Raw genomic sequence first — 230,686 nt, forward strand, 5'->3', positions numbered from 1 at the left:
TGGGAATGTGCCGATTCCGAAAAAGGCAACCATTACACCAAATAATGCAAATAATTTTGCTAGCCACTTGATACCTAGACCGCGTTCAATGTAATACATTGGACCGCCAGCCATAAAGCCATTTTTATCGCGAACACGATATTTAACTGCGAGTAAACATTCGGCATATTTTGTTGCCATTCCTAACAAGGCGACTAACCACATCCAAAAAATAGCGCCAGGTCCACCTGCTTGTACAGCAGTTGCAACGCCCACAATATTCCCTGTTCCAATTGTTGCGGCTAATGCAGTACAAAGTGCGGCAAAAGATGACACATCACCTTTTCCACCTTTATCTTTTTTAAATAAGTAACCTAGCGCTCGTGGTAAATAGCGAATTTGAATAAAGCCTAAACGTAGCGTTAAATAGAGCCCTGTGCCCGATAAGAGTATGAGTAGCGGAGCGCCCCAAATAAAGCTATCAATAGCTGAAAGAATTGACTCAATTGTCATGTGATTCCTCGTCGTTTAAATCAAAAATAAACACGACAAGAAGACGAAAAGATACAATAGAAAAGAAAGTGCGGTGAAAAGATAGATAATTTCCACACTTACGATAGATTGTCTTTTGCCCCTGTCCTTTTGCCTGAGCGTTTGAAAAACGATTGAAAAATTAACCGCTCTTTTGCGCCTTCGGCGTCCATTTCTAAAATGGATCTCTCCAAGGGTTCGTCCAGTAACAGTCCCTGCCATCGCACCTGAAAGATTTTACATCGTCGGTGTGGGGTCAATTCCCCGCTCTCCAGCTACCTTCATCCGAACTCACTTTTCATTCCTATATAAGAGATAAAAAGCGCATGAATTCTAACAAAATAAGAAATAAATTTCAAAAATCATTTTGAATAATAAATTAAGTAATAAAAACTTAGTACGTTTTTTGCTTTATGCGACTCAAAAATAATGCTCCTATGAAAAATATCGCTTGTAATAAAATAATACAAGCACCAGTTGACGCATCAAAATGATAGCTCAATATTACGCCAATCAGGCTTGATGTAATGGAACTTACTATAGCAATCCATAACATTTTATCAAAAGATTTTGTGAGTGTAAGTGCGGTAATTCCTGGCGCAATTAACATTGCCACCACCAAAATAACGCCTACCACCTGCATCGTGCTTACGATTGTTAAAGCAAGCAACATTAACAATCCATAATGCAAAATCTTTGGAGAAAGCCCTGCAACACGAGCATGACTTGGGTCAAAACAATAAAGCAAAAAGTCTTTACGTTTAAAGACAATCATACAAAAAATTATCGCAGAAATGACCGCACTTTGAATAAGTTCTTGATGACTTACGCCCAATACATTACCAAACAAAATATGCGTTAAATGCTGTTCTGTTTGAATTTTGGTGAACATAACAAGACCAATGGCAAACATTCCAGAAAATACAATGCCCATTGCCGTATCTTCTTTTATACGACTATTCTCTTTTAAATATCCCACTCCAAGCGAGCAAAAAATGCCAGAAAAAAATGCCCCAATCGCTAAAGGAATTCCAGCCAAATAAGCAAGTACAATACCAGGCAACACCGCATGGGAAATCGCATCGCCCATTAACGACCAACCTTTCAAGACTAAATAGCAAGAAAGCAACGCACAAATAATTGAAACAATAAATGCTGTCAACAAGGCATTTTGCATAAACTCAAATTGTAGCGGTTCTAAAAGCCAATCAAACATTTTCTACCGCCTTTTTATTACGAGTGAGCAAACCATATTTTGGTGAAAATAAGAAAGCTGCCAAGAATAATAATGTTTGCAATGTGACAATCACACCGCCTGTGGCACCATCTAAATAATAGCTAATATAAACACCAACAAAACTTGTCACCGCCCCTAAAATAATAGCGATGATTGACAAGGTTTTGAATTTATCTGTCAGTAAATATGCTGTCGCACCCGGGGTAATGACCATCGCAATCACTAAAATAGCCCCTACAGTTTGCAATGCAGCTACCACACAAGCACTTAATAGAGTAAAAAACAAAACTTTATAAAATAATGGCGAAAGCCCTACCGTTCTTGCTTGTGTTTCATCGAAAAAGATCAGTAGTAAATCTTTCCAAAATAATAAAAGCAATACTAAACAAACACCGATGATAATTGCCACTTGGTAAATATCTTCGTCTGCAATACCTAAAATATTGCCTAAAATGATACTTTGCACATTTACTGCGGTTGGATTTAAAGAAATGATTAATAGACCTAATGCAAAGAAAGTACTAAAAATAAATCCGATAACGGCATCTTCTTTCAGTTTAGAAATAGATTTAATCCAAAGAATGGAAAGTGCGGCTAAAATTCCGGCAAAAAATGCACCAAGTGCATAAGGCAAAGAAAAGGCATAAGCTATCGCGACACCAGGAACAACAGAATGAGAAAGTGCATCGCCAATCAAAGACCAGCCTTTAAGCATTAAATACGAAGACAAAAAAGCACAAATCCCACCCACTGCCGTACTCAAGATCATCGCCTTGAGCATATAATCATAGGAAAAAGGTTCTAATAATAATGCTAACATGCCTTAATCCTTCTCTTTTTTCACCGCACTTTTACAAGGGCAGTCTTCGAAATGGCAATCCTGTGTTGTTGGTGCTGGAGGATCTTGCTTAGTTTCACCATAGAATACAACGGCTTTTTCATCATCCGTTAAGACAGTAACCGCACGTTTATCTTCATCATTATGTAAATCTTCGCCCAATAATTTAATATGGCGTAATACCCCACCAAACACAATTTCCAAATTATGTTGGTTAAAGGTATCTTCCGTTTTCCCTGCTGCAATCACCGTACGATTAATCATCACTACTTGATCACAGAAATCTGGGACAGAACCTAAGTTATGAGTTGAGACAAGAACAAGATGACCTTCTTCTCGAAGCTGTTGAAGAAGATCAACAATAGCATTTTCAGTTTTCACATCAACGCCAGTGAAAGGTTCATCCAATAAAATAATTGGACTTTGTTGTGCTAAAGCGCGGGCCAAAAACACGCGTTTTTTCTGCCCGCCAGATAACTCACCAATTTGACGATGCGCGAGATGCTCAATGTTCACTCGCTGCATCGCCTCTTGAACTTTTTGTTTATCAATCGCCTTGGGGATACGAAGGAAATTCATATACCCATAACGCCCCATCATCACGACATCATACACTGACACAGGAAATTGCCAGTCCACTTCTTCAGATTGTGGAACATAAGCAACCAAATTACGTTTCAGTGCTTGGGAAATTGGCAAATCACAAAGTCTGATTTCACCTTGTTGTGGCTTCACAAGCCCCATTATGCTTTTAAATAATGTGGATTTACCACTGCCATTCACACCCACTAATGCACAAATAGTTCCACTGTTTAATGAGAACGTCATATTGTGAATAGCTGTATGGCCATTGTTGTAACGAACAGTTACATCATTAACCCAAATTGATGTCGAGAAAGAGTCCATTATTTTCCGAATCCTTTAACAATGGTTGATACAGTTACGTTAAGCAAATCAATATAAGTTGGCACAGGGCCTTTTTTCGCAGAAAGAGAGTCAACATACAATACGCCACCGTATTTTGCGCCACTTTCTTTAGCTACTTGTTGTGCTGGTTTTGCTGAAATTGTACTTTCACTAAACACAACAGGAATATTGTTTTTACGAACTAAATCAATCACTTTACGCACTTGTTGTGGTGTGCCTTGTTGTTCAGCATTGATTGGCCATAAATAACCTTCTTTTAAGTTGTAATCTTTCGCCAAATAACTGAAAGCACCTTCACTTGTCACAAGCCAGCGTTGAGCTTCTGGAATCTGTGCTAATTTTGCACGAAGTGGCTCATCAAGTTGTTTAATTTTTTGAGCATAATCAGCGGCATTTTTTTCATACACTGCTGCATTTTGTGGATCGTATTTAACCAATGCATTTTTAATATTTTCAATATAAATTAATGCATTAGATGGCGACATCCAAGCGTGTGGATTAGGCGCATCTTTATACGGGCCTTCATAAATAGACAATGGTTGAATACCTTCTGTCACCACCACAGCTGGTTTATCTTTAATATTTTGGAAGAAACGCTCAAACCAACGTTCCAAATTTAAACCATTCCATAAAATTAAATCAGCAGATTGCGCTTTTACAATGTCTTTTGGAGTAGGTTCATATTCATGAATTTCAGCACCTGGTTTGGTGATAGATTCCACTGTAGCCGCATTACCCGCCACATTTTGTGCGATATCTTGAATCACAGTGAAGGTGGTGACGACTTTGAATTTTGCATTAGCCTGCATTGCAAACAAACCAAGTGCAAGTGCGGTCATAATTTTTAATGAATTACGCATAATATGTCCTTATAAAAAAGTATAGAGGTTGGATGCCTGAATAATCGCTCAACTGCTCAACAATTATTCATCATGGGTAATAGTACTATTTTTATTACGTTTTTCAAATGAAAATAATTATCAAATTATGTGATTATTTTTAATTACATAGAGAATAACAAAAAATGTGATAGATTTTCCCTATGTGTTCAACGGTTATTCTATTAGCCTGATACTTTTCTAATTAAGTCATTTAAGCCTTCTTCATCATAGCCATCTTCATATTGTGCCTCGCCTTCAACGTCATGAATGGTTCGTCCATTCAATGCCGTACAACCGTATTTTTCTAATTTATTTTTAGTAAAGCTAGAACGATATGCAGAAGAAGAATTATTGAGACTAATTACACCGATGGTAGAACTTTTACATGGGTGTTTATTGATGAAAACAAGGTTATAACCAGATTCTCGAATGTAGCCTGTCTTATTTACCACCGCATCAAAAATTTCATCACGCACTAATTTATTTGTATTTTTCATTAATACACTATATCTTCCAGCTTGAATATTCGTAGCACTGATATTGGATAGTTGTCGAATTTCAGGCTTATTTAAAGAATGCTTAGCAAGTTTAACTAAATCCATAGGACTAGAGATATTGCTACTCGATAAACCAGAACTATCATGAAAACGAGTAGAATACATACCTAATTGACGAGCTTTTTCATTCATTTTATTAATGAATTGTATTCTGCTCATTCCTGCTGCACGAGAAAGCGCATGGGCGGCATAGTTATCAGAATGCACGAGCATCGCCTTTAATAATTCTCTGCAAGCCATCGGAACATTCATCGGTAATTTCGTGCTTGTACCTTTAATGTAATCACGATCGTCACTGGTTATCGCAATAGTGCAATTAGGATTTGTATTATTCTCTAGAAAAACGTTCGCCGTCATTAATTTCGTTACAGAAGCAATAGGCTGAACGCTATCAGGCGCATGGCTTTCCAACACTCGATTATGCGTAAAATCATACACAACATAAGACTGTGCCACTGCAAAAGAAGGACACAAAGATAAAATAAATAAAGCTTTTTTAAACATTATTGGTCACCTTAAAAAATAGGCTCACATTTTACCGCACTTTTTACGCTGTAATTGGAAATATTTTCGATCTAGATCGCAAAAAAGTGCGGTGAGATTTTCCATCATTTTTGAATTCCGCTAGATTATGCGGTGACAAATCTGTACAATCGCCGTTCATTTTTTAATTGCGAATTTTTCGTTGTGAGCTTTTGATAAAAACACCAACACAACGCTATCGCCACAATGTGTAATAACGAGGCTAAAATGTCAGAATTATTGTCTGTGCAATCAGATGCACCTGCTAAAAAAATTAATCTAATGGATTTAACGCGCCAACAAATGCGCGAATTTTTTAAAGAACTCGGCGAAAAACCATTCCGAGCAGATCAGTTAGTAAAATGGATTTATCATTTTGGCGAAGATAACTTCGACAATATGACAAACATTAATAAGAAATTACGAGAAAAGCTCAAGGCAGTTGCAGAAATTAAAGCCCCAGAAGTTGCCGTTGAACAGCGTTCAGCCGATGGCACGATAAAATGGGCAATGCAAGTGGGTGAACAACAAGTTGAAACTGTGTATATTCCCGAAGCAGATCGCGCTACGCTTTGTGTATCTTCCCAAGTTGGCTGCGCCTTGGCTTGTACATTCTGTTCAACAGCACAACAAGGATTTAATCGCAATTTAACGGTTTCAGAAATTATCGGCCAAGTTTGGAGAGCCTCTAAAATTATTGGCAACTTTGGGGTGACTGGCATTAGACCAATTACAAATGTGGTAATGATGGGAATGGGCGAACCCTTGTTAAATGTCGCTAACGTTGTTCCCGCAATGGAAATTATGTTAGATGATTTTGCCTACGGTTTATCAAAACGTCGTGTCACTTTATCAACTTCTGGCGTCGTACCTGCACTAGATAACTTGAGCAAAATGATCGATGTGGCTTTGGCTATTTCATTACATGCCCCAAACGATGAATTGCGTGATGAAATTGTGCCAATCAACAAAAAATATAATATCAAAATGTTGATTGACTCAGTAAATCGTTATTTAAGCGTATCAAATGCAAACCATGGTAAAGTTACGATTGAATATGTCATGCTCGATCATGTGAATGATGGTGTAGAACATGCACATCAACTTGCAGAAGTATTAAAAAATACACCTTGTAAAATTAATTTAATTCCATGGAATCCGTTCCCTGAAGCGCCTTATGCAAAAAGCTCGAATACGCGTATTGACCGCTTCCAAAAAACCTTGATGGAATATGGCTTTACCGTGATTATCCGTAAAACTAGAGGAGATGACATTGATGCAGCTTGCGGACAGCTAGCTGGAGATGTTATCGATCGTACTAAACGTACGGCAATGAAACGCCAATTTGGACAAAATATTGGGGTAACAGAAGTTAATTAATATTTTAGGCATGTGAATGAATCAAGTTCACATGCCCTATGTTTTCATACGAATTAAAACATATTAACTATTTCTTCCTCCCCTGTTAAAAGGAGAAAAAATGCAAACAATAAGTAAACAACTAAGTGCGGTTATTTTCCCTTTCATTTTTTCTGCTTGCGTTTCCCAATCAACCATTCAAGATTTCAATCAACAATCAGCAGCGAAAGCTCGCGTAGAACTTGCACTTGGTTACCTTCAACAAAATAATCCTCAACTCGCTAAAATCAACTTAGATAAAGCACTTCAACACGATAAAAATTACTATCTCGTGCATTCAGCGCTTGCGCATTATTATCAACAACAAGGTGAAATTGAGAACGCACATCGTGAATATGAAACAGCTTTAAAACTCAATAATCAACAGGGGGACTTACATAATAATTTTGGGACATTTTTATGTCGTCAAAAACAATTTGAACAAGCTCAGCAGCAATTTCAACTCGCACTGAATTCACCTAATTATTATCATCAAGCAGATACATTTGAAAATATGGCCCTTTGTGCTTATTCCGCTAAAAAAATGGATATTTATCAACAAGCATTACAAAAATTGCGACAAACAGATAGTAAACGAGCGGAAAAATTTAATACCTTTAAATAAAGCATTGCCAAATCAAGCGTTGGACTTTAGAATTTAGCCTTTATTTATCGCATATTATTTAATTGAATTTATGAATCCAACAACTGAGCAAGAACTTTCACCAGGTGAGATTTTTCGCCAAGCACGTGAAAACTTGAATCTTTCTCTCGAAGACGTCGCCAAAGAAATTTCGCTGCGTCCCTCCATATTACAGCAGCTTGAAAATAACGAATTTATTCAAAAAGCTACCCCTGCAATCTTTGTAAAAGGCTACGTGCGTAGCTATGCCAAGTTCTTACGCTTACCTGATTCTGTATGGGAAAATATTACATTTGCAGAGAACGGTAAAAACGATCTGAGTAAAAATGCTCGTTCAACTCGTGAAGTAAATCAATATTCATCACACTCTCGTTGGGTCGGACGTTTATCTATCATTGTACTTATTTTAGTCCTTGGCATGACTGGACTTTGGTGGTGGCAAAGTTACCAACAAAATAACCAAGAACGTGATGACTTAGTACAAAGCTATGTTGCTTCTACCGAAAACAATCAGCCAACCACAGCTCTTGTGACAACAGAAGAGAGTAATAAAACTGCACCAGAAACAACAGCAGCAGTCTCACAACCAGTAGAAATAACAAATAATGTGTTACCAGAAATAGCACAAGAAAATGCCGTTCCACAAACAAAAAACGATGAAAAATCAGTTTCTGACACTCAAAGTGCGGTAGAAAATCCATCAATTTCTCCAGCAGCCCCGACTGTGAAAGGAGACTTGATTGTAGAAATCTTAAATAATACGAGCTGGCTCAGCGTAAAAGATAAGAATCGCCGAGTATTAGCACAAAAAGAGTACAAAAAAGGTGAAGTATTAACTTTTAATGGAGATGAGTTTTCATTAATAGTTGGCGCACCAAGTAATGTACGTATCACCTATAAAGGCGAAAATTATCCATTAAAAGTGGATGGTCGCATTGCAAAATTCAAACTTTCACAACCTTAATAAGGAAAAAGATGTCAGCTTTTCAACCAAGCATTAAGCGTCGTGAATCGACAAAAATTTATGTAGGAAATGTCCCCGTTGGTGGTGATGCACCAATTGCCGTGCAATCAATGACAAATACTCGCACCACTGATGTGGAGGCGACTGTTGCTCAAATTAAATCATTAGAACGTGTTGGTGCAGATATCGTTCGTGTATCTGTTCCAACAATGGACGCTGCAGAAGCATTTAAACAAATTAAACAACAAGTGAATGTCCCGCTCGTGGCAGATATTCATTTCGACTATCGTATCGCGCTAAAAGTCGCAGAATATGGAGTGGATTGTTTACGTATCAATCCAGGCAATATTGGTCGTGAAGATCGCATCCGTGCCGTTGTTGATTGTGCTCGTGACAAAAATATTCCGATTCGTATCGGCGTAAACGCAGGCTCTTTAGAAAAAGATCTGCAAGAAAAATACGGCGAGCCAACACCAGAAGCATTATTAGAATCAGCATTGCGTCATGTAGAAATTCTAGACCGTCTTAACTTCGATCAATTTAAGGTGAGTGTAAAAGCCTCTGATGTGTTCTTAGCGGTAGAAGCTTATCGTTTACTTGCCAAATCTATCAAGCAACCATTACATTTAGGTATTACTGAGGCGGGTGGTGCACGTGCAGGTGCGGTTAAATCTGCAATAGGTTTAGGTATGTTACTTGCCGAAGGTATTGGTGACACATTACGTGTATCATTGGCCGCGGATCCCGTAGAGGAAATTAAAGTAGGTTTTGATATTCTCAAATCTTTACGAATTCGCTCTCGTGGCATTAATTTTATTGCGTGCCCGACCTGCTCTCGCCAAGAGTTTGATGTAATCGGTACAGTAAATGCGTTAGAACAACGCCTTGAAGATATTATTACACCAATGGATGTATCAATTATCGGTTGCGTAGTGAATGGTCCTGGAGAAGCGCTCGTATCTGATCTCGGGGTAACTGGTGGTAACAAAAAAAGCGGTTATTATCTTAATGGCGAACGACAAAAAGAACGCTTCGATAACGAAGATATTGTTAACCAATTAGAAGCAAAAATTCGTGCGAAAGTCGCACAACAAGATCCAAAAAACAGAATTATTTAAGGAAAGCTCGTGGCTAAAACTATTCAAGCAATCCGAGGAATGAACGATTGCTCCCCTACTGAATCTCCATTATGGCAATGGATTGAAGCGCAAGTACGCCAGGTATTAAACAATTATGGTTATTCCGAAGTGCGTATGCCAGTTGTAGAAAGCACACCATTATTTGCGCGTGCAATCGGTGAAGTAACCGATGTTGTTTCAAAAGAAATGTACACATTTTGGGATAACGACGAACAATTAACCTTACGCCCTGAAGGCACTGCAGGTTGCGTGCGTGCCGCCATTGAACATGGTTGGATCTATAACAATGAACAACGTTTATGGTATATAGGGCCAATGTTCCGTCATGAACGTCCACAAAAAGGTCGTTACCGTCAATTCCATCAAGCAGGTGTTGAGGTATTCGGTATTGCGAATCCAGAAATCGATGCCGAATTAATCATGCTTACCTACCGTTTATGGAAAGCATTAGGTATCGATCAACATGTGACACTTCAACTTAACTCAATTGGTTCTTTAGAAGCTCGAGCAAATTATCGTTCAGCTTTGGTTGGATTCTTAGAAAATCATCAAGATTTAATGAGCGATGAAGAAAAAGACCGTTTAGTAAAAAATCCGCTTCGTATTTTGGACACCAAAAATCCAGAATTACAAAAAGTATTAGATAACGCGCCAAAATTACTTGATTATCTAGATAATGAAAGCCGTGAGCATTTTGAACAATTATGTTCATTATTAGATGCAGTGGGTATTCAATATGAAATTAATCCTAAACTCGTTCGTGGCTTAGATTATTACAACAAAACTGTATTTGAATGGGTAACCTCCGCTCTTGGCGCACAAGGTACCGTGTGTGGCGGCGGTCGTTATGACGGTTTAGTGGAACAACTTGGCGGACACGCAACGCCAAGCATCGGATTTGCGATGGGGTTAGAACGTTTAGTCTTGTTGGTACAAGAAGTTAATCCAAATGTTCCTGTGAAAAGTGCGGTGGATATTTATGTTGTTTATCAAGGCGAAGGCGCAACATTAGCCGCTTTTGAATTAGCGGAAAAAGTACGCTCAGAATTACCGCACTTAAATACCATGTTGCACTGCTCTGGCGGTAATTTCAAAAAACAATTTAAACGTGCAGATAAATCTGGTGCAACATTGGCATTAGTTATCGGCGAAAGCGAAGTTCAAAATAAACAAGTCGTTGTTAAACACTTGCAAGGTGGCGCAGATCAGCAAACCTTAGATTTAGTGAATGTAATCGACTATATTCAAACTCAATTTTAATTTAAAAGGGGAAAAACATGGCTTATTCCATTGAAGAAGAACAAGAGATTAACCAGTTGAAAGACTGGTGGAAAGAGAATGGCAAAACAATTATTGTCGCTTTTATCTTAGGTGTGGGGGGGATGTTTGGATGGCGTTATTGGCAAGCGCACCAAGCAGAGCAAATCGCTCAAGCTTCTGCACAGTATGATGCGTTAATCTATTCTGCACAACAAGATGAACAAGCTAAAAAAGCAAATATAGAACAATTTGTGCAAGCTAACAGCAAAACTGCATACGCTGTTTTTGCTTTGTTAGATGAAGCGAAAAAAGCGGCTGAGAAACAAGATTTTGCAGCTGCAGAAGTAAACTTAAATCAAGCATTAACTCAATCTCAAGATGAAGTATTAACATCTATTGTTGCATTACGTCTCAGTGCGGTACAATTTCAATTGGGTCAATTAGACAATGCTTTAACTACCTTAAACCAAGTGAAAGGTGAAAGTTTTGATGCTCGTAAAGCGCTCTTAACTGGCGATATTCAAGTCGCCAAAGGAGATAAAGTTGCGGCTAAAAACAGCTTTGAGCAAGCACAACAAAGTGGTAGCCAATTAGAACAACAAATGGCAAAAATGAAATTAAACAACCTTTAAAAAATAATACCCGCATCAAAGTGCGGGTATTTCTTATCTTTTTAGCCATAAAATCACACAACCTTCCTAGCAAGTATAAAAAGCAAAACGGGGCGATGCTGTAAATCTTTAAATTCATGATGCCATTGAACCTGATCTGCTAACATTGGTTCTTCCACTCGCTCAATTTGAAAACCTACTTTAATCAAATTATTAATAATCGTTGCAGTCGTACGATGATAAGTCTTAAAAGCCTGCTTAAACCAACTCCGTTCTCTTTCTCCTTCATCTCGATAATGATTCAAACGGTAAGCAATTTGCTGTTTATTCTCATTTTTTTCCCAACGGTCCCCCGTCTTATGGCAGGTCGTGATAGGATGTTCTTGAGAAAAAACAAGTACACCATTTGCTTTCAACTTATTAAAAATTGCAGACAACAATTGAGGAAATTCTTTTACATAATGAAAAGCAAAAGAACTCGTAATTACATCAAAATTATCTTCTGGTAATTCAATAAGCTTTTCCATAGGTAATTGATAAAGAGAAAAACAGTCTTTAAATTCAGCGCACTTTTCTAAATCAATTTTAGCTTGCTTTAACATATTTGTAGATAGATCGATTCCAACTACGTGTCTGGCGCCTCTTGATAAATAAAGTGCTAAATGTTCACCAGCCCCACACCCAAGATCAAGTAATTTTTTTCCTTGTAAGTCTGGCAAAAGTGAAAGCATTGTCGGTTTCTCAACAACTTCATTTAAACTAAGAGGATTAGAACGAAGCTTTTGGTAAAGCTCAAAGAAATTTTCTTTATCGTAAACACTGATTTGATTTATCATATTTTTACTATAGCGCCAAAACAAGTACGCCTGATAAAATTAAAATACTACCGATAATTAATTTTAGGCTGAGTGGCTCCCCTAAAATGACAACCCCCAGAATAATTGCAATAACTACACTTAATTTATCAATTGGTGCAACCCAAGAGGCAGGAGCAAGTTGGAGCGCGCGATAATAACAAAGCCAAGACAACCCAGTTGCAATACCTGATAAAATCAGAAAACTAAACGGTTTTACTGCAATATGCTGTGGCAATTGCCACTCGTTACGAGCAGATAGAATGCCTGCCGTCACAAATAAAATGACAAGAGTTCGAATAAAGGTGGCAAGATTACTATTCATCCCTTCTACGCCAAGCTTGCCTAAGATCGCCGTGAGCCCTGCAAAAAATGCAGAACCTATCGCAAAAAATACCCAATTCATACTCTTTCCTTATTTACCCACAGCCCCTAAAATTCGCTATACTTTTCCGCTATAATAACGGAAATTTTTTTTATGAAGAAGTAAAAATGAATCAGATTAACATTGAAATCGCTTATGCTTTGCCAGAACGTTATTATTTGAAATCTTTTCAAGTTGATGAAGGAATCACCGTGCAAACGGCGATTACACAATCAGGGATTTTAAGCCAATTTCCTGATATTGATTTGAGCACAAATAAAATTGGGATTTTCAGTCGTCCAATTAAATTGACTGATGTATTAAAAAAGGGCGATCGTATTGAAATTTACCGTCCATTACTTGCTGATCCGAAAGAAATTCGCCGTAAACGTGCAGCAGAGCAAGCTGCAGCAGCCAAAGACAAAGAAAAAGGAGCTTAAAAATGACCGCACTTTCATCTGTTGATTTTTGTTTACCTGACCATATCACGCCAGAAATTTTTCTACGCGATTATTGGCAGAAAAAGCCACTTGTGATTCGTAACGGTTTGCCTGAAATCGTTGGGCAGTTTGAGCCACAAGATATTATTGAACTCGCGCAAAACGAAGATGTTACCGCTCGTTTAGTGAAGACATTTTCTGATGATGATTGGAAAGTTTTTTTTAGTCCCTTGAGTGACAAGGATTTTCAAAAGTTACCAGAAAAATGGTCGGTGTTAGTTCAAAATTTGGAGCAATGGTCTCCTGAATTAGGACAGCTTTGGAACAAATTTAGCTTTATACCTCAGTGGCAACGTGACGATATTATGGTGTCTTATGCCCCTAAGGGAGGCTCTGTTGGTAAACATTATGATGAGTATGATGTATTCTTAGTGCAAGGATATGGTCATCGCCGTTGGCAATTAGGTAAATGGTGTGATCCAAGTACCGAATTTAAATCTAATCAGCCAATTCGAATTTTTGATGATATGGGTGAATTGGTGATTGATGAAGTGATGAATCCGGGCGATATTCTCTATATTCCGGCCCGTATGGCGCATTATGGTGTGGCTGAAGATGATTGTTTAACCTTTTCTTTTGGCTTGCGTTATCCAAATTTAAGCAATTTAATTGATGGCGTAAGTAAAGGTTTTTGTCATCAAGATCCTGATTTGAATTTAAGTGAATTTGATTTACCGCTACGTTTAAGCCAGTCTGTACAACGTACAGGTAAACTTGCGGATGAAAATATTCAAGCAATGAAACAGCTTTTATTGGATAAATTGGCTCATTCAGAAGCTTTTGATGCGTTGTTTAAGCAAGCCGTAGCAAGTTCGGTGAGTTCTCGTCGTTACGAGTTATTAGTCTCTGATGAAATGTGTGATCCTGATGAAGTGCGGTCAATTTTAGAAGAGGATGGGGCATTCCTTTCTCAAGACAACAATTGTAAATTGCTTTACACCGAAAATCCGCTGCGAATTTATGCTAATGGTGAGTGGTTAGATGAACTTAATGTGATTGAGACCGAAGTGTTGAAACGCTTATCTAATGGTGAAAGTTTGGATTGGGCATTTTTATCAAATCTAGTGAATGAAACCGAAGATCCTGAAACCTCAATGGATCTACTGTTGGATTCAATTTGTAACTGGGTTGATGATGGTTGGGCGTTAATTGAATAATATGTCAGACAATATTTATTCCGTATCTCAACTGAATTCTGCTGCGCGCCAGATGCTCGAAGGGAATTTTTCACAAATTTGGTTAACGGGTGAAATTTCCAATTTTACGCAACCCGTGTCTGGGCATTGGTATTTAACGCTGAAAGATGAAAATGCGCAGGTGCGTTGTGCGATGTTTCGCATGAAAAATTTGCGTGTTGCTTTTCGTCCGCAAAATGGGATGCAAGTGCTTGTGCGTGCCAATGTGAGTTTATATGAGCCTCGTGGTGATTATCAGCTTATTATTGATTCCATGCATCCCGCCGGTGAAGGTTTATTGCAACAGCAGTTTGAAGCATTAAAAATGAAGTTGGCTGCGGAAGGATTGTTTGCTCAAAATCTTAAGAAAAATCTACCGCACTTTAGTAAAGCGGTTGGGATTATTACTTCTTCTACAGGTGCGGCATTGCAAGATATTTTGCATATTTTGGCACGTCGTGATCCAAGTTTAAAAGTTGTTATTTATCCCACTGCGGTTCAAGGCAAAGAGGCGACCGCAGAAATTGTGCAAATGATTGAACTTGCCAATCTGCGACAAGAAGTGGATGTATTAATTGTTGGCCGTGGTGGTGGTTCATTAGAAGATCTTTGGTGTTTTAATGAAGAAGAAGTGGCGAGAGCGATTTTTCGTTCAACCTTACCTATTATCAGTGCGGTGGGGCATGAAACGGATGTAACGATTGCCGATTTTGTCGCAGATCTTCGTGCGCCGACCCCTTCTGCTGCGGCTGAATTAGTGAGTCGTAATCAAGATGAATTATTACAACAACTTCGCCATCAACAGCAACGTTTAGATATGGCATTTGATCGTTTATTTACGCGAAAAAGCCAGCGTTTGAAACAGCTAACCTTACGATTGCAAAATCAACATCCACAGAATCAATTACGCACTCAACAAGCGAAAAATGAACAGCTTGCGCATCGCTTGCAACTTGCTATGTTACGTCAGTTTGAAAATACACAACAAAAATTCACCGCACTTTCTTCTCGTTTGAAACAAAATCCATTGCCATATCGATTGCAACGTCATCAACAACGCTTAGAGCAGTTACAAGTGCGGTTAAATTTTTGTGTAAATCGCCAAGTGACGGAACGTCAAAATAAACTGGCAACGTTATGTGGAAAATTGGATGGTTTAAGCCCGTTGAAGGTATTGGCAAGAGGTTATTCCATTGCGGAAAACGCTCAAGGAAAAGCAATAATAAGTACTCAAGATGTAAAGAAAGGTGAATGTATCACGACGCAAGTTAAAGACGGAAGAATTATCAGTAAAGTTATATAATATTTGTCATTTACATCAATAAGCAAAGGGAGTAGCAAATAAGATACTCCCTTTTGTTATTTAATTATGACAATGCCCAACCGCCTGCATAGAATGCAACGAGTAGGATTGCAATAATCACAGTCCCTACATTTAAGCGTTTAATATCGCCACTCACGATTCTTCCAATCACTAATGCTGCAAAGCCTAACATAATACCTGTTACGATGTTAGCGGTAAGTACGATAAACACTGCGCAGATTAATCCGCTCATCGCACCAACGAAATCATCGAAATCTAATTTGCTTACATTGCTTAACATTAATAAACCAACATACATTAATGCTGGAGCAGTTGCGTATCCAGGCACTAAGAAAGCTAATGGTTGGAAGAAAAGCATTAATAGGAATAACACACCAACAACGATAGCAGTAATACCTGTTTTACCGCCTGCTGCTGTTCCTGCTGCTGACTCAATATAAACGGCAGCTGGTGCTGTACCGAATAAACCTGAGAATAAGCTACTGATTGAGTCTGAAGTTAGGGCTTTACCGCCATTGATAATTTGACCATCCTTATCAAGCAAGTCTGCTTGACCTGCAACTGCGCGAATAGTGCCTGTTGCATCAAATACGGCGGTCATCACTAAAGCAAATACGACAGGCAAGATTGCGGGTTGTAGAGCGCCCATAAAGTCTAATTGTAAGAAAAGAGAATTTTCACCAAAGGTTGGCATTTTAAAAATCTCTCCGCCAAATTTTACATTTGGATCAAAAATTAAACCTACGATAGTAATAGCGATAATTACCCATAAAATACCGCCTTTAATTTTCATTTTTTCAAGGCCGATAATGAGCGCTAAACCAATTAAAGACATCATTACTGGGAATGAGGTGAAATCGCCTAATTTTACTGGTAAGCCAGCTTGGTTGCTGACGACTAAACCAACGCCGTTTGCCGCAATTAAAAGTAAAAAGAGTCCGATACCAATGCCTGCTCCGTGAGCGATACTGGATGGTAAATTACGCAAGATCCATGCACGAATACCCGTGGCAGAAATTAAGGTAAACACAACCCCCATTAAGAATACTGCGCCTAGCGCAACGGGAATGGCAACCTTTTGACCAATTACTAGGCTAAATGCTGTAAAAGCTGTAAGAGAAATTGCACAACCAATTGCCATTGGTGCATTTGCCCATAAGCCGATTAAGATAGACCCTAATCCTGCAACTAAACAGGTGGCAATAAAGACAGATTCCGCAGGAAAACCTGCAGCACCTAGCATATTGGGTACCACGATTACAGAATAAACCATTGCTAAGAACGTGGTTAAACCCGCGATAATTTCTTGACGAACAGTTGAACCACGTTGCTTGAGCTCAAATGTTTTTTCTAAAGTTGGCATAGTGTTCCTTAAAGTTGAGTGAAAAATTGAAGTGAATAAGACGCGCTATTTTACATCATAAAAATGAGAAGTAAACGTTTGCGTGAGTTTTGTTTAGGATAAAGTGCGGTCAAATTTATGAATAGTTATGAAATAATCTATTTGCTGATTTTCTCTACAAATGAGACTGCGAGTCAGCAGAAAAACTGCTATACTTGTCATGTTTTTTAACTTGATAAAATGAAGGAAACAAAATGGCTGATTTTAATCAAATTTTAACGCCAGGCGATGTAGATGCTGGCATTATCAATATAGTAAATGAAATTCCCGAAGGTAGCTGTCATAAAATTGAATGGAACCGTAAAGTTGCGGCATTCCAATTAGATCGTGTTGAGCCAGCAATTTTTGCAAAACCAACTAACTATGGTTTCATTCCACAAACTTTAGATGAAGATGGCGATGAGTTAGATGTGTTATTGATCACTCGCCAACCATTAGCGACAGGCGTATTCCTTGAGGCTAAAGTAATTGGTGTCATGAAATTTGTTGATGATGGCGAAGTGGATGACAAAATCGTTTGTGTTCCAGCAGATGATCGTGATACAGGAAATGCCTACAATTCATTAGCAGATTTACCTGCGAACTTAATTAAACAAATTGAGTTCCATTTCAATAACTATAAAGCGCTTAAGAAGCCTGGCTCAACGAAAGTAACGCATTGGGGTGATGTAGAAGAAGCGAAAGAAGTGATTCGTGAGTCTATTAAACGTTGGAATGAACGTTAATTAACTTTAAAGATAAAAGAGCGGTGATATTTCACCGCTCTTTGTATTAGAATTACACAAACCAATTTTAATCCCGCCAATCACTCCAATTTTAATTTTGAATAAGCATCTGATTACTAAACATTTAAGTGTGGTTAAATCATTTTTTAATCACACTTTTTTTGATTCCAATCAAAATAACCTACTAATTTAGTCAATTACTTTGTTTGGGGTATTATTTTAACGCTACAATACCCGATATAATTAGTCGGGTATTTTGCTTTATGTAAAATATTTACCTATGATTTTAAATAGGAAGTTAATTTTTCAATAACCTAGGAGTGATAAAATGGGACAGTATAAAAAGTTCTGGTACCTATTAGTCGCCGTATTGATTGGGTCATTCTCAATTCTGGGCTACTATGGGTTCGAAGTTTATCGTGAAGCACCGCCGATTCCACAACAATATGTTTCTGAATCTGGCGAAAAAGTGATTACGCACGATGATATTTTACATGGTCAAACCGCTTGGCAAACTACTGGCGGTATGCAAGTGGGGTCAGTTTGGGGTCATGGTGCATATCAAGCACCAGACTGGACAGCGGATTGGCTTCACCGTGAACTAACTAACTGGTTGGACATTACAGCGAATCAAGAGTTTGGTAAAAACTTCGCTGATTTAAATGATGAACAACAAACGTTATTAAAAGCGCGTCTAACCAAAGAATATCGCGGTAGTAAAGTTGAAAACGGTACCGTTGTGCTTTCTAACACCCGTTTAGCAGCAATGGAAAAAACGGCACAATACTACATCTCTTTATATAGTGATGATCCTGCAACTAAAGTGACTCGTGAACACTTTGCGATGAAGGATAATACTCTTCCTGATTTACAAGCTCGTAAAGACTTAGCTAAATTCTTCTTCTGGACAGCGTGGACTGCCTCAGCTGAACGTCCAAATACTCACGCAAGTTACACCAACAACTGGCCACATGAGCCGTTAATCAACAACGTACCAACACCAGAAAACGTCATTTGGTCTATTGCAAGTGTCGTATTCCTCATTGCAGGTATTGGTTTCGTGGTATGGATTTGGTCATTCAAAAAACGTGAAGATGAAAAAGAACCAGCAACACCTGAATTCGATCCGCTTACAAAATTACAACTTACCCCTTCTCAACGCGCATTAGGCAAATATCTCTTTACGGTGCTTGCATTATTCTTACTGCAAGTGAACTTAGGGGCGATTGTTGCTCACTATACCGTTGAAGGTCAAGAATTCTATGGTATTGATATTTCTCAATACTTACCTTATTCATTAGTGCGTACATGGCATATTCAAGCAGCATTATTCTGGATTGCAATGGCATTCTTAGCTGGCGGTTTATTCCTTGCACCAATCATCAATGGTGGTAAAGATCCGAAATTCCAAAAATTGGGTGTAGATGTTCTCTACTGGGCATTAGTGGTATTAGTAGTGGGTTCATTTACTGGTAGCTACTTAGCGATTGCGCATATTCTTCCTGAAGAATGGAGCTTTATGTTCGGTCACCAAGGTTACGAATTCATTGACTTAGGTCGTTTCTGGCAAGCAGTGAAATTCGCAGGCATCTTGTTCTGGTTAGTCTTAATGCTTCGCGGCACAGTGAATGCATTCAAACAACCCGGTGATAAAAACTTATTAGCATTGTTCTTCGCTTCCGTCATTGCGATCGGGTTATTCTATGGTCCAGCATTATTCTACGGCGAGCACACTCACATTTCTGTGATGGAATACTGGCGTTGGTGGGTAGTTCACCTATGGGTAGAAGGCTTCTTCGAAGTATTCTCTGTAGCGGCACTCTCATTCATCTTTGTAAGTTTAGGTTTAGTTTCACGTCGTACTGCGACCGTGGCAACCATTACTGAAGCAGCGTTGTTCTTAATCGGTGGTATCCCTGGCACTTTCCACCACTTATACTTCGCGGGTGCAACCACTCCGATTATTGCTGTAGGTGCATCATTCTCTGCACTTGAGGTGGTACCTTTAGTATTATTAGGTCACGAAGCGTGGGAACACTGGGCAATGAAACAAAAAGCACCTTGGATGGAACGCTTAAAATGGCCTCTTTACTGCTTCGTAGCCGTCGCATTCTGGAATATGTTAGGTGCTGGCGTGTTTGGTTTCTTAATCAACCCTCCAATTTCACTCTACTATGTTCAAGGATTGAACACGACTGCTGTTCACGCCCACGCGGCATTATTCGGTGTGTATGGCTTCTTGGCATTAGGTTTCGTCTTCCTAATCGCCCGTTATTTACGTCCAGATACACCGTTTAACGATAAGTTAATGAAATGGGGCTTCTGGTTATTAAACGGCGGTTTAGTGCTTATGATCGTATCAAGCTTACTACCTATCGGTGTTATCCAAGGATATGCTAGTATCTCAGAAGGCTTATGGTATGCACGTAGTGAAGAATTTATGCAACAGCCATTATTCGATACCTTACGTTGGGTACGTCTAGGCGGTGATGTGGTATTCATCTTCGGTGCACTAGCCTTCTTCTGGCAAATCTTTACAATGATTTTCTTCAGACCTAAACATTAATTAGGCCTTCCCAAAAGCGACTTATGTAAAAGTAAGTCGCTTTTTATTTATATAGACTATAAATACTTAATGATTGATTTCAACATGGTTACCAAGAAATATCTCTTTCAGAATTCTACCTACCTTTAAGATTTATATAAAAAATAACCGCACTTTACAAAGTGCGGTTATTTTCTCTACTCTTTTTATCTAGAATCATTATTTCTTCTTCGCATATTTTAATGAGTCAATGGCTACCGCTAAAATAATAATGCTACCTTTAATGATGTATTGCCAGTAAGGGTTTACACCGATGTAAGTTAAACCGTAGTTGATAACTGTAAAGATGATAACGCCAGTGATGACACCAATTACTGTCCCTACACCACCTGCGAAGGACACCCCCCCCACTACGCAAGCGGCAATCGCATCTAATTCATACATAAAACCTAAGTTGTTAGTTGCAGAACCGATACGGCCCGCTTCGAGCATACCACCAAAGGCATAAAACACACCGGCGATCATATAAATAACAACTAAATTACGTGCAACATTCACGCCTGAAACTTTTGCTGCTTCCGGATTTCCCCCAATAGCAAAGATATTTTTACCAAAACGGGTTTTGTTCCACATTATCCACACCAAAAATGAAGCAATTGCAGCATAAATAGTAATATAAGAAAGCTTGAAACTCCCAATTCGGAAAAAGCCTTGAGCAAATGTTGAGAAATTTTCACTAAAACCAGCGATTGGCGATCCACCTACAGCATCATAGTATAGTGAGTTGAAACCATATACGATAATCATGGTTCCCATAGTTGCAATAAACGGTGTTACATTTAAGTAAGCAATAACCAATCCATTTATTAAACCAATAATTGCTCCCACAGCACAAACGGCAAGAATAACAACAGGAATTGGAATTTCACCCATTTCAGGAAATACGCGGTTCATATTTTCCATTGATTGCAACATAGTTGCAGAGATAACTGCAGCCAAACCAACTTGACGACCAGCAGATAAGTCCGTTCCTTGTGTAATTAATAAACCAGCAACCCCAAGCGCAATAATTAAACGAACTGAAGATTGAGTTAAAATATTACTAAAGTTCATCAAATTTAAGAATGTTGGATCTTGCGCAATAATAATACCGAGCAAAATCAATAGCACAAAATAAATGGCATTTTGCTTTAAGAAATCAAAGGATTTGTTTTTTTGTAAGGCACTCATAATCTGTTCCTTTTGTTATAAATATTTCGCAGCGAGTTGCAAAATTTCTTCTTGCGAAGTTTTTGCAGTTTCTACAACACCCGCCAATTTACCGTTACTCATCACTAAAATACGGTCAGTTACACCTAGTAATTCAGGCATTTCTGATGAAATCATAATAATGCCTTTGTCTTTTTTAGCGAGTTCTTGAATGAGTTGGTAAATTTCAAATTTAGCCCCAATGTCGATACCGCGAGTCGGCTCATCAAGCATCAGAATTTCAGGTTGAGTTAAAAGCCAACGACCAATAATGACCTTTTGTTGGTTACCGCCGGAAAGAGAACCAATTGTTGTTCTATGTGATGGTGTTTTAACATTCATTGAATCAATCACCCACTGGGTATCACTTTTCATTTTCTTCGTGCTAAGTAATTTCCATGGGGTGAGATAAGATTTCATATTTGAAATCAATGAGTTAAATTCAATGCTTAAATTAGAGTAAATACCTGTTGAACGACGCTCTTCAGTTACCAATGCAAAGCCATTATTAATCGCTTCAAGTGCGGTATGATTTTTCACGGTTTTTCCGTGTAACTTGATAGTTCCTTCGGTTAATTCACGTACGCCAAAAATAGCTTCAACTATATCAGTACGTTTAGCCCCCACAAGGCCTGCAATACCGAGAATTTCACCTTTTCGTAATTCAAAAGATACGTCTTGAATGGATGGTTGATTTTTAGCGGTAAGATTTTCCACCTGTAAAATTACTTCTTTTGGCGTGTTTGTTTTTTCAGGGAAACGCTGTGTTAATTCACGACCTACCATCATTCCGACAATTTGTTCCATGCTGGATTCTTTCACGTTTACCGTGTTGATCCATTTACCGTCGCGTAAAATAGTAATTTCATCACAGATTTTGAAGATTTCATCCATTTTGTGAGAAATATAAATGATGCCGCAACCGCGTTGTTTTAACTTGTCGATAATTTTAAACAGATGCTCAACTTCTTTTTCAGAAAGCGAGGATGTGGGTTCATCCATGATTACGATTTTAGCGTTATACGAGAACGCCTTCGCAATTTCGATCATCTGCATTTGAGAAACTGAAAGTCTGGCGACCTTTTCTTTAGGATCTACATCAATATCCAATTCATCAAAAATAGCTTTAGTATCACGGTACATTTTTGCGTGATCGACAAAAGGTCCTTTAAGTGGATAGCGTCCAAGCCACAAGTTATCCATTACGCTAGTTTGGCGCACGAGGTTGAGTTCTTGGTGCACCATTGAAATACCATTTTCAAGAGCTTCTTTAGATGTTTTAAAATTAACGGGTTGACCTAAGAAAAGGATTTCACCTTCATCTTTGGCATAAATGCCGAATAAGCATTTTAGTAATGTAGATTTGCCCGCGCCGTTCTCACCCATTAAAGCATGAACAGAATGTGAACGAACCGTTAAGTTTGCGTTATCTAAGGCTTTTACGCCAGGAAAGGACTTGCAGACATTGGTCATTGTGAGCAGCACTTGGCTGTCTTGGCTTTGAGTTTGAGATGTCATATCCAACCTCGTTAAAAAGGGGAAGGGCAACTTCCCCTTGGATTACAACAAAAATTGATGAGAAATTATTTTAAGAAGTCGCCTAAGTTGTCTTTATCTACACCAACATAAGGGATACGTACAACACGATCTTTTAATTCCCATTTTGTGCCTTCAGTAGCTGCTTTGCCTTGTGCTAAGTTGTTAGATAATTGAACAACTGCTTTACCTTGGTTCACACCATCGTTTAACACAGTACCAGCAAGCTCACCTTTTTTGATGAGTTGTAATGCTTCGGGTAACGCATCCACACCGAAGATAGGGAGTTTTTTACCATGTGCTTTGGTTGCTTCTAATGCACCTAATGCCATACCGTCGTTGTTAGAAATAATTACTTCAATGTCGTTCGCTTTAGAGCTAGATAACCAAGCATCTACTTTATCTTTCGCCATTGCAGCATCCCACATACCAGTATCAATAAATAATTGTTCGGTTTGGATACCTTTCGCATTAAGTTCTTCAACTACAAATTTTGTACGCGCTTCAGCATCTGGATGACCTGGTTCACCTTTTAATAATACGAATTGGATTTTGCCATCTTTATTTAAGTCTAGAGCTGGATTCGCTTTCCATTGTTTTGCAATTAAATCCCCTTGAATTAAGCCTGATTCTTTTGGATCAGTACCTACATAGTAAGCGTGTTCATAAGAACCGATAGCTTTTGCACCTGGGTCTTTATTAAAGAATACAACAGGAATGTTATCTGGTTTTGCTTTGCTAATAATAGTTGGTGCTGCAGCTGGGTCAACTAAGTTAATTGCAAGAGCTTTCACGCCTTTGGAAAGTAATACATCAACTTGGTCATTTTGAATTGATTGTGCATTTTGGGAGTCATTCATTAATAAGTTAATGCCACCAAGTGCTTTAGCTTCTTTGTCGATTTCTTTACGCATTAAAGACATGAAGTTGTCATCGTATTTGTAAATGGTTACACCAATTTTGTTACTTGCTGCGAAGCTAGAAGATGCTGCACCTAAACCGATAGCCAAAGCAACCGCACTTAATACTGCTGTTTTTTTCATAATAACGCTCCTATTTTGGAATGTTGATGTTAGAGATAAATATTGCATTACATTCTGCAATTGGTGCCATATTAGCTAATAATCTGTTTGGAATCTGTGATCAAACTCACATAAATGAAAACGATTACATTAAAAATTCGGATTTGTGATCGCTATCACATTTTATGAGTGCGTTTATCTTCAAATTTAGATAGATTCCACAGAAAAACGACGTACTAATGTTGGGTTAAATTGAATTGTTGATGGAGTTCTCACCTCATTATCGACAAGGCTTAATGCAAGATTGGCCGCATAAGTTGCCATTAAATCAATAGGATAGCGAATGGTCGTCAATTTAGGAATTAAATAACGAGCAATTGGCATATCGTCAAAACCAATGATTGAAAATTGGCTTGGTACACTAATATTGTTTTCATTGAGAACTGAAATGGCTCCCGCAGCCATTGAATCGTTATAAGCTACGACCGCCGTGAGATCTTTGTTATAACTAAGTAAATCAATCATTGCTTTTTCACCACCCTCGAAGTCTGGTGAATTGTGCGTTATGGCATGCTCAATAATTGGATAATTGTGATCTTTTAATGCAGTAAGATAACCATCGCGACGCTCAATTTCATCGAAAATAGCATGGTTAGATCCTATATATGCGATATGTTTATGACCACAACTGATAAGCATTTCTGTTGCTAAGTAGGTTCCTTTTTTGTTATCTAAACTTACGCAACGATTTTCATAGCCTTGAATCACTCGGTTGATAATCACCATTCCTGGTACTGTTTTCAAATAATGGCTAAGTTCATCGTCGGATAACGCTTTCGAATGCACAACTAAACAACTACAACGCTTGCGAAGTAAAGTATCAATAGCTTCACGTTCCTTTTCTGCATGGTGATAGCCAATGCCAATCAAGATTGTTTTACGGTGTGCTTCTGCGACTTTATCTACGGCTTTCACTAAAATAGCAAAAAACGAGTCTGTTACATCGGTGACAACCACACCAATAGTATCGGTGTTTTGTATTGCAAGGGCTTTAGCATTTGCATTTGGCTGATAATTAAGTTGTTCAATTGCTTGTTTTACTGCAAGGCGGGTATCTTCACTCACTGAGGGATGTTGATTTACAACACGAGAAACAGTAGCAATAGATACATGGGCTAATTCGGCTACATCATGAATGGTGCTCATAGAATGCTCTCCATAATGAAATCACGTTTCTTATTATGCTCTTTCTAGATAAAATTGAAAGCGGTTACTTTCTGATTTGTAATCGAGATCACAAAAAACTTTCAGAGATTTTCCCATTATGTGATACTGATCACGGTTTATTTTTGTGAATTTGCTATCTTATGCGCAATATTTTGTGTAATCGTTTACAATTTAGAAAGGGAGCCAATTATGAGTGATATTTTTGAACCAACAGAGCATCCACATCGTCGCTATAATCCGTTAATTGATCAATGGGTTTTAGTATCACCACATCGTGCTAAACGTCCATGGCAAGGGCAACAAGAAAAAGTGAATGAAGAACAAAAACCAAGTTATGATCCAACTTGTTATCTTTGCCCGAGTAATAAGCGTATTACAGGTGAATTAAATCCAGATTATCGTAAACCTTATGTGTTTAAAAATGATTTTTCTGCGCTTTTAGAAGATACACCAGCCCCTGAAAAATCCTCCGATCCACTTTTCCAGAGTTCTCAAGCTCGTGGCGAAAGTCGCGTTATTTGTTTCTCTCCAGATCATAATAAAACATTGCCATTATTGACCGCACTAGAGATTGAAGAAGTGATTAAAGTATGGCAAGAGCAACTTCGTGAACTTGGTGAGAAATACCAATGGGTGCAAATTTTTGAAAACAAAGGGGCAGCAATGGGGTGTTCAAACCCTCATCCACATGGTCAAATTTGGGCGAATAGTTTCTTGCCAAATGAAGTCGCACGTGAAGACCGTACACAACGTGATTATTTGCTAAAACATGGTTCAGTGATGTTAGTTGATTATGTAAAACGAGAACTGGCGTTGAAGGAACGTATTGTCGTTGAAACTGAGCATTGGGTAGCTTTAGTGCCTTATTGGGCTGTTTGGCCATTTGAAACATTGCTTCTACCGAAAACTCATGTAAAACGTTTAACTGAATTAAGTGACGAACAATCAAAAGATCTTGCGGTTATTTTGAAAAAATTGACGACCAAATACGACAATCTATTTGAGACCTCTTTCCCATATTCAATGGGATTCCATGCTGCACCATTTAATGGCGAAGATAACGAACATTGGCAGCTACATGCTCATTTTTATCCTCCTCTTTTACGTTCAGCAACTGTGCGTAAATTTATGGTGGGATATGAAATGTTAGGCGAAAGTCAACGCGATTTAACAGCAGAACAGGCAGCAGAGCGATTACGTGCTTTGAGTGAAGTTCATTATAAAGAAAGAACTAAATAATATAGCCAGCCCCCTCTTTAGCAAAGAGGGGGTAGATCGAGTACAGATTTAATATAAAGGATAGAAATATGACCCCAATCCAAAATGCTCAACAAATTTTCAATAAACAGCATAAAAATTTGCCAGAAATTACCGTCTATGCACCTGGCCGAGTAAATATCATCGGCGAACATACCGACTACAACGACGGCTTTGTTATGCCTTGTGCGATTAATTTTGGTACAGCTGTTTCTGGTTCAAAACGAGATGATCATATTTGGAATGTTTATGCGGCTGATCTTGATGAAACTGATGAATTTTCTCTCAATGTTGAAATTCCTAAGAGTGAACACAAATGGGCTAATTACGTGCGTGGGGTTGTAAAATTTGTCCAAGAACGTTACCCGCACTTTCAACAAGGTGCAAATTTAGTGATTTCTGGAAATGTGCCGCTTTCTTCAGGATTAAGTTCATCTGCAGCGTTAGAAGTTGCGGTGGGTAAATTCTGCCAACAACTTGGCGATTTACCGATTTCTCACACGGATATTGCGTTGAATGGGCAAAAAGCGGAAAACCAATTTGTTGGTGCTAATTGTGGCAATATGGATCAGTTAATTTCTGCACTTGGGCAGGAAAATCACTTACTGATGATTGATTGTCGTAGTCTTGAAACCACTCCAACCCCCGTGCCACAAGATGTCGCCGTAATTATTGTGAACTCAAACGTACCGCACGATTTGGTAACGGGCGAATACAATACTCGCCGTCAGCAATGTGAAGACGCAGCAAAATTTTTTGGAGTAAAAGCATTGCGTGATGTTTCAGTTGAACAATTCCGAAAAAAAGAAGCAGAATTGACCGCACTTTCACCATTAGCAGCAAAACGTGCTCGTCATGTCGTAACAGAAAATCAACGAGTACTCGATGCAGTGGAAGCATTGAAGAAGAATGATTTGACCCGTTTAGGTGAGTTAATGGGGGAATCTCATGATTCAATGCGTGATGATTTTGAAATCACCGTGCCACAAATTGATTATTTAGTTGAATTGGCTCAACTTGTTATTGGTAAAAGTGGCGGTGCGCGTATGACGGGCGGCGGTTTTGGTGGCTGTATTGTCGCACTTGCGCCGCATGATAAAGTCGATGCAGTTCGTAAAATTATTGCGGATAATTACGAGAAAATGACTGGTTTAAAAGAAACTTTTTATGTGTGCACTGCATCACAAGGTGTTCGAGTGATTTAAGAGAAAATGATGTTAGAACAAACTACTTTTAATGCGCCTGATGGTGCACCTTATCAGCTGATAACTCTGCAAAATGAAAATGGAATGCATGTTCAATTTATGGATTGGGGCGCAACTTGGCTTTCCTGTAAAGTGCCAGTAAATGGTACTTTACGCGAGGTTTTATTGGGTTGTAAGGTAGAGGATTATCCCACTCATCAAAGCTATTTAGGCGCAAGTGTTGGGCGTTACGCAAATCGTATTGCAAATGCACAATTTGAATTGAACGGTGAACTCATTCAATTGAAAAGTAATCAAGGAAAACATCAGCTTCATGGTGGAGAGGGCTTTGATAAACGCCGTTGGAAAATTCAAGAGTGCGGTGAGAATTTTGTGTGTTTTTCATTACATTCAGTAGATGGTGATCAAGGTTTTCCTGGTAATGTGGATGTCTCTGTAACCTATACGCTAACAGATGATAATAGCGTAAAAATTGAATATGCCGGGATGTGTGATAAGGATACCGCATTAAACCTAACAAACCATGCTTATTTCAATTTAGAAAATGCAGAACAAGGCAGTGACGTGCGTGAACATACATTACGTTTAAATGCTGATTTTTATCTGCCTGTAGATAATGAGGGGATTCCTAATTCTCCATTAAAACACGTAGTGAATACGAGTTTTGATTTCCGTATTGCTAAATGCATCAAGCAAGATTTTTTACAAGGGGAGCAGCAAACAACAAAAGGTTACGATCATTCCTTTATTGTCAATAAAGCTTGGCAAAAGCCTTGCGTGTTACTGAATTCTCCAACTGGTGATTTAAGTTTAGAGGTAAGAACCTCGCAAGCCGCATTGCAGGTTTATACGGGTAATTATCTTGCAGGTACACCAACGAGAAATGGCGAATTATATGCCGATTTTTCTGGCGTAGCACTGGAAACTCAATGTTTACCCGACACGCCTAATCATCCTGAATGGCAAAATTACGGCGGGATTCAAAAAGCAGGCGAGCGATATTATCAATGGACGGAGTTTAAGTTTTTTAAAAAGTAATAATTACTGATAAACAGAGGGCTAATTTCTGAAAAACTCGAAATTAGCCCCTATATTAAATGATATCTAATAGTTAGTTTATTTTATTTTATTAAACTTCGCTCTCTCCAGAGAAACGTTCAATTCTAGCACCTAAACAACGAAGTTTTTCTTCTATATGTTCATAACCACGATCGATATGATAAATACGATCTACTATGGTTTCACCTGTTGCGATACAACCTGCAAGAACCAAACTGATTGATGCACGTAAATCTGTCGCCATCACTTCTGCACCAGATAACTGTTCAACACCATGACATACGGCAGTATTCCCTTCAATTTCAGCTTTTCCGCCCATGCGAATTAATTCAGGAATATGCATAAAACGATTTTCAAAAATCGTTTCAGTAATAATACTTGTGCCCTCTGCCACCATATTTAATAAGGTGAATTGAGCCTGCATATCAGTAGGGAAACCTGGATGTGGCGCAGTACGAATATTCACTGCTTTAGGGCGATTTCCAAGCATATCTAAAGTGATACTATTCTCAGTAACATCAACTTGAGCGCCAGCTTCACGAAGTTTATCAATCACTGCATCTAAAGTATCAGCCTTAGTATTTTGACAAACAACACGACCACCCGAAATTGCTGCGGCAATTAAGAATGTACCCGTTTCAATACGATCTGGCACGACACTATGCTCACAACCAGTTAAACATTCAACACCTTCAATCGTAATGTGATCAGAACCTGCACCAGATATTTTCGCGCCCATTTTATTGAGGAAGTCAGCGGTATCTACAATTTCAGGCTCACGAGCCGCGTTTTCAATCACTGTGGTGCCTTTCGCAAGCGTTGCTGCCATCATAATAGATAAAGTTGCACCTACGCTCACTTTTTCCATTACAATACGTGTTCCCACAAGGCGATCTAATACTTGTGCTTTTACATATCCTTCTTCAAGAACGATGTCCGCGCCTAATTTTTCTAAACCGCTAATATGGAGATCAACTGGACGAGCACCGATAGAGCAACCACCAGGTAACGATACTTGGCCTTGATGAAAACGAGCAACCAAAGGCGCCAATGCCCAAATTGAAGCACGCATGGTTTTAACTAATTCATAAGGGGCAGTGAAATGATCGATATTCGATGCATCTAATAAAACTGAGCCAGTTTCATCACGATCTACCACCACGCCTAATTTACGTAAAATTTTCAAAGTGGTTTCAATATCTTTAAGCGCAGGCACGTTCGTGAGTTTAACTGGTTTTGTTGCCAAAATAGCGGCAAAAAGAATTGGAAGTGCGGCATTTTTTGCACCTGAAATATTCACAGTTCCACTTAAACGAGATTGCCCATAAACACGAAATTTTTCCATTTTTGAATCCTTAATTAAGTTGGTTTAATGCACGATCACGTTTCCACTTTTCAGTGGTATAAGTTTTAATTGTTAACGCGTGAATTTCGCCAGTAGTAAAATAAGCCATTAACGGAGCATAAATTGTTTGTTGTTGTTTTACGCGAGAAAGTGCGGCAATTTCATCACTCACTACAATCACGCCAAAATGCGCGTTTTCACCTTGAGCATAAACCTCTTCTACGTTTAGCGCATCTTTTAAAATTCGTTCAATTTCTTGAAGTTCCATCAGATTTCCGTTTAATTAAGATCTGTAAAATTTGCGATCCAATCAGACAAACCAACAAGATCTGCAAGGGTTAATAATTGTTTTGGTGGATAAACTAATCGCACTGTTTTGTTAAGCTTTTGACACTCTCGTAAAAAATCACAAAGCGCTGCAAAACCAGCTGAATCAATATGTTGAATACCAGACAAATCCCATTCAACAACTGTTTTATCCAGCGCATTAGCAGATAAAAAAACGTCACGTTGCTGCCACATAGGCAACAACGTGTTGCGAGATAGCTCCCCTGACAAAAGGAGCGCTATCTTATCATCATTTTTCTTTAAATCCCAATTTAACATGGCAACAAAATTATTTGCTGAATGTTACAGGTTGAGCGGCTGATTTTTGTACTTGAGCCGTTAATGCATCAATACCCTGTTGACGTAAGATACTACTCCATTCTTGTTGTTTTGTTACAACCATACTCACTCCCTCAGCAACCATGTCATAAGCTAACCATTCACCCGTTTTACCATTCTTACGCCATTTAAAATCTAATTTAATTGGTGCTGCACCATTGGTTTGAATAATATTCACACGAATATTTACTAAGTTTTTATCACCTAATGCTTTTTCTGGCTCAATTTGGATTTGTTGATTTGAATATGCCGTTAATACTTGTGCATAAGCTTGTTCAATAAAATCACCAAAAGCTTTAAAGAATTTTTCACGTTGTTCAGGTGTAGTAGATTTGAAATGAGAACCTAAAACTAAAGAACCTGCATAATTGACTTGAACATAAGGCAGTAAATCATTACGAACGATAGTACGTAGATAATTTGGGTTCTTTTTAATCTGGCTTTGATTTGCCTGAATATCAGAAAACAATTTATCTGACGCTTGTTGCATTAATACATAAGGACTTGTTTCAGCCATAGCAGTACCAGCAGCAAAAAGTGCGGTAAATACTAAGGTTAAAATTGCAAACCATTTTTTCACTTGGAAAAATTTCATCATAAATCTCCTAAATAAATGTTAGTTGTTATTGTACTGTAGGCTCAGTCTTTTCACTGTTACCATCAGATTTTTTATCGCCGTAAAGGAATTGGCCGATTAAATCCTCCAACACCATCGCAGATTTTGTATCTTGAATTTGGCTACCTTCTTTAAGCATAGCCGATTCACCATCATCAAACCCCATTGTCAATGCAATATATTGCTCACCTAACAAGCCAGATGTCTTAATTGATAAAGAACTGTTTTCTGGGATTTCATTATATTCCTGATTAATTGCAATACTAACTTTTGGTAAATAGCTTTTTTCATCAAGCGTAATACCGCTCACACGCCCAATAACCACTCCACCAATTTTTAATGGTGCACGTACTTTTAGTCCACCAATATTATCAAAAGTTGCCGTCACAGTATAAGATTTCGTCTCACCAAAACCTTGTACGTTGGCTACGCGTAAACCTAAAAAAACTAAGGCGCCAATACCAAGTAATAAAAATAACCCGACCCAAAATTCATATTTAATTGTTTGTCTCATAAAAAATCCTTAACCTGCTCCAAACATAATAGCAGTCAAAATAAAATCTAATCCTAGAACAACAAGAGAGGCATGCACGACTGTTCGTGTTGTAGCTTGGCTGATGCCTTCTGATGTTGGCATACAATCATAACCATTAAAAAGCGCAATCCAAGTTACGGCAACAGCAAAGAAAACCGCTTTAATAAAGCCATTTAAAATATCATAGCTCCAACTCACGGAATTTTGCATCACAGACCAAAAGCTACCCGAATCAACACCTTTCCAATCCACACCAACTAAGGAACCGCCCCAAATACCAATCGAGATAAACAAGATTGACAAAATTGGCATGGAAATAACTCCCGCCCAAAAACGAGGTGCAATCACTCGACGTAGAGGATCAACAGCCATCATTTCAAGACTAGAAAGTTGTTCAGTGGCTTTCATTAAGCCTATTTCAGCCGTCAATGCAGAACCTGCTCGACCCGCGAATAAAAGTGCGGTAACAACAGGCCCTAATTCTCGTAAAAGAGAAAGCGCTACAAGCTGTCCCAAACTTGTTTCAGCAGAAAAATCGACTAACACAACATAACCTTGTAGTCCTAATACCATTCCAATAAATAAACCGGACAACAAAATAATGAGTAACGATTGGACACCTAAAACATGCATTTGCTTCACAAGCAAAGGAAAATGCTTACGAATTTGTGGCTTGCCGATCAATGCGCCAAATAACATAAAACCTGCTCGCCCTAATGCACGGAAAAAGTCGATCACCTGTTTTCCTAAAGCAGAAATAAAATTGACGATCATTCAAACAATTCCTTCACATAATCTTGCGCTGGGTACTTAAAGCGCACAGGACCATCAGATTCACCTTTTAAGAATTGCACCACGCGCGGATCTTGGCTCTGTAAAAGCTGCTCAGACGTTCCTTCTGCGATAACTTTTTGGTCTGCAATAATATAGGCATAATCTGCAATACTCAATACTTCTTCCACATCGTGCGACACCACGATAGAAGTCAAATTTAACGCTTCATTTAATCGTTTAATCAAGCTCAAAATTACGCCCATACTGATTGGATCTTGCCCAGTAAATGGCTCATCAAACATAATTAAATCAGGATCAAGTGCAATAGCGCGCGCTAATGCAGCTCGACGAGCCATACCTCCGGAAAGTTCTGAAGGCATCAATGCGGCAGCACCTCGCAACCCAACAGCTTCCAATTTCATCAATACGATTTGACGAATTAAACTTTCAGGCAAATGCGTATGTTCACGAATTGGAAAGGCGACATTATCAAAAGTAGAAATATCCGTAAAAAGCGCACCGGATTGGAATAACATCCCCATCCGCTTGCGTACTTCGTACAGTTCACTATTAGATAGGCGACAAATATCTTGCCCATCAAACAAAATTTCACCTTGTTCTGGTATTAGCTGCCCACCGATCAATTTAAGTAAGGTAGTTTTACCAATCCCCGACGGTCCCATGATCGCAGTGATTTTTCCCTTTTTTACTTGCAAATTCAAGTTATCGTAAATCACGCGATCACCACGTTTAAAGGTGAGATTCTTAACTTCAATTAGATTTTGATTCATTAAAATCTCGTTTATAAATAAAAAGTGCGGTCGTTTTGACTAGCGTTTTTGTGAAAGGTTCATCTTACGACGAACAAACGCCATCATTCCGTGTAATACTAAAAACAACAGTGATAAAGCATATAAAGGCATATTTCCCAACACAGAATAAGGCGTTTTACCTTCCGCAGGTGCAATTTTATGTGTCAACGTTGTTTCAATAAACTGCGGTGCCTGCGCTAACACCTTACCTTGTGTATCAACAAAGACTGAAATCCCCGTATTCGTTGCCCGAATAAGCGGTTTACCCAATTCTAAAGCGCGCATTCTTGCCATCTGTAAATGTTGCCAAGGTCCAATCGAATCACCAAACCAAGCGTCATTAGAAATTGTGAGCAAATAATCCGTATCTTGTTTCAAGTTTTGCCGCACTTGTTCGCCAAAAATAATCTCATAGCAAATTGCGGGCGAAAAAGCGCGTTTTTTTGCCATTAAAGATGGCTGAATCGCATCCCCGCTTTGAAATGCAGACATCGGCAAATTAAACACTGAATTAAGTGGTCGCAAAATACTTTCTAGCGGAACATATTCACCAAAAGGCACGAGGTGATGCTTACTATAACGATTTGATGTATCGGGCTGATAAGGAAAGTCTGGGTTTCCAGCAGTCATAATAGAATTAAGCAATTTACCAGATTTCGTATCTTGGAATACGGTTCCAACCATTATCTCCGTTTTCGTTTCTTTAGCAGCTCGATCTAATCCTTCAAAAAATGGCATAATCGCATTTTCAAGAGTTGGCAATGCTGATTCAGGCAAAATAATTAAATCGGTTTTACCAAGATTTTCTGCGATTAATTTTTGATAAATCTCCAAAGTAGAATAAAAATAAGCCGGATCCCATTTGAGATTTTGTTCAATATTTCCTTGAGCAAGCGTGACTGAAATTGCCTTATCTTCAACAGATTTTACAAAGTGAATTCGGGATGAATAAGCACTTAAGCCCCCCACGATGATCAATAACAAAACGTTCGCCAAGACTAATTTAAGATTTCTCGTTTTAAACAAAGACGAAACGAGATTAAAAATTACCGCACTTGCCCAAACGCTAAAGAACGTCAATCCTGTTACCCCCAAAATCGGGGCGATGCCATAAAATGGACTGTCAATTTGTGTATAACCAAACTGAAGCCAAGGAAAACCGGTAAAAATCCAACCTCGTAAAAATTCTGTCAATGTCCAAATCACGGCAAAAATTACCGCACTTTGAACGTTGAAACGCTGAACCAAATAGGTAAAGAGCATCGGGTATAGTGCAAGATAAGCCGCAAGTAAACCGACAAGGAAATAACTCACACCTAAAGACGCCCCACCAAATTGGTGAATACTGACATTAAGCCAACTCACCCCAAAGCAGAAAAATCCCATCGACCACAAAAAAGTCGCTAAAAGTGCGGTGGATTTTTTAGGATTTTTAGCGACATAAAGTAAACCGAGTAAAGAAACATAGGCTAAAGGCCAATAATCAAATGGTGAGAAGGCAAAAACACCGACTAAACCAGATATAATCGCAATAAGATAAGTAAAATATTTATTCATAAATTCAATTATATTTTGCACGCCCTTACGAGCGTCTTTTGTATTGGAATTTGAAATCCCATTCCAAGTAAATAAAAAGCACGCGTTAGAAAACGCGCGCCATCATTGAGGATGATAAAATGCTATTCGGCTTTCTCTTCAACATCATCCATTTCTGCCAAATGTTCATCCGGCACTGTGACTCGAAGTTGAATCAATCGGCGACTATCTGCCGAGGTGACTTTAAATTGAAGATTTTTCAACGTAATTTCTTCACCACGTTTTGGTAAATAACCAAAAGTTTGCATAATCAGACCACCAATGGTATCCACTTCTTCATCATCAAAATCCGTATTAAATTGCGCATTGAAATCATCAATATCTGTGAGCGCACGCACCGCATAAGTATGACGAGAAAGCTGACGAATATCCGCAACATCTTCTTCATCAAACTCATCTTCAATATCCCCAACAATTTGTTCCAAAATATCTTCAATGGTGACAAGACCTGATACTGCACCAAATTCATCCACCACAATGGCCATGTGGAAACGCTCAGAGCGGAAATCTTTCAACATACGATCCACCCTTTTGCTTTCTGGCACAATCACGACGGGGCGCAATAATGAAGATAAATCAAACGCTTCGGCATCTTCACGTAAAAATTTCAATAAATCTTTCGCATGTAAAATACCTACGATATTATCGCGATCATCCGCATCGGCAATCACAGGAAAACGAGAATGAGCGGATTCAATAATTGTGTTTAAACAAGTATTTAAATCTTGTTGATCTTCAATAAAAATAATTTGTGAACGAGGAATCATAATATCGCGAACACGAAGCTCCGCAATTTCCATCACGCCTTCAATCATTTCTCGAGTATTTTGATCAATTAAATCGTTTTGTTCTGAATCGCGAATTACTTCCACAAGTTCTTCACGATTTTTTAGTTCACCTTGAAAAAAGCGACCAAATAAAGATTGAAAAAAAGGTTTTTTCGTATTTTCAGATTGGTTTAAATTTTGCTGTTCGTCGTTCATATTATTTTATCTATCTATTTTTCAAAAAATTGATTTTCAAGTTGAAACGTTTCCAAGAATAAGCCTAACGGTGGTCTATCCGAAGATTGCTCCTCATAGTTAGGGTTAAACTTTTTGTAGTTACCTTTACGATTAATATGATATTGAGTGCCATCTGATTGAATAATTACATTCCAATTAAAATTAGACGCTTGAACCCAATCACGCCCGCTCAGGTCAAATAAATTATACCCTTGTGTATAATCCATTAATCTATTTTCTACATGGAAAATTTGTCTCATCAATGCAGGTAAAATATCGGTATGACTGCTTAATCCATTTTGTTTGCCTACCGGTAAATCTTTCCAATACACAAGCAATGGCACTTGAATTTCATCGCGCCCAAAGTAGTTTTCTCGCTCTTTTTCACTCATTTCATTAAAGGTTAAACCATGCTCTGACGTGATGATGACTAATGTATTTTCAAGTGGTGTGCTTTCTAACGCTTTTGCTAAAAGAGAATCAATATCTTGCAAAGTGCGGTCATAGTCTGATGGGTTTTTAGCCTCCAAGGCTAAATCCAAATAAGCAAACCAAGGTGAGTCTATTTTTTGTGCTTTAATAAAATCATTGAGATTTTTTACCGCACTTTCATTATTTGGTTTGCTGGTTTTATTCGATAAAAGTTTTATTTCACGAAACAATGCTTGTCGGAAGAGGCTATCTTTGAAATTCGTAGCAGAAAATAAACCCAATTGATAATTTTCAGCACGTAATTTTTCGATTAAAACAGATTGGGTATGATTGCTTAAAATGCTATCGGTGTAATTTGCATTTAGCCCGTAAAATAACCCAATCAAGCCTGCATTATTACTGTTACCTGTGCTGTAATGATTAGTGAATTCAGTTGAACTTGTCGCAAATTCAGCAAGTTTTGGCATCTTTTCACTAGAAATCGCATCATGGCGTAAACCCGAAACCGTTACGATCAGAATATTAGGTTTATGCGTAATTGGTGCATAAGTGAGTTCTTTTTTCGGATAATCAATTTTTAAGGCATCTAAACGGCCTTCTTGCGCCAATTTTTGCGTATATTCTTCCCCATCCAAGAAACCGTGTTTTTCTAAAAAAGAACGAGCTGTCATTGGATAAGATAAAGGGAAATTAGATCGTTGCATGGTGATAGGACGATACAAATAAGCATCTGCCCAAGCATAAATTAAATGCGTCGCAATGAACGTTGCGGTTAAGAATATACCGGTACCTTTTAGCCATTTTTGGCGTTCAAGACTACGTAATTTCTCCCAACTCCAGCGAGAAAATAACATTTGTGCCAGTAAAATTATTGGCATTGGTGCAAAGAATATTTGCCAATCGCGTGACATTTCACCATTTTCTGGATTGACCAGCAAATTCCATACAACAGAGGATAAATGCAGATTAAAACGATTGAAAACGGCGGTATCAAATAATAATAAGGTTGTACAAATCGTCGAGAAAATCACGGTTAATCCGCGAAAAGTGCGGTGATTTTTAACAATGAAACTCAGTGGAAAGACAACGAGTAAGTACAACGCAAAAACGTTGAAACTGAAATGCCCGAGCAAACTCACAAAGAAATAAAGTTTTCCTGCGAGAGTATCTGGCCAGTCAATGATAAAGGCATAACGAGTGCCAATAAGAATAGCAACAATAATATTAAAAAAGGCAAACCAATGGCCCCACGAAATTTTTCGTGAAACGTCATCGCGGTATTGTTTGCCGCTGAAGGTGCCTTTTTTAATCCATTTCATATTAACGTGCTTTTACCGAATTAATTAAGGAATTCGAAAACGCTTGAGCTAATGCTTCGCGTTGAGTTTGTGGCACACTGGTGGTTAATAAATTACTTGCCATGTTACCCAGTGCGATTAAGGATAGATCTACAGGGGCTTTATGCTTTTCTAATACTGCGATCATATCGTTCACAATTGCACTTAGCTGTGCATCAGAATATTTAGAATGTTGAGCCATAATGTTAAAAATAAAACAAAAAATTTGGCTTATGATACCCGATTATTTGGTAGAACCTAAATAATTTCTTTTTTCTTGCTTAAAAAGTGCGGTTATAATTTGCGGCAAATTTTTCAAAGGTGACAAAAATGAGTATTACCGTTAATCAAATTGTTTTGCATCAGTTAGTCAAAAATGTGGATGGCGACGGCATAAAAATGGAAAGCGTATTACGCGATGAGCTGTTGTCAATTACGCCAGAAGTAGAACAAATGATGTTACAACTTCATCAAGGCTATCAAAATAAAGCGAAGGCTTTTGGCGTGTTTCAGGAAAAGTCTATATTTGCACAACATTTAAATCGTTTATTGGAACAAGAAATTGAGTTTTTAGGTTTTAGTCAACACTCAACAAAATTGCTTGCAGATGAGCTAGGTAAATATAACTTTGCAGAAAGTGGTACTTTGATTTTATGTCAATATAATTTCTTAGCGACAGATTATTTGTTTATTGCATTGCTTGATAGCCGTCATAGTATGTTAGTCGATGAGCATTTAGATATTCGCCGTACAGAATATCTTGATATTACTCAGTTTGATATTGCGGCAAGAGTAAATTTGACGGATTTGCAGGTGAATGCAAACTCTAATCGTTATTTAACTTTCATAAAAGGCCGTGTTGGTCGCAAAATTAGTGATTTTTTCATGGATTTTTTAGGTGCTGAAGAAGGATTAAATCCACAAGTTCAAAATCAATGTTTATTGCAAGCCGTGAGTGATTATTGTGATCAAGGTGAACTCAACAAAGAGCAAACTCAAGCGGTGAAAAAACAAGTGTTTGAATATTGCAAAGCTCAACTTGCAGGCGGCGATGAAATTGAATTGCAGGAACTTTCTGATTCCTTACCCACTCTAAATGAACAGCCCTTTGTTAGTTTTGCGGAAGAACAGAATTATGGTTTGGAAGATCGCATTCCTCCAGTACGTTCAACTTTAAAATCCCTAACGAAATTCAGTGGTTCAGGAAAGGGGGTGAGTATTAGCTTTGATGCTGATTTATTAAATACTCGAATTCAATGGGAACCGATGACGGACACGCTTACAATCAAAGGTTTGCCACCGAATTTAAAAGATCAATTACAAAAGGCTTTAAAATCAGAGAATTAATTTGGAAATATGCTCAAACTTGGGTATTATTTGACAGTACTTTTGCACAAATAAGGTAAAGAAAATGCAAGTTAAAACACTTTTAGGCGCAACCTTTTTAGCATTAAGCGTCGCTTCTTGTTCCACCGTTGAAAAAGTTGTATATCGAATTGATGTACCACAAGGCAACTATTTAGAAGCGACTACAGTTGCTCAAGTTAAAGAAGGCATGACTGCTCAACAAGTACAATATTTGTTGGGTACGCCAGTATTAATCGATCCTTATAATAGTCAGACTTGGTACTATGTGTTCTTACAACAACGTGCTTATGAAACACCTGTTCAACATACTTTCACTGTAAAATTTGATCAACGTGGTATTGTGACAGAAACCAATCTTGATAAACCTTTGCCAGAAGTTTCTCAACAAGGCGAGAACAACACCATTATTCAAACTGGTGAGAAAGCAAAATCAAGCTGGTGGCAATTCTGGAAATAATTTTTCTATTTTCACCGCACTATAACAAGAACGATTGATAAAAAGGAATCCCCAATGTCAAAACTCTTGCTCGTTGATGACGATGTTGAATTGACGGAATTACTTTCATCCCTTTTAACGCTAGAAGGGTTTGATGTTCAAACAGCAAATAATGGATTAGAGGCATTACAAAAACTTGATGAAAGCCATGAGTTGGTTTTACTTGATGTGATGATGCCGAAGCTAAATGGTCTTGATACATTAAAAGAAATTCGTAAAGTCTCTAATGTGCCAGTGATGATGCTCACTGCAAGAGGCGAAGACATTGATCGCGTGCTTGGTTTAGAATTGGGTGCGGATGATTATTTGCCTAAACCATTTAATGATCGTGAACTTATTGCCCGTATAAAAGCTATTTTACGCCGTAGCGTCCTCCTCAAAACAGAAAACGGGGAATCTACAAAAAATTCTGAAAATGAAAATTCAGTAATATCCTTTCACGGGATTGAATTACATCCAATTTCTCAACGAGCTATTTATCAAGGTAAAGATTTAAATTTAACTAGCACCGAATTTTTACTATTTTACCAATTAATTCAATCTCCAAATGGTAGCGCAACCAGAGATGAACTCAGTGAGAAAGTATTGGGCAAGCCTCTTACTCCCTTTGACCGTTCCATTGATATGCATATGTCAAATCTACGTAAAAAACTCCCTCTCCGAGAGAATGATCTACCTTGGTTTAGAACATTACGTGGACGTGGATATCTTTTAGTGCCATAGAATAATGAAACTCACTAAGATTTTTAATATTAACCAATTAGCCATACGTACATTTTCAGTTTTCTGGATAGCATTCTTTGCCATGATGACACTTATTGTTATCATGCCTTATTTTGATCTTCGAATTTATACTCCTTTAAAAGAATCTGAAGTAATCAACTACCAGAAAAGAATTATGGATACAATACGGAATAAACAACTTAGTAATCTACTCGTAGAGGCCCCCGTATTGCCAACAGATAAATACAACCCATATCGTCCTGTTTTAGTCAATTTACAAACCCAAAATATATTAGGTGAATTACCGGAAGAGCGTGATGCGATTTTAGCATTCTCTGTTGTTTCTGATGATTTTTCTCATCCCAAACAAAAAACTTTCAATGATTTACAAATTGTTGGCCCATTCCAAATTTATCTTAGTGATAAACCTGACAAATATGCTTTATTCTTCATTAATCATATAAATCCACAACAAGCAATTTTAAATTATTTATTTGATAACCCAGCTATGCTTGGTTTCTTAATCTTATTAATTACTACACCATTACTCTGGTGGTTCACAAAAACCATTGTCAACCCAATATCTCGTTTACAAGAAGCCGCAAATTCTGTCGCCTTAGGGAACTTTAAAATTGATCGTAACTTATCCCTATCAGGCCCTCTTGAACTTCGACAAGTTGGAAGAAGTTTTAATAGAATGTCAACGGCGATTGACAATCTTATCTCCAATCAACAATCTTTACTGTCTTCCATTTCACATGAGCTTAAAACACCACTAGCACGTTTACAACTAGCTACAGCGCTTGTTCGCCATGAATGTGGTGAAACAAATAGCGTAAAACGCATTGAAAGAGAAATTGGGCGAATGGATAAAATGATTAGTGAATTGCTCCTACTTTCACGCCAGCAAATGAATAGCCAAATGGAACGGGATATTTTTTATGCCAATACGCTTTGGACTGATATTATCAACGATGCAAAATTTGAGGCAGAGCAACGTGGTATAACGTTTCTCACAAATATTCGTTTACCCAAAAATGAATTACAACTTAACGGCAATTTTAGATTGCTGGAAAGTGCGGTTGAAAATATTGTAACAAATGCACTTAAATACACCAAGGATAAGATCGAACTTCATATTTTTATACAAGAAGAAGAAGAAGAAGAAGAAGAAGAAGAATTTCTCAGGATCCGTATAGATGACAACGGATCTGGAGTCCATCCAGATGAATTTGAAAAAATCTTCAAACCGTTTTATCGAGTTGATGAAACACGAACTAGGACGACTGGTGGCACAGGTCTGGGACTGGCGATTGTATCTAATGTTATTAAAGAGCATCAGGGTAAAGTTTGGGCGGAAAAAAGTCCACTAGGCGGGCTTGCTGTTACTATACGATTGCCATTATGGATCAATCACTAAAAATCAAAAGTGCGGTAGATTTTTTACCGCACTTCTCGTCTAGGCATTATCCACGGCAAAAGAAATCACTTCATTAATTTTCTCACAACCTAACGCAACCATAATTAGGCGATCGACTCCTAGCGCAACGCCAGAAGAATTTGGTAAGCCAGCTTCTAATGCTGCTAGAAAACGTTCGTCAATGTCTCGAATTGGCAATCCATGTTTTTTTCTTTGCTGATTATCCAATTCAAAACGATGTCTTTGTTCTCGTGCATCTGTCAATTCATGGAAACCATTTGCCAGTTCCAAGCCTTTGTAATAAAACTCAAAGCGTTCTGCAACCCGCTGATCTTCTGGGCTAACTTGTGCTAGGGAGGCTTGTGTTGAGGGGAAATGATAAACCGCAACAGGTCGATCTTTTCCTATTTGAGGTTCAACGACTTCACTAAATAAGAACTGCAATAAAGTATCGCGCTCTTCATTATCTTCAGCCATAAAGTTATGTTTACGCGCTGCTTCGATTAATTCTGAACGTTCTGCAGATAAGGGATCTAAACCTACATATTCTTGAAAAACAAATTGGTAGCTTAAACTTTCTGCTGGTGGGCAATCTAAAATTTGTTGGAGTAAATCATCTACTTCATTAATTAAACGATGCATATTAAAGTGCGGTCGATACCATTCCAACATGGTAAATTCTGGATTGTGGCGATTACCGGCTTCTTCATTACGGAACACTTTACTGATTTGGAATATCGGTCCACTGCCTGCAGCGAGCAAGCGTTTCATATGATATTCAGGGCTTGTAGAAAGCCAAAGTGTTTTGGATTGTTCACCAAAAGGCGCGAGAAATTCCGTGTTAAATGTGGAAAGGTGCAAATCAGTAACGCCAAATTCACTTAGAACAGGCGTCTCAACTTCAAGCAAGCCTCGCTCTGTAAAAAATTGACGAATTTCAGCAATAATTTTTGCACGTTTAAGAAGATTTTTTATATCGGCAGAAGGTTGCCAATGAGTAAGTGCGGTCATTTTTATTCCCATTTTTAAATTTGCATCATTGTAAACGAGAGCTCTTCTCAACTCAATCTAAGCTTTTTTGAGGTAGATCACAAAATCGTTCTTTTCCCCTTTCCCTACATAAAAAACGTTATTAATTTGTAACAAAAAATGGCAGAATGGACTCACTAAATTACCCTTTTAGGGTGATTTCTATTTTTTACTTTCTACATTTATTGGAGGATATCGTGCAAACAGTTAATGTCGATATTGCGATTGTTGGCGCTGGTGGCGGCGGTTTACGTGCAGCGATTGCAGCAGCAGAAGCAAATCCTAACTTAAAAATTGCATTAGTTTCAAAAGTGTACCCAATGCGTAGCCATACCGTGGCAGCAGAAGGTGGCGCAGCGGCAGTGATCAAAGAAGAAGATTCTTACGATAAACACTTCCAAGATACCGTTGCTGGTGGTGACTGGCTTTGCGAACAAGATGTTGTAGAATATTTCGTACAACATTCACCTGTGGAAATGACTCAATTAGAACGTTGGGGATGTCCTTGGAGCCGTAAAGCTGATGGCGATGTAAACGTACGTCGTTTTGGTGGAATGAAAATTGAGCGCACTTGGTTCGCTGCCGATAAAACAGGTTTCCACTTATTACACACGCTTTTCCAAACTTCTATTCAATATCCACAAATTCAACGTTTTGATGAACACTTCGTATTAGATATTCTTGTTGATGATGGCCATGCTCGTGGTATGGTTGCAATGAACATGATGGAAGGTTCGCTGGTTCAAATTAATGCCAATGCGGTTGTGATTGCAACGGGGGGTGGTTGTCGTGCATTTAAATTCAATACCAATGGCGGTATTGTAACAGGTGACGGCTTATCTATGGCGTATCGTCATGGTGTACCACTTCGTGATATGGAGTTTGTTCAATATCACCCAACAGGTTTACCGAATACCGGTATCTTAATGACTGAAGGTTGTCGTGGTGAAGGCGGTATCTTAGTGAATAAAGATGGCTATCGCTATCTTCAAGATTACGGTCTAGGACCAGAAACTCCAATTGGCAAACCTCAAAATAAATATATGGAACTTGGTCCTCGCGATAAAGTTTCTCAAGCATTCTGGCAAGAATGGAAAAAAGGTAATACCTTAAAAACCGCTAAAGGTGTAGATGTTGTGCATTTAGATTTACGTCATCTTGGTGAAAAATATTTACATGAGCGTCTGCCATTCATTTGTGAATTAGCAAGTGCTTATGAAGGTGTAAATCCAGTGAATGAACCAATTCCAGTTCGTCCAGTTGTTCACTACACCATGGGCGGTATTGAAGTCGATTTCAATAGCGAAACTCGTATCAAAGGTTTATTTGCTGTAGGTGAATGTGCATCTTCAGGTTTACATGGCGCAAACCGCTTAGGATCTAACTCTTTAGCTGAACTTGTTGTGTTAGGTCGTGTTGCTGGCGAATATGCGGCTCAACGTGCAGTTGAGGCTCAATCTGTAAATCAAAGTGCGGTTGATGCTCAAGCAAAAGATGTTGTTGCTCGTTTAGAAGCCCTTCATAAACAAGAAGGTAATGAATCTTGGTCTGAAATCCGTGATGAAATGGGTTCTGTAATGGAAGAAGGCTGTGGTATTTACCGTGACCAAGCAAGCATGCAAAAAGCAGTAGATAAAATTGCAGAATTAAAAGAACGTTACAAACGTATTCGCGTAGCAGATAACTCAAGCGTGTTTAATACAGATGTACTTTACACAGTTGAGTTGGGGTACATTCTAGATGTTGCGCAATCTATTGCAAATTCAGCGATTGAACGTAAAGAATCTCGTGGTGCCCATCAACGCTTAGATTACACTGAACGTGATGATGTAAATTATTTAAAACATACACTTGCTTTCTATAATGAGAATGGTGCGCCGCGTATCGAATACAGTCCGGTGAAAATTACTAAATCTCAACCTGCAAAACGTGTTTACGGTGCGGAAGCAGAAGCTCAAGAAGCCGCTGCGAAAGCTAAGGAGCAAGCAAATGGCTAATTCACCAGTAATGAATGTTGAAGTATTACGCTACAATCCTGAAATCGATCAAGAACCGCATTTAAGTACTTATCAAGTACCTTATGATAACCAAACCTCATTACTTGATGCGTTAGGTTATATCAAGGATAAGCTTGAACCATCTCTTTCTTATCGTTGGTCTTGCCGTATGGCGATTTGTGGTTCTTGCGGGATGATGGTAAATAACAAACCGAAATTGGCTTGTAAAACGTTCTTACGTGATTACAGTGGCCATATGCGTATTGAGCCGTTAGCAAATTTCCCAATTGAACGCGACTTAGTGGTTGATTTAAGCCACTTTATCGAAAGTTTAGAGGCAATTAAACCTTATATTATTGGTAACGAAGCACCAGCATTAGATGGCAAACCACATCCATCGAAAGAATTGCAAGTAAGCCGTACTAAACAAACGCCAGCACAGCTTGAGAAATATCGTCAATTCTCAATGTGTATCAACTGTGGTTTATGCTATGCCGCTTGCCCTCAATTTGGTTTAAATCCTGAATTCTTAGGCCCTGCAGCTATTACTATGGCTCATCGTTATAATCTTGATAACCGTGACCATGGTAAAGCAAAACGTATGTCATTATTAAATGGTAAAAACGGGGTTTGGAGTTGTACTTTCGTTGGCTATTGCTCAGAAGTTTGTCCAAAACATGTGGATCCTGCTTCTGCAATTAACCAAGGAAAAGTGGAAAGTGCCAAAGATTACGTTATCTCTATGCTAAAACCAAAAGGCTAAGGGGGAAGGAATGTCAGTAACAGTTAGTAAACGTAAAAAATATGTTCGTCCAATGACAGCGACTTGGTGGCAAAAATTGGACTTCTACAAAGCTTATATGCTACGTGAAGCGACTTCAATCTTTGCTGTATGGTTTTGTATTGTATTGCTTTATGGTGTTCTTTGCCTCGCAAGCAATCCAATGCCAGGATTAGGCATTTTGAGCTTTATTGAGTTTTTAAGAAACCCAATTGTGGTGTTCTTAAATATTATTACGCTTATCGCAACGCTTTATCATACGGTGACATATTTCTTAATGACACCGAAAGTGATGAATATCATTGTGAAAAATGAACGCTTACCACACACTGTTGTAAGAAATGCACTTTGGGCGGTAACCGCATTAGTTAGCGTGATTGCGTTAGTTTTAGTTTATATCTAAGGGAGAGAAAAAATGGTTGATCAAAATCCAAAACGCTCCGGCGAACCGCCAGTATGGTTAATGTTCGGTGCAGGCGGCACAGTGAGTGCAATTTTCTTCCCTGTCGTTATTTTAATTATCGGTTTGTTATTACCATTTGGTTTAGTCGATGCGCATAATTTAATTACTTTTGCTTATTCTTGGATTGGTAAATTAGTTATTTTAGTGCTTACTATTTTCCCAATGTGGTGTGGTTTACACCGTATTCACCACGGTATGCACGATCTTAAAGTGAATGTGCCAGCTGGTGGATTTATCTTTTATGGTTTAGCCACAATTTATACTGTTTGGGTGTTATTTGCGGTAACGAGTCTATAAGAGCTAGATTCATTATAAAAAAGCGAGCTTAAGCTCGCTTTTTGCTATAAAATTATCGTCCTTTCTAACCCTTACAATCAAAAAAAACAGCTATAAAAATATAGCTGTCTAAATTCACAAATTTCTATTACCAATTATGATAATGATGATAATAACCGACCCCAACAGCGGGGACCACAGGAAGAGTAGGGCTAATAATTCTTACTTTCGCTTTCTCATCACTCGCATTCATTTTTAGTGGTGTTTCTTCTTGTTTAGAGACCCGAGCTTTTTGTGAGGCCACAACAGTATTTCCACTCTGCACTCGGGCGTTATATTCCTGAACTGTTTTCATATCATAAATGCCATTATCTGGCTTATTATCAGAAGAACATGCGACTAATAAACATGTTATACCTAATACTAAAATATTTTTTTTCATATCCACCTCTATTTACAAATTACTTCTGTTAACACCGCTTTCCCTTCTGATACATTATTAACAGCCTTTTCCTTCAATTTCTTATTTTCTATAATTTGAATGCGCTCAGATACTTTTTTATCAGAAATAGAATAAACGGGTACATAACTTAAATTTTGAGTATTCTTCCCACCATAAATTGTAGCGCCAGTTACGCTGCCATAATATTCTGTTTTATCATTGGGTGAAAGATAATTGTGGGTTGAATTTGTATAGTTTACACCTCTAGCCTTAAACCCTTTACAAATCCCAGCCGGAGATTCATAAATAGTTTGAGATGAACTCATCTCATCCATTTTATAAACTTTTAATTCAATACTCTGCCCCAAAAGCTGTACATCATTATCTGAAATTTCAGACGAAAAGCTTTTTTGATCTGTCGAATCAACATAAGTAATATTACTTGCAATAGAAACCTGAGCAATAACAAGGCTGCTAACAATGAGAAAAAATAACGGAACCGAAATATAAGATTGATGCTTCATGTTTATTTTTTCCTTAGTCTTTACTATATTGATATCGCTCTAACCTCAAACCATTAGGCTTAAAAAAGAGTAACATTTCAAGCGATAAATTATCTGTCCTAATTAATTTGTATTAATTATGATAGTAACATAATGAAAACCTAATAAATAGGTTCATCATCAATAATCATTTTTACCGCACTATATCAGAAAGTACTACAATGCTCTAGGTTATTTTTCAGGGGTAATACTTTTTGATTTTTCTTCGTTTTGCGCTTCTAAAGCATCACGCGCGGCACGAATACTTTTTTCAATTAGTGGAACACGCTCATCATCTTTCGGCATTAAGCGCAACATCATCGCCCAAGTTACTGCCGCCATTTTATAATCTTCCGTTTCAAAATAACGGAATGCGAGCAAACTTAGGGCCTCAACGTTAGTATGATCTTGACGAATCACTTCACGTAATAAATCGCCACCTTTTAGTTTATCAGTCGCATCATCAGAGAACATCAACACGCGAGCATAGCCTAATTTATATTGCACATTATCTGGTTCTAACTTGTTAGCCTTCTGATAACTATCAAATGCTAAACGTACATCACCTAAATTCATCCCAATCTGACCGAGCATCCACCATTTTTTTGCATCAGTTGGATTTTTCTGCAAATCGATTCGAAGTCCGGTAGAAAATTGCTGCATTTCTGCATCAGAAAATGGATTTTTATCTTCATCTTTCATTCGCTCATAGAAATATGGCAATTTCGCATAAGTTTGCTCTAACATCGATTCTGCTTGCCAAGAGCCCACCATAAAATAAGAAGAGCCCGCGATAATTCCTAGCGCCAACACGCCAGACACAAACCACACTTTTCCATAAGATTTGCCAGAATAATCCACATTCTCTTGAACCTTGCTCGGCACATCATCAAGCAAGGTTTTCTGTAATTCTTGTTTGAGTTGCTCAACATTTTCAACTAAACCTTGGGAATTATCTTGCTCAATTTCTTCCAAGCGTGAGAAATATAACGCTTTATTTAAATCATCACGTTTTTGCCCATGTTTCGCTTTGAATTGACGCAATAAAGGATAAAAACAAATTAACGCCACAACTAAAGTGGTTAATATAAAAATTAATGCAAAATTCATCTATTTATCCTTGTTTAATAATTCTGCCAAACGCGCATTATCTTCATCAGTTAAAACATCTTGGGATTTCACCGCACTTTGAGCTTTTGGTTTACGTCTTAATAAAAATCCCCCCCCTAACAAAACAAGCAATAATGGCGCAATCCATAGCACTAATGTACTCGCTGTCATAGGGGGATCGTAAGTTACAAAATTGCCGTAGCGTGCCACCATATAATCCACTACATCATTTTTCGATTTGCCTTCTTGTAAAAGCTCAAATACTTTGCCTCGCATATCCACAGCAATAGTTGCGTTAGAATCCGCAATATTGTTATTTTGACATTGAGGGCAACGCAAAGATTGTGTTAATTGGTGGTAATCACTCTCTTGCTGTGGAGAACTAAAATTTAATGCGTCAATAGCTGAAAACGCCACTGAGCTAAACAAAAGTGCGGTCAAAAATAGCCATGTTTTTTTCATTATTGTTGCTCCGAAAGTTTGTCATAAATTGGTTTTAAAGTCTGAGTCCAAACTTTTTCGTTTACATCTCCAGCATAACGATAATGAATCACACCTTTTCCATCTACAATGAAAGTTTCTGGTGCCCCATATACTCCTAAATCCAAACCGAAAGAACCTTTTTCATCTTTTAAAACAACTTTATAAGGATTGCCAAGATCTTTTAACCACTTCATTGCTTTAGGTGATTCATCTTTATAATCTAAACCGATAATTCGCACACCGTCTTTAGCAAGTTTGTTTAAATATTGATGTTCGGCATAACAAGTCGGACACCACGTCGCCCACACATTAAGCAAAACCGGCTTACCTTGTTGAAACAATTCATTCGTGTAAGCTTTATTTTCAAAAAGCTCTGTTAAATTTTTTGCCGGCACAGGCTTTCCAACCAAAGCAGATTCTAGTGCTTTAATATCTTCACCTTGCGCATTGCGTTTTAATTGCACTAAAAATGCAATTGTTATCGATAAAAAGAGAATAAGAGGAACGAGTAATTTTTTTTTCATTTTTTACCGCACTTTAAATATAAAAAACCAAAGTAGACTTTTATAAAAGCCCGCATTGTTCACATAATCTAATTAAAAGTTAAGGCACACCTAATCAAGGTGCGCCGTCATATTATTTTTTCAATAAAGCGTTAAATCGATAGCGTCGATCGAACATACACAACAATCCACCTAACGCCATAAACAAGCCACCAATCCAAATCCAACGAATAAACGGCTTGTAATATAAACGTAACGCCCAAGAATTATCATCAATCTTTTCACCGAGAGCCACATAGAGGTCACGAGTTAAACCACCAGCAATGGCGGCTTCCGTCATAGACATACGACTTACTGTGTAAAAACGTTTTTCTGCAAATAAGCTTGCTTCTGGTTGCCCATCTTTCGAAATATCAATTTGAGCTTTTCCACCAATATAGTTTGGGCCATTTGCATCCGTCACACCAGCAAATTTAAAATCGTAACGACCGATTTGTGCACTCTCGCCAACCTTCATTCGAACATCACGTTCTACGCTGAAGTTTTGGCTAAAGGCGATCCCCCAAACTGTCATTGCTACGCCTAAGTGAGCTAACATCATTCCCCAATGAGAACGAGATAGTTTGCGTACGCCAACAAAGAATGATTCACGATGCGTCGCACGTTGTTGCAATTCATAAAGCGCAAGTAACGCAATAATTACAGTCATCATTGAACCCAGCACAGAACTTACTGTAATTTTATCTTGCAAGAAGTAAGGTAACGCAAAACCTGCAATCAGCATAACAAATACGCTGATAACAACAGGCATACGAATTGCAGAAAATTGGTCTCTACGCCATTTCACCAAAGGTCCAATACCAAGCAATAATGCAAATGGTGTCATAATAATTAAGAACATTTGATCAAAGAATGGCGCACCAATAGAAATAGAACCTAAACCAAGTTGTTTGTGAACGAGTGGTAATAACGTTCCTAAGAATACAACGCAAAGTGCGGTCATTAATAAGATATTATTTAATAACAACATGCTTTCGCGTGAATAGCGTTCTGCATTATCACGAGAGCGAATTTGACTGCCTTTATACGCATAGAGCGCAAGCGAACCACCAATTACTACAACAAGGTAAGCCAAAATATACAAACCACGAGTTGGATCCGATGCAAATGCGTGAACTGAAACTAAGATGCCAGAACGAACTAAGAACGTGCCGAGTAAACAAAGCGAAAAGGCTAAAATCGCAAGTAATACCGTCCAAGCTTTGAAAGAACCACGTTTTTCTGTCACAGACAGAGAGTGAATCAATGCTGTACCAGCAAGCCAAGGCATAAACGAGGAGTTTTCCACAGGATCCCAGAACCACCAGCCGCCCCAGCCAAGCTCATAATAAGCCCACCAAGAACCGAGAACGATACCTAAAGTTAAAAACACCCAAGCAGCAAGCGTCCAAGGACGAGACCAACGCGCCCAAGCTGAATCTAATTTTCCAGTCATTAAGGATGCGATCGCAAACGCAAATGCCACAGAAAAACCAACATAGCCCATATAAAGTAATGGCGGATGGAAAATTAATCCTACATCTTGCAACATTGGGTTAAGTTCTTTTCCGTCCACTGGGAAATCTGGGAAAGTACGAGTAAAAGGATTTGAGGTGAACAAGACGAACAACACAAAACCGACGCTAATAATCCCCATTATACCAAGTACACGAGCAACAGCTTCTTGAGGTAAATGTTTACTCAATAAAGCAACGGCAGATGACCAAACGGCCAGTAACCAAATCCACAGTAATAAAGAACCTTCATGAGAGCCCCATACGGCAGACAAACGATAATAAATCGGTAAAGCCGTATTAGAGTTATTCACAACATACTGAACACTAAAATCATTTACTGCGAATAAATAAAATAACGCAGCAAAAGCGATGCTTAGACTTGCCAATAAACCATAAGTCATTGGGCGAGCTAATGCCATTAATTGAGCATTACCCTTTTCTGCCCCCCACAAAGGGAAAATCGCCAACATAAGCGATACGGCTAAGCTTAAAGCCAGCGCATAATTTCCTAATTCAGCAATCATTTTGCGCCTTCTTTTTCTTGACGATCACGTGTGCTTTCGCCTTTTAAATCCGCATCACCAATCCCCATTGGTTTATGCACTTTTTGCATTTTTTCACCTAATTCTGGTGGCACATAATTTTCATCATGTTTAGCCAATACTTCTGTCGCGGTTAAAACGGTTGGCTGAGTTAATACACCTTGAGCCACAATACCTTGTCCTTCGCGGAAAAGATCCGGCAAAATGCCTTCATATTCAACAGTGATCGCAGGGCCAATATCATTCAAATCGAACCGCACTTTCAAGCTTTTTGGATCACGCACTACTGTGCCTTCAACCACCATACCGCCAACACGAATACGTTGCCCCACTTCAGGTTTTTGATTCGGGTTATTATCCTTGCCTTGAATCACTTCAGATGGCGTATAAAACAAGTCGATATTTTGACGTAACGCATACAGCATCAATCCACTTGCAATAGCAATGCCGAGCACAACAAAAATGACTAATTTAAATCTGGATTTACGTCTTGGATTCATAGTGTGTTCCCTTTATTTGCTTGTTGTAAACGTTCTTCGCGTTGTTGCTCACGCAATACATTTTGTAACACTGTCTTGCGTTGTTTTACACTTTGAACAATTAAGGCAATAACTGCCACTAAACTTACTGCATAGGATAACCATACGTAAAAACCGTAGCCACCCATATTAAAAAAATCACTCCAAGTCTGGAAAAACATAAAATATTCCTTATAAAAAATCGCTAAAAAACTAACCGCACTTTATTTCAGTGTTTGAGCCAATGCTTTAACCCAAGGACGTTTCGCATCTTCTTTCAACAATTCCACGCGATAACGAACTAAAGTAAGCCAAATATACAAGGTTAAAAAACCGAAGATACACAAAATTAATGGAACCAACATTGGAATTGCAATAGATGGTTTTTCCAGTTTAGTGATACTCGCACCTTGATGTAACGTGTTCCACCATTCCACAGAAAAATGAATAATCGGTAAAATCACGACCGTTGTAATGCATAAAATTCCCGCAGCTTTTGCCCCTACGTTACGATCTGAAAAAGCAGAATAAAGCGCTAAGATACCAAGATAAAGAAAGAATAAGATCAATTCTGCAGTTAAGCGAGCATCCCACACCCACCAAGTGCCCCACATTGGTTTACCCCAAATGGCGCCCGTAACAAGCGATAAAAAAGTAAATAATGCACCAATTGGCGCCATTGCAATCATGGCGAGGTGAGCTTGCTTAATTTGCCACACAAGGGCAACCACAGCTGCAATCGCCATTGATCCGTACACACCCATTGACCAAATCGCTGTCGGCACATGAACATACATAATTCGGAAACTATTACCCTGTTGGTAATCTGCTGGGGCGAATGCTAAGCCCCATACAATGCCAACACCGAGTAAAATAAGTGTTAAAAATGCAAATAGCGGACTCAATTTACCGCAGATACGATACTGAGTTTCGGGTTTTGCATAAGGATGTAACCACTTCCACATAAAAAAGATCCTTAAAAATTAAAGAGAAAAACCACCGCACTTTTATACGGTGAAATGAAATTAATTATCTAAACTAATTCGCAGTGCCGCGGCGATGGCAAAAGGCGAAAGCGTTACTGCGCCAACCATCATGGCACCTAAAATTGCCAATTGCCCTCCATAAGGCACATTTAAACCTGCCGCCTCTAATATTGATGACGCAAAAATTAAAACAGGAATAAACAACGGAACAACAAGCAAACTCAACAACACGCCACCTTTTCTCAATCCCACCGTTAAAGCCACACCAATTGCACCGATACAACTCAATACAGGAGTGCCCAGTAACAATGTCAAAACCAATGCCCACCAAATATTGACCTCAAGAGAAAGCAACAAAGCGGCAATAGGTGATAGCAAAATAAGCGGCAAGCCAGTGAGCAACCAATGTGCAACGACTTTAGCCAAAGCCGTCATCGGCAAAGGCTGTGCGGTTAACATTAATTGTTCAAGAGAACCATCAATAAAATCATCACGAAATAAACGTTCAAAAGAAAGCAATGCTGAAAGTAATGCTGCTACCCATGCAATACCCGGTGCGATACGGGAAAGCAATGTTGGATCTGGCCCAATAACAAGCGGAAACAAAGTAATCACAAGCAAAAAGAACCATAGCGGATTTAAAATTTCCGCATTTTTGCGCATCGCAATTTGAAGTTCTCGTTTAATTATTTCTAAAAAAATCATTAAGTTATTCCGCTTTATAAGCCGCTAAATTCAATTTTTGCAGATGAGAACTTGGCACTTCTTGGTGGCTGGTTAACAACACAATACCACCTCGTTGAGCATGCTCATCAAAAAGTGCAGTTAGAATTTCCACGCCTTTTTTATCAATCGCAGTAAACGGCTCATCTAAAATCCATAAAGGCGCTTGAGATAGCCATAAACGACCTAATGCGATACGTTTTTGTTGTCCTGCAGAAAGTTGTGCGGCTGGCAAATCTTCACGACCTAACAATCCCACTTTCTCAAGCAAATCCCACAAAATATCAGTATTTTGTTCCGCTTGGCTAATTCGTTGATAAAACTGCAAATTTTCCCATGCTGTTAGTTCTGGTTTTACGCCTGAAAGATGACCTAAATAAAGCAAATTCTGATAATACTGTTCACGTTGTTTAGAAATTGCTTCAGAATCCCACCGCACTTCGCCTTCTAAAGGTTGGGCTAAACCCGCAAGAATACGTAATAAACTGGTTTTACCTATGCCGTTATGCCCTTCAATTTGCACAAAATCACCGCTATTAAAATCGCAAGTCAAAGCACGAAAAAGTACTCGCTCACCACGTTGGCAGGATAAATTTTGCAGAGATAACTTGTGTGGTTCAAACATAATTGCAAAGGGAAAATAAAAAGTGGCGATATTCTATCACAAGGGAAATATTTGACGAGATTTTAGCCCTCAAAACAAATAACTATTTAGGTGTAGATCGATAGGTTTATTGATTTAAAACAAGGTTTAATAAATTCGTCTATTAATGCAAAAGGAAAAACATTTAATGATCTAAATCAAATTTTTTGCTATTATTTGCTCACTTTTGGTTATAGACCAAAACCCTCAACGAAATTTGTCTTTACATAGAAGGAATAAATTATGGCTTACACTCTACCTGAATTAGGCTACGCCTACGATGCATTAGAACCACATTTCGATGCGCAAACAATGGAAATCCACCACAGCAAACACCATCAAGCTTATGTAAACAATGCAAACGCTGCATTAGAAGGTTTACCCGCTGAATTAGTGGAAATGTGCCCAAGTCAATTAGTTTCTAACCTTGACAAAATCCCTGCAGAAAAACGTGGTGCATTACGCAATAATGCAGGCGGTCACACAAACCACAGTTTATTTTGGAAAAGTTTGAAAAAAGGTACTACTTTACAAGGTACATTAAAAGATGCGATTGAACGTGATTTCGGTTCTGTAGAAACATTTAAAGCTGAATTTGAAAAAGCAGCCGCAACTCGTTTTGGTTCAGGTTGGGCGTGGTTAGTATTAACTGCTGAAGGTAAATTAGCCGTGGTATCAACAGCAAACCAAGATAACCCATTAATGGGTAAAGAAGTAGCTGGTTGTGAAGGTTTCCCACTTTTAGGTTTAGACGTTTGGGAACACGCTTACTACTTAAAATTCCAAAACCGTCGTCCAGACTACATTAAAGAATTCTGGAACGTGGTAAACTGGGATTTCGTTGCAGAACGTTTTGAACAAAAAACAGCCCATTCAGAATGTAATTGTGCTAAATAATAAAAGATAAAGGCCTAGAAAACTAGGCCTTTGTTTTTTATATTATTTTTGACTACATACAGCAATAAAATGTAATTTATGTTCAGGATCATTAAAGGTTTTGTACATTCTTTTAAATTGCTCGCGATTTTCCGCTTTCATAGCATTACGGATGATTTTTAACGTTCCAAGAATACCCTCATCATAAATCATTCCTTTTGGTGAAAGTAATGTCATCTCACCAGAGAAAGTATCAACATTTCTAAAGCCACTTTCTTGGAATATTCCTTTCCAGCCATCTTTCGTTAATGGCGTTACCGTCACGTTAATCGCTTTGCGCATATTTTCTAGAATAGTTTGATGATCATTCCCCACCAGCATAACATCGTGAGTAAGTAATAAACCATTAGGTTTTAACACTCGAAAATATTCTGCAATAGCTTTTTTCTTCGCTTCCACGGGTAACATTGTGAGCATCGCTTCATTGATGACAATATCAAAACTTTCATCCTCAAAAGGCAACTTCATCGCATTCGCTCGCTGCACATGAATTTTTTCTTGCAAACCATTTGCTTCGATATTTGCTTGTGCTTTTTCTAACGCATGTTCATCTAAATCAACACCTTCAATATAGCAACCAAACTGCTTCGCCAATCCAATTGCTGTCGTTCCCATATTACAAGCAACCTCTAAAACTTTTTTATCTTGGCTAAAATCACCATTGGCAATTAACCAATCTGTTGCTTTTTTACCGCCTGGACGCAAACGAGTTTTACCTAAACGTGCAAGAAAATTATGCCCTACTTCATCTTTTGCCATATCTATCTCCTAGTAATTAACTTGGTTTTTATATTATAGATGAAAATTATTCTTATTAAAGTAGTAAAGCAAAAAATAACCCAACCGATTGGTTGGGCTATAAAAAAGCAGGTAAATTTACCGCACTTTAAATCAGTTAGGTTTCCATTCACCATTAAGCACAGTTGCTGTCACTTTATAATCTGACGTAAACACGGCTAAATTTGCGATTTTTCCTTTTTCTACCGAACCTAAACGATCATCCACACCAATTGCTCGTGCAGGATAAAGGTTACTCATTCGAATTGCTTCAGCAAGCGGAATTTCTACAAACTCCACTGCATTCTTAATAGATTCGATCATGGTAATTGATGCACCAGCGATCGTACCGTTTGCATCAAAACAGCGGCCATCTCGGATATAAATAGTTTTTCCTACAAAGGTGAAGGTTTCCAATTCAGGTGGTGCACCAGCTGCAGCAAGAGAGTCTGTCACAATACAAAGTTTGTCACCTTTGATTTTTTTATCAATGCGAACATTGCCGTAATTGATGTGCACACCATCCACGATAATACCAGTGTAAACATCAGAATCGAGTACCGCCCCCACTACGCCCATTGCACGTCCAGAACTAATTGGCGACATTGCATTATGCAAGTGAGTCGCAAAAGTTGCGCCTTTGTGGAATGCAGCTTTAGCCACTTCATAAGTCGCATTGGAATGACCTATAGAGACAATAATGCCCGCTTTCACAAAATCAGGCGTATAGTTAATGGTTGGGTTTTCTGCGGCAATGGTAATTTTTGTAATGACATCAGCATTTTCACAGAGAAAATATTTCATTTCAGGCGTAATTTCACGAATATATTCGGGACGGTGTACACCTTTTTTCTCAACACTGATAAACGGCCCTTCAATATGTAAACCAAGTGCTTGGTTTTTATGCTTGTTTAAATATTCACGCATAATTTTCACCGCACTTTTTATGTTTTCATCTGGTGCCGTGATAAAAGTAGGAAGGAAACTTGTACAACCTGATTTCAAGTTAGTTTCCTGCATAATTTCCAAAGTTTCAATGCTAGTTTGGTCGTTAAACATCACCCCACCACAGCCATTTAATTGAAGATCAATAAAACCCGCCGTTAAATTATTACCTTGTAAATCAATGGTTCTGATACCTGTTTCTAATTCAGCTTGTGAAACTACCGCTTCAATAATTTCACCGTTAATAATTACAGCAAAATCACGTAAAACATCATATTTTGTGTAAATCACACAATTCGTTAATGCATATCTCATTTTTTGTCCTTAAATAAAATAATCAGAAAAATTACCGCTCTTTTCAGCGGCAGGATCTTATAACACGCTATGAATGGCGCGTTGTTCTAATTCAGTAAAATATTTAACCGTTTTTACTTTCAATTCTTGTTGTGCAGGCTCATCACAAACTAACACAAAATGGCGATGTAGTTGAAGTGCACTCACTGTCCACATATGGTTCACACCACCTTCTACGGCTGCTTGAACTGCAAGCGCCTTATGGTGGCCAGTTGCAAGGATCATCACTTCTTCTGCATCTAATAATGTGCCTACACCAATAGTTAAAGCATACTTTGGCACTTTATTCACATCATTATCAAAGAAGCGTGAATTTGCGATCAGCGTGTCTTGAGTTAAGGTTTTAATACGAGTACGGGAACTTAATGATGACGCCGGTTCATTAAAGGCAATATGGCCATCATTGCCTACTCCGCCCATAAATAAATTAATTTTTCCGTAAGATTTAATTTTTTCTTCATAACGGCGACATTCTGCATCATGATCATCCGTGTTGCCATTAAGAATATTGATATTTTCTGGCTGAATATCGATATGATTGAAAAAATTGTTATACATAAAACTATGATAACTTTCAGGGTGTTCCTCTGGTAAACCTACATATTCGTCCATATTGAATGTTACCACATGCTTAAAGCTCACCTCGCCCGCTTTACAAAGTGCAATTAATTCTTGGTAAGTTTTTAATGGTGTGCCACCAGTTGGTAAACCGAGAACAAATGGACGTTCAGCCGTAGGATTAAAATGATTGATACGATCAACAATATGGCGTGCAGCCCAACGACTCACCTGTTGTTCGTTGTGTAGAGGAATAAGGCGCATACTATACTTCCTTTATTTTCAATACCGTAGATAAACAAACCAACGGTTAAACATAATGGTTCCCCACTACGAAATAGAAAAACTGAGAAGCAGGAAACGAGAATTGCTACCCCAAGAGGGATAAATTATGAGTAACCTGGGGAAATCAATCCCCTAGGTTCTCACGATATTCCATTAATTATAAAAATTTCGCTTTCAACTCTTTTGCTTTAGCAAGCTGAGCATCCGTTGCTTTTGCTGTCATTGGCTCACGGCAATAACCCGCATCCACACCTTCTAATTTAAGCAATTCTTTGATGGTTAAATATAAACCATTCGCTAAAATGCCTTCGATTAAATCGTTGGTTACATGTTGAATTTCTAACGCTTCGGCTAATTTACCCGCTTTGGTCAATTCAAAAATTTGACGAGCACGAACGCCGTTTACGTTGAAAGTTGAACCGATTGCACCATCCACACCAAGTGCGGCCGCAGGTAACATCATTTCATCGAAACCAGCCCAAATTAAGTGGTTTGGATAAGCTTTTTTCAAACGTTCTAATAAATAGAAGTCACCAGCTGTGAATTTTACCCCTAATACTTTCGGGTTTTTGTAAAGTTCACCAAATTGTTCAATTCCCATATTCACGCCAGTTAAGAACGGAATAGAATACACGATCATATTATTGCCTGTTTCTGCAATAATGGTGTCGTAATAATGTTTGATTTCAGGGAAACTAAATTTATAGTAGAACGGAGTAACTGCAGATAAGCTATCGTAGCCTAATTCTGTTGCATATTTACCTAATTCAACTGCTTCTTTTAAGTTTACGCTACCCACTTGAGCAATTAGCGCGATTTGATCTTTTGCTTCATCTTTTGCAATACGGAAGATTTCTTTTTTCTCTTCAGTTGAAAGCATAAAGTTTTCGCCTGTTGAACCACCCACATATAAACCATCAACTTTCATTTTGTCGATATTGTGGCGGATAATTTGACGTAAACCTTTTTCATTAATTGTGCCATCTTCATTAAATGACACTAATAATGCACTGAAAATACCTTTTAAATCACGCATAAGTTTTCTCCTATTTTATACGTTGTTCAAGAATCACATTAAGAGTTTTTTGCTTGGTCTGAGCTGCAAGTTCTTCTTCGCCCTGCACTAACAAAGCATAAATTAAATCTAATACAAAAAGCTGTGCAATTTTGGTACCAATAGAGTCACCTTGTAGCTTCCCTTGTTTATTACCATTTACCAAAACATAATCAGCATATTCTGTAACGGGGGAACGCAAACTGTGAGTTAATGCCACTGTCGTTGCACCATTTTGTTTAGCAATTTTGAGTGTATGCGCCGTTTCGGCGGAATATCCTGAATGGCTTAAACCAATTGCCACATCAGAAGGCGTAAGTAATGCCGCCTGCATATACATAAAATGATTATTGCCTGTTGCATCCACTTGGAAACCGATACGCATCAATTTATTTTTTGCATCTTCAGCGGTCACACCAGATGATCCCACGCCGAATAAAAAGATACAACGTGCTTTTTTAATAGCTTTAACCACTTGTTCAAGCTGTTTCAAATCTAATAAATTAACCGTTTCTTCCATTACATTAGAAACTGCCGCTTGCAACTTTTGTGCAATCGTTAAAGAATCATCGCTCGGCATAATTTCTGTTTCGAGCACTGTTTCATCATTGTTATCTTTCGTGGCAAGCTCAATGGAAAGTTCTAATTTAAAATCGCTAAAGCCTTTAAAACCAATAGTTCGACAAAAACGGACGAGCGTAGCTTCTCCAACTTCCAAATGCTTAGCAATTTCAGAAAGGGGGCATTGAGACACTAAATCAGGCGAACGTAAAATCGTATCAGCAATTTTTTTCTCTGACTTGGTTAGACTATGGTAAAGCGAACTAATGGTATTTAACACATTTCCGAATTTAGCCATAAATTGTTCCTTTTGGTTTATCAAGCAGAACATCTTTCACCCAATAAGCTGCGCCGACTAATCCTGCATCTTGACCAAATTTAGCAGATTCAATGTCACAGCTATATACAGCAGGCATATCCTGTAAGAAACGTTTGACTAATGGTAAATAACCTTCAGCCAACCCGACACTACCACCTATAACAACTTTTTGCACATCCAATCCAATCACTAAATCCGCCACTAAATTGGCAATGGCTTTGGCTGAACGCTCTATAAGTGCGGTAGCTTTTTCATCATTTTTTCTAAAACGTTCAAAAACTTCTCTTGGCTCACAAGGATCGTACCATTGGGAAGACACTGCTTCAATTGCACGCCCTGCAGCAACGGCTTCTACACAACCACGACGACCACAACCGCACATTGGACCATTTGGATCCGCTAATGTATGCCCGATATGTCCTGCGATTCCCTTTGGACCAGTTTGTAATTGTTGGTTTAATATGACACCACCACCCACGCCAGTAGAAACAGTAATAAAAACAAAGTTTGATACTTTTTCTGAATCTTGGAGTTGGTATTCCGCATAGGTTGCGGCTTGCGCATCATTTAATAAGCCAATTGGTTTATCCGTGTGTTTAGCAATACTTTCTTTTAGTGGAAATTGATTCAAACCACCTAAATTTTTAGGATTAAGTGCGGTTAAAACACCATCATTTATAATACCGGTTGAAGCCACCGCCACATAATCAAATTGCCCTGCATAATGAGTAAGAAGTTGTTCTAATACTTGATGCATTCCTTCTACCACATTTTCACGCGGTGTATGAATTTGTTGGCGTTGTTCAACTTCGCCATTTTTTACGATAGCCGCCGCGATTTTTGTACCGCCAATGTCTAGAGCTAAACAACGCATAACTTATCCTTATAGTATGAAGTATTTTCTCACACGTCTTACGACTATCTTGCAGATTTCACAGAATTAGCAAACCAACTCACGATATGCTCAAGGCGAGTTAGTGCTGAACCAACAGTGACGCAATCTGCGCCAATTTCAATGGCCACTTTTGCCAATTTAGGCGTGTTATAGCGACCTTCTGCCATCACAAAACAACCCGCTGCTTTTAAATCTTTCACTAATTGATAATCAGGCTCTTCGGGAACTGGACCACCTGTATAACCGGACATTGTGCTCCCCACAATATCAAAACCGAGTTTTTGACAATACAAGCCTTCTTCTAAATTAGAGCAATCTGCCATAGCCAAGCAGCCCATTTCATGGATTTTTTTCACCGCACTTTCAATATCAACTGGACGAGGGCGGCTAGTGCCATCTACCGCAATAATATCTGCCCCTGCATTGGCAAGATCTTCAATATCTTGCAGAAATGGCGTAATACGAATCGGACTATCAGGTAAGTCACGTTTTACAATACCGATAATTGGAATGTTTACGAAAGGACGTGTCGCTTTAAGGTTATCTACACCTTCAATACGTAAACCTGATGCGCCACCAGCAACGGAAGCTTGAGCCATGGCAGAAACAATTTCAGGTTTATCCATTGGACCATCATCAACGGGTTGGCAAGAAGCAATGAGACCGTATTGAATTTGAGAAAGCACATCTTGATGAGATAATTTCGACATAATATCACTCCTAAATATAACTGAGCCTGCATTTTCGTCAGTGCTCAGCATTATATAAAAACATAACTCCATTTTAAAATTTTTTTTGAAGTATTTTTTTGCCAATGTGATCTACCTCTCAATTTTGAAATAAAACTTCAAAGAGCAGTTCAAAAAGTATTTTTTTACTTTAGAATAGCGCCCGAGTCGTTTTTTTGATGTCTAAAACATCGAGCATTCACTTTCAATCCAAGCCAATTATGGCTTATATCAACATAGGTTCACACAGGAGCGAACATTATGAAATTTACTAAACTTTTCCTTGCAACTGCTATCACATTAGGCGTTTCTTCAGCCGTTTTTGCCGCAGATTATGACTTAAAATTTGGTATGAATGCAGGTACTTCATCTAATGAGTACAAAGCAGCTGAAATGTTTGCGAAAGAAGTAAAAGAAAAATCACATGGTAAAATTGAAGTTTCACTTTATCCGAGTTCACAACTTGGTGACGACCGTGCAATGTTAAAACAATTAAAAGACGGTTCTCTTGACTTCACTTTTGCTGAATCAGCTCGTTTCCAATTATTCTATCCTGAAGCAGCAGTGTTCGCGTTACCATATGTCATCACCGACTACAACGTTGCACAAAAAGCATTACAAGAAACCGCATTTGGTAAAGATTTAGTTCAAAAAATGAATAAAGAGCTTGGCATCACGCTACTTTCTCAGGCCTATAATGGGACTCGCCAAACAACTTCAAATAGAGCAATCAATAGCATTGCGGATATGAAAGGTTTAAAACTTCGTGTACCCAATGCCGCAACTAACTTAGCATACGCAAAATATGTAGGTGCATCGCCAACACCTATGGCATTCTCTGAGGTATATCTTGCACTTCAAACTAACTCTGTCGATGGTCAAGAAAACCCATTAGCGACCGTACAAGCACAAAAATTCTATGAAGTGCAAAAATTCTTAGCGATGACTAACCACATCTTGAATGACCAACTTTATTTAGTGAGTAACGAAACTTATAAAGAATTACCGGAAGATCTTCAAAAAGTAGTCAAAGACGCCGCTGAAAATGCAGCAAAATACCACACTAAATTATTCGTAGATGGCGAAAAAGATTTGGTGAAATTCTTTGAAAAACAAGGTGTAAAAGTAACCCATCCAGATTTAGCGCCATTCAAAGATGCGATGAAACCATTCTATGCTGAGTTTGTGAAACAAACTGGTGAGAAAGGTGAAAAAGCATTAAAAGAAATCCAAGCGATTAAATAATCCCCTATTATATGCGCCAACAATTTGGTTGGCGTACTCATTTTCGTTCTCCACAATCTCTCGGAGTGAAGTATGAAATTTTTTAACAAACTTGAAGAATGGATTGGCGGTGCGCTATTCCTTGCCATCTTCGGTATTCTTGTTGCTCAAATCCTATTCCGCCAAGCTTTCCAATCACCATTAATTTGGAGTGAGGAACTCGCTAAATTATTGTTTGTATATGTAGGTATGCTCGGTATTAGTGTGGCTATCCGCAAACAAGAACACGTTTACATCGACTTCTTAACCAATTTAATGCCTGCTTCTGTCAAAAAAGTAACAAACTCTTTTGTACAGTTAATGATTTTCCTTGGCATTATTTTCTTTATCCATTTTGGTATTAAAACGTTCCTTGGTGCAGATTTCCCTATTGACGCATTAGGCGGAATTTCAGAGAAATGGATTTATGCTTCTCTGCCGATCATTTCTATCCTAATGTTAGTGCGCTTCTTCCAAGCTCAAGCAGACAATTTTAAAGAAGATAAAAGCTATTTACCGGCGACGTTCTTCATTATAAGTGCGGTCATTTTATTAGGCATTTTATTTACGTTCCCAGAGTGGTACAAAGTATTGCGCATCACAGAATATGTGAAATTTGGTTCTAACTCTGTATACGTTGCCCTAATATTCTGGCTGGTTATTATGTTCCTCGGTGTGCCAGTAGGTTGGTCATTATTTATTACCACATTACTTTATTTCTCAATGACCAGATGGAACGTAGTAAACGCAGCGGCTGAAAAACTGACCATGAGTTTAGATAGTTTCTCATTACTTGCTGTGCCGTTCTATATTCTAACGGGTATTTTAATGAATACTGGCGGTATCACAGAACGTATCTTTAACTTCGCAAAAGCCTTACTCGGTCACTACACTGGTGGTATGGGGCATGTAAATATTGGCGCAAGTTTATTGTTCTCAGGTATGTCAGGTTCTGCACTTGCTGATGCGGGTGGCTTAGGTCAGTTAGAAATCAAGGCTATGCGCGATGCAGGCTATGATGATGATATTTGTGGTGGTATCACTGCAGCATCTTGTATCATCGGTCCATTAGTTCCACCAAGTATCGCCATGATTATTTACGGTGTAATTGCCAACGAATCTATTGCGAAACTCTTCGTTGCAGGTTTTGTACCAGGCGTACTTGTAACGATTGCCTTGATGATCATGAACTACTACGTATCTAAAAAACGTGGTTATCCAAGAACACCAAAAGCAACTCGTGAAGAACTTTGCACATCATTCAAAAGAGCGTTCTGGGCAATTTTAACCCCATTACTCATCATCGGTGGTATCTTCTCTGGCTTATTTAGCCCAACAGAATCTGCCGTTGTTGCTGCAACTTACTCCGTCATCATTGGTAAATTCGTTTATAAAGAATTAACAATGAAAATGCTCTTTAATAGCTGCATTGAAGCTATGGCAATTACTGGTGTGGTTGCATTAATGATTATGACCGTGACCTTCTTCGGAGATATGATCGCACGTGAACAAGTTGCAATGCGTATAGCAGATATATTCGTTGCCGTAGCTGATTCTCCACTTATGGTATTAGTCATGATCAATGCCCTCTTGCTCTTCTTGGGTATGTTCATTGATGCATTAGCATTGCAATTCTTAGTGTTACCAATGTTAATTCCAATCGCAATGCAATTTAATATCGACTTAGTATTCTTCGGTGTAATGACTACATTGAATATGATGATCGGTATCTTAACACCACCAATGGGTATGGCTCTCTTTGTGGTGGCGCGTGTGGGTAATATGTCAGTATCCACTGTAACAAAAGGTGTATTGCCGTTCTTAATACCGATATTCTTAACATTAGTATTAATTACGATTTTCCCACAAATCATTACTTTTGTGCCAAATCTATTGATGTCTTAACACTAAAGTGCGGTTAAAAAAAGCAAGGCTTTTATAACCGCACTTTTTTTATAAAATAAATCCTATTCAATGCGGTTTTATGAATAGCAAACCATAAACATAACTTAATAAATGAGGTTTATTATGAAATTGACAAAAACAGCATTATGCGCCGCACTTTTTGCAACTGTTGCATTTTCAGCTAACGCACAAGTCTATCCAGATTTACCAGTAGGCATCAAAAGCGGAACTGGCGCACTCATCGGTGATACCGTATATGTAGGCTTAGGTTCGGGTGGCAATAAATTCTATTCTTTAGACTTAAAAGATCCTGCTGCACAATGGAAAGAAATTGCAGCATTCCCTGGTGGTGAACGTAATCAACCTGTTGCAGCAGCCGTAGATGGAAAACTTTATGTATTCGGTGGTTTGCAAAAAAATGAAAAGGGCGAACTTCAACTTGTTAATGATGCTTACAGCTACAATCCAGCTGATAATACTTGGGTGAAACTTCCTACTCGCTCTCCGCGTGGTTTAGTCGGTTCAAGCAGCGCATCTCACGGTGATAAAGTTTATATTTTAGGTGGTTCTAACCTCTCTATATTTAATGGTTTCTTCCAAGACACCGTGGCAGCGGGTGAAGATAAAGCGAAAAAAGATGAAATCGCAGCAGCTTATTTCGATCAACGTCCAGAAGATTATTTCTTCACAACAGAATTATTGAGCTATGAACCATCAACCAATAAATGGCGCAATGAAGGTCGTATTCCATTCTCTGGTCGTGCAGGTGCGGCATTCACCATTCAAGGTAATGACTTAGTGGTTGTCAATGGTGAAGTGAAACCTGGCCTTCGCACCGCAGAAACTCACCAAGGCAAATTCACTGCTAAAGGTGTGCAATGGAAAAACTTACCTGACTTACCTGCGCCAAAAGGTAAATCACAAGATGGTTTAGCTGGCGCACTCGCAGGATATAGCCATGGCCATTATTTAGTGACTGGTGGCGCAAACTTCCCTGGTTCAATTAAACAATTCAAGGAAGGCAAACTCCATGCGCATAAAGGTTTAACCAAAACATGGCATAACGAAGTTTATACTTTAAATAATGGTAAATGGAGTATCGTTGGTGAATTACCAATGAATATTGGCTATGGTTTCTCTGTGTCTTACAACAATAAAGTATTGCTCATCGGTGGTGAAACTGACGGTGGTAAAGCGTTAACCAGCGTTAAAGCCATTAGCTACGATGGTAAAAAATTGACCGTTGAATAATTTGGCATAGAATAATGTATAAGGCTTGAGGCAAAGAATGGGCTCAAGCCTTTTGATTTCATCAAAATATAAAAATTAAGGAGATTATATGAGTGTACTTAGTTACGCACAAAAAATCGGTCAAGCCTTAATGGTGCCTGTGGCAGCCTTACCTGCTGCGGCATTATTAATGGGTATTGGCTATTGGATCGACCCAGATGGTTGGGGGGCAAACAGTCAATTAGCAGCATTATTAATTAAATCTGGTGCAGCAATTATTGATAACATGGGCTTACTCTTCGCTGTGGGCGTCGCGTTTGGTCTTGCAAAAGACAAACACGGTTCCGCCGCACTTTCAGGCCTTGTTGGTTTCTATGTAGTAACCACCCTACTTTCCCCTGCAGGTGTAGCACAATTACAACACATTGATATTAGTGAAGTGCCTGCCGCATTCAAAAAAATCAATAACCAATTTATCGGGATTTTAATTGGTGTGATTTCAGCTGAACTTTACAACCGTTTCTATCAAGTTGAATTACCAAAGGCACTTTCGTTCTTTAGCGGAAAACGCCTCGTCCCAATTTTGGTTTCTTTCGTGATGATCGCTGTATCATTTGCCTTACTCTATATTTGGCCGCATATTTTTAACGCGCTCGTTTCATTTGGTGAATCCATCAAAGATTTAGGTGCAGTCGGTGCGGGGATCTACGGTTTCTTCAACCGCTTATTAATTCCTGTTGGCTTACACCATGCCTTAAACTCTGTATTCTGGTTTGACGTAGCAGGTATCAATGATATTCCAAACTTCTTAGGCGGTGCTAAATCCATTGCCGAAGGCACTGCAACTGTAGGGGTAACTGGTATGTATCAAGCTGGTTTCTTCCCAGTGATGATGTTTGGTTTACCAGGTGCTGCTCTTGCGATTTATCACTGCGCAAAACCAAATCAAAAAGTACAAGTGGCCTCAATTATGCTTGCGGGTGCACTAGCTTCTTTCTTTACAGGGATCACCGAACCGCTTGAATTCTCATTCATGTTCGTTGCACCGATACTTTATGTATTGCATGCATTATTAACGGGTATCTCTGTATTCATTGCAGCCACAATGCACTGGATTGCTGGCTTCGGCTTTAGTGCTGGTTTAGTGGATATGGTACTTTCTAGCCGCAACCCACTTGCCGTTAGCTGGTATATGTTACTTGTACAAGGTATTGTATTCTTTGCTATCTATTATTTTGTGTTCCGTTTTGCAATTAATACCTTTAATCTCAAAACGCTAGGACGTGAAGATAAAGCAGAAACAGCTGCAGCCCCAACACAAAGTAACCAATCTCGCGAAGAAAGAGCGGTGAAATTTATCGCTGCTTTAGGTGGTTCAGAAAACTTCAAAACTGTGGATGCTTGCATCACTCGTTTACGCTTAACTTTAGTTGACCATCACAATATTAATGAAGATCAACTTAAAGCGCTTGGTTCAAAAGGTAATGTAAAATTAGGCAATGATGGATTGCAAGTCATTTTAGGGCCTGAAGCTGAACTTGTAGCAGAAGCAATTAAAGCAAAATTAAAATAAATTTTGACCGCACTTTACATGCCGTCTATCACTAGGCGGCATTTTTATTAATGAGATTTAGCGATGTTATTTATTCCACCACCACTACTCTGTTTATTAATTGGCACTGTAATGTATTTTTTGCCAAAAGTAGCGAGTTATTCTGTCTATTTTGCAGTTATTGCCTTTGTCATTACGCTTTCATTTTTGATTGCTGGAGGCAGTGTGCTTCAATTTTTTATCCGCAAAACGACCATTAATCCTCATGACTTTAAACACACAACACAATTAGTTTCTACAGGCATATTTCAATTTAGCCGTAATCCAATGTATTTAAGCTTGCTGTTAATGTTAATTGCTTGGTCTCTTTGGTTGGGTAATAGTTTAGCTTGGTTAGGCGTGCTTGCCTTTATACTAGTTATGAATCGCTTTCAAATAGCCCGAGAAGAAACCTATTTGGAAAGTAAATTTGGCGATGAATATCGTCGTTACAAACAAAAAGTAAGACGCTGGCTATAAAAAAAACACCTTCACAAGGAAGGTGTTTTTATCAATTTTAAATCTATTTCTTCGGAGCTTGCATAAAGCGGAAGAAATCACTATCTGGTTTTAAAATCATCATATTGTCAGAGTTTGCAAAACTTGCTTCATAGGCTTTTAAGCTACGTACAAAAGTAAAGAATTGTGGTTCTTGAGCAAAAGCATCTGAATATAATTTTGCCGCCGCTGCATCGCCTGAGCCTCGTAATTCTTGTGCAGTTTTATTTGCATTAGCAAGAATCAAGGTCACTTTACGATCTACATCTGCTTGGATAAATGCTGCTTTTTCTTTACCTTGAGAACGGTGTTCACGCGCGACTGCATCACGTTCTGCACGCATTCGTTGATAAATTGAAGAAGATACTTCGTCCGGTAAATTAATTTGTTTTACACGTACATCAATTACTTCAATACCCAATTCCGCCGTACTATCTTGCCCTGAATTTAAAGCTTTTTTTGCCCCTTCCATTAATTCACCACGCGTACCAGAAACGATATCTTTAATGGTTCTTGTACCAATTTCAGAACGCAAACGGTCATTTACTTTACGGCTTAACAAGCTTGAAGCTTGAGTATAATCGCCACCACCAGTAGATGTGTAGAATCGACCAAAATCACTAATCTTCCATTTCACATAAGAATCTACTAGCAAGTCTTTTTTCTCAACAGTAACAAAACGTGTTGCTGATCCATCTAAGGTGCGAATACGCGCATCTAAAACTTTAATGCTATCAATCAAAGGCACTTTAAAATGTAAGCCTGGTTCATAGACAACCACTTTGTTATCTGCATCACGTTGTACTTTGTTGAATCGCAACATAATACCGCGTGTACCTTCCGTCACGACCACGACACTGGAATACACCACTGCCGCAATGACAAAAATAGCTGGTAATAAAAATTTACGCATTAGTTAAATCTCCCTTGGCGAATCGGCTCAACAGTGCTTGGTAGTTGGCTTGAAGAATGATTAATGCGCTCTGGCTGAGATAAAACAGGCGCAGATTCTACCGCTCTTTCTGTTACGGCTGGCGCTTTAGCTGATACTTTTTTACCCATAATTTGTTCTAAGGGTAACACAGTTAAATTGTTACCATTATTGCCATCAAGCATCACTTTTGGCGTATTTGCCATGACTTTTTCCATGGTTTGAATATATAAACGCTCACGCAGTAAATCTGGCGCAGCTTTAAATTCAGGCAATAAACGCTGCAAACGTTCCACTTCGCCTCGAGCATCTAACACAATACGATCTTTATAAGCTGTCGCTTCTTCAATAATACGTTGTGCATCACCACGCGCAATCGGCTCTTTCTCTCGGGCATAGGCTTCCGCTTCACGAATAAAACGTTGTTCATCTTCCTGAGCTTTAATCGCATCATCAAACGCATCTTTTACTTCTTCAGGTGGGCGCGCAGATTGGAAGTTCACATCAATAACCTCAAGTCCCATATCATAGGATTTGATAATGTCATTTAATGCTTTCCACGTATCTTCACGAACAACCGCACGGCCTGTTGTTAAAATATCATTCATTGACATATGGCCGATCACATAACGCAATGCACTGTCAGTCGCTTGACCTAAACTATCATCCGCATTCGTCACACTAAAACGATATTTAGCAGGATCTTGCACTCGATATTGCACAGTCATTTCTACACGAACCATATTTTCATCTTTAGTCAGCATTGAACCCTGTGTGCGAAGTTCTTTAACTTGCTCTACATTCACCGGCAATACTTTATCTACAAATGTTGGTTTCCAGTTCAAACCAGGTTGAACAATAGAATGCAATTCACCAAAACGAAGCACCACACCACGCTCAGCCTCTTTAATAGTGTAGAAACCACTTACGCCCCAAATAATCGCACCAATCGCCACAGCAAGCGGCACCACTTTTCCAAAATTAAATGGCGTACTGTTTTGAAAACTACCATTATTTTGACCGCTCTTTTTATTTCCACCACCTAATTTTCTGAGAAGGTTATTAAAAATCTCCTCAATATCTGGCGGAGATTGTTCTTGATTCCCACGATTTTGATTGTTATTCCATCCATTATTATTGGATGAATTTCCCGGCTGTTGGTCGTTGTTTTGCCCTGGTTTACTCCAAGGATCGCGATCTGAACCGTTCTGTGACATTTCATTCTCCATTTGTCAAAAAATTGTTAAGAGTTTAGCTAAATAAATGGGGCGCGTCTATGAAAATGCAAGGCTTTTTAGGCAATAAAAAATCCTTGATTTTACACAAGGATTTTCTTGATTAATTCACCTCATAAAGAACGCATTTTTGAAGTTCTTTTATCTGTAAACTTTCACCACTCCACTCATAAAAGTGCGGTAATTTTTCTTGATGATTGACAAAAGCGGCTAAATAAACAGGGAGTTCATCAGTAAACGACAACTGGCCTTGCGGACAATAATCTGAAAAAATTTTTTGTTGTTCAGGAAAATGACGAACATTGGATAATTTTACGATCCCAAATCCTTGAGATTTCAATACAGCTTCGCGCAAACACCAACAACGATAAAAAGCCTTCAAAGAATCCTGCTGATGATGAAACCAATCAATTTCTTCTTTTGGTGCAATATGTTCCATCAACGCCGTAAAATTTCTTATTTTAGGAAATTCAATATCAATTCCCACCGCGCTTTTTTCTTCATTTCTAATATCTAATATTACCGCCACCCAATCGCCAGAATGACTAATATTAAAATCTATTCGCTCATCAAGAAAATAAGGTCTGCCACTTTCAGTACGATAAATTTGAGATAAAAGTGCGGTGGATTTTCCTGAGATTTTTAGAAGTTGGAAAAGCAATAAGTGAGCAAGCCGACGGCACTGATGACGCTGAAAAACACGCAAGTTATCCGTTTCAATTTGATATAGATTTTCTGGAATCAGTTCATCAGGTAACGACTCCAAAGAAAAAGGTTGATTTATATTGCCGTAGGCGATGTAGGTTGTCATAAAAATAAAAGCACCATTCAAAGGTGCTTTTATATTAAAAGGATTTAGTTTATGTGTAAATTAGCGAATCACTAATTCCGCCACAGAAACACCGACTAAGCAAGCAACAACAACCCCAATTAAACCTGGCACCATGAAACTGTGGTTAAAATAATATTTACCAATTTTTGTTGTACCCGTTACGTCAAAGTTTACTGTTGCAATGTCTGATGGATAATTTGGGATGAAGAAATAGGCATAAGTTGCTGGCATCAAACCAACCAAGATTGGTGCTGGAATACCTAAACCAATACCAACTGGTAATAACATTACAGCTGTTGCTGCTTGGCTGTTAATTACGACAGAAACTGCAAATAATGCCAATGCGAATGTCCAAGGATAAGTTTGAACCATATCAGTAATCGCGGCTTTAAATTCTGGCATTGCATATTGGAAGTAAGTATCACTCATCCAAGCAATACCATAAATCGCAATAGCGGCCACCATACCAGACTTAAATACCACGCCATTTGGCACGATTTGAGGATTTGTTTTCGTTGCAAGTAAAATAACACCACCAAAGCAAAGCATCATCATTTGGATGATTAGCGACATGGAAATTGCTTTTCCGCTACCGATAGTACGAATTTCAGGAATCATCGCAATTGTAACAATCACCACCAATGCTAATAAGAACAAATAAACTGATTTTTTAGCACCTTGTGGAAGGGCTTCATTCAATGTTGTGCTTGTGGTATTTAAAATACGTTCGCGCCATACGGGATCTTGTAAACGACGTTGATATTCAGGATCTTGTTCTAACTCTTTACCACGACGTATACTATATAAAGAAAGCGCTATCGTACCAGCTAAAGTGGCAGGAACCGTCACACAAATAATATCTAACAAACTAATATGCTCAAAGCCAGGCATTGCAGTAATTTTACCTAAATAGAAGACAACTGCTGCAGAGAGCGGGCTAGATGTGATCGCTAATTGAGATGCCACTGAAGACGCTGCCATTGGACGTTCTGGACGAATTTTGTTTTTCAATGCAACATCACCGATGATTGGCATAATTGTGTAAACAGAGTGACCAGTACCAAGCATAAACGTTAATAAATACACGACTAATGGGCCGAGTAAAGTTACACGTTTTGGATTTTTACGGAGAATGCGTTCGGCAATTTGTAACATAAATTTCAAACCGCCTGCAGCCTCAAGTACGGATGCACAAGTCACCACAGCAAGAATGATGAGCATTACATCAATCGGTGCTTTCCCTACAGGCATACGGAATACGAAAACTTCGATAGCAAGACCGATACCAGAAACAACGCCTAATCCGATACCACCGTAACGGCTTCCCATATAAAGCATTAATAATAAGAATAAAAATTCTAAATAAAGCATAAGTACCTCAAAAATAAAAAAACTGTAAGAATAATACCCTTTTTGAGGCATAAAACTAAATATTTTTTATAATTTTAGAGCAAGAATTGAATTAAAAGGTAATTCAGATCAATTTTACAATGCAGGAATAAGGGAAAAGTGCGGTGATATTAGAAAGAAATTTTTGAAAAAAATTAGGCGACTTAAAAGTCGCCCAACTTGAAATTATTGATTGTTTTGCACGTAGTCAATCGCAGATTGAACAGTTGTGATTTTTTCAGCTTCTTCATCTGGAATTTCGATATCGAATTCTTCTTCTAAAGCCATTACTAATTCAACTGTGTCTAAAGAGTCCGCACCTAAATCTTCAACGAAAGAAGCTTCAGATTTAACATCTTCTTCTTTAACACCTAATTGTTCAACGATGATTTTTTTCACGCGTTCTTCAATACTCATTTGTTTTTCCTATTTTGTTGGTTTTAACTCATAAAAGAGCGGTTAGTGTATGTATTTTTTATCAACTTGCAACTATTTTATAGGCTGGTCGCACCACGAAATAGACAATAAAAAAACATACACCGAGAAAAAAGCTGCATAGCAGGTCTGATTCTATCACTATCTATCACACTTTACCACATTCTATAGTCTGAATTTTACTGTCTGTTCTAGATAACGCTCAAAAACAGGAAAGGTGATTATCAATGAACATTTTCTGCTCAATACCTAATAATATTTTGTGACTCACTTCAAACTTTCAGTAAAAAGTAAGCCCGTTCTATTTTTTTTATCAGCTTTTAAGCGTATTATCTCCAGATAAGTATTGGAGAAAAAGATGTCTGACATTCAACAATTTAGTCAAGAAGATATGGAAATTGTGGCGGAAAAAACGCTATATAAAGGCTTTTTCACGCTAAAACAAATTCAATTTAAACATAAGCTATTTGCTGGTGGTGAAAGCGAGATTGTCACGCGAGAGTTACTCATTAAAGGTGCCGCTTCTGCAGTTATTGCCTATGATCCTAAAGCTGATTCTGTCGTTTTAGTTGAACAAGTACGTATTGGTGCAGCTTATCACCCAGAACCCATGCGTTCACCTTGGTTACTCGAATTAATTGCGGGTATGGTGGAGAAAGATGAAAAACCAGAGGAAGTCGCTTTACGTGAAAGCAAAGAAGAAGCAGGAATAACCGTAAAAAATTTAACTCATTGCTTAAGTGTTTGGGATAGCCCAGGTGGCACGGTAGAAAGGCTTCATTTATTTGTTGGAAAGGTAGATAGCTCACAGGCAAAAGGCATTCACGGCTTGGCTGATGAGAATGAAGACATTCGCGTACATGTTGTAAAGCGCGAGCAAGCGTATCAATGGATGTGCGAGGGGAAAATTGATAACGGCATTGCGGTCATTGGATTGCAGTGGCTTCAATTAAATTATGCTCAATTACAAAAACGTTGGTTACGTAATTAGGTGGCATCGATGAAAAATACCTTTGTCTATCAAACAGAGAAATCTATCATAAAATTATTACAAATTACTGATCCGCATTTATTCAAAGAAAAAGAAACTGCCCTTTTGGGTGTAAATACACAAGCAAGCTTTACTCAAGTATTAAAAGAAATCCAACAAGAAAATAATACATTTGATATTATCCTTGCTACTGGTGATCTGGTTCAAGATGGGAGTGATGAGGGATACCGCCGTTTTGTAGAAATGGTGACACCTCTAAATAAACCTATTTTTTGGATACCAGGTAACCATGATTTTCAACCTAAAATGGTAGAACACCTAAACAAGACACCAATGGAAAGTGCAAAGCATCTTTTGTTGGGTAAATATTGGCAAGTATTATTATTGGATAGTCAAGTTTATGGTGTTCCTCATGGTCAGCTCAGCCAACACCAATTAAATTTATTAGAAGAAAAACTTGCACAACATCCTAATCGCTATACGTTGGTAGTTCTACATCACCACTTATTGCCAACAAATTCTGCTTGGCTTGATCAACATAACTTGCGCAATTCACATGAACTGGCAGAAGTACTTGGGAAATTTAGCAATGTAAAAGGTATTTTATATGGGCATATTCATCAAGAAGTTAATGCAATTTGGAATGGCTACCAAGTGATGGCGACACCCGCCACAAGTATCCAGTTTAAACCGGATAGCCATCATTTTACACTAGATAATCTACAACCGGGTTGGCGTGAAATTGATCTACATGAAAATGGTTCAATCTACACTCAAGTAAAGCGGATCCAAGAAACTCAATTTTTACCTAATATGCAAGAAGAAGGCTACTAATACATAAAACGACAGAACAAACTCTGTCGTTTTTAATTATTTGCATAGCCTTGATCTGGTAAAGGAATATTATCCAAATAAGCCACGCCATTTTGAAGCTTTAAACGATTTTCCACAAACCATTTCACCACGATCGGATAAATACGATATTCTTGTTCACGAGTACGAGCTTCAATAACTTCCACCGTATCATTATCAAAAATAGGCACCTTGGATTGTAATATAATTGCACCATTATCAACTTCCTCATTGACAAAATGTACTGTCGTACCATGCTCTCTATCGCCTGCCTCTAAAGCTTTTTGATAAGTATTCAAGCCCGGATATTTAGGTAAAAGTGAAGGATGAATATTAATAACCTTTCCCTCAAAACGTTGTATAAACTCAGGTGTCAGGATTTTCATATAACCAGCCAGCACAATTAAATCAACATCAAATTTATCCAACTCATCAGCAATAGATTGATCCATTGCCAAATTGCTCTCAAAATTATTGCGTAAAAAAACACGTGAAAAAATACCTGCACTTTGAGCCCGAATTAAACCAAAAGCATTTGCTTTATTGCTTATAACACAAACAATTTCCGCTAGTATTTTCTGTGTTTGGCAAGCATCAATTATCGCTTGTAAATTATTACCTTGACCAGAAATTAAAACGGCAATTTTTTTCATAATATTATCAATAAAATAGTATAGGATAAGTTTCAGTTTTAATATCTAAAACATAAGGGCAGATATAAAATCTGCCCCTAAACTCGAATAATAATATGCTATAAGATCACAACCTTTTCATCATTTTCTTTAGCATCTTCTATGTGGCCAATTAACCACGCATTCTCACCAGCTTGTTTTAATATCGCCAATGCTGTATCAATTTGATCTTGAGGTAAAGCTATTACCATTCCAACACCACAATTAAAAGTGCGGTACATTTCATAGGTATCAATATTACCCTTTTCTTGTAACCATTTAAAGATTACAGGCCATTGCCAACTTTTTTCGCAGATGACCGCTTTAGCATTTTTGGGCAAAACACGAGGAATATTTTCCCAAAAGCCTCCACCAGTTAAATGCGCAATAGCATGAACATTGACTTGTTTAACTAAAGCTAATATTGATTTCACATAGATTTTGGTTGGAGCAAGTAAATGTTCACTCAATGGCTTTCCTTCAAGCAGCGCTGTCGCAGGATTAACATCTGCAACCTCAATAACTTTACGTACCAAAGAATATCCATTGGAATGTGGTCCACTAGAGCCTAATGCAATTAAAGCATCTCCATGACGTACCTGACTACCATCAATTATTTCAGATCTTTCCACTACACCTACGCAGAAGCCAGCCAAATCGTAATCACCTTCGTGATACATGCCAGGCATCTCAGCTGTTTCACCACCCACTAAAGCACAACCAGCCTGTACACAACCATCTGCAATACCTTTCACAACATCAGTAGCTATGTTTACTTCAAGTTTACCCGTGGCATAATAATCTAAGAAGAACAGCGGTTCGGCACCTTGCACAACTAAATCATTCACACACATAGCAACTAAATCTACACCAATAGTATCGTGTTTTTTTAAATCAATGGCTAAACGTAACTTCGTACCAACTCCATCTGTGCCAGAAACTAAAATAGGTTCTTTATATTTACTTGGAATTGAACATAGGGCACCAAACCCACCTAATCCACCAATGACTTCTGGCCGTGTTGTACGTTTTACTTCCGGTTTAATTCGGTCAACCAAGGCATTGCCAGCATTAATATCTACACCGGCATCTTTATAGCTTAATGATGGTTTACTCACTATTTTTTCCTATTGAGATATTGGAGAAATAAAATCTAAATTGATTTTAACAGGTTAAGCAAACGTTTGCGATAAAATTTTTATGCTTCAATAATAAAAAATCTGCACCTCAAAAGTTTCCTAAGTTCAGGCTCTTGAGGTGCAGATAGTTATAAGTATTGAATAATTAATCTAGAATGTATAATTTACATTAAAGCGAGTATCACGACCAGATTCAGGCAATGTTGACACACCTGCACGTTGGCTGTGGCTTCGATAATATTTGTTATTTATTTTGTGTATTAAATCAAAATCTCTTTGCGTTTTTGTGATCTAAGTTGGCTACACATAAAAAAGCCCTGTATAAACAGGGCTTCAATCATCTATTCTTAATTAGAAAGTATATTTTACCGTTGCGTAATAAGCTCGACCTGGCTCATTGTAAGTGCTTGCCCCATTATTTTCGCGATAAATGCGTTTATCAAATAAGTTGCTCACACCAATACGTACACTAATCGTATCTTTCCAGTTATAGCCTGCACTTAATCCCCAAACAGCATAACTACCGATTTCAGTTGAGTTAGCCAATGCTACCGCATTTTCCATTCTAATCTCTTTTACTTTACGACCTACTTGTTTACCATATTGTGTATAAGTCAGCATTGCATCAAAACCATCTATAATCTGATAGCTCAAGCTAGAATTTAACGTATATTTCGGCACAATAGAAAGCGGATTGCCAGTATCTTTATTTTTGGTTTTGTGCATATAAGTGAAGTTATTCACCCAAGATAATTTATTCTCGATTAATGGTAAGGTTAAATTTCCCTCTAGACCTTCAACAAGTGCTCGATTCGCATTACTCCATTGGTATACTTCATTTTTATTAGAAGTCACACCAATGAGCTTATCTGATGGAACAATTTTGTTACGGTAATCATTACGGAAATATGTAAGAGATGCAAGATAACCATCTTTATTGTATTCCACACCAATCTCTTTATTCCAACTGGTTTCTGGTTTTAAATCTTCATTACCTTGGAAATAACACGCATAATCACCTGCGGTTGGGCAACCTTGTCCACGTGTATAAAGTAAGTAGTTTGGATTAGTTTGATAAAGATTTGGTGCTTTATAAGCTCTAGCAATCCCACCTTTTACATTCACATTATCTGTGACTGCATAAAGAAAATTAAGTCCACCAGTCACATTTGATCCCGAATAACTATTATGATCATAACGAGCTGAAGGTGTTAAAATAAGCTTATCATTCACCGAAATATTATCTTCTAGGAAGATAGCCCATTCGGTCTGGCTAGAATAACCACCACGATTTTTTGTAATACCCGGGAATGATTCTGTTGGATCTTTTTTTACTATTCTGTTTCTTTTCCCCTTAGCATCTGTCACAAAAATCACTTGTTCTCCAAGATTTTGTGTCATTGACTGCTTATCATCTAAGGTACTATGTGTACCTTCAAATCCCAAGGTAACCATGTGTTCTACACCAAGTGTAAATGGAATATAGAATTCTGAGCTTAAACGCGTATTTTTTAAAATTGAGTTAGTAAAACCTGTAGTGCTGGTATAACTTCCTTCTGGACCACCGGCTAATCCTTCAGGTAATCGGCTATTTTTAGTCTTATCAAATGCAATGTAAGTTTTGTTATCAAAATGATCAAACTTACCTTCATAAGTTAACGCATAATTTTGTCGGTATAAACGAGCAGTTTCCGCCTTTGAGCTAGCAAGTTGTCTGGTATAAGATGCTTTAATACTATTGTAAAGATCAGTCGCACTATTTTGTGTATCACCGTTATAAATATTACCTTGGCGACTAAAGCCAGAATCCAAGGTTAATTTATTTTTCTCATTGATATTCCACACTAAACGGCCATTAATGTCTTTATTACGTACACCTTCACGACCAGCAATCGCAGGATTGCCATTAATACCGACTTCATCCGCTTGAGTTTTGTTCCAGTTACCATACAAACGGAATTGCAATACATCTTTAATTAATGCCCCGCTTAGATTAAAACCAACACGATTCGTCGCGCCTTCGTCGCTATCTTCCGGCTGGTTAGTGTAATAGCTTAAGCTACCGTGTAAATCATTGGTAACAGGTTTAGTGATGATATTAACTACCCCACCCATTGCACCTGAGCCATAGCGTGCTGCTGAAGGACCACGTAATACTTCAATTTTTTCAATTGCTTCAATCGGTACCCAGTTGCTGTCGCCACGGGAATTACGTTCACCACGCACACCATAACGTTCTGCATTACGAGAGGTGACAGGTTTTCCGTCCACTAAAATCAATGTATTTTCAGGTCCCATACCACGAATATCAATTTGACGTTTATTACCACGTTGTCCGGTGGAAGAGTTCCCCGTTAAATTCACACCAGGCATGGTACGTAATACTTCAGAAACATCATTTGTCGCAGGGCGTTTCTCTAAATCTTTTGCAGTAACAAGGGAAGAACCAAGTGATTGTTTTACCTGATTCTCAGCAGTAATTTTAATTTCATCTAAAGATTCGGTCTGATTTGCATAGCTAACAGTTGCAATAAAAACAGATAAAGGCAGTAATGCAAATTTAGTTTTTTTCATATTATTTCCTTAAGCAGATAATTGATAAAAATTATCGTTTTTTTTTATATTTTCTGTCAAGTAATAAATTTCATAGAAAAAATGAAAATTTTTGTCATGCTATTTCGCTGATACTATCTTGCAATCCCAATAAATCTGCGTATTATCTACCGCCTCATTTGAACATCTCGGGTTCCCTCACCCCGATTCTTAGGTTAAAAAGGTATAAAATGAAATTAAATACACCAATCTTTAATGCACAACAAAAATATCGAGCCGTTATTTGGCTAAGTTTTTTTCATATTCTGATCATTGCAGCCAGCAATTATTTTGTGCAGGTTCCTTTCGAAATAACGTTAAAATTAACCGCACTTGGTGCAGCCAATGATTTTTCTTTCCATAGCACCTGGGGAACCCTCACTTTTCCTTTTATATTTTTAGCAACAGATCTCACTGTGCGCGTATTTGGTGCAAAAGATGCACGGAAAATTATTTTCGTTGTTATGTTTCCAGCATTAATTGTCAGTTATGTTGTCTCTGTTTTGTTTTCCGAAAGCCAATTCCAAGGCTTTAACGCATTAACCCAATTTAATATATTTGTATTTCGCATCGCAATTGCCAGCTTTGCCGCTTATGTTGTTGGACAATTATTAGATGTCATCGTATTCAACCGTTTACGCCAATTAAAAACATGGTGGATAGCACCAACTAGCTCAATGACATTTGGCTCCATGGCTGATACGTTCGTCTTCTTCAGCGTTGCATTCTATGAAAGTGTCGATCCATTTATGGCTGAACACTGGGCTCAACTTGGTTTTGTCGATTATTTATTTAAGCTATTTGTCGGTATTATGCTATTTGTGCCAGCTTATGGCATTGTGCTAAATATAATTTTACGAAAACTGCAAAAACTTACCGCTGCGCACCTTTAATATAGCAATATGCACATAATTTTTTATAACAACAAAAAGGAACAATAATGACACAACATTCTCTTTCTCTTCGAGAAAAAATTGAACAAAGCCCGATGAGCGGTTATCAATGGTTAATTGTCGTGATGGCTGCCATTATGAACTTATTAGATGGCTTTGATGTCCTCGCACTTGCCTTTACTGCAACTGCCATTCGTGGCGAATTTAGTCTATCTGGCATAGAGTTAGGTTATTTATTAAGTGCGGGGTTATTTGGCATGACGGCGGGATCACTTTTCCTTGCTCCACTAGCAGATAAAATCGGTCGCCGCCCATTACTTTTAATTGCGGTATTTTTATCAGCTGTTGGTATGTTAGGATCGGCATTTATTGCCCAATATGAAATGCTCGGTTTCTGGCGAGTCATTACAGGCCTTGGTGTAGGTGGAATTTTAGTTGGAACCAATGTGATTACCAGTGAATATTCATCAAAAAAATGGCGTAGTTTTGCCATTAGTGTATACGCTGCGGGTTTTGGTATTGGTGCCGTATTGGGTGGAATGTTTTCCGTTATGCTACAAAGTGAGTATGGCTGGCGTTCCGTCTTTTTGGCAGGGGCGATTTTAACCGCCTTATGCTTTCTTATTTTGCTTATTTGGTTACCTGAATCAATTGATTTCTTAACGAACAAGCAGCCTAGAAATGCAGAAATACGCTTAAATATGATAGCCAAAAAAATTGGTTTAGGTGAAGGATGGGTATTACCATCTAAAATAGAAAAAACAAAAACTAAATTACCTATTACTCAGTTATTCAGCGAAAAATACTTGCGTTCAACCTTATTAATTTGGACTTCGTTCTTTGCCATTATGTTCAGCTTCTATTTTGTCAGCTCATGGACACCCGCCCTACTAAAAGAGGCTGGAATGACCACCGAACAAAGTGTTAGTGTGGGCATGATGATCTCACTAGGCGGAACCTGTGGCGCATTAATTTATGGCTTACTTGCAAGTCGTTGGACGGCCCGTTCTGTATTAATTTTATTTACCCTATTATCTTCTGCATCGGTGATGTTATTCATTGGTTCAGCCTCTATTTTATGGTTAGCAATGGTATTCGGCATTCTTGTTGGTGCATTAATGAATGGATGTATTAGCGGATTATATACATTAAATCCGCTCACCTATGATGCTGATATTCGTGGTACTGGTGTAGGTTGGTCGATCGGTGTTGGGCGTATTGGCGCAATTTTAGCCCCTACTGTTGCAGGTAAACTTTTAGATAGTGGTTGGGAAAAACAAAATTTATATATTGGTGTTGGATTTGTCCTCTTAATTTCCACTATTGCCCTCTTCTTTTTAAAACGTCGCCATTAATCAAATCTCCCGCTCACTTGAGCGGGTTTTCTTTGATATAACAGTCTTTACCAATACAGACTATCCTTTCAAAACATTCTCTTTTTCGCTACAATACGCCACTATTTTTTACATCATCAAATAAAAATGTCAGAAATAAAACTTATTGTTGGTTTAGGAAATCCTGGCGATAAATATACCGATACACGCCACAATGCGGGCGAATGGCTTATTGAACGCTTGGCACGTCGTTTTAACGTTTTGCTAAATCCAGAAAGTAAATTCTTCGGAAAAACTGCCCGCACTTTAGTGAATGGAAAAGAAGTGCGCCTTTTAGTACCGACAACTTTTATGAATTTAAGTGGTAAAGCGGTTGGGGCATTGGCAAGTTTTTACCGTATTAAACCTGAAGAAATTTTAGTGATTCATGATGAATTAGATTTACCGCCAGGCACAGCAAAACTCAAACAAGGTGGCGGGCACGGTGGACACAACGGCTTAAAAGATATTGTGGCTCAACTAGGCAATAACAATAATTTCTACCGTTTACGTATTGGCATTGGGCATCCAGGCCATCGTGATTTAGTGGCAGGTTACGTCTTAAATAAACCCTCACCGGCAGATCGCGATGCACTTGAAAAAGTGCTAGATGAAGCGACTGATTGTGTAGAAATGATTTTCAAAGATGGAGTGGTCAAAGCGACCAACCGTTTAAACAGTTTTAAAATTTAAAAGTGCGGTTAGTTTTACAACCGTTTTACTCAAAATAAGGAAAAATTATGGGATTCAAATGTGGTATTGTGGGATTGCCAAATGTGGGCAAATCTACTCTTTTTAACGCGCTCACTAAAGCTGGTATTGAAGCCGCAAACTATCCATTCTGTACTATCGAGCCAAATACTGGTGTCGTACCAATGCCAGATCCGCGTTTAGATGCATTGGCAGAAATCGTTAAACCTGAACGTGTATTACCCACCACGATGGAATTCGTGGACATCGCAGGCTTAGTTGCGGGAGCAAGTAAAGGTGAAGGCTTAGGTAACAAATTCCTCGCTAATATTCGTGAAACCGATGCGATTGGTCACGTCGTTCGTTGCTTTGAAAATGACGATATCGTGCATGTTGCGGGGAAAATTGACCCACAAGATGACATTGATACCATAAATACCGAATTAGCCTTAGCAGACTTAGACAGCTGCGAACGCGCGATCCAACGTTTACAAAAACGTGCCAAAGGTGGCGACAAAGAGGCTAAATTTGAACTTTCCGTTATGGAAAAAATCCTTCCTGTACTTGAAAATGCGGGAATGATTCGCTCTGTTGGGTTAGATAAAGAAGAATTGCAAGCAATCAAGAGTTACAACTTCTTAACTTTAAAACCAACAATGTATATCGCAAACGTAAATGAAGATGGTTTTGAAAATAATCCATACTTAGATCGCGTTCGTGAAATTGCTGCAAAAGAAGGTGCAGTTGTTGTTCCAGTATGTGCGGCGATTGAATCTGAAATTGCGGAACTTGATGATGAAGAAAAAGTCGAATTTTTACAAGATTTAGGCATTGAAGAACCGGGATTGAACCGCGTAATTCGTGCGGGTTACGCACTTTTAAATCTTCAAACTTATTTTACTGCTGGCGTAAAAGAAGTACGAGCTTGGACAGTTTCAGTTGGAGCAACCGCACCAAAAGCAGCAGCAGTAATCCACACCGACTTTGAAAAAGGCTTTATCCGAGCAGAAGTTATCGCTTATGAAGACTTTATCCAATTCAACGGTGAAAATGGTGCAAAAGAAGCGGGTAAATGGCGTTTAGAAGGCAAAGATTACATCGTACAAGATGGCGATGTAATGCACTTCCGTTTTAACGTGTAAGCCGTTAATATCACTCTATTAAAAATTTATATGGTCGATAAACAAAATTATCGACCATTTTATTTAATTCTAATACCTTTTAATACTAGCCTGTAAAGCTAGATAACCATCCCAAATTTATACCAACTTGAGCAATTATATTTAATAATCCAAACAAAATAATAAAACCAATCATCATACCTCCCCCATAGACTTTATAATCTGCCATTGGAAATTTTTTACGACTTGCACGAACCAATAAGGCAGGCACAATAGCAGCCCAAATTGTTGCAGCAAGCCCAGCATAACCAATCGCAATCACAAATCCATAGGGAAATTGGAGGCTTAACAACAAAGGCGGAATAAATGTCACTATTGTTGTTTTTGTTCGTCCGAGAAAGCTATCATCAAACTTTAATAAATCAGCAATATAATCAAATAACCCTAATGTTACCCCTAAAAATGAACTTGCAATCGCCATATAAGCAAAAAAATTCAGAATAATCGCGATATAATCAGTTTCAATATATTTATGTAACGCTTCCAGTAAAGCAGATACATCACCGCCTTTTTCTATTACTGGTGCAAATTCTGTACGCGGTAAATTACCTTGAATCGCTAATTGCCATAAAATATAAATAACGAGCGCTAAACTGGTTCCAATAAAAATCGCTCTCATTACTCGCTGAGCATCTCGATTATAATATTTCACTAAGCTTGGTACATTGCCATGAAATCCAAAAGAGACTAAACACACAGGAAGTGCGGTCAATATATAAGGTAAATATTGCTGTTCACCAGAGCTTACGGTATTCAATAACACCTCTGTTTTTACCGAACTAAGCAATCCCGTCGTTGAAAGAAAAAAAGCAACAACCATTCCCGCAATTAAAACCGTCGTAAATCGATCTACGGCTTTTGTAGAAAACCAAACGAATACAGCCAAAACAACACAAAAAATTAAGGAACCTGAAGTACGCCCAATTTCTACCGCACTTTCTGGTGATCTCAAAAATTGATTTAATAAACTTTGCGTAATACCACCACCAGAAGTTATATAGGCATAAGTTAAAATATAAAGAACAAAAGCAACCGATAAGCCATTTATAAGATTCCATCCCTTGCCTAGCAAATCTTTCACAATCGTATCAAAGCTTGCGCCCGTCGGATAATGCAAGTTAGCCTCTAGAATCATTAATCCTGACGTAGTCATACAAAACCAGGTATAAATCAAAGCTAAAATGGAACCAATAAACCATACACCAGCTGTTGAAGTTGGATTGGCTAACATACCTGCACCAATTGCTGTTCCGGCAATAATCATCGCTCCACCAAGCAAAGAAGGATGTTTTTTTTGTGTCATAATCTTTTCTCAAAATAAAAATTCGCACTATTATAGTAGTGCAATGATAAAACGCAATATTTTATCTCTCGTAAAATGGTTACAATATCCCTATAATCAATCTATATTGTTTACTAGATATTTTTATAAGATTATTCAATATGCTTAAAGACTATAAAAAGCCGTTTTTTATCCTTCTCAACTCTTTTGTTCTTGCTGCTTGCGTAAGTTCAGCTGAAGTTAACCAACAATCAGAACACAACTACACTCAAGAAATTAATAAAATGAAAGTAAGAGGTAAAATAGACTATAGCTCCACAACAGCAAAACGTATTCACTCAATCTTTGAAAAAATGGTGCCTTATGCGGATCGTGAAAATCACACTAATCTGCCTTTCAAATGGCAAATAAATGTTATTAAATCGGATCAACTCAATGCATGGGCAATGCCTGGTGGAAAAATGGCATTCTATACAGGATTAGTGGATCGTTTAAAACTTACTAATGATGAAATCGCGACTGTTATGGGACATGAAATGGCACATGCATTAAAAGAACATGGTAAATCTCAAACAAATTTTGGAATAGTCACCAATATTGCTGCACAGCTTACTCATGTAGCTCTTTCAACAACCATTGGAGAAGAGGCTAGCGGATTGGCTGTCGGATTAGTAAAAGATTACGCTTTAGATAAACCTTATTCACGTAGTGCAGAAACAGAAGCAGATGAAGTTGGATTAATGTTAATGGCTAAATCAGGTTTTAATCCTCAGGCTGCGCCAGGGCTATGGGATAAAATGAAAACGGCATCTGACCATACAGGTGGTGTATTGGCAGCACTGTCATCAACGCATCCTACTGATGAGTCTCGACAAGAAAATTTGAGACGTTTATTGCCGAAAGCGATTGAACTTTATAAAAGTTCTAAGTAGATAGAATAGACTAATCAAATTCTATTATTAACCCTGAAATATAAAAAAACAGGCACAATATGCGCCTGCTCAAGATAAAATAAAAGATTATTCTAAACGTTTTGCTACTTCTAACCAATCAGCTTTAAACTCACGTTGCATATTGTTAATAGCATCAATGATATCATGATGAACAAGTCGTTCATTTTGAATTCCCACGCAATAACCACCTTTGCCTTGAAGTAACAAATCAACGGCATATGCGCCCATACGAGATGCAAGTATTCTATCAAATGCACAAGGTGAACCACCACGCTGAATGTGACCTAATACGGTTGCACGAGTTTCATGCCCTACACGCGCTTCGATTTCTTTCGCAAGAGAATGCACATCAGTTAATAGTTCTGTAATCGCAATAATTGCGTGACGTTTACCACGGATAATACTACGTTCTATTTGTTGAATAAGTTCTTCTCGATTAAATTCAACTTCTGACGCCACAATATATTCACATCCGCCCGCAATCCCCGCAGAAATTGTTAAGTCACTACAATGGCGTCCCATAATCTCTACAATTGAAATACGTTGATGAGAACTTGATGTATCACGTAAGCGGTCGATAGCATCAACAGCTGTTTGCAAAGCAGTTTGATAACCAATTGTATAATCAGTACCCGCTACATCATTATCAATCGTACCAGGCAAACCAACACAAGGAAAACCATGCTCTTCTGTTAATAATTTTGCCCCCATATAAGATCCATCACCACCAATAACAACTAATGCATCAATATCATGAGAACGCAAAATTTCCGCACATTTTGCTCTTACAGTAGAATCTTTAAATTCAGGAAAACGGGCGGAACCTAAAAACGTACCGCCTCGATTAATAATATCAGAAACACTATAACGGTTTAGTTGTTTAATTTTATTATTAAATAAACCTTGATAACCATCATATATTCCAAACACTTCCAAGCCTTCGGCAAGTGCTGAACGAACAACCCCTCTGATTGCTGCATTCATACCTGGCGCATCGCCTCCACTTGTTAATACTGCAATTTTTTTAATCATAATTTTCTACTTCTAATCTCAATTGAAAATGCTGTTAAGATTACACCATTTGAGGTATCTACTCTAGTGAAATCTTACAAGATTTTGATTATGTGTAACACTTATATTAATGCTTACAATCCCATAACCATTCTAGATCTTGCAAATGCTTAATCTCTTTTTCGACAATATATTTTTGGATATATTTACGTACTTTTTCATCAGAAAAACGAGCTGAAAGATAAGGTTGTTGTACTTTTTGAGCATATTGAAACTGCACAAAACCACACTGAGGCAAATCACGGCCCCTCATCATATTTACCTGCCAAGAGGGATTTTCTTTTGTTGGTGAATACACAACATACCCCTCTAGTTCAGTCGCATTAGGAGATTTGTCAGGAACAATATCAAAATGAAAATGCTTTACCCCCGTATTGCGATAAATACGCTCACGTAACGCAATACGCGATGTTATTGAACGCGGAGGATGATTACGATCAAAAAGCACTTCTATTTGTGACTGCCAATTTTCTAAGGTATCTGGCTTCGCAACATAAACATATCGAGCTATCGTATCTAAATCTTGACTACCCGCAAGTACATAATTTTTTCCATTATGCTCAATTTGGGTAGGAATATTAAGTTGTGTTAATTTAGTTGCACAGCCTGAAAGTAAAAGTGCGGTCAATATGATAAAAATTTTATTCATTGATATCTCGCTTAAATACAAATTCGGTTTCAGTTGATGATGTTGAATCAAACCAATAACCACCTAAATCAAATTCTTTTAATTGTTCAATTTCGGTTAAACGATTTTGAATAAGATAACGGCACATTAAGCCTCGAGCTTTTTTAGCATAAAAGCTAATTACTTTGTATTTGCCATTTTTATTGTCTAAGAAAACAGGCTTAATAATTTGGGCATTAAGATGGTTTTCTTTAACCGATTTATAATATTCATCTGAGGCTAAATTTATCAGAATATTATCACCTTGTTCATCAATAGCTTGTTGAACCGCTTGGGTAATCACATTTCCCCAAAAGGCGTACAGATCTTTTCCTTTTGGATTGACTAATTTTGTGCCCATTTCTAATCGGTAAGGTTGCATTAAATCAAGCGGTTTTAAAAGTCCATAAAGGCCAGAAAGCATACGTAAATGGGATTGTGCAAAGGCAACATCATCCTCAGAAAGTGAATCAGCATCTAAACCAGTATAAACATCTCCTTTAAATGCAAATAATGCAGCACGGGAATTGTTTTCATTGTGAATTTTTGTCCATTCAGCAAAGCGTGCAACATTTAGACCGGCTAACTTATCGCTGATAGACATAAGTGATGAAAGATCTTGCGGAGAAAGTTTACGACAAACTTCAATAAGCTGTTCGCTGTAATCAGTAAAGTGCGGTTGAGAAACAGAAAAATTTTTTACCGCACTTTCAAAATCAAGAGTTTTAGCGGGAGAAATAATAGCTAACATAGTCATCCTTTTATCAGAGATAATCCTCGGTATTTTAGCATAAGTTAATAGTCTGAGGCAGACAATGATTTGGTCTTTTTTGAAACTATCACAAACACCAAGGTTCATTTTATAACCAACTCTACAACATAAAAAAATAAATGCTAGTCAAGCTAATAAAATTGGGCTAGTATAATCCCATAAGAATTACCTGGGGTGTTCGTCAGTGGGCTATGTCCCTGAGCCGATACTTTAAATCTTATAAATTGGTTTCCTATCGTTGGTGTGTAGGCTTAACCTTTGACTCGTTCATTGGGCTAAGAAACCTGAAAACGGTATCAACTGATTTCCTTGAACCGTCGGGTTCAAGGACTACTGCCCGCAGCGGCACTCTGGGTCCTATCTTCTCCTTTCATTTCTATGAATATTCAAAAACGCCAGCAAATCCGCTCTGAAATTCGAAAAATACGAGCAAATTTAACCGCACTTCAACAGCAACAAGCTGAACAATCAGTGACTCAACAGGCGTTAAATCTTATCGATCAACGACAAGCCAAAAATATTGCATTATATTTTTCTTTTGATGGTGAAATTTCGACAAAAACCTTAATACAATCCCTTTGGATACAAAACAAAAATGTGTATTTGCCTGTTTTACATCCTTTTACTCAACATCATTTATTGTTTTTACACTATTTACCTAATACGCCAATGAAACAAAATCAGTTTGGTATTTGGGAGCCGAAGCTGAATGTTCAAAATGTTTTACCATTAAATGAACTGGATATTTTATTCACGCCATTAGTGGCTTTTGATAAACAGGGAAATCGCCTTGGCATGGGCGGTGGGTTTTATGATCGCACGTTACAGAATTGGCAAGATAAATCTTTTATTCCAGTAGGTTTAGCACATCAATGTCAGCAAGTAGAAAATCTTCCCACTGAGCATTGGGATGTCCCACTATTCGATATTTTGGTGGGTTGAAACCTATCATCAAATTTTTATTGATAGATAAAATCAAAAATATTTCAATTTTTCTCTTGAAATCCCTTTAAACGATCTTACTTAATTTAGGCAAACGGCGAAAGCCAAAACCAAATTGAGGAAAGTGTATGAACATTGAAAAATTTACAACAAAGTTCCAAGAAGCTTTAAGCGAAGCACAATCACTTGCTATCGGAAAAGATAATCAATTTATTGAACCCGTGCATTTATTGACCGCACTTTTAAATCAACAGGGCGGCTCAATTGCACCAATTTTAACTGCAAGTGGCGTAAATGTAACTTTATTGCGTAATGAGTTAAAGACTGAACTAAATAAATTGCCGCAAGTGATTGGCAATGGCGGTGATGTACAACTTTCACGCCAGCTCATTAATTTACTCAATCTATGCGATAAATTTGCACAACAAAACCAAGATAAATTTATTTCAAGCGAATTATTTTTGCTTGCAGCTTTAGAAGAACGAGGAGCGCTCAGCGATATTTTGAAAAAGTGCGGTGCGAAAAAAGAACAAATTTCGCAAGCCATCCAGCAAATTAGAGGGGGACAAAACGTGAATGATCAAAATGCAGAAGAAAGCAGACAAGCATTAGAAAAATATACGATTGATTTAACTGCTCGTGCAGAAAGTGGCAAGCTTGATCCTGTGATTGGGCGTGATGAAGAAATCCGTCGAGCGATTCAAGTATTACAACGTCGTACCAAAAACAACCCTGTGTTAATTGGTGAACCGGGTGTAGGTAAAACCGCTATCGTGGAAGGTTTGGCACAACGCATTGTAAATGGTGAAGTTCCAGAAGGTTTGAAAAATAAACGCGTACTTTCATTAGATATGGGGGCGTTGATTGCTGGTGCGAAATATCGTGGTGAATTTGAAGAGCGTTTAAAAGCGGTTCTCAATGAACTTTCGAAAGAAGAAGGTCGCGTTATCCTCTTTATTGATGAAATTCATACTATGGTCGGCGCGGGTAAAACCGATGGTGCGATGGATGCGGGTAACTTATTAAAACCAAGTTTAGCGCGTGGTGAATTACATTGTGTGGGTGCAACAACGTTAGACGAATATCGTCAATATATCGAAAAAGATGCCGCACTTGAGCGTCGTTTCCAAAAAGTCTTTGTGGACGAACCAAGTGTAGAAGATACTATTGCGATCTTACGTGGTTTGAAAGAACGTTATGAAATTCACCACCATGTAGATATTACTGACCCTGCGATTGTCGCTGCAGCAACGCTTTCACACCGTTATATTTCTGATCGTCAGTTACCTGATAAAGCCATTGATTTGATCGATGAAGCGGCGTCTAGCATTCGTATGGAAATAGATTCTAAACCTGAACCGCTTGATCGTCTTGAACGTCGTATTATCCAACTAAAATTGGAACAACAGGCGTTACAAAAAGAAGAAGACGAAGCAAGTCGCAAACGTTTAGAAATGTTAGAGAAAGAATTGACCGAAAAAGAACGTGAATATGCTGAACTTGAAGAAGTGTGGAAATCTGAAAAAGCAACGCTTTCTGGCTCTCAACATATTAAACAAGAATTAGATACTGCAAAAACCGAACTAGAACAAGCTCGTCGTGCGGGTGATTTAGCTAAAATGTCTGAGTTGCAATATGGCCGCATCCCTGCTCTTGAAAAGCAACTCGAGCAAGCTGAAACCAGTGAAGGAAAAGAAATGACGCTTTTACGCTATCGCGTCACGGATGAAGAAATCGCAGAAGTGCTTTCTAAAGCTACAGGCATTCCAGTATCAAAAATGATGGAAGGCGAGAAAGAAAAACTCTTGCGTATGGAAGATGAACTACATAAACGAGTGATTGGCCAAGAAGAAGCAGTTGATGCCGTCGCAAACGCGATTCGTCGTAGTCGTGCTGGTCTTTCCGATCCTAACCGCCCAATTGGTTCTTTCTTGTTCCTCGGTCCGACAGGTGTAGGTAAAACAGAGCTTTGCAAAACTTTGGCTAAATTCTTGTTTGATAGTGAAGATGCCATGGTGCGCATTGATATGTCTGAGTTTATGGAAAAACACAGTGTCTCTCGCTTAGTCGGGGCACCTCCAGGTTATGTTGGTTATGAAGAAGGTGGTTATTTAACTGAAGCTGTTCGCCGTCGTCCGTATTCAGTGATCTTGTTAGATGAAGTAGAAAAAGCCCATACGGATGTATTCAATATCTTGTTACAAGTATTGGATGATGGCCGTTTAACTGATGGGCAAGGTCGTACCGTGGACTTCCGTAATACCGTGGTGATCATGACCTCTAACTTAGGTTCTGATTTAATCCAAGGTAACAAAGAGGAAAGCTATAGCGAAATGAAGTCCTTAGTGATGTCGGTTGTTAGCCAACATTTCCGTCCGGAATTTATCAACCGTATTGATGAGACAGTGGTATTCCATCCGCTTGGTAAAGAGAATATTCGTGCGATTGCAAATATTCAATTAGAGCGCTTAGCAAAACGTATGGAAACTCGCGGCTATGAATTGGTGTTTACTGACGCTTTATTAGATTTCATTGGTGAAGTGGGTTACGACCCAATTTATGGTGCACGTCCATTGAAACGTGCAATTCAACAAGAAATTGAAAATGGTTTAGCTCAGGAAATATTATCAGGTCACTTATTGCCAGGACAAGTCATTGTTGATTATATAGATAACAAAGTCCAAACAAGACAATAACCAATTAAAAGAAGCCATTTAGTTAATACTAAATGGCTTTATCATAAGTACAACCAAATTTCGATTTATTTTAATATAAACATCGGCGTATCACTGATTGGATCACGGTGAATAATGACGTCCAAATCAAACACTTCTTTTAACAAATCCTCTGTCATCACTTCATCCGGGGCTCCCTGTGCCATTACAGCACCTCTTTTCATCACAATTAAATAATCGCAATAACGACAAGCTTGATTAAGATCATGCAATACAGTAATCACTGTTTTTCCATTCTGCTGCATTTGTCGCATCATGCCCATGAGTTCAGCTTGGCGGTTTAAATCCAGATAAGTGGTAGGCTCATCGAGTAGCACTAATTCGGCATCTTGCGCAAGTGTCATTGCTAAAAATACCCGTTGTTGTTGACCACCAGATAAATCAGAAACCAACTGTTCGGCAAGTTCAGCAGTTTGTGTTTGATCCATCGCCCAAGTAACCAATTCTTCATCTTTTTGGCTGAGTTTGCCCCAGAGATTTAAGTAAGGCGAACGCCCGTAGGCGATCAATTCCCGCACTTTAATCCCTTCTGGTACCAGGTGTTGCTGCGGGAGAAAAGCCAATTCTTGGGCATATTCTTTAGGGCTTTTTTGCCAAATATCCTGACCTTTATGGGTGATTGAACCTTGCTTCGGTTTGAGCAAGCGAGCCACCGCTTTTAATGTGGTGGACTTACAGCAACCATTTGGGCCGATTAATGCAATCACTTTATTTTTCGGGAATTTTAGCGACAGATTTTTAACCACGAGTTTATCTTGATAACCTAAAGATAAATTATTGATTTCAATGCTCATTATTTAGTTCTCATCAATAAGTAGAAGAAATATGGCGCACCGATAATTGCAGTCAGAATACCCGCTGGGAGTTCAGTTGGTGGGTCAATTACCCGCGCCAAAATATCCGAAAGTTGTAATAAGAGGGCGCCAATAATCAAGGCTGCCGGTAATAGGGTGCGATGCCGGCCACCGACTAAACGGCGAGCAAGATGCGGAGCAACTAAACCTAAAAAGGCAATCGGACCACAAATTGCCACGGCTGTAGTAGAAAGGGCTACCGCTAGCACTAAAACGCTAATTTGCACTTTATTTACGGTCACCCCCAAGGTGGAAGCTTTGTTTTCACCTAAACCAAGGGTATCGAGATCGCGACAGAAAATAAATGGCAAGGGTAGCAACACTACTAACCATGGTAATACCACATTTAAATAAGACCAGCTGCGCCCCCACAGGCTTCCTGTGAGCCATAACATTGCCGTATTGATCTCGACTGGATTGGTAAGCATCAGATAATGACTAATGGCTGCCCACAATGCGGAAAGTGCTACCCCAATGATTGCCATTTTGATAGGGCGGAAGTTAAAACCGCACACGATCCATAAAATGACAAAAGAGAGCACACCACCTAAAAAGGCAAAAATCGGTATCCAGTAAAATGCTAAGTTTGGCAAGAACATCAATACCGAAACAGCAATTAACCCAGCTGCATTGTTAATCCCTAAAATATCGGGAGAGGCAAGTGGATTACGCACCACGCTTTGTACGAGCACACCAGAAATCGCTAAGGCGCCGCCTAATAAAATCGCTAATACCGCACGGGGTAGGCGATATTCCATCAAGGTAAAATAGTTTTTATCATCAGGCTTAAAGGCCGCCCAAATTTCCTCAAAGGAAAGCGTATAAGTGCCGAGACGAATACTCAACCCAAAGAGCAGTACCATTAGACCAAGCGTGAGGACATAAAAGCTGATAGCACGAAAAGATACATGAGAGGTTCGCATTAGTGTCTTCCTCTGGCAAATAATACAAAGACTGGTGCACCGATTAAGGCAAGCACCGCACCAGCAGGTACTTCACTAGGGAAGTTGACCGCGCGGGCAATGGTATCTGCAGCGAGCATTAAAATTGCGCCGAGTAGCATCGCCATGGGGAGCGATTTTCGCAAGTCATAACCAATCCAATAGCGGGCAAGATGGGGCACTAGTAAGCCAATAAAGGCCACGGGGCCGGCAACACTTACGCTTGAACCTACAATCAATAACGCCATGATGTTAGCATACCAACGTAAACGGAAGAGATTGATGCCTAGTGAACGAGCGGATTCATCGCTTAAATTGAGTAAATTTAAACGGCTGGCAAAAAACAGGCAGAAAAGTGCGGTCAAAATAAAGAACGGAAATAATGTCAATAATTCATTCCAACGGGCATGTGCAATGCCACCAGCTAGCCAGCTCATAATACCGAAGGCATGATCTTCCGCGATAATCAGCACCAATTTCGTGAGCGCGGCACAAAGTAGTGATACGGCAATCCCCGCTAAAATCACCCGGCTACGATCCCCGCTGTTGTCTTTCCATCCGTTGCTGATCAGCATCACCACAAGCCAACTCAGACCGCCACCGATACTAGCCACTAAAGCAATGCTATAACCAGAAAGAATTAAGGGGCTAAACGCACTGGCGGTCACCATGGAAAGACTGGCTCCTGAGTTCACGCTGAGTAATGTAGGGGAGGCTAGTGGATTGCGCGTAATGGTTTGTAACAACGCACCTGCCACCGCAAGATTGGCACCTAAAATCATGCCAACTAATGCGCGCGGTAAGCGTAAATCGGTTACCGTAATTTTGGCAATTTCATCGCCATCGGGGAGGAGCGCTTGTAAAGCTGCAAGCGGTCGAATTTCGATGGGATAATACAAAAACAGGCTTCCCCATAATAGTAAAGCCAGAATGATAAGGGGAAGTCCCCAACGGAAAGTGGACTTCATCATTATTTTTGTTTCACGAAACCTTCAATTTGTTTTGCCATAATTTTGCTCGCTTCTAAGCCACGACCGCGAGCCCACATGTCGGCATCAACGCTGTAAACATGGTTTGCTTTTACGGCAGGAATGGCTTTCCAAAGTGGCTCAGCTTCCCATTTTCGCGCAATACTTTCATCACGGTAATGAGCAATAAAGAGATATTCCGGTTTTTCTATTACTAATTGTTCAAGGTTAATTTCTACTAACGATTTATTTCCATCAAGTTTAGTTGGGGCAAATCCAAGAGCAGTTAAGAAACTACCGACATAACCATTTGAACTTTGAATATTAAATTTATCTTCTCGTGATGTACCGAATGATGCTTTCTTATCCTTTACTCCCAAATGTTTCGCAATATTCGCAATATAATCATTGTGTTCGGTAATTTTTGCTTTCATTTCAGCACTTTTACCCACTAAATCACCAATTTTTTGCGCAGTTTCAAGATTTTCTTGATAACTTTCATGACGAGAATCGAACATCACTGTTGGCGCAATTTTTTTCAATTCTTCAAACACCGCTGTGTGACGGGAAGGATCAGCAATAATTAAATCTGGTTTGAGAGAAGCAATCACTTCAAGACTCGGTTGAGAACGCGTACCAACGGATTGCCATGCAGCAATTTTTTCGCGTACTTGCGGCAAAATACGCTCAACTTTATTATCGTCAGCCACTCCCACAGGACTTACCCCCACTTGTGCTAGGGCATCTACGAAAGAATACTCTAATGCCACCACTCTGGTTGGGGTTTTATCAAGGGTAAACTCACCATTAGCATCTTTTACCGTTACTGCACCGGCGAAAGTAGATGCCATTAACAATACAGAAGTGAGAGTTGTTTTTAATAATTTTTTCATGACATGTCCTCCAGTAATAAAAACGAGGTAATTATACACAAAAAAATGAATTGATAATGATTTTCTTTTGATTGAATCCTAAAATTACTGAATTCTTGCTATATAGCATTTTGTTATTTCTAATAACATCTAAATATTAATTACTAAGAGGCTACTTTAAAACAGAAATAGCGCGTTAAATACGTGTTATTTTAGACCGCTAACATAGCTCTAGAAGTTTGATCTAATAGACATATCAAACAAGAAAATGCCTATGCTTAAAAATACTGCCCCTCCTCTATATGAACTCAAGATGATAAGTCTTTAGCAATTGGTTCAACAAGACCATCTTGTTCACAAAGTAGCGAGATCCATTGATTTTGAATTTATCCATGATGAGGGCGCTCATCTTTATTGTCAGGATAACGGTCATCCAGCTGTTGACCCTATTTGATAGTTTAAAATAATACTGTTGGGCTATCTCTTTGGTATTAAAAGTGAACGGCAATGGATAAGCCAATGTGGTTTACCACTGGTTTTAGGGATGTCCTTAACAAAAAAGTGATTGACACCAGCACACTTAGCCAAAATAATCTTCGTCGTTTTAATGGTGCGGATGTATTTGAGCATATTTTTTACTTGTATCGTATGGAAAGCAATTGAAAAAGGCTTGATGGGGGCAAGTATCCGTTTACAGACAGTACCCATTTAAAGCTAGCGCTAATAAGAACGAAAAACATAATAAAAAGTATAAGGTACAAGTCAGTCAGTATATTGATATGCTCACCCAAGATGTGGTGAAAATACGAAAAAAGGAAAGAAGCCGTTAAAAGCGAGTGAAAAAGTGGCAGAAATCAAAGACATCAAGGCAAGCATAGGATTATTTTAAATACCTTTGCCTCGGGCAGGTAATATCAATGACAACTAACCCTATATTGCTCACCTTAATTCCTCGACATAACGCTTTCAGCTCCTCCCAAAAAAGCCGTCAGGCTTGATGCTGACTATTTTACCGCCCCTATCACAGAAAGCTTGGCTCGCCGAGAGGTTATTAGTGTATTTGATTATCATCGCCCGAGCAAAATCAAAAAACCGAAAGGCTGATTACCTGACACACTTATCAAGCTACGATAGAAAACGTCGATACAGTTAAGTCATCGGAGCAAGGGAAAAACTCTACGAAACTGACTGCTTGAATGGCAATCTAAAGTGAAATGTAATAGAAAGAGACAAAACCCACCTTTATACCAGATGGTCTATAAAGTGGGTTTGCCTGAGGTATAAAATCGAGTGTTAAATACACGCTATTTTTAAATTTTATTTTTTAGGTAACGCATCAGTCGAAGCATTAAATTTTACATTTGATGAAGTGTAAGCCTCAAAGTGCGGATGTTTTTTCATAAATTTAATGAAACTTTCCGCATCAGGCAAGTATGTATCAACGCCTTCATATTTTGGATCATTAAATAATTTACCAAAAGTTTTGTAACCATCTTTACCGCTAGCTACATAAGCATTGGTACCAACAAGATAACGTTTATTATCATCAATTGGTTCCCATTGTTGGGTTTGTTTATTCAAGACTTCCACACTCACTAAGCGTTTACCTTCCGCATTTGGTGTTTCATTCGCTTCGTAACGAATACCTGCTCCATAAGGGAATGCCCCTGTAGAACCATCAACTAAAGCAAATTGCATCGCATCTTCAAGCACTTGTTTCACTAACGAACCTTCCATTTTATAGGTATATAACGTATTACCGAAAGGCAAGAAAGTATAAGCATCATTAAAAGTCACATTGCCCGGTAAAATATCCGCACGCACACCACCTGCATTTTGAATGGTTAAATCCACTGTTTTGAGTTCGTTATACATTGTTTCTGCAATAAAACGCGTTGCGATAGAACCTTCTGGATTTGAGCCTGCTTTATTTGGGATACGGTTTGCTGAACCACCCGGCATTGCAGAACCAGTGATAACACCAACAATTTCTTGTGCTAAACGATCTTTTTCACTTTTATATTTTGAAATAAGCATGTCTGTTTTTGCATCATGATCATCAAGTGAAATACTCTTCATTGATTTTAAAGTATCAAGTGCTTTTTTACGTTCATCGCCAGTTAATTCAGTCCATTTACCCTCCGCATTTTTCACTTGAAGTTTATGAGAACTCATTAACACGTGAGGAATTTTACGAGTAATAGACGCAATACCTTCAGGACTGAATTTAACACCTAAATCCCCCACAACAGCAGAATAAGCCCAACCCTCCATTACAAACACCGGTTCGCCATTCGGATTTTTAAATTCAAGCGGATATTCATAGATTACTGGTAATTTTAAACCACGTAATTCATCATTTCCGTATAAATAATGCGAATCGCCAGTAACGATCACATCAATATCATTAACTTTTTGCGCGATTTCGATATTTTTTTCACTACCTGCGTGTGAAAGTAGGATGATTTTATTAATACCTTGTTGTTTTAGCGCATTTGCCATAATTTGTGCGGTAGCAATTTCATCATAGAACTTCACATCTTTACCTGGTGAAGAGGAATTAACCGTTTTATTCACGGTGTCTAAACCGATAATAGCAATTTTTTCTCCATCCACAGTGAAAATATCGTAAGGTTTCCATTTGTTATATAAAATTGAATTTTTATCAGGAATAACATTAGCTGAAAGTACTGGGATTTTTAATGGCTCGAGTAGTTTTAATAAACCTTCATTACCCGCATCAAATTCATGATTACCCAAAGTAAAATAATCAAAATTACCTGCATTCATGACAGCCGCATCAGCGGAACCACCAAAAAGGGTGAAATACAGCGTACCAGTAATCGCATCACCAGCATGTAGCACTAATGGATTTTTATACTTTTTGCGTAACTCATAAAGTTTTCCATTCACAGCAGAAAAACCACCAATATCCACTTTTGTTTGTTGACCATTTAAATTAATTCTCGCTTCGTGCGGTTCCAAGTAAGAATGATGGTCATTAATATGCAAGATACTTAACTCCACAGCTTTATGTGCTTGCGGCACTTCTTTAGCAAAGGTTGTGCCTGAGCAAAGCATTGCTAATGCACTAACTGCAAAGGTAACTGATTTTTTAGATAAAAACATAATGGCTCCTTATGAGTAAACGGATTAATTTAAGCCTTCAAGCATTGCTTGGAAAGTCTTATAACGAATAGTATAGTTATTGTGTTGAAGATTTTCACGCGCTTGATCTAAATACGAAAAATCATCAACCTCCACCCCTTTAAATTGGCGAGCAAACATCATATTAGCTAGAGCGAGGCGGGGCTTAATTTCAGAAGATGGGGTTATCAAACTCACTCGATTCTCAGTAATAGAAAAAGTTGTTTGATTAGGAAAATCTTGATGTATCTGTTCAATAATTTTTTGAAATATGCCTTTAGCATCCAAAGACAATAATATGATTTGATCTGGTTTGGCTCCCCGTTCTAGCAAAGCCTGAACAAATTGCTCCGAATTATCTGTTTGACGAATATAAATTTTTGCCTGCTCATTCGCCAAAAAAGACACTAGCAAGTTTTTCTTCATTTCCTGAATTAAATTAGCATCGCCAGTATTTATCGGTTCAAAGTATAAATAATCAAGAAATTTAGGGGTGAGATTTTTATCTGTTTTAAAAATGCGAGTGAGGATTTTTTCGCTTATTTGGATCTGATTATCTAGGAATTGAGGAGGTAAAGAAAAAAGCGCGGTGAGTTTTTTCTGTAAAATCGAAACTTGTTGCTTTTCTTGTTTGGCTAAAGCGATTGAAAATTGTTGCTTTAAAGCTTCAGGTGACTCAGCAGATACTGATTGTTGAGAAGACGAAGGAGGACTCGCTACCACAGATTGTTGAATGCCAATACATGACGCTAATCCAAGTAACACTGAATGAAAACCGATTTTCATAATAAACCTCATTTAACTGATATTTTATCAATGTGAAATACCGCTTAACGCGTAAACTTGACCTAAAACTGCTTGAGAGTTTCTTAGATTATACGTAAAACAAAATTGTATGTGAATGATAATATTTACCTTTTCAAGAGAAAATAACGTACCTATTATAATGGTCATCCAAAACTTGCAATTTTGTTCAAAAAGTATAAAATCTTTAAGCTTTTTGTCTATATATACAGAGAAAAAAGTAAGCTATATTCTTAAATCGCTTTCGAGTTTGGGAATATTCTTTTAGTAATTAAACATTTAGAGGAAGGTTATGGTAACCATTCGTTTATCTCGTGGCGGAGCTAAAAAACGCCCATTTTATCAAATCGTAGTAGCTGACAGCCGTTCACCACGTGACGGTCGTTTCATTGAGCGTGTAGGTTTCTTCAACCCAATCGCACAAGGTAACGCAGAACGTGTTCGTATCGACCTAGACCGTGTTAACCACTGGGTTGGTCAAGGTGCATCACTTTCTGATCGTGTTGCGAGCTTGGTAAAAGAAGCTCAAAAAGCAGCATAATTTTGCTTTTTGATTTAGTTCTTAAACTAAGATAGGTGAGAAATATGGAACAACAACGTATTGAAGTTGTGGGCAAATTAGGCTCAACCTACGGTATCCGTGGGTGGTTACGTATTTATTCATCAACAGAACAAGCTGAAAGCATTTTTGAGTATCAGCCTTGGTTTTTAAAAATCAAAGGTGAGTGGCAGCCAACAGAATTAGAAAACTGGCGTCATCATAACCACGAAATCATCGTGAAATTAAAAGGCGTTGATGATCGTGAAGTCGCACAAATTTTAGCAAATGTTGAAATTGGTGTGGATTTATCTGTTTTCCCAGAACTAGAAGAGGGTGATTATTACTGGCACGATTTAATTGGTTGCTCAGTCGTAAACCTAGAAGGTTATACAATGGGAACGGTAACAGAAATGATGGAAACCGGTTCTAATGACGTGTTAGTAGTTAAAGCCAATACGAAAGATGCTTTTGGAAAACAAGAGCGGTTAATTCCGTTTTTGTATGAACAAGTAGTTAAAAGAGTCGATCTCACCACGAAAACAATTGAAGTGGATTGGGACGCTGGTTTCTAATCTCAAGTATGCACAAACGTAATGTAGTAGGCTTTTTATGTGGATAGGGGTGATTTCATTATTCCCCGAAATGTTTAAAGCGATTACGGAATTTGGGGTTACAGCTAGAGCTGTAAAACATAATCTTCTGCAAGTGGAATGTTGGAATCCAAGAGATTTTACATTCGACAAGCATAAAACCGTGGATGATCGCCCTTATGGTGGTGGCCCGGGAATGCTGATGATGGTGCAACCTTTACGGGATGCGATTCATGCTGCGAAAGCAGCTGCAGGAGAAGGCGCAAAGGTGATTTACCTTTCGCCACAAGGACGTAAACTCGATCAAGGCGGCGTAACCGAGCTTGCTCAAAATCAGAAATTGATTTTGTTATGTGGACGTTACGAAGGTATTGATGAGCGATTGATTCAAACTGAAATCGATGAAGAATGGTCAATCGGCGATTACGTTCTGACCGGTGGGGAGTTGCCGGCAATGACATTAATTGATGCTGTTGCGCGTTTTATTCCCGGTGTACTAGGCAAGCAAGCCTCCGCAGAAGAAGATTCTTTTGCAGATGGTTTATTAGATTGCCCGCATTACACCAGACCGGAAGTGTTAGAAGGATTAACTGTACCACCCGTGCTGATGTCGGGACACCACGAAGAAATTCGGAAATGGCGATTAAAACAATCGCTAAAAAGAACGTGGCTCCGACGCCCTGAGCTCTTAGAGGGCCTAGCTCTGACTGACGAACAACGTAAACTGTTAAAAGAGGCGCAAGCCGAGCATAGCAGTTAGTTTCAGTTACATCTAGGATCAATAAAGGATCAAACAATGTCTAACATTATCAAACAACTTGAACAAGAACAATTAAAACAAAACGTACCTAGCTTCCGCCCTGGTGATACTTTAGAAGTTAAAGTATGGGTAGTTGAAGGTAGCAAACGTCGTTTGCAAGCATTCGAAGGCGTGGTTATTGCAATTCGTAACCGTGGCTTGCACTCAGCATTTACTTTACGTAAAGTATCTAACGGCGTAGGCGTTGAGCGTGTATTCCAAACTCACTCTCCAGCTGTAGATTCTATCGCTGTTAAACGTAAAGGTGCAGTACGTAAAGCTAAACTTTACTACTTACGTGAACGTTCAGGTAAATCTGCTCGTATTAAAGAGCGTTTGGGCGAATAATTTCGCAAAGAAAAAGGCTTGGAATTCCAAGCCTTTTTTGTTAGGTTATTTAATCCGTTCTTCGATAATCCCGCCGCCCAAACAAACCTCACCAAGGTAAAATACGGCAGATTGCCCTGGTGTGACGGCTGATTGAGGTTCATCGAAAATCACTCGAATAGTTTCATCATCAATCGGTTCAATCACACAAGAAATATCTTGTTGGCGATAACGTGTTTTCACCGTGCAACGTAATAACTCTCGAATTGGTTCACGATCAACCCAATGTAATTGGCTAGCAATCAAACCTTTTGAAAATAAACGAGGATGGTCATGCCCCTGAGCGACAATAAGTTCATTATTTTCCACATCCTTATCTACCACATACCAAGCCTCATCACCCGCATTTTTCAAACCACCAATGCCTAATCCTTTGCGCTGTCCCAACGTGTGATACATCAAACCATCATGGCGACCAATAATTTCACCATCAACAGTACGAATATCGCCAGGTTGAGCAGGTAAGTAACGAGCTAAGAAATCCTTAAATTTACGCTCACCAATAAAACAAATACCTGTAGAGTCTTTTTTCTTCGCTGTAATTAAACCAAGATCTTCAGCAATAGCGCGAACAATGGGCTTCTCGATTTCACCAACGGGGAATAAACTTTGCCCTACTTGTTTATGGCTTAAGGTATAAAGAAAATAACTTTGATCTTTATTGGCGTCTAGACCACGTAATAATTTTACATTTTCATCATCACCAGCTCTACGTACATAATGTCCTGTTGCAATGTAATGGGCACCAAGATCTTCAGCTGCATATTCTAAAAATGCTTTAAATTTAATTTCTTTATTACACAAAATATCTGGGTTCGGCGTGCGCCCTGCTTTATATTCAGTCAGAAAATGCTCAAAGACATTATCCCAATATTCTGCCGCAAAATTAATTTTATGTAGTTTAATACCCAACTTATCACATACAGCCTGAGCATCTGCAAGATCAGCTGCTGCAGTGCAGTAATCCGTATCATCATCTCCTTCCCAGTTTTTCATAAACAGGCCTTCCACCTGATAGCCTTGCTGTTGAAGAATAAAAGCTGACACAGAAGAATCCACTCCGCCAGACATACCACAAATCACTTTTTTTGTCGCATTTCTCGCAAGCTGCTCTTGCGTCAGTTGAGGAAAGTGTTGATTATAAGTATTTGAAATTAACATAGTTCTCCCGTAACTTCGGTTAAGGCGAAGCACATTGGTCATTGAATGAGAAAACGGCAAAATAATTTTGCCGTTAATTTTATTTTGCACATAAAGTGCGGTCATTTTTGAGCAAGTTATTTCACTTCATAAAATTGCGAATCATCATCTTTTTTCGCAAATTTTTGCTCATATTCAGCTTTCGCTTGTTCATCGCCCGCATCTAATTTTGATTGAAGCGTGTCACACGGTTTATCACAATCGCAAGCTTTGGCAATACCAAGGGCAGATAAACCACCGCAGCTGCCTTTTAAACTTTGTTTTTTGATAATAAATCCGATAGACATCAACAATATAATTGCGACAAAAGCGATTAAAGTAAAAAATAAAGTTTGCATAACTATTCTTTTGTTTCTGTTAATTTTTTGAAAGCAGAGGATGATTTTGTGATAAAACCATTATCTGTTTTAATGATTAAGTAAACGGCAATATTATTTTTCTCTGCCACTTCTAACGCCTTGTCTTCACCCAGCACAAATAAACCTGTTGATAAGCCATCTGCAGTCATTGAGGTTGGCGCAAGGACCGTAATTGAGGCTAAATGATGCTGAATTGGGTAACCTGTTTTCGGATCAATTTCATGAGCAAAGCGTTTACCATTTTCTTCAAAGTAAATACGATAATCGCCAGAACTTGCCATTCCCATGTTGTCTAATCCAATTACAGCTTCAACCGCTCTTTCACCTGTTGTAGTTGGTTTTTCGATTGCGATCTGCCAAGGTTTGCCTTCAATATTTTTTCCTTTCGCACGAATTTCACCACCGATTTCAACCATATAATTCTGAGTATTTAGTTGTTCTAACTTTTCAGCCACCTGATCAACGCCAAAGCCTTTAGCAATCGAGGACAAATCGACATAAACTTGAGGAAGTGCTTTGCTTAATGTCGGTTTTGCACCACTCATATCGAGGGCAATTTTATCAATACCAACCCAAGCTTGGCGTTCAGCTAATTGTTCTGGCGTAGGTTGTTTTTCTGGGCGTTTTTCAGGACCAAATCCCCATAAATTCACAACAGGACCAACAGTTACATCCAATGCACCTTCAGTCACTTTGTTTAAACGAATCGCTTCAGCTAATACTTTGGCAAAATCTGCTGAAATTTCAATCGGTGTATTCACTTGGGTATTTTGATTGAAACGGCTCAGTTCCGAATCTTTTTTGTAAGTGGACATTTTCGCGTTTACATCTTTTAAGATTGCTTCAATTTCTTCATGCGTCTTTTCAGATGTTGCTTTCATTGAGCCTTCATCAAGGTATTTAACATGATAAGTTGTTCCCATTGTTTTACCACTTAATGAGATAACTTTTGTTTCTTTTTGACAGGCTGCAAGACTTAATGCCATTGCTACCGCCATGATACCGCTTATTAATTTTTTCATCTGGATTTCCTACATCTGTGAATTACTGGCAAACTCAACAAAACTTACCTGTAATCATAGAAAATTTTCTAAAAACACCTTAAATTTTGACCGCACTTCATCACAAAGTGCGGTCAGTTTTTATGATGAATTGATTAACTAAAATCAGCCACCAAAGTCATCTAATAAAATGTTTTCATCTTCAACACCAAGATCTTTCAACATTTTAATTACAGCTGCATTCATCACCGGAGGTCCACACATATAGTATTCACAATCTTCTGGTGCTTCATGATTTTTCAAGTAGTTTTCATAAAGCACATTGTGAATAAAGCCTGTATAGCCGGTCCAATTATCTTCAGGCAATGCGTCCGATAATGCAACATGCCATACAAAGTTTGGATTTTCAGCTTGTAATTGGTCAAAGTCTTCTTGATAGAAGATTTCACGTTTAGAACGTGCACCATACCAGAACGACATTTTACGTTTAGAATGAAGACGTTTTAACTGGTCAAAAATATGAGAACGCATTGGAGCCATACCCGCACCACCACCGATAAATACCATTTCAGCATCAGTTTCTTTCGCAAAGAATTCACCAAATGGACCAGAAATAGTGACTTTATCACCCGCTTTTAATGACCAAATGTATGAAGACATTTGACCTGGAGGTGCATCAGGTTGACGCGGAGGAGGCGTTGCAATACGAACGTTAAGCATAATAATGCCTTTCTCTTCTGGGTATGAAGCCATTGAGTAAGCACGGATAATATGCTCGTCAACTTTAGAGACATAACGCCATAAATCATATTTATCCCAGTCTTCGTGGTATTCTTCAGGAATATCGAAATCTTTATAGTTCACCACGTGTGGATCAGCTTCGATTTGGATATATCCACCCGCGCGGAATGGCACTTCCTCGCCTTCAGGAATAGCCAATTTAAGCTCCTTGATAAAGGTTGCTTTGTTATCGTTAGAAATAACAGTACATTCCCATTTTTTCACGCCGAAGATTTCTTCTGGAAGTTCAACTTCCATATTACCTTTCACGTTAACTTGACAAGCTAGACGATAACCTTCTTTTGCTTCACGTTTGTTAATGTGAGAAAGTTCGGTTGGAAGAATTTCTCCGCCACCATTTTTCACTTTTACCACACATTGACCACAAGAGCCGCCGCCACCACAAGCAGAAGACACGAAAATACCTTTACTCGCTAGAGCACCTAATAATTTGCCACCTGCAGGTAATGTAATCGCTTTCTCTGGATCGTTATTGATACCAATAGTAATATCACCAGAATCGACTAGTTTTGACTTGGCAAACAAGATAATCGCAACGAGTACTAAAATAATAGCGGTAAATGCTGCAACACCTAATAATAAAATTGAAGATTCGCTCATTTATGCCTCCTTATAATTGAATACCAGAGAATGACATAAAGCCAAGCGCCATCAATCCAGCAGAAATAAAGGTTATTCCTAATCCTTTCAAGCCTGCTGGTACATCAGCATATTTCATTTTTTCAGTTAAACCTGCAAGCGCAACAATTGCTAACATCCACCCCAAGCCTGCACCAATACCGTACACGGCAGATTCTGCGAAGGTATATTCACGTTGAATCGCAAAGGATACGCCACCAAAGATCGCACAGTTTACGGCAATAAGCGGAAGGAAAATCCCCAATGCGTTATACAGTGCTGGGAAGAATTTATCGAGCGTCATTTCAAGAATTTGAACGATACCCGCGATAATACCGATAAACGTAATAAAGCTTAAGAAGGATAAATCTACCCCTTCAACTAAGGCGCCATCTTTTAACACATGTTCAAATACAAATTGGTTCGCTGGCACAGAAATGCCAAGCACAACTGTTACTGCAACCCCTAAGCCGAATGCGGTTGACACTTTTTTTGATACAGCAAGGAAAGTACACATCCCTAAGAAGAAAGAAAGCGCCATATTTTCAATGAAGATCGCCTTCACAAATAGGCTAATATAATGTTCCATTGATTATTTCTCCTGTTGCTCAGGTTTCCACGTTCTTAAACCCCAAATGATGAAGCCGATAATAAAGAACGCACTTGGTGCAAGAAGGAACAAGCCGTTTGGTTGATACCAACCACCGTCTTGAATGGTTTGGAATACTGGAAAGCCAAGTAAACGACCAGAACCGATTAACTCACGTAACGTTGCAACAATTAATAAAATTGCACCGTAACCTAAACCGTTACCGATACCATCAACAAAGCTCTCAAGTGGACGAGATTTCATCGCAAAAGCTTCTGCCCGGCCCATCACGATACAGTTAGTAATAATCAAGCCTACAAATACCGAGAGCTGCTTAGATAAACCATAAGCAAAAGCTTTCAATACTTGGTCAACTAAGATTACCAAAGAAGCGATAATTGCCAGTTGTACAATGATACGAATACTATTTGGAATGTAATGACGAATCATTGAAATAAACATACTGGAAAAACCAGTTACTAAACTTACCGCAATGGCCATAACGATCGCGGTTTGTAATTGAGTTGTGACCGCTAATGCAGAACAAATACCCAAAATTTGCAGCGCAATCGGGTTATTTTTTACGATCGGATCAAGCAAAAGTGCTTTTAAATTGCTTTTTGCATCAGCCATTATCTTGCCCCCGCTTTAAATTTTGCTAAGAATGGACCAAAACCGTTTTGACTAAACCAATAATCAAAGGAACCTTGCACACCATTTGAGGTTAAAGTTGCACCTGATAAAGCATCAACACCGTATTCTTTGTTAGAAGAAGCATTTTTAGCAATACGAATAGCCACACGTTGATCATCATCAAACAGTTTTTTATCTACGAAAAGTGCTTGCCAACGCGGATTGGCAATTTCACCACCAAGACCTGCTGTTTCACCTTGATCATAGTAAGTAATGCCTTTGATGGTATTGGCATCTGGGGCAACCGCAACAAAACCGTACATTGTTGACCATAAACCACGACCGTACATCGGCAATATGACTTGATTGACTTGACCTTGTTCATCTTTTACAAGATAAACTCGCGCTTGATTGGCACGCACTTTAATTCCGGCTTTATCTTGTTCCACCGGAATGGCTTGACTAAGTGCGGTCGATTTTACTGCTGTTTTTGGATCAAATTTTTCTACATCCTCTTTTGATGCTTGAACAAAATCACCACTTTGCAAATCCACTAAACGTGGTTCAATAAACTTGTTATAAGTGTCTTTAATGACGGAAGCATTATCTTCTTTCATTAAGCCAGCAACCGTTAAAATATTACGTTGAACGTCCAGTGCTTTTTGCTCATCTTGTTTCAATTTCAATGCCACCGCGGCACCGGAAACAATGATAGAACACACTAAACTTAGCAATACAACAACGGTAACTGTACCACCAACGCTGTCTTTATTAAACTTAGCCATTTGTTCTTGCTCTCCGACGTTTGATATTTGCTTGAACAACGATGTAGTCGAAAATCGGTGCAAATAAGTTTGCAAATAAAATCGCTAACATCATTCCTTCCGGATAAGCTGGGTTTACAGTACGAATTAATACAGCCATTACACCAATTAATGCACCGTACCACCACTTACCTGCATTGGTAAAGGATGCTGAAACAGGGTCTGTTGCCATAAATACCATACCTAATGCAAATCCACCTAAAACAAGGTGCCAATGCCAAGGCATTGAGAACATTGGGTTAGTATCAGAACCCACTAAATTGAATAGCGTTGAAGTTGCAATCATACCAATCATCACACCAGCAATAATGCGCCACGCTGCAATACGAGTGAACACAATCACTGCACCACCGATTAAAATTGCAAGCGTAGAAACTTCACCCATTGAACCAGGTAAGTTACCAACAAAAGCATCCATCCAAGTGATTGGAGCGCCAGTGGCTGTATGTTGTAATGCTCCCTGACCACCTTGTGACCATTGTGAAAGTGCGGTTGCACCAGAGAAACCATCAGCAGCAGTCCAAACAGTATCACCTGAAATTTGAGCTGGATAGGCGAAGAACAAGAAAGCTCGGCCTGCAAGTGCAGGGTTCATGAAGTTACGACCAACGCCACCAAAAATTTCTTTTGCAACAACGATACCAAAAGTAATACCTAATGCGGCTTGCCATAATGGCAATGTTGGCGGAACGATTAACGCAAATAAAATGGTTGAAACGAACATCCCTTCATTTACTTCATGACCACGCACCACTGAGAACAACAATTCCCAAATTGTACAAACGGTAAAAACCACTAAGTAAATTGGTAAGAAGAAGATCGCTCCCAGCGCCATTTTCGAGCCCCAAGTTGCATTGGCAGTTAAATCTAAACCTAATGAACTTGCAAGTGCATAGTGCCAATCGTTAGCAATTAGTTGATCTAAATTGCCTAATTGATTTAAGGCTGGAATCGCTTGGTTACCCACATTGTACATCCCGTAGAAAATCGCAGGGAACAACGCAAGGAAAACCGTAATCATCATACGTTTTGAGTCTAACGCATCACGAACGTGAGTATTTTTGTGCGTTACCGTACCTGGTGTATAAAGCAAGGTATAAATCGATTCAAAGATCGGATAAAGCTTGCTGTATTTACCACCTGGTAAAAACGCGGGTTCCATTTTTTCAAAAAGATTTTTTAAACCCATTTTTAACCTTCCTTCTCAATCTTATCTAATACTTGACGCAAGATTGAACCGTATTCATATTTGCCCGGGCAAACGAAAGAACATAATGCTAAGTCTTCCTCATCTAACTCAAGACAACCTAATGCTTGTGCACCATCCGTATCGCCCACGATTAAATCACGTAATAATAATGTCGGTAAAATATCCAACGGCATCACGCGCTCATAGCTACCAATTGGAACCATTGCACGCTCACCACCGTTTTCAGCCGTAGTGAAGTTGAATAACTTCTTACCGAAGTGACCTAACACTGTACGAGTAATTGAATATTTATTTGATTGAGGTGTAATCCAGCCAAGGAATTCTTTCTCATTACCTTCAGCGATTACCGATACCTGCAATGCATAGCGACTTAAATAGTCATGAGCACCTTTTGCGGTTTGTCCACAAAGCACTGAACCAGAAATTACGCGATTTTCACCCGCACTTAATTCATTTTGGGTTAATTGAGAGAGATTAGCGCCAATTACAGTGCGAATTAAACGAGGCTCTTTCACTTGCGGACCAGCAAGAGAAATTACACGTTCAACATAAAGCTCACCTGTTGTAAATAATTTACCCACTGCAATCACATCTTGATAATTGATGTGCCATACAGTTTTATTTACACCAACAGGATCAATAAAATGAATATGAGTACCAACAAGACCAGCTGGGTGGACGCCACCAAAATCATGAATCTGTAAATTTGCAAGATCAACAGTTGGGATATTGGTATCACCTGCTTTACACAAGTGTAACGGTTTTGAAGGGAATAAACGACTTAATACTGTTAAACCATTCGTGAAATCTTGCCAAAATTCTTTTAGCACGATTGCAGGATCTCCGGCTAATGGATTGGTATCCATTGCATTCACGAAAATTGAGGCTGGTTCACTATCAATCGCTGGTACTTTGCTAAATGGACGAGTACGTAATGCAGTCCATAAACCTGATTCAACAAGGTTTTGTTTTACTTGTTCAGAAGAAAGCGTATTCAATTGTTCCGCACTATATTTTGCGAAAGTGATTTGGTCATTTCCTTCCACATTAATTACGACAGATTGTAATACGCGCTTCTCACCACGATTGATTACAGTGATAGTACCACTTGCAGGGGCTGTAAAAATCACACCTGGATTTTTCTTGTCTTCAAAAAGCACTTGGCCTTTCTTTACAACATCGCCTTCGCGCACCTTCATCGAAGGACGCATCCCCACATACTCCTCACCTAGAATCGCAACTTGATTCACAACATTTCCGTTGTGGATTACTTGTGCTGGTTTTCCCGCAATTGGGAGATCCAAGCCTTTCTTAATTGTAATCATACTGTTTGCACTACTTTTCAAGGTTAAAAATACAATTGCAAATAAACAAGTTAAATGCAATCTCGTGTTTGAGCGTGACAAAACACCTTTAAAAAGATATTAATGTCACAAAAATAAAAAACTCAAATCGGTTAACTTCACGATAAACATGCTTATCGAGAAATTGAATTTGGATAAAATTAAACGCCTTATTTTAGCGAAAATCTGCTTTTTTCGCTACTTAAACGCCTACTTTTTTGTAAAAACCTTTTGCGATATATCAAAAAAATGTTACATCTTCATAACATAAAAATTAATGCCCAACGCCTGCGCATTTCGTTGAAGCGGGAATTTTCTCACTTAATTCGCGCCATTCTTCTACAGTAAACAAATGCAACGCTAACGCATGAACACCGCCATTAAGCTCATCTGCAAGCAATTGATAAACACGTTGATGACGCTGTACTTTACGCATTCCTTCAAAAACATTACTCACAATCACACATTTAAAATGAGATTCCTCGCCACGACCAGAACTATGTAAGTGGCTTTCATTTTCTACACTAAAAAAGTGCGGTTGAAATTCTAGTTGAATTTTTTGTTCGATAGTTTGTTGAACAGACATCATAAATCTCCACAAAATCACAATGAAACGCTATACATTAGCAATGAAGTTTGCAAGAATAACACAGTTTTAACTGGCTCATTGGGGAAATTATGACATTATCAAACAAAATCAAAACATTATCAGCAGTAAGTATTGCAGCCGCCACGCTGTTCCTTGCTGGCTGCCAAGCACAATCAAATACATTAACGTTCACACCACCAGCACCGAATGCCACAATGAACATTAATCAAAATGCGATTGTGTATGTAACAACGAAAGATAGCCGCACAACGCAAGATATCGCGAGCTATACCAAGCGTGGAGAACTCATTAAATTAAATTCATCACCGAGTGTTACACAATTATTCCAACAAGTGATGCAACAAAATCTTATTAGTAAAGGTTTCAGAATTGGGCAATCCAATGGATCAAATGCGTGGGTAACTGTGGATGTGCGTGAATTTGCTACGCAAGTAGAACAAGGTAATCTTCGTTATAAACTTAATACCAAAATTCAAGCAACTGTTTATGTTCAAGGCGCGAAAGGCTCATATAACAAAGCATTTAATGCTACTCGTTCACAAGAAGGCGCATTAAACGCGGATAATGACGAAATTCAAAAAGTTCTGTCTCAAACATTTAACGATATTGTGAATAACATTTATCAAGATCAAGAAGTATCCGCTGCGATTAATCAATATACAAACTAATTATAAGGGCAATTTTGCCCTTTTTTATTAAGATTAAAACTTGACGAACACCGCTTTCAAGCGTAACATTCGCCCGATTTTTTAACGAGAAGGACACACACTTTGGACAGTCATAGTCGATACCGAATATCGCTCTAGACGCCCGCCTTTTTTATTATCGGCGCGCGTTCGCCGGTAAATTTACCGTTGTTTCGGCATCTCTTAACGAAAACTTTGCGATTTTTCACCGCACTTTCGTTTCTTCTTTAATTTGTTCACTGTTAGCTGTTCATAATCCTATAAGGAGTATGAAATGATCAACGCGTTTGCTATCAATGATTCCCGCTTGGTTCGCATTGACGAAGACCAAACCGATCTCAATACTGCCATTTGGCTTGATTTACTTGAGCCGACAGGCGAAGAACGTGAAATGCTACAAGAAGGCTTAGGCCAAAGCTTAGCATCTTTTCTAGAATTGGAAGATATCGAAGCTTCCGCCCGTTTCTTTGAAGATGAAGATGGTTTACACCTTCACTCATTTTTTTATTGCGAAGATGAAGACAATTATGCTGATTTAGCGAGCGTCGCTTTTACTATTCGTGATGGTCGTTTATTTACGTTGCGCGATCGCGAACTACCCGCATTCCGTTTATATCGTATGCGTTCACGTAGCCAGCGTTTGTTAGAATGTAATTCCTATGAAGTTTTACTGGATTTATTTGAAACGAAAATTGAGCAATTAGCGGACGTGATTGAAAACGTTTATGCAGATTTAGAAGAGTTGAGTCGCGTTATTTTAAACGGGAAACAAGATGAAGCCTTTGATGAAGCATTAAATACGCTTACGGAACAGGAAGATACGAGCTCAAAAGTTCGTTTGTGCTTGATGGATACCCAACGAGCATTAGGTTTCTTGGTTCGCAAAACTCGCTTACCAACAAACCAGTTAGAACAAGCTCGAGAAATCTTACGAGATATCGAATCTTTGCAACCGCATAATGAATCCTTGTTCCAAAAAGTAAACTTTTTAATGCAAGCTGCAATGGGCTACATCAATATTGAACAGAACAAAATTATGAAATTCTTCTCAGTTGTTTCTGTGATGTTCCTTCCTGCAACATTGGTCGCGTCTACCTATGGTATGAATTTTGATTTTATGCCTGAATTACATTTTAAATATGGCTATCCAATGGCAATTGGATTAATGATCGCAGCCGCATTGACACCATATATTTATTTTAGAAGAAAAGGATGGTTATGATGGAATTATCCCAAACCGCATTATTTATCGGATCAATTATTAATCTTTATGCACTAGTCTTAATCTTACGAGCTTGGTTACAGTTTGCTCGAGTGGATTATTACAATCCTGTTTCAACATTTACAGTAAAAATGACTGATCCAGTATTAAAACCTCTGCGTAAAATTGCGCCTACAGTGAAAAATATCGATACTTCTGCTTTACTGCTAATATTTATTATCGGTATGTTGAAAGGTATTTTTTATTTTGGTTTATCAGTTAATTTTCTCTTAATATTGGGTGTATTAACTGTATTAAAAAGCATTGGTTTAGCAATTTTTTATGTGCTTTTTATTGGCGCTGTTCTAAGTTGGTTTAATCGTGGCAATAGCCCTGTGATTTATGCGTTTTATCAACTATCAGAACCACTTTTAAGACCTATCCGTCGATTCTTGCCAACATTAGGCATGATTGATTTTTCCCCTATGGTCGTCGTATTTATCTTATTGTTCTTAAATAACCTAATGCTTGATATGTTAGGTGGACTTTGGATGATCTCTGGTTAAACAATTACTCAAAAATTATTTATATTAATTAGGTTAAGCATTTTTATACTTAACCTAATTTCTCCTAAAGCAACCAAATTCAAAATTTAAGGTGATAATCTTTCACGGATCCAATTGCCATTTCCTTTCCTATAATAAATCCGATCATGTAAACGACTTGGACGACCTTGCCAAAACTCAACTATTTCTGGACGAATTAAATAGCCTCCCCAATGCATCGGCCGAGGTACATGAAATGGATATCTAGCGGCAATTAATGCTGCTTTGCTTAATAAAAATTTATAGCCCGAAATAACCGTACTTTGCTCACTTGCCCAAGCCCCTATCTGACTGGTATAAGGACGACTAGCAAAATACTCATCTGATTGTTCTGTAGGAATTTTTTCCGCTTTCCCTTCAATTCGAACTTGACGCTCTAACTCTGGCCAGAAAAAAGCAATTGCCACATTGGGATTATTGGCTATATCTTGTCCTTTATGACTATGATAATTCGTAAAAAAGACAAAACCCTCTGAATTAACTTCTTTCAACAAGACGACTCGACTACTAGGTCTCCCCTCTTTATCTACTGTCGAGATATTCATTGCTGTCGGTTCGCAAACCTGGCTATTAATAGCCTCATTCATCCACAATTCAAATTGCGAAATCGGATTATCTTGACAATTTTGTTGTGATAACACACGTTTTCTATATTCTTCACGAATATGATGTAAATCCATTTTCTCTCCGTCAAAATAAAAGCCTTAGTATAAAACTAAGGCTTTAAAATATTACTTACTTATTATCAACACTCACACCGTAGAATGAATCATAGCCAAATGGGCTTTGTACATAGCCCTTTACGCGTGGACTAAGTGGTGCAAAACCAACAGAATGCGCCACTGGAATCCAAGGTGCTTGATTATGAACGATAACTTGCGCTTGTTTATAAAGTGCGGTGCGTTCTTCCTTATTTGTTAATCCGATTGCTTTATCTAGTAATGCATCAAATTCTGGATTTTTAAAACGAGCCATATTGGAATTACCCGCATTTGAACTTGCCAATAATGGAGATAAGAAGTTATCAGGGTCACCATTATCACCAGACCAACCAAAGATACCAGCAGTTAATTCCCCTGCTTTCGCACGTTTTTGGTAATCAGCCCATTCATAGGTAACTGGGTTGGTTTTTACACCAACTTTTGCCCAGTCAGCCATGATAAGTTCAGCCATACGTTTGGGATTTGGGTTAGAAGATCGCACAACAGGTTGAATCCAAAAATCTGTTGTAAAACCATTTGGGTAACCTGCTTCTGCTAAAAGTTGTTTTGCTTTTTCTGGATCGTACGGATAATCTTGAACTTCATCGTTGTAACTCCAAATTGTTGGAGGAAGTGGATTTTTAGCTGGTGTACCTGCGCCTTGGTAAACCGCTTCAATAATCGCTTTTTTATCTACTGCGTAGTTCAGTGCTTGACGAACCTTGACATTATCAAACGGTGCTTTTTCGGTATTGAATGCGATATACGCCACGTTCAAACCTTTTTGTTCCAAAAGTTGTACTTTTGGATCTGTTTTCATTTTGGCTAAATCCGCTACATTCGGGAATAAAATTAAATCACAAGAGCCCGCCTGTAATTTTGCATAACGTGTTGTCGCATCTGGCACAATATTGATAACTAAACGATCCAATGGTGTTCTACCCTTCCAATAGTTTTCGTTTGCTACATATTGAGCAGCTTGATCCGTTTTGTAATCAACAAAAACAAATGGCCCCGTTCCCACTGGGCGATTATCAATTGTTTCAGGCTTACCTGCTTTCAACATTGCATCCGCATATTCTGCGGAATAAATAGAAATAAAATCCATACCTAAACTTGCCAAGAAAGTCGCATCTTTTTTGTTCAAGGTAATACGAATTGTGTTGTCATCTACTTTCTCCACTGATTTTAACAATTCAGGGAATTTCATTGCTTTGAAATATGGATAGGTCCCTTTAGATACATTGTGATATGGATGATTTGGATCTAACTGACGTTGGAATGAGAATAGAACATCATCCGCATTAAAATCACGTGTTGGGGTAAATTCTTTTGTTGTATGGAATTTAACACCTTTTCTTAAATGGAATATATAAGTTAAACCATCATCGCTAATTTCCCAGCTTTCAGCTAAGGCTGGTTCAATATCTGTTGAGCCTTTTTTAAATTCAACTAAGCGGTTATACACTTGTTGTGAGCTTGCATTATAAGATGTTCCCTCCATCACAAGTGCAGGGCTAAATCCTAAAGGTGCTTTTGCTGTACAGTAAACGAAAGTGTTGTTAGATGCTGATTTAGTTTCAGCTTGTGCGGTCGGTTTATTTGCTGAACCTGATTGATCACAGGCGGCTAATACAAGCGTTACAGCCGCAAGAGTTAGTGTAGCTTTTAGCTTCATGATAGTTCCTCACTTTGTTGGCAGAGATTTATTCGAGCCTTGTCATATAACCAAGATGCTAGATAAATCCTATCTAAAATAAATGTTTAATAAGATATAAGCAAATGTCGCTTTTTTTAAATAAAAAAATTCCATGGATTATAACAAATTAATCTAAGGATTCTTCCGTAAATGATCGCCATCATTTTTATGTAATTTCATAAGCGACCAAACTAAGGCGATTGCAAAAAGCGATGAGGTTAAAAACGTATAGCTAAAAGCCCGTTGTAAACCATCACTTTCGCTAAAGAAATGTCTATAGAGATTTAAAATTATCGATGAAATAGCAATACCAAATCCAATCCCAACTTGCTGCACAATACTTAATACTGTAGAACCTGTGCCAGCCTGTTGTTTTGAAAGATCCCCCACAGTCAGAGTATTGATTGAAGTAAAAATCATCGACATACAGGCACCGTACCACATAAGATTACAAATAATCCAAGTCAGAGAACTTTGTTTATCTAACCAAGCCATTGAAATCACAGAGCCAGCCATCAAAAGTGCGGATGAAATTAGCGTTGTTTTATAGCCCCAACGATTTAAAATTCGTCCGATTAATATTTTTAAAATCACAGAAATTAGCGCAATCGGTGCTAATAGCCAGCCTGACATTTCAGCACTGTAACCGAAAGATAATTGGAACATCAAAGGCAATAAAAAGGGAACACCAGATGCAGATAATCGGATAAAAATATTGGCAATAATGCCTAATCTAAATGTACGAGTTCGGAAAAGGGATAAAGGTAAAATGGCATCTTCATTGTTTTTAGCATAGCTACAATACGCCACAAGTAACAGAACACCAACAACTAACACGCTATAGGTTGTAATTGCACTATGCTGACTTTCGCCTAGTAAATCCAAACCAAGTGTGATGCCAACTAACCCTAATGCAAAGAGTAAAAAACCAGTCCAATCCAGTTTCTCTGACTCGCCTTTGATATTGTTCATCACGCTGCCTGATGCCAAAATTCCTAGTGCACCAATTGGAATATTAATTAAAAAAATCCAGTGCCAACTAGCGTGAATGACTAACCATCCACCTAAAATAGGCCCTAGAATTGGTCCGATCAAACCTGCAGTTGCCATTAAATTCCAAGCATTAACTAATTGTTGTTTGGGAACAGCTTGAATAATAGCTAAACGCGCCACTGGCATCATAAAGGCACCACCTATCCCCTGAATCACTCTGGCTAAGATTAAACTTTCTAAATTAGGAGCTACAGCACAAGCGATAGAACCTAAAATAAAAGTCAACACAGCTGCGCGAAAAACGGTCAATGTCCCAAATTTTGTTGCCGCCCAAGCGGTAAGAGGAATAAATAACGCAACGGCTAAAGAATAAGCAATAATCGCCATTTGCATTTCAAAGGCGGGTTTATGTAAATCGGAGGATATCGCCGGTAAGGCGGTATTAAGAATGGTGGCATCTAGGCTTTGCATAAAAAGCGCCATTGCAGCGACCCAAGCTAAACCGCGATAGGCATTGGATTCAGTCATCGTGCTCCGTGAAAATGGTGCAACCAATTTTCAATAAAATCGGCAATTTGCGGAATGCGGTTAATATCCAACAAAGTGCGGTCAATTTCAAGGGGATAATTAGTCGCAACCGCCACGACATATTCGTCAATTTCAGGCAAAGGTTTTGTCATTTCTTGACGGTGAAGCAAAATCTTTGGAATAGGCTCTTGTTTAAAGCCCTCCACCAACACTAAATCCGTTAAAGTTCGGTCAAATTGTTTTGCTAAATAATCCAATGAAACAGGTTTTGGTGTTTCCGTCATGATCGCCCAGCGTTCATCATTCGCTAAAATGACTTGAGAAGAACCCGCCTCTTTCATGCGCCAACTATCTTTTCCTTCTTTATCAACTTGCATATTATGATGGCTATGTTTAATCACCGAAACGCGAATGTGACGAGCGATAAGTTCTGGGATAAGTTTTTCTAATAATGTTGTTTTACCACTACCGCTATAACCGGTAATCCCTAACAAAGGTATTGCTCTATTCATCATGTAATCCTTAAATTCTAATTACTCGAGTTTTAACCAAGTGGAATAAACTCCAATATAAAAAGCCTTATTGTATTCAATAAGGCTTTTTACTATTCACTATAACTTTTCAAATTACTTAATTTTGCTAAACCAAGCTCACAGCTTTTCAATTGAGTAGCAAGTTCCATTTGTAGAATTTGTTGTTTACTCTGGTTAAGTTTACTTTTAATTTTATTTACCTGAATATGTGTACCAGGCTGTCTCTCGGCCTGATTTATTAAACTTTCTGTTTCTTTAAACAACTGTTCACATTGCTGTGGAACCGAGTTAGGCACAGCTAAAACAGTAGGTGATATGACAGAGAAAAATGCAGTCAAAATAAGGAATGTTTTTTTCATTTTTAGATCCTTTCTTCTCTTTATCCTAGAAAATTTCAAAACTGAAGATAGTAAGAAAATAACAAAATACAATCAATATGTCCAGACTTAAACGGATTTTACTATGCTAATTAATAATAGAATCTAAACTAGAGCTATATTTTTTTGAAAAAGTCACAAATTTGATATAGATCAATTTTATAAACTTTAACAAATAATAGGTATTTCATAACTTACATCAAAAATATGAACCAGATAACGTTTTTTAGTATTTTTTATCCTTACGTTTAGTAGTAAAATAGCCACCAATTTGGGTTATCTTTGTAGTGATTTTCTATTTTTCATCGTTGTGTAGTGATTATGTAGATAAACCAATTTAGGCTTAACTAATTAAGTTGAGTGATTAGGGGTTATTTAAGGCTCTGCCTTTTTAATCATTGTTGGAACTAATGTTGTTTATACAGAGGAGTTGAGAATGTTGGACGTTGTTGACCTTTCTCGCTTGCAGTTTGCTTTAACTGCGTTGTATCACTTCATTTTCGTGCCGCTGACATTAGGTTTGTCATTCGTCCTTGTGATTATGGAAACCATCTATGTGGCGACAGGCAAAGAAGTTTATAAAGATATGACAAGATTCTGGGGGAAGTTATTTGGTATTAACTTTGCCCTTGGGGTGACCACAGGTATCATTATGGAATTCCAATTCGGTACTAACTGGTCTTATTATTCTCATTATGTAGGTGATATTTTTGGTGCGCCATTAGCGATTGAAGCGTTACTAGCCTTTTTCTTAGAATCAACTTTTGTGGGGTTATTCTTCTTTGGTTGGGATCGTTTAACTAAAGGTAAACACTTACTTGCTACATATTGCGTAGCTTTCGGTTCGAACTTATCTGCAATGTGGATTTTAGTTGCTAATGGTTGGATGCAGTCTCCAGCTGGTTCAGAATTTAATTTTGAGACAGTACGTATGGAAATGACGAGCTTCTTAGACCTTTGGCTAAATCCAGTTGCCCAAAGTAAATTCTTGCACACGTTAACAGCAGGTTATTCGACTGGTGCTATGTTTGTATTAGGTATTAGTGCATTCTATTTATTAAAAGGTCGTGATATTGGTTTTGCCAAACGTTCATTCTCTGTTGCGGCAACCTTTGGTTTTATTGCGGCATCAGCTGTGTTAATTATGGGGGATGAATCAGGTTACGACATTGGTAAAGCACAACCTGTGAAATTGGCTGCAATGGAAGCCGAGTTTGAAACTCATCCTGCGCCAGCGCCATTTCATCCAGTTGCAATTCCAAATACTGCAGAAATGAAAAATGATTTTGCGATTGAGATCCCATATTTGGGTGGTTTAATTGCAACGCGTTCTTTAGATACTGAAATTGTTGGTTTAAAAGATATTCAAGCGAAAAATGAAGGTCGTGTTCGTAACGGTATGGTAGCTTACGATTTATTCACGCAATTAAAAGCAGAGAAAAAATCAGCAGGCCACGTAAATCCAGAAACTAAAGCAAAATTTGATGAAGTAAAAGGTGATTTAGGTTTTGGTTTATTATTAAAACGTTACACAGATAAAGTTGTAGATGCAACAGATGAACAAATTAAACAAGCTGCTCGCGATACTATTCCAAACGTAGGTCCTAACTTCTGGGCATTCCGTGGAATGTTAGCTGCAGGTGGTTTAATTATTTTACTGACCTTCGGCGCATTTGTTCAAAATTTACGTAACAAAGTCACTTCTTCTCGCTTATTGCTTAAAGCATTACTTTGGGGTATCCCATTGCCAATCTTAGCAATTGAATTTGGTTGGTTCTTAGCTGAGTCTGGTCGTCAACCGTGGGCGATTTATGAAGTATTACCTGTGGGCGTCTCTGCATCAAAATTAACAACTGGGGATTTATGGTTCTCTATTGGTTTAATTTGTGCGCTTTATCTTGCATTCATCATTGTTGAAATGTATTTAATGTTTAAATATGCACGCTTAGGTCCTAGTGCATTAAAAACCGGTAAATACTACTTTGAGCAATCATCTAAATAAACAGGAGATAAACAATGATTGATTATGAATTTCTACGTTTTATCTGGTGGGTGTTAGTTATTGTATTGTTGATCGGTTTTTCTGTTACCGACGGATTTGATATGGGAGTGACCGCACTTTTACCAGTAACAGGTAAAAAAGAAGTGGAACGCCGTATTATGATCAACTCTATTGCCCCACATTGGGATGGTAACCAAGTTTGGTTGTTAACTGCAGGCGGCGCAGTATTTGCGGCATGGCCAATTGTATATGCAGTTTCATTCTCAGGTTTCTACATCGCTTTAGTATTGGTTTTAGCAGCATTATTCTTACGTCCATTGGGTTTTGAATATCGTGCAAAAATTGATAACCCGACTTGGCGTTCTGTTTGGGATTGGGGACTATTTTCAGGTGGTTTTGTTCCATCATTAGTATTTGGGGTGGCTTTTGGTAATTTATTACAAGGCGTTCCATTCCATTTCAACGAATTGACTCAAGTAACTTATACCGGTTCATTCTTCGAATTATTAAATCCATTTGCATTATTGTGTGGTGTTATTAGCTTATCAATGCTCGTGACTCACGGTGCGAACTGGTTACAAATGAAAACAACCGAAGAATTGCGTGATCGTGCTCGCTCAGTGAGCCAAATCGGTGCTATTGTAACTTTAATTGCATTTGTATTAGCTGGAGCATGGTTATACTTTAAAGAGGGTTATGTAGTAACGAGTGTTGTGGATCATTATGCGCCATCATCTCCAATGAATAAAGAAGTTGCTGTTGAAACTGGTGCGTGGTTTAGAAATTTCAATGAAATGCCAATTCTTTGGATTTTCCCAGTATTAGCAGTAGTTGCTGCATTATTAAATGCGGCATTTTCTAAAGCTAATCGTTGTGGTTTCGCATTCTTTTTCTCTGCATTAACAATGGCTGGCGTGATTATTACTGCTGCAGTATCTATGTTCCCATTTGTGATGCCTTCAAGCTCAAATCCTGAACAAAGTTTGTTAATGTGGGATGCGACATCGAGTGAATTAACATTAACATTGATGTTCTTCTTAGCACTTATTTTTGTCACCATATCGTTGTGTTACACAATTTGGTCCTATACAAAAATGTTCGGTCGTTTAGACGCAAACTTCATTGACGAAAATAAACACTCATTATACTAAGGAGATTAATATGTTATATATAATTTGGGTAGTGGGTGTGTTATTAGCTATATTTGCTAGTGCAAAATTAACTATTGGCAAAGAAACAGCAGGAAAATTTGACGAGTAATATGATTCATTCACTCTATCAATTAATTAATAAGGGTTCGTTTCGAACCCTTTCATTTATTTTAGCGCTAGGATTAACAGCCGTATTTTTCTTTAATGTTGATAATTTTTCAACATTGTTACGAAATGATTCTCCTTGGTGGATTTTGATGATCTTTTGGGGATTGATTACGGCTTGGATTCATGGAATCGGATTTGAAATTAAAAGCGTAATTTGGAAATTAATTTTCTTACCTTATATTGCTTATATCATTATATTGATTAGTGCTGTAGAGCATTTTTATTTACGAGGATGATTTTTTTCTTCGGCATATTGCTTATCTAAAAAACAGGTTCTAAAATATCCGACCTATTGCGGTGGGCAAAGCTTAATAATGTCAGAAAAAACCTTCTATCTTCCCGTTCGAGTGTATTATGAAGATACTGATGCTGGTGGCGTTGTGTATCATGCTCGTTATTTGCATTTTTTTGAGAGGGCTAGAACAGAATATTTGCGAGCGTTAAATTTTACGCAGCAAACTTTATTACAAGAACAACAACTCGCGTTTGTTGTCAAATCGCTCGCTATTGATTATTGCGTTGCGGCAAAACTGGATGATTTACTCACGGTAGAAACAGATGTCATAGAGATAAAAGGTGCAACAATCCTTTTTGAGCAACGACTTATGCGTGATACGGTGATGTTATCAAAGGCTACAGTCAAGGTAGCCAGTGTTCATCTTGGCAATATGAAACCTGTGGCGCTTCCTAAAGAAGTAAAAGCTGCGTTTAACAACCTAAAATAAACTTTTCGGAGTATGCAATGACTGCAGAATTGAATTTTTTAGATCTTTTTCTAAAAGCAAGTATTGTTGTTCAACTTGTAATTGTGATTTTGATTTCATTCTCAATTATTTCTTGGGCAATTATTATTCAACGTAGCCGAATTTTAACGGCAGCTTTAAAAGAAGCGAATACTTTTGAAGACCGTTTTTGGTCTGGTGAGGATTTGAATAAGCTATATGAAGGATTATCAAATCGTCGTGATATTTTAACGGGTAGTGAACAGATTTTCTTTGTTGGTTTCAAAGAGTTTTCTCGCTTGAAACAAGTGAATCCTGATGCGCCTGAGGCGATTATTAAAGGAACTACGCGAGCAATGAATCTTACAATGAATCGTGAAGTTGAAAGCCTTGAAAGTCGCGTACCATTTTTGGCTACAGTAGCTTCTGTTAGCCCTTATATTGGTTTATTCGGAACTGTTTGGGGTATCATGCACGCTTTTATGGCATTAAGTGGCGCTAAACAAGCAACTTTACAAATGGTTGCTCCTGGTATCGCTGAGGCTTTGATTGCTACTGCAATCGGTTTGTTTGCTGCGATTCCGGCTGTAATGGCTTATAACCGTTTAAGTTTACGCGTGAATGCTATCGAACAGAATTATGGTAACTTTATTGATGAATTTACGACGATTTTACATCGCCAAGCTTTCGGCAAAGCACCACACTAAAATATAGAAAAAATACACCGCACTCTTTCGTTAAGTGCGGTGAAAAATAAGAGAGATTTGAATTATGGCTCGTCGTCAGCGTAAAGATATTAAATCTGAAATTAATATTGTACCGTTTTTGGATGTATTATTAGTGCTTGTGTTGATCTTTATGGCAACCGCACCAATTATTAGCCAAAGCGTACAAGTGGAATTGCCGGATTCAGTGCAAAGTCAAAATGTATCTAATGAAGATAAAGTGCCGGTAATTCTTGAAGTTTCAGGGATTGGACAATATGCGATTTCTATTGGCGGAGAACGTCAAGAAGGGTTAACGGAAGAAATGGTGACACAGTTATCTCGACAAGAATTTGATAAAGATAATAACACACTATTTTTAGTGGGTGGAGCTAAGGAAGTTCCCTATGAAGAAGTGATTAAAGCACTTAATCTGCTCCACCTTGCTGGAATTAAATCTGTTGGTTTAATGACAAACCCAATTTAACTAAGTAGGTAACCGTGCAAAATAATCGACAAAAAAAAGGCGCAAATGCATTTGTTATTTCTATAGTGATGCACCTTGTTTTGTTTGGATTGTTGATTGTCAGCTCTTTCTACCATACAGTTGAAATTATGGGTGGTGGCGAAGGTGATGGTGATGCTATGGGGGCAGTAATGGTCGATACTGGCTCTGCAGCGCAAGAATGGGGTAGAATCCAACAACAGAAAAAAGGGCAAGCGGATAAACAGAAACGTCCAGAACCCGTTGTTGAAGAAAAACCGCCACAACCTAATCAAGAAGAGATTAAGCGTCAACAGGAAGTTCAACGACAAGAAGAGTTAAAACGTCAGCAAGAACAGCAACGTCAGCAAGAAATAAAAAAACAACAAGAGCAAGCTCGTCAAGAAGCGTTGGAAAAACAGAAGCAAGCTGAAGAGGCTAAGGCTAAACAAGCTGCTGAAGCTGCAAAATTAAAAGCAGATGCAGAGGCTAAACGTTTAGCTGCAGCAGCAAAACAAGCTGAAGAAGAGGCGAAAGCTAAAGCAGCAGAACTTGCAGCACAAAAAGCAAAGCAAGAGGCAGAAGCCAAGGCAAAAGCTGAAGCCGCTGCTAAAGCAAAAGCTGATGCTAAAGCGAAAGCAGAAGCAGATGCCAAAGCTAAAGCCGCTGCTGATGCTAAGGCAAAAGCTGAAGCCGATGCAAAAGCTAAAGCCGCAGCTGATGCTAAAGCAAAAGCTGATGCAGAGGCGAAAGCTAAGGCTGCTGCCGATGCAAAAGCTAAAGCAGATGCAGCAAAACGAAAAGCGGACCAAGCCAGTTTAGATGATTTCTTAAATGGCGGAGATATTGGTGGCGGTAGTGCATCTAAAGGCGGAAATGCGAATAAAGGTGGAACTCAAGGTAGCGGTGCTGCTCTTGGTTCTGGCGATGGTGGCAAAGTAGGAGATCAATACGCTGGAGTAATTAAGAAAGAGATTCAACGTCGTTTCTTAAAAGATCCAAGTTTTGCAGGAAAAGTTTGTCGTATTAAAATTCAATTGAGTCGAGATGGAACAATCTTGGGATATCAAAAAATTTCAGGTCCTGATGATATTTGTACAGCTGCATTAAGTGCGGTGGCTAGAACGAAAAAAGTTCCAGCAGCCCCATCGGATGCTATCTATGAGAAATATAAATCGCCAATTATTGATTTTGATATTCGATAATTCTTTAGAAAAATTTATTGTTAAATTTTAAAGGTAATAAAATGAAATTATTAAAACGTTTAGTGAGCGTATTAGCGATTGTACTTGCTGTTGCAAACAATGCATTCGCTGATGATGAAGTTCGCATTGTAATTGATGAAGGGGTTGATGGTGCACGTCCTATAGCTGTTGTGCCGTTTGCTGGATCTGCACCAGAAGATATTAGCAAAATTGTTGCTGATGATTTACGTAACAGCGGTAAATTTAATCCTATTGCAGTATCTCAGATGCCTCAACGTCCAACTTCAGCAGCAGAGGTAAATCCTGAAGCTTGGTCTAATATTGGAATTGACGCAATTGTGGTCGGACAAGTTGTTCCATCTGGTAATGGTTATAGTATTACTTATCAATTAATTGACACCGTTGGTGCATCAGGTACGCCTGGAGCGGTATTAATGCAAAATAGCTATACAGTGACAAATAAATGGTTACGCTATGGTGCTCATACTGTTAGTGATGAAGTTTTTGAAAAATTAACTGCGATCCGTGGTGCATTTAGAACTCGTATCGCTTATGTTGTGCAAAAAAATGGTGGTTCACAGCCCTATGAAGTTCGTGTTGCAGACTACGATGGCTATAATCAATTTATCGTAAATCGTAGCTCTCAACCAATTATGTCACCAGCTTGGTCTCCAGATGGTCAACGTTTAGCTTATGTGTCTTTTGAAAATAAAAAATCACAACTTGTTGTACAAGATTTAAATTCTGGTGCTCGTAAAGTGGTAGCATCTTTCCCTGGTCATAATGGTGCACCAGCATTTTCACCGGACGGTTCACGTTTAGCGTTTGCCTCTTCGCAAGATGGACTATTAAATATTTATGTGATGAATTCTCATGGTGGTACACCAACTCAATTAACTCGTGGGGCAGGTAATAATACTGAACCATCTTGGTCACCAGATGGTAGTTCAATTCTTTTTACCTCTGATAGAGGTGGTTCACCACAAGTTTATCGCATGAGTGCGAATGGTGGTAGTGCAACGCCTGTTGGTGGTCGTGGTAGTGCACAAATTAGCGCTGATGGTAAAACCCTTGTGATGATTAATGGAAATAATAATGTAGTTAAACAAGATCTCACATCTGGTGCATCAGAAGTACTTAGTACGTCTTTCTTAGGCGAAAGTCCAAGTCTTTCACCAAATGGAATTATGATTATTTATAGCTCTACACAAGGCCTAGGAAAGGTGTTACAATTGGTTTCTGCAGATGGTCGCTTTAAGGCGAGCCTTCCAGGAAGTAATGGCCAAGTAAAATTTCCAGCTTGGTCGCCATACTTAACTAAATAAAAAAACTCATTGAGGAGAAATCTAATGAACAAATTTGTTAAATCATTATTAGTTGCAGGTTCTGTAGCTGCATTAGCAGCTTGTAGCTCATCTAACAACGATGCTGCAGGCAACGGTGCTGGTCAAACTTTCGGTGGATACTCTGTTGCTGATCTTCAACAACGTTACAACACCGTGTATTTCGGTTTTGACAAATACAACATCGAAGGTGAATACGTTCAAATCTTAGACGCACACGCAGCATACTTAACAGCAACGCCATCAGCTAAAGTATTAGTTGAAGGTAACACCGACGAACGTGGTACTCCTGAGTACAATATTGCGTTAGGTCAACGTCGTGCTGATGCTGTTAAGGGTTACTTAGCAGGTAAAGGCGTAGAAGCAGGTAAATTAAGCACTGTATCTTACGGTGAAGAAAAACCAGCAGTTCAAGGTCACGATGAAGCTGCATACTCTAAAAACCGTCGTGCAGTGTTAGCATACTAATTTTTAGTATTCTTAATACTAATCAGGAACAGGGTCTATCAAATGATAGGTCCTGTTTTATTTTCTGATTATAATTTACTCACTCATAGAAAAAAGATAAATTTATTCTTGCATATAAAAATAAACTAGATATGATGGACACTCTTTATTTTTATGGGTCGTTAGCTCAGTCGGTAGAGCAGCGGACTTTTAATCCGTTGGTCGAAGGTTCGAATCCTTCACGACCCACCAAATAATTACTCATATTACATCTCTAAAATCTAAATCAATACTTCTTCCATGCGTCAGATTATTAGTGTCTATTTATCTTCTATAACTAAGAGTCTTATCATTAAATCCTTTCTAAAAAAAGATTATGAATTGATTATGTTTAGCGGCTTCTATTTAAAATTATTTATATTATTGTTCAAACATTCTCTCTTGCTCTACTCACCCCTCTTTTTTACTGTCCACAATAATCAACAATACTTTCAAAATCCTCTTCTCTATTAATATAAAGAATTCTGGCTCCCTGTATTACTAATTAATATCAGAGTAACTATTTTGAGACTTAAGCTTGCTCTCAATTTCAATGAATTTAAGACTTATAAATAAATTTAATTAAAAAATCCCAACCTAGGTTGGGATTTAAAAATGACTAAAGATTCTACCGCACTTTATGCTTTGCTTACTTCAAAACGTTCAAATGCCAATACTTTTTTCTCTAATTTACGTAGCAATAAAGTCGCAATACCCGTAATAATTAAATAGATGCCTCCCGCAATGCCGTAAATTGTCAGTGCATCATATTCTGTACCATAAAGTTGGCGAGCATAGCCCATAATGTCCATAATTGTAATAGTGGAGGCTAATGCCGTGCCTTTAAATACCAAAATAATTTCGTTACTGTAAGACGGCAAAGCACGTTTTAAGGCATAAGGAATTAAAATTTTTAAAGTTTGTATGCGGTTTAATCCTAATGCTGCACAACTTTCCCATTGTCCTTTTGGAATGGCTTTCACTGCACCATGAAATAATTGTGTGGAGTAGGCTGCACTGTTTAGCGCTAAAGCTAATGCTGCACAGAACCAGGCATTGGATAAGAGATACCATAATGGGCTGTCAATAATCCACTGAAATTGGCCCGGCCCCGCATAAATTAAAAAGAACTGAACTAACAGTGGCGTGCCAGTGAATAAAGTAAGGTATAAATTAATCGCTCTTTTTACCCATTTATTTTCCATTGAAAGTAAAAAAGTGAGAAATAATGCCAAACAGAAGGCAATCTGTAATGATACGACTGTAAGCAACAAACTCGTTGGAATCCCTTGTGCGATCACGCTTAAATATTCTTGAAACATTATTTCACGCCCCTTTCAAAACGAGTAAAACGTAGCTCTAATTTTCGAATACCAACTTGGCTAATTAATGTTACCGCTAAATAAATTAACGCAGCAATACCGTACCAAGTAAAGGGTTGATGTGTATTGGTATTAATCAGATCCGCTTGGCGCATCAAATCGTCCACACCAATCAATGAAACCAATGCTGTATCTTTTAGTAATACAAGCCATTGATTGCTTAAACCTGGTAAGGCATGACGCCATACTTGTGGCATGACAATGTGGATGAACGTATAACTTTTGCTTAAGCCTAACGCCGCACCAGACTCCCATTGACCTTTCGGAATAGCTTGAATTGCGCCGCGTAATGTTTGTGAAGCATAAGCTGCAAAAATGAGAGAAAGCGCAAATACACCGCAGCCAAATGCCCCAAATTCAATGTATTCTCCTGTTAGCATTTCTACTAATTCAGTGGAACCAAAATATACGAGTAATACAACGAGAATTTCAGGTAAGCCACGCAATAAGGCAATGAATACTGCCGTTGGTTTTCCAACAAAACGATTTGCTTCAAGTACGGCAAAAATTAGGCTTAAAAATAACCCTAGGATTAATGAACAGACCGCAAGCCCTAAAGTCATTAGGGCTGCGGTAAACATTAAAGAAAGAAAATCAGAACTCATAGATTATTTTGTCATCCATTTATCATAGATTTTTTGGTATTCACCATTTGCTTTAATTGCAGCTAAACCTTTGTTTAATTGCTCCGCTAATTCTTTATTTGATTTATGCATTGCAATGCCTAAACCATTACCAAAATATTTTTTATTTGCTACCTTTTCGCCTACAAATTGCATTTCTGGTTCTTTGCTAATCATATCTGCAAGTACTGCGGTATCACCAAAAATCATATCAATTCTACCGCTCTTTAAGTCTAAAATTGCGCTCTGTAAGCTAGCATAAGCCTTAGTTGTATATTGTTTGGTTTCTGCTACTGTGTATTGTTGGAATGTGGTTCCATTTTGAACGCCAACATTTTTTGCACTTTCTAACGTTGCTTTTCCTTTAAGGGTTACATAGCTTGCAGTGCTATCGTAATATGCATCAGAGAATAAAACCTGTTTTGCTCTTGCATCGGTAATATCAATAGCGGAAATGGATGCATCAAAGCGTTTTGCTTTTAAATTTGGAATTAATGCATCAAAAGCTTCGCCTTTGAATTTACAGGTTGCTTGGATTTCTTTACAAATTGCATTCGCCACATCGACATCAAAACCAATAATCTCGCCTTTTTCATTTGTGGTTTCAAATGGTGGATAGCTAGGTTCCATTGCAAAAGTAAGCTCTTGTGCGCTTGCTGTTACGGATGCGCCGAATAAAATTGCAGTTAATAATGTTTTTTTCATAATAAAATCCTTATTCTCTAGTGAGAAAGATATTGTTTAAATTGTTCAGTTTTCGGGTTTTCAAAACAATCTGCCGAGCCTATTTCGACAATTTTTCCCTGTTCCATATATACTACTTTCGTTGCTACTTTTTGTGCAACATTGACTTCGTGGGTCACAATCACCTGAGTAATGCCGGTTTCTTGTAATTCTTTAATAATATCTACAACTTGTGCCGTAATTTCAGGATCCAATGCAGCCGTTGGTTCATCAAATAGTAGAACTTGTGGCTTCATCATCAGTGCGCGGGCTATTGCAACACGTTGTTGCTGACCGCCTGATAAGTGTAATGGAAAGCGATCTGCAAATTGTTCTAAACGTAAACGTTTTAACAACTCCATTGCATCTGCTTTGGCTTCATTTTCACTTACGCCACGCACTTTCATTGGCGCTTCAATTAAGTTTTCAATAACAGTTAAGTGCGGCCAAAGGTGATATTGTTGAAATACCATTCCTACATCTTGGCGTAATTGTCGGATTGCTTTGGGATTTGCCATTGCATTGGATAAATTAAAATCATTATTTGCAATACTTAATTCGCCAGATTTTGGTACTTCTAATAAATTTAATGTGCGAATCAATGTGCTTTTACCTGCGCCACTTGGGCCAAGCAATACAACGGTATCACCCTCATTAGCTTCAAGATTAATATCAAATAATGCTTGAGATGAACCGTAAAAGAAATTTAGATTTTTAACACGAATAGTCATTTCAATTTTCTCGTCTTTTAAGATGAAAAAATATTACATTTTTATGAATAATTATGCAAGTGGTGTGAATAAAAAATCCCAAAAAAATTTGGGATTTTAGAAATTCGATTGAAATCAACCGCACTTTAAGCTTCTTTAGCCATTTCAAACTCAATTAACATCATTAAAATATGAATGACTTTGATATGGATTTCTTGAATACGATCTGCATAACGGAAATGTGGTACACGGATTTCAACATCTGCTAATCCAGCCATTTTTCCGCCGTCTTTACCTGTCATCGCAATAACTTTCATGCCTTTTGCTTTTGCAGCTTCAATGGCGTTTAAAATGTTTTTTGAATTGCCAGAGGTTGATAAACCGAATAACACATCACCTTTTTGACCCACCGCTTCAACATAGCGTGAAAAGACATATTCATAACCAAAATCATTACTTACACAGCTTAAATGACTTACATCTGAAATCGCAATAGCGGGGTAGCCAGGACGATTTTCACGATAACGACCCGTTAATTCTTCTGCAAAATGCATCGCATCACAGTGCGAACCGCCATTACCACAAGAAAGCACTTTGCCTCCTTGTTTGAAGCTATTTGAAATTAATAATGCGGCTTCTTGAATTAATTTAATGTTATTTTCATCAGAAATAAATTTGTTTAACACATCTTGTGCTTCCACAAGTTCTGCTTTGATTTGCTCTAAATACATTGATTGCTCCTTGTTGGGAATAAAATCGCGATGGCATTGTATAGCAGATAAACATTCTTCGCTAGCGTAAATAAAAATTCATCTTTTCCCGATGAAGTGATGATTTTTGCGATTTAGATCGTAATAGTGAATTTGCGTGCTTTTAGATTATTTCAGATACACTTATTCTGAGGAAAATGAACAGTACTAAAATTTACAAAAATATCATGAAATTTTACTGCACTTTATTACTTTTCTTCGTGAGTTCTTTTACTTTGTCTAGCCCAGATTTAATGCTTCTTCATACTTACGATAATCAATCAATAGAAGGTTGGGTCATGTCTGAAAAATTAGATGGTGTACGAGGTTATTGGGATGGAAAGCAATTATTAACCAGGCAGGGGCAACATTTATCTCCTCCAGCCTATTTCATTAAAGATTTTCCGCCTTTTGCGATTGATGGTGAACTATTTAGTGAGCAGAATCATTTTGAGGAAATTTCATCAATCACAAAATCCTTTAAAGGCGATGGTTGGGAAAAACTTAAATTATATGTTTTTGATGTCCCTGATGCAGAAGGCAATTTATTTGAGCGTTTAGCTAAATTGAAAACGTATTTACTTGAACATCCAACAACTTATATTGAAATTATTGAACAAATTCCAGTGAGAGATAAAGCGCATTTATATGAGTTTCTTAATCAAATAGAATCTTTGAAGGGGGAAGGCGTCGTTGTTCGAGATCCTAATGCACCTTACGAACGAAAACGTAGCAATCGGATTTTAAAATTAAAAACGACTCAAGATGAAGAATGTACGGTCATTGCACACCATAAAGGCAAAGGACAATTTGAAAATATGATGGGCGCTTTAACCTGTAAAAATCATCGGGGAGAATTTAAAATCGGTTCGGGTTTTAATTTAAGCGAACGAGAAAATCCCCCTCCGATAGGATCTGTGATTACTTATAAATATCGAGGTCTCACGAGTCGTGGAAAACCTCGATTTGCAACCTATTGGAGAGAGAAAAAATGAGCCTATTTATAAATCTGACAAAATGAATTTAATCAATATGGAAACAAGCGATTAATTTGCCATCAGTATATTGTTCCAAGTGCGGTTGATTTTCACGACATTTTTCTGTCGCTTTCCAACAACGAGGATTAAATGCACAGCCTTTAGGTGGATTAATCGGACTTGGCAATTCGCCCGTTAGCTTTATACGTTCACGGCGCAAGTTTGGTGACAAACGTGGCGTTGCTGAAAGTAACGCTTTGGTATAAGGATGTTGAGGATTAGAGAAAATTTGTTCTGTTGTTCCTTTTTCGACACAACGACCTAGATACATTACCATCACTTCATCAGCGATATGTTCTACCACAGAAAGATCGTGTGAAATGAACACGTAAGACAAGCCTAATTCATCTTGTAAATCCATCATTAAATTGAGTACTTGCGCACGCACGGAAACATCCAATGCAGAAACAGGTTCATCGGCAACAACAACATCGGGATCTAACATTAAACCACGAGCGATGGCGATACGCTGACGTTGTCCGCCAGAGAACATGTGAGGATAACGATCATAAAATTCAGCACGCAACCCTACTTTTTCCATCATTGATAAAACTGTTTCTCGACGTTCTTTGGCAGAAAGTTTTGTATTGATGATCAATGGTTCTTCCAAAATTGAACCAATTTTTTTACGTGGATTTAATGACGCATAAGGATTTTGGAAAACTATTTGAATTTTTTTACGACGTAGCGCCTTTGTTTCGGAATCATTTTCTAAAAAATTGTGCCCTTTGTAATACAATTCGCCTTCGGTTGGTTGTTCAATCATGGTTAGCAAACGCCCTAGCGTTGATTTTCCACAACCTGACTCCCCCACGATAGCTAAAGTTTTACCTCGTTTAAGCTGAAAAGAGACACCATCTAACGCTTTTACTTGCTGTGGTTTTGCAAACAAGCCTTTTCTTACAGGGTAATATTTTTTTAAGCCAATCGCATTTAATAATGGCGTATTTTCTTTTACTTCATTCGTCATTATTAAGCTCCTTGATATTCAACAGGATTGCCTTGCTCGTTCAGCGGAGTATGGCATTTTACTTTACGTGAACCGATCTGATGCAATAGAGGTTCGACTTGGCGGCAATATTCAGTGGCATAAGGACAGCGAGGATTTAATAAGCAGCCTGTTGGGCGATCGTATTTTCCAGGTACCACACCTTGTAACGACGCTAAGCGAGATTTTCCTTCTGCAAATTCAGGTAATGAGCGTAACAAGGCCTGAGTGTAAGGATGTTTTGGCTCGCGGAAAATATCTTTTGCGGTGCCTTCTTCAACGATTTGTCCCGCATACATCACGATAATTCGATCTGCAGCTTTAGCAACAAGCGCAAGATCATGGGTAATCAAAATCAGTGACATGCATTCTTTTTTCTGCAATTCGAGTAAGAGCTCCATAATTTGTGCTTGAATGGTTACGTCCAATGCAGTAGTTGGCTCGTCAGCAATCAATAATTTAGGTCTGCAAGCTATTGCCATCGCAATCATCACACGCTGACTCATTCCGCCAGAAAGCTGATGGGGATAAACATCAATCCGAGATTCAGGATCAGGAATACCGACCAATCTTAAAAGCTCTAAAGTGCGGTCTTTTCTTGCCTTTTTTGTACCGCCTTCATGAGTTTTTAACGCTTCCATAATTTGGAAACCCACAGTATAAGCTGGATTCAAGCTTGTCATTGGATCTTGGAAAATCATCGCAACATCAGCACCAATAAGCTGGCGTTTAGCTTTACTCTCTAAAGTGAGTAAATTTGTGTTTTCAAATTGCAAGTATTCTGCAGATACACGTCCTGGATGATCAATTAGCCCCATAATTGCGAGAGAACTCACAGATTTACCTGACCCCGATTCTCCCACAATGCCAAGCACTTCACCTTGTGCGACTTGATAGCTGATGCGATCCACTGCTTTAAATGGCGTATTTTTATCGCCAAAGTGAACAGAAAGTTCTTTTACGTCTAATAATGCCATTCTGTTTTCCTATTGTTTGAGTTTCGGATCAAGTGCATCACGCAAGCCATCACCCATTAAGTTAAAGGCGAGCACTAAAGATAAAATAACTAAGCCAGGAATTGTAACCAACCAGTTTGCTGCTTGCATAAAACCACGTGCTTCTGAAAGCATTGTGCCAAGCTCAGGTGTCGGTGGTTTTGCTCCAATGCCTAAGAAACCAAGTGTTGCGAGTTCTAAGATTGCATTAGAAATCCCCATCGTCATTTGCACAATCAAGGGTGCTAAACAGTTGGGTAAAATCACAATAAACATGAGGCGAAGAACACCTGCGCCAGCGACTTTAGAGGAGGTGACATAATCACGATTTTTTTCATTCATCACCGCTGCTCGAGTTAAACGCACATAGCTAGGAATTGATACAACGGCGATCGCTAAAGTGGCATTGGCGAGTGATGGCTCTAAAATAGAGACGACTACAATCGTCAAGAGTAAGTTTGGAATCGCGAGCATAATATCAATTAGGCGAATAATAATTGTATCTAGCACACCGCCATAATAGCCAGAAATCAAGCCAAGGCTAGTACCAAAGGCGCAGGATAGCAATACGATAACAAATCCCGCAAAGACAGAAATTCGCGTTCCGTAAATGATGCGAGAAAGGATATCTCGCCCAATATCATCTGTTCCGAGTAAATAGGCAGGATTGCCACCTTCATACCAAGCGGGAGGCAGTAAAAGTGCGGTACGATTTTGTTCTGTTGGATCAAAAGGCGCAATATAAGGTGCGAAAATGCTGATTAAGGCAACAATCACAATGAAGGTTAAACCGATTAGCGCGCCTCGGTTTTGTTTGAAGTAAAACCAAAATTCTTGTAAGGGCGTTTTCGGCGCGAAAGTTGAAGGCGTGTCAGACATAATCTCTCCCACAATTAATGACGGATACGCGGATTGACCACGCCGTAAAGTAAATCGACGGTTAAATTCACCACAATAATAATCGTCGCAATAATCAGTACAGAACCCTGTAATACTGGATAATCGCGCGCTTGAATCGCATCAATAATCCATTTTCCAATTCCCGGCCATGAAAAAATGGTTTCTGTGAGTACGGCACCGGAAAGCAATTGACCAACGATTAATCCTACCACAGTGACAACAGGAATTAACGCATTACGCAATGCATGAACAATGACGATTCGAGTATAACTTAGGCCTTTTGCCTTTGCCGTGCGAATGTAATCTTCGCCTAATACTTCCAACATCGCAGAGCGTGTCATACGAGTAATAATAGCGAGAGGAACTGTGCCTAGGACTATTGCAGGAAGAATTAAGGATTTAACCGCATTTTCGAAGGCTCCGGGCATACCAGAAAGCCAGCTGTCAATGAGCATAAATCCTGTTGGTGTATCGATCCAAAATTCATTATCTAAACGTCCGCCTTGCGGTAAACCGAGTTGTGGTGAAACATATAAAATTAAAATCAATCCCCACCAGAAAATTGGCATAGAATAACCTGTGAGCGATGCAGCAGTAACTGTGTGAGAAATCCAACTATCTTTTTTTACTGCTGCAATCGTCCCTAAAATCACCCCGCCTAATAACGACCAAAATAACGCAAAAAATGCCAATTCAGCTGTAGCAGGGAAAAGTGTAAAAAATTCAGTAAGAACAGGTTGTTGAGTGCGGAATGACGCCCCAAAATCACCTTGTAGCACTTTAGCAATATAATGAAAATATTGTTCATGCAAAGGAAGATCTAATCCTAATTGATGCATCATTTGTTGATGTATTTCAGGTGTTAAGCCACGTTCCCCCATCATTATTTCAACTGGATCGCCAGGAATAAAATGCACAAGGGCAAACGTGATAAAAGTAATGGCAATAAAAGTTGGAATTACCATTAAGATACGTTTGAAGAAAAATTTAAACATTCAATCACTCAAATACAAAAAAAGTGCAGTTAAAATTCACCGCACTTTTCAAAGAAATTAATCGGTAGAAGTAAAACTCTCTTGGATTCTACCGCACTTTTTCCAGTTTTGCCAAATGTGCAATGAGCCATTTAATGCCTTGCGCTTGGAAGGCAATTTGGAGGCGAGTATTGTTATCTGAGCCTTCAACATTAATGACTGTGCCAAAACCGAATTTTTCATGTTTGACTTTTTGACCCATTTTCCATTCATTTTCGATCGCACTGGTATTGGACAATGAACCAACTTTTGCTAGATTCATCGCGCGAGTAACTGTTCCTCGTAAACGAATTTCTTGGATACATTCTCTCGGTAATTCGGCGATAAAGCGTGATGGCAAATGGCGTTCTTCTTTTGCATATAACCGACGGCTTTCCGCATAAGAGATGGTTAGTTTTTTCTTCGCGCGAGTAATGCCGACATAAGCTAAACGACGTTCTTCTTCTAAACGCCCAGGTTCTTCAAAAGAGCGGAAACTTGGGAATAAACCTTCTTCTACGCCAACCATAAATACTCGAGGAAATTCTAAGCCTTTAGCGGAGTGTAATGTCATCATTTCTACACAAGATTGATGTGGAGAAGCTTGTTCTTCACCAGCTTCTAAAGAGGCATGAGTTAAAAAGGCGGTGAGTTCTGTCATCTCTTCTGCATCATCAGGTTTGATGAATTCACGGGTTGCCGTGACTAATTCTTCCAAGTTTTCAATACGCACTTCGCCTTTTTCACCTTTTTCTTGTTTATACATTTCATATAAACCCGAATGTTTAATCACAAAATCAGTTTGTGCGAAAAGCGGCATTTCTGCGGTATCACGTTGTAGTGAATTAATTAATTCTTGGAAACGCAATAATGCTGTTGAGGCTCGCCCTGCCAACATATTTTCTTGTGTCGCGATTTGTACTGCTTGCCATAAGGTAATTTGACGTTCGCGTGTTAAGTTGCGCAATATATCTAAAGTGCGGTCACCAATACCACGGGTTGGCGTATTAATTACACGCTCAAAAGCAGCATCATCTTGACGATTATTAATTAAACGAAGATAGGCTAAAGCATCTTTAATTTCTTGACGTTCGAAGAAACGCATACCGCCATAAATACGATATGGAATTTGACAACGAATTAAGGCTTCTTCAATAACGCGTGATTGGCTATTACTACGATAAAGTACAGCACAATCATCAAGTTTTCCACCATGTTCTACCCAATCCTGAATTTGTGAAGCAACGAATTTTGCTTCGTCTAATTCATTAAAGGCAGCATAGATGCCCACGGGATCGCCTTTTTCACCCTCTGTCCATAAATTTTTACCAAGACGATCACTATTGTTTGCAATTAATTCATTTGCGCTGTTTAGGATATTGGCGGTAGAACGATAGTTTTGTTCAAGGCGGATTGTTTCGGCTTTGAAATCTTTCAAGAATTTTTGAATATTTTCGATTTGTGCGCCACGCCAGCCATAAATAGATTGATCATCATCGCCCACGATCATGACTTTGCCAGTTTCTCCCGCAAGAATTTTGATCCATTTATATTGGATTTTATTGGTGTCTTGAAATTCATCCACCAAAATATGCTGAAAACGTTGTTGATAACGTTGCAAAATTAATGGTTTTTTCTCAAATAATTCATAGGCCCGAATTAATAATTCAGCAAAATCGACCAATCCTGCGCGATCGCAAGTGTCTTGATAGATCTTATAAATTTTAATCCATTCACGCTCTTGACGATCATTAAAATCTTCAATGTCATTTGGTCGCAAGCCTTCATCTTTTTTGTTATTGATGTACCAACAAACCTGTTTAGGCGGAAAGGCTTTTTCATCAAAATTATGTAATTTTAATAACCGTTTAACTAAACGAAGTTGATCATCTGAATCCAGAATTTGGAAATCTTGTGGCAATCCCACATCTAAATGATGGGCTCGCAATAAACGATGGGCAATGCTGTGGAAGGTGCCAATCCACATACCAAATAATTGATGTTGTGCGTGTTTGGCAAGTGTTGCTTGAATACGATGACGCATTTCTGCTGCTGCTTTATTGGTAAACGTTACTGCCATAATGCTGCCTTCAGAAATATTTTCTACTGCAATTAACCAAGCGATACGGTGTGTCAATACACGCGTTTTGCCAGAGCCTGCACCTGCTAGCACTAAGTGATTACCAAGAGGAGCAGCTACGGCTTCGCGTTGTTTATCGTTAAGTCCGTCAAGTAATTCAGAAATATCCATAACAATTAAACTGTTCAAATTTACAGTTATTATAATCCTATTTCTCTTTTGAAACAATAAGATTTGTAGGTATATCAAAAGTAGGGTAAAACATTTTCGAATAATATTAAGCAGGATTATTTATATCCTTAAACTCAACATCAAAACCATATGCTTTAGAAAGCCATTCTCCTAATATTTTTATACCATAGCGTTCTGTTGCGTGATGACCAGCGGCAAAAAAATGAATGCCCTGTTCACGTGCAGAATGAATAGTTTGCTCAGATACTTCACCTGTAACAAATGCATCACAGCCTTGCGCAGCAGCAAGATCAATATAACCTTGTCCTCCTCCTGTACAAATTCCTACTTTTCGAATCAGGCACGGACCATTTTCAATACAAATTAATGGCTTTCTATTCAAAACTTTTTCTATTTTCTCTGCAAATTCTTCTCCCGTTATAGGGGAGCGCAATTCCCCCCAAACAGGAATGCTCATCGGCGACTTTTCTAGTGGGTGTAACTGTTCAATACCAAGTAATTCTGCTAGCTGAGCGTTATTTCCTAATTCAGAATGAATATCTAATGGTAAATGATAGCTATATAAATTTATATCATTCACAAGCAAACTTTTTATTCGTTTACCTTTCATTCCTCGAATACAAGGATTTTCACTTTTCCAAAAATAGCCATGATGAACAATAATAGCATCAGCATCTTGCTCAATAGCATAATTAATCAATGCTTGACTTGCTGTAACTCCTGTAATGATTTTATGAACATTTGCTTTGCCTTCCACTTGCAAACCATTTGGCGCATAGTCAGTGATTTTTTCAGAATTAAGTTTTAGGTTAAGAAGTTGCTCAAGTTCAATGTTATTCATAATTAATACAAATAGGAAAAAGATGAGATATAGTACAAAATTCCAAAAAAAATGGCTAGCACAAAGGAGTGGGGGAAGTGTGCTAGCCAGGTTTGATTATGATTACTATCTAAAACAGGAATCATTATATATCAAATTATATATCGATCAATAAAAAAATAATATTTCTTTCTATTACTCAATACCAATCAATTTATGTGTTTGTAAACTTAGCTGCCATTTAGGTTTATTTGAGCGTTGATTCAACTGACCAAGTAAAGTGATAGTCTCAAGTAAATTCATTTTCCCCGCAATTTCACAAGGTGAAAGATAGTAATTCTCTGCTTTTATTTTTTTCTCAATCAATTCACAAAATGATGATACATTACCATCCATGACAATACGTACTTCATTTGCAAATGGAATACAGCGCTTTTCATACTTATGCGCATAAAGGCTCTTAGGACTCGTCGCAATATAATCTACTTGAGCAGGAACTGTCTTTAGACCATTAGTTTCAATTGCAAGAAAATAGCCATCTGCTTTAAATTGCTCAAGTAAGTATTCAATTTTTGGCACAATTGTTGGCTCACCACCAGTGATGATAATATTTCTTGATGGAAAGGACCGCACTTTTTCCAAAATCTGTGATGCAGACCAGCGTTTAAAATCATTATAAGGCGTATCACACCAAGGACAGTCCAAATTACATTTACCAAATCGTACAAAAATACTTGGCATTCCCGTATTGAACCCTTCTCCTTGTAGACTTTCAAAAATCTCAACTATATTAAAGTGCGGTTCAAAATTATGATATTTTTCCACCGACACTTACTCCTGATACTCACAAAACGAAGTTGGGGTTTCCCATAAACGAATGGCTGATATAGCCAGTTGTTCATCATGTTTTAAACGATTAAAAATAAAACGAGCCATTTCTTCTGCCGTCGTTCTAAAAGGAACACCAAACGTTTTTGAGTTTAACTTTTGCAATAGCGCGGCAATTTGGCTTTCTCGCTCACTGGTTTGATCATAAATGAATGCATGATCCATCGGATCTAAAATAGTTTTTTTCACAATAGACTTTAGATCTGAAAAATCAATGACCATTGCTTTTTTTGCACCAGACTCATATAAATCACCCGAAATTTCAACTTGTAATTTATATGTGTGCCCATGTAAATTTTGACATTTCCCGTCATGCCCATCTAATAAATGTGCCATATCAAAGCTAAATTCTTTGGAAATTTTAAACATTTTTTCCACCTTTCTGAGCCAAATATTCCTTCAGACCTTTATCGCGTAAAATACAACTTGGGCATTGACTACATCCTCCATCTACACCTTCATAACAAGTATGAGTATAGTTACGCACATAGTCTAACACTCCTAACTCATCAGCAAGTTGCCAAGTCTGTGCTTTGGTGAGATACATTAATGGCGTTTTGATGTTAAATTGATAATCCATTGCAAGATTTAATGTGACATTCATAGACTTTATAAACACGTCTCGACAATCGGGATAACCACTAAAATCCGTTTCACAAACACCGGTAATAATATCCTGAATACCCTGTCCTTTGGCATAAATTGCAGCATAAAGCAAAAACAATGCATTACGGCCATCAACAAAAGTATTGGGTAATTTATTGTCTTTTTGTTCAATATGTACGTTCTCATCCATTAAAGCATTGTGAGTGATGGCTTTAATAATAGAAGTATCAATAAATGTTTGTTTCACGCCTAAATCTTGTGCAATCCATTTTGCTTTTTCTAATTCAATTGAATGACGTTGTCCATACTGAAATGTCATAGTTTCAACATTTTCTTTGCCATATTCAGCAATAGCTTGAAACAAACAGGTGGTGGAGTCTTGCCCACCAGAAAAGATAACAATCGCTTTACGATTATAATTTGGATTGGAAATATTCATATTTTACCTAGTTTTTTTATGTAGGAGGTTTGCGAACTACGAATTGAGGACGAGCATTCTAGTGCTAAATAAGATCTTTTACAATAAAAATGGCTACCTAATTGAGTAGCCATTTAAATATTTACTTCCAAATACGGTAATCTAATACCCTCTTACTTAACTCTGGATAATTACTGATATTAAATTCAGGTGTTTTTCCAGATCTAAGTTGACGTTGATAGTCTTTCATTAATTTCCATACAATAGGAGAAAGCATTAAAATAGCCACTAAATTAATAATAGCCATCACCGCCATCACAGTATCCGCAAAACTCCAAACAACATTTCCTGATCGTACTGCACCAAAATAAACAAAAAAGAGTACCATTAATCGGAATAAAAAAATAAACCAAGGTTTATTCTTAATAAAACGAATATTACTCTCCGCATAGGCATAGTTCCCAATAATGGAAGAATAAGCAAATAACAATAAAATAAAAGCAAGAAAATGCACGCCAAATTCACCGACATGATATTGTAATGCCGTTTGCGTAAGAGAAATACTTTTAAGTGTTTCATTACCATAATTATTGGAAAGCAAAATAATAATTGCCGTACAAGTACAAACAATCATGGTATCAACAAACACTCCCAGCATTTGAACTAATCCTTGACTAACTGGGTGTTTTACATGGGCTGCGGCTGCAGCATTTGGTGCCGATCCCATTCCTGCTTCGTTCGAAAATAACCCACGTTTAATCCCCATCATCATAGCTTTTGACACTAATGCTCCAAACATGCCTCCTGCTGCAGCATCAAAATTAAATGCACTTTTAATAATATTACTTAAAACACTGGGAATCATTTCTGTATGCATTCCCAAAATGATCACTGCCATAATAAGATAAAAAAGTGCCATCATTGGGACTAAGCTACTTGAAATTACTGCAATACGCTTAATTCCACCAAAAATAATAAGCGCAGTTAAAATCACTAATGCAAGACCAACGTATTCACCTTGCCAATTCCAAGCATTTTGAGTTGCTTCAACAATAGAATTAGCCTGAACAGAATTAAATGCGAAACCAAAGGTAAAAATTAATGCCACAGCAAATGAAACTGCCATGCAACGTGATTGTAATCCTTGAATAATGTAGTATGCGGGGCCACCGCGAAATGAGCCATCTTTATCTTGAACTTTAAATAATTGTGCCAAGGTTGATTCAGCAAAAGCACTTGACATACCAATAAATGCAGTCACCCACATCCAGAATACTGCACCTTCTCCACCCAATGCAATAGCCGTTGCTACCCCACCAATATTGCCTACTCCTACACGGCTAGCTAATCCTGTAGCAAAGGCTTGAAATGGTGTAAGAGAATTCCCCTCGGTTGCTCTACCAAACCACATTTCTCGAATACTTGCTGGGAAAAGGCGAAACTGTACAAATCCAGTTGTTATAGTAAAAAACAATCCTGTACCTAATAAAATAATAATAGTGATATCCCATAAAGGAGCATCAATGTGTGAAACAATCCAACTTAATGCTTGTTCCAAAATTTTAGAAAATTCAAACTCCATAAAACACCCTCAAAAAGTAAAAATCTAATTATATGAATTCAAGGTATAATTTCGATAATTTTTAAGCGACTCAACAAAAAAAACAGCAATAACAAAGAAAAAATCTAATAAATAAGAAATATTTTAGATATTTTCAAAAATCAAAATTGAAGTTAACGTTTATAATTTAAAAATTGAATTAAACTATCCACCTCATCTTTCCAGTTCTTATTCATTAATTCAATCCATTTCTCAATAATAATCTTATTAGAAACCTGAGCTGCCTTTTCTAAATCTTCAGCCAACTTATGTAATTGAATGAGTCCTACCGATGCTGCAGCTCCTTTAATTTTATGAGCAAAGGATTCCGTTTCTTTTAAATTATTAACTGATAGTTTAGACAAATAGGTGGGCATTACTTGTTTAAAAATATCTAAATTAGCCAAAACTTGTGCTTTACCTAAAGTTTCAATGAGATCCAAATCAAATACTTCTGTATTATCATTTTCTTGTATTTTTAAAATAGGATGAGATTCATCTGAGAAAAAGTATTGCAGACAATGCTGTAAGTCTTTAATTAAAATAGGTTTACGCAATACACCATCCATCCCCATTTCAAGATAGTCTTTCTCACTATGCATCACATTAGCCGTGAATGCGATCATCGGTGGTAAAAAATCATAAATCCCTTCTTCATAATTTTTTCGTAAATATTGCGCAATATCAAATCCCGTCATATCTGGCAATTTAATATCAAGCAATAGTAAATCATAGGAGTTTTTTTCAAATAGTGCGATAGCTTGCTGACCATTTATCGCCACATCTACCCGATGCCCTAACTTCTCTAAAATTGTTTTTGCAACAATAACATTGAGTTCAACATCTTCAACTAAAAGAATATGTAAATGAGGAATAACTTGATGATTAATTGTGTTAATTTGCGTTTCTTCCGCCTGAATAGATAAATAGAATGTTGATCCCTTTCCTAATTCACTTTCAACTCTCAAATCCCCCCGCATTAATCTAGCAAGATTTTTAGATATTGCTAACCCAATACCACTGCCCGCACTTTGCTGACGACTCTCTTTTACTTGGTAATAAAGTTCAAAAATACGAGACTGCTCTTTTGGTGCAATCCCCATTCCTGTATCAATCACATTAAAATAATAATAATCTTTCTCCCGACTTACTTTTAATGTAATTTCCCCATGATCAGTAAATTTCACTGCATTACTAATTAAATTCCATAAAATTTGGCTTAAACGAACACGATCTAAGGTTAAATAATTAGGTAAACCCGGCTCTGTAATCAAATGAAAGGTAAGATGTTTTTGCTTTGCTAAAAAGCTAGCGAAATTATAAATATCATTCAATAATGCAGGAAAATCTGTTGGTTGTAGATTTAACTCTATCCGGCTTGCATCAATTTTCTCTAAATCAATAATATCACTAAAAATATACCCTAAGCTTACCGCACTTATATTGATCGTTTTCAAATAATTGCGTTGTTTATCATCTAATTTATCATCAAGTAAAATTTGGCTTAAACCCACAATACCATTTAATGGTGTACGCAACTCATGACTAATAGTAGCAAGTAAAGTGCTTTTATCTCTATTATGTTTTTCTAATTTTTCTAGCGCATCGGAAAGTTTTTGCTGAGCAATGATTCGCTCATTCACTTCCTTTTCTAATCGATTAACAGAACAAGATAGCTCTAAACGTGAACGTTCCAATCTTTCAACAAGCAACGTAAAAAAATAAATCACAAAAGGTGCAGTGAGCAATCCAAATGTAACTGATCGAATAATATCGCCCCAAGAGATAGTATGCACAATAAAAAAACTAAATAAAATTTGGGTACATAGTGCAAAAATAGCCAAAATCGTCACGCCTAATAAAGAAAAACGAATTCGTCCTAAACGAATGACCCAATCAACGTAACGCTGTGCAAAATGCTTTATATTTTTCATTATTAGCCCTCTTTAAAATCATCCGAACTATAAGAATTTAAATCATCTAGAGTATTAAAATTTTCAAAGTTGCCTTCTTCTTTCGTAAATTTCACTGAAATCCCACCATTTTCGTTCATAAACTGTAAAAGACGTCGTTCACCCGATGCTAAGTAGTGTCGCAATTTTTCTTTTAGCTGAACGGACATCAAACAAAAAACGGGATGTTCACGTTCCTTATCGCAAGCATACGCAATTAAAGTGCGGTCATTTTTAACCGCACTTTTGAGTTTATCTAAAAAATTCGTAGGGAAAAAAGGCGTATCACAAGGTGTAAAAAGGATGAAGTCACTTTTTGACTTTTCTAAGGCTGTTAGCATGCCACTTAATGGCCCTTGAAAATCGGGCAGTTCATCGGAAAAAACAGGAAAGCCAAATTTTGCATATTCTGTTTGATTTTGGTTAGCATTAATCGAAATATCATGAATTTGTGGTTGCAAGCGATTAATAACATGTTGAATTAAAGATTGTTTACCTAAAATCTGTAATCCTTTATCTTGTCCGCCCATTCTCCGAGCTTTGCCACCAGCCAAAATTACCGCGCTTATTGTAATTGTCATATTTTAATCTATCGTTATTTCAAGTATCATTTGCCTATTTTTTACGATTAAAAAGGAAATAGCAATGAAATGTAAGCGTTTAAATGAAGTTTTGGAACTTTTACAGCCTTATTGGTCTAAAGACCCAGACTTGAGCTTAATGGAAATTTTGCAAAAAATTGCCAATGAATCAGGTTTCCAAAAGCCATTAAATGAATTAACTGATGAGGTGATTATTTATCAGTTAAAAATGGATGGTACAGATAAACATGAGCCAATTCCTGGTCTCAAAAAAGATTACGAAGAAGATTTTAAAACTGCATTGCTTCGTGCTCGCGGTATCATTAAATAAGAAGGAAAGCAAATGAAAAAAGTATTACTTGCGTTAGGTTTAGGTATCAGCGCGCTTATGTCTGTAAATAGTTTTGCTGCAGATTTACAAGAAGGCAAACAATATGTTCAAGTGAGTCAACAGGCTTCACAGCAAAAAGAAGTTATTGAGTTTTTCTCATTCTACTGCCCGCATTGCTACGCCTTTGAAATGGAATACAAAATTCCACAACAAGTCGCAGATGCTTTACCAAAAGACGTGAAATTTAAACAATATCATGTGAATTTCTTAGGTCGCCAGTCTGAAAACTTAACGCGTGCTTGGGCGTTAGCAATGGCATTAGGTGCTGAAAGCAAAGTAAAGGCACCATTATTTGAAGCGGCTCAAAAGGATGCCTTGAAATCAATGGATGATATTCGAGCTATTTTCTTATCAAATGGTGTAACTGCCGAGCAATTTGATGGTGGCATTAATAGTTTTGCAGTAAATGGTTTAGTTAATAAACAAGTAAATGCAGCAGAACAATTTAAAGTGCATGGCGTACCTGATTTTTATGTCAATGGTAAATTCCGCGTAAACCCTGAAGGTTTAAATTACGATGATTTCGTGAAAGATTATGTGCAAACCGTAAAAGGTTTATTGCAAAAATAACGAAAAATTGGTTTAATGCCTGCCCTATTTTGTAAATATTAATGAAAGAAGAGAGAATATTATGGCTGCAAGTTTTAGCGTAACGCGTCGTTTCTTTGACGACAAAAACTACCCACGTGGTTTTTCCCGTCACGGTGATTACACAATCAAAGAATCACAGGTGCTTGAGCAATATGGCCAAGCGTTCAAAGCATTAGACTTAGGGGAACGTGAGCCAGCGACTAAAGAAGAAAAAGATTTCGTCGCTTTTTGCCGTGGTGAGCGCGCAGCGGAGACTTTCTTTGAAAAAACTTGGAATAAATATCGTACTCGTATTAACACTAAAAAACGTGTTTACACCTTATCTGGTGATGTGAGTGAAGCTGCCTCTGGCGGTGAAGATTATTCCGGCGAATAAGATACGTTAAATAAGGCAGGCGGAAGTCTGCCTTTTGTTTTTGAATAGCTTGTGAAATCTCGCATAATTCACGGCTGATAACTTTATTCTCCTATCTTTGTATGAACGATTCGTCTTCATACACCCTATAAATACTAATTTCTATGCAATTACCGATTTCTCAATATAACGAGCTGCTACAAAAAAAACTTGAAAAATTAACCGCACTTTTGCGCCCTTTTAATGCGCCGGATATTCAAGTTTTTGACTCTCCAACAAGCCATTATCGTATGCGTGCGGAGTTTCGTATTTGGCATGAGCAAGATGATTTTTACCATATTATGTTTGATCAAGCGACGCTACAGCGTTATCGCGTGGATGAGTTTCCAATCGCCAGCACTCTGATTAATCGAATGATGCAAACCTTATTACCTTTGTTAAAACAACAAGAGGTGTTACACAAAAAATTATTCCAAATTGATTACCTTAGCACCTTGAGTAATAAGATTATTGTGAGCTTGCTTTATCATAAAACACTCACTGAAGAATGGGAAAATGCGGCTAAAAATCTGAAAGATTTACTCGAAAAGCAAGGTTTTGATGTGCAAATAATCGGGCGTGCAAGTAAACAAAAAATCTGTTTTGAGCAAGATTATGTGGATGAAGTTTTACCTGTGAATGGCAGAAATTGTGTCTATCGCCAAGTTGAGAATAGTTTTACCCAGCCAAATGCAACGGTAAACTGCAAAATGATTGAATGGGCAATTGAGTGTACCCAAAATAGCGAAGGTGATTTATTAGAACTTTACTGCGGAAACGGTAATTTTTCTATCGCGCTTGCACAAAATTTCCGTAAGGTCTTAGCAACAGAAATCGCCAAACCTTCCGTAGCCGCCGCACAATTTAATATTGCTGAAAATAAAGTCGATAATTTACAAATTATCCGTATGTCGGCAGAAGAATTTACGCAGGCTATGAATGGGGTTCGAGCCTTTAACCGCTTGAAAGGGATTAATTTGAAAGCTTACGAATGCAATACCATTTTTGTTGATCCACCTCGCGCTGGGCTTGATCCTGATACAGTGAAACTTGTACAAAATTACGATCGCATTTTGTATATTTCCTGCAATCCACATACGCTGTGCGATAATCTTGTTGAACTTTCAAAAACGCACTGCATTGAAAAAGTGGCGTTATTTGACCAATTCCCTTACACTGACCACATGGAAAGCGGCGTATGGCTCATTCGCAAGTAGGTATTCAACTAATTTCTGAATCTCCAGAAAAAACATTAGCAGAATTGACCGCACTTTGTGCTGAACATAACATTATTCATGATGAACAAAGCCCACTTGCGCTTGTTCAAACCGATGAACGTTTAGAACTTCGTAAACTAGACGAACCTAAACTCGGAGCAGTTTATGTTGATTTTGTAGGCGGCACAATGGCTCACCGTCGTAAGTTCGGTGGTGGACGTGGAGAAGCCGTAGCGAAAGCAGTAGGGATTAAAGGTTCGGAATTGCCAACAGTTATTGATGCCACAGCAGGTCTAGGACGAGATGCCTTTGTGCTGGCGTCGATTGGCTGCCAAGTTCGTTTAGTAGAGCGTCATCCTGTTGTTTTTTTACTTCTGCAAGATGGTTTAAATCGTGCTTATCAAGATGAGGAAATCGGCGAGATGTTGCAACAAAATTTGCGCTTGCTGAATGTTCAGCATATTAATGAACTTGATCCTAATAGCGATTATGCCGATGTGGTTTATCTCGACCCAATGTATCCGCATAAACAAAAATCTGCGTTAGTAAAAAAAGAAATGCGTGTATTTCAGCATTTAGTCGGGGCTGATTTAGATGCCGATGAATTACTTTTACCTGCACTACGATTAGCTAAAAAACGTGTGGTCGTTAAGCGTCCTGACTATGCAGAATTTCTTGGTGGAAAACAACCGCACTTTAGCCGTGAAACGAAAAATCATCGCTTTGATATTTATATGGGAGCATCCCAATGCTAAGAGAAAGTGCCGTTGTTATTAGCTATGAAAATGGCATTGCCAAAGTGAAATGCCAATCCCAAAGTGCCTGTGGCCAATGCGCAGCTAAAAACAGTTGTGGAACATCAAGCCTTTCAGAATTAAACGGTAAACGTGGCGAGCATATTTTTAATGTGGAAACATTAATGCCATTACGCGAAGGTCAAATTGTTGAAATTGGATTAGAAGAAAAATCAATGCTACTTTCTGCCTTGTTAATGTATATTGTGCCACTTTTAACACTGGTATTAAGTACATTAATTTCTGATTATATTAGCCACAATGAAATTCTTCGTACAATATTAATATTTTTTTCCACCGCTATTTCATTTATCTTTGTGAAAATATATAGTAGAAATTTAGCACAAAAAACGGAGTTTCATCCAACTTTATTACGCGTTCTCTCATAAATAATATTTAATCTGTTAACTTCTGCAAACCAAAATGTCGATAAGTCTGTGATGTAGCAATTCGCCCACGTGGGGTACGTTGTAAAAAACCTTGCTGAATCAAATAAGGTTCCAAAACATCTTCAATGGTATCGCGTTCTTCACCAATTGCGGCAGCAAGATTATCCAGCCCTACTGGCCCGCCGTCAAAACGCTCAATAACTGCAGACAATAATTTTCTATCTAAATAATCAAATCCGGCATCGTCTACATCTAGCATTGAAAGTGCTTGTTTTGCCACATCTACAGAAATTACTCCCCCATTACGCACATCTGCATAATCACGCACGCGTCGTAATAAACGGTTTGCAATTCGAGGCGTGCCTCGTGAACGACGAGCCACCTCAAAAGCAGCTTGCTGTTCTAATTCAAGATTCAAAAACCCCGCACTTCTTGCAACGATAGATGTTAAATCTTCTACAGAGTAGAATTCCAAACGTTGCACAATACCAAAACGATCACGCAATGGTGAAGTCAAAGAACCCGCCCTAGTCGTCGCGCCAACCAAAGTAAAAGGTGGCAAATCTAATTTAATAGAACGAGCAGCAGGCCCCTCACCAATCATAATATCCAATTGATAGTCTTCCATTGCCGGATAAAGGACTTCTTCAATAGCAGGGGAAAGTCGATGAATTTCATCAATAAATAACACATCATGCGGTTCAAGATTAGTAAGCATTGCGGCTAAATCCCCCGCTTTTTCCAATACAGGTCCTGATGTCGTACGAATATTCACGCCCATTTCATTTGCCACAATATTAGCAAGCGTTGTTTTTCCCAAACCTGGAGGGCCAAAAATCAATAAATGATCTAAGGCATCTTGACGTAATTTGGCTGCCTTGATGAAAATATCCATTTGCTCGCGTACTTGCGGCTGCCCAACATAATCCGCTAATAATTTAGGACGAATAGCGCGGTCAATAACATCTTCATCAATCTTAGCTTGCCCGCTAATAATTCTATCTGCTTCAATCATGTCTCACCTACAGTGCGGCTTTTAAAGCTTCGCGAATAACTTGCTCGCTTGTTAAATCAGGTTTAGCTACTCGTTTCACCATTTTTTCTGCTTCTGAAGGTTTATAACCTAGAGCAATCAAGGCTGAAATAGCTTCATCAGATGAATTTTCTGCACGTGATTCAATAGATGGCGCTGATGGAATATGAGTACTTTCGACAAAGAAATCGCTTTGTTTTACGCCTTTGAATTTACCTTTGAGTTCAACTAACAAACGTTCGGCTGTTTTTTTGCCAACACCAGGAATTTTGGTGAGTTTAGAAAGCTCTTCTCTCTCTATCGCATAAGCAAATTGTTCGACCGACATGGCTGATAAAATCGCTAAGGCTAATTTAGGCCCCACCCCATTTGTTTTAATTAATTCACGAAATAAAGTACGGTCTGTTTTCTGGGCAAATCCAAAGAGTAAGTGAGCATCTTCCCGAACAACAAGATGGGTGAATAAAGTAGTTTCTTGACCAATTTCTGGTAAATCATAGAAACTCGTCATAGGCAAAAGCAATTCATAGCCTACGCCTTGCACATTAAGTAAAATTTCTGGAGGTTGTTTTTCTAAAAGAATGCCTTGTAAGCGACCGATCATAATTCTTCCGAATGATAAAAAACTTAACGCATAGAATAAAATAAAACTGGACGAACATCCAGTTAAATTTTTAATCTAAAGCGTCCTCGGCTATATCTGGTCTTTAAAAGTGCGGTCATTTTTTCTTGCGTTTCTGTCATTTTCACAGAATTAGCAATATGTAAAGAATGTTGAATAGAATGAGCATGTGTAATTGCGATAGCCAACGCATCCGCGGCATCGGCTTGAGGTTTATCTGACAATTTCAAAATACGAGTCACCATTTCTTGCACTTGTATTTTATCTGCGGAACCAATACCCACCACTGTTTGTTTTACTAAACGTGCGGCATATTCAAAAACAGGTAAATCATGATTTACCGCTGCAACAATCGCCGTGCCGCGAGCCTGCCCGAGTTTCAAAGCTGAATCCGCATTCTTCGCCATAAACACTTGCTCAATTGCAAACATATCAGGTTGAAATTGCGTGATAATTTCAGTTACTCCAGCATAAATGCGTTTCAAACGGGTTGGTAAATCTTCAACTTGAGTACGAATTGCGCCACTACCGAGATATTCCAAATGTCTTCCTATTTGACGAATCACACCATAACCAGTTACGCGAGAGCCGGGATCAATGCCTAAAATAATACTCATAAGAATAAAAATAAACGGCTAACCTATTAACATTAGCCGTTTTATTTTTTTATTATTTGTTTGCTTTTGCTGTAGCTTTTACATTAACATCGCAATTCTTTACTAGAATTTTGTCTGATTTTTCACCTTTTTCTAAAAGATTTACAGGCACTACAGAATCAAATTTATTTAACGTTAAACCACTATCTACGTTCCAAACATATTTGCCTGAAGTAAATGAAGTAAAATCTTTTTGCGCTGTATCACGAGAAAAATCTTTCGCGATAACTTTGTTACCAACCATCACCATTGCAGCTGTGGCTTCCTGATTCTCAAATTGATAAACTGCCGTAACCGTTTTTTTATTACAAGAATAAACAACTGTTTTATCTGTTACGGTTGGCATTGCAGCTTGGGCTGGTTTTGATTCCATTTTTGCTGTTTCACTTGCACAAGCGGATAATACAACAAACGCAGCCATTACAGGCAATACTTTTACTAATTTCATTATTATCTCCTTAAAATTACAGTTGAGCTGCAATTTCATCACTAATTTCACCGTTATGATATACGTTTTGTACATCATCACAGTCTTCTAACATATCAATTAAACGCAATAATTTAGGCGCAGTTTCAAGATCAAGATCGACGGTAGTTGATGGAATCATTGTCACTTCAGCTTCTTGAACTTTAAAGCCAGCTGCTTCAATACCATCACGCACCGAACCTAAATCTTCCCAAGCAGTGTAGATTTCAAATGAACCATCATCTTGGGGTTGAATATCATCAGCACCTGCTTCAATTGCTGCCTCAGTTAACGCATCTTCGTCTGCTTCAGTAATTAGAATTAAACCTTTTTTACTAAACAAATAACCAACCGATCCCTCAGTCCCTAAATTACCACCACATTTAGTGAAACTTGGGCGAACTTGTGAGATCGTTCGGTTTGCGTTGTCGCTTAGACACTCAACCATCACAGCAGTTCCACCTGGACCATAACCTTCATAAATTTTGGTTTCCATATTAGTGTCATCGCCACCACCTACACCACGATCAATAGCGCGGTTGATAGTATCACGCGTCATATTATTGCTAAGCGCTTTATCAACTGCTGCACGTAAACGCGGATTAGCACTCACATCGCCACCACCAATTTTAGCTGCAGTAACAAGTTCACGAATTAATTTAGTAAAAATTTTACCGCGTTGTGCATCTTGTGCTGCTTTGCGGTGTTTAATATTAGCCCACTTACTATGGCCTGCCATGTTGTTTTCCTTCTATTTAACTTTAAGAATATATTTTCTAATTGCTTCCGCATTATTGGAAGATTTCGTCATTTGGATCGCTTGTTCAGGTGAAACCCATTGATACGCCAAATGCTCACTTAATATCGGTTCAAATTCCTGCTCAACTGCCAATAAAAACCAATGTTCATGACATTGAGTCACATTCGGTGCGTATTTATATCGGAAATGTGGAAAAATTTCAAATTCTATGCTCTCTTTGCAATCAAAAAGTGCGGTGGAATTTTCTTCTATTTTTAATCCAACTTCTTCCCAAACTTCTCGAATCGCAGTTGCTCTTGGTGTTTCATTCGCTTCCAATGTACCTGTGACAGATTGCCAAAAAGTGGAATCATCTTGACGTTGAAGCATAAGAACACGATTCGAGCTTTTCGCATAAATTACCACGAGAACCGATTGATTATTTTTATATTTCAAACTTATCATTTACATGATTGAGAATGGGCGCATCATACCTTTTCTATTAAAAACTTTCAAAAAAATTACCGCACTTTAAAACTAAAGGGCGGTAATGATCTCAATTATTTAGTTTAACCAGCCAACTTGTTGGACAATAAATAATCCTGCAAAGGCGGTTAAGTAGAATAAACCGATAAGAGATAACCATAACAATCCGCCTTTTACACTGTGTTTCGCATGCTTAGTCAGAGATAAATTTAACCAAGCAAAAATTGGTGCTGAAACAAATGAGGCAATCATTGCGAATTTCAACATCGGCCCAACGGCATTATTAAAGTAAAAAATAATCGCTAAACCAGACAATGCTGCCAAAATCATACCGATATTAAGAATTCTCACTGAGCTTTCTTGTTTACCAAATAAAATACGTAAAGATTCAACATTAGTACGCGAATAACCATCAATTACTGTGATTGTTGTACCAAACATACACATGAATGCGATTACTGCAATTAATAAACGTGCCCATTCACCAATAGTACTTGCATACATATTGATAAGTTGCGCAATATATTTTCCGCCCACCATCTCTACGGTTTCAGGAGAACCATATTGTACCAATGCGCCAAGGGCTAAGAAAACAACGGCTAAAATGGCAGTACCGATGTAACCCACGTTGAAGTCAAATAAACCATCTTGATAAGACACTTTGGTTAAACGACGTTTTGCCACCACCCACATGGAATTAATTGCAGAGATTTCAATTGGTGCAGGCATCCAGCCCATTAACGCAACTAAAAAAGCTAATTTGCTTAATTCCCATGGAGAAGGCGCGACAAAATCAGGTGCGGCCACACCATTAATCCCGTTACGCATAAAGGCAATCACCACTGCGCTCACGGTTGTCACCGTTAAAGCAATCATGATGATTTTCGACAAACTATCTAATAAACGGTATTTACCCAATAATAAAATGCCGGTTGTCACAAGAATCACTAATGAGCTTAATACTGGCATTGGGAGTGGAATTGGCGTAATAAAGGTTAAAATTGCTGCCGTTAATAATCCGACTGCAGCAGTATTAATCACTGTCGCAAAAATATTTAAAGCAAGGAATAACCAAAGATAGAATTTCCCTTTTTGACGGTAACCTTCTAACAAGGTATTACCCGTATCTAGGGTATATTGAACACCGAAACGGAAGAAAGGATATTTAAATAAGTTAGCAAGAATAACAATGCTCACTAATTCCCAACCATAGATCGCCCCCGCTTGGGTAGATGCAATAATATGTGAACCGCCAACAGCTGCTGATGCCATCACGATTCCAGGGCCTAAGGCAGAGAATTTACTCGCCCACGTTGATTTTTCTACTGGAGTTGAAACTTCACTCATAAAACTTTCTCTTATAAATTGACCATAAACCGAAAAGGTCTTATTTATAATAGAATTTTATTCTTGGGTAAAGTAGGCAAAACCCAACAAAAAGGACCAATAAAAGAACGAAAATCTAATTATGGATATTTTTCAGAATATTATTTTAAAATAAATAACATTAAAGCACATTCATACCAGAAAAGTAATATATTTAAGTGAATAAAATTTTTTCACAAAAATGCGGTCAAAATTGACCGCACTTCATTCCTGATATTTCAAACTTATTCTGCTTTAACGACAGAAATTGCCAACTCTTCCAACGCCTGCGGATTCGCAAAGCTAGGTGCTTCTGTCATCAAGCACGCTGCTGCTGTAGTTTTAGGGAAAGCAATCACATCGCGGATATTTTCCGTTCCAGTTAAAAGCATAGTTAAACGGTCTAAACCAAATGCTAAACCTGCATGTGGAGGTGTACCAAATTTTAACGCATCTAATAAGAAACCGAATTTTTCGCGTTGCTGTTCTTCATCAATACCAAGAATGTGGAATACCGTTTGTTGCATTTTCGGATCGAAAATACGTACAGAACCACCACCTACTTCATAGCCGTTGATCACCATATCGTAAGCATTTGCTACCGCATCGGTTGGATTCGCTTCTAATTGTTCTGGCGTAAAATCTTTTGGTGAAGTGAATGGGTGGTGCATTGCTGCAAGATTCCCCTCTTCATCACGTTCAAACATTGGGAAATCAATCACCCAAAGAGGTTGCCACTCATCTAAACGCGTTAACCCTAAATCGCGGCCAAGTTTCAAACGCAATGCACCCATTGCATCAGTGGTGGTTTGCCATTTATCTGCACCAAAGAATAAGATATCGCCAGTTTGAGCTTTCACACGTTCGGCTAATGCTTTCCATACCTCTTCATTTAAGAATTTCGCAATCGGGCTTTGTACGCCTTCAAGACCAGCATTGATGTCGTTTATTTTTGCCCAAGCTAAACCTTTCGCACCATAAATACCAACAAATTGTGTATATTCATCAATTTGTTTACGAGTAATTTCTGCACCATTTGGTACACGAATCACTGCAACACGACCATTTGGATTGTTTGCAGGCTCATTAAATACTTTAAAATCAACATTTTTGACGATATCAGCTACATCTACCATTTCTAATGGGTTACGCAAATCCGGTTTATCAGAACCGAAACGACGCATCGCTTCTTGCCAAGTCATCACTGGGAACTTACCTAAATCTACACCAATGGTATCAAGCCATAAGCTGTGCACCATACGTTCCATAATTTCACGTACTTCTGGCGCAGTTAAGAAAGAGGTTTCCACATCGATTTGAGTAAACTCAGGCTGACGGTCTGCACGTAAGTCTTCATCACGGAAACATTTCACAATTTGATAATAACGGTCAAAACCAGACATCATCAAAAGCTGTTTGAAAAGCTGTGGTGATTGAGGCAATGCATAGAATTTGCCTTTATGTACACGGCTTGGCACTAAATAGTCACGCGCACCTTCTGGCGTTGCTTTGGTAAGCATTGGGGTTTCAATATCAAGGAAACCGTTGTCATCCATAAAACGACGTACAAAACTGGTGATTTTCGCGCGGGTTTTCAAACGTTGCGCCATTTCAGGGCGACGTAAATCTAAATAACGATATTTTAAACGTTGTTCTTCAGTATTGTTTTGGTTAAAGTCGAGAGGTAACACATCAGAAGCATTGTAAACACGTAATTCTTTTGCTAAAACTTCCACTTCGCCTGTTGCCATATTTTTATTGATTTGGTTTTCAGGACGCGCAATCACTTCACCTTTAATTTGGATACAGAATTCGTTACGTAAACCTGCAGCCGCTGTCAATGCATCTTGATATTTCGGATCGAAACATACTTGCACGATGCCATCACGATCGCGCATATCAATAAAAATTAAGCCACCTAAATCACGACGGCGATGAACCCAACCGCTTAATGTGACGTCTTGTCCGATATTGTTACGGTTTAATGCTCCGCAATAATGTGTACGCATCATATTCAATTCCTTAACTCTCTATAAAAATGGAAAAATACCGCAGAATTATACGGAAAAAGGCACGTCTTTTGAATCTTAAACGGAAATTTATTTGACCCTTTGAAAACTTTCCTTAAAATGACCGCACTTTTTAAATATTTTCTAATCCGTAGGGTGTGGAAAGTTAAAAAACACATCCCGCACACAATGTAAATCATGAAAGATACTATTTTTTCCGCGCCTATTGAAAAACTCGGCGATTTTACCTTTGATGAAAACGTTGCTGAAGTCTTTCCAGACATGATTCAACGCTCCGTACCGGGCTATTCCAACATTATTACGGCAATCGGTATGCTGGCAGAACGTTTCGTTACTGCTGATAGTCATGTTTATGATCTTGGTTGCTCACGAGGTGCGGCCACACTTTCGGCACGTCGAAATATTCATCAACCAAACGTAAAAATTATTGGCATCGATAATTCTCAACCTATGGTTGAACGTTGTCGTCAACATATTGCGGCATATCATAGTGAAGTACCTGTAGAAATTCTCTGTGACGATATTCGCCACATTGAGATTAAAAATGCCTCAATGGTCATTCTCAACTTTACCTTGCAATTTTTACCGCCAGAAGATCGCATAGCATTGCTTACTAAAATCTATGAAGGTTTAAATCCAAACGGCGTGCTTGTGTTATCAGAAAAATTCCGTTTTGAAGATGAAAAGGTAAATGAGCTACTGATTGATCTCCACCACCAATTCAAACGCGCTAATGGTTATAGCGAACTTGAAGTGAGTCAGAAACGCACCGCACTTGAAAATGTGATGCGTACAGATTCTATCGAGACACACAAAGTGCGGTTAAAAAATGTAGGATTTTCACAAGTAGAACTTTGGTTCCAATGCTTTAATTTTGGCTCGATGATTGCGGTTAAATAATTCATAACAAATTTATTTAATTCAACTTTTTTATGGCATAATGCCCGCACTTTTTATCACAAAAGGATTAAACCAATGCGAATTTTACACACTATGTTACGCGTGGGCGATTTAGATCGTTCGATCAAATTCTATCAGGATGTTTTAGGTATGCGCTTATTACGCACCAGTGAAAACCCAGAATACAAATATACGCTGGCTTTTTTAGGTTACGAAGATGGTGAAAGTGCGGCAGAAATTGAATTAACATACAACTGGGGCGTAGATAAATATGAACACGGCACAGCATATGGACATATCGCTATCGGTGTAGATGATATTTATGCGACTTGTGAAGCCGTTCGCGCAAGCGGTGGTAACGTTACTCGCGAAGCAGGGCCAGTTAAAGGTGGCTCAACCGTCATTGCTTTTGTTGAAGATCCTGATGGTTATAAAATTGAATTTATCGAAAACAAAAGTACTAAATCTGGTTTAGGCAACTAAAGTGCGGTCAATTTTTATTGTATTTTTAATAACGTAGGGATTCCTACGTTATTTTATTTTTAAGAGATAGATTATGTCCGATTCTCAAGAAATCCCTTATCACAACCAATTAAAAAATCGCTTTCGTGGCTATTTCCCCGTCATTATTGATGTTGAAACTGCAGGTTTTGATGCAAAAAAAGATGCGTTACTCGAACTAGCCGCAATCACATTAAAAATGGATGAAAACGGTTATTTGCATCCTGATCAAAAATGCCATTTTCATATCGAGCCTTTTGAAGGGGCAAATATTAATCCAGAATCCTTGAAATTTAATGGCATTGATATTCACAATCCATTACGTGGCGCAGTGTCTGAACTCGATGCAATCACAGGGTTATTTCAAATGGTACGCAGAGGACAAAAAGATGCAGATTGCCAACGTTCTATCATTGTGGCGCACAATGCTGCTTTCGACCAAAGTTTTGTAATGGCTGCAGCTGAACGTACTGGCGTAAAGCGTAATCCCTTCCACCCTTTTGGAATGTTTGATACGGCAAGTTTAGCGGGATTAATGTTTGGTCAGACTGTTCTCGTTAAGGCCTGTCTTGCCGCTAAAATCCCGTTTGACGGTAAACAAGCCCATTCAGCGCTATATGATACCGAACGCACGGCGGAATTATTCTGTTATATGGTCAATCATTTAAAAGATTTAGGTGGTTATCCCCATATCATTCCAGACTGCAAAGTAAATGACAAATAAGAATAAATTCAAGAGACAAACTCCACTTAGTCTGCCGAAAGAGAAAAATATGACAGAACAAAACGAAAAAATCATTAATTCATCAGTAAAAATGCTGACAATTGGTGAAGATGAAAGCGGTCAACGTATCGATAATTATTTATTGGCAAAACTCAAAGGTGTGCCCAAAAGTTTAATTTATCGTATTGTGCGAAAAGGTGAAGTGCGGGTAAATAAAGGCCGGATTAAGCCAGAATATAAACTTCAAACAGGTGATATCGTTCGCGTTCCGCCGGTGCGTGTGGCTGAAAAAAACGACGCATCAATTTCAAAAAATCTCAATAAAGTCGCTGCACTTGAAAACCAAATTTTATTTGAAGATGATTGTTTAATTGTTTTAAATAAACCTTCAGGAATCGCTGTGCATGGAGGGAGTGGTTTAAATTTTGGTGTGATTGAAGCCTTACGAGCACTGCGTCCAGAGGCGCGTTTTTTAGAACTAGTTCATCGTTTGGATCGCGATACATCAGGTATTTTATTAATTGCTAAAAAACGTTCAGCATTACGTAATTTGCATGAACAACTTCGTGTCAAAACCATTCAAAAAGATTATTTAGCGTTAGTCCGTGGACAATGGCAATCCCATGTAAAAGTTGTTCAAGCACCGCTTTTGAAAAATGAATTATCTAGCGGAGAGCGCATTGTGCGTGTCAGCGAGCAAGGTAAACCATCTGAAACCCGATTTAGCATTGAAGAACGCTATACAAATGCTACGCTCGTGAAGGCTTCACCAGTAACCGGGCGTACACATCAAATTCGCGTACATACACAATATGCTGGACATCCTATTGCATTAGATGATAAATACGGTGATAAAGATTTTGATAAACAAATAAGCGAGTTGGGATTGAATCGTTTGTTCTTACATGCCTTTTCAATTCGGTTTGATCACCCTAAAAATGGCGAAACACTACGTTTCAATGCGCCACTAGATCATAAAATGAAAGCAATTTTGCAAAAGTTACGGGAAAGCAAATAGACAACATTTGTGTTTATTGCTACACTTGCGTGCGGAGACAACTCGTTTCTATCACCAAATTTCATAATAACGACAACAAAGGATAGCAAAATGGCAAAAGGACAATCTTTACAAGATCCTTACTTAAATGCGCTTCGTCGCGAACGCATTCCTGTATCAATCTACCTTGTAAACGGAATCAAACTTCAAGGTCAAATTGAATCATTCGATCAATTCGTGATTTTATTAAAAAACACTGTGAACCAAATGGTATATAAACACGCAATTTCAACCGTTGTGCCTGCTCGCTCTGTTTCTCATCACAATAGCAGCCATCATGTAGCAACACCTGAAGCCGTTGAAAGTGTGGAAACTCAAGCAGAATAATCACAGCTCCATCAATGGATAATCAATATTTATTAAGTGCGGTTGAAAATTCTCAGGAAATTTCAACCGCACTTTCTTCATCTCAACAATCTGAAAATACTCGTGACACCGCCATCGTGGTTCACGTTTTCTTTGCACAAGATAAAAACACTGACGATCTACAAGAGTTTTTGCTACTCGCTGATTCAGCCAATGTAGATGTCCTGGATACTATCACCACCAGTCGTAGCACTCCTCAAGCTAAATATTTTGTAGGTGAGGGAAAAGCTCAAGAAATTGCAGATGCGGTGCAATCACATAATGCTGATGTTGTGCTTTTTAACCATCAATTAACCCCAGCACAAACACGTAACTTAGAAAGTTTATGTCATTGTCGAGTGGTCGATCGCACTGGCGTCATTTTAGATATTTTCGCCCAACGAGCACGTTCTCATGAGGGAAAATTACAGGTTGAACTCGCTCAACTAAAACACTTATCCACTCGATTAGTTCGTCGCAAAACAGGCTTAGATCAACAAAAAGGGGCGGTAGGATTACGTGGGCCGGGTGAAACTCAGTTAGAAACGGATCGTCGCTTGATTAAAGTGCGCATTTCTCAATTACAAAATCGATTGGCAAAAGTGGAGAAACAGCGCAATCAAAATCGCCAAACACGTCAAAAAGCAGACATTCCAACAATTTCACTTGTTGGCTATACCAATGCAGGGAAATCAACCTTATTTAATCGTTTAACCAATGCAGAGGTTTATGCGGCTGATCAACTGTTTGCAACATTAGATCCCACTTTACGAAAATTACAGATTCAAGATATAGGTACGGCAATTTTAGCGGATACGGTAGGATTTGTTCGACAGCTTCCGCATGATCTGGTTTCAGCCTTTAAATCGACTTTACAAGAAACGGTTGAAGCCAGTTTATTACTCCATGTGATTGATGCGGCTGACTCGCGAAAACAAGAAAATATTGATGCCGTCAATGATGTGCTAGAAGAAATTGGTGCAGGAGCAGTGCCTGTTCTATTGGTATATAACAAAATTGATTTGTTGGAAAATGTTGTACCGCATATCGAATACAATGATGAAAACCAGCCTGTTGCAGTCTATCTCTCTGCACAAGATGAACTGGGTATTCATTTATTGTTTGAAGCTATTAAAGTGCGGTTAAAAAACGAGATACTTTCTCTTTCTTTAACTTTACAACCACACGAAGGCAAACTTCGCCATGCTTTTTATCAACTTGATTGTGTACGCCATGAACAAATTTCTGAACAAGGAGAATTCTTGTTAGATATACAGATTGATAAAATTATGTGGTTAAAGTTATGTAAGCAATTTTCTAGATTAGCAGATATTAAAATACAATCTGACAATGCCTAATTTATAGAAAATTATTTTCCAATTCCATATTGTTTCAATTTATTCGCAATCGCAGTATGGGAAACGCCTAAACGTTGAGCTAATTTTCTCGTGCTTGGATATTCCGCATAAAATAATTTTAGAACTTGTGCCTCATAAGAACCGATGATTTCATCTAAGGTTTTATTTTCAAATTCATCCAAAAAAATCACCCCACTTTGTGCCGGAGCAAGATTTAAACTTTCGATAGTTAAATGATTATCTTGTACCAGAGAGCAGGCACGATAAAGGGTGTTATAAAGCTCACGAACATTCCCTTTCCAATCATATTTCTGCAAATAAAGAAGGAAATCTTTATCAAAGGTTGGTTTTGCAATTTTTAGTTCTTCACTGATTTCCTGTAAAAAACCTTGTGCCAGTGGCTCAATATCTGTAATACGATCACGTAATGGAGGCACATTAATAGTGAGAACATTTAAGCGATGAAATAAATCAGCACGAACTTTACCTTGCTCAACAAGCAAATGAAGTGGAACCTGTGATGTGCAAATCACTCGTACGTTTGCATGATGTTCCTTCTCTTCACCCACTCGCCGGAAAGAGCCATCTGTTAAAAAACGCAATAATTTAGCCTGCAAACCCAATGAAAGTTCAGCAATGCCATCTAGTAATACAGTTCCCTCATTCGCGTATTCAAAAAAACCTATGGTTTCACTGTCTCCGACTTTTCTACCAAACATTTCACTTTCCGCATCTTCATCAGGCAACCCTGCACAATTTACTGCGATAAATTTTTTATCACGACGCAAACTTTGATAATGGCAGGCTTTCGCCAACAAATCTTTTCCACTCCCAGTTTCACCTTGAATTAACAAAGGTGCATCAAACATAGCAAAACGTTTCGCGTTTTCTACCGCACTTTTCATGGATTCACTTTGCACAATAAAACAATCGAAAGGTTGTTGAGGAGCAAATTTGAAGGTTGTCATATATCGGAAATATGAGAGAAATAATATGTGGTTATGATAGTTTTTTTACAGAAAAGTGTAAATATTATTTTACACATCGGAAAATAAAAATGCGGCCAATCTTGACCGCATTTTATATGGCTATAATTTTAACATTCGCTCTGCTTCACGTGCACGAACAAGGAATTGTTTCCGTTCAGCAGTGCCCATTCCACTACTTGTGCCAGGCAATTTAACCGTCAACGGATTAACTGCTCGCCCATTAATGTGAAATTCATAATGCAAATGTGGACCTGTTGAAATACCAGTGTTACCTGAAAGTGCTATTCTTTCCCCTTTTTTGATTTCTTGTCCTGCACGCACAAGTGGCTTGCTTAAGTGCATGTAAACCGTTTGATATTCTCGACCATGTCGAACGACAACATAACGACCAGCACCACCAGCTTGATAAGCTACTTTTTCGACAATACCATCAGCGGGAGCAATAATAGGTGTGCCTTGTGGAACAGAGAAATCCACACCTTTATGTGGTCGTATACGTCCAGTTACCGGATGACGACGATTCGGATTAAATGGTGAAGAAACCCGTGCTTGACGTTGTAATGGATAACGAGCAAAACCTTTACCTAGAGTCTCCCCTTGTTGACTATAATAACGACCATTTGTTGCTTGCACAGCATAATAACTCTTACCTTCAAATGAAAGGTGCAACGCTTCAACGTTACCTTGTCCAGTTAATTTATCATCTAAATATTCACGAGAAACTAAAATTGCAAATTTAGTTCCTTTTTTCAATTTCTGAATACTCACTTGCCATTGAAGTGCAGTTGTTAATTGATTAATCTGACGATTATCCAATCCTTGAGCTTTCAAACTTGCGGCAAAAGTACCATTAATCTCACCTTTTAATACTTCTTTCCGCCAAACACTTTTCTTCTCAATAACTTGACGTTTAAACGTTCCATTTTCTAAACGCTCATAAACTCGCTCTTCTTTTTCTGAAACAAGCCAATTTAAGTATTCTAAATTATCATTTTTATCTAAAATCCAATAAATTTGTTGGCCTGCATTTAAATGGGCCAATTGAGAATCCGTGTCAATTAAACGCTTTGCTGTATCATCTTCCAAACCAGAAAGTTCAAGTACATCTTTTAAAGTATCACCACTTGTAACGGTATGGCTAAATTGATCGGTAATTCGAATAGCCTGATCAGCTGCATCTAATAAACCACTTAGTGCATCTTGAGCATTTTGTGGAAGATCATCCAAATCATCTAAGAATGGTTTTACTTCTTCAACCTCATCATCATGAGCCTGTAATTCATCATCATAAGAGGTTGCTTCATCATGAGAAACTGGATGCGTTGTAATCGTCTCATCCTTAGGTGATGAGTTCAAAGATTGATATGCCACACCATCAACAACAGTCGGCATCATTTGACTGGATTCAGAATGGTTTTCAACATTATCTTTAAGCGTAAGTAAAATCCCAGTAAAAATCAGCAAAATAGCAATAAAAAAAACGCCCGCTTTAATGCGAGAACGCTTTTTCCGTCTATCTCGAGCTAATTTTACGTGTTGCACAGGATTTCCTAAAATTAAAAAGTTTTCAGCACTCAGACTGCAAATTAAAAAGAAAATTCATTTTACCTGAAAAAGTCTCAATCAAACGCCTAAATATTCATCATAAAGCATAAGTTCTTGAGGAATCGATCAAAATGCGCTATTTTGACTAGCTAATCTCAAAAGCACGGCGATTTTATGAATATAACAGCTATTCACAGTCAACCTGATTTCCCCCCATTAATTCAGCTAAAAAACATTAGTGTCGTTTTTTCACAAAAAACAGCATTACAAAATATCAATTTAAATATCTATCCAAATTCTATTATCACTATTGTTGGGCCAAATGGTGGTGGTAAATCAACGTTATTAAAAACTTTGTTAAAACTACAAACACCCACTTCCGGTGAAGTGATTTATAGTAAAAATGTTTGCATTGGCTATGTGCCACAAAAAATCCATTTGGATCATAGTTTGCCTATTACGGTTGAGCGATTTCTTTCACTAAAAAAAGGTCTCAAAACACAAGAAATATCTACCGCACTTGAGCAACTTTCGATTTCACATTTACGCAAAAGTAATATGCAAAAACTTTCTGGCGGTGAAATGCAACGCGTATTATTAGCACGTGCAATTTTAAATAAACCGAATTTACTTGTACTAGACGAACCCACCCAAGGTGTAGACATTACGGGTCAAGCAGAGCTTTATCAGCTCATTCATCAGACCCAACAAAAATTAAATTGTGCCGTATTGATGGTATCACACGATTTACACATTGTGATGGCGGATAGTAAAGAAGTATTGTGTATTAACCAACATATTTGCTGTGCAGGTACACCCGATGTTCTCTCAAATGATCCAACATTTATGCGTTTATGGGGAAATCAGCTCACACAAAATGTCGGCTTTTATACCCATCATCACAATCATCACCACACCTTACACGGGGATGTGTGCGGTTGTAATTCATCAGCTGTGCATTGTCAAAATAAGGATAAATAATGTTTGAAATTTTATTTCCCGCTTTTCTAACAGGCATTTTACTTTCACTTATTACTGCCCCACTCGGTGTTTTCGTGGTATGGCGGAAAATGGCTTACTTTGGTGATACGCTATCTCACTCCGCATTATTTGGCGTGGCCTTAGGTATTTTCTTTCAAGTAAATCCCTATATCGCAATCATTATACTTACCCTCATTCTCGCCATTGCAATGGTATGGTTAGAAAGCAACACACAATTTTCTATTGATACATTACTTGGAATTATTGCTCACAGCTGTTTATCTCTTGGGGTAGTAACGGTAGGATTATTAAAAAATGTTCGTGTTGATTTAATGAGTTATTTATTTGGTGATTTACTAGCAATTAACTATACCGATCTTATTTATATTGGTATAGGTGTTATCATTGTACTGGTGGCCTTAGTATATTTTTGGCATGACTTACTTTCTACAACCGTATCGCCTGAACTTGCCCAAGTAGAAGGTATCAATATAAAAAAAATGCGCTTTGTTTTAATGATTTTAACCGCTCTTACAATCGCACTTAGTATGAAATTTGTTGGCGCATTAATCATTACATCACTCTTGATCATCCCTGCCGCTACTGCACGTCGTTTTGCACGAACCCCTGAATCAATGGTGTGTTATGCCACCATAATCAGCATGCTTTCCATTATTGGTGGTTTAATACTCTCAGTATTTTACGATACTGCGGCAGGTCCTTCTGTTGTAATATGCTCTGCATTTTTATTTGTATTATCCTTGATTAAAAAAGAACGCTTATAAAACATAATAAAAAAGACAGACACCAAATTCGGTGTCTGTCCTAAAATTATGAAAGAAAATTGCTAACTATGCTATTTGTACAAAAAAATCTTTTAAACCAATTAACACATTATTCACGGCAACTGTCGCTAAAATTAATCCCATCACACGACTAATAATTGCAGCCCCGGCATTACCAATAAAATGTTGAATGCGATTTGCACCAAGTAATAATAAATAAGTGATTAATAATACTGCTAACATAATTCCCGCCGTAATAAATTGTTCGGTAAGATTAAAACGATGATTATCAGTTAAAAGTACGATTGCCATCATTGCACCCGGCGAGGCAATAGACGGAACCGCAAGAGGATAAACCGCAATTTCCGTAATATTCACCTTCATCTTTATTTCTTGTTCTGGCTTACTTTCACCAAAAATCATACTTAAAGCAAATAAAAAAAGCACTAAACCACCCACAATTTGGAATGCAGGTAAAGGCACCTTCATCGCTTCAAAAAGAATTTGCCCACCAATCAAAAAGAAAAGCAAAATACCGGCTGAAATAATCACCGCATTACGCGCAATTTTCCTACGTTCATCTAATGAAAAACCAATCGTTTTCGAAAGATAAACAGGAATGGAACCGATAGGATCAATCACAGCCCATAACACGACAAACTGAACAACAAGAGAATCAAACATTTACGTTCCTTATTTATCACTAAAAACCATAGTTTCTGATTCTATCAAAGAAATGACATGAAGTGCGGTTGGTTTTCTATCATTTTTCATTTGATTTAAAAACACAGAAAAAACCTACCGCACTTTTTAATTCATCACCATAAAAAATAAGTGGAATTCGATTTCTCTGCCAAGGGGGAATATCAAGTGATTGCCAGATTTTTTTTATATCTTCTCTTGGGCGTTTCGGATGATGTTTAACTTTACCTGAATAGCCAAAGCGGATAGAAATAGGTAAGTCCGTTTTGTCTAGCATAACAGAGTAATTCTGCCAGTAGAAAATCAGATTACGTTCATTTTCTTGAACAGTGAGATTGCCTAAATCATCGGGTAAACTTAGCGTGTTTTGTTCTAATTTTAGGATGCATTTGGTTAGATCAGAAAACGGCTTAGTTAAATATAAACTGTCCTTATAATGTCGAATGACTTTATTTACAAGCTGAAACTGAGGATTCGCATCTTCCCTTGCTAAAATAACATCATTAATAAGTTGTGTAAGCTGGCGTTTACTTGGCATTTCAAGTTGGTTTCCTGCAAGCCACATACGCAAAAGTGCGGTCTGTTTTGCTGGTGAATATTGGCGAAATTGGAGCAGTTTAAATTGGTTTTTAATTTGACAATGTTCTGCAAAAACTTCTCTCAATAAATCATTAATTAGCTGTTGTTGTTCAAAACAATGTTGAGCAGAACGTTGTACGGCTAAATCAAAATGAGCCCAGCGCTCACGTAATTCTGGCAAAATTTCATTGCGCAAGAAATTACGATCGTATCGATTATCCTCATTACTTTCATCTGTAATCCAGTTGAGTTTTTCTTTTTTCGCATAATCTTCTAACTGTGGGCGAGTAAAGCCTAACAAAGGGCGTAAAATTGGCATGCCGAATAATACACTTTGTTGTTGCATGGCGCCTAAGCCTTGTAGCCCACTGCCACGTTTTAGCGCTAAGAAAAACGTTTCTGTTTGATCGTTTAGATGATGCGCAGTAACCAGCATTTCTTGCGTTTGAAGATGTTTTTTTATGGATTGATAGCGTGCTTCACGCGCCCCAGCCTCAATACCATTGTTTTTATCTACTTGTACTCGCTCGACAATCAACGGAATTTGAAATTGATCGCATAAGTTTTGGCAGTGCTTAGCCCAATTATCGGCGTTTGGGCTTAATCCGTGATGAATGTGGATTACTCGTATAGATAAAGGTTGTAAGTGCGGTCGTTTTTGACGAAGTTTTGCAAATAAAGAAAGAAGTACAGTGGAATCCAAACCACCGCTCAAGGCGATAAGAAATCCTTGAGCAGAGGTTTGTTTGAGTTGGTTTTCAATGTCTGAAAGTAAGTCCATTAGGCAACTTTTTCAGCTTTATAATTGCTGCTTGGATTGAGAATTTCAAAACGTGCGGCAATGGTTTGTAATTCGTAAGAATCTTGTTCAAAGGTGGTTTTCATTACGCCTGCTACTTCATTATTCATGGCTTCAAAGGCTTCAACATCAGATTTTCCATTGAGTAAATTTGCTAAGAATGTACCCGCGATTAAATCGCCCACGCCCACTGGTTCAAAGTTGAATTGATAAAGTGGACGACTTAAATGCCAAACACCCTCTGGGGTTGCCATAATAATTTCAAATGTATCAGGATCGTTAATTTTACCCGCACTTCCTAAATGTTTAACAAGAACTTTCTTCACGCCTTTTGCAATCAATGCATTCACTGCTTTTAATACATCGTCAAAGGTATTAATTGGGAATTCAGTGAGCTGACGCAATTCGTGTAAGTTTGGTGTCATAATATCTGCCACTGGAATCGCTTTTTCAATAAGAGCCTCGCGAACACCATTGGCAACAACGCAGATTTTTTTTGGATGTGGCATTACGGGGTCGCATAAATAAAGTGCATTGGGATTATGCAGTTTGATTTGTTCTAAGGCAAAAAGAATTTGATCGACTTGTTCCGCAGAACCTAAGTAACCAGATAACAAGGCATCACATTCTTGTAGTTTTTCAATGTTATCGAGTCCAGTCACAATTTCTCGGATTTGTTCTTGTGGAATGACCATACCTGTCCATTTTCCGTATTGCGTGTGATTAGAAAATTGAACGGTATTTAATGCCCATACATCTACGCCTAACAACTGCATTGGAAAAGTCGCGGATTTGTTACCTGCAAAACCATAGACCACGTGGGATTGGATCGAAAGTACGTTTTTCATTATGTTTGCTCCTTTGTTGTATATTTAGATCAAAAAAGAGCGGCAAAAATCACCGCTCTTTTAGAATGTTAGTTAGCAATAACCGTAAGACATTAAACGTTCATAGCGTCTATTTAATAATTCTTCTTTGTTTAGCCCATCGAGTTCTGCTAAATCTTCTTTTAAACGAAGTTTTAAATTTTCAGCCATTTTCGCATAATTGCGATGTGCGCCGCCCAAAGGTTCTTGCACAATGCTATCGATGAGATTTAATTCTTTTAAACGGCTTGCGGTTAATCCCATTACTTCAGCTGCGGTTGATGCTTTTTCTGCACTTTTCCAAAGAATAGAAGCACAGCCTTCTGGAGAAATAACAGAATAGGTCGAATACTGTAACATATTAACTTTATCGCCCACGCCAATAGCTAATGCGCCACCAGAACCGCCTTCACCGATAACGGTACAAATAACAGGAACGGTAAGCTGTGCCATTTCGCGTAAGTTACGGGCGATAGCTTCCGCTTGACCGCGTTCTTCTGCGCCAATACCTGGATAAGCTCCCGGGGTATCAATAAATGTGATAATTGGCAATTTAAAGCGTTCAGCCATTTCCATTAAACGTAACGCTTTACGATAGCCTTCAGGTGCTGGCATACCAAAATTGCGTTGTACTTTCTCTTTTACGGAACGACCTTTTTGATGACCAATCACCATAACTGGGCGACCATCTAAACGTGCAAGACCACCAACGATCGCTTTATCATTAGCAAATGCGCGATCGCCTGCAAGTTCTTCAAATTCAGTAAAAATATGTTCGATATAATCTAATGTATAAGGGCGGTTTGGATGACGCGCCATACGTGAAACTTGCCAAGCATCGAGGTTAGCAAAGGTTTTTTTAGTGAGTTCGTTACTTTTCTTTTGTAAGCGTTTGATTTCATCAGTTAAATCAACTTTATCATCCGATGCTGCACGTAATGCTTCAATTTTTGCTTCTAATTCAGCAATCGGCAATTCAAAATCTAAATATTCTTGGCTCATTTTCTTATCCTAAAAAGACCGTAAAAATCGACCGCACTTTATCAAGAATTAAACTGTGGCGCAAATGGTTTTCACTGGTTGGGGGAGATAAGTAGCGGAGAAAATAATAGGAAAAAAACAGATCTATAACCACACATTAAAAAGCAAAAATGGTATTGCTTATACGCATATACCATTTTTATATGAAGCTATATTCTATCTTTTTAAATGATTAAGAAATGTTTGTTCCTTCCTCTGTTCCCATTACAACACGGCGTAATGCACCAGGTTTTCCCATATTGAACACTCGAATCGGCATATGATGATCTCGTGCAAGTGTAAATGCGGCTAAATCCATCACTTGTAATTCTTTATCAATAACCTCTGCATAACTTAGTTGCTTATAAAGTTTTGCATCAGCATTTTTTGCTGGATCACAATCATAAACCCCATCGACTTTTGTCGCTTTTAATACCACGTCTGCTTCAATTTCAATACCACGTAAACAAGCTGCAGAATCGGTTGTAAAGAATGGGCTTCCAGTCCCCGCTGAGAAAATCACAACTCGTTTCTCACGTAACATTTTGATCGCCTCAGACCAATTGTAAGTGTCGCAAATTCCATTTAACTGAAATGCAGACATTAATTTCGCATTTACATCCGCACGAAATAACGAATCACGCATTGCTAAACCATTCATTACGGTAGCAAGCATTCCCATATGATCGCCTACAACGCGATTCATTCCGGCTTTTGCTAATTTCGCGCCACGGAATAAATTTCCGCCACCAAGGACAACACCGACTTCAACCCCCATTTCTACAAGCTCTTTAATCTCTAATGCCATACGATCAAGAATTGATGGATCAATGCCAAAACCTTCTTCCCCTTGTAATGCTTCACCACTTAATTTTAATAAAATACGTTTGTAAATTGGTTGGCTCATTATTTTTTCCTTTTGGCTTTAAAAATCGGCTTATTTTATAAAATAACCTAGCAAGAGTGAAGAAGTTTAAGATGGAATTTATGTGTAAAAGGTGGATAATATTGAGCGCATAAGTCTAATCTAAAATATTTACGATAGGGCTATTTCAAGCAACCAATACAAATAGTTTTGATATACCAACAAACCCTACACTTTTCTTTTAACAGAAGGTAATTATGAACACTAAAAAAACATGGCTAGTTTTTCCCGCACTTTTTATACTCATTTGTGCATTACTTGCGGGCTATTTTATTTTGATTGGTTCTGGCATGTTTAACCAACCAAATTTGACGCTCATTTTACTAACGGCAGCGGTCATTATTTTACTTAGTAGCAGTAAAAAAACATTCTATTTTATTTTACTTCCTCTTTCATTACTTCATGCAATTTACACGCCTACGGGGTTAAATTTTGGTGCACCAAGTTATCAATATATCGCCTCTCTTTTTGCCACAGATATGTTAGAAACTAAAGAATTTCTCTTACAGATTCCTATAAGTAGCTATTTAATTGCTTTTTCTATTCCTATTCTTATCTTTGTGCAATATAAAAGTGCGGTCAAATTTGACATAAAATTTTATCAAAATAAAACCTTTATTGTTTTTACTACCTTACTCTTTGCTTATCATTTACCTATTTCAGCCCCATTAAAAGCAACCGTTGATTCCACTGTCAAAATTCTCGATGAGGTGCAAAAACTCAAAAAAATGTCTCAATCAGATGATTGGGGAAAATCTACTTTGGAAAATTCTCCTTATGATGATTACGTCATTGTATTGGGTGAAAGTGCCCGTAAAGATTATCATCATGCTTATGGGTATCCAATTGAAAATACCCCTTTTATGTCAAATTCAAAAGGGATATTAATTGATGGTTTTCGTTCTGCCGGAACCAATACCGTATCATCACTTCGTCTCATGCTAACCTTACCAAACAAAGAAAAATGGGAACCAAATTATAATTTAAGTCTTATTGATTTAGTAAAATCAGCAGGAATTAAAACATACTGGCTTTCAAATCAAGGTATGTTAGGAGAATTCGATACCCCCGTTTCATCACTGGCCTCAAAAGCAGATGAAACGATATTTTTAAAAAAAGGAGGAAGCTTTAATTCAACCAACTTCAGCGATTTTGATTTATTACCAAAATTTGCCAAAGTGTTAGAAAACCCTATTCAGGGAAAACGTTTTATCGTACTCCATATCTATGGGTCACACCCATTAGCATGCGATCGTGTAGAGGATTACCCAAAAATCTTTGATGATAATAAGATTGCGCCTAAATATGGCTACTTAAATTGTTATATCTCCTCAATTAAAAAAACTGATGAATTTTTAAAACGCGTATATGAGCAACTGAAAGAAAACAATCTAAAAAATCACCGCAGCTTCTCTATGATTTATTTCTCTGATCATGGTTTATGCCACCAACAAGATGAAAAACAAAATATTTTGTTGTTTAACCAAAATTGTTTCAGCCGTGAACATCACAATATTCCATTGTTTAAAGTATCTTCTGACGATACTGAACGTAAAGAATACAAGGTTTTTAAATCTGGACTAAATTTCCTCGAAGGCATTGCACATTGGGTAGGAATTAAAAATCCAAAATTGAATCATGAGGAAGACTTATTTTCTAATGAAAGCGATAAGGATGATTTTGGTTTACAAAAACGAATTAACGAGAAATATCGGAAAGATGATGACCCAGCAATAGATATTCGCCCAAACATTAACGCTCAGTAATATCAATACCATACATAATTTCGATGATATTTATACATAAAATATCTATATACTTAAATCCTTTTGACTGGATAGACATAAAAACTTTCCTCTCAAGAGGATTTTTCTTTACTAAAAATACAAAACTCGCTTGTGAGAACAAATAAGAATAACTTTTATAACCTTTTTCTCTATATAAAAAAAGCGGACATAATGTCCGCTTTTTCAACATGAAATATGAAAATAAATTATGCGTTACCGCCAGTGATTTTCGCTACTTCAGCAGCAAAGTCTTCTTCTTTTTTCTCGATACCTTCACCAACTTCTAAACGGATGAAGTTAGAAACAGAAGTATTTACTGATTTTAAGAAGTCGCCTACAGATACAGAAGGATCCATTACAAATGCTTGACCTGTTAATGAAACTTCACCAGTGAATTTCTTCATACGACCTTCAACCATTTTCTCTGCGATTTCTTTTGGTTTGCCAGAGTTAATTGCGATGTCGATTTGGATTTGGCGTTCGTGTTCAACTACTTCTGCTGATACATCTTCTGGATTTACGAATTCTGGTTTAGATGCTGCTACGTGCATTGCTACTTTTTTAAGTTCGTCAGCTGAACCTTCACCCGCAACTAATACACCGATTTTTGCACCGTGTAAGTATTGAGCAATAACTTGACCATCTAAGTAAGCAACACGACGAATATTCATGTTTTCACCGATTTTAGCGACTAATGCAGCACGTTTTTCTTCGAATTGTGCTTGTAATGCTTCGATAGTGGTACCTTTGTTTGCTGCTGCGAAATCAGCTACTTCGTTTGCTAAACCTAAGAAACCAGCATCTTTTGCTACGAAGTCAGTTTCACAGTTCATTTCAACTAATACACCGAAACCATTTTCTACACGAGCAAGGATAACACCTTCAGCTGCAACACGGCCTGCTTTTTTAGCTGCTTTAGCTTGACCAGATTTACGCATATTGTCGATTGCTAACTCGATATCACCGTTTGCTTCAACTAATGCTTTTTTACATTCCATCATACCTGCACCGGTACGTTCACGAAGTTCTTTTACTAATGATGCTGTGATTTCAGCCATTTTTAAAATCCTCTGTCGAAAGTACGATTTATTTTGACCGCACTTTTAGATAAAAATATAGGGGCTAAATTTAGCCCCTATGCCAATTAATCGTTTGATTATTAAGGGCTTCGCCTTATTGCAAAACTTAAATTATTCTGCGTCAGCTGCTAATTCTTCAGCAACTTGAGCTTCGTTACCACGACCTTCTTTAACCGCTGCTGCAGCTGCAGAAACGTAAAGTAGGATAGCACGAGTCGCATCATCGTTACCTGGGATAACGAAATCTACGCCAGCTGGAGTTGAGTTAGTATCAACGATAGCAAATACAGGAATACCTAGGTTGTTTGCTTCTTTAACTGCGATATGTTCGTGATCAGCACCGATAACGAATAACGCATCAGGTAAGCCACCCATATCTTTGATACCGCCAAGGCTTAATTCAAGTTTTTCCATCTCACGGGTACGCATTAACGCTTCTTTTTTGGTTAATTTGTCAAAAGTACCGTCTTGAGATTGAGTTTCTAAATCTTTTAAACGTTTAATTGATTGACGAACGGTTTTCCAGTTAGTCAACATACCACCTAACCAACGGTGGTTTACGTAATATTGCTGACAATCTAATGCTGCTGCTTGAACTGCTTCAGACGCTGCACGTTTTGTACCAACAAATAATACTTTACCGTTGTTGCTAGCAATGCGAGTTAATTCCGCTAAAGCTTCGTTGAATAAAGGTAAAGTTTTTTCAAGATTGATGATGTGAACACCGTTACGAGCACCAAAAATGAAAGGTTTCATTTGTGGGTTCCAGTAACGAGTTTGGTGTCCGAAGTGTACGCCCGCGTTGATCATGTCGCGCATTGAAACTTGTGCCATAATATTTTCCTTTTGTTGGGGTTGAGCCTCCACATATCAGCTAATCGACCGTTTGGCACCCCGATTAAGCCTTGTTGATATGTGTGTGTTGTTAGTAATTAAAAAGCTGCTTTTGAAAGGCAAAAACAGCGGTGCGATTTATATCATAAAGCACAATAGAATGCTAGTTAATTTTGGCATTTAGGCGACTTTAGCAAGCCTAATGATTTAATAAAAAATCGTTTAAAATACCCGCTGTGAATGCTTTTCTTAAATAAAATCCTAAAGGTAAAGTTTCTATCACTTCACCATTTCGCCCAATTCCTTTCGTTATCGACCGACTATTTGCCCCCTTCGGGCGAAGTTGCATCACTTCACCAATTCGAGCCGTTATTTGATCCAATTTGCCAAGTACAATTAAATCCATCAATTCTTCCCAATCTTGTTTTAATTGACGTTCTTGCTCAGCGGTTGGCTTCCATAAAATTGGTGCACCGATATGGCGTTCACGTAATGGAATATGACGGCTGCCTTCAATAGGCATCCAAAGTACACAAGAAAGTTTATGACGAACGTGGGAGTTTTCCCATTTAACTCCTGAATTTTGTACCAATGGGGCAAGGCTCACAAAGGTCGTTTCAAGAGGATAACCCTCCGCATTAATCGGTAACGTTTTAAGTTCAACACCTAAATGAGAAAAATCCTGTTCAGCTTTACTCCCTGCCGTTGCGCCTAAAGCACGCTCTAATAACGTTCCTACCCAGCCTTTATCACGTTTTAAATCAGGCGGGATAGGAATATTCAGTTCATCAGCTAACTCTCCAAAAGTTAAGCCAGCAATTGATTGCGCTTGGGAAAGCAATTGTTCAAGGGTCTGTGGAATCATTCGTGATATTTCTTAAAAAAGCGAGGCTTCGTGTTTTCAGTGCCTTTATCAATATAGGGAATTTTCTCTAACTGTAATAAAAAACGTTTTGCCTCTAAGCCACCACCAAAACCAGTTAAAGTACGATCTTTGCCTAAAATGCGGTGACAAGGAATAATAATACTAATCGGATTACTCCCTATCGCGCCTCCCACGGCACGAACAGCCTTCGGGTTATTAATCCGTAACGCCAGCTCTCCATAAGTTGAAAGTTCGCCATAATCAATTTCGCGCAAGGCTTGCCAAATGGCTTGTTGAAACGCTGTGCCTTCTGGTTTTAAGGGAATGTCTGCAAACCGCTCAACTTCCCCATTAAAATATCGTTCAAGAGCTAACCGCACTTTTTGAAAAACAGGCAATTCATCTTGCTTGTGCCATTTCGGATTAGGCTCATATTGCTCTTTTTCAAAATCAATATGTGTAATACTTTCACCATCAGATAAAATCAAAAGCCGCCCGACGGGTGAAGGATAATAAGTGTAATAAAGTGCGGTCATTTTTCGCCTTATTTTATAAAAGAAAAGCACACTTCGTGTGGAAGTGTGCTTTATTATGCTAAATTTTTTAACGGATTAGAAACTATAATTTAAGTTTAAACCGTAAAGGTTAGCACTTGCTTTAGAGCTGTAATTGCCTGTAACAACCACCGCACCATTACTAATACGTTGCTCTTCTTTGAAATGAACTTTTTTACCTTTCAAATAAGCATAGCCTAAATCAACTGAAAGATTTGGAGTAAATTTATATGTAGCACCTACGCTATACCAAGTACGATCTGTATCAGGAATTGCCGCACTAGCATGTTCAGTTGCTGCAGCTTGATCATAAGCAATACCTGCGCGTAAAGTTAATTTGTCATCTACATTATAAGTTCCACCTAATGCTACACGCGAACTATTTCTGTAGTACATTTTCTTATGAAATGCCTCTACACCATCAGCATGATAAGTTGCATATAAGTTTTTCAAACGGCTCCAATGAGAATATTTATAACTATAGTGCATCGCAAATTTTTCAGTTAATTGGTGGAATCCTGAAAACTCTAAGTAATCAGGCAAATTAAGCTTTAAACCACCTTCTTGCCCAATACGATGAGCTTGTAAACTAGTTGCTGTATGATCTGTAAAATCAATATCTACTTTAGAATGGTAAGCTAAACCAATTCGATGATTTTCATTAAATTGATACATTACACCGGCATTCCAAGCAAAAGCCCAAGCTGCTTTGTCTTGTAATTGAGTTAGAATAGTATCTTTTTGAACGCGACTTAATGAAGCCAATAATGGACCAGCTGTAGGAGGTAATTGTATAGCTCCTGCGCGTACAGCATTACCAACATATTGAGCCGCATCAGCCAGAGCACCAGCTCTACGCTCAATTTTTGCTTGAGCATAAATCGCATTCAAGCCTAAACCAGCACTAAATCCTTCAGTAATACGATAAGAACCGCTTAGGTTTAAATTTAACGCCGTTAAATCTGTTGTGCCGCCAAACACACCGCCGTTATATTTGTTATCATACTCACTTTTCAAACCAAAATTCACATTCATGCCTGCACCAATCGCTACTTTGTCATTAACCGGTGCAACAAAATACATATTTGGTACAAGAGAACCTGGAACTACATTTTTTTGATGAAGATTAGTTGAAGTACTTGGTAAACGAGCACCCACATTTTTACCTAACGCAGTAATATCGGTATTACCACTCATATTAATCTTAGAATCAACATAAACACCACCCACAGAAAATTGATTCGTTTTAAATAAACTCATCAACGCTGGGTTAGTTGCCACGACAGAGGCATTGTCTGCAATCGCCGCTTCACCCGCATAGGCACGACCTAAACCAGAAGTCGATACTTCAGATAATTGGAACGCTGCCGCACTTGCCCCACCAGCAGCGAATAACATTGCGGTTGCTAAGACAGATTGATTAAATTTTTTCATTTGGAAACCTTTGTTATGAATAAAAATCTGGGCGATTCTAAAACCCGAATCTATTGAGTGCAAATCCATTTCCTTGTTTTCATTAGAGTTCCGACCAGTTATCGGGAACTTTTTGCATTTAATGGGCTATTTTGTTCAATTTTTGTCATTCATAAGAAAAATGATAAAATGTACAAAAATTCATATAAGGAAAAGAAAATGACCGTAAAATGTAAAGCAGAAGAATCCTTAACCTGTAGCTGCGTTGATGTGGGCACAATTATTGATGGTTCTGACTGCACTGTAGAAGTACATCAATTTTATAGTACTGAAGCTGATGCCAATGCAGCTCTTGAACGATTAACAAAGAAAGCTCGCGATACAGAAAGTGATCCTTGCGAAATTAAAAGCGAAATCGTGGCAGCTAAAAACGGCGTTCAATTAAATGCCTCTTTCACTTTTAGTTGCCAAGCTGAGGCAATGATTTTTGAACTGGCGAATCGTTAGTATTTAATAACACACTAAATACTCAAAAAATTAACCGCACTTTTTAAAGTGCGGTTAATTTCTTCTTCCTATTTTGATTGTAAATCTTCCATCATTTGTTTTATTGCATCCTCAATTGAATCCCCATGATTTTTATGAGAAATCCATCGAAATATCACAGGATAACCCTGCTGTACTAATTTCTCTGCCAATTTTGGCGCATTAAATGGTCGCATTTTCTTACGCTGTTCAATACGTTGAAGTTGTTCTGATGTAAGCTTTGGATCTCGCTCAGGATATTCTTCATATTCACCTAAAGTGATCAATATATGCTTAGGACTTGACTTAATCCAAGGCATTGTTTGCGGTAAAAATGAACCATTCCCCCACCAAAGTGATGGACTTGCTAATGTGTAATATTGAAATAAATTAGGTTGGTGAAATAATACATATAAACCGAATAGGCCACCAAATGAATGCCCGAAGAAAAACTGTTTCTCAGGATTAATATGGTATTGCTGTTCAATTTCTGGTTTAACTTGGGTTTGGATAAAACGCAAAAAATCTGAAGCCCCTCCACCATTTTTAAAATCCTCCCCATTCACAGGAAAAGTATAATCCCGTTGACGTTCCGCTATGGCATAGGCATTCTCTGACACATAACCAATTCCGACAATAAGCGGTAACTCTTGAGTAGGATCCACCGTATTAACCGCAATGGGAAATTGTGCATTACCATCAAGCATATAAAGCACTGATAATGGTTTATTGTTAACCTTAGGTTCCGCAATAAATAAACGATATGGCTTACTTTCAAAAAGAAGGTCTTTTTGATGAATCTTATAAAGTGTATTCATATTTTCGTTAATTTTAGGAATGATAAAATCAGGAGTCGCAAGAATCATGGGCGTATAAAAAACACTCAAAAACGCACCAATACATGTCAAAAGAGTTAAGAAGATTCGTTTCATGATTAAAATATCGACCGTACTACTACGGCCGATGATATAGTCGAAATTATTTTATGGCTTTCTCAAGTTCTGCGGCAATCACTTCCATTGATTCTAGTCCACCAAACGCCAAATACCAATTCGCCGCATCTAAATATATGATGTGCTTATTTTTATAAGCATTAGTCTGTTGAACAATAGCATTATCTAATACCTTTTGTGCATTATTGACTTTATCTGTCACCGCCGCCGTACGATCTACCACAAGCAAATAATCTGGATTTTTTTCTAAAAGATACTCAAATCCAACACTCATACCATGTGTCGATGACTTAATATTGGGATCAGCAGGTTTAAAACCAAATTTCTGGAAGACCATACTATAACGTGAATTATCACCAAAGGTACTAATTTTACTTTCATTCACTAACACAAGTAAGGCAGTCTTTCCTTTCGTCTCATTCGCGACTTGTGACACTTTAGCATCTAATGCATCTAATTTTGCTTTTGCTAGTGCTTCTTTATTAAAGATTTTACCTAATGCAGTAACATTTTCTTGGAAGCTTGGATAATAATTCGAGTAATCATTTTCCACATAGAACACGGGCGCAATTTCTTTCAATTTATCCAATAATTTTTGTTGGCGCGGTGCAGCAATAATCAGATCAGGATTCAGTTCATTAATCGACTCAAATGCTGGCTCAGGTAATGAACCAACATCTTTAAATTTATCTTGTTTAAACTCATCTAAATAAGTTGGAATATGTCCTACTTTAGGGAAGCCCACTATTTTATCAGTTTCTCCTAATGCTCGTAGGGTATCAGCTACACCAAAATCTAACACAACTACTTTTTGTGGATTTTGCGGCACGGTTTGCTCTCCTGCTGCATTTTTAACAATAATATCCTGCGCATTTGCCATCGTAGAAGCAAACAAAACAAAGCTAAGTGCGGTTAATTTTTTTAATGTTTTCATAAAGGATCTCCTATTTAAAATACACGGCAATTTTTTGTTGGTTAATTTCTTGAATTGGAATTTCCATATCATAAATATTCAGCAACACCTCTGACTGCATTATCTCATCTACTGAACCTTGAGCGACCAGTTTTCCTCGCTTCATCGCAACCATATAATCAGAATAGCAAGAGGCGAAATTAATATCATGAATCACAATGACTACTGTTTTGTTCAGTTCCGTCACAAGCTTTCTCAATACTTGCATAATTTGTACTGAATGTTTCATATCTAAATTATTCAGTGGTTCATCAAGCAAAATATAATCAGTATCTTGTGCTAGTGTCATGGCAATATAAGCCCGTTGTCGTTGTCCCCCACTCAGGTTTTCAATATATTGCTCACGAATATCATCTAAGTTCATATATTTAATGGCATTATCAATAAAAGTGCGGTCAATTTCTGTTAGGTTTCCTTTCGAGTAAGGAAAACGACCAAATGCCACTAATTCTTCCACCGTAATTCGTAGATTAACGTGATTCGATTGTTTTAATATCGCCATTTTGCGCGCAATATCAGTGTTTTTTTGTTCTTTTAATGGCAAATGATTCAAATAGACTTCGCCACTATCAGCTGTTAATAAGCGGCTGATAATACCCAGTACGGTACTTTTCCCCGCCCCATTTGGCCCAATAAATGAAGTGATTTTTCCTGTTGGGATCACGAGTGAAACATCATCCACCACTTTTTTTTCGCCATAAGATTTACAAATATGCTTAATTTCTACTGCCATTTTTTATTTGCTCTTAATAACAAAGAAAGAAAATATAATCCGCCTACAAAATTAATGATAACGCTCAGCGGCGTGCTGAATGTAAAGACTTGTGTCAATAAAAATTGCCCACAAACTAATGTAAATACAGCAAGTAACATCGCAGCAGGAATCAAGAGTTTATGGCGATAATCCTGCATGAATTCAAAGGTGATATTCATCACAAGAAGCCCTAAAAAAACTAAGGGGCCGACAAGGGCGGTCGAGACAGATGTTAAAATAGCTACAATAATCAACAATTTTTTAACCATATGTTGATAATCCACACCCAGATTCAGTGCCTGTTCTCGCCCTAGTGCCAACACATCAAGATACTTCCAGTAACGTAGGCTATATAAAATCACCGCCACTAACATCGCTAACGCCAGCCAAAGAATCTTAGTATTAATCCGATTAAAACTCGCAAAACCAAAATCTTGCGAAATTTGAAACTCATTTGGATCAATCAACACCTCCATAAAGGTGGTTAAGCTACCGAAAAAACTGCCAAAAACAATACCAACGAGCAATAAAAAGAAAATATTTTGTGATTCTCTTTTAAATAAGAAATGATAAAGCACAAGCATAAAACCAATCATTACACCTGTACTCATAAGAAATAGAACAAAAGGATTGATAGACAACAATGTCTTTGAACCAAATAAAAATAAAATCCCAGTTTGAATCAGTAAATACAATGAATCTAGCCCTAAAATACTTGGTGTGAGAATACGATTATTCACCACTGTTTGAAATAGCATCGTTGCAAGGGCAATAGCAATGCCGGTTATCACAATAGCGGATATCGTTAATGCCCGATTATTTAAAGCATATTGCCAACGATTTGGTAAATGATACCCAAGAAATAATACAATACTGACAAGTGCTAATATGCCTAAAATCGCAATACGAAGTAAGGATGATTTACGCATGACGGTACCTTTTCAATAAAAAATACAAGAAAATACCGCTCCCCATCACACCAACCACTGCATTAATAGAAATTTCATAAGGGTAAATCAAACAACGCCCCAAAATATCGCAAAACAATACAAAAACAGCACCTAAAAGTGTGGTGTGAGAAAGAATTTTTTTGAGATTATCGCCCAAATATAGTGTGACTAAATTTGGAATGATAAGACCCAGAAAAGGAATTACCCCTACAGAAACAATAATAATCGATGAAACTGTCGATACAATAAGCAAACCTATATAAAGCACTTGGTTATAATTTAACCCAAGATTAGTAGCGAAATCTTTTCCCATTCCTACAATCGAAAAACGCTGTGCAAATAAATAAGAAATAATCAGCATCGGCAGGCTAAAATAAAGCAATTCATAGCGCCCACTCATCACTAGTGAAAAGTCCCCTTGAAGCCAACCAGAGAGGTTTTGCAATAAATCTTGTTGATATGCAATAAATGCGGTGATTGAACTGATCACATTGCCAAACATCATTCCCACCAATGGCACAAAAATAGTATCTTTAAACTTTAAATGGGAAAGAATGCTCATAAATAATAGCGAACCAATAAAAGAAACAAGCACAGCAATAGCTGTTTTTAAAAGCATTGATGCACCTGGAAAAAAGAGAATGGCCAATAAAATGCCAAGACGCGCACTATCCATTGTGCCTGCAGTTGTGGGAGAAACAAAACGGTTTCTGCTTAATTGCTGCATCACCAACCCACAAATACTTAAAGAAGCACCAGCAATCAAAATACTCACTAAACGAGGCACTCGACTATCTAGAAATATTTGCCATTGACTATCTTCCAAATTGAATAAGCCCCTCATAGTGACGGAACTTACCCCAAGAAAAAGTGAAATAACCGAAAGCAAAATAAGCAGAAAAATCCAATATCGCCGTTTAAACATCATTATAATGAGAATAATTATTGATTATAAGAGGATAGCATATTGAATGATTAAAAGAAATTTAAATTAAATACGTGTCTAGTTTATCTTTTCAGAGCAGGAAAATAATACATCACTTTACTCAATAAAAGTGCGGTAGTTTTTTCCGCTATTTTTCCATTCGATTATTTGCTCAATTAACGAAATTAATTTATCTCTTTCAACACTATTTAGTTGATTAAATAATCGATCCAACTGGTAAACCTGCTCTGTCGGTTGTAGCTGACGAATCATCACCTCACATAGCTATTCTATAAAAATATAAAAACTTGTTGCATTCTCCTTATTTTTCCAGTAACTTGGCGGCTAGTATCTATTTGGAGATTTAATATGTTTATTATCCGTCGTCACTATCATCACCATTTTAACTGAATAATCTTTCAGGTTTTTGGTGTGCTTGGAAGATTTCTTCCGAGCTGACAGGATAATCTAAATGTTACCCCTCGGAAGGCAACTTTCGAGGGGTTTTATTTTATGACGATAAAAGGAGATTATACTATGCAACATCATTATTTATTCAACACATCAAATTTTTACAGTACAGTATTCACTATTTAATTTATAAGGAAAAACAAAATGTTATCAAATCCTGTTGTTATTTCGATCATTGTTTTGCTCACTCTTAGCTTACTGCGTATTAATGTAATTATTGCTCTTGTGATTGCCTCTCTCACAGCTGGGCTTTGCGGTGATCTAAGTTTAAGTAAAACTATTGAAACCTTCACTGGTGGCTTAGGTGGCGGTGCTGAGGTGGCGATGAATTATGCGATGCTTGGTGCGTTTGCTATTGCGATTTCTAAATCAGGTATCACTGATTTAATTGCTTATAAAATTATTACCAAAATGAATAAAAAGCCTACTTCTAGCAACTTAGTATGGTTTAAATATTTTATTTTTGGGGTGCTCGCCTTATTTGCCATTTCATCACAAAATCTTCTTCCCGTACATATTGCCTTTATTCCTATTGTTGTGCCGCCACTACTTTCTATTTTTAATCGTTTAAAAATCGATCGCCGAGCTATCGCTTGTGTACTCACCTTTGGTTTAACCGCTACTTATATGTTGCTTCCCGTTGGTTTCGGTAAAATTTTTATTGAAAGTATTTTGGTAAAAAATATTAATCAAGCGGGTGAAGCTCTTGGATTACATACTGATGTTACACAAGTTTCTCTTGCGATGCTCTTGCCTGTAAGCGGTATGATTTTAGGCCTGTTTATTGCTGTATTTATTAGTTATCGCAAGCCACGTGAATATGATGTTACTATTGAAGAACCCACGACAAAAGAAATTGAAGCTCACATTGCAAACATTAAATCAAAACAAATTATTGCCAGTGTCATTGCGATTATAGCCACATTTACCACGCAATTAATGACAAGTTCAACTATTATTGGTGGGCTAGTCGGGTTAATTATTTTTGCTGTATTTGGTATTTTTAAACTTAAAGAAAGTAATGATATTTTTCAAAAAGGGTTACATTTAATGGCGATGATCGGCTTTGTGATGATTGCCGCATCTGGTTTTGCGAATGTCATTAATGCAACAACAGGCGTCACGGATTTGGTTCAAGGTTTAAGTAATGGTGCGGTACAGAGCAAAGGGTTAGCGGCGTTTCTAATGTTACTAGTCGGGTTATTAATTACCATGGGAATTGGGTCGTCATTCTCTACAGTGCCGATTATTACTTCTATTTATGTGCCACTTTGTTTATCTTTCGGTTTTTCTCCATTAGCCACTGTAGCCATTGTAGGTGTTGCTGCCGCCTTAGGAGATGCAGGCTCCCCCGCCTCTGATTCAACATTGGGTCCAACATCAGGATTAAATATGGATGGCAAACACGATCATATTTGGGATTCCGTTGTTCCAACCTTTATTCACTATAATATTCCATTATTAGTGTTTGGCTGGATTGCAGCCATGTATCTTTAGCGATTATAATCCCCCGTTGGGGGATTTTTATGTCGATTCAATTACTTATTCAACGTCTGGAACAAAAAGTTCAACATCTTTATCAGGATTATTTACCTCAACGTGAAGAAAAAATCTTTGCTAAATTTGACCGCTCTTTATTTAGTGAGTACGGGCAAACTGTCGGTTTTTATCTAACTGAGCTAAAACAAACGCTTGATAAGATTAAAATGTTAGAATCAGACATTCCCACTCACTATGCCTATCTAGCAGAACGTTTAGTGGTTCAGTGTACGGTGCTTTCAGAAGCATTAGCACGCAAAAAAAATACGTTAAATACTCAATCCTCATCAGCTACATTCGCGCCCGTTAAAAGTCCACAACATAACATTCACAGGTTACCGCCAAGAGAACGTCTAGAAAAATATTATGAAGCATTAGAAAAACTAAATAAACTTTACCAGGAACAATGTGATTTAGCACGAACATCTCCCCTTCACGATGATGTGATTCGCCATACACAGCTCGCAGAACGTTATAAGCAACGCCATCAAAAATGCCAAGATGCGATAGATTTATTAGAAGAATATTTGGCATTCAAAGAAGAACAAGAAAATCACTCTTTATAATGGGGATTATCATATTAAATCTGCCAATCAATGGGATTTATCCCATTTTCTTCTAAATATTTATTCGTTTTGGAAAAATGATGACAGCCAAAGAAACCTCGATGTGCTGACAACGGGGAAGGATGCGGAGCCGTTAAAACAAGGTGACGAGTGCGGTCAATAATTTGCCCTTTTTTTTGTGCGTGACTACCCCAAAGTAAAAATACGAGTTTTTCACGATGTTCATTAAGCGCAGCAATAACACGATCGGTGAATGTCTCCCAACCGAAATTAGCATGTGAATGAGCCATACCACGCTCCACGGTAAGCACAGTGTTGAGCAACAATACTCCTTGTTCTGCCCATTTGACTAAATAACCATGTGATGGCATTTGAAATCCAGAAATATCTTGTGTGAGTTCTTTATACATATTTAATAGGGAAGGGGGAATGACTACCTCTGGTTTTACAGAAAAAGCCAATCCATGAGCTTGGTTTGGACCATGATAAGGATCCTGACCTAGAATCACCACTTTCACATCTTCAAAAGCGGTATATTTGAATGCATTAAATACATCTTCTTGTGGGGGATAAATCGTTTTCCCGCTTGCTCTTGCAAGATGAACCTGTTGTAGTGCATGTTGAAAGTAAGGTTGTTCTTTTTCTTTTCCGATAACATCTGTCCAGGTTTTCATTATTGTGATCCTATTAATAAGTTTGTTCTTATGTTCTTATGTTCTTATTATAAACAAAAAAATTAAGGTAATAAAAAGCTTAAAAGTTAAATTAATGTTAAACAATTTTAAATAAACCTCTATAGAAATGACCAAAACTTAATTTAGATCAAGTTTTTAAAATTATCCTAAAAAGATAACCTGTTCTTTATCAAAAAAATCTAAAATAATTTGAAACCTTCAAATTATTTGATAAAATTTATACAGTTTTTATGATTATTCAATGCCAATTAGGAGGCTATTATGATTAAAGGTATTCAAATTACTCAAGCGGCAAATGACAATTTGCTTAATTCATTCTGGTTGTTAGACAGCGAAAAAAATGAAGCTCGTTGCTTATGTGCAAAAGGCGAATTCGCTGAAGACCAAGTTGTTGCAGTGAGCGAATTAGGTCAAATCGAATACCGTGAATTACCAGTAAACGTAGCACCAACTGTTAAAGTTGAAGGTGGCCAACATTTAAACGTAAACGTATTACGTCGTGAAACTTTAGAAGATGCGGTAAATAACCCAGATAAATATCCACAATTAACTATCCGTGTTTCTGGTTACGCAGTACGTTTCAACTCTTTAACTCCGGAACAACAACGCGACGTTATCACTCGTACTTTCACTGAAAGCCTATAATTTCAGCTTGAATGAAAAAAGAAACCCCGAATTAATTCGGGGTTTTGTTTTATCTAAAATTTGACCGCACTTTTCCCTTTCATCCCTAGCGATTTCCATGCTTTTCAGGTACAATCCGCCAGTTAAATTTATTGATTTTTTTGAGAAAAACTATCTTTTATGAAGAATATTCGCAACTTTTCTATTATTGCCCATATTGACCACGGTAAATCGACGCTTTCTGACCGTTTGATTCAAACTTGTGGTGGCCTTTCGGATCGCGAAATGGAAGCGCAAGTGCTAGATTCTATGGATCTTGAGCGTGAGCGTGGAATTACCATCAAAGCACAAAGTGTTACTTTAAATTATAAAGCCAAAGATGGCGAAACTTATCAATTAAACTTTATCGATACACCGGGACACGTGGACTTTTCCTATGAAGTGTCTCGCTCTCTTGCTGCTTGTGAAGGGGCGTTGTTGGTAGTCGATGCAGGTCAAGGAGTAGAAGCTCAAACCTTAGCAAACTGTTATACCGCAATCGAAATGGATTTAGAAGTGGTACCGATTTTAAACAAAATCGACTTGCCTGCCGCAGATCCTGAACGCGTAGCGGAAGAAATTGAAGATATCGTGGGAATTGATGCGATGGAAGCGGTTCGATGCTCAGCTAAAACGGGTGTCGGTATCGAAGATGTATTAGAAGAAATCGTTGCAAAAATTCCTGCACCAGAAGGTGATCCTAATGCGCCATTACAAGCATTGATTATTGATTCTTGGTTCGATAACTATTTGGGCGTGGTATCTTTAGTTCGCATTAAAAACGGGGTATTACGTAAAGGCGATAAAATTAAAGTGATGTCTACCGGACAAACTTACAATGTAGACCGTTTAGGGATTTTCACGCCAAAACAAGAAGATACTACTATTTTAGAATGTGGTGAAGTTGGTTGGGTAGTTTGTGCGATTAAAGATATTTTAGGTGCGCCAGTTGGGGATACTTTAACGCTTCAACATAATCCTGCAACTGAAGTTTTACCAGGCTTTAAAAAAGTAAAACCGCAAGTTTATGCTGGACTTTTCCCTGTAAGTTCTGATGATTATGAAGCGTTTCGCGATGCTCTCGGCAAATTAAGTTTAAATGATGCCTCACTTTTCTATGAGCCAGAAAATTCTACCGCACTTGGTTTTGGTTTCCGTTGTGGTTTCCTTGGCCTTTTACATATGGAAATCATTCAAGAGCGTCTAGAACGTGAGTATGATTTAGATCTTATCACTACTGCACCAACAGTAATTTACGAAGTGCAGTTAACGAATGGTGATGTTGTTTACGTCGATAGTCCATCAAAATTGCCTCCGCTTAATAATATTGCTGAAATCCGCGAGCCGATTGCAGAATGTAATATGTTAGTGCCGCAAGAATATTTAGGTAACGTCATTACTCTTTGTGTGGAAAAACGTGGCGTGCAAACTAATATGGTATATCACGGTAATCAGATTGCGCTGACTTATGAAATTCCAATGGGCGAAGTTGTTCTAGACTTCTTTGACCGATTAAAATCAACATCGCGTGGTTATGCTTCGTTAGATTACGGTTTTAAACGTTTCCAAGCTGCAGATATGGTTCGCGTGGATATTATGATTAACAGTGAACGAGTAGATGCTTTGGCTTTAATCGTTCATAAAGATAATTCACAATATCGTGGGCGTGAATTGGTTGAAAAAATGCGTGAGTTAATTCCTCGTCAGCAATTTGATATTGCTATTCAAGCGGCAATTGGAAACCACATTATTGCTCGTTCTACGGTAAAACAATTACGTAAGAACGTATTAGCAAAATGTTATGGTGGAGACGTGAGCCGTAAGAAAAAACTCTTACAGAAACAGAAAGAAGGTAAAAAACGTATGAAATCTTTAGGTAATGTAGAAGTACCACAAGAAGCGTTTTTAGCAATTTTACATGTAGGAAAAGATAAATAAGGGAAATTATGTCAAATTTATTTTTTGTAATTTTACTAGCTGTTGGTTTTGGAGTATGGAAATTATTGGATTATTTCCAATTACCAAACACATTCAGTATTGTACTGCTAATTTTGACCGCACTTTCAGGGGTCTTATGGTGCTACCATTATTTTGTGGTAACGCCAAAACGGAATCGTAAAATCGCACGTGCTGAACAGCGTTCAGGTCAGGCATTAACAGATGAAGAAAAAGCAAAAATTGAACCGGTTTCTGAGGCTTCTGAATTTTTATCATCTCTTTTTCCAGTACTTTCTGTCGTATTCTTAGTGCGTTCTTTTTTATTCGAACCATTTCAAATTCCTTCTGGCTCAATGGAGTCAACCCTACGAGTGGGCGATTTTTTAATCGTAAACAAATATACTTATGGCATCAAAGATCCTATTTTCCAAAATACAATTATTGCTGGAAATAAACCTCAACGTGGAGATGTCATTGTATTCAAGGCACCTGAACAAGCTTTAATTCGCACGGGCCTAGGTGCAACTCGAGCTGCTTTTGCAGAAAATCTTGCGTTAAGTTCAAAAGATAATATGTCTGGTGTCGATTATATTAAACGTATTGTTGGAAAAGGCGGAGACCGCGTCATTTTTGATGCGGAACAAAAAACGTTAAAAGTGGTATATGGAAAAGAAGGTAAACCTTGTGAAATTGATTGTGAAACCAAAGCGTTTGAATATACACAAAATCCAACAAATCCAGCCTTTCCGAATGAATTAGAATTGACTGAAAAAGGTGATGTGACACACAATGTATTAATTAGTGAATATCGTCGTTATTCAGGTCCTGAGTTTTTCCCACAAGAAGGTATGCAAACTGCAGAATGGCTTGTGCCAGAAGGGCAGTATTTTGTGATGGGGGATCACCGTGATCACAGCGATGATAGCCGTTTCTGGGGCTTTGTGCCTGAAAAAAATATTGTGGGTAAAGCCACTTATATTTGGATGAGCTTAGAAAAAGAAGCGAATGAATGGCCAACCGGTTTCCGCTTTGATCGTTTCTTTACAGCAATAAAATAAGATGAATCATTTAGATCGACTTGAGCGTAAAATCGGTTATCGTTTTAATGATATTGCGCTTTTAAAGCAGGCACTTACGCATCGAAGTGCGGCGACTCAACATAATGAACGCCTAGAATTTCTAGGCGATTCTATTCTTAATTTTACTATCGCTGAGGCGCTTTATCATCAGTTTCCACGTTGTAATGAAGGTGAACTGAGCCGTATGCGAGCTACTTTGGTGAGAGAGCCCACTTTAGCGATTTTAGCGCGTCAATTTGAATTGGGCGATTATATGTCGCTTGGTTCTGGTGAGCTAAAGAGCGGTGGTTTTCGCCGAGAATCTATTCTTGCCGATTGTGTAGAAGCGATTATTGGCGCAATGTCTTTGGATCAAGGATTGGCTGTGACGACCCAAGTGATTCGAAATTGGTATCAACAATTATTGGCTGAAATTAAACCTGGTGATAACCAAAAAGATGCGAAAACTCGTTTACAAGAATATTTACAGGGTAAACATCTACCATTGCCAACTTATGAAGTGGTCAATATTCAAGGGGAAGCCCATTGTCAAATTTTCACTGTTGAATGCAAAGTGAAAAGTGCGGATAAAATTGACCGCACTTTTGTGGCAAAAGGATCTAGCCGTCGTAAAGCTGAACAAGCGGCAGCAGAACAAATTTTAAAAGAACTGGACATCAAATGACCGAAAAATTCGACAAAACCTATTGCGGCTTTATTGCTATCGTAGGTCGCCCAAATGTGGGTAAATCAACGCTCTTAAATAAAATTTTAGGACAAAAAATTTCAATTACATCGCGTAAAGCTCAAACTACACGTCACCGTATTGTTGGGATTAAAACTGAAGGGGCGTATCAAGAAATCTATGTGGATACTCCAGGACTTCATATTGAAGAGAAGCGTGCGATTAACCGTTTAATGAACCGCGCAGCAAGTAGTGCTATCGGCGATGTTGATTTAATTATTTTTGTCGTAGATGGCACACACTGGAATGCAGATGATGAGATGGTGCTAAACAAATTACGCAATGCAAAAGCACCAGTTGTGTTAGCTATTAACAAAGTAGATAACATCAAAAATAAAGATGATTTGTTACCGTTTATTACGGAACTTAGCAGTAAATTTAATTTTGCTCACATTGTGCCAATTTCTGCACAGCGTGGTAATAATGTTCATGAATTAGAGAAAATTGTACGCCAATCTTTACGCGAAGGTGTCCATCATTTTCCAGAAGATTATGTCACAGACCGTTCGCAACGTTTCATGGCATCGGAAATAATCCGTGAAAAATTAATGCGTTTTACCGGTGAAGAATTACCTTATTCTGTTACTGTTGAAATCGAACAGTTCAAAGTGAATGAACGTGGCACTTATGAAATAAATGGACTAATTCTCGTTGAACGTGAAGGCCAGAAAAAAATGGTAATTGGTGCGGGCGGTCAAAAAATTAAAACTATTGGTATGGAAGCACGCGCTGATATGGAACGTTTATTTGATAACAAAGTCCATCTTGAACTTTGGGTGAAAGTGAAGTCAGGTTGGGCAGATGATGAACGTGCACTGCGTAGTTTAGGATATATGGATGAATAAAGTGCGGTAATATTTCTGATATTCTTAAAATCGCATTATGCTAGGCATAATGCGATTTTTCTATTTATAACAGTTATAAATTTTCCATAAAAAATATCCTTTTATTTTTCCTATTGATTCAATTTAGCAACTACTTTTTCAATCTTTTATCTACTATATAGGGATCAAAATTGCGGAGGAATCCAACTAACAAGCTTTGATTATAAAATGTGGTAAATAAACATCCTATATTTAAATTATTTGGCATAAATAGTACAAATTAAGTATAAATTTGGACAATAAATAACACGATTGCCGATATACACATAAAAGGTGCAAAGGGTAAGAATCGGGATTTTCGTCGATAAACCAATGTAAAAACGATTCCTAATAAGCACGCTATGAGTAAAAAGTGTGGTAAATGTGACAATGGAGTAAAACTACCTAACCCTAATGACAACCACCAATCACCTTTACCAAAAACTTCCTTACCATAATAAACTTTTGCCCCTCCATAAATGAGCCCAAAAACAAAGAAGAAACCAGCTGAGCTTTGCAAGCTTTCGATTAACGATAAAGGGGAAAAATAGAAATAAGCCCCTAATACGCCTAAAGCAAATAATGCTAAGCAAAGCGTTGGAGAAATAAGTTGATAATGCCAATCAAGGTAACTCATTGTCCAAAGCATAAGAAGTACTACTCCAGCCCATAATAAGAGAGATTCATTTTTTAATATCAAATGCAAAAAGAGAAATAAAAAACCGACACTAAAAAAGTAAACTAAAATATGACCGCACTTTTTCTGTTGAATTGTAGAAGCATCAGGTTGAAAAAATGGGGCATTTTCTGGGAACAATTCAATATAAGCATCATAAATATCTTTCTGTAAACAAGTAATAAACTCCGATACATAGCACCATAAAACTACGCCACTAATCCCACCGAATAAAAATGAGGCTAAGTAAATCATTAAATCACTGCGCCCATATTAAAGATAGGTAAATACATTCCCATCATAATAATCCCAATCAGACTGCCGATGATCACCATCATTAATGGTTCTAACATTTGTGAGAGTAAGTCAATTTGATGGTTAAGTTTTTCTTGGTAATTATCCGCAATATGCTCTAGCATCAAAGCGAGTTTTCCGCTTTGCTCACCAATTTGGAGCATTTGTTGTGCTTCCATTGGGAAAAGCTCGCTACTTACGCTATTAGAAAACGCATAGCCTTGAGAAACCCATTGTAAAATTGACCGCACTTCTTTATCTAATACGATGTCATTTACAAGCGTTTTCTTGGTTTGCCACGTTTGTGTGCGAGGGAGAAAACTGTCTAGTGCTTGATTAAGCGGTACGCCGGCCTGCAACATAATTTGTAAACTTTGACTAAAGTTCACTAAACGTGAACGCTTTTGAATTGTGCCAAAAATAGGCGTAATAGAGAGGAGTTGATTTTTCTTTTGATGAAACCAAGTCTGGCGTTTTAGATAGAAGTAATAAAATAGAAAAAAACTAAAAGCGAAAAATAGCAAAATCCCAATATTTTGCTTAAGAAAATTAGATATAGAGAGCAATATTGCGGTTATTGTTGGTAACTCAGCATTATTACCACTGTACATTTCAGCAAATTGAGGCACGATAAAAAGCAGTAATGCGAGCGTCAATAATAGAGAAATTCCTAACACCATTGAGGGGTACAGCATAATTTTCTGTAATTTGCGTTGTAATGCTAAAGATTGGCTACGATGTGTGGCTATTTTTTTACAAACAACGGAAAGTTTTCCCGTCATTTCTCCCACTTGAATCAGTTGAATTTCTTGTTGAGTGAGATATTTCCCTTGTTGTTCAATGGCTTGTGAGAATGCTAAACCAGATTCAATAGATTGAAGCAGTCGCTCAAGCCATTCGTTGAGCATAATTTGAGTACAATTTTGTTGCAAAATTTGCAGGCTGTTTTTTAACGGAATTGCGGACTGTAGCAATGTCGCTAATTGATTGAGTAATTCGCTAATTTCTGAATTTTTGGGCTTTGCCCCAAATTGCCAGTTTTGTTGTAATTTGATGTGAGTAAGCCCGCGGCTTATTAATTGAAAGTATGCTTGTTGTTTCGTATCCGCAATAATTGAGCCTTTTTGTTTCTGATTTAATGCGTTACTACCTTGATAATAAAAGAGTTTTTTAGTCATGAGTTTTTACCTAACACACGTTCAATTTCTTTCTCATCTGTTATACCTTGGCTCACTTTTTCTAAACCACTCATATGTAAATTTTTAAAATCCGTTTGATAACCATTCTGCTGCCAATGTAGAAATTGATACACGCCGATTCGACCTCGATAACCTTGATGGCAATCACAAGAATTTATTAAATTTCCACCGCACTTTGGACAGATTTTTCGTACAAGACGTTGCGCAATGACGAGCAGTAAACTGTTTTCAATTTCATGTTGTTGAATACCGAGTTGTTGTAAGCGAGAAATGGCAGATATTGCATCATTGGTATGTAAAGTTGAAAGCACCAAATGCCCCGTTTGAGCGGCACGTAGTGCAATCATTGCACTTTCTTCATCTCGAATTTCACCTAGCATAATGATATCGGGATCTTGACGTAAAAAAGTGCGCAATAGACGGCTAAAATCTAATCCAATCTGTGGATTAATTTGGCTTTGAATAATGCCATCAAGCTCAATTTCAATGGGATCCTCAGCGGTCATAATATGTTTATCTGGTGTATTCAGCCACTGAAGTGCGGTGTAAAGTGAGATACTTTTCCCACTTCCTGTTGGGCCAGTTACTAAAATTAATCCTTGTGGTTGGCTAAGTGCGCATTGAAATGCTTGCTGTTGATTTTCAGTCATGCCTAGTTCAGAAAAGCTGAGTTCTACTGGTTTATTTTGCTGTGCTCTCAGGACAACTTTCTCTCCCCAATGAGTTGGTAACGTTGAAAGACGGAAATCAAGAATATCAGAAAACGTAGTTTTAAATTGAAATCGTCCATCTTGTGGAAGGCGGGTTTCACTAATATCTAATTTAGCGAGCAGTTTTAGGCGAGAAATAATTCGATTCGCTAAATTTTTGCTAAGTGGAGGCTGAGCTTGTAAAACACCGTCAATTCTAAACCGCACTTGGAAATGATCCGATAAAGTCTCCAAATGAATATCTGAGGCATTGTTTTGTAAAGCGGATTCAAAAATTTGATTAAGTAATCGAATGACGGGCTCGTCATCTTGTTGTTCAAGATGAGACTGTTCTTGATGTTGGTAGTATTTAACTTGCTCTTCCACTTGAAGTTGATTAGGGGCAAGTTGTTGTAATAGTTCTTTAAGTTGAGTGCTTTCTAATAAAACAGGCTCAACAAGTTTACCGGTTATAAACGCAATAGTTTCACAGGCAGAAAGATTAGAAAGGGAATCGACACCTAACCAAAGACGATTATTTTCTTCTTTGAGTGGTAACGCAAAATAACGTAAGAGTAGCGACTGTTGTTGCTGATTACGCCCCCATAATTCTGGCGAGATCGTAAATATCTCGCCATTTTGTGCTTTTACACGAGGTTTTGCACTAGTTAAGTCGATCATTTTGAACAGAATCCAGCAGGGAAAATATCGGCATTCGTTGTACCACAGGTAGTTTTCCATGTAACGCCGTTTGCACTATTGCCTTCAGCAGTAAGTGTGTAACTCATTCCGTCTAATGTACCATTACCCGCTACTGTTATTGCACCGTTGCTTGTTGTCACTGATTTTACATAGCCTTTTGCTGTTGTAATATCAGCCGCAATTCCATTGCTTCCTCCCGAGCAACTGGAAGGTTTACCTGTGCTATAAACGCATAATTCCACATCTGACTTATAAGGTGCAGATGCTTGCAGTAATTCGGATACCGCGGCTTTTTTGGTATAATTTTGATAAGAAGGAATAGCGATAGTAGCTAAAATCGCGATGATGGCGATGACTATCATCAATTCAATTAATGTAAAGCCTTTTTTCAAGGTAGTTTGTGTAGTTAGTTTCATTTATTTTCCTTTCGTTAAGCCTTTATTGGCTGAAATATTGTGAAAAGGGAAAATGGTTTTGTAAAACAAACCGCACTTTTTCTGCGATCCTGATCGCAAAAATAGGAAAAATGTATGCGAAAAATAAAAGATATTGAGAAAGGATTTCTGACTGATTGTCGACAAATTCCATCTCCGCATTTTGATGAACGTCCAGATTTACAGGATATTTCACTTCTTGTGATCCATTACATTAGCTTACCGCCAGAACAATTTGGTGGCGGATATGTGGATGATTTTTTTCAAGGGAAATTAGATCCTAAGATTCACCCTTATTTTAAAGAAATTCATCAAATGCGTGTGTCAGCCCATTGTTTGATTGAACGAGATGGGCGAATCACGCAATATGTTAATTTTAACCAAAGGGCTTGGCATGCTGGATTATCTAGCTTTCAAGGGCGAGAAAAATGTAATGATTTTGCCATTGGAATTGAGTTGGAAGGTAGTAATGAACAACCTTTTACTAATGAGCAGTATTTGGCATTGCAAGAATTAACTAACCTAATCATGAAAAGTTATCCTAAGATTACGAAAGATCGAATTGTTGGGCATTGTGATATTTCGCCAGGACGTAAGATCGATCCAGGTCAATATTTTGATTGGGAGCGTTATTTTGCTAGACTAAAATAATTTGTTCAAAAATTAGACATTAAAATTTAGAGACTTTTGTGTATTACAAACATTGTCATATTTTGCTGCTAAATACTTGAATTTAAATGGATAAATTTTACCTTGGAATTATCTTGGAAAGGTTTGTTTGAGTTATACAACATTATGGATTTTCTCAACCACAATTTTATCCACAGAAATATTGAATAACTCAAAGAGATGACCAAAAGATCTTTGATGAATGGAATCGCTTTAAAAATTGTATTTTTTTACCGCACTTTCTTGCATTTTTGTGTGTAAAAAGTGCGGTTTATTTTTGTTTTAGATCTTTTGATTGGAAATAACTCAATTTATTTTCAAGTTCTATGTGATAAGGATCCTTTCCTGTTTTTACTTAATCAATTCACAATCAGAAATCCATTATTCACAATGTTATCCACAATCTGTGTATTTTATTGTGTAATCAGCCCTTTGGTTGATAAAAACACTGATTTATGAAACAATCTGCAGACTATTTTTATATGAAAAATTTAAGGTAAAACGATAGTGATCGATTTTGATGGCTACCGTCCAAATGTGGGTATTGTGATTTGTAATCGCAACGGGCAAGTGCTTTGGGCGAAGCGCTGTGGGCAAAATTCGTGGCAGTTTCCACAAGGTGGCATTAATGATAATGAAAGTGCCGAGCAAGCGATGTATCGTGAACTGTACGAAGAAGTTGGTCTACAGCCTAAAGATGTGCGCATTTTATATGTATCTAAGCATTGGTTGCGTTATAAATTACCAAAACGTTTGTTGCGTTATGACAGCAAACCGATGTGTATAGGGCAAAAACAACGCTGGTTTTTGTTACAGCTTGTCGGCGATGAAAAAAATATCAATATGCAAACAACCAAATCGCCAGAATTTGATGGATGGCGTTGGGTGAGTTTTTGGTATCCTGTTCGCCAAGTTGTATCCTTTAAAAAGGATGTATATCGTAAGGCAATGAAGGAATTTTCTAACATATTGTTCTCAGATAATCCTCCTATTCATACGACTATATATGATACAGAACAAAAGCATTATTCATATAATAAAAAGCGCAATACATCGAAATATTCTAAACGTCCGTTTTATAAAACAAGGAATGATTCATGCTAACTTTTCTCATACTTTGCTTGTTAGTTGGCGCTGTTGTAGGCTTTTTAGCGGGTCTTTTTGGTATTGGTGGTGGATTAGTCATTGTTCCTACGTTAGTCTATCTGCTACCCATTATGGGAGTACCTGAACCGCTTCTCATGTCTACTGCACTTGGTACTTCTTTTGCCACTATTGTTATCACTGGATTTTCATCAGCTCAACGTCACCATAAATTAGGTAATGTTGTCTGGAAAGCAGTGAAGATTCTTGCACCTTCCATCATGCTAACTGTCTTTATTTTCGGTTTTTTTATCGGAAAACTGGATCGTGATATTTCATCAAAATTATTTGCCTGCCTAGTTATCTATCTTGCCATAAAAATGGTGTTATCTATTAAACCTAAATCACACAAGAAAATAAAACCTTTAACTACCTTATCTTCCATTATTGGTGGCATTTTAATTGGTATCGCATCCAGTGCCGCGGGTATCGGCGGAGGCGGCTTTATCGTACCATTTTTAACTTCACGTGGTATTGATATGAAAAAGGCTATTGGTTCTTCGGCATTTTGTGGCATGCTACTCGGCACATCTGGGATGTTTAGTTTTATGCTAGGAGGCTTAGGTAATCCTAGTATGCCTGAATATTCTTTAGGCTATATTTACTTACCTGCTGTTGCAGGTATTACTACGACATCATTTTTCACTTCAAAACTTGGTGCAAATGCCACTGCAAAACTGCCTGTAACTACATTGAAAAAAGGTTTTGCAGTATTACTAATCGCTATTGCTATTAATATGTTTCTAAAATAAGGGAAATTATGAATCAATACCTAACACTTCCACATTTTGATCCAACCATTTTTACTCTTGGTGATAGCAATATCGGCTTACGTTGGTATGGTTTGATGTACCTTTTGGGTTTTATTTTTGCACGCTGGCTTGCGGTTCGCCGTGCTAGTCGCCCAAATAGCGGTTGGACAGTGGAGCAAGTTGATACTTTACTTTTCAACGGTTTTATGGGCGTATTTATTGGCGGACGTGTTGGCGATGTATTTTTTTATAATTTGGATCGTTTCTTACAAGAGCCACTTTATTTGTTCCGTGTTTGGGAAGGTGGAATGTCTTTCCATGGCGGATTAATAGGCGTCATTGTTGCCATGATTTGGACGTCTTATTCACAAAAACGTAATTTTTGGCAAACGGCTGATTTTGTTGCGCCTTTGATTCCGTTTGGTTTAGGTTTAGGCCGAATTGGTAATTTCATTAATCTTGAGCTGTGGGGACGCGAAACGGATGTACCTTGGGCAATGATTTTCCCGAATGATCCTCTATTACTTCCTCGCCATCCATCACAACTTTATGAAGCTTTTCTAGAAGGCATAGTGTTGTTTGCCATTCTGAATATTTTTATTAAAAAGCCACGTCCAATGGGCTCTGTAGCCGGCTTATTCTTAATTGGTTATGGCATCTTCCGTTTTATTGTGGAATATGTACGTGAACCTGAAGTTGAAAATTTCTTTGGAGTTATTACGCGAGGACAAGCGCTTTGCTTGCCAATGATTATTGGTGGAGTTTTAATTATGTCTTGGGCGTATTCACGCAAAAGTGCGGTAATAAAATAGGAGATTTTTATGAAGCAATATCTTGATCTTTGTCGTCGCATTGTTAATGAAGGTGAATGGGTTGCCAATGAGCGTACAGGTAAGCGTTGTCTCACAGTTATTAATGCAGATTTAGAATATGATGTGGCGAATAATCAATTTCCGTTGATAACCACGCGTAAAAGTTATTGGAAAGCAGCCATTGCTGAATTTTTAGGTTATATTCGTGGATATAACAATGCTGCTGATTTCCGCGCACTTGGTACTAAAACTTGGGATGCCAATGCGAATGAAAATGCCGCATGGCTCGCGAATCCTCACCGTAGAGGCGTTGATGATATGGGACGCGTATATGGTGTGCAAGGCAGAGCATGGCGTAAACCTAATGGTGAAACCATCGATCAGCTACGCAAAATTGTTAATAATTTGACCAAGGGAATTGATGATAGAGGGGAAATTTTAACCTTCTTTAACCCAGGGGAGTTTGATCTTGGTTGTCTTCGTCCTTGTATGCATACGCATACTTTTTCTCTTGTGGGCGATACTTTACATCTTACTAGTTATCAACGTTCCTGTGATGTTCCACTTGGATTGAATTTCAATCAAATTCAGGTGTTTACTTTCTTGGCGCTTATGGCACAGATTGCGGGTAAAAAACCAGGCAAGGCATATCATAAAATTGTAAATGCACATATTTATGAAGATCAGCTTGAGTTAATGCGTGATGTACAACTTAAACGCGAGCCTTTCCCATTGCCAAAATTAGAAATCAATCCATATATAAAAAGCCTTGAGGATTTAGAAACTTGGGTCACGATGGATGATTTCAAAGTCATTGGCTATCAATCTCATGAGCCGATTAAATATCCTTTTTCCGTCTAATGGATGTAGCAAAAGTGCGGTCAGAATTTGACGAGAAAATGATGCGCCATGCCCTTGATCTTGCGGATAAAGCGGAAGCGTTAGGTGAGATTCCTGTGGGGGCGGTTTTGGTTGATGACGCTGGAAATATTATTGGAGAAGGTTGGAATCTCTCCATTTTTCAAAGCGATCCTACTGCACATGCTGAGATTATCGCTTTGCGAGACGGAGCAAAACATCTCCAAAATTATCGCTTACTGAATACCACGCTTTATGTGACATTGGAGCCTTGCACAATGTGTGCAGGGGCGATTTTGCATAGTAGAATTAAACGCCTTGTGTTCGGCGCTTCTGATTATAAAACTGGGGCTGTTGGATCGCGTTTCCATTTTTTTGATGACTACAAGATGAATCATACTCTGGAGATTACATCTGGTGTATTAGCAGAAGAGTGTAGTCATAAATTAAGCGCATTTTTTCAGAAACGCCGTGAACAGAAAAAAGCAGAAAAACAAAAGCAGCAATTGCATGTAGTATCTTATGAAGAAAGATAATTATTTTTCGCTACGAACAAGAATCAAAAATCGACAGTCATACTCATTATCTTCATCAGCCTGACGATATTCTTCAAATTCAACGATCCATTCGTTCCAATCAAGTGTGGGAAAAAATGTATCTCCTTCAATTTCAGATTGAATTTGTGTAAGATAAAGTTTATCCGCTTTTGGTAAATATTGTTTAAATAATTCACCACCACCGATTAGCATAATTTCATCGCAATCATTCACAAAATTAACCGCACTTTCAAAACTATTTTTCCAAATTACCCCTTCATGTTCAAACGGTTGACGAGAAAGTACGATATTTATTCGTTTTGGCAAGGGCCTCCCGATACTTTCAAAAGTTTTTCTCCCCATTATTACAGGCTTACCTGTTGTATTACGGCGAAACCATGCCAAATCTGCAGGTAAATGCCAAGGCATCTGATTATCTTTACCAATCACATTATTCAAGGTTGTCGCTACAATTAAACTCAATGTCATAAATTTCCCCTAAAATTTACTTTACTATACCTGATATTAAGTGATTTTTCATTGATTTAGTGATAACGTAAAAATATAAATAAAAAACTTGGAAAAACTTATGACTAAAAAAACAATAGTTGTGAAATTTGGAACAAGTACACTAACACAAGGTACTCCAAAATTAAATTCACCGCATATGATGGAAATTGTTCGTCAAATTGCGCAATTACACCATGATGGATTTCGAATCGTTATCGTTACTTCGGGTGCAATTGCGGCTGGCAGACACTATTTAAATCATCCGAGCTTACCCCCAACAATCGCATCAAAACAATTACTTGCTGCAGTAGGTCAAAGCCAATTAATTCAAGCTTGGGAAAGATTATTTGCTATTTATGATATTCATATTGGACAAATCTTATTAACCCGTGCGGATATTGAAGATCGTGAACGTTTTCTCAATGCTCGCGATACGTTACATGCCCTGTTAGATAATCAAATTATTCCTGTGATAAATGAAAATGATGCTGTTGCAACAGCGGAAATTAAGGTTGGTGACAACGATAATTTATCTGCATTAGTGGCTATTCTTGTTCAAGCTGAACAACTTTATCTACTCACAGACCAGCAAGGATTATTTGATAGTGATCCGCGTAAAAATCCAGATGCAAAATTAATTCCAATCGTAGAACAAATCACCGATCATATTCGTGCTATTGCAGGAGATTCAGGGACAAATCTTGGTACAGGTGGAATGATGACAAAAATTATCGCTGCTGATGTTGCAACGCGTTCAGGTATTGAAACAATTATTGCGCCAGGTAATCAGCTAAATGTAATCGCTGATTTAGCTTATGACCATAATATTGGTACAAAATTTATTGCTCATCAATCTGATCGTTTAGAAAGTCGGAAACAATGGCTTTTTGCAGCCCCTTCCGTTGGCATTATTACAATTGATGATGGTGCAGAACATGCAATGTTAATACAAAACAAATCGCTTCTCCCTGCTGGTATTATTGCAATTGAAGGATGTTTTTCTCGTGGTGAGGTTGTAAAGATTCGTACGCAGTCCGGTAAAGATATTGCGCTTGGTATGCCTCGTTATAATAGTGATGCATTACAACTTATTAAAGGTAAAAAATCGACCGAGATTGAATTTATTCTTGGTTATGAATATGGCTCTGTCGCGATGCACCGTGATGATTTGATTATTTTATAAAATGTTTTAACTAAAAAAACCGCACTTTGCTCATTGACCCAAAGTGCGGTTTTTTTTACATAATTTTTATGTGTATCAATTTGTTAAATCTTCTTTAAATTCTGGTAATGGCTTATGTTCTGTTGCAATGTAGCTATAAACTACTGGTAAGACAAATAAAGTGAAAATTGTCCCAATAGATAATCCTGCTACGATAACAATCCCCATGCTAAAACGAGATACAGCCCCAGCGCCCGTAGCATAAAGTAATGGAATTAATCCAGCAACCATGGCTGCAGTAGTCATAAGGATCGGACGCAAACGTACTTTCGCAGCTGATGTAATTGCTTCAATACGCGTTTTACCATGATTCAACTGCTCTTCTTTTGCCACTTCACACATTAAAATACCATGTTTGGTAATTAAACCGACTAATGTAATTAATCCAACTTGCGAATAGATATTTAATGTCGTTCCGTCAATTTGGAAAAAAGACAATAAGTTTAATGTGAGTAATGCTCCACTTACTGCTAAAGGCACCGAAATCATAATAACCATTGGATCTCGTATTGATTCAAATTGAATCGCAAGAACCAGGAAAATAATGATAACGGCTAAAATAAATGTCACCGCAAGTGCATTCCCTTCTTGAATAAGCTGGCGAGCCTCTGATTTAAAATCATAAGTATATCCTTGCGGTAAGTTATTTTTTAAATAATCCTGCAACCACGCTATAGCATCACCTGTAGATGTACCTGGCATCGCAACTGCACCAATTTCAGCTGAGTTTAATTGACTAAAACGAGCTAATGACATTGGCTGCGTTTCTAGTTTCATACTAACTAAACTACTTAATGGTACAGATTGTCCATTTGATGCTGTTAAATAATAGTTTTTGAAGCTTTCTGGAGATAAACGATCATCACGTTTTACTTGCGAAATCACTTTATAAGCACGACCATCAACATCCACTCGAGTAATCGTTGCACCTGATAAGAAACTCCCCAACGTGTTACTTATTTGTTGCATCGTAATACCATAAGTTCCAGCTTTCTCTTTATCGACTGAAATTGTCATTTGCGCCGTGTCATAGGCTAAATTCAGATTAGTATAAATAAATTTACCTGATGCTTTCATAGCCTTTTCCAAGCTTTCAGCTGTATTTGCTAATGCTTTGTAATCCTGTGCTGTTTTTAACACAATAGCAATTGGTGGGCCTTGCTCTCCTGTATCTATTTCAGGGAAATTAAACGCCGATACCGACACTTCAGGAATCGATTTTGCTTTTGTATTCAGCTCATTCATTACTGCTGCTTGTTTACGATCTCTTTCTTTCCAATCTTTTAAGGTAATAATATTAAGTGAGCCATTAGAACTTGGCGCCCCCGCAATGCTCATACCAAATGAAACTTCAGGTGTATCCATCACATTCTTCATATATGGCTTCATTGCATCTTGAATATAGTCAACATTAACACTAGATGGGGCATTACCAATTGCCAGAAATGCGCCTTTATCTTCTTTTGGTGTCAATTCACTGGACAGTGAATTAAATAAGAAAGGTAGTGTTGCAAAAATTACCACAGCAAATGTAAGCATACATTTACGATTTAGCATAACAATATCAAGCATATAATCGTAAATTTTATTTACTTTACTTAGTGTATGTTCTACGCGTTGTTCCAGTTTCGTTGGTTTGACATTAGCTTTAAGTAACTTACTACTCATCATTGGTGAAAGTGTCAATGCTACAATACCGGATATAAACACTGCTCCAGCAAGCGTTAATGCAAACTCTTTAAACAGCGTTCCTGTAATTCCTCCCATAAGCGCCATCGGCGAATAAACCGCAATTAATGTAATCGTCATTGAAATAACAGGCACAGCAATCTCACGTGTTCCAATAATTGCCGCTCGAAATGGCGTTTCACCTTCTTTAATATGACGATCCACATTTTCAAGTACAACGATCGCATCATCTACGACTAAACCAATTGCAAGAATAAGAGCTAACAATGTCATTAAGTTAATAGAAAAATTCAAACTTTGTAACATCATTAGCACGCCAATTAATGAAATTGGAATGGTTAATACTGGAATTAAAATTGCACGAAGTGAGCCAATAAACATCAAAATGACGACTAATACAATAACTGTCGCTTCTATAATCGTTTTAATCACTTCATGTATGGAACTATTAATCGCAATCGTACGATCATAGAGAATATCGGTTTCCATACTATCAGGGAGTTGCTGCTTAATCGTTTCAAAGAGCGGTCGAATTTTTTCAGCAACAGTTAATGGATTCGCTGTTGAAGTAGGATTAATCCCTAATACCACAGAATCAGAACCATTCGCTGTTGCACGTGAGTTATCATTTTCTTTATTCAATTCTATCGTGGCGATATCTCGTAACCGAACAAGCTCATTACCTTTAGCACTAACAATTAAATTGCCTAAATCCTCAACTGATTTTGTTGTAGTTTCAACTTTATTACGATAAGTAACAAAATAGCCATTATCATTACCGGCGGCAGTTTGTACATTGTTTGCAGATAACGCTGACATCACTGTAGGAGAAGAAAGATTTTGCGCAGCCATTTTTTCAGGATCAAGCCAGATACGTAACGAATACTCTGCCGCACCAAATACTTGTACCTCGGCAACACCTTCTATTGTAAAGAACTGAGGTTTCACCACACGATTAATATAATCGGTAACTTGGCTAGAATCTAATTTTTTTGAACGGAAACTAATATACATAATCCCCGTACCACCTGAAGAGGAAGCCACTGTTGGATCCTCAATACCCTGTGGCAATTCAGAACGTACCGCATTTACCTTAGCAAGCACATCAGCTAATGCTCCTGCAGGATCGGTATTTAATTTCATTTTCACTGTAATGACAGATGCACTAGGTGAACTTGATGATGACATATAATCAATATTGTCCGCCTGAGCAATAGACTCTTCAAGTTTAGATGTCACAAAAGCTTGAATTAAGTTTGCATCTGCACCTGGATAAGCTGTCGTTACCGTAATTACGGTAGTTGTCATTTTAGGATATTCACGCACGGCCAGTTTTGAAATCGCTTGTAATCCTAAAATAATAATAAGCAAGCTAATTGAAATCGCTAAAACAGGGCGACGAATAAAGATATCAGTAAATTTCATTCGTATTTCCTAAGTTGAATTAAAGATTAGTCTTTTTAGCGGGCTCAGAGCCACCAACAATGTCTTTTTCAATCCATTCTACAAGGCTACCATTGCTAATATTTTGCTGCCCCCCTGTAATAATTTTATCACCTGGTTTTATCTCATTACCTTGTAACTGAGAATAAATACCTTGACGATCTTTCGTAAATACAGTGATTTGTTTAGCTCGATACAAACGATCGAATTTATCATTACCTGATAATTTTTCTTTATCTTTGTCTGATAATGGCATCAATAAATAGGCAATTTCACCATACATATTGTAACTAATTGCGACTTGGGGAACGACAACTTGATTTTTCTCTGTAGGTAAGGCTATGCGTAATCGAGAAAACATACCAGAAAGTAATTGGCGACCATCTTCGGGTTCAAAAGTAGCTTGTACATCAACCAAACCCGTTGATGAATTAATTGCTGGTTCAATAGCCGTGATATGAGCTGAAAATGTTTCGCCTTTACGCGCATCAGTCGTTGCTGTAACACGTTGACCAATATGTAATTTATCTAATTCATTTTGAGAAATAGCAAAATCAACCTTCATTGAACTCGTATCTTCTACACGAATAATTTCTGTACCAATATTGACATATTGCCCTACATTAACTTTAACAATACCTGCTTTTCCATCAAATGGAGCAACAATACTACGGCGCTCAATGGTCGCTTTTAGAGATTCAATATTGGCTAGTTGAGCATCATATGCTGATTTTGCATTATCAACATCTTGACGAGATGCCGCATTACTTTTTAAAAGATTTGCATAACGTTGATAAGTCTGACGAAGTGCTGGAAGTTGAGCTTCTGCAGCTTGTAAACTTGCACGTTCAACAGAACTATCTAGCTCCACTAAACGATCACCTTTTTTCACTGATTGTCCATTTTGAACAAATACATGTGAAACGCTCCCCGCATTTTGTGCACTTAACATTGCTCCTTGATTTGGACGAACAAGACCCGTTGTATTAATTACAGGTGTCCATTCGCTAGGCTTAATCTCTAAGGCGGTTACTGGATTCGTTGACTCAGGCATATTGGCTAGAAATTTTCCAATCATCATGTTGCGAATAAAACTAAAACCAATAACGCCCGCAAAAATTAAGACAAAAACAGCCAAAATCACTTTCATAAAGAAAGTATGTGAACGTTTCGGTCTCTGAGATTGAGTTTGACTCATGTTTAAAGCTCCGTTATAAAAATAACAACAATTATTTCTGAATCGCACGCCAAGAGCGTTCGATCACAGATTCTAAAATTTCAGGATTAAGATCGAAATCGATAAATTTTGCATCAGAGGCTAAATTTATTGCAGTTTTCAAACTTAATAAAAAGAGAATATCTTCAGATAATTCCGCTAATAAGCCAGCTTTTTGTGCTTGATGACAAAATAAATCCCAACGGCAATTTTTAATGTTTTTACAAATATCCTTGAAATTAGGTAAGGATTCATACTGTTTTAAATTAGACAGAATGGTGAGATTTTCTTGTAAGAAATACCAAATGTTTTTCCACATTTGTCGATACTGTTCGAAAAAAGGCTTAGATTCATCAAAATCTTTTTCAAGCGTTGCCATAAACATTGAAAACACTCTGTGTGCAAATTGTTCAAGCAACTCATCTTTGTTTTTAAAATAAAGGTAAATCGTTCCTGCGGCTACATTCGCTTCTTTCGCAAGTTTGTGCATAGAAAGTTGATTCAACCCTTCTTTTGCCATTAAACGATCTGTCGCTGAAAAAATCTGTTCAGCTAAGTCTGTTTTAGCTTGTCGCATAAGATCCTTGAGTAAAATAAGGAGCAATAATTGCTCAAAAATGAATCAGCGTTCATTTTATTTGTTTTTTATTTTTTGGCAAGTTAAAAAACACAAAAGCACAACAAAAATGGGTAACATTTAAAAGCTAGATTTTTTAATCAACTTTTAAATGTTACCCATTTTGACCGCACTTTTGATTGGGAGAATAAAAAGCTAAATTGGCTCTAGTCCTAACACTTTACGACCGTTAATGCTTGCGATGTTGACCATTTCATCTAAGTGAGGGAAACGGCATCCCGCAGCTAATAGGCTTAATTCTTGCCATAAGTCGCCTTCACATAGAGGAACCATATAATCACAAATATTATCCGTGCCTAGGGCAACAGTGATACCTTCGGGGATCATTTCATCTGCTGGCGTGAGTGCATTATGGAATGGCATAAGATCTTCTTTTCGATTGCTGTCAATCCATGCCATAGGACAGGCTATCATCATCATTTTAGCTTTACGCATTTTTTCGTAAAGTTTATAGCGATATTCTTTTGAATGTGAGCCAATGGAAATCCCGTGGATACCCACAACTCGCCCCTCCATTCCGTGTTCAATGGTTTTGTCACAAAGTTGCTCAGTTTCTTTTTCGCTTGGATTGTTGAATTGGTCGACATGTACATGACACATAATTCCAAGAGATTTGGCCTTATCTAACAAGATATCCATCGCCTCTAGGCCGCGACCATAATCCAATTCATCACGATATGGTAAGCCACCAATCATATCTACCATTTCTGCACCAATATCAAACCATTTACGCGCAGTGGGTTCAATTACCCCTTTTAAAGTTTGATTGGCAAATTTCAAAATAATGTCATGTTTATACACTTCGCGAGCTTTGTGCGCGGCAATAATTGCACGATCTTCACAAATTGGGTCTATATCGACAAAGGTACCAAATGCGGTAACACCTTGGGATATCATTAATTCAATAGATTGGCAAAAACGTGCGTAATAATCATCAACACTGGAAGTGCGTTTTACTTCATCCACTAAATCCCATTTTTGTTGCAAATTACTACTATGATAAATCCCAATTTTCTCTGGCGTCATCGTAAAAGCGCGATCAGCATGTGCATGGGCATTTACCCATCCGCCTTTTTTGATAATTTCATCGCAAATATAGGTTTTAAAACTACAAACGTGGCTTTTCATACAAACTCCGTAAAAAAGAAAGGATAAAAAGACGAGAATGTATATTAATTGAAAGGTACTGTAAGTACGGCGAGAAGCATTATGATAATGTTATGAAAAACTCACGGATTTTCATTAATAACATTTTTCAGTCTTAAACTGAGTCATGAGTATAAAGGCTTAAGGGCAAAAAATCTATTCTTTTATGCCCTTATAGGCTATTTTTCAAAGAAGAAATTTTGTAATTGGAAGGCTTCTAAGAAGATTCCAAGTGGCGGTCTATCTGACGATTGCTCAATATAATCTTTATCGAATTTTTTGTAATTACCTTTGCGATCAATGTGATATTGTGTTCCATCTGGTTGAATCACCTCATTCCAGTGGAAATTAGAGGCAAGCACCCAGTCATCACCCTTAAGATCAAAGAGATTGCGTCCCTGACTATAATCCATCAACGAGTTTTCTACGCCGAACACCGTTTGCATTAATGCAGAGAAAATATCCGCATGATTACTTAATCCATTTTGTTTGCCTACCGGTAAATCTTTCCAATATACAAGCAATGGCACTTGAACCTCATCTCACCCAAAGTAGTTTTCTCGCTCTTTTTCATTCATTTCATTAAAGGTTACACCATGCTCTGACGTGATGATGACTAATGTATTTTCAAGCGGTGTACTTTCTAACGCTTTTGCTAAAAGAGAATCAATGTCTTGCAAAGTGCGGTCATAGTCTGATAGGGATTTAACCTCCAAGGCTAAATCCAAATAAGCAAACCAAGGGGAGTCTGTTTTTTGTGCTTTAATAAAATCATTGAGATTTTTTACCGCACTTTCATTATTTGGCTTGTTGGTTTTATTCGACGAAAGTTTCATTTCACGAAATAATGCTTGGCGGAAGACGCTATCTTTGAATTCGTAGCAGAAAATAAACCCAGTTGATAATTTTCAGCACGTAATTTTTCGATTAAAACAGATTGGGTATGATTGCTTAAAATGCTATCGGTATAATTTGCATTTAGCCCGTAAAATAACCCAATCAAGCCTGCGTTGTTACTATTACCTATGCTGTAATGATTAGTGAATTCGGTTGAACTTGTTGCAAATTCAGCAAGTTTTGGCATCTTTTCATTAGAAATCGCATCATGGCGCAAACCCGAAACCGTTACGATCAGAACATTAGGTTTGTACGTAATGGGTGCGTAAGAGAGTGCTTTTTTCGGATAATCAATTTTTAAGGCATCTAAACGGCCTTCTTGTGCCAATTTTTGCGTATATTCTTCTCCATCCAAGAAACCGTGTTTTTCTAAAAAAGAACGAGCTGTCATTGGATAAGATAAAGGGAAATTAGAGCGTTACATGATAGGACGATACAAATAAGCATCTGCCTAAGCATAAATTAAATGCGTCGTAATGAACGTTGCGGTTAAGAATATGCCTGTGCCTTTTAGCCATTTTTGTCGTTCAAGACTGCGTAATTTTTCCCAACTCCAGCGAGAAAATAACATTTGAGCCAGTAAAATTATTGGCATTGGTGCAAAGAATATTTGCCAATCGCTTGACATTTCACCATTTTCTGGGATTGACCAGTAAATTCCATACAACAGAGGATAAATGCAGATTAAAACGATTGAAAACGGCGGTATCAAATAATAATAAGGTTGTACAAATCGTGGAAAAATCACCGCACTTAACCTGTAAAATTAACTGATTGATTACATACCAATCACCACGCAATCTGCAACACCCTTTGCTTTACTCTGAGCTTGCATTGCTGCATCTCGATTGGCGAAATTTCCAATTCGTACTCTATTCCATTCACCATTTACTTGTACTTGTGCATTAAAACCTGTCATTGCCAATCTTCCCTGTAAACTTTCAGCCTGGGCTCGGTTCTTAAAAGCACCACACTGTAAACCAAACTTCTTACTGCCATTTTCATTCTCTGTAGTTTTAACCGGCTCAACAGTTTTAATAGATTCCACTTTCTTCGCTGTATCTAATTTAGCTTGTTTAGCTTTTTTTTCGGCTTCAATGCTAAGAGTGTCAATTTTTACGGTTTCTACTTTTTTAACTTGCTCTGTTTTAACCGGTGATGATTGCTGAACCACCGTACTTTTTGATAGATTATCAACCTTAGTAGATTCTTGAGCTGCTTGTTGTTCAGCTAATTTACGAGCTTCCTCTGCTGCTTTTTGATCTTTCTCCATTTGGATTAAAACTTGACGTTGTTCTTCTGTTAAACGCATATTTTTTTCTACACTAGATGGCTTATCATCAACAGGCACCGTACGCGTTTCTAACGCTTTAATATAACTCCAAACTTCTTCAGGACGATTAGGTAAAATACTTTTAGGCTGCGTTTTTTCTGTTTGAGGAATAATTTCTTTCACTACTTTTTCCTCTGTTTTATTTTTCAGGAAATAAAGCCCAATACCAAATGCAAAGACAACTGCAATCATCATCCCAATTAAAATATTCTTATTTTTTCCTTTTTTCTTATTTACGCCACGACGCGCAACAAAATCTCGATGAGCCACGATAAATCCCTAAACTTTGAGTAATTTTTTTAATCATTTTATAAAACTCGACGATTTTACTGAAAAATTCACTTTTTTTCTAGGATAAAAATCAGATAAAAAAATACCGTACTTTTACAGAGTACGGTATTTTCCTATACATTGCTGAAAGAATTATTTCTCTTCTTTCTTAAATCCTGATTCGACATCTTTCATATCAGGTAACTTATGTGCAATACCTTTATGACAGTCGATACAAGTTTTACCATTTTCTTCAGCGAACTTATGCATCTTCGCCGCTACTTCTTTTTGTTGAGAACGATCCATACGATCCATTTTATGGCAGTTACGACATTCTTGAGAATCATTCGCCTTCATACGTGCCCACTCATTTTCGGCCATATGTAAACGACGTTCATTGAATTTCTCAATAGTATCCACTTTACCAGTATAAAATGCATAAACTTCTTTTGCTGCAACAATTTTGCGTAATATTTTTGGACCAAACTCATGTGGAACGTGACAATCTGGACAGCTCGCGCCTACACCTGTACGTGTTTGAAAATGGGTACTATGCAAATATTCAGGATAAACATCATTTGTATGACAGCTTGAACAGAATTTTTCTGTATTGGTTTCAGCTAGACCATAATTAAAGCCCACCCAAGCCAAAATTCCTGCAATAAATGCAAGTGAAATGATTGTTCCCACTGCAATTCGGCTTGGTGTTCTGAACCAATGCCAAAAAGATTTAATTAAATTTGTTAATTTTTTCATTTTTGCTCACCTTAATGATGTTGGTTCAAATATTTATCTGAAGAATGACCAAATTCTTTGAGCGTTTCCTCAAATTTTTCTTTATATTCAGGCGTTTTAGTCACTTGTGGTAACGGTTGATCTGCTTTTCTATCATAACCTGGTGTAGAGCGATATGTTTGTTCAACAATCGGTTTTGCATCAGTTTGTGGAACATGACATTGTAAACAGAAATAACGACGTGCAGAGACTGTATCGCCTAAATGCCCTTCACGATCATAAAAGTGAGTTTTACTTGGTACAGTAGCGCCAACAAGTTGAGCTACATCAGCATTATGGCATTCTAAACAACGGTTTGTGTTTTTACTCACTTGCATCCCTTTAATACTGTGTGGTACTACAGGCGGTGCAAAAAGCATATCACGAGGTTGGATACCTGTATCTTTTAGGTTATTTTTAAACTCAGGTTGAATTGCTTCATGTGCATTTTCAACACCTGATTTCACCACTTCTACATTAGTATTCGGATAAACTTCAGCATGAAGCATGGCTGAACATCCCAATAATGCCATAATCATGGCCATCATCTTTTTCATTTTTCACTCCATTTGTGAATTTATTTTCACAAAATTGGCATAAGCCGTTAAAAAATACGATAAAGTGCGGCCATATTTCTATTATTTTACTATGACCGCATACGTTTTACGCTTTTACTACTTTAACTGCACATTTTTTATAGTCAGTTTCTTTTGAAATTGGGTCTGCCGCATCTAAGGTTAAGCGGTTAACTTGCTGACCCGCATCAAAGAACATAGTGAAAACTAAACCGCGAGGTGGCTTATTACGTCCACGTGTATCTAAATAAGATACCATCTCACCACGACGAGTAATCAATTTAATTTTATCGCCATGACGCATTCCACGTGCCTCAGCATCTAGCGGATGCATATATACAACATTGTTTGGGAATGAACGGTGAATTTCTGGTACACGACGTGTCATAGTACCTGTATGCCAATGTTCTAAAACACGGCCAGTACATAACCACATATCGTATTCTTCATCTGGTGATTCTGCAGGAGCCTCATAAGGTGCGGCAAAAATAACTGCTCGTTTATCTTTTTGACCATAGAAATCAACTTCACGGTCTTTAGAAGCAAAGAAGTCATAGCCCTTACGATAACGCCAACGTGTTTCAACACCATTTACGACAGGCCAACGTAATCCACGAACTTCTTCACTTTGATACATATCATATGGTGCTAAATCGTGTCCGTGACCGCGCCCAAACTCAGCATATTCTTCAAATAAACCTTTTTGTAAATAGAAGCCAAAATGTTCAGCATCATCATTTAAATGATCTGTTGGTTTTTCAAATTTATTCACGTTGCCATTTAAATAAAGCACTTCATATAACGTTTTACCTTTAAATTGCGGATTAGCGTCAAGCAATTCTTTTGGCCAAACTTCATCAGTTTTAAAATATTTAGAAAACTCAAGAACTTGCCATAAATCAGATTTTGCCTCACCGGGTGCTTTTACTTGCTGTTTCCATGCTTGGGTACGACGCTCAGCGTTACCAAAAGCTCCTTCTTTTTCCACCCACATTGCAGTTGGTAAAATTAAGTCAGCCGCTACTGCACTTGCTGTTGGATAAGGATCCGATACAACAATAAAGTTTTGTGGATCTCGCCAAGCTGGCATACGTTCCTGATTACTATTTGGACCCGACTGCATATGGTTATTACACATTTGCCAGTAAACATTGATTTTGCCATCTTTCATCGCACGGTCAATTTCATTAATTGACAAACCAACTTGCGTTTGTACCGCACCAGCCGGTAATTTCCAAATACTTTCTGCTTTTGCCACATGTTGTGGGTTGGTAACAACCATATCCGCAGGTAAACGGTGTGGGAATGTTCCAACTTCACGAGCAGTACCACAAGCAGATGGTTGACCAGTCAAAGAGAATGGGTGGTTACCTGGTTTAGAAATCTTGCCTGTTAATAAATGTAAACTATGTAACATTTGGTTTAACCACACACCACGAGTATGCTGGTTAACACCCATTGTCCAGAATGAAGTAACATTTGTTTTTGGATCAGCATATGCCTGTGCAAGTGCTTCTAATTGATTTTTAGGAACCCCTGTTAGTTTATGGGTATACTCAAGATCATACTCTGATACAAACTTCTTATATTCATCAAAAGTAAAATCAAGCATTTTACCTGCACCTTTCCCCGCATTTTTCGCAGCTTTTTCTAAAGCATGATCGGGTCTAAGTGCATAACCAATATCTGTTGTAGCCTTTTTAAATTTAGTATTTTCTGCAACAAATTTCTCATCTACACCACCATTTTGGATGATATAGTTTGAAATATAGTTAGCAATAGCTAGGTCTGTTTGAGGAATGAATACAATGCCATAATCTGCTAATTCAAATGAACGATGTTCAAACGTTGAAAGAACAAAAATTTTCAGATCTGGGTGGTTTAATTTGCGATCGGCAATACGTGACCATAAAATTGGGTGCATTTCAGCCATATTAGAGCCCCAAAGCACCATAACATCCGCATTCTCGATGTCATCATAACATCCCATCGGTTCATCAACACCAAAGGTACGAATAAAGCCAGTTGCGGCAGATGCCATACATTGACGCGCATTTGGATCAATATTGTTTGAACGTAAACCAGCTTTATAGAATTTAGATTTTGCGTAGCCTTCAATAACTGTAGTTTGACCAGAGCAGTAATGTGCAACAGAACTTGGACCTTTCTTACGAATTGCTTCTTTCGTTTTATCCGCAAATACAGTAAATGCAGTTTCCCAACTTACTGGCGTAAACTCACCATTTTTATCATATTTACCATCTTTCATTCGAAGCAATGGCTGGGTTAAACGATCCTTACCATACATAATTTTAGATAAGAACAACCCTTTAATACAATTCAATCCACGGTTTACTTCAGCATCTGGATCGGCATAAGTAGCAACAACACGGCCATCTTGTGTACCAACCATTACACTACAACCTGTACCACAGAAACGGCAAGGTGCTTTTTCCCAATGAATATCTTTATTGATATTTTCTTCCGCTGCAACATTTTTGATTGGAATACTAATACCAGCAGCAACTGCTGCCGCTGCAGCAGCATTTGCCTTCATAAAGTCACGACGACTTATGCTCATAGTGTTTCCCCCACTATTATTAACACTAAAAAATAAAAAACTAATTATCTTCTACTTGATGATAAACTAACGAAACCGTAATAACACCATCAATATCTCTAGCCAATTCCATACGATTAGCTAATTCTTTCTGACTATTTGCTTGCATTACTGCAACAATTTTACCATTTTCCTCATTGACTGCATGAATTTCAGTATCAGGTAATTTGGAAAGCTCACTTTGAATTATACCAAGTTTTGACACCATACATTGCACAACAATGCCACAAACCTGCCATTTCTCAACTGTATCTGTTTTTATTAAATCGTTAATTTTCATTTTCATTATTGTGAGATGGGTAAAACAAAGTTATCGCATCAACAGGACAACGTTGAATGCAAGCGCCACAACCGTTACAAGCATCCACATCTAATACAGGCTTGGCTATTCCACCTGCTTGCCAACGAAATTTAATTGCGTTCTTTGGGCAATTATCTTGACAACTACGACAAGCTATATTTTTTTCAGTTAAACAATCTTTACCAATCTCAATTTTATGGTTCCAAGGTTGCTCAGAACAAGAACGAAAAATTGGTTGTTTACATATATCTACACATTTTCCACAAAAAGTACATTCCCCCTTATCGAAACACACTTCGGGGAATCCACCATCACCTTTTACCAAAATATTGGTTTCACATATAGAAAGGCAATCACCACAGCGCGTACATTGCTCTACAAAAATAGAATTTTCAACAGCCCAAGGAGGGCGGACTCCATCAAAGCCTTGTTTCTGCTCAGTTTTCGTATGCAAAGATGTTAAAAATTTACCTCGTAAAAATTGTCTGCGGGGCAAGTTTTCAACAGTCATCCAGGTGCCTTCTATAAATCCGTCAGTACTTTTGGGGTGGTGATTATGAAGTTCCTAACTAGAAATAGGAACCACCCATAATAGGTAGTTATTTACTTTTTTTGAACTTTCTTTGTGATAGATCAAATTTAAATCGTAATAAAAAATAACTCGACATAGTTGTTTTTTACCACAATATTTTAACAAAACTACTCTGCTTTTGCTGGATATTCCCACCAAATATCAAATAATTCGCTTACTTCAATTTGTTGCAAACCATTTTTTTCTAACCATTTTTTCACAGTTTCACGGTGGCTTTCATCACATTTACCAATTTTTTCTAGGCAAACTAAACCTTCCCAATGTAAATACCCGCTACCTTCATAAGCTAGACCATTTGGTTGAATCACTTCGTTAATAAAACGATCAACGATTTCATCTACAGTTTCAATCGCAGTACCTTCTGCAAATTGGAAATTTACAAGAAAACCGAGTTCTTGGAATTCAGCAAGGTGAAGTTTTTTGCGTTGACGTTGATTGTAAGATTTAGACATGGTATTTCTCCTATTAAGGTCGTATTCAAATCAGTATTCTATATTAAATTCGTGAATTTGGCATCGGATTTCCCCAACATCAATCTTCACCCAAAAGTTAATTTGCCCAAAATAGGCTTATTTCTTCACAAAGTATAAATCCCAAACACCATGACCAAGTCTGTGGCCTCTGGCTTCAAATTTAGTTAAAGGTCTAAAATCTGGTCTTGGAATATAATCGCCATTTTTCGAGGTATTCACTAAATCGGTGTTTGCACTTAATACTTCTAGCATTTGTTCTGCATAATTTTCCCAATCTGTAGCCATATGGATAAAACCATTTTCACCTAATTTTTGTACCACTTGTGCCACAAAGTGCGGTTGAACAATACGACGTTTATGATGTTTTGCTTTATGCCAAGGATCGGGGAAAAATAACTGTAAACCGCCAAGCGCACCATCTGCAATACTGTCTCGTAAAATTTCCGTTGCATCATGACAAATCACGCGTAAATTCGTTACGCCTTTTTCCACAGCATAAGCAATACAAGCACCAACACCCGGGGTATGAACTTCAATGCCAAGATAATTTTTGTCAGGATTAGCAAAAGCCATATCCACGAGCGATTTTCCCATTCCAAAGCCAATTTCTAATACAACTGGATTATCATTGCCATAAATCTTCGCAAAATCAAAAGGTTCCGTTTGATAGTCTAAACCAAGTGTTCCCCAGTTATCATTCATCATGTTTTTCTGAAATTCGCTCAAACGACCAGTGCGGAGAACAAAACTACGGACTTTGCGTTTATAGCGGCCATCTTCGGTAAATTCTGCGGTTTCAACGGTTTTACGTTTTTGATCAGCAAAAGTTTGTATCATAAAAATCTTGTTCGTGAAAAAAATTGGCGGCGATTATACACGTTTTTCTCGTATAATAGGGCAAATTTTTTCCCAAGGTTGATTATGAAAATTGTCCGAGTGGCACTGGCTGTGCCGCTTCCTCGTTTATTTGATTATCTCTTCCCCGATGATGTTTCATTACAAATCGGCACACGTGTTCTTGTGCCTTTTGGTACGCAAAAACGCGTCGCCATTGTGGCTGATTTCCCGACAAAATCAGACGTGCCAGAAGATAAGCTCAAAACCATTCTTCAACCATTAGATTTAGCACCGCTCTTCACCCCAATTTATTGGGATTGGCTTCATTGGGCAGCAAATTATTATCAAGCAGGATTAGGCGATGTGTTATTTCAAGCCTTGCCTGTGAAATTGCGTAACGGAGAAAGTGCGGTGAAAAATGACTGTACTTTTTGGCGAATTACAGATGCGGGGAAAAATGCGCTTGAACAAGGCCTGTTAAAACGCTCGAAAAAGCAAGTTGAAGCCCTACAATGCTTATCTGAAACTGATCTTGAAAAAGGCAATAATGAGTTTTCCTCTGCGATTTGGTCAGTCTTAAAAGCCAAAGGGTTTATTGAGGAAATTACTATCCAAACAAAGCCCCTAAGCTGGCAACAAAGCTTAGGCGATAACCCAATTGTCAATGCTGAAAATCGTTTAACCTTAAATAAGCAGCAAGCCTTAGCCTTCAGTCAATTGCTCTTTCATTCTGGTTTCAATGTATGGCTGCTCGATGGGGTAACTGGTTCAGGCAAAACAGAAATTTATCTGCAGTATATTGAAGAAATTTTAAAATCGGATAAGCAAGTATTAGTGCTTGTGCCCGAAATTGGGCTAACACCACAAACGGTGCACCGTTTCAAAGCGCGTTTCAATGTAGAAATTGATGTTCTTCATTCTAATTTAACCGATACGCAACGGCTTTATGTATGGGATCGCGCCCGCTCTGGACAAAGTGCCATTGTGATTGGTACGAGATCGGCATTGTTCACACAATTTTCTAATCTTGGTGCAATTATTTTGGACGAAGAACACGACGCGTCTTACAAACAGCAAGACAGTTGGCGTTATCACGCGCGAGACTTGGCGATTGTACTGGCTCAAAAACTAAATATTGCGGTATTAATGGGTTCCGCCACGCCAAGTTTAGAAAGTATTAATAATGTACAAAACGGCAAATACCAACATTTAGTGTTATCAAAAAGAGCGGGGAATTCTACCGCACTTCGTCATTTCGTTATTGATTTGAAAAATCAAAACATACAAAACGGGCTTTCAAAACCCTTATTGGAGCGAATGAAAGCTCACCTAGAAAAAGGCAATCAAGTTCTGCTTTTCTTAAATCGTCGTGGCTTTGCGCCCGTATTGCTTTGCCATGAATGTGGTTGGATTGCACAATGCCCTCATTGTGAAAAACCTTATACCTATCATCAGCATCAAAATGTATTGCGTTGTCATCATTGTGGTGCACAGAAAACTATTCCTCGACAATGTGGTGATTGCGGTTCGACTCATTTAGTCACCACAGGTCTCGGCACGGAACAATTAGAAGAAACCTTGAAAACGCTATTTCCTCATTATTCTGTAGCGCGAATCGACCGCGATAGCACTTCGCGTAAAGGAAAATTGGAAGGTTATTTAGAAGATATTCAACAAGGCAAAAGTCAAATTTTGATTGGCACACAAATGCTGGCAAAAGGACATCATTTTCCGAATGTTACCCTCGTTGCCTTAGTGAATGTAGATAGTGCATTATTTTCACTAGATTTTCGTGCAGAAGAACGTTTAGCTCAACTTTATGTTCAAGTTGCTGGACGTGCTGGTCGTGCCGATAAACAAGGCGAAGTCGTGCTACAAACACATTATCCTGATCATCCTTTGCTCACTACGTTATTAGCGAATGGCTACCAAGCTTTTGCAAAAGAAACCTTACAATTACGCCATTCAATGGGATTGCCACCTTTCACTTTTCAGGCGTTATTCAAAGCACAGGCTAGACATTCTGAGCTTGCAGAAAATTGCTTAAACCAGATTGCAGATTTTTTTCAATCGAAACAAATTGCGGGATTACAAATGCTTGGCCCAATGCCTGCACCGTTCAGCAAAAAAGCAGGGCAATATCGTTGGCAGTTATTATTGCAGCATCCATCAAGAATGACATTGCAAAAAGCATTAAGAGAATATCAACAAGCCGAACTTGAAAAAAACAGCCAAGTGCGATTAATTTTGGATGTTGATCCACAAGACTTATCATAAAAAATGCGGTGAAAATTCACCGCACTTTCTCTATAAAATCTATTTGAAATCTTCGACATCACCCAATAGACAAGCATATTTCGCCGTATTTGGACTGGACTCCAAGGCAATTTTTAATGCCATCGTCAAAGGAACTGACAGTAGCATTCCCACTGTTCCAAGTAACCATCCCCAAAACAATAATGAAAGGAATACTACTAAGGTTGAAAGCCCTAATCGTTGTCCCATCATTTTAGGCTCAATAATGTTACCGACAATCATATTGATCGCAATAACACCAACTGCTACGCCAAAGCCAATTCCAAAACCGTTCAGTAATAAGGCTTGCACAATAATCGGAATAGCCGCAATGATAGAACCAATATTGGGAATATAATTCAGCAAGAAACTCAAGGTTGCCCACAAAATTGCATATTGAACCCCACAGGCTTCCAACAAAATAAAAATACCAACGCCAGTAAGCAAGCTGGTGATACTTTTAATGCCGAGATAACCAATTACGCCTTGCAAAACTCGGTCAATATGGCATTCTTCTTTGGCTGCATCATGAGGGGTTGAACTAATCACCATAGCAAATTTATGTTTCATCGTTGGCGCTTCAGCAAGCATAAAAATTACGACCAACACTAAAACAAACACATTGCTCACCACACCAGAGAAATTCAGCAATACTCGACTCACAAAATTCATAATGATGCTTGGGTCAAAATTTTCTTGGATGGTTTCACGCGAAAGCGTGAAAGGCAGATTGAAACGTTGCAACAATCCTGTTAGATCACTCACACGTTGTGAAAGTAAAACTTTATATTGTGGAATAGATTGGGTAAATTCTCTTGCAGTGCTGTTAATCAGCCCGACTAAAAAGAAAAACACCAAAGAAATCAAGAAGAAAAGCAAAGTTATGGCTAACCAATGAGGAATTCGGCGTTGTGTCATCGCCTTAATCATCGGTGAACAAATGATCGCGATAAATAGCGATAGCAAGAATGGCACGACAATTTCTGCCGCCAATTTTACGCCAGCTAAGATAATAATTACCGCAGCAATGCCAAGCAAAGTGCGGTGTAAATTTAAATTATTTTGCACTAAATCGCATCCTCATTTTCTTCGCCCGTGCGAATGCGGATCGCTCGCTCAACGTTATAAACAAAAATTTTGCCGTCACCAATTTTGCCTGTTTGTGCCGTTTCAATAATAGCTTCAATACATTGATCCACAAGCTCATCAGGAACTACCACTTCCAATTTCACCTTCGGCAGAAAGTCCACCATATATTCCGCACCACGATAAAGTTCCGTATGACCTTTTTGGCGACCAAATCCGCGTACTTCCGTGATTGTCATACCTGAAATACCAATATCTGAAAGACTTTCGCGCACATCGTCTAATTTAAACGGTTTGATCATTGCTTCGATTTTTTTCATGTTATTTCTCCAGATTTTCACGTCTTGCGGATTTAGGCCGGAAACTTTCGATGATTTCAGGCTTGGTATCAATATATAAGCCGTTAATCAATTGCAAACAATAAGGCACCGCGCTGAAAATGCCTTTTACAAGCACATTTCCCTCTTTATCTTTCACGCCTTCCAAGGTTTCTTTAATCGCTTTAGGCTGTCCCGGAAGATTTAAAATCAGGCTTTCCTTACGAATCACACCTACTTGGCGGGATAAAATTGCGGTAGGCACAAAATGCAAACTCACTTGACGCATTTGTTCGCCAAAACCCGGCATTTCTCGATCTGCTACCGCAAGGGTAGCATCAGGCGTTACATCGCGTTTTGCAGGCCCTGTCCCACCAGTTGTCAGCACTAAATGGCAACCTTGTTCATCCACCAGATCTTTTAATGTTTGTTCAATAACTGGCTGTTCATCGGGGATTAATCTTGTTTCCAAATGGAAAGGATCAACAAGAGCTTGTTCTAACCAAGCCTGTAATTCTGGGATGCCTTGATCTTGATACACGCCTGCTGATGCGCGATCAGAAACAGACACCAGACCAATTTTTAAAAGTGCGGTCATATTTTTCCTTATTTTAAGTGTATATATCTATTTATCAGTAAATTTAGTTTCCAATACCTTTTTAACAGGTGTAAAACTACGACGATGTTGCGGTAACACGCCAAGTTCAGCTAATTTTTCTAAATGTAATTTGGTTGGATAGCCTTTATGCTGGGCGAAAGCGTATTCTGGATATTGCTTGTCTAATTCTTCCATTTCTTGGTCTCGTGCCACTTTCGCCAAAATAGAGGCTGCACTGATTTCCGCCACAAGGCTATCGCCTTTTACGACGGCTTGCGCTGGAATATCTAAATCTTTTGGGATCTTATTGCCATCAACCAACACAAAGTGCGGTTGAATTTTTAAAGATTTTACTGCTCGAGTCATTGCTAATAAGGAGGCTTGCAGGATATTTATCTCGTCAATTTCGTTAGCTTCAGCTCGACCTAATGCCCAAGCAAGAGCTTTTTCTTTGATTTCTTCAGCAAGGGCTAAACGTTTTTTCTCAGAAAGTTTTTTAGAATCAGCGAGGCCTTCAATTGGCTTATTCGGATCTAAAATAACGGCTGCCGTGACAACAGCCCCAACTAGAGGGCCTCGCCCAACTTCATCAACGCCAGCGATCAATTCATAGCCTTGTGGATATTCAAACATTTTCTGTTCCTTCTAATAAATCAATGACTGCTTGAGCCGCTTGCTTATCGGCATTGCATTGAATTTTTTGGTGTAAATCTATGAAGTGCTGAATTAAAACATGGCGATTTTTTACTGCACTTTCATCATCAGAAAGATAAGCAGATAGTTTTTCAGCGAGCAATTCTGGCGTGCATTCTTCTTGAATCATTTCAGGAACGAGCATTTCATTCGCAAGCAAGTTTGGTAAAGAAATATAATCAGTTTTTACTAAACGTTTTGCTAAGAAATAGGTCAGTGGTTTCATTCTATAGCCAACCACCATAGGGGATTTACAAAGCATTGCTTCAAGCGCTGCTGTTCCTGAAGCAAGAAGTGTTGCATCAGCTACGATCATTGCTTGTCGTGCATTGCCATCAATTAAATGCAGGTCTAGGTTTGGCGCAATTTTAGCTTTAATAGCTTCAAATTGAATTCGTCGTTTTTCGTTCACCAAAGGGACTAGGAATTGTAAATCAGGAAATTGTTCTTTTAACAATAAAGCGGTTTTCAAGAAAGGCTCAGTCAAAAACTCCACTTCTGAACCACGACTTCCAACTAAGATAGCTAAATAGCGCTTTGCGGGATCAAGCTGTAGCATTTGGCAAGCTTCGACACGGTTTGGTTTGAGAGGAATAGCATCTGCCATTGTGTGTCCAATAAAACGGCAAGGCACATTAAATTTATCGTAAAAGGCTTTCTCAAAAGGCAAAAAGGCAAGAACTTGATGAGTCGCTTTGGCAATTTTGTGAATGCGATTTTGACGCCACGCCCATACAGAGGGGCTTACGTAATGAATAGTTTTAATTCCGTTTGCTTTGAGCTTGAGTTCTACATCCAAATTAAAATCAGGTGCATCAATGCCGATGTAAACATCAGGTTTTTCTTGCAACATGGTTTGAATGACATTTTTGCGAATTTTCAACAGACGAGGAAGATGTTTCAAAATTTCAGCCAACCCCATGACTGAAAGCTCTTCCATATCGACAAGCGTCTCACAGCCTTCAGCCAACATTCTTGGGCCAGCAATGCCAATAAAGCGAGCATTAGGATAATGAGCTTTGAGCTGGCGAATTAAACCAGCACCGAGAATATCACCAGATACTTCTCCTGCAACAAGAGCAATGGTTGGATTTGTTTTGTTCATCAAATTTATCCTAAAAAATAACCGCACCTTGGTGTGCAAAGTGCGGTTGAAAACAGAGATACTTTATTAACGAATAATACCGCGAGTTGAACGTTTGAAAAATTCAACAAAGAAACTAATTGCTGAATCGGTTTCCGCAATTTGCTCAATTTCTGGCAATACTTCTTCGAGCGTTTTGCCGCTACGATAGATCATCTTATAAACGTTACGGATTGCGTGCATGGTTGGTTTATCAAAACCACGACGTTTTAAACCTTCTAAGTTTACGCCAAATGGACGGGCGTGGTTGCCTTGTGCCATAACGTAAGGAGGTACATCTTGGCTTACCATAGAACCGCCGCCTAACATGACGTGTGCGCCAACGATCACAAATTGGTGAATTGCTGACATGCCACCAACAATGACGAAATCATCTAATTCTACGTGACCTGCAAGCGTTGCATTGTTTGCTAAAATACAGTTGTTTTTAATTTGGCAATCGTGTGCAACGTGAACATTCACCATTAATAAATTGTTATTGCCAATAGAGGTTACGCCACCGCCTTGGATGGTTCCACGATGGATTGTCACATGTTCACGAATTCGGTTGCCATTACCAATAATAGTTTTAGTTGCTTCGCCGTTATATTTTAAATCTTGGTTCACCTCACCAATGCTAGCGAATTGATAGATTTCGTTATCTTCGCCAATAACCGTATCACCACGTACGACAACGTGAGATTTCAATACAGTGCGAGCTTTAATTTCAACGGTGCCTTCAACAATACAGAAAGGCCCAATAACAACACCTTCACCAATAACTGAGCCTTCTTCAACTAAGGCTGTAGGATGGATTTTTGCATTTGGGTGGATCATATTTACCCCCTTAATTAACGACGAGCGCACATTAGTTTTGCTTCACAAGAAATTTCACCGTTTACGGTTGCAACACCAGTAAATGCAGTGATGCCACGGCGTTCTTTAATCACTTGAACGTTTAATTCCATTTGATCTCCAGGTAACACTGGGCGTTTAAAGCGCGCTTCATCAATACCTGCGAAATAGAATAGTTCACCGCCTTTTAATTCGTGAGTTTTAAAGGCTAAAATGCCCATTGCTTGTGCCAAAGCTTCTAAAATTAAAACGCCCGGTAAAATAGGTTCGCCAGGGAAGTGACCTGTGAAACAAGGCTCATTGACGCTGATATTTTTAATCGCTTTTAACCATTCGCCTTCTTTAAAATCCAATACGCGATCCACTAATAAAAATGGATAGCGATGTGGTAATAAAGTCATAATTTCTTTTGATTCGATCACTCTTGGTTGTTGTTCTGACACGTTGACACCTTACAAAAAATAAACAAATAAAATCACTCGGATTATACGATATTTACGGCTAAAAATAAAACGCACCATAAAAGTTGGTGCGCTCTACAATAAATTAATTAATCTTCTTTTCTAACGCTTTCACACGTTTATTTATTTCATCAATTCCCAAAGTTAATGCCGCAGTTTTACGCCATGCTTTGTTCGTTTGCAATGGAATACCAGATGAATAGACGCCAGGCTCAGTAATTGGACGCATCACCATTCCCATACCTGTAATAGTTACCTTATCGCAGATTTCCATATGACCATTGATTACACTCGCACCACCAATTAAGCAATACCGCCCAACTGTTAAGCTTCCAGCCATAATGACCCCTCCCGCAACCGCGGTGCCGGTACCAATATGTACGTTATGGGCAATTTGACAAAGATTATCAATAATAACATTATCCTCAATAACAGTTGCATCTAAAGCACCACGATCAATACAAGTGCAAGCACCTATTTCAACATTATTACCAATAATTACCTGACCAACTTGTGGAATTTTAATCCAACGTCCACGATCATTTGCATAACCAAAACCATCGCTACCAATCACTGCACCCGATTGAATTAAACAATTTATACCAATTTCTACATCATGATAGATACTTACATTTGCCCAAAGCTGTGTGTTCGCACCGATTTTTGTATTTTTACCCACAAAACAATTTGCACCGATAATAACGTTATCGCTAAGAACAACGCCATCTTCAATAACAGTATTTGCACCGATGGAGACATTCTCTCCCAAAGATGCATGACCAGAGACTACCGCGCTAGGCGCAATACCTTGAGCTGCTTTAGGCGTAGTATCCATATATTGGGCTAAAATGGCATAGGCAACATAAGGATCTTTTACGATTAATAAATTGCTTTCAGGTGAACAAAACTCTACATCGGCTTCTGATACAACCAAGATACCTGCCTTAGAATCTTTTAATAAAGAACGGAACTTTGCATTAGAAATAAAAGTAAGCTGATGACATTGAGCCTTATCAAGAGGAGCGATATTTTCTACAACGACATCGGCGTTACCGCGAACGGTAGCGCCGATTTGAGTTGCCAATTCTTGTAAAGAATAGGTTTTTAACATGATTAATAAAGCCTATTATTTTTTCTCTTCTGTTTTTTGTGTTGCAGGAATTGTTTTTAACACAGCATCACTAATATCTTTACCCTCTACTGCAAATACGACTGAATTTGCATCAAGCACATAGCTATAACCATTTGCTTTTGCATAATTATTTGTTGCAGTTTGAATACTATCTAGCAATTTACCACGCTCTTCAGCTTGACGTTTTTCATTTTGAGCTTGAAATTCAGCCACTTTTTTATCTTGTTCTTGCATCAATTTTTGTAATGAAGCGTCTTCAGAAGCTGCGAGTTTATTAATTTCATCTTGACGTTTTTGAATATCAGCTTTACTTAAACGTGCCGCATCTTTTTCTAATGCCGCTGCTTTTGCTTCTACTTTTTTACGTGATGCAACAATTTTATCATCAATTTCTTTTTTGCTTGCAGCTAATTTATCAGCAACAGGTTTAAATTCTGCATCTAATTTATCTGCAACAGCTTGACGATCTGGATGGTTTTGGAAAACATAACCTGCATTAATGAAAGCAATTTTTTCCTCAGCAGCAGCGTAGCCTGAAGCAAGTGCAATACCTAATGCAAGTGCGGTTACTTTTACAACATTTTTCATTTTATAAATTTCCTTAAACAATGAGTTATTAATACTTTCTACACTAAAATAAATTTAGTATAGAACGTTTTCTTTGAATGATGATACAACAAAAAGTTCAATTTATTAAAATGAACCACCAATACTAAATTGGAATTGTTCTACATCATCATATTCATATTTCTTAATCGGTTTTGCGTAAGAGAAAACCAGCGGTCCAATTGGTGATTGCCATTGGAAACCTACACCAGCAGATGCTCGAATACGACTAGGTGAACTATAATCTGGCAAATTAGCAAATTTAGCCTTATCCTCAGCTTTCCATTTAGTGTTCCACACACTTGCTGCATCTACAAACAAAGATGTTCTCACCGAGTTTTGTCCCTTGTCTCCAACAAATGGAGTTGGCACAATTAATTCAGCACTTGCTGTTGTAATCGCATTACCACCAACAACATCGGTACTTGGAACCCAATCGGGATTATCTCCCCGCATATTTTTTCTATCATAAATAGCATTAGGCCCTATTGCGCCATAAGCAAAGCCACGCAATGAACCAATACCACCCGCGGTATAAGTTTGATAAAACGGTAAACGTTTATTACCAAACCCATTCGCATAACCCGCTGATGCTTTTGCAGAAATAACCCAGCGATGATCTCGATCGAGTGGATAGAATCCTTGGATATCTGCACTTAATTTATAATATTTGTTATCAGAACCAGGTACCGTAACACGACCGCCAAGCGTTGCTTTTACCCCTTCTGTAGGGAAATAACCTCTATTCAGACTGTTATAGTTCCACCCAAATGAAAAATCAAAATCATCTGTTTTAATAGAGTTCCCGTTAAAATTCATTGATGATAGATACAAATCACGATTATATTCTCTCGCAAAATTACTAATCTTATTATAGGTGTAGCCTAAACCCATATAATATGAATTATTTTCGTTAACAGGGAAGCCTAAAGTAAGGTTTCCACCATAGGTAGTACGTTTATAAGTAGATGAAGTCTCACTTTTTGAATTATCATAATTTTCAAAAAATACGTTACCACCAAGGCTTACACCATCCTTAGTAAAATAAGGCTCTGTATAACCAAGATTAAGGCTTGTGCCGTAATCATTTTTGGTTCCACCAAGGCTTACTGCCGCACCAGTACCCAAAAAGTTGTCTTGTTTAACACTTGCCTGATAACTAATACCACTTTCTGTACCATAACCAATACCAAAGTTGATACTACCTGTATTACGCTCTTTAACTTTATATACAACATCGACTTCGTCATCCGTACCTTTTACAGGATCAATTCGGTTTTCTACGGTTTCAAAAAATCCCGTACGATCTAAACGGATTTTACCTAACTCAACTAATTGCGAGTTATACCACGCACCTTCTTGTTGGCGCATTTCTTGACGTAAAGTACTATCTGCTGAAACAGTATTTCCTTCAAAGCGTAGTTGACGAACAGTTAAACGTCGACCAGCATCAACTACAAAAGTGATGGCTAACGTTTTATTTTCTTCATCAAAATCAGGCACTGAATTAACCGTTGCACTGCCATAGCCTCGCTCTCCTAATTTTGCTTTGATAGCATTCTCTACATCAACAATATCGCTACGACGATAAGTATCATTTAAATGCAATTTTGAAAGTAAGGGCTCAAGTTCTGTTGCCATACCGCCAACATTACCTACAATACGGGCTCCACGTAAATCATATTTCTGCCCTTCATTTATATCAATAGAAACAGTAACACGTTTTTTTTCATCATTTAGCTGAACATCTTGCTTAGTAATGTGCGCTTTTGCATAACCGTTATTATGGTAATACTCTTCAATTGCTTGCAAATCTTTACCAAATTGCTCACCTTCAAATTTATTGCCCCACAATTTCCACCAAGCATCAGGCTGTAATTCCATTTGTTCTTGAAGTGTGCTACTACTTACTGATTCATTTCCATTAAAAGTTACCGAATCTAATTTTGCAGTATCATCTTCATCAATTTGAACAATAACTTCTGCACGGTTATTCGGTAATGTATTCACTATCGCTTCAACTTTTGCGTTATAACGCCCTTTGGCTTCATAACCATCTCTTTTAACGGCTTTAACAAACTCATTTAATATTGTTCTATTAAGTACCGCGCCAGTTGCTATACCACTCTGGGTTAAATTCTGTTTAATTACATCAGCTGGAATTGCAGAACTTCCTTTAACTTGAACATCCGCAATAATCGGTTTTGCAACCACACTGACAACTAACGCATCCCCGTCTTGACGAGCTTTAACATCATCGAACTGTCCACTAACGAATAACGAGCGAACAATATTAGCAACATTTTGGTCTGTTACACGCTGTCCTGCTCGTACAGGCAAACTTGCAAGAATAGACTGCTCTAGGTCACCTTGCGCACCTTCAATACGAATTTCTTTAGCAACGAAAGGCGCAGCCAATGCGCTTACCGTTGTACCGAATAATAAACTTGCTATGAGAAGTTTTTTCATCGACTGTATCCTATATAAAAATTATAGACGTAAAAAATCATTAAATAACGCAAACGCTGTTAATGTTAGCAACAACGCCGCACCAATTCGATAACAGACATTTTGTACCTGTTCTGAAATAGGTTTTCCTTTTATTGCTTCAACTGCAAGAAAAACCAAATGGCCACCATCTAACACAGGCAACGGAAATAGATTCATAATACCCAAATTAACACTGACTAATGCCATAAAACTCAAAAAATAAATGAATCCAATACTTGATGATGCTCCCGCACCTTTAGCAATAGAAATTGGCCCACTTAAATTATTTAATGACAAATCACCGCTAATCAGTTTTCCTAATACTTTTAATGTTAAAAGAGAAAGCTGAGTTGTTTTTTCAATACCTTTTCGAACTGATTCAAGAATACCATATTTTAACTCTGTGCGGTACTCATCACCTAATTTTATAAAAGTAGGACTCACGCCTACAAACCATTTTCCACTTTGATTACGCACTGGAGTGATAATTTTGTCAAGCGTTTCCCCATTACGTTCAACTTTAATAGAAAAAGATTCGCCTTGTTCGACCTGTTTTATAAAATCTTGCCAAGGAAGTGCGGTTAAATTTTCTTTTAAAATTTTATCACCAATTTGTAAACCCGCTTTCTCGGCTGGAGAATCTTGAACAACTTTAGAAAGCACCATTTCCACTTTAGGACGCATAGGCATAATGCCTAATGCCTCAAACGCACTTTCTTTTTCGGGATCAAAAGTCCAATTTGCAAGATTTAAAGTTCGTTGTTGTTCAATATTAGAACCAAAAGGAGAAAGAGTAATCTCAACATTAGGCACTCCCATTTTTGTGGCAAGCAGCATATTGATGGTTTCCCAATCTTGAGTTTCTTCGCCATCAACCGCTAGAATTTGTGTATTGGGTTCAATGTAAGCTTGGGCTGCAATTGAACTTGGCGTTATCGATTCAATCACAGGTTTAACACTTGGCATTCCATAAAGGTAGATGACCCAATAGGCAAAAATCGCGAAAATAAAATTTGCCAAAGGACCGGCGATAATCACAAATGCGCGTTGTAATACGCTTTTACTGTCAAATGCTTGTGGCTTTTGTTCAGCTGGAACCGCTTCATTACGTCCATCAAGCATTTTTACATAGCCGCCTAAAGGAATCATTGAAACCGCAAATTCTGTACCATGCTTATCAATACGTTTCCAAATTACCTTACCAAAGCCGATTGAAAAACGATGGACTTTTATACCGCACTTTCTAGCGGCCCAAAAGTGACCATATTCGTGAACGGATACTAATACCGCAATAGCAATGATAAAAGAACCTAGCGACCACAAAAATGACATTCAAAATCCTTATAACACAAAGAAATAGAAGTAGCTGAAAAAAGGTACTGCGGCAGTCAAGCTATCAATGCGATCTAATACACCGCCATGACCCGGAATTAATTGACTGCTGTCTTTAACTCCCGATTCACGTTTAAACATGCTTTCAGTTAAATCGCCCAATACCGAAATTGCAACTGTAGCAACGGAAAGAATAACGAATCCAGTGATATTTCGCTCACCAACTAAAGCATCGCCAGAGAAATGAATAAATACAAAAGCAAGCACTAACGCAGTAATTAAGCCACCAACAACGCCTTCCCAGCTTTTACCAGGTGAAACTTTTGGCGCAAGTTTACGTTTACCAAATGCGCGTCCGCTAAAATAAGCACCAGAATCAGCCGCCCAAACAAGCACAAATACATAAAGTAATAAAAATAAGCCGTGATAAGGATCATTGGTATAGTGTTCTAAACGTAAACGTAATACACCCGCGATAAATGGAATTAAAGTAGAAAAGGCAAATAAAAGCTGTAAAAGAGGATTTTTAGACCAAAATTTAGCTGATTTAGGATAACTCACCACAAGCAATAAAGCTAAAATCCACCAACCAACAGCGTTCATTAATAAAAGCTGAAGATGCTGTTCAAACACACGACCGGCATCTAAATAGTTTCCCTCAGTATAGAGCCATAAAAAGATAAAGGCACCTAAAAAAGCAGCAACACAAAAACGCGCTAAAGGCTGTTTAAGGCGGGCAAACTGAGTCCATTCCCAAACGCCTAAAGTCGCTATTGCCCCTAAAGCCAGGGCAAAATAAAAAGGCGTGAATAAAAATAGCGCACATAACACCGCTGCGATTAACACAATGGCAGATAAAACTCGTTGTTTAAGCATAATTTTAATCCATTTATTGAATTATTCTGTCCCACCAAAACGGCGATGACGTTGTTGATAACATGCGATGGCGCGGTTAAATTCCGCCTCATCAAAATCTGGCCACAGCACATCGGAAAAATAAAGTTCTGCATATGCAATTTGCCATAATAAAAAATTACTAATTCGTTGTTCACCACTGGTACGAATCAACAGATCAACTGGTGGTTCATCTTGTGTAACCAAATGACGCTGAAAAGTAATTTCATCAATCTCGTCAACGCTCATTTCATTATTTTTTACTTTTTCTGCGAGTTGTTTTGTCGCTTGTACAATATCCCAACAACCGCCGTAATTCGCAGCAATATTAAGCGTAAGTGCGGTATTTTTTTCTGTTAGATTTTCCGCTTTTGAAATTTTTTCTTGCAAAGATTCACTAAAACGAGATACATCACCAATAATTTTCAAGCGAATATTATTTTTATGTAATTTTTTCACTTCACGATCTAAAGCTTGCATAAAAAGCGTCATTAACGCGCTGACTTCTTGCTCAGGTCGATTCCAATTTTCACTACTAAAGGCATAAAGTGTAAGAAAATTTACTCCAGTTTGGCGAGCATAACTTACCGCACGGCGAACTGCAGATACGCCATTGGTATGGCCAAAAATACGCATTTTATTTTTTTGTTTTGCCCACCGCCCATTACCATCCATAATAATGGCAACGTGTTTTGGAATATTGTTTTGATCGAGTTCTATCATTATTTTTATTATAAAAAGATCCCTATAAATTCGGCTGTGAACTATATCATAAGTTGTATTTGCTTGCTATGGATTAGCGCTCCCTAATCCACACTTTATTTTTTACATAATTCATTTTTATAATAAAGAAAAATAAACAAAACGAAGAATTTATGTCTGCGATTGAACAAAATAAAGACGGCATTAGATTAAGAATATTCTTACAGCCAAAAGCCAGTAAAGATCATATTGCTGGCATTCACGATGATGAACTAAAAATTACAATTACTGCGCC

Annotated in this window: 236 protein-coding genes, 1 tRNA gene, 1 other RNA gene, 2 pseudogenes, 2 riboswitches and 1 other annotated feature (2 of these 243 only partly in view); of the genes and pseudogenes, 89 read left to right on the top strand and 151 right to left on the bottom strand. The window is 38.0% G+C overall.

All coding sequences use genetic code 11. From position 1 onward, the window contains the following. From KP712_RS04450 to KP712_RS04475, 6 genes are all read right to left on the bottom strand, one after another. Nucleotides 1-492: the 5' portion of a sodium:alanine symporter family protein gene (locus KP712_RS04450; RefSeq protein WP_111407533.1), read on the bottom strand. The gene continues 879 nt to the left of window position 1, outside the view; the window shows 492 of its 1,371 coding nt (coding positions 1-492); its start codon is at nucleotides 490-492; the stop codon falls past the left edge of the window. Between the two features lie 111 nt (nucleotides 493-603). Then, nucleotides 604-714: riboswitch (glycine riboswitch) on the bottom strand. Between the two features lie 190 nt (nucleotides 715-904). Further along, nucleotides 905-1,726 (bottom strand): metal ABC transporter permease, encoded by an 822-nt coding sequence (locus KP712_RS04455; protein WP_106014084.1) that lies wholly within the window; start codon nucleotides 1,724-1,726, stop codon nucleotides 905-907. Then, nucleotides 1,719-2,567 (bottom strand): metal ABC transporter permease, encoded by an 849-nt coding sequence (locus KP712_RS04460; RefSeq protein ID WP_048953834.1) that lies wholly within the window; start codon nucleotides 2,565-2,567, stop codon nucleotides 1,719-1,721. Before KP712_RS04460 ends, KP712_RS04455 begins: the two co-directional genes overlap by 8 nt. A 3-nt stretch (nucleotides 2,568-2,570) precedes the next feature. After that, nucleotides 2,571-3,491: an ATP-binding cassette domain-containing protein gene (locus KP712_RS04465; protein ID WP_111407535.1), complete on the bottom strand. Its 921-nt coding sequence runs from the start codon at nucleotides 3,489-3,491 to the stop codon at nucleotides 2,571-2,573. Continuing rightward, nucleotides 3,491-4,372 carry a metal ABC transporter substrate-binding protein gene (locus KP712_RS04470; protein WP_005637458.1) on the bottom strand — a complete coding sequence of 294 codons (882 nt, stop codon included), beginning with the start codon at nucleotides 4,370-4,372 and terminating at the stop codon, nucleotides 3,491-3,493. Before KP712_RS04470 ends, KP712_RS04465 begins: the two co-directional genes overlap by 1 nt. Nucleotides 4,373-4,575: 203 nt before the next feature. After that, complete coding sequence (locus tag KP712_RS04475) at nucleotides 4,576-5,454, bottom strand: D-alanyl-D-alanine carboxypeptidase family protein (protein WP_215770609.1); 879 nt, start codon at nucleotides 5,452-5,454, stop codon at nucleotides 4,576-4,578. Nucleotides 5,455-5,700: 246 nt separating this feature from the next. On the opposite strand from KP712_RS04475, the gene KP712_RS04480 reads away from it, so the two are divergent. The 6 genes from KP712_RS04480 to KP712_RS04505 all read left to right on the top strand — a co-directional run bounded on the left by KP712_RS04480 (nucleotide 5,701) and on the right by KP712_RS04505 (nucleotide 11,508). After that, nucleotides 5,701-6,852 (top strand): bifunctional tRNA (adenosine(37)-C2)-methyltransferase TrmG/ribosomal RNA large subunit methyltransferase RlmN, encoded by a 1,152-nt coding sequence (locus KP712_RS04480; protein WP_005630119.1) that lies wholly within the window; start codon nucleotides 5,701-5,703, stop codon nucleotides 6,850-6,852. 100 nt (nucleotides 6,853-6,952) lie between these two features. Next, entirely contained in the window at nucleotides 6,953-7,495 is a 543-nt protein-coding gene (pilW, locus tag KP712_RS04485) for a type IV pilus biogenesis/stability protein PilW (protein ID WP_048953837.1), read from the top strand. A gap of 70 nt (nucleotides 7,496-7,565) precedes the next feature. Then, complete coding sequence (locus KP712_RS04490; RefSeq protein WP_048953838.1) at nucleotides 7,566-8,477, top strand: RodZ family helix-turn-helix domain-containing protein; 912 nt, start codon at nucleotides 7,566-7,568, stop codon at nucleotides 8,475-8,477. Nucleotides 8,478-8,488: 11 nt separating this feature from the next. After that, nucleotides 8,489-9,595 (top strand): flavodoxin-dependent (E)-4-hydroxy-3-methylbut-2-enyl-diphosphate synthase, encoded by a 1,107-nt coding sequence (ispG, locus tag KP712_RS04495; protein ID WP_005630108.1) that lies wholly within the window; start codon nucleotides 8,489-8,491, stop codon nucleotides 9,593-9,595. 9 nt (nucleotides 9,596-9,604) lie between these two features. Beyond that, complete coding sequence (gene hisS, locus KP712_RS04500; protein ID WP_140523775.1) at nucleotides 9,605-10,876, top strand: histidine--tRNA ligase; 1,272 nt, start codon at nucleotides 9,605-9,607, stop codon at nucleotides 10,874-10,876. A gap of 17 nt (nucleotides 10,877-10,893) precedes the next feature. Continuing rightward, nucleotides 10,894-11,508, top strand: coding sequence for a YfgM family protein (locus KP712_RS04505; RefSeq protein WP_140523778.1), 615 nt, complete (start codon nucleotides 10,894-10,896; stop codon nucleotides 11,506-11,508). A 53-nt stretch (nucleotides 11,509-11,561) separates the two neighbouring features. On the opposite strand, the gene KP712_RS04510 is transcribed toward KP712_RS04505, so the two are convergent. Next, the gene (locus KP712_RS04510) at nucleotides 11,562-12,323 is read right to left on the bottom strand and encodes a class I SAM-dependent methyltransferase (RefSeq protein WP_140523781.1); all 762 of its coding nucleotides are present in this window, start codon (nucleotides 12,321-12,323) and stop codon (nucleotides 11,562-11,564) included. A gap of 7 nt (nucleotides 12,324-12,330) precedes the next feature. Then, on the bottom strand, nucleotides 12,331-12,747 hold the full coding sequence (locus tag KP712_RS04515; protein WP_048953844.1) for an EamA family transporter: 417 nt from the start codon (nucleotides 12,745-12,747) through the stop codon (nucleotides 12,331-12,333). An 86-nt stretch (nucleotides 12,748-12,833) separates the two neighbouring features. Here KP712_RS04515 and KP712_RS04520 point away from each other — a divergent pair, with 86 nt between their 5' ends. The 3 genes from KP712_RS04520 to xseA are packed head-to-tail and all read left to right on the top strand — an operon-like array spanning nucleotide 12,834 to nucleotide 15,683. Then, nucleotides 12,834-13,145 carry an RnfH family protein gene (locus tag KP712_RS04520; RefSeq protein WP_048953846.1) on the top strand — a complete coding sequence of 104 codons (312 nt, stop codon included), beginning with the start codon at nucleotides 12,834-12,836 and terminating at the stop codon, nucleotides 13,143-13,145. Nucleotides 13,146-13,147: 2 nt separating this feature from the next. Continuing rightward, complete coding sequence (locus KP712_RS04525) at nucleotides 13,148-14,362, top strand: cupin domain-containing protein (RefSeq protein ID WP_048953848.1); 1,215 nt, start codon at nucleotides 13,148-13,150, stop codon at nucleotides 14,360-14,362. Nucleotide 14,363: 1 nt separating this feature from the next. Continuing rightward, nucleotides 14,364-15,683, top strand: a complete 1,320-nt coding sequence (gene xseA, locus KP712_RS04530; RefSeq protein WP_215770610.1) for an exodeoxyribonuclease VII large subunit — start codon at nucleotides 14,364-14,366, stop codon at nucleotides 15,681-15,683. A gap of 64 nt (nucleotides 15,684-15,747) precedes the next feature. Here the strand turns inward: xseA and KP712_RS04535 are convergent, their stop codons facing one another. After that, nucleotides 15,748-17,067, bottom strand: coding sequence for an NCS2 family permease (locus KP712_RS04535; RefSeq protein ID WP_215770611.1), 1,320 nt, complete (start codon nucleotides 17,065-17,067; stop codon nucleotides 15,748-15,750). A 233-nt stretch (nucleotides 17,068-17,300) separates the two neighbouring features. On the opposite strand from KP712_RS04535, the gene KP712_RS04540 reads away from it, so the two are divergent. Both KP712_RS04540 and KP712_RS04545 read left to right on the top strand, forming a co-directional pair. Then, a complete protein-coding gene (locus KP712_RS04540) occupies nucleotides 17,301-17,831 on the top strand; it encodes an inorganic diphosphatase (RefSeq protein ID WP_215770612.1) in 531 nt (176 codons plus the stop codon). A gap of 328 nt (nucleotides 17,832-18,159) precedes the next feature. After that, a complete protein-coding gene (locus KP712_RS04545) occupies nucleotides 18,160-20,397 on the top strand; it encodes a nitric-oxide reductase large subunit (RefSeq protein WP_048953852.1) in 2,238 nt (745 codons plus the stop codon). Between the two features lie 198 nt (nucleotides 20,398-20,595). Here KP712_RS04545 and mglC read toward each other — a convergent pair whose 3' ends face one another. The 4 genes from mglC to KP712_RS04565 form a co-directional block, all read right to left on the bottom strand. Then, complete coding sequence (gene mglC / locus KP712_RS04550; RefSeq protein ID WP_048953854.1) at nucleotides 20,596-21,606, bottom strand: galactose/methyl galactoside ABC transporter permease MglC; 1,011 nt, start codon at nucleotides 21,604-21,606, stop codon at nucleotides 20,596-20,598. Nucleotides 21,607-21,621: 15 nt separating this feature from the next. Next, nucleotides 21,622-23,142, bottom strand: coding sequence for a galactose/methyl galactoside ABC transporter ATP-binding protein MglA (mglA, locus tag KP712_RS04555; protein ID WP_215770613.1), 1,521 nt, complete (start codon nucleotides 23,140-23,142; stop codon nucleotides 21,622-21,624). Nucleotides 23,143-23,207: 65 nt separating this feature from the next. Continuing rightward, a complete protein-coding gene (gene mglB / locus KP712_RS04560) occupies nucleotides 23,208-24,203 on the bottom strand; it encodes a galactose/glucose ABC transporter substrate-binding protein MglB (protein ID WP_005628316.1) in 996 nt (331 codons plus the stop codon). A 186-nt stretch (nucleotides 24,204-24,389) separates the two neighbouring features. After that, nucleotides 24,390-25,388 carry a substrate-binding domain-containing protein gene (locus KP712_RS04565; protein ID WP_204713734.1) on the bottom strand — a complete coding sequence of 333 codons (999 nt, stop codon included), beginning with the start codon at nucleotides 25,386-25,388 and terminating at the stop codon, nucleotides 24,390-24,392. 210 nt (nucleotides 25,389-25,598) lie between these two features. Between KP712_RS04565 and galT the strand changes: the two genes are divergently transcribed. The 3 genes from galT (at nucleotide 25,599) to galM (ending at nucleotide 28,909) form a co-directional block, all read left to right on the top strand. Then, nucleotides 25,599-26,648, top strand: a complete 1,050-nt coding sequence (galT, locus tag KP712_RS04570) for a galactose-1-phosphate uridylyltransferase (protein WP_204713735.1) — start codon at nucleotides 25,599-25,601, stop codon at nucleotides 26,646-26,648. Nucleotides 26,649-26,716: 68 nt separating this feature from the next. Then, complete coding sequence (galK, locus tag KP712_RS04575) at nucleotides 26,717-27,871, top strand: galactokinase (protein WP_204713736.1); 1,155 nt, start codon at nucleotides 26,717-26,719, stop codon at nucleotides 27,869-27,871. Between the two features lie 9 nt (nucleotides 27,872-27,880). Next, the gene (gene galM / locus KP712_RS04580; protein ID WP_215770614.1) at nucleotides 27,881-28,909 is read left to right on the top strand and encodes a galactose-1-epimerase; all 1,029 of its coding nucleotides are present in this window, start codon (nucleotides 27,881-27,883) and stop codon (nucleotides 28,907-28,909) included. A 91-nt stretch (nucleotides 28,910-29,000) separates the two neighbouring features. On the opposite strand, the gene murA is transcribed toward galM, so the two are convergent. The 11 genes from murA to KP712_RS04635 form a co-directional block, all read right to left on the bottom strand. Next, a complete protein-coding gene (murA, locus tag KP712_RS04585; protein ID WP_140523813.1) occupies nucleotides 29,001-30,275 on the bottom strand; it encodes a UDP-N-acetylglucosamine 1-carboxyvinyltransferase in 1,275 nt (424 codons plus the stop codon). 10 nt (nucleotides 30,276-30,285) lie between these two features. After that, nucleotides 30,286-30,543 (bottom strand): BolA family protein, encoded by a 258-nt coding sequence (locus KP712_RS04590; RefSeq protein ID WP_005631356.1) that lies wholly within the window; start codon nucleotides 30,541-30,543, stop codon nucleotides 30,286-30,288. An 11-nt stretch (nucleotides 30,544-30,554) separates the two neighbouring features. Continuing rightward, nucleotides 30,555-30,881 carry a lipid asymmetry maintenance protein MlaB gene (locus KP712_RS04595; protein ID WP_065265308.1) on the bottom strand — a complete coding sequence of 109 codons (327 nt, stop codon included), beginning with the start codon at nucleotides 30,879-30,881 and terminating at the stop codon, nucleotides 30,555-30,557. Nucleotides 30,882-30,891: 10 nt separating this feature from the next. Continuing rightward, nucleotides 30,892-31,536 (bottom strand): phospholipid-binding protein MlaC, encoded by a 645-nt coding sequence (gene mlaC / locus KP712_RS04600; protein WP_179222720.1) that lies wholly within the window; start codon nucleotides 31,534-31,536, stop codon nucleotides 30,892-30,894. 28 nt (nucleotides 31,537-31,564) lie between these two features. Beyond that, nucleotides 31,565-32,071, bottom strand: coding sequence for an outer membrane lipid asymmetry maintenance protein MlaD (gene mlaD, locus KP712_RS04605; RefSeq protein ID WP_065265310.1), 507 nt, complete (start codon nucleotides 32,069-32,071; stop codon nucleotides 31,565-31,567). Nucleotides 32,072-32,080: 9 nt separating this feature from the next. Then, complete coding sequence (gene mlaE / locus KP712_RS04610) at nucleotides 32,081-32,866, bottom strand: lipid asymmetry maintenance ABC transporter permease subunit MlaE (RefSeq protein ID WP_215770615.1); 786 nt, start codon at nucleotides 32,864-32,866, stop codon at nucleotides 32,081-32,083. Next, nucleotides 32,863-33,657 (bottom strand): phospholipid ABC transporter ATP-binding protein MlaF, encoded by a 795-nt coding sequence (mlaF, locus tag KP712_RS04615; RefSeq protein WP_111407559.1) that lies wholly within the window; start codon nucleotides 33,655-33,657, stop codon nucleotides 32,863-32,865. The genes mlaE and mlaF overlap by 4 nt, the downstream gene beginning before the upstream one ends. A 39-nt stretch (nucleotides 33,658-33,696) precedes the next feature. Continuing rightward, nucleotides 33,697-35,235: an apolipoprotein N-acyltransferase gene (lnt, locus tag KP712_RS04620; RefSeq protein ID WP_215770616.1), complete on the bottom strand. Its 1,539-nt coding sequence runs from the start codon at nucleotides 35,233-35,235 to the stop codon at nucleotides 33,697-33,699. A 122-nt stretch (nucleotides 35,236-35,357) separates the two neighbouring features. After that, nucleotides 35,358-36,257, bottom strand: coding sequence for a CNNM family magnesium/cobalt transport protein CorC (gene corC / locus KP712_RS04625; RefSeq protein WP_215770617.1), 900 nt, complete (start codon nucleotides 36,255-36,257; stop codon nucleotides 35,358-35,360). 14 nt (nucleotides 36,258-36,271) lie between these two features. Next, entirely contained in the window at nucleotides 36,272-38,029 is a 1,758-nt protein-coding gene (locus tag KP712_RS04630; protein ID WP_140449541.1) for a DUF3413 domain-containing protein, read from the bottom strand. Between the two features lies 1 nt (nucleotide 38,030). Further along, on the bottom strand, nucleotides 38,031-38,249 hold the full coding sequence (locus KP712_RS04635; RefSeq protein WP_140449542.1) for a YejL family protein: 219 nt from the start codon (nucleotides 38,247-38,249) through the stop codon (nucleotides 38,031-38,033). 128 nt (nucleotides 38,250-38,377) lie between these two features. Between KP712_RS04635 and yejK the strand changes: the two genes are divergently transcribed. The 4 genes from yejK (at nucleotide 38,378) to cpxA (ending at nucleotide 42,054) form a co-directional block, all read left to right on the top strand. Then, nucleotides 38,378-39,394: a nucleoid-associated protein YejK gene (yejK, locus tag KP712_RS04640; RefSeq protein WP_140449543.1), complete on the top strand. Its 1,017-nt coding sequence runs from the start codon at nucleotides 38,378-38,380 to the stop codon at nucleotides 39,392-39,394. A 64-nt stretch (nucleotides 39,395-39,458) separates the two neighbouring features. Beyond that, the gene (gene bamE / locus KP712_RS04645; protein ID WP_005634176.1) at nucleotides 39,459-39,872 is read left to right on the top strand and encodes an outer membrane protein assembly factor BamE; all 414 of its coding nucleotides are present in this window, start codon (nucleotides 39,459-39,461) and stop codon (nucleotides 39,870-39,872) included. 54 nt (nucleotides 39,873-39,926) lie between these two features. Beyond that, nucleotides 39,927-40,634, top strand: coding sequence for a response regulator (locus tag KP712_RS04650; protein ID WP_106014069.1), 708 nt, complete (start codon nucleotides 39,927-39,929; stop codon nucleotides 40,632-40,634). 4 nt (nucleotides 40,635-40,638) lie between these two features. Beyond that, a complete protein-coding gene (gene cpxA / locus KP712_RS04655) occupies nucleotides 40,639-42,054 on the top strand; it encodes an envelope stress sensor histidine kinase CpxA (protein ID WP_215770618.1) in 1,416 nt (471 codons plus the stop codon). 39 nt (nucleotides 42,055-42,093) lie between these two features. On the opposite strand, the gene epmA is transcribed toward cpxA, so the two are convergent. Next, entirely contained in the window at nucleotides 42,094-43,065 is a 972-nt protein-coding gene (gene epmA / locus KP712_RS04660; protein ID WP_215770619.1) for an elongation factor P--(R)-beta-lysine ligase, read from the bottom strand. Nucleotides 43,066-43,280: 215 nt separating this feature from the next. Here epmA and frdA point away from each other — a divergent pair, with 215 nt between their 5' ends. The 4 genes from frdA to frdD are packed head-to-tail and all read left to right on the top strand — an operon-like array spanning nucleotide 43,281 to nucleotide 46,621. Further along, nucleotides 43,281-45,080, top strand: a complete 1,800-nt coding sequence (frdA, locus tag KP712_RS04665; protein WP_046942098.1) for a fumarate reductase (quinol) flavoprotein subunit — start codon at nucleotides 43,281-43,283, stop codon at nucleotides 45,078-45,080. Then, nucleotides 45,073-45,843: a succinate dehydrogenase/fumarate reductase iron-sulfur subunit gene (locus KP712_RS04670; protein ID WP_005639269.1), complete on the top strand. Its 771-nt coding sequence runs from the start codon at nucleotides 45,073-45,075 to the stop codon at nucleotides 45,841-45,843. The genes frdA and KP712_RS04670 overlap by 8 nt, the downstream gene beginning before the upstream one ends. A gap of 10 nt (nucleotides 45,844-45,853) precedes the next feature. Then, entirely contained in the window at nucleotides 45,854-46,264 is a 411-nt protein-coding gene (gene frdC / locus KP712_RS04675; protein ID WP_005631314.1) for a fumarate reductase subunit FrdC, read from the top strand. Nucleotides 46,265-46,276: 12 nt separating this feature from the next. Then, complete coding sequence (gene frdD, locus KP712_RS04680) at nucleotides 46,277-46,621, top strand: fumarate reductase subunit FrdD (protein WP_111407569.1); 345 nt, start codon at nucleotides 46,277-46,279, stop codon at nucleotides 46,619-46,621. A gap of 127 nt (nucleotides 46,622-46,748) precedes the next feature. Here frdD and KP712_RS04685 read toward each other — a convergent pair whose 3' ends face one another. The 11 genes from KP712_RS04685 to ccmA all read right to left on the bottom strand — a co-directional run bounded on the left by KP712_RS04685 (nucleotide 46,749) and on the right by ccmA (nucleotide 54,630). Beyond that, complete coding sequence (locus KP712_RS04685) at nucleotides 46,749-47,042, bottom strand: hypothetical protein (RefSeq protein WP_048953952.1); 294 nt, start codon at nucleotides 47,040-47,042, stop codon at nucleotides 46,749-46,751. A gap of 8 nt (nucleotides 47,043-47,050) precedes the next feature. Further along, nucleotides 47,051-47,566: a hypothetical protein gene (locus KP712_RS04690; protein WP_215770620.1), complete on the bottom strand. Its 516-nt coding sequence runs from the start codon at nucleotides 47,564-47,566 to the stop codon at nucleotides 47,051-47,053. Between the two features lie 210 nt (nucleotides 47,567-47,776). Then, nucleotides 47,777-48,694, bottom strand: coding sequence for a c-type cytochrome biogenesis protein CcmI (ccmI, locus tag KP712_RS04695; protein WP_215770621.1), 918 nt, complete (start codon nucleotides 48,692-48,694; stop codon nucleotides 47,777-47,779). Next, entirely contained in the window at nucleotides 48,695-49,156 is a 462-nt protein-coding gene (locus KP712_RS04700) for a cytochrome c-type biogenesis protein (RefSeq protein WP_215770622.1), read from the bottom strand. Then, nucleotides 49,156-49,701 (bottom strand): DsbE family thiol:disulfide interchange protein, encoded by a 546-nt coding sequence (locus KP712_RS04705; protein ID WP_046942240.1) that lies wholly within the window; start codon nucleotides 49,699-49,701, stop codon nucleotides 49,156-49,158. The genes KP712_RS04700 and KP712_RS04705 overlap by 1 nt, the downstream gene beginning before the upstream one ends. 112 nt (nucleotides 49,702-49,813) lie before the next feature. Continuing rightward, complete coding sequence (locus tag KP712_RS04710; RefSeq protein ID WP_111407572.1) at nucleotides 49,814-51,760, bottom strand: heme lyase CcmF/NrfE family subunit; 1,947 nt, start codon at nucleotides 51,758-51,760, stop codon at nucleotides 49,814-49,816. Continuing rightward, a complete protein-coding gene (gene ccmE / locus KP712_RS04715; RefSeq protein WP_005631161.1) occupies nucleotides 51,757-52,278 on the bottom strand; it encodes a cytochrome c maturation protein CcmE in 522 nt (173 codons plus the stop codon). Before ccmE ends, KP712_RS04710 begins: the two co-directional genes overlap by 4 nt. Next, complete coding sequence (gene ccmD / locus KP712_RS04720; protein WP_005634314.1) at nucleotides 52,275-52,478, bottom strand: heme exporter protein CcmD; 204 nt, start codon at nucleotides 52,476-52,478, stop codon at nucleotides 52,275-52,277. The genes ccmE and ccmD overlap by 4 nt, the downstream gene beginning before the upstream one ends. Nucleotides 52,479-52,520: 42 nt before the next feature. Beyond that, the gene (locus KP712_RS04725; protein ID WP_005634316.1) at nucleotides 52,521-53,261 is read right to left on the bottom strand and encodes a heme ABC transporter permease; all 741 of its coding nucleotides are present in this window, start codon (nucleotides 53,259-53,261) and stop codon (nucleotides 52,521-52,523) included. 60 nt (nucleotides 53,262-53,321) lie between these two features. Further along, nucleotides 53,322-53,987, bottom strand: a complete 666-nt coding sequence (gene ccmB / locus KP712_RS04730) for a heme exporter protein CcmB (protein WP_111407573.1) — start codon at nucleotides 53,985-53,987, stop codon at nucleotides 53,322-53,324. A gap of 4 nt (nucleotides 53,988-53,991) precedes the next feature. Continuing rightward, nucleotides 53,992-54,630, bottom strand: coding sequence for a cytochrome c biogenesis heme-transporting ATPase CcmA (ccmA, locus tag KP712_RS04735; RefSeq protein ID WP_111407574.1), 639 nt, complete (start codon nucleotides 54,628-54,630; stop codon nucleotides 53,992-53,994). 261 nt (nucleotides 54,631-54,891) lie between these two features. On the opposite strand from ccmA, the gene sodA reads away from it, so the two are divergent. After that, entirely contained in the window at nucleotides 54,892-55,545 is a 654-nt protein-coding gene (gene sodA / locus KP712_RS04740) for a superoxide dismutase [Mn] (protein ID WP_111407575.1), read from the top strand. A 42-nt stretch (nucleotides 55,546-55,587) separates the two neighbouring features. On the opposite strand, the gene KP712_RS04745 is transcribed toward sodA, so the two are convergent. The 7 genes from KP712_RS04745 to KP712_RS04775 all read right to left on the bottom strand — a co-directional run bounded on the left by KP712_RS04745 (nucleotide 55,588) and on the right by KP712_RS04775 (nucleotide 62,042). Continuing rightward, the gene (locus KP712_RS04745; RefSeq protein WP_111407576.1) at nucleotides 55,588-56,343 is read right to left on the bottom strand and encodes a class I SAM-dependent methyltransferase; all 756 of its coding nucleotides are present in this window, start codon (nucleotides 56,341-56,343) and stop codon (nucleotides 55,588-55,590) included. A 132-nt stretch (nucleotides 56,344-56,475) separates the two neighbouring features. Then, the gene (nagA, locus tag KP712_RS04750) at nucleotides 56,476-57,621 is read right to left on the bottom strand and encodes an N-acetylglucosamine-6-phosphate deacetylase (RefSeq protein WP_111407577.1); all 1,146 of its coding nucleotides are present in this window, start codon (nucleotides 57,619-57,621) and stop codon (nucleotides 56,476-56,478) included. A 57-nt stretch (nucleotides 57,622-57,678) separates the two neighbouring features. Continuing rightward, the gene (gene nagB / locus KP712_RS04755) at nucleotides 57,679-58,482 is read right to left on the bottom strand and encodes a glucosamine-6-phosphate deaminase (RefSeq protein ID WP_009500377.1); all 804 of its coding nucleotides are present in this window, start codon (nucleotides 58,480-58,482) and stop codon (nucleotides 57,679-57,681) included. 178 nt (nucleotides 58,483-58,660) lie between these two features. After that, entirely contained in the window at nucleotides 58,661-59,539 is an 879-nt protein-coding gene (gene nanA / locus KP712_RS04760; protein WP_005631506.1) for an N-acetylneuraminate lyase, read from the bottom strand. A gap of 10 nt (nucleotides 59,540-59,549) precedes the next feature. Next, complete coding sequence (locus KP712_RS04765) at nucleotides 59,550-60,416, bottom strand: MurR/RpiR family transcriptional regulator (protein ID WP_111407578.1); 867 nt, start codon at nucleotides 60,414-60,416, stop codon at nucleotides 59,550-59,552. Next, nucleotides 60,409-61,311 carry an N-acetylmannosamine kinase gene (locus tag KP712_RS04770; protein WP_111407579.1) on the bottom strand — a complete coding sequence of 301 codons (903 nt, stop codon included), beginning with the start codon at nucleotides 61,309-61,311 and terminating at the stop codon, nucleotides 60,409-60,411. The genes KP712_RS04765 and KP712_RS04770 overlap by 8 nt, the downstream gene beginning before the upstream one ends. Before the next feature lie 44 nt (nucleotides 61,312-61,355). After that, nucleotides 61,356-62,042, bottom strand: a complete 687-nt coding sequence (locus KP712_RS04775) for a putative N-acetylmannosamine-6-phosphate 2-epimerase (RefSeq protein WP_111407580.1) — start codon at nucleotides 62,040-62,042, stop codon at nucleotides 61,356-61,358. A gap of 276 nt (nucleotides 62,043-62,318) precedes the next feature. Between KP712_RS04775 and KP712_RS04780 the strand changes: the two genes are divergently transcribed. The 5 genes from KP712_RS04780 (at nucleotide 62,319) to KP712_RS04800 (ending at nucleotide 68,529) form a co-directional block, all read left to right on the top strand. After that, nucleotides 62,319-63,305 carry a sialic acid TRAP transporter substrate-binding protein SiaP gene (locus KP712_RS04780; RefSeq protein WP_080351572.1) on the top strand — a complete coding sequence of 329 codons (987 nt, stop codon included), beginning with the start codon at nucleotides 62,319-62,321 and terminating at the stop codon, nucleotides 63,303-63,305. A gap of 72 nt (nucleotides 63,306-63,377) precedes the next feature. Continuing rightward, entirely contained in the window at nucleotides 63,378-65,228 is a 1,851-nt protein-coding gene (locus KP712_RS04785; RefSeq protein WP_048953901.1) for a TRAP transporter large permease subunit, read from the top strand. Nucleotides 65,229-65,351: 123 nt separating this feature from the next. Continuing rightward, complete coding sequence (locus KP712_RS04790) at nucleotides 65,352-66,479, top strand: N-acetylneuraminate epimerase (protein WP_165818739.1); 1,128 nt, start codon at nucleotides 65,352-65,354, stop codon at nucleotides 66,477-66,479. Between the two features lie 88 nt (nucleotides 66,480-66,567). After that, the gene (nagE, locus tag KP712_RS04795; protein WP_111407582.1) at nucleotides 66,568-68,031 is read left to right on the top strand and encodes an N-acetylglucosamine-specific PTS transporter subunit IIBC; all 1,464 of its coding nucleotides are present in this window, start codon (nucleotides 66,568-66,570) and stop codon (nucleotides 68,029-68,031) included. Nucleotides 68,032-68,094: 63 nt separating this feature from the next. Then, a complete protein-coding gene (locus KP712_RS04800) occupies nucleotides 68,095-68,529 on the top strand; it encodes an isoprenylcysteine carboxylmethyltransferase family protein (protein WP_111407583.1) in 435 nt (144 codons plus the stop codon). Nucleotides 68,530-68,572: 43 nt separating this feature from the next. On the opposite strand, the gene hflC is transcribed toward KP712_RS04800, so the two are convergent. From hflC to acpP, 5 genes are all read right to left on the bottom strand, one after another. Continuing rightward, nucleotides 68,573-69,460 (bottom strand): protease modulator HflC, encoded by an 888-nt coding sequence (gene hflC / locus KP712_RS04805; protein WP_005639909.1) that lies wholly within the window; start codon nucleotides 69,458-69,460, stop codon nucleotides 68,573-68,575. Continuing rightward, nucleotides 69,460-70,695, bottom strand: a complete 1,236-nt coding sequence (gene hflK, locus KP712_RS04810; protein ID WP_165818740.1) for an FtsH protease activity modulator HflK — start codon at nucleotides 70,693-70,695, stop codon at nucleotides 69,460-69,462. Before hflK ends, hflC begins: the two co-directional genes overlap by 1 nt. Before the next feature lie 121 nt (nucleotides 70,696-70,816). Further along, on the bottom strand, nucleotides 70,817-71,524 hold the full coding sequence (locus tag KP712_RS04815) for a 4'-phosphopantetheinyl transferase superfamily protein (RefSeq protein ID WP_111407585.1): 708 nt from the start codon (nucleotides 71,522-71,524) through the stop codon (nucleotides 70,817-70,819). A 60-nt stretch (nucleotides 71,525-71,584) separates the two neighbouring features. Continuing rightward, nucleotides 71,585-72,916 carry an anaerobic C4-dicarboxylate transporter gene (locus tag KP712_RS04820; protein WP_111407586.1) on the bottom strand — a complete coding sequence of 444 codons (1,332 nt, stop codon included), beginning with the start codon at nucleotides 72,914-72,916 and terminating at the stop codon, nucleotides 71,585-71,587. 204 nt (nucleotides 72,917-73,120) lie between these two features. Further along, the gene (gene acpP / locus KP712_RS04825) at nucleotides 73,121-73,351 is read right to left on the bottom strand and encodes an acyl carrier protein (RefSeq protein ID WP_005627318.1); all 231 of its coding nucleotides are present in this window, start codon (nucleotides 73,349-73,351) and stop codon (nucleotides 73,121-73,123) included. 376 nt (nucleotides 73,352-73,727) lie between these two features. On the opposite strand from acpP, the gene nudF reads away from it, so the two are divergent. Both nudF and cpdA read left to right on the top strand, forming a co-directional pair. Beyond that, nucleotides 73,728-74,360: an ADP-ribose diphosphatase gene (gene nudF / locus KP712_RS04830; RefSeq protein WP_106014038.1), complete on the top strand. Its 633-nt coding sequence runs from the start codon at nucleotides 73,728-73,730 to the stop codon at nucleotides 74,358-74,360. Nucleotides 74,361-74,369: 9 nt separating this feature from the next. Continuing rightward, on the top strand, nucleotides 74,370-75,194 hold the full coding sequence (gene cpdA, locus KP712_RS04835; protein ID WP_111407587.1) for a 3',5'-cyclic-AMP phosphodiesterase: 825 nt from the start codon (nucleotides 74,370-74,372) through the stop codon (nucleotides 75,192-75,194). A 32-nt stretch (nucleotides 75,195-75,226) separates the two neighbouring features. On the opposite strand, the gene purN is transcribed toward cpdA, so the two are convergent. The 3 genes from purN to KP712_RS04850 form a co-directional block, all read right to left on the bottom strand. Continuing rightward, complete coding sequence (gene purN, locus KP712_RS04840; RefSeq protein WP_111407588.1) at nucleotides 75,227-75,865, bottom strand: phosphoribosylglycinamide formyltransferase; 639 nt, start codon at nucleotides 75,863-75,865, stop codon at nucleotides 75,227-75,229. Nucleotides 75,866-75,963: 98 nt separating this feature from the next. Next, a complete protein-coding gene (purM, locus tag KP712_RS04845; RefSeq protein ID WP_111407589.1) occupies nucleotides 75,964-77,001 on the bottom strand; it encodes a phosphoribosylformylglycinamidine cyclo-ligase in 1,038 nt (345 codons plus the stop codon). 372 nt (nucleotides 77,002-77,373) lie between these two features. After that, the gene (locus KP712_RS04850; protein ID WP_111407590.1) at nucleotides 77,374-79,596 is read right to left on the bottom strand and encodes a FepA family TonB-dependent siderophore receptor; all 2,223 of its coding nucleotides are present in this window, start codon (nucleotides 79,594-79,596) and stop codon (nucleotides 77,374-77,376) included. 209 nt (nucleotides 79,597-79,805) lie between these two features. Here KP712_RS04850 and KP712_RS04855 point away from each other — a divergent pair, with 209 nt between their 5' ends. The 4 genes from KP712_RS04855 (at nucleotide 79,806) to ychF (ending at nucleotide 83,712) form a co-directional block, all read left to right on the top strand. After that, nucleotides 79,806-80,507 carry a 7-cyano-7-deazaguanine/7-aminomethyl-7-deazaguanine transporter gene (locus KP712_RS04855; protein ID WP_111407591.1) on the top strand — a complete coding sequence of 234 codons (702 nt, stop codon included), beginning with the start codon at nucleotides 79,806-79,808 and terminating at the stop codon, nucleotides 80,505-80,507. A 47-nt stretch (nucleotides 80,508-80,554) separates the two neighbouring features. Next, complete coding sequence (locus tag KP712_RS04860) at nucleotides 80,555-81,862, top strand: MFS transporter (RefSeq protein ID WP_111407592.1); 1,308 nt, start codon at nucleotides 80,555-80,557, stop codon at nucleotides 81,860-81,862. Between the two features lie 126 nt (nucleotides 81,863-81,988). Next, nucleotides 81,989-82,573 carry an aminoacyl-tRNA hydrolase gene (gene pth / locus KP712_RS04865; protein ID WP_106014032.1) on the top strand — a complete coding sequence of 195 codons (585 nt, stop codon included), beginning with the start codon at nucleotides 81,989-81,991 and terminating at the stop codon, nucleotides 82,571-82,573. 47 nt (nucleotides 82,574-82,620) lie between these two features. Then, nucleotides 82,621-83,712, top strand: coding sequence for a redox-regulated ATPase YchF (ychF, locus tag KP712_RS04870; RefSeq protein WP_005627284.1), 1,092 nt, complete (start codon nucleotides 82,621-82,623; stop codon nucleotides 83,710-83,712). A gap of 85 nt (nucleotides 83,713-83,797) precedes the next feature. Here ychF and mtr read toward each other — a convergent pair whose 3' ends face one another. Further along, complete coding sequence (gene mtr / locus KP712_RS04875; protein WP_106014031.1) at nucleotides 83,798-85,054, bottom strand: tryptophan permease; 1,257 nt, start codon at nucleotides 85,052-85,054, stop codon at nucleotides 83,798-83,800. A 140-nt stretch (nucleotides 85,055-85,194) separates the two neighbouring features. On the opposite strand from mtr, the gene KP712_RS04880 reads away from it, so the two are divergent. Further along, nucleotides 85,195-85,965, top strand: coding sequence for a M48 family metallopeptidase (locus tag KP712_RS04880; RefSeq protein WP_048953917.1), 771 nt, complete (start codon nucleotides 85,195-85,197; stop codon nucleotides 85,963-85,965). An 87-nt stretch (nucleotides 85,966-86,052) separates the two neighbouring features. On the opposite strand, the gene pfkA is transcribed toward KP712_RS04880, so the two are convergent. The 3 genes from pfkA to yaaA form a co-directional block, all read right to left on the bottom strand. Further along, nucleotides 86,053-87,018 (bottom strand): 6-phosphofructokinase, encoded by a 966-nt coding sequence (gene pfkA / locus KP712_RS04885; protein ID WP_048953918.1) that lies wholly within the window; start codon nucleotides 87,016-87,018, stop codon nucleotides 86,053-86,055. 106 nt (nucleotides 87,019-87,124) lie between these two features. Further along, nucleotides 87,125-87,706, bottom strand: coding sequence for a hypothetical protein (locus KP712_RS04890; RefSeq protein WP_048953919.1), 582 nt, complete (start codon nucleotides 87,704-87,706; stop codon nucleotides 87,125-87,127). Continuing rightward, nucleotides 87,699-88,475: a peroxide stress protein YaaA gene (gene yaaA / locus KP712_RS04895; RefSeq protein ID WP_048953920.1), complete on the bottom strand. Its 777-nt coding sequence runs from the start codon at nucleotides 88,473-88,475 to the stop codon at nucleotides 87,699-87,701. The genes KP712_RS04890 and yaaA overlap by 8 nt, the downstream gene beginning before the upstream one ends. A gap of 184 nt (nucleotides 88,476-88,659) precedes the next feature. Between yaaA and ssrS the strand changes: the two genes are divergently transcribed. The 3 genes from ssrS to clpB all read left to right on the top strand — a co-directional run bounded on the left by ssrS (nucleotide 88,660) and on the right by clpB (nucleotide 92,134). Further along, nucleotides 88,660-88,857, top strand: a non-coding RNA gene (gene ssrS, locus KP712_RS04900) — 6S RNA. A gap of 17 nt (nucleotides 88,858-88,874) precedes the next feature. Continuing rightward, nucleotides 88,875-89,438: a 5-formyltetrahydrofolate cyclo-ligase gene (locus tag KP712_RS04905; protein ID WP_106014030.1), complete on the top strand. Its 564-nt coding sequence runs from the start codon at nucleotides 88,875-88,877 to the stop codon at nucleotides 89,436-89,438. Nucleotides 89,439-89,566: 128 nt separating this feature from the next. Then, a complete protein-coding gene (gene clpB, locus KP712_RS04910) occupies nucleotides 89,567-92,134 on the top strand; it encodes an ATP-dependent chaperone ClpB (RefSeq protein ID WP_048953922.1) in 2,568 nt (855 codons plus the stop codon). Between the two features lie 65 nt (nucleotides 92,135-92,199). On the opposite strand, the gene fecE is transcribed toward clpB, so the two are convergent. From fecE to KP712_RS04930, 4 genes are read right to left on the bottom strand one after another with little or no spacing between them, the layout of a single operon-like run. Further along, the gene (fecE, locus tag KP712_RS04915; RefSeq protein ID WP_106014029.1) at nucleotides 92,200-92,967 is read right to left on the bottom strand and encodes a Fe(3+) dicitrate ABC transporter ATP-binding protein FecE; all 768 of its coding nucleotides are present in this window, start codon (nucleotides 92,965-92,967) and stop codon (nucleotides 92,200-92,202) included. After that, nucleotides 92,967-93,950 (bottom strand): Fe(3+) dicitrate ABC transporter permease subunit FecD, encoded by a 984-nt coding sequence (gene fecD / locus KP712_RS04920; RefSeq protein WP_215770623.1) that lies wholly within the window; start codon nucleotides 93,948-93,950, stop codon nucleotides 92,967-92,969. The genes fecE and fecD overlap by 1 nt, the downstream gene beginning before the upstream one ends. Next, entirely contained in the window at nucleotides 93,950-94,939 is a 990-nt protein-coding gene (fecC, locus tag KP712_RS04925; protein ID WP_065265328.1) for an iron-dicitrate ABC transporter permease FecC, read from the bottom strand. Before fecC ends, fecD begins: the two co-directional genes overlap by 1 nt. After that, nucleotides 94,939-95,829: a Fe(3+) dicitrate ABC transporter substrate-binding protein gene (locus tag KP712_RS04930; RefSeq protein WP_106014026.1), complete on the bottom strand. Its 891-nt coding sequence runs from the start codon at nucleotides 95,827-95,829 to the stop codon at nucleotides 94,939-94,941. The genes fecC and KP712_RS04930 overlap by 1 nt, the downstream gene beginning before the upstream one ends. Nucleotides 95,830-96,139: 310 nt before the next feature. On the opposite strand from KP712_RS04930, the pseudogene KP712_RS09120 reads away from it, so the two are divergent. Continuing rightward, nucleotides 96,140-96,897: pseudogene (locus KP712_RS09120) on the top strand (transposase); the annotation flags it as partial. A 228-nt stretch (nucleotides 96,898-97,125) separates the two neighbouring features. On the opposite strand, the gene nadN reads toward KP712_RS09120, so the two are convergent. Beyond that, a complete protein-coding gene (gene nadN, locus KP712_RS04940; RefSeq protein WP_048953927.1) occupies nucleotides 97,126-98,937 on the bottom strand; it encodes an NAD nucleotidase in 1,812 nt (603 codons plus the stop codon). 24 nt (nucleotides 98,938-98,961) lie between these two features. Next, nucleotides 98,962-99,741, bottom strand: coding sequence for a hypothetical protein (locus KP712_RS04945; RefSeq protein WP_048953928.1), 780 nt, complete (start codon nucleotides 99,739-99,741; stop codon nucleotides 98,962-98,964). Between the two features lie 310 nt (nucleotides 99,742-100,051). On the opposite strand from KP712_RS04945, the gene rpsP reads away from it, so the two are divergent. The 4 genes from rpsP to rplS are packed head-to-tail and all read left to right on the top strand — an operon-like array spanning nucleotide 100,052 to nucleotide 102,037. Then, on the top strand, nucleotides 100,052-100,300 hold the full coding sequence (gene rpsP / locus KP712_RS04950) for a 30S ribosomal protein S16 (protein ID WP_005626429.1): 249 nt from the start codon (nucleotides 100,052-100,054) through the stop codon (nucleotides 100,298-100,300). Between the two features lie 44 nt (nucleotides 100,301-100,344). After that, complete coding sequence (gene rimM, locus KP712_RS04955) at nucleotides 100,345-100,872, top strand: ribosome maturation factor RimM (protein ID WP_065265330.1); 528 nt, start codon at nucleotides 100,345-100,347, stop codon at nucleotides 100,870-100,872. Between the two features lie 37 nt (nucleotides 100,873-100,909). After that, nucleotides 100,910-101,650 (top strand): tRNA (guanosine(37)-N1)-methyltransferase TrmD, encoded by a 741-nt coding sequence (trmD, locus tag KP712_RS04960; RefSeq protein ID WP_048953930.1) that lies wholly within the window; start codon nucleotides 100,910-100,912, stop codon nucleotides 101,648-101,650. 36 nt (nucleotides 101,651-101,686) lie between these two features. Next, nucleotides 101,687-102,037, top strand: coding sequence for a 50S ribosomal protein L19 (gene rplS / locus KP712_RS04965; protein ID WP_005626422.1), 351 nt, complete (start codon nucleotides 101,687-101,689; stop codon nucleotides 102,035-102,037). A 45-nt stretch (nucleotides 102,038-102,082) separates the two neighbouring features. Here the strand turns inward: rplS and mnmA are convergent, their stop codons facing one another. The 10 genes from mnmA to KP712_RS05015 all read right to left on the bottom strand — a co-directional run bounded on the left by mnmA (nucleotide 102,083) and on the right by KP712_RS05015 (nucleotide 111,240). Next, on the bottom strand, nucleotides 102,083-103,237 hold the full coding sequence (gene mnmA, locus KP712_RS04970) for a tRNA 2-thiouridine(34) synthase MnmA (RefSeq protein WP_215770708.1): 1,155 nt from the start codon (nucleotides 103,235-103,237) through the stop codon (nucleotides 102,083-102,085). 116 nt (nucleotides 103,238-103,353) lie between these two features. Beyond that, the gene (nqrM, locus tag KP712_RS04975) at nucleotides 103,354-103,614 is read right to left on the bottom strand and encodes a (Na+)-NQR maturation NqrM (protein WP_005633372.1); all 261 of its coding nucleotides are present in this window, start codon (nucleotides 103,612-103,614) and stop codon (nucleotides 103,354-103,356) included. A 2-nt stretch (nucleotides 103,615-103,616) separates the two neighbouring features. Next, nucleotides 103,617-104,657: an FAD:protein FMN transferase gene (locus KP712_RS04980; protein WP_048953932.1), complete on the bottom strand. Its 1,041-nt coding sequence runs from the start codon at nucleotides 104,655-104,657 to the stop codon at nucleotides 103,617-103,619. Between the two features lie 144 nt (nucleotides 104,658-104,801). After that, nucleotides 104,802-106,037, bottom strand: a complete 1,236-nt coding sequence (gene nqrF, locus KP712_RS04985) for an NADH:ubiquinone reductase (Na(+)-transporting) subunit F (RefSeq protein ID WP_005636875.1) — start codon at nucleotides 106,035-106,037, stop codon at nucleotides 104,802-104,804. Nucleotides 106,038-106,047: 10 nt separating this feature from the next. Further along, the gene (nqrE, locus tag KP712_RS04990; protein ID WP_005633378.1) at nucleotides 106,048-106,644 is read right to left on the bottom strand and encodes an NADH:ubiquinone reductase (Na(+)-transporting) subunit E; all 597 of its coding nucleotides are present in this window, start codon (nucleotides 106,642-106,644) and stop codon (nucleotides 106,048-106,050) included. 3 nt (nucleotides 106,645-106,647) lie between these two features. After that, nucleotides 106,648-107,277 carry an NADH:ubiquinone reductase (Na(+)-transporting) subunit D gene (locus KP712_RS04995; protein ID WP_005633380.1) on the bottom strand — a complete coding sequence of 210 codons (630 nt, stop codon included), beginning with the start codon at nucleotides 107,275-107,277 and terminating at the stop codon, nucleotides 106,648-106,650. Continuing rightward, the gene (locus tag KP712_RS05000) at nucleotides 107,277-108,062 is read right to left on the bottom strand and encodes a Na(+)-translocating NADH-quinone reductase subunit C (protein ID WP_111407593.1); all 786 of its coding nucleotides are present in this window, start codon (nucleotides 108,060-108,062) and stop codon (nucleotides 107,277-107,279) included. The genes KP712_RS04995 and KP712_RS05000 overlap by 1 nt, the downstream gene beginning before the upstream one ends. Beyond that, nucleotides 108,055-109,290, bottom strand: coding sequence for an NADH:ubiquinone reductase (Na(+)-transporting) subunit B (locus tag KP712_RS05005; RefSeq protein ID WP_005636872.1), 1,236 nt, complete (start codon nucleotides 109,288-109,290; stop codon nucleotides 108,055-108,057). The genes KP712_RS05000 and KP712_RS05005 overlap by 8 nt, the downstream gene beginning before the upstream one ends. Nucleotides 109,291-109,292: 2 nt before the next feature. After that, nucleotides 109,293-110,636, bottom strand: coding sequence for a Na(+)-translocating NADH-quinone reductase subunit A (locus KP712_RS05010; RefSeq protein WP_140450032.1), 1,344 nt, complete (start codon nucleotides 110,634-110,636; stop codon nucleotides 109,293-109,295). A gap of 292 nt (nucleotides 110,637-110,928) precedes the next feature. Further along, nucleotides 110,929-111,240, bottom strand: coding sequence for a BolA family transcriptional regulator (locus tag KP712_RS05015; RefSeq protein WP_140450034.1), 312 nt, complete (start codon nucleotides 111,238-111,240; stop codon nucleotides 110,929-110,931). 92 nt (nucleotides 111,241-111,332) lie between these two features. On the opposite strand from KP712_RS05015, the gene KP712_RS05020 reads away from it, so the two are divergent. From KP712_RS05020 to KP712_RS05030, 3 genes are all read left to right on the top strand, one after another. Then, nucleotides 111,333-111,932: a YajG family lipoprotein gene (locus KP712_RS05020; RefSeq protein ID WP_048953934.1), complete on the top strand. Its 600-nt coding sequence runs from the start codon at nucleotides 111,333-111,335 to the stop codon at nucleotides 111,930-111,932. A gap of 292 nt (nucleotides 111,933-112,224) precedes the next feature. Further along, nucleotides 112,225-113,172 carry a magnesium/cobalt transporter CorA gene (gene corA, locus KP712_RS05025; RefSeq protein WP_005629627.1) on the top strand — a complete coding sequence of 316 codons (948 nt, stop codon included), beginning with the start codon at nucleotides 112,225-112,227 and terminating at the stop codon, nucleotides 113,170-113,172. Next, nucleotides 113,172-113,717 carry a YggT family protein gene (locus tag KP712_RS05030; protein ID WP_140450035.1) on the top strand — a complete coding sequence of 182 codons (546 nt, stop codon included), beginning with the start codon at nucleotides 113,172-113,174 and terminating at the stop codon, nucleotides 113,715-113,717. The genes corA and KP712_RS05030 overlap by 1 nt, the downstream gene beginning before the upstream one ends. Nucleotides 113,718-113,803: 86 nt before the next feature. On the opposite strand, the gene pdxH is transcribed toward KP712_RS05030, so the two are convergent. From pdxH to KP712_RS05055, 5 genes are all read right to left on the bottom strand, one after another. After that, nucleotides 113,804-114,436, bottom strand: a complete 633-nt coding sequence (pdxH, locus tag KP712_RS05035; RefSeq protein ID WP_111407598.1) for a pyridoxamine 5'-phosphate oxidase — start codon at nucleotides 114,434-114,436, stop codon at nucleotides 113,804-113,806. Nucleotides 114,437-114,491: 55 nt separating this feature from the next. After that, the gene (locus tag KP712_RS05040) at nucleotides 114,492-116,135 is read right to left on the bottom strand and encodes an ABC transporter substrate-binding protein (protein ID WP_048953937.1); all 1,644 of its coding nucleotides are present in this window, start codon (nucleotides 116,133-116,135) and stop codon (nucleotides 114,492-114,494) included. Nucleotides 116,136-116,288: 153 nt separating this feature from the next. After that, entirely contained in the window at nucleotides 116,289-117,677 is a 1,389-nt protein-coding gene (locus tag KP712_RS05045; protein WP_111407599.1) for an MDR family MFS transporter, read from the bottom strand. Beyond that, entirely contained in the window at nucleotides 117,674-118,189 is a 516-nt protein-coding gene (gene mobB, locus KP712_RS05050; RefSeq protein ID WP_111407600.1) for a molybdopterin-guanine dinucleotide biosynthesis protein MobB, read from the bottom strand. Before mobB ends, KP712_RS05045 begins: the two co-directional genes overlap by 4 nt. 92 nt (nucleotides 118,190-118,281) lie before the next feature. After that, the gene (locus KP712_RS05055; protein WP_048953940.1) at nucleotides 118,282-118,569 is read right to left on the bottom strand and encodes a DUF5339 domain-containing protein; all 288 of its coding nucleotides are present in this window, start codon (nucleotides 118,567-118,569) and stop codon (nucleotides 118,282-118,284) included. A gap of 454 nt (nucleotides 118,570-119,023) precedes the next feature. On the opposite strand from KP712_RS05055, the gene KP712_RS05060 reads away from it, so the two are divergent. The 10 genes from KP712_RS05060 to KP712_RS05105 all read left to right on the top strand — a co-directional run bounded on the left by KP712_RS05060 (nucleotide 119,024) and on the right by KP712_RS05105 (nucleotide 127,065). After that, a complete protein-coding gene (locus KP712_RS05060; protein WP_111407601.1) occupies nucleotides 119,024-120,589 on the top strand; it encodes a cytochrome ubiquinol oxidase subunit I in 1,566 nt (521 codons plus the stop codon). 14 nt (nucleotides 120,590-120,603) lie between these two features. Next, nucleotides 120,604-121,740, top strand: a complete 1,137-nt coding sequence (cydB, locus tag KP712_RS05065; RefSeq protein WP_111407602.1) for a cytochrome d ubiquinol oxidase subunit II — start codon at nucleotides 120,604-120,606, stop codon at nucleotides 121,738-121,740. 110 nt (nucleotides 121,741-121,850) lie between these two features. Continuing rightward, complete coding sequence (gene ybgE, locus KP712_RS05070; RefSeq protein ID WP_111407603.1) at nucleotides 121,851-122,144, top strand: cyd operon protein YbgE; 294 nt, start codon at nucleotides 121,851-121,853, stop codon at nucleotides 122,142-122,144. Between the two features lie 78 nt (nucleotides 122,145-122,222). Beyond that, the gene (gene ybgC / locus KP712_RS05075; protein ID WP_111407604.1) at nucleotides 122,223-122,633 is read left to right on the top strand and encodes a tol-pal system-associated acyl-CoA thioesterase; all 411 of its coding nucleotides are present in this window, start codon (nucleotides 122,223-122,225) and stop codon (nucleotides 122,631-122,633) included. A gap of 17 nt (nucleotides 122,634-122,650) precedes the next feature. Beyond that, nucleotides 122,651-123,337: a protein TolQ gene (gene tolQ / locus KP712_RS05080; protein ID WP_111407605.1), complete on the top strand. Its 687-nt coding sequence runs from the start codon at nucleotides 122,651-122,653 to the stop codon at nucleotides 123,335-123,337. Between the two features lie 64 nt (nucleotides 123,338-123,401). Then, nucleotides 123,402-123,821: a colicin uptake protein TolR gene (tolR, locus tag KP712_RS05085; protein ID WP_005634116.1), complete on the top strand. Its 420-nt coding sequence runs from the start codon at nucleotides 123,402-123,404 to the stop codon at nucleotides 123,819-123,821. A gap of 14 nt (nucleotides 123,822-123,835) precedes the next feature. Then, nucleotides 123,836-125,023 carry a cell envelope integrity protein TolA gene (gene tolA, locus KP712_RS05090; protein ID WP_140450230.1) on the top strand — a complete coding sequence of 396 codons (1,188 nt, stop codon included), beginning with the start codon at nucleotides 123,836-123,838 and terminating at the stop codon, nucleotides 125,021-125,023. 41 nt (nucleotides 125,024-125,064) lie between these two features. Continuing rightward, nucleotides 125,065-126,348 (top strand): Tol-Pal system beta propeller repeat protein TolB, encoded by a 1,284-nt coding sequence (tolB, locus tag KP712_RS05095; RefSeq protein ID WP_111407607.1) that lies wholly within the window; start codon nucleotides 125,065-125,067, stop codon nucleotides 126,346-126,348. Nucleotides 126,349-126,372: 24 nt separating this feature from the next. Then, nucleotides 126,373-126,834 carry a peptidoglycan-associated lipoprotein Pal gene (gene pal / locus KP712_RS05100; protein WP_048953946.1) on the top strand — a complete coding sequence of 154 codons (462 nt, stop codon included), beginning with the start codon at nucleotides 126,373-126,375 and terminating at the stop codon, nucleotides 126,832-126,834. Nucleotides 126,835-126,989: 155 nt separating this feature from the next. Continuing rightward, nucleotides 126,990-127,065: transfer RNA gene (locus KP712_RS05105), tRNA-Lys, on the top strand. A gap of 425 nt (nucleotides 127,066-127,490) precedes the next feature. Here KP712_RS05105 and artM read toward each other — a convergent pair. The 5 genes from artM to lpcA form a co-directional block, all read right to left on the bottom strand. After that, complete coding sequence (artM, locus tag KP712_RS05110) at nucleotides 127,491-128,174, bottom strand: arginine ABC transporter permease ArtM (protein ID WP_111407608.1); 684 nt, start codon at nucleotides 128,172-128,174, stop codon at nucleotides 127,491-127,493. Further along, nucleotides 128,174-128,839, bottom strand: a complete 666-nt coding sequence (gene artQ / locus KP712_RS05115) for an arginine ABC transporter permease ArtQ (RefSeq protein WP_048952864.1) — start codon at nucleotides 128,837-128,839, stop codon at nucleotides 128,174-128,176. Before artQ ends, artM begins: the two co-directional genes overlap by 1 nt. Before the next feature lie 3 nt (nucleotides 128,840-128,842). Beyond that, nucleotides 128,843-129,562: a lysine/arginine/ornithine ABC transporter substrate-binding protein gene (locus tag KP712_RS05120; RefSeq protein ID WP_046950422.1), complete on the bottom strand. Its 720-nt coding sequence runs from the start codon at nucleotides 129,560-129,562 to the stop codon at nucleotides 128,843-128,845. 17 nt (nucleotides 129,563-129,579) lie between these two features. Next, a complete protein-coding gene (gene artP, locus KP712_RS05125) occupies nucleotides 129,580-130,311 on the bottom strand; it encodes an arginine ABC transporter ATP-binding protein ArtP (RefSeq protein WP_048952863.1) in 732 nt (243 codons plus the stop codon). A gap of 125 nt (nucleotides 130,312-130,436) precedes the next feature. After that, nucleotides 130,437-131,021 carry a D-sedoheptulose 7-phosphate isomerase gene (lpcA, locus tag KP712_RS05130; RefSeq protein ID WP_065265332.1) on the bottom strand — a complete coding sequence of 195 codons (585 nt, stop codon included), beginning with the start codon at nucleotides 131,019-131,021 and terminating at the stop codon, nucleotides 130,437-130,439. A gap of 206 nt (nucleotides 131,022-131,227) precedes the next feature. On the opposite strand from lpcA, the gene KP712_RS05135 reads away from it, so the two are divergent. After that, nucleotides 131,228-132,034 (top strand): DNA ligase, encoded by an 807-nt coding sequence (locus tag KP712_RS05135; RefSeq protein WP_111407609.1) that lies wholly within the window; start codon nucleotides 131,228-131,230, stop codon nucleotides 132,032-132,034. Between the two features lie 28 nt (nucleotides 132,035-132,062). Here KP712_RS05135 and KP712_RS05140 read toward each other — a convergent pair whose 3' ends face one another. From KP712_RS05140 to mobA, 12 genes are all read right to left on the bottom strand, one after another. Continuing rightward, nucleotides 132,063-133,046: a peptide ABC transporter ATP-binding protein gene (locus tag KP712_RS05140; RefSeq protein WP_111407610.1), complete on the bottom strand. Its 984-nt coding sequence runs from the start codon at nucleotides 133,044-133,046 to the stop codon at nucleotides 132,063-132,065. Nucleotides 133,047-133,048: 2 nt separating this feature from the next. After that, nucleotides 133,049-134,041: a dipeptide ABC transporter ATP-binding protein gene (gene dppD, locus KP712_RS05145; RefSeq protein ID WP_111407611.1), complete on the bottom strand. Its 993-nt coding sequence runs from the start codon at nucleotides 134,039-134,041 to the stop codon at nucleotides 133,049-133,051. Between the two features lie 9 nt (nucleotides 134,042-134,050). Then, nucleotides 134,051-134,938 carry an ABC transporter permease subunit gene (locus KP712_RS05150; RefSeq protein WP_005634958.1) on the bottom strand — a complete coding sequence of 296 codons (888 nt, stop codon included), beginning with the start codon at nucleotides 134,936-134,938 and terminating at the stop codon, nucleotides 134,051-134,053. Between the two features lie 14 nt (nucleotides 134,939-134,952). Continuing rightward, nucleotides 134,953-135,954 carry an ABC transporter permease subunit gene (locus KP712_RS05155; RefSeq protein WP_005625756.1) on the bottom strand — a complete coding sequence of 334 codons (1,002 nt, stop codon included), beginning with the start codon at nucleotides 135,952-135,954 and terminating at the stop codon, nucleotides 134,953-134,955. An 88-nt stretch (nucleotides 135,955-136,042) separates the two neighbouring features. Continuing rightward, nucleotides 136,043-138,223 (bottom strand): DNA helicase II, encoded by a 2,181-nt coding sequence (gene uvrD / locus KP712_RS05160; RefSeq protein WP_140449988.1) that lies wholly within the window; start codon nucleotides 138,221-138,223, stop codon nucleotides 136,043-136,045. A 106-nt stretch (nucleotides 138,224-138,329) separates the two neighbouring features. Next, on the bottom strand, nucleotides 138,330-139,085 hold the full coding sequence (locus KP712_RS05165) for a Nif3-like dinuclear metal center hexameric protein (protein ID WP_140449987.1): 756 nt from the start codon (nucleotides 139,083-139,085) through the stop codon (nucleotides 138,330-138,332). 174 nt (nucleotides 139,086-139,259) lie between these two features. Further along, nucleotides 139,260-139,895: a 7-carboxy-7-deazaguanine synthase QueE gene (locus KP712_RS05170; protein WP_215770624.1), complete on the bottom strand. Its 636-nt coding sequence runs from the start codon at nucleotides 139,893-139,895 to the stop codon at nucleotides 139,260-139,262. Next, nucleotides 139,896-140,321 carry a 6-carboxytetrahydropterin synthase QueD gene (queD, locus tag KP712_RS05175; protein WP_048952854.1) on the bottom strand — a complete coding sequence of 142 codons (426 nt, stop codon included), beginning with the start codon at nucleotides 140,319-140,321 and terminating at the stop codon, nucleotides 139,896-139,898. Next, on the bottom strand, nucleotides 140,314-140,997 hold the full coding sequence (gene queC / locus KP712_RS05180) for a 7-cyano-7-deazaguanine synthase QueC (protein ID WP_140449933.1): 684 nt from the start codon (nucleotides 140,995-140,997) through the stop codon (nucleotides 140,314-140,316). The genes queD and queC overlap by 8 nt, the downstream gene beginning before the upstream one ends. Before the next feature lies 1 nt (nucleotide 140,998). After that, nucleotides 140,999-141,043, bottom strand: a riboswitch (PreQ1 riboswitch). Between the two features lie 75 nt (nucleotides 141,044-141,118). Further along, a complete protein-coding gene (locus KP712_RS05185; protein ID WP_048952852.1) occupies nucleotides 141,119-142,558 on the bottom strand; it encodes a sodium:alanine symporter family protein in 1,440 nt (479 codons plus the stop codon). Between the two features lie 152 nt (nucleotides 142,559-142,710). Beyond that, complete coding sequence (locus KP712_RS05190) at nucleotides 142,711-144,510, bottom strand: ATP-binding protein (RefSeq protein WP_215770625.1); 1,800 nt, start codon at nucleotides 144,508-144,510, stop codon at nucleotides 142,711-142,713. A 2-nt stretch (nucleotides 144,511-144,512) separates the two neighbouring features. Further along, nucleotides 144,513-145,109: a molybdenum cofactor guanylyltransferase MobA gene (mobA, locus tag KP712_RS05195; protein ID WP_140449931.1), complete on the bottom strand. Its 597-nt coding sequence runs from the start codon at nucleotides 145,107-145,109 to the stop codon at nucleotides 144,513-144,515. 64 nt (nucleotides 145,110-145,173) lie between these two features. On the opposite strand from mobA, the gene KP712_RS05200 reads away from it, so the two are divergent. The 6 genes from KP712_RS05200 to KP712_RS05225 all read left to right on the top strand — a co-directional run bounded on the left by KP712_RS05200 (nucleotide 145,174) and on the right by KP712_RS05225 (nucleotide 148,885). Further along, a complete protein-coding gene (locus KP712_RS05200; protein ID WP_005631120.1) occupies nucleotides 145,174-145,440 on the top strand; it encodes a YihD family protein in 267 nt (88 codons plus the stop codon). 12 nt (nucleotides 145,441-145,452) lie between these two features. Next, on the top strand, nucleotides 145,453-146,070 hold the full coding sequence (locus KP712_RS05205; RefSeq protein WP_065265339.1) for a DsbA family protein: 618 nt from the start codon (nucleotides 145,453-145,455) through the stop codon (nucleotides 146,068-146,070). Between the two features lie 61 nt (nucleotides 146,071-146,131). Next, the gene (locus tag KP712_RS05210) at nucleotides 146,132-146,467 is read left to right on the top strand and encodes a DUF413 domain-containing protein (RefSeq protein ID WP_005626449.1); all 336 of its coding nucleotides are present in this window, start codon (nucleotides 146,132-146,134) and stop codon (nucleotides 146,465-146,467) included. Nucleotides 146,468-146,610: 143 nt separating this feature from the next. Beyond that, nucleotides 146,611-147,702, top strand: a complete 1,092-nt coding sequence (trmA, locus tag KP712_RS05215) for a tRNA (uridine(54)-C5)-methyltransferase TrmA (protein ID WP_048952848.1) — start codon at nucleotides 146,611-146,613, stop codon at nucleotides 147,700-147,702. Then, nucleotides 147,684-148,457: a class I SAM-dependent methyltransferase gene (locus KP712_RS05220; protein ID WP_215770626.1), complete on the top strand. Its 774-nt coding sequence runs from the start codon at nucleotides 147,684-147,686 to the stop codon at nucleotides 148,455-148,457. The genes trmA and KP712_RS05220 overlap by 19 nt, the downstream gene beginning before the upstream one ends. Then, nucleotides 148,451-148,885 (top strand): SoxR reducing system RseC family protein, encoded by a 435-nt coding sequence (locus KP712_RS05225; protein ID WP_106013996.1) that lies wholly within the window; start codon nucleotides 148,451-148,453, stop codon nucleotides 148,883-148,885. Before KP712_RS05220 ends, KP712_RS05225 begins: the two co-directional genes overlap by 7 nt. A 7-nt stretch (nucleotides 148,886-148,892) precedes the next feature. On the opposite strand, the gene ruvB is transcribed toward KP712_RS05225, so the two are convergent. The 8 genes from ruvB to aspS all read right to left on the bottom strand — a co-directional run bounded on the left by ruvB (nucleotide 148,893) and on the right by aspS (nucleotide 156,264). Then, complete coding sequence (gene ruvB / locus KP712_RS05230; RefSeq protein WP_106013995.1) at nucleotides 148,893-149,900, bottom strand: Holliday junction branch migration DNA helicase RuvB; 1,008 nt, start codon at nucleotides 149,898-149,900, stop codon at nucleotides 148,893-148,895. Nucleotides 149,901-149,907: 7 nt separating this feature from the next. Further along, nucleotides 149,908-150,522 carry a Holliday junction branch migration protein RuvA gene (gene ruvA / locus KP712_RS05235; protein ID WP_046938633.1) on the bottom strand — a complete coding sequence of 205 codons (615 nt, stop codon included), beginning with the start codon at nucleotides 150,520-150,522 and terminating at the stop codon, nucleotides 149,908-149,910. Nucleotides 150,523-150,584: 62 nt separating this feature from the next. Next, on the bottom strand, nucleotides 150,585-151,157 hold the full coding sequence (ruvC, locus tag KP712_RS05240) for a crossover junction endodeoxyribonuclease RuvC (RefSeq protein ID WP_106013994.1): 573 nt from the start codon (nucleotides 151,155-151,157) through the stop codon (nucleotides 150,585-150,587). A gap of 52 nt (nucleotides 151,158-151,209) precedes the next feature. Then, complete coding sequence (locus tag KP712_RS05245; protein ID WP_111407620.1) at nucleotides 151,210-151,644, bottom strand: hypothetical protein; 435 nt, start codon at nucleotides 151,642-151,644, stop codon at nucleotides 151,210-151,212. A gap of 16 nt (nucleotides 151,645-151,660) precedes the next feature. Continuing rightward, nucleotides 151,661-152,401 (bottom strand): YebC/PmpR family DNA-binding transcriptional regulator, encoded by a 741-nt coding sequence (locus KP712_RS05250; RefSeq protein WP_048952842.1) that lies wholly within the window; start codon nucleotides 152,399-152,401, stop codon nucleotides 151,661-151,663. 12 nt (nucleotides 152,402-152,413) lie between these two features. Beyond that, nucleotides 152,414-152,866: a dihydroneopterin triphosphate diphosphatase gene (gene nudB, locus KP712_RS05255; RefSeq protein WP_140449928.1), complete on the bottom strand. Its 453-nt coding sequence runs from the start codon at nucleotides 152,864-152,866 to the stop codon at nucleotides 152,414-152,416. Between the two features lie 99 nt (nucleotides 152,867-152,965). Continuing rightward, nucleotides 152,966-154,234, bottom strand: a complete 1,269-nt coding sequence (locus KP712_RS05260) for an NRAMP family divalent metal transporter (RefSeq protein ID WP_065265347.1) — start codon at nucleotides 154,232-154,234, stop codon at nucleotides 152,966-152,968. 263 nt (nucleotides 154,235-154,497) lie between these two features. Then, on the bottom strand, nucleotides 154,498-156,264 hold the full coding sequence (gene aspS / locus KP712_RS05265; RefSeq protein WP_215770627.1) for an aspartate--tRNA ligase: 1,767 nt from the start codon (nucleotides 156,262-156,264) through the stop codon (nucleotides 154,498-154,500). Between the two features lie 192 nt (nucleotides 156,265-156,456). Between aspS and cmoA the strand changes: the two genes are divergently transcribed. From cmoA to hflX, 6 genes are all read left to right on the top strand, one after another. Then, entirely contained in the window at nucleotides 156,457-157,182 is a 726-nt protein-coding gene (cmoA, locus tag KP712_RS05270) for a carboxy-S-adenosyl-L-methionine synthase CmoA (protein ID WP_111407624.1), read from the top strand. A 75-nt stretch (nucleotides 157,183-157,257) separates the two neighbouring features. Further along, nucleotides 157,258-157,665 (top strand): lactoylglutathione lyase, encoded by a 408-nt coding sequence (gene gloA / locus KP712_RS05275; RefSeq protein WP_005628548.1) that lies wholly within the window; start codon nucleotides 157,258-157,260, stop codon nucleotides 157,663-157,665. 73 nt (nucleotides 157,666-157,738) lie between these two features. Continuing rightward, a complete protein-coding gene (gene rnt / locus KP712_RS05280) occupies nucleotides 157,739-158,407 on the top strand; it encodes a ribonuclease T (protein ID WP_140449654.1) in 669 nt (222 codons plus the stop codon). A gap of 49 nt (nucleotides 158,408-158,456) precedes the next feature. Continuing rightward, entirely contained in the window at nucleotides 158,457-159,425 is a 969-nt protein-coding gene (gene rluC / locus KP712_RS05285) for a 23S rRNA pseudouridine(955/2504/2580) synthase RluC (protein WP_215770628.1), read from the top strand. Nucleotides 159,426-159,515: 90 nt separating this feature from the next. After that, nucleotides 159,516-159,791, top strand: a complete 276-nt coding sequence (gene hfq, locus KP712_RS05290; protein ID WP_005641641.1) for an RNA chaperone Hfq — start codon at nucleotides 159,516-159,518, stop codon at nucleotides 159,789-159,791. A 14-nt stretch (nucleotides 159,792-159,805) separates the two neighbouring features. Next, on the top strand, nucleotides 159,806-161,167 hold the full coding sequence (hflX, locus tag KP712_RS05295) for a ribosome rescue GTPase HflX (RefSeq protein ID WP_215770629.1): 1,362 nt from the start codon (nucleotides 159,806-159,808) through the stop codon (nucleotides 161,165-161,167). A gap of 11 nt (nucleotides 161,168-161,178) precedes the next feature. Here hflX and KP712_RS05300 read toward each other — a convergent pair whose 3' ends face one another. Both KP712_RS05300 and mepM read right to left on the bottom strand, forming a co-directional pair. Then, nucleotides 161,179-162,135, bottom strand: a complete 957-nt coding sequence (locus tag KP712_RS05300; RefSeq protein ID WP_215770630.1) for a sigma 54-interacting transcriptional regulator — start codon at nucleotides 162,133-162,135, stop codon at nucleotides 161,179-161,181. 120 nt (nucleotides 162,136-162,255) lie between these two features. Beyond that, nucleotides 162,256-163,698 carry a murein DD-endopeptidase MepM gene (gene mepM / locus KP712_RS05305; protein WP_215770631.1) on the bottom strand — a complete coding sequence of 481 codons (1,443 nt, stop codon included), beginning with the start codon at nucleotides 163,696-163,698 and terminating at the stop codon, nucleotides 162,256-162,258. A gap of 177 nt (nucleotides 163,699-163,875) precedes the next feature. Here mepM and znuC point away from each other — a divergent pair, with 177 nt between their 5' ends. Both znuC and znuB read left to right on the top strand, forming a co-directional pair. Continuing rightward, complete coding sequence (gene znuC / locus KP712_RS05310) at nucleotides 163,876-164,682, top strand: zinc ABC transporter ATP-binding protein ZnuC (RefSeq protein WP_065265353.1); 807 nt, start codon at nucleotides 163,876-163,878, stop codon at nucleotides 164,680-164,682. Further along, nucleotides 164,682-165,467: a zinc ABC transporter permease subunit ZnuB gene (gene znuB / locus KP712_RS05315; RefSeq protein ID WP_065265354.1), complete on the top strand. Its 786-nt coding sequence runs from the start codon at nucleotides 164,682-164,684 to the stop codon at nucleotides 165,465-165,467. Before znuC ends, znuB begins: the two co-directional genes overlap by 1 nt. Nucleotides 165,468-165,533: 66 nt before the next feature. Here the strand turns inward: znuB and KP712_RS05320 are convergent, their stop codons facing one another. The 5 genes from KP712_RS05320 to pyrH form a co-directional block, all read right to left on the bottom strand. Then, the gene (locus KP712_RS05320; protein ID WP_065265355.1) at nucleotides 165,534-166,151 is read right to left on the bottom strand and encodes a MarC family protein; all 618 of its coding nucleotides are present in this window, start codon (nucleotides 166,149-166,151) and stop codon (nucleotides 165,534-165,536) included. 79 nt (nucleotides 166,152-166,230) lie between these two features. Beyond that, on the bottom strand, nucleotides 166,231-167,529 hold the full coding sequence (gene tilS, locus KP712_RS05325) for a tRNA lysidine(34) synthetase TilS (protein ID WP_111407630.1): 1,299 nt from the start codon (nucleotides 167,527-167,529) through the stop codon (nucleotides 166,231-166,233). Next, nucleotides 167,529-168,395 carry a pyridoxal kinase gene (gene pdxY / locus KP712_RS05330; protein WP_215770632.1) on the bottom strand — a complete coding sequence of 289 codons (867 nt, stop codon included), beginning with the start codon at nucleotides 168,393-168,395 and terminating at the stop codon, nucleotides 167,529-167,531. Before pdxY ends, tilS begins: the two co-directional genes overlap by 1 nt. Before the next feature lie 72 nt (nucleotides 168,396-168,467). Beyond that, on the bottom strand, nucleotides 168,468-169,415 hold the full coding sequence (gene accA, locus KP712_RS05335; RefSeq protein ID WP_005633993.1) for an acetyl-CoA carboxylase carboxyl transferase subunit alpha: 948 nt from the start codon (nucleotides 169,413-169,415) through the stop codon (nucleotides 168,468-168,470). A gap of 211 nt (nucleotides 169,416-169,626) precedes the next feature. Further along, nucleotides 169,627-170,340, bottom strand: a complete 714-nt coding sequence (pyrH, locus tag KP712_RS05340; RefSeq protein ID WP_111407632.1) for a UMP kinase — start codon at nucleotides 170,338-170,340, stop codon at nucleotides 169,627-169,629. A 215-nt stretch (nucleotides 170,341-170,555) separates the two neighbouring features. Here pyrH and KP712_RS05345 point away from each other — a divergent pair, with 215 nt between their 5' ends. Beyond that, nucleotides 170,556-172,124, top strand: coding sequence for a phosphoethanolamine transferase (locus tag KP712_RS05345; RefSeq protein ID WP_111407633.1), 1,569 nt, complete (start codon nucleotides 170,556-170,558; stop codon nucleotides 172,122-172,124). A 227-nt stretch (nucleotides 172,125-172,351) separates the two neighbouring features. On the opposite strand, the gene tsf is transcribed toward KP712_RS05345, so the two are convergent. The 5 genes from tsf to KP712_RS05370 all read right to left on the bottom strand — a co-directional run bounded on the left by tsf (nucleotide 172,352) and on the right by KP712_RS05370 (nucleotide 176,974). Beyond that, nucleotides 172,352-173,203 carry a translation elongation factor Ts gene (gene tsf, locus KP712_RS05350; protein WP_005645732.1) on the bottom strand — a complete coding sequence of 284 codons (852 nt, stop codon included), beginning with the start codon at nucleotides 173,201-173,203 and terminating at the stop codon, nucleotides 172,352-172,354. Between the two features lie 132 nt (nucleotides 173,204-173,335). Next, entirely contained in the window at nucleotides 173,336-174,058 is a 723-nt protein-coding gene (gene rpsB / locus KP712_RS05355; RefSeq protein WP_111407634.1) for a 30S ribosomal protein S2, read from the bottom strand. 199 nt (nucleotides 174,059-174,257) lie between these two features. After that, nucleotides 174,258-174,923 (bottom strand): DNA mismatch repair endonuclease MutH, encoded by a 666-nt coding sequence (gene mutH / locus KP712_RS05360; protein WP_111407635.1) that lies wholly within the window; start codon nucleotides 174,921-174,923, stop codon nucleotides 174,258-174,260. Then, a complete protein-coding gene (locus KP712_RS05365; protein ID WP_111407636.1) occupies nucleotides 174,920-175,459 on the bottom strand; it encodes a methylated-DNA--[protein]-cysteine S-methyltransferase in 540 nt (179 codons plus the stop codon). The genes mutH and KP712_RS05365 overlap by 4 nt, the downstream gene beginning before the upstream one ends. A gap of 75 nt (nucleotides 175,460-175,534) precedes the next feature. After that, nucleotides 175,535-176,974 carry an outer membrane protein transport protein gene (locus KP712_RS05370; protein ID WP_243583122.1) on the bottom strand — a complete coding sequence of 480 codons (1,440 nt, stop codon included), beginning with the start codon at nucleotides 176,972-176,974 and terminating at the stop codon, nucleotides 175,535-175,537. 135 nt (nucleotides 176,975-177,109) lie between these two features. Between KP712_RS05370 and KP712_RS05375 the strand changes: the two genes are divergently transcribed. After that, nucleotides 177,110-177,397, top strand: a complete 288-nt coding sequence (locus tag KP712_RS05375) for a YfcZ/YiiS family protein (RefSeq protein ID WP_065265362.1) — start codon at nucleotides 177,110-177,112, stop codon at nucleotides 177,395-177,397. Nucleotides 177,398-177,465: 68 nt separating this feature from the next. Here KP712_RS05375 and KP712_RS05380 read toward each other — a convergent pair whose 3' ends face one another. From KP712_RS05380 to KP712_RS05405, 6 genes are all read right to left on the bottom strand, one after another. Next, nucleotides 177,466-178,347, bottom strand: coding sequence for an alpha/beta hydrolase (locus KP712_RS05380; protein WP_083071917.1), 882 nt, complete (start codon nucleotides 178,345-178,347; stop codon nucleotides 177,466-177,468). 46 nt (nucleotides 178,348-178,393) lie between these two features. Further along, nucleotides 178,394-179,302 (bottom strand): siderophore ABC transporter substrate-binding protein, encoded by a 909-nt coding sequence (locus tag KP712_RS05385; RefSeq protein WP_065265364.1) that lies wholly within the window; start codon nucleotides 179,300-179,302, stop codon nucleotides 178,394-178,396. 10 nt (nucleotides 179,303-179,312) lie between these two features. Continuing rightward, nucleotides 179,313-180,074, bottom strand: a complete 762-nt coding sequence (locus KP712_RS05390; protein WP_065265365.1) for an ABC transporter ATP-binding protein — start codon at nucleotides 180,072-180,074, stop codon at nucleotides 179,313-179,315. Beyond that, entirely contained in the window at nucleotides 180,065-181,024 is a 960-nt protein-coding gene (locus KP712_RS05395; RefSeq protein WP_065265366.1) for an iron chelate uptake ABC transporter family permease subunit, read from the bottom strand. Before KP712_RS05395 ends, KP712_RS05390 begins: the two co-directional genes overlap by 10 nt. After that, nucleotides 181,017-181,970 carry an ABC transporter permease gene (locus KP712_RS05400; RefSeq protein ID WP_165818742.1) on the bottom strand — a complete coding sequence of 318 codons (954 nt, stop codon included), beginning with the start codon at nucleotides 181,968-181,970 and terminating at the stop codon, nucleotides 181,017-181,019. The genes KP712_RS05395 and KP712_RS05400 overlap by 8 nt, the downstream gene beginning before the upstream one ends. A 117-nt stretch (nucleotides 181,971-182,087) precedes the next feature. Continuing rightward, a complete protein-coding gene (locus tag KP712_RS05405; RefSeq protein ID WP_165818733.1) occupies nucleotides 182,088-182,243 on the bottom strand; it encodes a hypothetical protein in 156 nt (51 codons plus the stop codon). Nucleotides 182,244-182,359: 116 nt separating this feature from the next. Beyond that, nucleotides 182,360-182,482: a sequence feature (His leader region), on the top strand. Nucleotides 182,483-182,585: 103 nt separating this feature from the next. On the opposite strand from KP712_RS05405, the gene KP712_RS05410 reads away from it, so the two are divergent. Together KP712_RS05410 and priC are read left to right on the top strand one after the other, a co-directional pair. Next, entirely contained in the window at nucleotides 182,586-183,938 is a 1,353-nt protein-coding gene (locus KP712_RS05410) for a Na+/H+ antiporter family protein (protein WP_065265368.1), read from the top strand. Between the two features lie 29 nt (nucleotides 183,939-183,967). Next, nucleotides 183,968-184,546, top strand: a complete 579-nt coding sequence (gene priC / locus KP712_RS05415) for a primosomal replication protein PriC (RefSeq protein ID WP_065265369.1) — start codon at nucleotides 183,968-183,970, stop codon at nucleotides 184,544-184,546. 14 nt (nucleotides 184,547-184,560) lie between these two features. Here priC and ung read toward each other — a convergent pair whose 3' ends face one another. Next, nucleotides 184,561-185,220: a uracil-DNA glycosylase gene (gene ung, locus KP712_RS05420; protein ID WP_065265370.1), complete on the bottom strand. Its 660-nt coding sequence runs from the start codon at nucleotides 185,218-185,220 to the stop codon at nucleotides 184,561-184,563. 282 nt (nucleotides 185,221-185,502) lie between these two features. Here ung and grcA point away from each other — a divergent pair, with 282 nt between their 5' ends. The 5 genes from grcA to era all read left to right on the top strand — a co-directional run bounded on the left by grcA (nucleotide 185,503) and on the right by era (nucleotide 190,490). Beyond that, nucleotides 185,503-185,886: an autonomous glycyl radical cofactor GrcA gene (grcA, locus tag KP712_RS05425; protein ID WP_005628746.1), complete on the top strand. Its 384-nt coding sequence runs from the start codon at nucleotides 185,503-185,505 to the stop codon at nucleotides 185,884-185,886. Between the two features lie 159 nt (nucleotides 185,887-186,045). Then, nucleotides 186,046-187,842, top strand: coding sequence for a translation elongation factor 4 (gene lepA / locus KP712_RS05430; protein ID WP_065265371.1), 1,797 nt, complete (start codon nucleotides 186,046-186,048; stop codon nucleotides 187,840-187,842). An 8-nt stretch (nucleotides 187,843-187,850) separates the two neighbouring features. Further along, nucleotides 187,851-188,900 carry a signal peptidase I gene (gene lepB, locus KP712_RS05435; protein WP_065265372.1) on the top strand — a complete coding sequence of 350 codons (1,050 nt, stop codon included), beginning with the start codon at nucleotides 187,851-187,853 and terminating at the stop codon, nucleotides 188,898-188,900. Nucleotide 188,901: 1 nt separating this feature from the next. Next, nucleotides 188,902-189,585 (top strand): ribonuclease III, encoded by a 684-nt coding sequence (rnc, locus tag KP712_RS05440; protein WP_005628729.1) that lies wholly within the window; start codon nucleotides 188,902-188,904, stop codon nucleotides 189,583-189,585. Beyond that, complete coding sequence (era, locus tag KP712_RS05445; protein WP_065265373.1) at nucleotides 189,582-190,490, top strand: GTPase Era; 909 nt, start codon at nucleotides 189,582-189,584, stop codon at nucleotides 190,488-190,490. Before rnc ends, era begins: the two co-directional genes overlap by 4 nt. A 259-nt stretch (nucleotides 190,491-190,749) precedes the next feature. On the opposite strand, the gene KP712_RS05450 is transcribed toward era, so the two are convergent. From KP712_RS05450 to ppdD, 4 genes are read right to left on the bottom strand one after another with little or no spacing between them, the layout of a single operon-like run. Next, a complete protein-coding gene (locus KP712_RS05450; RefSeq protein WP_065265374.1) occupies nucleotides 190,750-191,439 on the bottom strand; it encodes an A24 family peptidase in 690 nt (229 codons plus the stop codon). Further along, on the bottom strand, nucleotides 191,439-192,656 hold the full coding sequence (locus KP712_RS05455) for a type II secretion system F family protein (RefSeq protein ID WP_065265375.1): 1,218 nt from the start codon (nucleotides 192,654-192,656) through the stop codon (nucleotides 191,439-191,441). Before KP712_RS05455 ends, KP712_RS05450 begins: the two co-directional genes overlap by 1 nt. Further along, nucleotides 192,653-194,047: a GspE/PulE family protein gene (locus tag KP712_RS05460; protein ID WP_065265376.1), complete on the bottom strand. Its 1,395-nt coding sequence runs from the start codon at nucleotides 194,045-194,047 to the stop codon at nucleotides 192,653-192,655. The genes KP712_RS05455 and KP712_RS05460 overlap by 4 nt, the downstream gene beginning before the upstream one ends. After that, on the bottom strand, nucleotides 194,044-194,484 hold the full coding sequence (gene ppdD / locus KP712_RS05465) for a prepilin peptidase-dependent pilin (RefSeq protein WP_046938705.1): 441 nt from the start codon (nucleotides 194,482-194,484) through the stop codon (nucleotides 194,044-194,046). Before ppdD ends, KP712_RS05460 begins: the two co-directional genes overlap by 4 nt. Nucleotides 194,485-194,598: 114 nt before the next feature. On the opposite strand from ppdD, the gene ampD reads away from it, so the two are divergent. From ampD to tadA, 6 genes are all read left to right on the top strand, one after another. Beyond that, nucleotides 194,599-195,153, top strand: coding sequence for a 1,6-anhydro-N-acetylmuramyl-L-alanine amidase AmpD (ampD, locus tag KP712_RS05470; RefSeq protein WP_065265377.1), 555 nt, complete (start codon nucleotides 194,599-194,601; stop codon nucleotides 195,151-195,153). Nucleotides 195,154-195,678: 525 nt separating this feature from the next. Next, complete coding sequence (gene rppH, locus KP712_RS05475; protein WP_065265378.1) at nucleotides 195,679-196,275, top strand: RNA pyrophosphohydrolase; 597 nt, start codon at nucleotides 195,679-195,681, stop codon at nucleotides 196,273-196,275. Then, nucleotides 196,269-197,066 carry a sulfite exporter TauE/SafE family protein gene (locus KP712_RS05480; RefSeq protein WP_065265379.1) on the top strand — a complete coding sequence of 266 codons (798 nt, stop codon included), beginning with the start codon at nucleotides 196,269-196,271 and terminating at the stop codon, nucleotides 197,064-197,066. Before rppH ends, KP712_RS05480 begins: the two co-directional genes overlap by 7 nt. Before the next feature lie 8 nt (nucleotides 197,067-197,074). After that, nucleotides 197,075-197,878: a prolipoprotein diacylglyceryl transferase gene (gene lgt / locus KP712_RS05485; protein WP_252346373.1), complete on the top strand. Its 804-nt coding sequence runs from the start codon at nucleotides 197,075-197,077 to the stop codon at nucleotides 197,876-197,878. A 9-nt stretch (nucleotides 197,879-197,887) separates the two neighbouring features. After that, entirely contained in the window at nucleotides 197,888-198,739 is an 852-nt protein-coding gene (locus tag KP712_RS05490) for a thymidylate synthase (protein ID WP_065265381.1), read from the top strand. Beyond that, nucleotides 198,739-199,272, top strand: coding sequence for a tRNA adenosine(34) deaminase TadA (gene tadA, locus KP712_RS05495; protein ID WP_111407638.1), 534 nt, complete (start codon nucleotides 198,739-198,741; stop codon nucleotides 199,270-199,272). Before KP712_RS05490 ends, tadA begins: the two co-directional genes overlap by 1 nt. On the opposite strand, the gene folA is transcribed toward tadA, so the two are convergent. Next, nucleotides 199,273-199,761 carry a type 3 dihydrofolate reductase gene (gene folA / locus KP712_RS05500; RefSeq protein WP_065265383.1) on the bottom strand — a complete coding sequence of 163 codons (489 nt, stop codon included), beginning with the start codon at nucleotides 199,759-199,761 and terminating at the stop codon, nucleotides 199,273-199,275. It lies immediately after the preceding gene. Between the two features lie 100 nt (nucleotides 199,762-199,861). Between folA and proB the strand changes: the two genes are divergently transcribed. Beyond that, nucleotides 199,862-200,965, top strand: coding sequence for a glutamate 5-kinase (gene proB, locus KP712_RS05505; protein WP_065265384.1), 1,104 nt, complete (start codon nucleotides 199,862-199,864; stop codon nucleotides 200,963-200,965). 75 nt (nucleotides 200,966-201,040) lie between these two features. Here the strand turns inward: proB and KP712_RS05510 are convergent, their stop codons facing one another. The 13 genes and pseudogenes from KP712_RS05510 to trmB all read right to left on the bottom strand — a co-directional run bounded on the left by KP712_RS05510 (nucleotide 201,041) and on the right by trmB (nucleotide 215,807). Continuing rightward, nucleotides 201,041-204,118 carry an efflux RND transporter permease subunit gene (locus tag KP712_RS05510; protein WP_065265385.1) on the bottom strand — a complete coding sequence of 1,026 codons (3,078 nt, stop codon included), beginning with the start codon at nucleotides 204,116-204,118 and terminating at the stop codon, nucleotides 201,041-201,043. Between the two features lie 19 nt (nucleotides 204,119-204,137). Beyond that, nucleotides 204,138-205,334 carry an efflux RND transporter periplasmic adaptor subunit gene (locus KP712_RS05515; RefSeq protein WP_065265386.1) on the bottom strand — a complete coding sequence of 399 codons (1,197 nt, stop codon included), beginning with the start codon at nucleotides 205,332-205,334 and terminating at the stop codon, nucleotides 204,138-204,140. A gap of 31 nt (nucleotides 205,335-205,365) precedes the next feature. Continuing rightward, nucleotides 205,366-205,929, bottom strand: coding sequence for a TetR/AcrR family transcriptional regulator (locus tag KP712_RS05520; protein WP_140526467.1), 564 nt, complete (start codon nucleotides 205,927-205,929; stop codon nucleotides 205,366-205,368). 195 nt (nucleotides 205,930-206,124) lie between these two features. Further along, nucleotides 206,125-207,117: an amidohydrolase family protein gene (locus tag KP712_RS05525; RefSeq protein ID WP_111407640.1), complete on the bottom strand. Its 993-nt coding sequence runs from the start codon at nucleotides 207,115-207,117 to the stop codon at nucleotides 206,125-206,127. Nucleotides 207,118-207,314: 197 nt separating this feature from the next. Then, nucleotides 207,315-208,775: pseudogene (locus KP712_RS05530) on the bottom strand (DUF3413 domain-containing protein); the annotation flags it as partial. 35 nt (nucleotides 208,776-208,810) lie between these two features. Then, nucleotides 208,811-209,635 carry a cell division protein FtsN gene (gene ftsN, locus KP712_RS05535; RefSeq protein WP_111407641.1) on the bottom strand — a complete coding sequence of 275 codons (825 nt, stop codon included), beginning with the start codon at nucleotides 209,633-209,635 and terminating at the stop codon, nucleotides 208,811-208,813. A 153-nt stretch (nucleotides 209,636-209,788) separates the two neighbouring features. Continuing rightward, the gene (locus tag KP712_RS05540; protein WP_065265390.1) at nucleotides 209,789-210,391 is read right to left on the bottom strand and encodes a NapC/NirT family cytochrome c; all 603 of its coding nucleotides are present in this window, start codon (nucleotides 210,389-210,391) and stop codon (nucleotides 209,789-209,791) included. Between the two features lie 11 nt (nucleotides 210,392-210,402). Beyond that, complete coding sequence (locus KP712_RS05545) at nucleotides 210,403-210,966, bottom strand: nitrate reductase cytochrome c-type subunit (protein ID WP_048952793.1); 564 nt, start codon at nucleotides 210,964-210,966, stop codon at nucleotides 210,403-210,405. Between the two features lie 106 nt (nucleotides 210,967-211,072). Beyond that, the gene (gene napA, locus KP712_RS05550) at nucleotides 211,073-213,565 is read right to left on the bottom strand and encodes a nitrate reductase catalytic subunit NapA (RefSeq protein ID WP_065265391.1); all 2,493 of its coding nucleotides are present in this window, start codon (nucleotides 213,563-213,565) and stop codon (nucleotides 211,073-211,075) included. Nucleotides 213,566-213,605: 40 nt separating this feature from the next. Then, nucleotides 213,606-213,890, bottom strand: coding sequence for a chaperone NapD (locus tag KP712_RS05555; RefSeq protein WP_252346374.1), 285 nt, complete (start codon nucleotides 213,888-213,890; stop codon nucleotides 213,606-213,608). Further along, nucleotides 213,874-214,416, bottom strand: a complete 543-nt coding sequence (gene napF / locus KP712_RS05560; protein ID WP_065265392.1) for a ferredoxin-type protein NapF — start codon at nucleotides 214,414-214,416, stop codon at nucleotides 213,874-213,876. The genes KP712_RS05555 and napF overlap by 17 nt, the downstream gene beginning before the upstream one ends. A 188-nt stretch (nucleotides 214,417-214,604) precedes the next feature. After that, nucleotides 214,605-214,949: a YggL family protein gene (locus KP712_RS05565; RefSeq protein WP_065265393.1), complete on the bottom strand. Its 345-nt coding sequence runs from the start codon at nucleotides 214,947-214,949 to the stop codon at nucleotides 214,605-214,607. Between the two features lie 117 nt (nucleotides 214,950-215,066). Then, nucleotides 215,067-215,807, bottom strand: coding sequence for a tRNA (guanosine(46)-N7)-methyltransferase TrmB (gene trmB / locus KP712_RS05570; RefSeq protein WP_111407642.1), 741 nt, complete (start codon nucleotides 215,805-215,807; stop codon nucleotides 215,067-215,069). 84 nt (nucleotides 215,808-215,891) lie between these two features. Here trmB and priA point away from each other — a divergent pair, with 84 nt between their 5' ends. Beyond that, nucleotides 215,892-218,084, top strand: coding sequence for a primosomal protein N' (gene priA, locus KP712_RS05575; protein ID WP_111407643.1), 2,193 nt, complete (start codon nucleotides 215,892-215,894; stop codon nucleotides 218,082-218,084). Nucleotides 218,085-218,123: 39 nt separating this feature from the next. On the opposite strand, the gene KP712_RS05580 is transcribed toward priA, so the two are convergent. The 13 genes from KP712_RS05580 to uppS form a co-directional block, all read right to left on the bottom strand. Further along, nucleotides 218,124-219,170: an AI-2E family transporter gene (locus KP712_RS05580; protein ID WP_065265396.1), complete on the bottom strand. Its 1,047-nt coding sequence runs from the start codon at nucleotides 219,168-219,170 to the stop codon at nucleotides 218,124-218,126. After that, nucleotides 219,170-219,508, bottom strand: coding sequence for a nitrogen regulatory protein P-II (gene glnB / locus KP712_RS05585; protein WP_005627040.1), 339 nt, complete (start codon nucleotides 219,506-219,508; stop codon nucleotides 219,170-219,172). The genes KP712_RS05580 and glnB overlap by 1 nt, the downstream gene beginning before the upstream one ends. A 1-nt stretch (nucleotide 219,509) precedes the next feature. Further along, complete coding sequence (gene mog / locus KP712_RS05590; RefSeq protein ID WP_048952787.1) at nucleotides 219,510-220,103, bottom strand: molybdopterin adenylyltransferase; 594 nt, start codon at nucleotides 220,101-220,103, stop codon at nucleotides 219,510-219,512. Between the two features lie 27 nt (nucleotides 220,104-220,130). Then, nucleotides 220,131-220,736, bottom strand: a complete 606-nt coding sequence (gene rnhB, locus KP712_RS05595; protein ID WP_065265397.1) for a ribonuclease HII — start codon at nucleotides 220,734-220,736, stop codon at nucleotides 220,131-220,133. Next, entirely contained in the window at nucleotides 220,729-221,901 is a 1,173-nt protein-coding gene (gene lpxB, locus KP712_RS05600) for a lipid-A-disaccharide synthase (protein ID WP_065265398.1), read from the bottom strand. Before lpxB ends, rnhB begins: the two co-directional genes overlap by 8 nt. 66 nt (nucleotides 221,902-221,967) lie before the next feature. Then, nucleotides 221,968-222,756, bottom strand: coding sequence for an acyl-ACP--UDP-N-acetylglucosamine O-acyltransferase (gene lpxA / locus KP712_RS05605; protein ID WP_065265399.1), 789 nt, complete (start codon nucleotides 222,754-222,756; stop codon nucleotides 221,968-221,970). A 14-nt stretch (nucleotides 222,757-222,770) separates the two neighbouring features. Further along, nucleotides 222,771-223,175, bottom strand: a complete 405-nt coding sequence (gene fabZ, locus KP712_RS05610; protein WP_065265486.1) for a 3-hydroxyacyl-ACP dehydratase FabZ — start codon at nucleotides 223,173-223,175, stop codon at nucleotides 222,771-222,773. 145 nt (nucleotides 223,176-223,320) lie between these two features. Next, on the bottom strand, nucleotides 223,321-224,346 hold the full coding sequence (lpxD, locus tag KP712_RS05615) for a UDP-3-O-(3-hydroxymyristoyl)glucosamine N-acyltransferase (protein ID WP_215770633.1): 1,026 nt from the start codon (nucleotides 224,344-224,346) through the stop codon (nucleotides 223,321-223,323). Nucleotides 224,347-224,361: 15 nt separating this feature from the next. Then, a complete protein-coding gene (locus KP712_RS05620) occupies nucleotides 224,362-224,955 on the bottom strand; it encodes an OmpH family outer membrane protein (protein ID WP_215770634.1) in 594 nt (197 codons plus the stop codon). Nucleotides 224,956-225,060: 105 nt separating this feature from the next. Further along, complete coding sequence (gene bamA / locus KP712_RS05625; RefSeq protein WP_215770635.1) at nucleotides 225,061-227,442, bottom strand: outer membrane protein assembly factor BamA; 2,382 nt, start codon at nucleotides 227,440-227,442, stop codon at nucleotides 225,061-225,063. Nucleotides 227,443-227,463: 21 nt separating this feature from the next. Next, a complete protein-coding gene (rseP, locus tag KP712_RS05630) occupies nucleotides 227,464-228,795 on the bottom strand; it encodes a sigma E protease regulator RseP (protein WP_215770636.1) in 1,332 nt (443 codons plus the stop codon). A 9-nt stretch (nucleotides 228,796-228,804) separates the two neighbouring features. Then, nucleotides 228,805-229,671, bottom strand: coding sequence for a phosphatidate cytidylyltransferase (locus KP712_RS05635; RefSeq protein WP_215770637.1), 867 nt, complete (start codon nucleotides 229,669-229,671; stop codon nucleotides 228,805-228,807). 21 nt (nucleotides 229,672-229,692) lie between these two features. Further along, the gene (gene uppS / locus KP712_RS05640) at nucleotides 229,693-230,412 is read right to left on the bottom strand and encodes a polyprenyl diphosphate synthase (protein WP_215770638.1); all 720 of its coding nucleotides are present in this window, start codon (nucleotides 230,410-230,412) and stop codon (nucleotides 229,693-229,695) included. Between the two features lie 152 nt (nucleotides 230,413-230,564). On the opposite strand from uppS, the gene yggU reads away from it, so the two are divergent. Next, on the top strand, nucleotides 230,565-230,686 hold the 5' portion of the coding sequence (gene yggU / locus KP712_RS05645) for a DUF167 family protein YggU (RefSeq protein WP_005631228.1). It continues 166 nt past the right edge of the window; the window shows 122 of its 288 coding nt (coding positions 1-122); its start codon is at nucleotides 230,565-230,567; its stop codon lies beyond the right edge, outside the window.

It is taken from the genome of Haemophilus sp. SZY H68, assembly GCF_018829685.1.
GTDB lineage: Bacteria > Pseudomonadota > Gammaproteobacteria > Enterobacterales > Pasteurellaceae > Haemophilus > Haemophilus haemolyticus_K.

Coding starts and splice junctions, on each gene's coding strand:
- KP712_RS05620 (WP_215770634.1), bottom strand. CDS start 224,955: ATGAAAAATGTTGTAAAAGTAACCGCACTTGCATTAGGTATTGCACTT.
- KP712_RS04855 (WP_111407591.1), top strand. CDS start 79,806: ATGAAATTAAATACACCAATCTTTAATGCACAACAAAAATATCGAGCC.
- murA (WP_140523813.1), bottom strand. CDS start 30,275: ATGGAAAAATTTCGTGTTTATGGGCAATCTCGTTTAAGTGGAACTGTG.
- KP712_RS04705 (WP_046942240.1), bottom strand. CDS start 49,701: ATGAAAAAAAAATTACTCGTTCCTCTTATTCTCTTTTTATCGATAACA.
- rnt (WP_140449654.1), top strand. CDS start 157,739: ATGTCCGATTCTCAAGAAATCCCTTATCACAACCAATTAAAAAATCGC.
- KP712_RS04905 (WP_106014030.1), top strand. CDS start 88,875: ATGAATATTCAAAAACGCCAGCAAATCCGCTCTGAAATTCGAAAAATA.
- KP712_RS04690 (WP_215770620.1), bottom strand. CDS start 47,566: ATGAAGCATCAATCTTATATTTCGGTTCCGTTATTTTTTCTCATTGTT.
- KP712_RS05210 (WP_005626449.1), top strand. CDS start 146,132: ATGGCTGCAAGTTTTAGCGTAACGCGTCGTTTCTTTGACGACAAAAAC.
- KP712_RS05055 (WP_048953940.1), bottom strand. CDS start 118,569: ATGAAAAAAACATTCCTTATTTTGACTGCATTTTTCTCTGTCATATCA.
- KP712_RS04850 (WP_111407590.1), bottom strand. CDS start 79,596: ATGAAAAAAACTAAATTTGCATTACTGCCTTTATCTGTTTTTATTGCA.
- KP712_RS04800 (WP_111407583.1), top strand. CDS start 68,095: ATGTTATTTATTCCACCACCACTACTCTGTTTATTAATTGGCACTGTA.
- KP712_RS04635 (WP_140449542.1), bottom strand. CDS start 38,249: ATGGCTCAACATTCTAAATATTCTGATGCACAGCTAAGTGCAATTGTG.
- frdC (WP_005631314.1), top strand. CDS start 45,854: ATGTCAGTAACAGTTAGTAAACGTAAAAAATATGTTCGTCCAATGACA.
- cpxA (WP_215770618.1), top strand. CDS start 40,639: ATGAAACTCACTAAGATTTTTAATATTAACCAATTAGCCATACGTACA.
- nudB (WP_140449928.1), bottom strand. CDS start 152,866: ATGATAAGTTTGAAATATAAAAATAATCAATCGGTTCTCGTGGTAATT.
- KP712_RS04590 (WP_005631356.1), bottom strand. CDS start 30,543: ATGGAACTTCAAGAAATTGAACGAATTTTAAAAGATGCGCTAAACGTA.
- nudF (WP_106014038.1), top strand. CDS start 73,728: ATGTCTGACATTCAACAATTTAGTCAAGAAGATATGGAAATTGTGGCG.
- bamE (WP_005634176.1), top strand. CDS start 39,459: ATGCAAGTTAAAACACTTTTAGGCGCAACCTTTTTAGCATTAAGCGTC.
- KP712_RS05395 (WP_065265366.1), bottom strand. CDS start 181,024: ATGCGTAAATCATCCTTACTTCGTATTGCGATTTTAGGCATATTAGCA.
- KP712_RS05140 (WP_111407610.1), bottom strand. CDS start 133,046: ATGACGAATGAAGTAAAAGAAAATACGCCATTATTAAATGCGATTGGC.
- znuC (WP_065265353.1), top strand. CDS start 163,876: ATGAATATAACAGCTATTCACAGTCAACCTGATTTCCCCCCATTAATT.
- purN (WP_111407588.1), bottom strand. CDS start 75,865: ATGAAAAAAATTGCCGTTTTAATTTCTGGTCAAGGTAATAATTTACAA.
- grcA (WP_005628746.1), top strand. CDS start 185,503: ATGATTAAAGGTATTCAAATTACTCAAGCGGCAAATGACAATTTGCTT.
- KP712_RS05375 (WP_065265362.1), top strand. CDS start 177,110: ATGACCGTAAAATGTAAAGCAGAAGAATCCTTAACCTGTAGCTGCGTT.
- ampD (WP_065265377.1), top strand. CDS start 194,599: ATGCGAAAAATAAAAGATATTGAGAAAGGATTTCTGACTGATTGTCGA.
- KP712_RS04980 (WP_048953932.1), bottom strand. CDS start 104,657: ATGAAAAAATTAATAAGCGGTATCATGGCGGTAGCAATGGCATTAAGT.
- KP712_RS05380 (WP_083071917.1), bottom strand. CDS start 178,347: ATGAAACGAATCTTCTTAACTCTTTTGACATGTATTGGTGCGTTTTTG.
- KP712_RS04460 (WP_048953834.1), bottom strand. CDS start 2,567: ATGTTAGCATTATTATTAGAACCTTTTTCCTATGATTATATGCTCAAG.
- KP712_RS05245 (WP_111407620.1), bottom strand. CDS start 151,644: ATGAAATTAGTAAAAGTATTGCCTGTAATGGCTGCGTTTGTTGTATTA.
- tolR (WP_005634116.1), top strand. CDS start 123,402: ATGGCTCGTCGTCAGCGTAAAGATATTAAATCTGAAATTAATATTGTA.
- trmB (WP_111407642.1), bottom strand. CDS start 215,807: ATGATACAAACTTTTGCTGATCAAAAACGTAAAACCGTTGAAACCGCA.
- KP712_RS04700 (WP_215770622.1), bottom strand. CDS start 49,156: ATGAAAAAAACATGGCTATTTTTGACCGCACTTTTGTTTAGCTCAGTG.
- KP712_RS04505 (WP_140523778.1), top strand. CDS start 10,894: ATGGCTTATTCCATTGAAGAAGAACAAGAGATTAACCAGTTGAAAGAC.
- KP712_RS05185 (WP_048952852.1), bottom strand. CDS start 142,558: ATGGAGTTTGAATTTTCTAAAATTTTGGAACAAGCATTAAGTTGGATT.
- mobA (WP_140449931.1), bottom strand. CDS start 145,109: ATGACAATTACAATAAGCGCGGTAATTTTGGCTGGTGGCAAAGCTCGG.
- mglB (WP_005628316.1), bottom strand. CDS start 24,203: ATGAAAAAAACAGCAGTATTAAGTGCGGTTGCTTTGGCTATCGGTTTA.
- mlaD (WP_065265310.1), bottom strand. CDS start 32,071: ATGAGACAAACAATTAAATATGAATTTTGGGTCGGGTTATTTTTATTA.
- KP712_RS05200 (WP_005631120.1), top strand. CDS start 145,174: ATGAAATGTAAGCGTTTAAATGAAGTTTTGGAACTTTTACAGCCTTAT.
- mog (WP_048952787.1), bottom strand. CDS start 220,103: ATGACCGCACTTTTAAAAATTGGTCTGGTGTCTGTTTCTGATCGCGCA.
- KP712_RS04535 (WP_215770611.1), bottom strand. CDS start 17,067: ATGCCAACTTTAGAAAAAACATTTGAGCTCAAGCAACGTGGTTCAACT.
- nagA (WP_111407577.1), bottom strand. CDS start 57,621: ATGAGATATGCATTAACGAATTGTGTGATTTACACAAAATATGATGTT.
- KP712_RS05260 (WP_065265347.1), bottom strand. CDS start 154,234: ATGAGTGAAGTTTCAACTCCAGTAGAAAAATCAACGTGGGCGAGTAAA.
- KP712_RS04510 (WP_140523781.1), bottom strand. CDS start 12,323: ATGATAAATCAAATCAGTGTTTACGATAAAGAAAATTTCTTTGAGCTT.
- rnhB (WP_065265397.1), bottom strand. CDS start 220,736: ATGTTTGAATATCCACAAGGCTATGAATTGATCGCTGGCGTTGATGAA.
- KP712_RS05060 (WP_111407601.1), top strand. CDS start 119,024: ATGTTGGACGTTGTTGACCTTTCTCGCTTGCAGTTTGCTTTAACTGCG.
- KP712_RS05205 (WP_065265339.1), top strand. CDS start 145,453: ATGAAAAAAGTATTACTTGCGTTAGGTTTAGGTATCAGCGCGCTTATG.
- KP712_RS04650 (WP_106014069.1), top strand. CDS start 39,927: ATGTCAAAACTCTTGCTCGTTGATGACGATGTTGAATTGACGGAATTA.
- KP712_RS05450 (WP_065265374.1), bottom strand. CDS start 191,439: ATGATTTACTTAGCCTCATTTTTATTCGGTGGGATTAGTGGCGTAGTT.
- KP712_RS04710 (WP_111407572.1), bottom strand. CDS start 51,760: ATGATTGCTGAATTAGGAAATTATGCGCTGGCTTTAAGCTTAGCCGTA.
- KP712_RS05155 (WP_005625756.1), bottom strand. CDS start 135,954: ATGTTTAAATTTTTCTTCAAACGTATCTTAATGGTAATTCCAACTTTT.
- KP712_RS05020 (WP_048953934.1), top strand. CDS start 111,333: ATGACATTATCAAACAAAATCAAAACATTATCAGCAGTAAGTATTGCA.
- KP712_RS04785 (WP_048953901.1), top strand. CDS start 63,378: ATGAAATTTTTTAACAAACTTGAAGAATGGATTGGCGGTGCGCTATTC.
- nanA (WP_005631506.1), bottom strand. CDS start 59,539: ATGCGTGATTTAAAAGGTATTTTCAGTGCATTATTAGTGTCATTTAAT.
- KP712_RS04455 (WP_106014084.1), bottom strand. CDS start 1,726: ATGTTTGATTGGCTTTTAGAACCGCTACAATTTGAGTTTATGCAAAAT.
- KP712_RS04470 (WP_005637458.1), bottom strand. CDS start 4,372: ATGCGTAATTCATTAAAAATTATGACCGCACTTGCACTTGGTTTGTTT.
- lpxB (WP_065265398.1), bottom strand. CDS start 221,901: ATGAACAAAACAAATCCAACCATTGCTCTTGTTGCAGGAGAAGTATCT.
- KP712_RS05190 (WP_215770625.1), bottom strand. CDS start 144,510: ATGAAAAATATAAAGCATTTTGCACAGCGTTACGTTGATTGGGTCATT.
- mlaF (WP_111407559.1), bottom strand. CDS start 33,657: ATGAATCAAAATCTAATTGAAGTTAAGAATCTCACCTTTAAACGTGGT.
- KP712_RS04770 (WP_111407579.1), bottom strand. CDS start 61,311: ATGCGTTGTTTAGCTCTAGACATTGGCGGTACAAAAATCGCGGCGGCT.
- priA (WP_111407643.1), top strand. CDS start 215,892: ATGAAAATTGTCCGAGTGGCACTGGCTGTGCCGCTTCCTCGTTTATTT.
- queD (WP_048952854.1), bottom strand. CDS start 140,321: ATGTTTAAAATTTCCAAAGAATTTAGCTTTGATATGGCACATTTATTA.
- ispG (WP_005630108.1), top strand. CDS start 8,489: ATGTCAGCTTTTCAACCAAGCATTAAGCGTCGTGAATCGACAAAAATT.
- fecE (WP_106014029.1), bottom strand. CDS start 92,967: ATGAGCATTGAAATCAATAATTTATCTTTAGGTTATCAAGATAAACTC.
- lgt (WP_252346373.1), top strand. CDS start 197,075: ATGAATCAATACCTAACACTTCCACATTTTGATCCAACCATTTTTACT.
- KP712_RS04775 (WP_111407580.1), bottom strand. CDS start 62,042: ATGTCGAAATTATCTCATCAAGATGTGCTTTCTCAAATTCAATACGGT.
- KP712_RS05365 (WP_111407636.1), bottom strand. CDS start 175,459: ATGACCGCACTTTATTACACTTATTATCCTTCACCCGTCGGGCGGCTT.
- corC (WP_215770617.1), bottom strand. CDS start 36,257: ATGAACGACGAACAGCAAAATTTAAACCAATCTGAAAATACGAAAAAA.
- pilW (WP_048953837.1), top strand. CDS start 6,953: ATGCAAACAATAAGTAAACAACTAAGTGCGGTTATTTTCCCTTTCATT.
- artM (WP_111407608.1), bottom strand. CDS start 128,174: ATGTTTCAAGAATATTTAAGCGTGATCGCACAAGGGATTCCAACGAGT.
- KP712_RS05320 (WP_065265355.1), bottom strand. CDS start 166,151: ATGTTTGATTCTCTTGTTGTTCAGTTTGTCGTGTTATGGGCTGTGATT.
- rnc (WP_005628729.1), top strand. CDS start 188,902: ATGAATCATTTAGATCGACTTGAGCGTAAAATCGGTTATCGTTTTAAT.
- lnt (WP_215770616.1), bottom strand. CDS start 35,235: ATGAATAAATATTTTACTTATCTTATTGCGATTATATCTGGTTTAGTC.
- KP712_RS04880 (WP_048953917.1), top strand. CDS start 85,195: ATGCTTAAAGACTATAAAAAGCCGTTTTTTATCCTTCTCAACTCTTTT.
- KP712_RS05555 (WP_252346374.1), bottom strand. CDS start 213,890: ATGAAAATGAAAATTAACGATTTAATAAAAACAGATACAGTTGAGAAA.
- KP712_RS04465 (WP_111407535.1), bottom strand. CDS start 3,491: ATGGACTCTTTCTCGACATCAATTTGGGTTAATGATGTAACTGTTCGT.
- KP712_RS04930 (WP_106014026.1), bottom strand. CDS start 95,829: ATGAAAAAATTATTAAAAACAACTCTCACTTCTGTATTGTTAATGGCA.
- KP712_RS04630 (WP_140449541.1), bottom strand. CDS start 38,029: ATGAAATGGATTAAAAAAGGCACCTTCAGCGGCAAACAATACCGCGAT.
- yaaA (WP_048953920.1), bottom strand. CDS start 88,475: ATGTTAGCTATTATTTCTCCCGCTAAAACTCTTGATTTTGAAAGTGCG.
- KP712_RS04860 (WP_111407592.1), top strand. CDS start 80,555: ATGACACAACATTCTCTTTCTCTTCGAGAAAAAATTGAACAAAGCCCG.
- napF (WP_065265392.1), bottom strand. CDS start 214,416: ATGACTGTTGAAAACTTGCCCCGCAGACAATTTTTACGAGGTAAATTT.
- hflK (WP_165818740.1), bottom strand. CDS start 70,695: ATGTCACAGAACGGTTCAGATCGCGATCCTTGGAGTAAACCAGGGCAA.
- yejK (WP_140449543.1), top strand. CDS start 38,378: ATGAGTATTACCGTTAATCAAATTGTTTTGCATCAGTTAGTCAAAAAT.
- nqrM (WP_005633372.1), bottom strand. CDS start 103,614: ATGCAAACTTTATTTTTTACTTTAATCGCTTTTGTCGCAATTATATTG.
- KP712_RS04995 (WP_005633380.1), bottom strand. CDS start 107,277: ATGGCTGATGCAAAAAGCAATTTAAAAGCACTTTTGCTTGATCCGATC.
- lpcA (WP_065265332.1), bottom strand. CDS start 131,021: ATGTATTTAGAGCAAATCAAAGCAGAACTTGTGGAAGCACAAGATGTG.
- ccmI (WP_215770621.1), bottom strand. CDS start 48,694: ATGAATTTTGCATTAATTTTTATATTAACCACTTTAGTTGTGGCGTTA.
- napA (WP_065265391.1), bottom strand. CDS start 213,565: ATGAGCATAAGTCGTCGTGACTTTATGAAGGCAAATGCTGCTGCAGCG.
- KP712_RS05540 (WP_065265390.1), bottom strand. CDS start 210,391: ATGAAAAAATTAACAAATTTAATTAAATCTTTTTGGCATTGGTTCAGA.
- ruvA (WP_046938633.1), bottom strand. CDS start 150,522: ATGATCGGTCGCTTACAAGGCATTCTTTTAGAAAAACAACCTCCAGAA.
- rpsP (WP_005626429.1), top strand. CDS start 100,052: ATGGTAACCATTCGTTTATCTCGTGGCGGAGCTAAAAAACGCCCATTT.
- KP712_RS05120 (WP_046950422.1), bottom strand. CDS start 129,562: ATGAAAAAAACATTATTAACTGCAATTTTATTCGGCGCATCCGTAACA.
- KP712_RS05385 (WP_065265364.1), bottom strand. CDS start 179,302: ATGAAAACATTAAAAAAATTAACCGCACTTAGCTTTGTTTTGTTTGCT.
- KP712_RS04490 (WP_048953838.1), top strand. CDS start 7,566: ATGAATCCAACAACTGAGCAAGAACTTTCACCAGGTGAGATTTTTCGC.
- KP712_RS04545 (WP_048953852.1), top strand. CDS start 18,160: ATGGGACAGTATAAAAAGTTCTGGTACCTATTAGTCGCCGTATTGATT.
- epmA (WP_215770619.1), bottom strand. CDS start 43,065: ATGACCGCACTTACTCATTGGCAACCTTCTGCCGATATAAAAAATCTT.
- KP712_RS05405 (WP_165818733.1), bottom strand. CDS start 182,243: ATGATTCGTCAGCTACAACCGACAGAGCAGGTTTACCAGTTGGATCGA.
- KP712_RS05010 (WP_140450032.1), bottom strand. CDS start 110,636: ATGATTACAATTAAGAAAGGCTTGGATCTCCCAATTGCGGGAAAACCA.
- KP712_RS05545 (WP_048952793.1), bottom strand. CDS start 210,966: ATGAAAAAGATGATGGCCATGATTATGGCATTATTGGGATGTTCAGCC.
- KP712_RS05225 (WP_106013996.1), top strand. CDS start 148,451: ATGCTAAGAGAAAGTGCCGTTGTTATTAGCTATGAAAATGGCATTGCC.
- KP712_RS04725 (WP_005634316.1), bottom strand. CDS start 53,261: ATGTGGAAGTGGTTACATCCTTATGCAAAACCCGAAACTCAGTATCGT.
- KP712_RS05135 (WP_111407609.1), top strand. CDS start 131,228: ATGAAATTTTACTGCACTTTATTACTTTTCTTCGTGAGTTCTTTTACT.
- mglA (WP_215770613.1), bottom strand. CDS start 23,142: ATGACATCTCAAACTCAAAGCCAAGACAGCCAAGTGCTGCTCACAATG.
- mnmA (WP_215770708.1), bottom strand. CDS start 103,237: ATGTTAATTTCAAATACTTATAATCAACACTTTCCTCAACTGACGCAA.
- KP712_RS05300 (WP_215770630.1), bottom strand. CDS start 162,135: ATGACAACCTTCAAATTTGCTCCTCAACAACCTTTCGATTGTTTTATT.
- KP712_RS05150 (WP_005634958.1), bottom strand. CDS start 134,938: ATGTCTGACACGCCTTCAACTTTCGCGCCGAAAACGCCCTTACAAGAA.
- galT (WP_204713735.1), top strand. CDS start 25,599: ATGAGTGATATTTTTGAACCAACAGAGCATCCACATCGTCGCTATAAT.
- KP712_RS04475 (WP_215770609.1), bottom strand. CDS start 5,454: ATGTTTAAAAAAGCTTTATTTATTTTATCTTTGTGTCCTTCTTTTGCA.
- tolB (WP_111407607.1), top strand. CDS start 125,065: ATGAAATTATTAAAACGTTTAGTGAGCGTATTAGCGATTGTACTTGCT.
- nagB (WP_009500377.1), bottom strand. CDS start 58,482: ATGCGCCTTATTCCTCTACACAACGAACAACAGGTGAGTCGTTGGGCT.
- lpxA (WP_065265399.1), bottom strand. CDS start 222,756: ATGATCCACCCAAATGCAAAAATCCATCCTACAGCCTTAGTTGAAGAA.
- KP712_RS04595 (WP_065265308.1), bottom strand. CDS start 30,881: ATGTTAAATTGGGATTTAAAGAAAAATGATGATAAGATAGCGCTCCTT.
- KP712_RS04745 (WP_111407576.1), bottom strand. CDS start 56,343: ATGGCAAAAGATGAAGTAGGGCATAATTTTCTTGCACGTTTAGGTAAA.
- ychF (WP_005627284.1), top strand. CDS start 82,621: ATGGGATTCAAATGTGGTATTGTGGGATTGCCAAATGTGGGCAAATCT.
- artQ (WP_048952864.1), bottom strand. CDS start 128,839: ATGAGTTCTGATTTTCTTTCTTTAATGTTTACCGCAGCCCTAATGACT.
- lepA (WP_065265371.1), top strand. CDS start 186,046: ATGAAGAATATTCGCAACTTTTCTATTATTGCCCATATTGACCACGGT.
- trmD (WP_048953930.1), top strand. CDS start 100,910: ATGTGGATAGGGGTGATTTCATTATTCCCCGAAATGTTTAAAGCGATT.
- fecD (WP_215770623.1), bottom strand. CDS start 93,950: ATGCGAACCTCTCATGTATCTTTTCGTGCTATCAGCTTTTATGTCCTC.
- folA (WP_065265383.1), bottom strand. CDS start 199,761: ATGACATTGAGTTTAATTGTAGCGACAACCTTGAATAATGTGATTGGT.
- lpxD (WP_215770633.1), bottom strand. CDS start 224,346: ATGTTAAAAACCTATTCTTTACAAGAATTGGCAACTCAAATCGGCGCT.
- KP712_RS04670 (WP_005639269.1), top strand. CDS start 45,073: ATGGCTAATTCACCAGTAATGAATGTTGAAGTATTACGCTACAATCCT.
- nqrE (WP_005633378.1), bottom strand. CDS start 106,644: ATGGAACATTATATTAGCCTATTTGTGAAGGCGATCTTCATTGAAAAT.
- ccmD (WP_005634314.1), bottom strand. CDS start 52,478: ATGTTTTTCCAGACTTGGAGTGATTTTTTTAATATGGGTGGCTACGGT.
- mlaE (WP_215770615.1), bottom strand. CDS start 32,866: ATGATCGTCAATTTTATTTCTGCTTTAGGAAAACAGGTGATCGACTTT.
- hflX (WP_215770629.1), top strand. CDS start 159,806: ATGGATAATCAATATTTATTAAGTGCGGTTGAAAATTCTCAGGAAATT.
- KP712_RS04815 (WP_111407585.1), bottom strand. CDS start 71,524: ATGACAACCTACATCGCCTACGGCAATATAAATCAACCTTTTTCTTTG.
- KP712_RS05400 (WP_165818742.1), bottom strand. CDS start 181,970: ATGTTTAAACGGCGATATTGGATTTTTCTGCTTATTTTGCTTTCGGTT.
- KP712_RS05455 (WP_065265375.1), bottom strand. CDS start 192,656: ATGACTAAAAAACTCTTTTATTATCAAGGTAGTAACGCATTAAATCAG.
- KP712_RS05040 (WP_048953937.1), bottom strand. CDS start 116,135: ATGAAGCTAAAAGCTACACTAACTCTTGCGGCTGTAACGCTTGTATTA.
- uvrD (WP_140449988.1), bottom strand. CDS start 138,223: ATGGATATTTCTGAATTACTTGACGGACTTAACGATAAACAACGCGAA.
- KP712_RS05565 (WP_065265393.1), bottom strand. CDS start 214,949: ATGTCTAAATCTTACAATCAACGTCAACGCAAAAAACTTCACCTTGCT.
- queC (WP_140449933.1), bottom strand. CDS start 140,997: ATGAATATTTCCAATCCAAATTATAATCGTAAAGCGATTGTTATCTTT.
- rplS (WP_005626422.1), top strand. CDS start 101,687: ATGTCTAACATTATCAAACAACTTGAACAAGAACAATTAAAACAAAAC.
- frdD (WP_111407569.1), top strand. CDS start 46,277: ATGGTTGATCAAAATCCAAAACGCTCCGGCGAACCGCCAGTATGGTTA.
- KP712_RS04790 (WP_165818739.1), top strand. CDS start 65,352: ATGAAATTGACAAAAACAGCATTATGCGCCGCACTTTTTGCAACTGTT.
- KP712_RS05030 (WP_140450035.1), top strand. CDS start 113,172: ATGGAATTATCCCAAACCGCATTATTTATCGGATCAATTATTAATCTT.
- tadA (WP_111407638.1), top strand. CDS start 198,739: ATGGATGTAGCAAAAGTGCGGTCAGAATTTGACGAGAAAATGATGCGC.
- mglC (WP_048953854.1), bottom strand. CDS start 21,606: ATGAGTGCCTTACAAAAAAACAAATCCTTTGATTTCTTAAAGCAAAAT.
- glnB (WP_005627040.1), bottom strand. CDS start 219,508: ATGAAAAAAATCGAAGCAATGATCAAACCGTTTAAATTAGACGATGTG.
- ung (WP_065265370.1), bottom strand. CDS start 185,220: ATGAAAACCTGGACAGATGTTATCGGAAAAGAAAAAGAACAACCTTAC.
- ccmA (WP_111407574.1), bottom strand. CDS start 54,630: ATGTTTGAACCACACAAGTTATCTCTGCAAAATTTATCCTGCCAACGT.
- KP712_RS04945 (WP_048953928.1), bottom strand. CDS start 99,741: ATGAAAATCGGTTTTCATTCAGTGTTACTTGGATTAGCGTCATGTATT.
- KP712_RS05000 (WP_111407593.1), bottom strand. CDS start 108,062: ATGGCTAAGTTTAATAAAGACAGCGTTGGTGGTACAGTTACCGTTGTT.
- KP712_RS05045 (WP_111407599.1), bottom strand. CDS start 117,677: ATGACTGAATCCAATGCCTATCGCGGTTTAGCTTGGGTCGCTGCAATG.
- rimM (WP_065265330.1), top strand. CDS start 100,345: ATGGAACAACAACGTATTGAAGTTGTGGGCAAATTAGGCTCAACCTAC.
- KP712_RS05005 (WP_005636872.1), bottom strand. CDS start 109,290: ATGGGTTTAAAAAATCTTTTTGAAAAAATGGAACCCGCGTTTTTACCA.
- galK (WP_204713736.1), top strand. CDS start 26,717: ATGACCCCAATCCAAAATGCTCAACAAATTTTCAATAAACAGCATAAA.
- hflC (WP_005639909.1), bottom strand. CDS start 69,460: ATGCGTAAATTTTTATTACCAGCTATTTTTGTCATTGCGGCAGTGGTG.
- acpP (WP_005627318.1), bottom strand. CDS start 73,351: ATGAGTATTGAAGAACGCGTGAAAAAAATCATCGTTGAACAATTAGGT.
- trmA (WP_048952848.1), top strand. CDS start 146,611: ATGCAATTACCGATTTCTCAATATAACGAGCTGCTACAAAAAAAACTT.
- ccmB (WP_111407573.1), bottom strand. CDS start 53,987: ATGATTTTTTTAGAAATAATTAAACGAGAACTTCAAATTGCGATGCGC.
- gloA (WP_005628548.1), top strand. CDS start 157,258: ATGCGAATTTTACACACTATGTTACGCGTGGGCGATTTAGATCGTTCG.
- tsf (WP_005645732.1), bottom strand. CDS start 173,203: ATGGCTGAAATCACAGCATCATTAGTAAAAGAACTTCGTGAACGTACC.
- KP712_RS04685 (WP_048953952.1), bottom strand. CDS start 47,042: ATGAAAAAAAATATTTTAGTATTAGGTATAACATGTTTATTAGTCGCA.
- ppdD (WP_046938705.1), bottom strand. CDS start 194,484: ATGAAACTAACTACACAAACTACCTTGAAAAAAGGCTTTACATTAATT.
- clpB (WP_048953922.1), top strand. CDS start 89,567: ATGAACATTGAAAAATTTACAACAAAGTTCCAAGAAGCTTTAAGCGAA.
- KP712_RS04480 (WP_005630119.1), top strand. CDS start 5,701: ATGTCAGAATTATTGTCTGTGCAATCAGATGCACCTGCTAAAAAAATT.
- KP712_RS05165 (WP_140449987.1), bottom strand. CDS start 139,085: ATGAATAACATTGAACTTGAGCAACTTCTTAACCTAAAACTTAATTCT.
- pfkA (WP_048953918.1), bottom strand. CDS start 87,018: ATGATTAAAAAAATTGCAGTATTAACAAGTGGAGGCGATGCGCCAGGT.
- tolQ (WP_111407605.1), top strand. CDS start 122,651: ATGACTGCAGAATTGAATTTTTTAGATCTTTTTCTAAAAGCAAGTATT.
- KP712_RS04890 (WP_048953919.1), bottom strand. CDS start 87,706: ATGAATAAAATTTTTATCATATTGACCGCACTTTTACTTTCAGGCTGT.
- nqrF (WP_005636875.1), bottom strand. CDS start 106,037: ATGAGCGAATCTTCAATTTTATTATTAGGTGTTGCAGCATTTACCGCT.
- artP (WP_048952863.1), bottom strand. CDS start 130,311: ATGACTATTCGTGTTAAAAATCTAAATTTCTTTTACGGTTCATCTCAA.
- fabZ (WP_065265486.1), bottom strand. CDS start 223,175: ATGACTTTATTACCACATCGCTATCCATTTTTATTAGTGGATCGCGTA.
- proB (WP_065265384.1), top strand. CDS start 199,862: ATGACTAAAAAAACAATAGTTGTGAAATTTGGAACAAGTACACTAACA.
- mutH (WP_111407635.1), bottom strand. CDS start 174,923: ATGATTCCACAGACCCTTGAACAATTGCTTTCCCAAGCGCAATCAATT.
- KP712_RS05490 (WP_065265381.1), top strand. CDS start 197,888: ATGAAGCAATATCTTGATCTTTGTCGTCGCATTGTTAATGAAGGTGAA.
- corA (WP_005629627.1), top strand. CDS start 112,225: ATGATCAACGCGTTTGCTATCAATGATTCCCGCTTGGTTCGCATTGAC.
- KP712_RS05525 (WP_111407640.1), bottom strand. CDS start 207,117: ATGAAAAGCCACGTTTGTAGTTTTAAAACCTATATTTGCGATGAAATT.
- dppD (WP_111407611.1), bottom strand. CDS start 134,041: ATGGCATTATTAGACGTAAAAGAACTTTCTGTTCACTTTGGCGATAAA.
- rluC (WP_215770628.1), top strand. CDS start 158,457: ATGACAGAACAAAACGAAAAAATCATTAATTCATCAGTAAAAATGCTG.
- mlaC (WP_179222720.1), bottom strand. CDS start 31,536: ATGAAATTTTTCCAAGTGAAAAAATGGTTTGCAATTTTAACCTTAGTA.
- hfq (WP_005641641.1), top strand. CDS start 159,516: ATGGCAAAAGGACAATCTTTACAAGATCCTTACTTAAATGCGCTTCGT.
- pth (WP_106014032.1), top strand. CDS start 81,989: ATGTCAGAAATAAAACTTATTGTTGGTTTAGGAAATCCTGGCGATAAA.
- KP712_RS04515 (WP_048953844.1), bottom strand. CDS start 12,747: ATGAATTGGGTATTTTTTGCGATAGGTTCTGCATTTTTTGCAGGGCTC.
- KP712_RS05345 (WP_111407633.1), top strand. CDS start 170,556: ATGAACACTAAAAAAACATGGCTAGTTTTTCCCGCACTTTTTATACTC.
- KP712_RS05635 (WP_215770637.1), bottom strand. CDS start 229,671: ATGCTTAAACAACGAGTTTTATCTGCCATTGTGTTAATCGCAGCGGTG.
- KP712_RS04540 (WP_215770612.1), top strand. CDS start 17,301: ATGGCTGATTTTAATCAAATTTTAACGCCAGGCGATGTAGATGCTGGC.
- ruvB (WP_106013995.1), bottom strand. CDS start 149,900: ATGATTGAAGCAGATAGAATTATTAGCGGGCAAGCTAAGATTGATGAA.
- priC (WP_065265369.1), top strand. CDS start 183,968: ATGTCGATTCAATTACTTATTCAACGTCTGGAACAAAAAGTTCAACAT.
- galM (WP_215770614.1), top strand. CDS start 27,881: ATGTTAGAACAAACTACTTTTAATGCGCCTGATGGTGCACCTTATCAG.
- era (WP_065265373.1), top strand. CDS start 189,582: ATGACCGAAAAATTCGACAAAACCTATTGCGGCTTTATTGCTATCGTA.
- nadN (WP_048953927.1), bottom strand. CDS start 98,937: ATGTTTTTATCTAAAAAATCAGTTACCTTTGCAGTTAGTGCATTAGCA.
- pdxY (WP_215770632.1), bottom strand. CDS start 168,395: ATGAAAAACGTACTTTCGATCCAATCCCACGTGGTCTATGGTTTTGCA.
- accA (WP_005633993.1), bottom strand. CDS start 169,415: ATGAGCCAAGAATATTTAGATTTTGAATTGCCGATTGCTGAATTAGAA.
- KP712_RS05220 (WP_215770626.1), top strand. CDS start 147,684: ATGGCTCATTCGCAAGTAGGTATTCAACTAATTTCTGAATCTCCAGAA.
- fecC (WP_065265328.1), bottom strand. CDS start 94,939: ATGATGAAGTCCACTTTCCGTTGGGGACTTCCCCTTATCATTCTGGCT.
- mobB (WP_111407600.1), bottom strand. CDS start 118,189: ATGAATAGAGCAATACCTTTGTTAGGGATTACCGGTTATAGCGGTAGT.
- KP712_RS04525 (WP_048953848.1), top strand. CDS start 13,148: ATGACCGCACTTTCATCTGTTGATTTTTGTTTACCTGACCATATCACG.
- aspS (WP_215770627.1), bottom strand. CDS start 156,264: ATGATGCGTACACATTATTGCGGAGCATTAAACCGTAACAATATCGGA.
- KP712_RS04820 (WP_111407586.1), bottom strand. CDS start 72,916: ATGCTTTATTTAGAATTTTTATTCTTATTATTAATGCTTTATATGGGA.
- KP712_RS05520 (WP_140526467.1), bottom strand. CDS start 205,929: ATGCGACAAGCTAAAACAGACTTAGCTGAACAGATTTTTTCAGCGACA.
- bamA (WP_215770635.1), bottom strand. CDS start 227,442: ATGAAAAAACTTCTCATAGCAAGTTTATTATTCGGTACAACGGTAAGC.
- xseA (WP_215770610.1), top strand. CDS start 14,364: ATGTCAGACAATATTTATTCCGTATCTCAACTGAATTCTGCTGCGCGC.
- KP712_RS05250 (WP_048952842.1), bottom strand. CDS start 152,401: ATGGCAGGCCATAGTAAGTGGGCTAATATTAAACACCGCAAAGCAGCA.
- tilS (WP_111407630.1), bottom strand. CDS start 167,529: ATGGACTTACTTTCAGACATTGAAAACCAACTCAAACAAACCTCTGCT.
- pal (WP_048953946.1), top strand. CDS start 126,373: ATGAACAAATTTGTTAAATCATTATTAGTTGCAGGTTCTGTAGCTGCA.
- cpdA (WP_111407587.1), top strand. CDS start 74,370: ATGAAAAATACCTTTGTCTATCAAACAGAGAAATCTATCATAAAATTA.
- uppS (WP_215770638.1), bottom strand. CDS start 230,412: ATGATAGAACTCGATCAAAACAATATTCCAAAACACGTTGCCATTATT.
- KP712_RS05460 (WP_065265376.1), bottom strand. CDS start 194,047: ATGATCGACTTAACTAGTGCAAAACCTCGTGTAAAAGCACAAAATGGC.
- KP712_RS05015 (WP_140450034.1), bottom strand. CDS start 111,240: ATGTCTGTTCAACAAACTATCGAACAAAAAATTCAACTAGAATTTCAA.
- rpsB (WP_111407634.1), bottom strand. CDS start 174,058: ATGGCACAAGTTTCAATGCGCGACATGATCAACGCGGGCGTACACTTC.
- mtr (WP_106014031.1), bottom strand. CDS start 85,054: ATGACACAAAAAAAACATCCTTCTTTGCTTGGTGGAGCGATGATTATT.
- lepB (WP_065265372.1), top strand. CDS start 187,851: ATGTCAAATTTATTTTTTGTAATTTTACTAGCTGTTGGTTTTGGAGTA.
- cydB (WP_111407602.1), top strand. CDS start 120,604: ATGATTGATTATGAATTTCTACGTTTTATCTGGTGGGTGTTAGTTATT.
- KP712_RS04520 (WP_048953846.1), top strand. CDS start 12,834: ATGAATCAGATTAACATTGAAATCGCTTATGCTTTGCCAGAACGTTAT.
- znuB (WP_065265354.1), top strand. CDS start 164,682: ATGTTTGAAATTTTATTTCCCGCTTTTCTAACAGGCATTTTACTTTCA.
- sodA (WP_111407575.1), top strand. CDS start 54,892: ATGGCTTACACTCTACCTGAATTAGGCTACGCCTACGATGCATTAGAA.
- KP712_RS04565 (WP_204713734.1), bottom strand. CDS start 25,388: ATGAGCACCATTCATGATGTAGCCGAATTAGCCCATGTATCTATTGCT.
- ccmE (WP_005631161.1), bottom strand. CDS start 52,278: ATGAATCCAAGACGTAAATCCAGATTTAAATTAGTCATTTTTGTTGTG.
- KP712_RS05390 (WP_065265365.1), bottom strand. CDS start 180,074: ATGGCAGTAGAAATTAAGCATATTTGTAAATCTTATGGCGAAAAAAAA.
- ybgC (WP_111407604.1), top strand. CDS start 122,223: ATGTCAGAAAAAACCTTCTATCTTCCCGTTCGAGTGTATTATGAAGAT.
- KP712_RS05510 (WP_065265385.1), bottom strand. CDS start 204,118: ATGAAATTTACTGATATCTTTATTCGTCGCCCTGTTTTAGCGATTTCA.
- pyrH (WP_111407632.1), bottom strand. CDS start 170,340: ATGAGCCAACCAATTTACAAACGTATTTTATTAAAATTAAGTGGTGAA.
- KP712_RS04765 (WP_111407578.1), bottom strand. CDS start 60,416: ATGGCTAAATTCGGAAATGTGTTAAATACCATTAGTTCGCTTTACCAT.
- KP712_RS05480 (WP_065265379.1), top strand. CDS start 196,269: ATGCTAACTTTTCTCATACTTTGCTTGTTAGTTGGCGCTGTTGTAGGC.
- pdxH (WP_111407598.1), bottom strand. CDS start 114,436: ATGGATTTACATCATATTCGTGAAGAATATAGAAAACGTGTGTTATCA.
- KP712_RS05410 (WP_065265368.1), top strand. CDS start 182,586: ATGTTATCAAATCCTGTTGTTATTTCGATCATTGTTTTGCTCACTCTT.
- rseP (WP_215770636.1), bottom strand. CDS start 228,795: ATGTCATTTTTGTGGTCGCTAGGTTCTTTTATCATTGCTATTGCGGTA.
- nagE (WP_111407582.1), top strand. CDS start 66,568: ATGAGTGTACTTAGTTACGCACAAAAAATCGGTCAAGCCTTAATGGTG.
- ruvC (WP_106013994.1), bottom strand. CDS start 151,157: ATGAGTATTATTTTAGGCATTGATCCCGGCTCTCGCGTAACTGGTTAT.
- ybgE (WP_111407603.1), top strand. CDS start 121,851: ATGATTCATTCACTCTATCAATTAATTAATAAGGGTTCGTTTCGAACC.
- KP712_RS05515 (WP_065265386.1), bottom strand. CDS start 205,334: ATGAGTCAAACTCAATCTCAGAGACCGAAACGTTCACATACTTTCTTT.